This window comes from Spirosoma knui, from assembly GCF_054780635.1.
Genome location: NZ_BAAGVY010000001.1, coordinates 692059 through 922744 on the forward strand (window position 1 = coordinate 692059; position 230686 = coordinate 922744).

Here is a 230686-nt window from a genome sequence, read left to right on the forward strand (position 1 = left end):
GTCGATTAAAGACAGCTTCCAATGCATCTTCCACGAAATACCCCTTGGCTACCCCTGCCTGATTGGACACGACCAGCAGCTGATAGCCTGCCCGTTGTAGCCGTTGCAGTGCCGGTCCCGTCTCGGGGTAGAGCGTAATCAAATTGGGGTCAGCGTTGTAGGGAATATCTGGAATAAGCGTTCCGTCTTTATCCAGAAAAATGGCTGGCCGCATGTTATCCAAGGTATCTGTTCACGATAGGTGAAAAGGTTGTTTCTAAAACCACCCTAATTTTTTGAGGCAGCAATCACCGACGTCGGTATTGAACTCGGGGTTGGCAACACCGTTCGACGCTGCATCTTGCCGGGCGCTAGTTGCCCCGATAAAATCAACTCGTACAGGTTGGCCGTTTGATGAGCTACCGCCAGCCAGGTATAATGCTCCTGAACGTGCTGGATCGAAGCTTCACTCATTACGTTGCGTAGCTTTTTACTGTACAACAACGCGGCCAGCTTAGCGGCCAGCGCCGATGGATCATTGGGAGGCACCAGAAACCCGGTTTCGCCGTCCAGTACGGTCTGCTTTATGCCGCCTACCGCTGAGCCAACCACCGGTGTCCCACAAGCCATCGCTTCGAGGGGGGTGATACCAAACGGTTCGTACCAGGGCGTAGTGACAAATACATCCGCTGCGCTATAGTAGTACCGTAACGTTTCGCGCTGCCGCCGACCCGTAAACGTCACCCACTGAGCAACCCCTTCGTCCTCCGCCAGTTGTTGCAACCGGCCGATTTCGGGCGTCAGGTCCGGGTCGGGGAGGTCGGATTCGCCCCCGACAATCAACAGCCGGGCAACCATGCCGTACGTCCGACGCAGATACCCTAACGCCTTAACTACGTTATCGACGCCTTTGCGGGGCACAATCCGGCCGAGTTGAAGAATAACCGGCTCTGTTGGGTCAAGGCCAAGGACAATCCGGGCTAACTGTTTATCAATCGGGTAAAATTCTTCAGGATTAAAACCGTTTGGAATGGTGAAAATTTTGGCGGCATCCGCTTCGTAAAAATGACACAGATCATCACGATCCTGCGGACACAGGGCTATCAACGCATCAGCTTCCTGGATAACCCGCTGTTCGACATTTAGCCGTTCGGGCGGAAATTGATCACACTGCCCCTGAATCTGTTTGCGCACCTCGCCCAAGGCATGAAAGGTGACGGCAAAAGGAATCGACAACGCCCGTTTGATATTAGCTGCTACCAGACCCGACATAAAAAAATGCGCGTGAATCAACTTATACGGCTCAGTCTGACGCTCCATGAACTGAATCGTGTGTTCCGTAAATTCGTCCATGTAGTACAGAAGTTCTTCTTTCGGGACAAACGTTTTCGGACCGGCCTGTATATGAACGATGTGGACATTCTCTTTCCAGGAAACAATTTCGGGTTGATTGGAGTCGTCCCAGCGTGTAAACACGTCAACTGCGTATCCCAGCTTTGCCAGATGGCTGGCAAGTTCGGCTACGGCAATATTTTGTCCGCCTGCATCCACTCCACCTACCAGCGCTAACGGCGATGCGTGCTCACTAATTAAAGCTAATCTGCATTTCATTGAGTAGTTCCATCCGGGGCTTGATGCCCGCTCGGAGGATAGTCTTCTAACGTGATGTACTAAGAATAGTTAAGTCAGCGGAGCATCAGGAAGTGTTTATGTTCAGTTTTTGAGCCAACGGCCCAGCCTCTTTTTAGATTTAAAAATCTGAATGTATGTGCATAGGAAATTGGCTAAATCAGCCCGTAAACTATGAATCGCTACCGGCTGATTTTATAAAATTGCAGGGCTTGGAATGCGCTTTATCTTTGTGAAATCGTCTTTACTGCCTTCTGTTTATGTCTCGTATTGCACTTATCACCGGGGCTACATCCGGTATTGGCCGGGCTACCGCCGAAGCCTTCGCTACGCTCAACTATTCCTTGATTCTCTGCGGCCGTCGTCAGGAGCGGCTCGATGAATTATCCGCTCAGCTAGGGCAGAAAACGGACGTAACGACTCTTCAATTTGACGTTCGCAACCGGGAGGACGTAGAACAGGCAATCAGTACGCTGCCCGACGCGTGGAAGGCCATTGATATTCTGGTGAATAATGCCGGTAATGCCCACGGTATGTCGCCGATTCAGGATGGTGACCCGGCCGACTGGGACCTGATGATCGACGGGAACGTACAGGGATTGCTGTATGTCTCGAAAGCCGTTATTCCGGGCATGATCGAGCGGAAACAGGGGCACATCGTTAATTTAAGTTCTATTGCCGGTAAGCAGACGTACGCCAACGGAGCTGTTTACTGCGCCAGTAAAGCGGCCGTGGAAGCACTTAGTACGGGTATGCGGCTGGACCTCACACAGCATGGAATTAAAGTGACCAATATTGCGCCAGGGGCGGTTGAAACTGAGTTTTCGGTGGTTCGATTCAAAGGCGACACGGAGCGGGCGGCTAAAGTATATGAAGGGTTTTCGCCACTCACGGCGACGGATATTGCCGATACGATCGTATATGCGGTAACGGCTCCGGCTCACGTTACCATTGCCGATCTGACGATTCTGGCCAGCGCTCAGGCCGCAGCTACGGTAATTCACCGGCAGTAAGCGAAAGCCCCCCGGTTTAGTCGTTTAGCCACTTAAAAGTCCTTTCGAACGGAGCCGGCTGGTTGGGGCACGATGGTTTAGTGGGTGATAAAGAAATTAATATCGTGTTATGCAAACCCTTAAGATTGCTACCGCTCAGTTCGAGAACGCAAGCGGTGATAAAGACTATAACTTAAGCGTCATTAGCGAGTTAGCTGCCAAAGCGGCCCGACAAGGGGCGCAGGTGGTGGCGTTTCACGAGTGTTCGGTGACGGGCTATACGTTTGCGCGGAATTTGTCCAGAGAACAAATGCTGGAGCTGGCCGAGCCTATTCCCGACGGAAAAAGTATCCAGGCCCTTACGCAGATTGCCCGCGACAATGACATTGTGGTGCTGGCCGGACTATTCGAGAAAGATGCCGATGACCAGCTTTTTAAAGCGTACGTCTGTGTCGATAAAAACGGGCTGGTGGCTAAGTACCGCAAATTACACCCGTTCATCAATCCGCATCTGCTGCCCGGCGATCAATACGTCGTGTTTGACCTCTACGGCTGGAAATGCGGTATCCTGATCTGTTACGACAATAACGTAGTGGAGAACGTGCGGGCTACGGCGCTGCTAGGAGCCGACATTATTTTCATGCCGCACGTAACGATGCTGACCCCATCGACCCGGCCGGGTGCCGGGTTCGCTGATCCGAATCTGTGGTACAACCGCGAAACCGATCCGACTTCGCTACGTCTGGAATTCGATGGAATGAAAGGCCGGGCCTGGCTGATGAAATGGCTGCCCGCCCGCGCTTACGATAATGGCATATACGTTGTGTTCGCCAACCCAATCGGCATGGACGACGACCAACTCAAAAATGGCTGTTCGATGATTCTCGATCCGTTTGGCGATATTCTTGCCGAATGTCGTGAGCTGGGTGACGATGTGGTTGTGGCTACCTGTACACCCGATAAACTTCAGAAAGCGGGTGGCTACCGGTACCGGAAAGCCCGGCGTCCGGACTTATACAAGGACATCATTGGGCAGGAACACGAGCCGGAACAGAAAGTGGTCTGGCTGAACGCTGACGATAATCCCGCTACGTAATTGTCAAAATCCCGGATCGGCCTCAACCGGCTGACTTGGGATTTTACCCTTTATCTGTCTGCTTCCCGATCAGGTTAGTAAGTACCGTAGGTTCTACACGGTGCCCACCCTCGTAGGCGGTTAGTTTTAGCTGGGGCAAATCGATCTGAAGTCGTCGTAGATAGCCTTCGGTATCATCGAGCTGCACCATATATTCATCCTGATGGCCGTATACGTAATGCGTGTCAACCCCAGCCAGCCGGGCCGGATTTATGAGCTCTGCTGCTCCATTCGGGAAATAGCCAGCCCATAGGATCAGCCGATCAATCGGCATCAGACTCGCTGACAGCCAGCGGCAGGCGGTTGCGGCACCCTGCGAAAATCCCAGTAACGTAATGTGCAAGGGCGGACGCACCGGAACGGACGGGTCTGAATTGCCCAGAATAGATGTATATAAGGTATTCAGGTAGTGAACGAAGTCATTGATTTCGTGCTGCTTGTCTTCGCGGGTTAGCCACGACGCGCCAACTCGGTCGTACTGGCCATTCAGGTACGAGCGCGACAAGCCCTCCGGCACCACAATGAGTGTGTGACCGTCGTCCAGACTCGTAAACTTCCGGCTGAAATATTGCGCCAACTGGCCGAAACCATGTAAACAAAACCAGACATGCGTCGTCTGGTCGTTGAGTTCGCCGATGGTGAAATAGCGGGCGGTACGTTGCACCGTCAGGTGGTGGTCGAGGGCCATGCTTACTAGGGTTTATGAAACCGCGACCGTTGCCGATCTCCTTTGCGCTGCTCGTAGTGTTGTTTGTCGGCGACGTAACAAAGCCGCTCGATCTCGGCGTACACCGTGCCCGTGGCATCTTTCCACTGCAATGTAAAGGTTCGCTCCGTCTGACCGTTAGCCGCTACGTCCTGCCGGATGGCATCGATATCCGCGTCCGTAATCAGATAGCTGGCGTAGAGCGTAACGCGGGCTGGTTTCCGGAACCGAATATTGCCCGCTTTGTCCCAAACAACGTAGCGTGACCCCAAAATCCGCAGCAGCATGAGCATGTAGAACGGATCGGCGGCCGCAAACAGGCTTCCACCGAAGATCGTGCCGACGTAGTTATACGTCCAGATGTTTCGCCGTAACCGCAGATGAACTTCGCGTGAATCGCCTGACCAGAACAGAATTTTACCACCCGTTCCGAAGAACATCGGGTACCAGTTCATCAGCGTCCGGAAGCGCCAGGTTTTGAACGACTCGCTGCGGCTCGTTTGCAGAAAAGACGGTAGCATGGCGTTGCTCAGGCTGCGTATAACTCAAATACCTGCCCTTTTTTGATGGCCTGGGCGATCTGCCCCGCGTGATACGAATTATGGTGCATCAGAAAGGACAACACGCTCATCCGCGAGGTCTCGCCAAAAGGTGAAGGGATTAGTTCAGCCCATTGCGCATCGCTGGTTTGCCGAATGTGCTCCGCAATCATCGCGTAGCTTTCGCTAACCAGTTGCCGTACTGACTCCAGATCGAGGGGATTGCCGACGTCCGAAACACCACCTGTCGCCTGCGTATCGATGGTGACTGCCCGCCCAAACAGCATTTTGGCAAAGTGGTGCATGGTTTCAGCGGTGTGAAGGGCGATAAAGCCAGCCGAAGCAGTTGCGGGTGTCAGGCGATTGCGGTAGTTCTCCAGCGTCAGTTTCTGGATCGGTCCGGTGGCTGAAGCTTGGTTTAGCTGCCAGAGCTGGGTTAAGAGTTCAGATGTCATACGAATTGATGGCGGATTAAGAATTGGGTTTTTGTAAAAGCTTATTGGAGAAAACAGAAAGACCCTCGACGGCTTCGCGGCCCAGCTCCTCGTGAACCTGCGCGTTCAGCACCTTCCAGATCTTATGGCAGCGTTTGGCCAACTGCGTGCCTGTTTCGGTTAAAAACAGACCTTTCCGGCGGTTATCCGTTAGCCAGCCGTTCCGTTGGAGCAACTGTACGTCCCGGCTCATAGCTGATTTTTCGATCTGCAATGCCTTCGACAGTTCAGCTTGTTTAATACCCGGTTTGGCGAAGATGTGCATCAGTAGTCCAGCCTGAGCGAATGTAACGCCTTCTGCCGCGAAAGCGTCGTTGTAGCGGCCAGTTACAATCCGTGCTAACCTACGAAGCCGACCTGCGATACAATACGTTTCCGGATTCATAGCGTAAACTTGGGTAAATAAAGTTGTATATACAACTTTATTGGTAAAAAATAGTGCCCCATCCGGTGGAGGGGCACCTAATCTAATTCATTAAGCTGCTGTTTGCGGAGTCGATGCTGACGGTACAGAAACTTCTTTCGGTGGCCGTTGGCTCCAGAACGTAGCCAGCAACGAACCTGTGGTGTTCATGATCGGGCCGAAGAGGGCAGGGGCGAGACCGACAGTGGCTACTTTGCCCATTTGCACAGCAATGCCTGAGGCTAAGCCGCCATTTTGCAGACCTACTTCGATGGCAACAGTCCGGCTGCTTTGTTCGTCCATACCGAACAGGCGGGCGCTCCAGTAGCCTAGGAAAAAGCCGGTCAGGTTATGAATCAGCACGCACAGAGCCAGCGTCCAGCCTACGGTGAGCAGGCTGTCACGACCAGCAGCCGTAATGATGGCGACGATCAACACGATGCCCGCCATAGAAATTAAGGGCATAACCCGATTAATAACCACGGCTGACTTATGGAAAATGCGGTTTAAGATCAGGCCAACCACGACGGGAAGAATAACGATCTCGGTGATGTGGATCATCATGTCCCAGAACCGGATCTCGATGAACTGACCGGCCAGCAATTTCATCAGCGCAGGCATCAGGAACGGCGCAAGCAGGGTCGCTAAGGTCGTAATGGTGATCGAGAGGGGTACGTTGGCTTTGGCGATGTAACACATGACGTTCGATGCCAACCCACTCGGTGAGCAGCCGATCAGCACAACGCCAGCCGCAATTTCGGGCGGGAAATTAAATACGTTGGCCAGTGTGAAACCCAATAGGGGCATAATCATGAAGTGGCACGACACGCCAATAAGTACTGCCCGAGGCTGTTTGATTACCCCTTCAAAATCTTTGATTGACATGGTAGTACCCATGCCCAGCATAATGATTTGCAGTAAGGGAACAATTAATCGTTTCAACTGAAAATCACCGATCTGGGTGAAAGGCCCCGGAAATGCCAGAGCTGTAGCTACGGCCGCAATGATTAAAGCGGTGTAGATCAGGTTGCGGTACGACGAACGTTCGTTTGTTTCAGCTTTCATAGAGTCAGCCTGGGTGGCCACGTCCAGGCAGGGAAGAATTACGCGGCTGGATGTGGCTATCCAGGCTCCTATTAAAAGCGTTTACTCAGGCCAAGCTACTCAAAACCCCTTCTTTTAATGAATACGTTGAGGTTCTGATGTGAAGAATATCATACGTTTTCAGGACGTAGTCAATGAGGCATACGGCCACAACGATCATGTCGACCCGCAACTCGATCATGCCCGGAATTTGCATGCGCTCCTCGCTGTTTCGGCTGATAAGCTGTTCGTACGCGCGGTAGAACTCGGTAACCGGTAATGCAAAGGCGGTTTGGTCGGCGGGGGGCAGGTGCCCCTGCTCGTGCATGAACCACATATCAACGAGCGTATCGAATGTGCCCGATGACCCAACCAGCACGGCAGGCAGATACTGGTGAATGGCATTGGCCAAGGGCAACAGCTGCTCTTGAAAATAACTATGCAACCGGTTGATGCTACCTGGGGTAATCGGGTCGGAACGGTCGGAATGCCGAACCACCGGCGCTCCGGGCATAAAGCGCTCGAGAAGCCGCTGCCCGCCAATTTCAAAACTTTGTTTCCAGAACATGCGGTTCTGATCACCCAGAATAAATTCGACGCTCCCTCCACCAATGTCTATGACGAGGGCGATTTGGTCGTCGAGCGCGCCAGCGGCCCGAACGCCTTTGTAGATGTATTCAGCCTCCTGATCGCCCGAGATAACCTGGATTGAAATACCGGTTGCGTCACGAATCCGGTCGATAAACTCCTGTTGGTTGCGGGCTACCCGAATGGCACTGGTCCCGATGGCGGCAACGTGTTCGGGCGCTACGTTATGTTGATGCAGCACTTCCCGAAAATAGGTCAGTACGGTGATAGCCCGTTCAATACCATCCTGGGTGATAATGCCTTGATTGATACCCGCCTGGCCGATCTTTGCCGGGCGGCTTTCGCGGAATAACGTTTGGTAGGCTGTTTCCTGTTTTTCGACAATGAGCAGGTGAAATGTATTCGTGCCTAAGTCAATAATGGCTTGCTTCATAGCTGCAAATCTATTACCTTTGCTACCCGTTTTAGCTAAAACACAATATTTAACACATGCTTATCATTAACGTAAAAGACAACGAGTCGATTGACAAGGCCCTGAAGCGCTTCAAAAAGAAGTTCGAAAAAACGGGCGTGTTGCGGCAGTTGCGGGCGCGGACGGCTTTCCAAAAACCGTCGGTAAAGCGTCGCACCGAGATCATCAAAGCTGCCTACAAGGAGCGGATGTACGGTAACCACACGGAGCAATAGAGGCCACCCATCTGAGCGTCGGCCTGGCCGGAATTGATTTGTGGTGTGCAGTTAGCCGGACATTGTTGAATGCGCAGTCAGCAATATAACCGAGGCTAACCAAGAGATAAGAGCAGCAGGCAGTGATGTTTGCTGCTTTTTTATTGCCCCCTGTTTACTGCAAAAGCACAGTAAAATAAAGTAGCTTTGTTTACGTCTCAATCGGCGCTCAGCTTCAGTTATGAATCCAACCGAACAGTCCTTAACGGCCGATTTTCTTCAGCATATCCGCTACGAAAAGCGACTAAGTCACCATACATTAACAGCCTACACCAACGATCTGGAGCAGTTCAGTACGTTTCTGGCCGCCGAATGTAACCTTGGTCAACCGGAGAAGGCCGATTTTCGCCATATCCGTTCCTGGATTGTGAGTTTGGTTGAAGGCGGCATGGACAAATCGTCGGTGAATCGCAAGATCGCTACGTTACGTAGCTTTTATGGATATCTGCTCCGGCAGAAACGTATCGATGCCGATCCGACGACGAAGGTGCAGGCCCTGAAGGCCAGTAAAAAGCTGCCGATTTACGTCGAGGAAAAGCCGATGGAGACTTTACTGAACGAAGTCGATTTTCCGGATACGTTCGAAGGGGTGCGGGATAAGTTAGTGCTCGAACTACTGTACGGAACGGGGATTCGGTTAAGCGAGCTCATCAGCCTGAAAACGGCGGATGTGAATCTGTACGACCGGACTATTCTTGTTCTCGGAAAGCGTAATAAGCACCGCGTTGTACCCTTAACCCAGCCGCTTTTCGAGTTAATTCAGCAATACAATCAGTCAAAAGAAAAGGAGTTCTCAGGCCAGGCCGATGCCGTATACCTGATCGTGAGTGATAAAGGCGTGGCCGCATATCCGGTGCTGATCCAGCGTATCGTTAAACGGCACCTCGACCTGGTTACGACTCTAGAAAAAAAGAGCCCGCACGTCTTGCGCCACAGTTTCGCTACGCATCTGCTGAACCGGGGAGCAGACTTGAACGCCATCAAAGACCTGCTCGGCCACAGTAGTCTGGCCGCTACCCAAATCTATACGCATACGAGTTTAGAGCAGTTGAAAAAAACCTACGATCAGGCGCATCCGAAAGCGAAACTAAAGTAAGATGGGCGCTGGTTCGTGTTTATAACGCATAAAGGGCACAGGATCGAGATACTGTCCGTGCCACCGTTCGTACCTTTGCGCTATGAATATTTTGTCTATGAGCCAAACGCTGTTCTACCTGATCGAACAGCAACCTGATTCAGAAAAAGCGGTTTCTTACCTGCAGCAACAGGCCGATTCGTTTCAGGCAAATCCACAAACGTCGCTCTTTTACCGGGTCTTTACCGCCATGCCCCGTTTTGTGGGCAAGCGGCCCATTGACGTACCACAGGATATTAATTTTGCGCTGGAACGTATCCGGCCCGGCTTTACCGTAACCGGCTGGACGCTGGATCGCCTGGCCCGCGTGTGGTGGTTGCTGCAGCTGCCTGCCGACGATCAGGCCAGTTACGTCAAAACGATTACTGAGTTATTCAGAGCGGGTGAACTGAACGAACTCGTGGCGTTGTATTCGGCTTTGCCCGTGCTGGCGCACCCGGAGGCCTGGCGTTTTCAGGCAACGGAAGGGATTCGCAACAACATCGCCGATGTGCAGTCGGCCATCATGCTACACAATCCGTATCCTGCCGACTACTTCGACGAAGCCGCCTGGAATCAGCTCATTATGAAAGCGTTTTTTACGGATAAGGACGTAACGCAAATCATTGGCCTGGACGAGCGTAAAAACGCCCGACTAGCCAGAACGCTCGCCGATTATGCGGCTGAACGTCGGGCTGCCGGGCGTAGTTTACCACCGAACATTGAACGACTTATGTAACGCGGACGGTCCGTGTTACGTTATCCCTAATACCACCGATACACGATTCCAGCAGATAGCAGGAGGGAGGGGCTGTTGTTCTTCAGGAGATCATAATTGAAGAACACCTGCTGATACTGAGCCTGAATCTCGGCGCCGAAGCCCTGCTCACGCTTGCCGTAGTATTTAACCCCAATCGAAGGCGCAATGGCGGCTTTAAAGCCGTTCTGCTGGTCGGCCAACGTACCGAAGAAATTGGTGTAATCGACGAAAGCGCCACCGCCCGCCATTTGAACGTAGGGGCGAATGGCTGCGGCATTATCGGCAAAGTAATACGATAGCGATGCCATGGCCGGAATAACCGTTAGCGTACGGGTTTGTACGGCCGACACCTCCTGTCCGCTATTGCCCGATACAAAGCTGTATACCTGCCGACCCAGGCGTTGCTGATTGTACTGGTAACCCGTTTTGAGACCTATCGAAAACCGCTGCGGGAAGAGCCATTCACCTTCTAAGGCAAAATTGGCGGGTGATATCCGGTCAATATAGCCTTTTGTACCACCAAGTGGAACGGATACCCCGTAACGCGCGGCAAAATTGAACGTTACGTATTGTTGATAGGGCGAGGCCAGTATGCCTGCGTATTCGTCGCGGTCTGGCGTGTCCTGAGCCCCGGCCGCCGTAGCTAGTGTAACCAGAGCAATTAATGTGAGTATGCGTTTCATGATATTAACGAGCTGCCTGTAAGTAAGGAGATTGATTGAATATAGCGGTTAAAGCCTGGTCAACCGCTTCGGCGTTGGGAACATCAGTACCCCGAATGGTGGCGTCATAAATGACGTTTAACTGAGGCTGCTGGTTGGTACCCGTAGCGGGCCGATTTTTTAGGTCAACGATCTGGATCTCCCAGTACTGATCGCTGACCTGATACGTATAATACGATGGATAGTACGGATAATAGCTGCCAAATCCTCCGAATCCACCACCGTACCAGTAATTGGAATAATACGAACCATACGGGTCGACGCCTACGCCGGTGTACCGATTGTTTACCCGAATCACGGCAACACCCAGATCAGCCGTCTGTCCCTGATTCGCCCGCTGAAAGCCACGGCTGGTCAGCGCATTGGCGACACCCGAGATAAAGCGACCCTCAACCGTTCCCAGCGAGGTTTGATAACCCGTGTTAGATTCAATAACCACCGAATCGGGCAGGCTAAAGGTGCGGTATTGACTGAAATTCACCGACCGGTCGTAGTTTGTAATATAAACCGGATTATCGGCGGGGCTCAGTTCTTTTAGCGCATTCTCCCGGCAGCTGGTCATTCCACTCAGAATTGTTGCCAGCAGAACTGCGTAGAGGCTTATTCGTTTTTGCTTTAGCTGTTGAAGCGTTCTCATAAGTCAATTGTTGTTTAACTATCTATAAAACGAATAGAGTTATCGGAGGTTTACACGAATTGCATTAGAATTTGCTTAAAGGAGGGTAAGGGTCGTACTCGTATTTTTGTTGAACTTTGCTCGCCCTTAGTGGTGGGTTTATTGATTACTCTAGAGAAGAACCTATGGATTTTATGGACTCTATCCGTGGTATGTCGTTTTTTGACATGCACGTTCACATGACTTCCCGCACGACCGACGATTATCAGGCTATGGCTGATGCTGGTGTCGTGGCTATGATTGAACCGGCCTTCTGGCTGGGGCAACCGCGTACGGGCGTCGACTCGTTTCGGGATTATTTTGCCAGTCTGGTCGGTTGGGAGCGGTTCCGGGCCTCGCAGTTCGGAATTCGGCATTATTGCACCATTGGTCTCAATTCGAAAGAAGCGAATCAGGAAGAATTAGCCGAGCAGGTTATGGAAATTCTGCCGCTTTTCATCTATAAAGAAGGGGTGGTTGGTGTTGGTGAAATCGGGTTTGACGATCAAACAGCGGCTGAGGATAAGTACTACCGGGCACAACTGGAATTGGCTAAAGAAGCGAATCTGCCTGTCCAGATCCATACGCCCCATCGGGATAAAAAACAAGGTACCAGCCGTAGCATGGACATTGCCATTGAGCATGGTATTGATCCAGGTATGGTCATTGTTGATCATAATAATGAGGAAACGGTACGTGAAGTGCTGGATCGGGGGTTCTGGGCTGGCTTCACAATTTACCCATTTACGAAGATGGGCAATGAACGTATGGTCGAGATTGTCAAGCAGTACGGTCCCGAGCGAATTATGATTAACTCGGCTGCTGATTGGGGGATTAGCGATCCGTTGGCTGTTCCTAAAACGGCTGCTTTGATGAAACAGCACGGTATTTCGGAGGAAGCCATCCGGTTGGTGACGTTTACGAATGCCGTTACGGCCTTTGCACAAAGCGGTCAGCTAAGTCTGGAAGAGTTAACGCAACCGATGAGTATCGACCAGAGCCAGCGCTACAACGGTAGCTCCGTATTACGTGGTGGTCAGGCTCCTCGAGTTGATAAAGAGTCAACGATAATTAAATAATCATTGAGCGAATGAGCGAATGAGTGATTAGGCGGAAGCTATTCACTCATTCGCTTATTCACTCAATCACTCAATGAAACTAAAAGCCCTCATTTCTCTCACCCGCCCGGCTAACCTGGTAACGGCTATCGCCGATGTATTAGCGGGTATGGCTATCGCTGGTTATTTCTTAAACGAAGCACCTCCGGCACCGCCTGTGGGCTGGCTTTCTTTGGCAACCGTATGCCTGTATGGTGGAGGGGTTGTTTTTAACGATGTATTCGATGCTGAGTTAGATGCCATCGAACGGCCAGAACGGCCAATTCCGAGTGGCGTAGTCAGCAAACAGACCGCGACTATTCTCGGCACGGTTCTTCTCGTAATCGGTATTATGGCCTCCTTTCTGGTCAATCAGGTGGCTGGGTTATTAGCCGTGAGTATCGCTGTGGCCTCATTAGTTTATGATCGCTACGGTAAACATCATAATTTACTTGGACCTATAAATATGGGTCTCTGTCGTGGATTGAATCTATTGCTAGGTATAAGCATTCTGCCCGATCAGGTCTTTCCCTGGCTTTGGGTGGGCCTCGTACCCATTGTCTACATCGCAGCTATTACCATGATCAGCCGTGGCGAGGTACACGGTGGTAGTCCGATAACGTTGCGGGCGGCTGGCATTCTTTACGCCTTGGTTATCGGCTGTGTAGCTGCACTGGCCCAACGTCAACAGCAATTGGGTACTGCATTGCCGTTTCTCCTGTTGTTCGGTTACTACATATTTCCGCCCCTCTGGCGGGCTGTTCGCGAGCCGATTGGTCGAAATATTGGCATGGCTGTAAAAGCAGGGGTATTGTCGCTGATTGTGATGAATGCCGCCTGGGTAGCGGCCTTTGCCCCATTTCCGCTAGCGATGCTGGTCTTTTGCCTGTTACCGCTGTCGCGGTTATTAGCAAAAGTTTTCGCCGTCACTTAAGCAAAAGCCCCGCTAGTGATAGCGGGGCTTTTGCTTTTTTTATAGGATACCCGTTAGGCGTTGGCAGGAGTACAAAACTCTTCGAGCGCCATTTCAAGGTGCTGCGCAATCATCTGTGCTGACCGGCCTTCGATGTGGTGCCGCTCAATGAAGTGAACCAGTTCACCATCCTTGAAAATACCAATCGCTGGTGATGATGGCGGATAAGGAAGCAGGTACTCCCGCATTTTGGCCGTAGCCTCAACGTCGCCACCCGCAAAAACGGTGACCATTTTATCGGGCTTCACAGGACTAGCTGCTAAAGCCGCTTTCACGCCTGGGCGGGCGGCTCCGGCTGCGCAACCGCAAACCGAATTGACCACCACCAGCGTGGTGCCCTTTGCGTTCTCCATTGTGTTCACTACGTCGTCTGGAGTCGTTAATTCTTCGAACCCAACGCTGGTCAGGTCTTCCCGCATTGGGACAAGCAAATGAGGAGGATACATAGTTGATTTATGAATTTTGAATTACGATATACAATGTAAAGTATTTAAGGCTCAAGCATTACATAAAGCCCAGCTCTAACTTTGCTACTTCCGACATCAGTTCGGTTGAGTACGGGGGATCAAACGTGAGCTCAACACTAACGTCGTTAACGCCCTCGATGGCCCGAACTTTCTCTTCAATCTCGGCTGGTATTGAACCGGCCGAAGGGCAGGAGGGGGAGGTCAACGTCATCAGAATATAGACGTTGTTGACCGGAAATATTTTGATGTCATAAATCAGCCCTAATTCATATACGTCCACCGGAATTTCGGGATCATATACGCCTTTTAGCGCCATTACAACTTGTTCTTTCAGTTCAGCTTCATTCATTGTAGGAAGTCTTTAGGTTATGAATGACTTTTTTCGGTATAAATCCGGCCGTAGGCTTTCATGCGTTCAATCATCGACGCCAGACCGCCCGCCCGTAACGAGGTGATCAGGTTGCCCATGCCAACTCGTGGTATGAAATACAAATCAGCATTGGCAATATCCTCTGGTTTTTCGCCGGAAAGTACCCGAATCAGTAAGCTGATGAGGCCTTTGGATATCTGGGCAGTAGGTTCAGCATCACCGTAAAAATGCAGATTGTCGCCTTTGAGTTCGGCGTCTACCCAAACCTTCGACTGACAACCCATGATCCGGTTCTCGTCCGTCTTCGCTGACTCCGACATAGGCGGTAGCTTCTTGCCCAGATCAATAATGTATTGCGTCTTGTCGAGTTGATCCTCGAACAAGTCGAATTCTTCTATAATCTCGTCCTGTTTCTCGTTAATAGTCATGCCTAGAGTTTACCTAATTGGCTAGCTTGATGACGAACGGCCAGTATCTTCAATGTGTCTTCCTGAGTGCTGTAAACAATTCTGTACCGCCCTACAAATACTTCGCAGATAAACGAAATGTTGAAGTCCGGTACAATTCGACCCATCCCGGGGGAGCGTTCGATCAACTCTAATTTCTTTTCAAGTTCATTGAGCCATTCTTCCGCTAAAGCAACAGACTGGTCGAGTAAATACGTATAAATATCCCGGACTTCTTCTTTTGCGGATTCTTTCCAGGCAATCATTATCTACGCTGACGTTCAGCTATTTTCTGATCCTTTAGCTGACCAAGTTCCCGCATAACCTGCTCATGGGGCACTTCAGTTGATTCGCGTAATCGGCTTTCTATCAACTTGATGAACAGAATTCGCTCGATCAGGTCTTCCGAGGAAACTTTATCCGGTAATTCGCTTAAGCTGGCAATTACCTGATTTTTATCTAATAAAATCTCATCAGGAAACATGATGGTAAGGTTTAGCAATTACGACATCATTTTCTGCACTCGGCGCAGCCCTTGAACAAGCTTGTCGACCTCGTCTCTGGTGTTATAAACGGCAAACGACGCCCGGGTAGTTCCGGCAATGCCAAAGCGATGCATCAGTGGCTGGGTGCAATGGTGACCCGTGCGTACGGCAATGCCCTGCTGGTCGAGAATCACGCCGATGTCCTGGTGGTGGATACCGTCCATAACCCACGAAATCACGCCAATCTTGTTTTTCGCCTGACCAATAATGCGCAGACCGTCCAGCTCGCTGAGCTGTTCGGTCGCATACTGAAGCAAATCATGCTCATGGGCAGCAATGTTCTCTTTGCCCAGATTTGCCATATACTCTAACGCTGTTTTCACCGCTACTACGTCGGCGATGTTGGGCGTACCAGCTTCAAATTTATACGGAATGTCGTTATACGTCGTTTTCTCGAACGTAACTTCTTTGATCATTTCGCCCCCGCCCCGGTAAGGTGGCATCGCGTCCAGAATCGCTTTCTTGCCATACAAAACGCCCATACCCGTCGGACCGTAGAGCTTATGCGCAGAGAAGACGTAAAAATCGGTGTCAAGCGCCTGTACGTCGAGATCAAGGTGTGAGCTGGCCTGTGCCCCGTCAATCAGCACGACTGCGCCTACGGCATGTGCTTTGTCGATAATGGTTTTAACCGGATTAATCGTGCCCAGCGAGTTCGATACGTGAACGACCGAAACGAACTTAGTACGTTCGGAAAGCAGCTTTTCGTATTCTTCCAGGATAAGCTCACCCTGATCGTCAACCGGAATCACACGTAGTACACAGCCCCGCTCTTCGCACAGCATCTGCCAGGGAACAATGTTCGAATGGTGTTCCATACCGGAAATGATGATCTCATCGCCTTCGCCCAGGAACCGGCGACCGTAGGTCTGAGCGACCAGATTGATGCCATCCGTCGTACCGTACGTAAAGATGATTTCTTCCCAGTGCTTGGCGTTAAGGAACTGTTGGATGGCCCGGCGCGACGCTTCAAAGGCAGCAGTTGCCTGCTCCGCGAGGTGGTGAATGCCCCGGTGAATATTTGCGTTATACCCCTCGTAATAGCGGGTCAACGCATTAATGACTGGTATAGGCTTCTGATTGGTGGCTGCGTTGTCAAAATAGACCAGCGGCCGACCGTTAACCTCCTGGTCGAGGACTGGAAAATCACGGCGGATTTGCTGAATATCTAACGTACTATCTATTGCCGATTGCATACGAAGTCGTGAAGGTTGTACTATATAGACAACAAATCAGGTGGGGGAAAGGTGCGTTGTGGGCAACAATGAGTAATGGCCAATCAAGAATGTAATCGCCTAGCCTGGTTTACATTCTTAATTGACCATCTGTATTGAACCACTATTTCGTCAGTTTCTGCGTAACCACCCGTTCCAGGTATTCGCGGATCGACTGAATCTTGATCTGACTTAAAACGTCCTGCGAGAACGCGTAGAGCAGAAGCGTCTGCGCATCGGCTTTGGGAATCCCCCGCGACCGCATGTAGAACAAAGCCTCGTCGTTGAGCTGACCCGTGGTGGTGCCATGTGAGCACTTTACATCGTCAGCGAAGATTTCCAGCTGAGGCTTGGTATTCATCGACGCGCCCGGCGACAGTACTACGTTTTTACACGACTGATAGGCATTGGTTTTCTGCGCGTCAGGACGAACGTAGATTTTACCGTTGAAAACGCCTGTGCTGTTATCGTCCAGTATGCCTTTGTATAGCTCGTTGCTGTAGGAGTTAGGCATCGCGTGATCGACAAGTGTATGGTTATCGACGTGCTGACGGCCATTCGGCATGTATAACCCGTACATGAAAGCCTCGGCGTATTGACCGCCAAGCACAATGTTCAGGTTGTTGCGGACGAAGTTTCCGTTGAGCGTTACCGTTGCCGAATAGAAATGGCTGTTTTCGGTTTGGCTGACCTGCGTTGTCCCGATATGATACGCTTTTTCCGTCTCATCCTGAACTTTGTAGTACTGCATTCGGGCGTCGCGGTCGAGTACGATTTCGGTAACGACGTTGACAAAACTTGACCGTTGACCCAGCGTGCGGTAGGATTCAGCCACCATGACCTCCGCGTTCTTACCAACAATAACCAGGTTGCGGGGTTGAGACGCTACGTTGGCTTCGCGGGCATCGGTAATAAAGCGCAAAATGATCGGCTGCTCAACGGTGGCGTTCGCCGGTACCCGAATAACAACTCCGTCGCTGGCCAGCGCGGTGTTTAGGGCCGTGAAGGCATTATCCTGGTAGTCGGCGTAACGCGCAAAGTGCGATCCGATGAAATCAGGTTCTGTTTTCAGGGCTTCGGCCAGATTTGTTATCTGAACCTGTTCCGCCGGGCTGATAATTTTAGACAGCTCGGGTTTGTAAACGCCGTTGACAAAATACAGTACGTTGCCATCAAGGTTAGGAATTTCCAGCAGCGCAAGGTCTGAGGCCGAAAACGTCGATTGGCTGTCGAGCTCAAAAGCCTCTTTCAACAGACTGCTGACGTTCGAGTATTTCCATTCTTCGTGACGGATCGTCGGAAAGCCCAGCAGCTCAAACTGCTTCAGAGCTGCCCGACGAACCTGATGAAGCGGAGTTTTGCTTTCTCCGTTCATGCGTTCTTCGTTGGTTCGGAAGGCCGCCAGTAACTGGTCTTTAAACTCGTTATAAGAGGAGTAAGAAGGAGTCATAGTTGGTTGTCATTAAGTGGTCATTCAAAGGTCGTCAGCTAGTCATTTCTTGTTCGTGTACCTAAAATGACTACGTAATGACGATACATGACAGCAAATGACGATTAGATTTCAACTTCGGCTTTGATCCAGTCGTACCCTTTCTCTTCGAGTTCGAGGGCCAGTTCTTTCGGACCAGACTTTACAATGCGACCTTTGTACAGCACGTGTACGTAATCAGGCACGATGTAATCAAGTAAGCGCTGATAGTGCGTTACCACGATCGTTGCCCGTTCGGGGGAACGTAGTTTGTTTACACCATCGGCGACAATCCGCAGGGCGTCGATGTCGAGGCCGGAGTCAGTTTCATCCAAGATCGCCAGTTTCGGTTCGAGCATGGCCATCTGAAAAATCTCGTTCCGTTTCTTCTCGCCACCCGAAAATCCTTCATTCAGCGAACGGCTCAACAGCGACTGGTCGATGTTCACCAACTTCATTTTTTCTTTCATCAGTTTCAGAAACTGCACCGCATCGAGGGGCTCCTGCCCATGATACTTGCGAATTTCGTTCATGGCTGTTTTCAGAAAGTTGGTTGTGCTAACCCCCGGAATTTCAATCGGGTACTGAAAGGCGAGGAAAATTCCTTCGGCGGCCCGTTCTTCGGGCGACATATCGAGTAAGTCTTTCCCTTCGAACAAGACGCTGCCGCCCGTTACGTCATAATCTTCACGACCTGCCAACACGGAGGCTAACGTACTCTTACCGGCCCCATTAGGACCCATAATAGCGTGAACCTCACCGGCATTGACCTCCAGGTTGAGACCGTTAAGTATTTGTTTGTCCCCAATAGAGGCTTGTAAATTGCTGATGGATAACATAATAGGTTGTATCGTGACGGCACAAATAAAGCCGCAAAGTTAACAGAGGAAATGGTATCTGTCCTGATACGTTAACAAAATCAGGAAGTTAAAAGTTGACTCGGCTAAGCTTATTCTTGAAAAGCCGATTGGCCTTGTCCGTTCAGCACAGAAAATCCACCATAGGCCTATGGTGGATTTTCTGTGCTGATAATGCCTGTATTGCCTAACGGCCTCCTACTCCAATAACGCCGGGTGATGGGGTTGCTGGCTCATTTCTGTGCAGCCCACGCTTTACCTGTTTCACTACGTATGGAATGCAGACTGTGGTTGGGCAACCGCATACGGTTGGCGTTAGCCGGACTGTTACGTCTGTAAAGCAGGTTGCTGTGCTGTATACGCGCACCGTGTACTGTTTTGGTGAAGCGGGGTTTGCCAGGTTGCTGGCAATGACGCCATTGACCGGGATCACCGTGGCGGCTCCTGATAGCGATGCATCAGGATTAAAGACCGCTCCTTCTGAATACTGATAGGTATAAGCAGGGTTGAAGTCAGCCAGAATAATTAGCGCATTAGCCTGGGGAGCGTTATTGAGACAACCCGCCTGTACGGTCCTGGCCGTGAAAATGGGCTGAATGCAGGGGGCTATGTCAGCAGCTGGAGCAACATAGGTAGTACTCGCTGGACCGTACGCTCCGCCAGTGGCAGTAATGGTCCGATTTCCAGTTCCTTTGATGAGTCCCGTCAAGCTGAAGCTAGCACTGGTTTGCCCATCTGTTACGACAACGGTGGTTGAAAGTTGACCGTCGGTAACGACTAGTACGCCTGCTTTGGCATTAGTCAGCGCCATTGTTCCGGAGAGCGTACACTCGTTGGTAACCGTCGAGCACTCAACCTGGGTAACGGCAATAGTCATTGTCGGCGCAACTGAGCAGGAAGCGGGTGCAGTGTAAGTAAGGCTGGTAGGGCTGAAGCCTTGCCCACTGACAGAGAGGGTATGCGAACCTGTGCCCGAGCTAAGTCCCGTTACGCTAAAGATCACACTGCTCTGACCTGCACTGATCGAGATCACTTTACTGACACTTTCATCCGAGATCGTGAGTGAGCTAGCCACGGCGTTATCCATCGAGAGCGTACCATTGACGCTGTACTGGTTGGTGGCTGAGAAGCACTCGGTAGGAGTGATGGCTAAGGCTAATACGGGGGCCGGGGCGACCGAGCAGGAAGCCGGAGCCGTATACGTCAGACTCGTTGGGCTGTAGCCTTGCCCACTAACGGTGACCGTGTGAGTAGCTACGCCTGAAACCAGGCCCGGTAGGCTGAAGCTGACGCTACTTTGGCCCGTACTTATCGATAGAGTCGTGCTCACACTTCCATCCCTAATAGTGAGCGTGCTGGCTGTAGCATTGGTTAAGGACACTGTACCGCTGACACTGTACTGGTTAGTGGCGGATAAGCATTCGGTGGGAGTGATGCTCAAGGCCAGTGCAGGGATTGCTGGAGTAATCGAGCAGGAGGCCGGTGCGGTATAGGAAAGACTGGCTAGAGCATACCCCTCTCCATTCACAGTTACCGTGTGAGTAGCTACTCCCGAGGTGAGTCCGGTCAGACTGAAAGCTGCACTAATCTGACCAGCAACTACTGACAGGGTCGTGTTCACGCTGCCATCCGAGATGGTGAGTGTGCTGGCTACTGCGTTGGTTAGGGAGATTGTCCCGCTCACGCTGTACTGGTTAGTCGCAGATAAGCATTCAGTGGGAGTGATGCTCAAGGCCAGCACTGGTGCAGGTGCGACTGAACAGGAAGCGGGTGCGGTGTAGGTGAGACTGGTAGGAGCATAACCTTGTCCATTTACAGTGACCGTATGTGTAGCCACGCCCGAAGTCAAGCCCGTTACGCTAAAGATCACACTGCTTTGGCTAGCACTCACCGAGACCACCTGGCTCACACTGCCATCCGAGATCGTGAGTGAGCTAGCTACGGCGTTGGTCAACGAGAGCGTGCCATTAACGCTGTACTGGTTAGTAGCGGATAAGCACTCGGTGGGGGTGATAGCCAAGGCTAAAGCTGGAACTGCGGGAGTAACTGAACAGGAAGCTGGCGCGGTGTAAGTCAGACTGGCCGTTACGTACCCCTGCCCACTGACACTGATCGTATGTGAGCCGGTACCCGTGGTGAGTCCGCTCAGACTGAAGCTAGCACTGCTTTGCCCTGCACTCACCGAGACGACTGCACTCACATTCCCGTCCGATATAGTGAGCGTACTAGCTACGGCGTTGGTCAACGAGAGCGTACCATTGACGCTGTACTGGTTAGTAGCGGATAAGCACTCGGTGGGCGTAATGGCTAAGGCAAGTGCTGGAGCAACTGAGCAAGAGACCGGTGCGGTATAAGTCAAACTGGCTGTTACGTACCCCTGCCCACTGACCGAGACGGTATGGATAGCCACTCCCGAAACTAAACCGGTTAAGCTAAAGACCGCACTAGTTTGCCCCGCTGTGATTGAGACGGTGGTGCTCACACTTCCATCCGTAATGGTGAGCGTGCTGGCTGTAGCATTGGTTAAGGACACTGTACCGCTGACACTGTACTGGTTGGTGGCGGATAAGCACTCGGTAGGAGTGATGCTCAGGGTTAGCACTGGTGCAGGTGCTACTAAGCAGGAGGCCGGTGCGGTGTAGGTGAGACTGACTGGCGTATAGCCTTCACCACTGACCGAGAGGGTATGCGAACCTGTGCCCGAGCTAAGTCCCGTTACGCTAAAGATCACACTGCTTTGGCCAGCACTTACCGAGACCACCTGGCTCACACTACCATCCGAGATCGTGAGTGAGCTAGCCACGGCGTTATCCATCGAGAGCGTCCCACTCACGCTGTACTGGTTGGTGGTGGATAAGCACTCGGTGGGGGTGATAGCCAAGGCTAAAGCTGGAACCGCTGGCGTGACTGAGCAGGAAGCCGGAGCCGTATACGTCAGACTCGTTGGGCTGTAGCCTTGCCCGCTAACGGTGACTGTATGAATAGCTACGCCTGAAACCAGGCCCGGTAGGCTGAAGCTGGCGCTACTTTGGCCCGTACTTATCGATAGAGTCGTGCTCACACTTCCATCCCTAATAGTGAGCGTGCTGGCTGTAGCATTGGTTAAGGACACTGTACCGCTGACACTGTACTGGTTGGTGGCGGATAAGCACTCGGTAGGAGTGATGCTCAGGGTTAGCACTGGTGCAGGTGCTACTAAGCAGGAGGCCGGTGCGGTGTAGGTGAGACTGACTGGCGTATAGCCTTCACCACTGACCGAGAGGGTATGCGAACCTGTGCCCGAGCTAAGTCCCGTTAAGCTAAAAATCACACTAGTCTGACCTGCACTGATCGAGATCACTTTACTGACACTTCCATCCGAGACGGTGAGTGAGCTAGCCACGGCGTTATCCATCGAGAGCGTTCCATTGACGCTGTACTGGTTGGTGGCTGAGAAGCACTCGGTGGGCGTAATGGCTAAGGCAAGTGCTGGAGCAACTGAGCAAGAGACCGGTGCGGTATAAGTCAAACTGGCTGTTACGTACCCCTGCCCACTAACGGTGACCGTATGTGAACCCGTGCCGGAGCTGAATCCAGTCAGACTAAAAGCTGCACTGGTTTGGCCCGCACTGACCGATAGACTTGTACTTATGCTGCCATCGGTGATGGTGAGTGTGCTGGCTACAGCGTTAGTCAGGGAAAGGCTACCGCTTACGCTGTACTGGTTAGTTGTCGACAAGCACTCGGCAGGGGTGATAGCCAAGGCTAAAGCTGGAACTGCGGGAGCGACTGTGCAGGAGGCCGGAGCAGTGTAGGAGAGACTGGCTGGTGAGTAGCCTTGCCCACTAATATTGACCGTGTGAGTGGCTACTCCGGAAGTCAAGCCTGTTAAGCTGAACACTACACTACTCTGCCCTACGTTGACAGAGATTACTTGGTTTACACTGCCGTCTGAGATGGTGAGTGAGCTGGCTATAGCATTAGTTAAGGACACTGTGCCACTTACACTGTATTGATTGGTGGCGGATAAGCACTCGGTGGGTGTAATAGCTAGGACCAAAGCAGGAGCTGCGGGCGTGACCGAGCAGGAAGCCGGAGCCGTATACGTCAGACTCGTTGGGCTGTAGCCTTGCCCACTAACGGTGACCGTGTGAGTAGCTATGCCTGAAACCAGGCCCGGTAGGCTGAAGCTGGCGCTACTTTGGCCCGCACTTATCGATAGAGTCGTGCTTACGCTGCCGTCACTGATAGTAAGAGAACTCGCTACGGCGTTGCTCATTGAAAGCGTCCCACTCACACTGTACTGATTGGTGGCTGACAGGCATTCGGTGGGTGTAGCGGCCAGCGCTAGCGTTGGAGCAGGTGCGACTGAGCAAGAGGCTGGTGCGGTATAGGTGAGACTGGTAGGAGCATAACCTTGTCCATTTACAGTGACCGTATGTGTAGCCACGCCCGAAGTCAAGCCCGTTAAGCTAAAGACGGCACTGATTTGCCCCGCACTCACCGACAGAATCGTACTTGTATTACCATCCGTAATGGTGAGCGTGCTCGCCAAAGCATCAGTTAACGAGATCGTCCCGCTCACGCTGTACTGGTTGGTGGTGGACAAGCACTCGGTGGGGGTGATAGCCAAGGCTAAAGCTGGAACTGCGGGAGTAACTGAACAGGAAGCTGGCGCGGAGTAAGTCACACTAGTTGTTACGTACCCCTGCCCACTGACACTGATCGTATGTGAGCCGGTACCCGCGGTGAGTCCGCTCAGACTGAAGCTAGCACTGCTTTGCCCTGCACTCACCGAGACCACCTGGCTCACACTGCCGTCTGAGATGGTGAGTGAGCTGGCTATAGCATTAGTTAAGGACATTATACCGCTCACGCTATACTGGTTAGTGGTGGATAGACACTCCGAAGGTGAGATAGCCAGGGTCAGCACAGGTGCAGGTGCTACTGAGCAGGAGACCGGTGCGGTATAAGTAAGGTTGATAGAGCTGTAGCCTTCACCACTCGCCGAGAGGGTATGAGAACCCGTGCCCGAGGTGAGGCCCGTTAGACTGAAAACAGCACTGGTTTGACCAGCTGCAACTGAAACCGTGGTGCCCACGCCCCCGTCCGTGATGGTGAGTGTGCTGGCTACTGCGTTAGTTAGGGAGATCGTCCCGCTTACGCTGTACTGGTTAGTAGCGGATAGACACTCCAAAGGCGTAATGGCCAGGGCTAAAGCTGGAACTGCGGGCGTGACTGAGCAGGAAGCCGGAGCCGTATACGTCAGACTCGTTGGGCTGTAGCCTTGCCCACTAACGGTGACCGTGTGAGTAGCTACGCCTGAAACCAGGCCCGGTAGGCTGAAGCTGACGCTACTTTGGCCCGTACTTATCGATAGAGTCGTGCTCACACTTCCATCCCTAATAGTGAGCGTGCTGGCTGTAGCATTGGTTAAGGACACTGTACCGCTGACACTGTACTGGTTAGTGGCGGATAAGCATTCGGTGGGAGTGATGCTCAAGGCCAGTGCAGGGATTGCTGGAGTAATCGAGCAGGAGGCCGGTGCGGTATAGGAAAGACTGGCTAGAGCATACCCCTCTCCATTCACAGTTACCGTGTGAGTAGCTACTCCCGAGGTGAGTCCGGTCAGACTGAAAGCTGCACTAGTCTGACCAGCAACTACTGACAGGGTCGTGCTCACACCCCCGTCCGTGATGGTTAAGGAGCTAGCTACGGCATTGGTCAACGAAAGGTTACCGCTCACGCTGTACTGGTTAGTCGCAGATAAACACTCCGAAGGCGTAATCGCCAGGGCCAGCACTGGTGCAGGTGCGACTGAACAGGAAGCGGGTGCGCTGTAGGTGAGACTGACAGGAGTATAACCCGCACCCCCAACGGAGATCGTATGTAGGCCCGTGCCCGAGGTGAGCCCGGTTAAACTAAAGACTGCATTGCTTTGTCCCGTACTGACCGAGACGACTGCACTCACATTGCCATCCGAGATAGTGAGCGTACTAGCGACGGCGTTGGTCAACGAGAGCGTGCCACTCACACTATATTGGTTGGTGGTGGATAAGCACTCGGTGGGCGTAACGGCTAAGGCAAGTGCTGGAACTGCGGGAGCGACTATGCAGGAGGCCGGAGCGGTGTAGGTCACACTAGCGGGGCTGTAGCCTTCACCACTCGCTGAGAGGGTATGCGAACCTGTACCTGAGGTCAGGCCCGTCAGACTGAAGACGGCACTGGTTTGGCCGGCCGTAATGGAGAGACTGGTGCTCACACTCCCATCCGAGATGATCAGCGTACCACTTGTGGCATTAGTCAAGGCCAGGCTCCCGCTGAGATTGTACAGGTTGGTTGTCGAGAAGCAGTCTCCTCTGGCGAGGTCCAGGGTAAGGGTGGAGACGGGGGCTGCTGAGCAGGAAGCCGGAGCGGTATAGGTCAGACTGGCTGAGGTGTAGCCCTGCCCATTAACAGTTACCGTGTGAGTAGCTACCCCGGCTGCCAAACCCGTCAGGCTGAAAGTTGCACTGGTTTGGCCCGCACTCACCGAGACTACCGTACTGACGCTGCCGTCCGTGATGGTTAAAGAACTGGCTAGGGCGTTGCTGATCGAAAGCGTACCGCTGACCGTGTACTGGTTGGTGGCTGACAGGCATTCGGTGGGCGTAACGGCCAGCGCTAGCGTCGGAGCAGGTGCGACTGAGCAAGAGGCTGGTGCGGTGTAGGTCAGGCTAGTTGGTGTATAGACCTGCCCGCTAACGGTGACTGTATGGGTAGATATGCCTGAAATGAGCCCGGCTAAGCTGAAGCTGGCATTGCTTTGCCCTGCACTGACCGAGACGACTGCACTCACATTGCCATCCGAGATAGTGAGCGTACTAGCGACGGCGTTGGTCATCGAGAGTGTACCGCTGACCGTGTACTGATTGGTGGCGGATAAGCACTCGGTAGGGGTGATAGCTAACGCTACAGCAGGTGCTTGTTGGCATTCCGTTGGGCTTAACGTAACGGTTTTATCTAGGTAGCACCCTGATGGATTGTAAACCCGCACCGTATACTGTTTGGCCGTAGTTGGGTTTGGTAAGTTGCTGGCGATAATCCCAGTAGCCGGAACTGGCTTAGGCGCACCCGATAACGAAGCACTGGCATTAAAATCATTGCCTTCCGAATATTGATACGTAGACGAACCCGCGAAATTAGTTAGTACAATCTGACCACCAATCGGAGAGCTGCCGCTTACGCAACTGGTCGAGACGGTTGTGGCCGTGAAGCTAGGCAGAGAACTCTCCTCTACAATGAAAGGACAGCAGCTGAAGTCTGGACATTTTCCGGCTTCGTTATCGATCGAAAGCTTGTATTCGCCGGGCTGCGTGATGTCTAAGATATTGGTTGTGGCGGTAGTAATCTCAGTGGTAACCCCATTCACTGTGCGGAACCACTGATATTTACTGCGACCAGCCGGAGCGGTTAAACGAAACGTATACTGATCGCCTGTGCAAACCGTAACCGGAACGCTGGTGCAGGCTACTGCTACGTCGCCAGGTATCGTGGCTTTATTATAGAGAACCCCAACACTGTCTATTCTAACTTGATAAGTTAAAGACAGGCTCTGCCCTCCGCTTATTGACGTTACGTTCCAAAGATTGATCGGCGAGCCAACAATAAAGTTCGTGTTTTGGGGAGATACTGCCGATCCGGGGATGTACGAAACCCCCTGACCAAGTGAGTCACGAACCGTAGTTGCTGCCGAAGTACTTCCGTTATTTGTTAACACTACGGTGTACGTCAACACACCGCCTACGCTAGCCTTCGACTTATCAACCAGTTTGTTGAGCGTAAGGCCCGGATTCGAAACGACAGGCTGCGCCAAGCTCACTAACGAACTAAGTAGCAAGGCAACTGTAAGCCACTGAAATTTAATGAGCCTGTTTGTAGTAAATCTTAGCATAATCCGTCTGGTTGCATAGTTGAGCAGTCAGCATCCTTGGTGAAAATGACCTATCACTTGTCATTTTTCACTGTAGTGTATTAGCTGAAGTAGTCGCCACTACATCAAAAAATAAGGCACTAGTTAGTTGGCCCATTGCCTCGGCGTTACCGACAGCACTTGTCAAAATGTATGCCAACCGCACTTATTACGCAGATCGGTTATTATATTTTTACGAATTGATATTTTGTTAAACAAATAGGTTACACATGTAGGTGATCCTATGCTGATAGGCACTTTATTCCTTTTCATGCTAAAGCCGTACCTTGCGAGCAGGAACCAAGGTCTATATGCTGACTGGTTCAATTGAAATGAAGATTGGAAAACACGCTCTGGAAACCGAAGATCTGGTGGCTGCCAACTCCCTCATCGACACCGCCGTTACGGGTGCATCGACGAGCGCCGATCCGGCTCTTACACCGGCGGCCCGTATAAACGTATCGTCAGAAATAGGTACCTTAAAACGATTGCTTATTCACAGCCCCGATCGGGGATTGGGGAAAGTGATCCCGTCAAAAGCGCAGGATTGGCTGTTTGAGGACATTGTTCACCTCGATATGATGCGCCGGGATGAATATGATTACTACGTTAAAATTCTCTTATACTTTCTTGACCCGGATAAAGTACGTGGTAAGATAAAAAATCTGGGTCCTGATTCCAGTCGTTCGTTCTTTAAGCCCGATGATGACGATTACTTCCGGTCCGATAAGGTAGTTGATATTCAATGTCTGTTATCCGATATCCTCGCCGACCAGGCTGTCCGTACACGTATGGTCGCGGCTATCTGCGGCATTGAGCGCACCTCGTTCCGCACGCAACAGCTTCTCAATGAATATGACCCTGTGGAGTTGGCCAAAATCATGATATCGGGTTCGCTGCCCGACCGAACCATGCTGTTTGCGCCCCTGCCGAATTTTATTTTTACGCGCGACATCGGTATTGTCATCAACGATCATATCCTGCTCAATAAACCGGCTAAACTAGCCCGTACGCGCGAAGCCCTGTTAGCTCAATACATTTTCTTCCACCATCCGCTCTTCGCCGATTATCGGGAGAAAATCATTGAGATACCCGACAACGAGCATGCGTTTCTGCTGCCCGATGCCGATGTCGACCGCGATGTTACCCGTTCGACCCTGGAGGGCGGAGATGTGATGATGATTGCCCGGCGGCACCTGATTGTCGGCGTTAGCGAACGAACTACCTTGTACGCAGCCCAGCAGGTAATGCGTCTGGTATTTACTAAGGATCTGGTCGACAGAGTTACAATCGTTAAGATTCCCAAAAAACGCGATTATATGCACATCGACACCATTTTTACGCAGGTCAGGCGTAACGTGTGGGTGTTGCTGGGATCATTGGCACGTACCGGCGACGAAGCCAAGAAAAGCGATGTCATTCATTTTTTTGCGCCGAAAGACGTCTCCGAAGAGCTGAAAATTTTACAGTTCTCGAAAGGACAAGAACACAAACCCGTTGAGTTGGAGAACCTCGAAGATCTGCTGACTTCGATCAGTGTAAACGACCTGGGGGCTACGGAGCCGATGCGATTTATTTATTCAGGTAATAACGAGTTCCCGTTTGGAGCCCGCGAACAATGGACTGATTCCTGCAATCTGCTGGCCCTGAAAGATGGGGTTGTGGTTGGCTACGACCGCAACCAGAAAACCGCCGAAGCCTTTCGCAAAGCCGGGTTTGATGTAGTGGAAGCCGCTACGTTGCTCGACCGCTTCGAACGGGGCGACGCATCACCCGATACCATCGAGAACACCTTTATCATGTTGCCATCGGCTGAGTTGAGCCGGGCTCGCGGAGGGTCACATTGCATGAGCTTACCCTTGTTGCGGGAGGAGGTTTAAAGGCATCCTTTAGAGGGTCAGGTATGCAGAAAGGCCCACCAGGTTGAACTGGCGGGCCTTTCTGCGAGACGGCTAATTTAAATAAAGTTTGAACTTAAGCCGGTTGCGCTTCAACTGAAGCCGGATAGCCTCTCGTGGCCAGGGATTCTGCCATGTCCAGATAAGCCGCCGGGTCGGCCGGAGCCCAGGTTGCCAGGCCATCCACGTACCGATTAAACATGCAGAAAGCGGCCGCGATCAATACGGTATCGTGGATATCCCGGTCGGTGGCTCCCTGTGCGCGGGCGTCGGCAATTTGTTCGGGCGTAACGTGTTTACCGCCTTGCCGCACACTGTCCGCAATAACGAGTAAGGTTTTTAGTTTCTCGGATATTGGTGCTGTGGTCGGATCGGCCCAAACCTGAGCTACGGTCTGATTTTCTCGCCCGAGTACGTAGTCAGCAACCGCTCCGTGACAAGTTGAGCAGAAGAAGCAGTCGTTCTGTCGGGACGTATACGAGGCTATCAACTCGCGTTCGCCCTGCGTCAATGAGTCACTGGCATTGGTACGTAACAATACTTCGGCTAAGGCGTTCAGGGGTTTGGTCGTTTCGGGGCTAAAAGCCATAGGCCCTACAATACCGGGTAAGCCCTCGGGTAATGCAATGTGTGGCATTCGTGTAAAGAGTTAAGTAAGAAATAGGTTTATGAATCGGGCAGGCGGAGTAGAATCGCCGGAAGATGACAACGCCAAGTTAACGATCGTTTTCAGGATTGCCAAGTGTAAGGGTACTGTATGTCAGCTAGTTTATAGGTTAATTGGTTAATAATTGCCTGTATATTTGGAAAAACTTACGGCTTGCCGATGATGAGCCAGGTAGTCACTGGAGGTCGCAGAAGATCTCCACCCGCTGAACCCGGAGATAAACATGTAACCGATTGAGGGCAATGCCGCTGACTGGCTAACGTAGCCGGTTCAGGTGCCCGAAAAAATAGGTTGTAGCGCCAAAAGTTTTGCCGACTTGCTAATCAATTGCGCTATCAATACTAATTTGCTCACTCTTTCGGCAATACTGACTGATCAACTGGTTAACTTCTTATGCAATCGCAAGCTACTTCCCGTATACTCATGATTCGTCCTGTTCGCTTCGGTTTCAACGAGCAAACCGCCGAATCGAACGCGTTTCAGGACATAAAGATGGCCGCGCAAACGAAGGACGTAGCCCAGGAAGACGCCCAGCGCGAATTTGACGAGATGGTACGTCAGCTCCGGGCTGTCGGCGTAGACGTTGTGGTCTATGACGACACGGTAGAGCCGTACACGCCGGATTCCATTTTTCCGAACAACTGGGTATCGTTTCACGCCAGCGGTACGGTTGTGCTGTATCCAATGCAGGCCGAAAATCGTCGGTTGGAACGGAGAGCTGACATTATTGATGATCTGGCCAAACGTTACCACGTAGCGAGAGTTGTTGACCTGACCCATTTCGAACAGGAAGGCAAGTTTCTGGAAGGTACCGGCAGTATGGTCCTCGACCGGATGCACCGCGTCGCCTTTGCCAGCCTGTCGCCCCGAACGCATCCCGACGTGCTGGCGGAGTTCAGCCGTCAGACCGGCTATCGGACTTTATCGTTTCATGCCGCCGACCAAACCGGTAAGCCCATCTACCACACCAACGTACTGATGTGCATTGCCGATACGTTTGCGGTGGTGTGCCTGGCCGCGATCAGCAATCCCGATGAACGGCTCATGGTCCGGCAGGAACTGGAGCGACTCAACAAACGGATCATCGACATTTCGCTGGAGCAGATGGCCAATTTTGCGGGCAATATGCTCATGGTCACAACCCAGAAAGGTCAGAAACTGCTGGTTATGTCAACACGAGCGTTTGAGTCATTGACCGCCAAACAGATCGATTTACTGGACGATTACGCTACGTTGTTGCATTTTGATTTATCGATGATTGAAGGCAACGGCGGAGGGTCGGCACGCTGTATGATGACCGAAGTACATTTACCCCTGAAATAGAGAAAAAAGAGTTGATTAGGCGACTCTTCAGCCTCAATCAACTCTTTTTTTGTCTTGTTGCTTGCACATACAAATATTATCCGTTACTTTTGTCTCTCAATAGACAGAAGATATATGAACCGAGACGCTAACATAGCTACGGATCAGGAGCCGAAAACGGAAACGCGCTACAGTGCCTGTTTGCTGTTTTCCGCGAATGCCTTAGCAAGAGCCATTACGGCGATTGGCGACGAGGAGTTCGGACGCTTTGGTCTTTCGTACTCCCACGCGTATCTGCTGTGCGAAGTGGTCGATCAACCCGGTATAACCCCATCCGAGCTAAGCGAAACGCTATGCCTGACTCCATCGACTATCACCCGGTTAGTGGAGAAGCTGGAACAGAAACAACTGGTTCGGCGGGAATCGGAGGGGAAAAAGACCCTGATCTATTCCACCCCCGCTGGCGAAGAAATAAAACCAGCGGTCTCCGAAGCCTGGAATCGGGTAGGGGCCCGGTATTCACAGTTGATTGGTGAGCAGAACGTTTGTCAGTTAACCCAGCAGGTATTCAAAGCGGCCAAGGCGCTCGATGAGTCCTAACCGTTTTTTTAGTGAAAGTTATTGTATGTGCAAGCAAACTAAACAGCCAGATCATTATGAAAACTAACGACGAAACGGTATGCCTCGTGTCGGGCAAGGCAAAGGCTACCACCAAAGATGTGTGCCGACTACTGGCAAAAGAAGGGATTTCGGCCATTGTGGTCGAGAAAGACAAACATGAAATAAACGAACCTGAGGCCGAAACAACCGCACAGCACTGGTCTGGTCAGCCGGGTAAAGACCTGTTCTTCAATGGCTGGAAACTTTTATTCTAACTAATAAGTAATCAGGTATGCAGTACGTTATCACGGGTTCGATTGGCCATACCGGCAAGCCGATTACCGAGGGGTTGGTCAAGGCAGGCCATACCGTAACCGTTGTTACCAGTAAACAGGACAACGTTCCAGCCATTGAAGCGCTCGGTGCGAAAGCCGCTATAGGCAATATTGAAGACGTTACGTTTCTGACGCAAGCCTTTGCCGAAGCGGATGCGGTCTATCTGCTCATACCCGGAAAACGGAGCATCCCGGATTTGCGAACGTATCAGAACCAGGTTATCGACAATTACATTGCCGCCATTCGGGCGAACGACATTCGATTTGCGGTGCTGCTGAGCAGCGTTGGGGCCGACCTGGGCGAAGGCACCGGTCCCGTTGACGGATTGTATGATGCCGAGCAGAAACTGAAACAGGTTGCGGGGCTGAATGCGAAGCTGCTGCGTCCGTCTTATTTCATGTACAACTTGTTGGGCCTGATCGGCATGGTCAAGGCTATGGAGATGATAGGAAGTAACTTTGGTGATGAGCCCATTCTCCTAACCCATACTGATGATATTGCCGAAGTCGCGCTGCAAGAACTACTCAACCTTGATTTTACGGGCCAGCGGGTGCGCTACATTTCCAGCGACGAACGTACCGGTTCCGAGATTGCCAACGTACTGGGCAAAGCCATCGGCAAGCCCGATCTGCGCTGGGTTGTATTCTCGGATGAACAAAGTACACAGGGGTTCCTACAGGCGGGATTCAGCCCGGAAATGGCTCAGAATTACACCCGGCTTGGGCAGGCCATGCGGGATGGGACAATGCAGGCTGATTTCTTCAGGAACAAACCCGTTTATGGGAAAATAAAGCTTGACGAGTTTGCTACAAACGAATTTGCGCCAGCGTATAAAGCGTAACGCCCTCATCTACTACACCTACCAGAACCGGATGGCCGAACAGGTTATCCGGTTTTTTGTTGGCTGGCCGGTTCAGGTATGCCTCCTCACTGAATGTAAACCGGAACATAAATAGCCCCGAACGTATTGAGTCCGGTTGCTCTTTATTCCCCAGCGGATAAGCCGATAAAGGGAAAGTTCTAGTATCTTAGACTGATAGAGCAACGTTCTTGCTTTCAATCGCGTCATTCAACTAAACATAGAACTTTTCAGAACAGATGAAACTCATTAATACGGCTTTGGTTGTGGCGTTAACGGCCCTGGCGAGCCCCCTGGTGTACGGGCAGAATGCGAATGCCATCGTAGGTAATGGCGAGATCGTAAAGCAGCAGCGAACAGTCGGCAGCTTCGACAAACTAAATGTGCGGGTTGGCATGCGGGTACGTATCGCTACCGGCGACGCGGGTATGGCTGATCTGGAAGGAGAAAGCAATATTCTGGAGCATGTGGTAACCGAGGTTAAAAACGGCGAGCTGACCGTTATGCTGGCGCAGAATAAAAGCTACAACCAGACAAAAGGCGTTACGGTAACCATTCACGTACCGAAACTCGACCGTATTTTGGTAAGTACGGGCTGCACGGTTGAATCCGAACTGCCGATCAAGTCCAACAACCTGACCGCAACTGTAGAGACCGGCAGCCGATTAACCGCTCCCATTGCGGCAAAAACGCTGAAACTGGTGGTGAGAGATGGTTCCCGAGCCAGTCTCCAGGGGAAAACTACCGAAGCTGATATCCAAATGTCAGGTGCCGGAAATCTGGACGCTAGTAAGTTAACAGTAGCCCGCGCCGATATTCGACTCGACGGTGCCAGTCGCGCCGATATTCACGTAACGGAAACCTTAACGGCTGAGGCAGATGGCGTTAGCACGGTGAATTATACTGGTAACCCAACCGTGAAGTCGCAGATTGCCAACGGCCTGTCCAAGATTCGCAAGCAGGGATAAACCGATCGGTGATTTATGAGTTACGATTTATGAGCATCTGCTGGACCTTGGTTTTAAGGAAGCCGGAGGATGTTCATAAATCGTACTGCATAAATCGTTATGAAAACTGCTCTTATCACCGGTGCCAACTCTGGCATTGGTTTAGCCACGGCCAGGGCGCTCGCCCAACGGTCGTTCAATCTAATTTTACTCTGTCGGAACCGACAAAAAGGGCTTGCGGCCCAGGCCGACGTACAACGGGCTAATCCGGCTGTGAAGGTCGACTTATTCACGGTCGATCTGGCCAATCTCGACTCCGTTCGTCAAGTGGCCCAGGAGGTAAAATCAGCTTACCCCAAAATCGACGTACTCATCAATAACGCAGGCTACACACCCGCCCGCCTGGAGTTCGTTGATGGCATCGAAAAATCGTTCTATGCCAGTCATATCGGCCATTTTGTGCTTACACATCACCTGCTCGATGTCTTAAAAGCGGCAAAGGCTACCGGCGAACCTGCCCGAATCATTACGCTCTCATCGGCGGCTTATCTAGGTGGCCGGACATCCCGCTTTTTCCGGAAGATCGACGATTTGTCTCCTACCTTCGCGTATTGTGACGATAAATTAGCTAACCTGCTGTTTGCCAAAGAACTCGCCCATCGCCTGGCTAGCGAAGGCATTGTATCCTATTCGGTGCATCCGGGAGCCGTTCGGACCAATTTTGGAGCCGACACGCCGGGTTTGCTGGGGAAAGTGTTCTCGCTGGCTGGCCCATTAATGCGGTCACCGGAGAAGGGAGCCGAAACCTCAATTTTTCTGGCATCCGCCCCGCTCAAACTGATTGGGGAACGTAACAACGGCGCGCTCTTCGCCGATAGCCGACCGAAAACCACCCATAATCGGGACATAACGGACGAGAAAGCCAAGTGGCTCTGGGAAAAAACGATGCCGTTTGTGTGAATACACCAAACCAACGTAACGTTCGGGCTAAAGGGGATAATTGAAGCAGGGAAAACAAAAATGGCAACGCCCAGGCGGCCGTTGCCATTCTATAACCCACTCTATGAGAAATTTAAAGGCTACCGTCCACCCAGGGGGAATACGTAGCCAACGGCTGCCTGACAGAAGATTATGTTCGCATCGGTGGCAAAGCCGTTGTCGATGTCGCCTAGTGGATAATGTCCACGAACTTCAACGGTAAAATGCCCAGGGCCCGCCAATATAGCTGCTCCTACACCAGCAGCCGCTCCAAAGCCAAATCGGCCTGATGTGCCTTCCAGCGATTCTTTCTGACCATCGGCACGTGCACTCGCCAAATAAGAGCCATACGGCCCTACATTCAGGAAGAAACGATTACCCTCATAGGTACCGGACGAAATCTTGAGGAATAAAGGCACTTCGATTTGATCAGCCGCAATAGTTGATGAAAAGCCCAGAACAGTGATTTTCGAGCTATACCGGGCGTAATTGATCTCGGGCTGAAACGAGAGAGCTCCTTTCCCAAAATTGAAGGTAACACCGCCCACAAACCCAACCGCTGGTTTAGCGAATGAATTCTCTTCGGTATAAGCCAGATACGTAACGCCACCCCGAATACCGATCCGAACGCCCGATGAACTGCCGTCATCCTTGGGCGAGGCCGCTGCTGACGACTGCGTTCGGTTGGACGTTTGGGCCATCACGGGCTTTGGAGTTTCAGTTTCAGCGGTTGGCTGACTGGCTGGCGCTGGCGACGAAGTTGGTGTCTGGGCGGCTGGTCTCTTAGTTTGGCTGTGATACTGATCGTAGAGTTCCTGCCTCCGATTTGAAGACGTCGACTGAGCAGATGAACCCGACTGATCAGCGGAGGAAGCATCCGTTGCTGCGGGTCGGGTGGCCGGTGGTTTAACCGCCGACCGACTTGAGGTGCCCGGCTTTGTTGTGGTGCTCTGAGCGACCGCTAAGCTGATGGGTAATAAACTAAGAATCAGAAATGAATAATAGCGCTTCATTGGATACGTAGTCAGATACTGGTTTGTAAGATTAGTCGCTAAAGTATCAAAATCCGTAACAGCACTGAGGAAACGGTCGGGCAGTTGAGCATACGGTTGTTTTCTGGTAAACAATTTAGGCCTCGCGGGAGTAAGATTGAGTACTATGAAAACTGAACATCAACGTACGGCGCTGATTACGGGCGCTAATAAAGGCATCGGCAAAGAGATTGCCCGGCAGCTGGCCCAGCAGGGGTTTGCTGTATTTATTGGTGCCCGCGATATGGCGAAAGGCCGGGAAACCGCCGAAGAATTATGCAGTGAGGGTTACGAAGCCACGTTTATACAGCTCGACGTAACGGATCCGGTTAGTATCAAAAATGCCTGTGGTACGTTTTCTCAAAAAGCGGACCATCTCGATGTGCTCGTCAACAACGCAGGCGTTCTGGAAGATCATGGCGAGGACATTCTGAAACTGAATGCCGAGATGCTGGAACGAACGTTCAAGGCCAATGTTACCGGCCCGATATTAGTCATTCAGGATTTTTTGCCGCAGCTGCAGCGAAGTAAGGCCGGGGGACGTATCATCAACGTATCGAGCGGAGCCGGGGCGCTGACGAGTATGCATACGTATGCACCTGCATACAGCATTTCTAAAACGGCGCTGAATGCGGTTACCAAGCAGTTTGCGGGGGCGCTGAAACAGCATAACATAGCCGTGAACTGCGTCGATCCGGGCTGGGTACGTACCGATATGGGCGGACCGAACGCGAGTCGTCCGGTTGAGAAAGGGGCTGAAACAATCGTTTGGCTGGCTACCGAAGCGGCTCAATCCGAAACCGGCAAGTTCTGGCACGACAAACAGGAAGTGGATTGGTAGCCGGTGGATAAACAGATTGGCGAATGGAATTTAATTCGCCAGGAACATACGGAGACTGATTTCGGTTAATTGTCCTGAACGGGCACTTATTGATGCGAACATCAGTTACGTCCGTATGTGTACATGACTCCGTAGCTCAGTTGGTAGAGCAATTGACTCTTAATCAATGGGTCGACAGTTCGAGCCTGTCCGGGGTCACTTGGTAATAAGCCACTTAACAGAACTGTTTGGTGGCTTTTTTATTTGGTCACACCACGCATTAGCCACTTCGCCTTCGTGCTCGGTTGAATAGCCAAGCTTTCAACTGACAAAGTCTGCTACTTGGGTATATCCGCGATGCGATTCTAATGGTGATAAACCGGATCAAGAACAGACTGCCGACCTGTAAATGGCTATATACACGCTGTATCTACTCAGCGGCAAAGTGTGAAGGTGATTAAGCCGTAGGGTACAAAATCAACTCTTAACCAGCCGGATATTCGATGCACCGGGCTGGTTTGTTAATAAACCCATCCCCTGAGCACTCTACAATTCCCTACATTTCGTATAAGATTATCTTAATAAGCCCTCTCCAGGCGCTATACCGAAAGCTGTATAAGTGAAAGCTCCCAGTACAAGACAAGTTGAGAAAAGCATTGCCAGATAACTTACCTAAAGCAGTTCCCAGAATTCAATTAACCGACTGATATCGAATAGACCATCCAAACGTTGCTTGCCATTTCTCGTTGGCCTATGCCCGCAGCACTATACTGCGGGCCCCGGTCCGGTTAACCTGCTGGTCTGTATGACTTAGCTATTCGTGTTGATCGCTTCGTATCGGGCGCGTACAAACATGAAGATACCGTAGCAAAACAAACCCAGCGCTACGGCACCCAGCAGAAACGAACCGTAACTGGCTTTCTCCAAAAAGGCAAACGCGCGGCTACTGCCTCCGGCTTCGCTGGCATTAGCCGCCAAGGCCGCTTTTATAAATAAGTACCCGATCAGCCCCCAGACAACTCCCCGCGCGGTATATCCAATCTTCCCCGATCGGATGATCATCTCCTTCAATTCCGCTTTAATGGAAGAGGTCTGAACATGTTTTAGGTATTTACCCGACAAGGCCCGGTAGATCTGGTACAACCCAAAGCCAATAATACATAGGCCAAGCAGGCCGACGAGCCACTGGCCAAACGGCTTCTGTAATAGTTCTCCGACCAGGGTCTGACGCGAACGATCCCCGCCCTGATTACCCTGGCGACCCAGTACCATCCGGAAAGAACCATAAGCCAGAGACCCATAAACCAACCCGCTGAAAGCATAGCCTATCCGACGGGCGATGCCTTTGGCATCGGTCCCTTTGTGCTCGGTATCGAGAAAAGCCTGCGTTAGCCGCCAGAGAGCGTAGCAGACCAGACCTGCGGCCACCAGGGCCAGCAAAATCTGGCCTAAGGGTTGATCCAGTATAAATCGAAAGACCCCCTGTTTGTTGAGAGTGCGTTCCGAACGGCCGCCGATTTCAAACGCAGCCATAAACGCTAGGATACCAACCAAACAGTAAACCACTCCTTTAGCCACCAGGCCAAGCCTGGCAAAATGCTTCACCCATTGCGGCTGAGTTGAGGGAATGTGAGAAGAGATGCTGGATAAGTCTATCATCTAAATCGTTTTCTATAGGTTGCTGTCGGCCTAATCGATCATCTGTAAATAACAGAAATGATTTAGGATAGTAAATGTTTTGTATTTCGCTGCCGAACAAGCCGGTGCCGGTGGAGGCAGGGTGAAAAACCCTGAACGAGCTGTTTAGTCAACAAGTGGACCGACACTTCTGATGCGGTGATATTGCTCTTGTGTCTACTGAGGTTGTAGCACAAGTTTGATCTTTGGGACAGCGAAGAAACGAAAACCATCGCCCACCGAGTAGTCGGACCAGTAGCCATCGACGGCCGACTCGACGAAATCGTAGGCTATTCACTGGAGTTGACAGAGATTATCTTAAAACGCTCCGTTTGTTAACACTTAACTCAATTCATATCCGCTACAGGCAAAGCCTACTGCTTAAAGGTGTTGGTCACTAATTCTGTATCCATGTACTCATGGATCGCCCGGAGTATACCGTTCTCTATACGGCATACCCAGCAGTAGTGATTATTATAAAGCTTGCCATCAGGCGTCCTGTTATCACCCCTTGCCTCAACTACCACATACTCGCCATCCGCCATGATTCGCGTAGCGGTTGCCTTGTAGGGAGGCAGTAGGGTCGTCTTTACCGCCCCCCACAAATCGTTAACTACCGACTGCTTTCCTTGAAAGGTTTTAGCCCATTGACCACTGCCCATCCATCTCCACTGCATATCGTCGGCCATCGCTTCCAGAAAAGGCTCATCATTGCCTTTTGCCAATTGGGCGAAAATAGTTTCCATCAGGTGTTTATTCTCCTTGACGCTCATTGATTAGTAAGGGATTGATTAGGGATAAACTGTTCGCTAAAGGCGAACACAACTAACTTTCTCAGTTTGATTGTCTAACGCATGAAAGTTAATACTGCTTAAAGAAAGAGAGACATACCGAATGCGACAAATTGAGGGAGTATTGCGACATCCTCCTGGCAAGGCGAGCCAAACGAAAGTCAGTCGTATGACTCGCCCCTTTCATGAGGCAAAGCAAGTAGAAAGGATCTTATCTCAACGGCTTTCTCAAATACGCTTATTTTCAAGAGATACCTTATTCCTCTACCAGGTTATTTCGTTACAAAGCCCACTGCTCCGATACCCAGCGATTCGGTTCAGTAATAGTCCGGATTTAACACCCGACCGCCGACCTGTAGCGCTAACGTAAGCCTACTTGTTGGCCCATTCCTGCACCGATAACACTCGCTTACTCACTCCATCCTGAATATCCTTTACGTACCCACACAGCAGTAACCAGGCTAGTTAGTACGCCAATAGGCGTCTTAATAGCTTATCACTAGTGAAAAACTGGTATCATAAACTCAGGTATACTCTTGAAAAAAGGCTTTGATTCGTAAAATGGCTCTAAGAGAACAGCTTAGCTGTGCTTGATACGAATGGCTAAAATTTGGTAGTCTACACTTATAAAGAGTGATTTAAGAGATTGTTATGATAAGCATATCCGTTTTCATTAGCCTGCTTGTCCGAAAAACTACATCAGGGTAGCTAGGCCTATTGTCAATAATGACCAACTGAGGATCGGACAAATAGGACTGGCTTATGGGTAGCCTCAACGCTGGCTATAGCTTAGCCCGTGGCCGAACTTGTACATAGCATACCCCTGGGGCTCCCCAGAGCCGGGCACATCCGACTTATTGTCAAGAACCACCTGTTCGGAAACCGGAATCGTGAACGGTAGCTTACCCGTCGGGTTAAATGCCCCCCTGACAACATCTAACAGCGCATCCGCCGTCGTTCCGAAGGTGGCTAAGACCGTTTGGACACCACCGCTGTTGATTTCGTTGATGATCCAGGGGCTCGAAAAGTTGATGGCGACAACCGTGGGTTTACTTTTTATAAGCTCATTGACGTGCTCCACATTGATCCGGTTTTTTGATAAGCTTAGCGCAATGGGCTTGTCGGCGGAAGCAAATAAGCCACCCGCGCTTGGCATGAGCCAGACTAAGATCACGTCGGCCTCTTCTTTGCTGGAGACAAACGCTAGTTCACTCGTCGATTGGGCTGGTTTGTAAACTGTTATGGGATTTCCACCCCGACCGTTATCATAATAGGTTTCAAAGTACACTTTTGTTTTTGGGCGCAAGGGGAGCAGTTTCGCCGAGTTGTCTAACAACACAATGGATTTTCGTTGCGCTACATTGGCTTTCTGTTGGAAAGGCGCGCTGCCTACCAGCTGTTGCGCCTTATCGACGTCGACGTATGGATTCTCAAAAAGACCAAGAATAAATTTTTCCTTCAGCAAACGGCCAACTGATTCATTGATACGGGCTTGGGATATCTTTCCCTGTTGAATAGTTTCGAGTAAGATCGTTGGGTCGGCGGTTCCTGAGAACAGGTCAACACCCGCTTCCAGCGCCTTTTGATAGCGTTGGTGAAGCGTCAGATTTTCTACCCCCCAGGGCATCATTTCGATCGGGCCTGTATCGGAGTTGATAATGCCTTGAAATCCTAACTGCTTCCGCAGTAGATTCTGGATGATGGCTTTGTTATAGGAAAAGCCGACTTCTTCAAACTCTTTCCCTTTTGGGCTCGAGTAATAAGGCATGATGGCCGAAGTGCCAGCTGCAATGGCGGCTTTAAAAGGCTTAAGATGGTATTCGAACATACCGCCGGGATAATGGGCATATTTTCCCCAGTCAAAATGCGAGTCAAGACCGTTCGCCTGGGGGCCTCCTCCTGGAAAATGCTTAGTGGTCATGGCCACCGATGCCTTTCCTAATTGAGTACCCTGAAAACCCAGAACGATTTCCCGGATCATACTGGATGCCCAATCGGCATCTTCGCCAAATGTACCTTCGATACGTTGCCAGCGAGGCTCCGTCGCCAGGTCAGCCATATACATATATCCCTTGCGCAGGCCTACCGCCGTCCATTCCTGGCGGGCAATATCCGCAAATTCGCGGGTGAGTTGAAGGTCGTGCATGGCTGACAGACCTAATTCGCCCGGCCATTTTGAAAACGCCGTTGTGCCGACACTAAGGCCAGCAGCCGCATCGACGGTAATGTGGTTACGGGGGTTGGAGGCTACAATAGCGGGTATACCCAGGCGAGTTGTCTCGCAAAGTGTTTGCAGGTTATTAGCCCATTCGGCTATGGTGCGGGCCGGTGGATTCGCACGCAGGATGAAGTGACGCAGGTGAAACTGGGTAACACCTTTGGTGGTGCCAGCAGCCGACATGATCGGTTGAGTGAGCGGCTTGCGGGTGAACATATTGTTTGGCTGCACCAGATCTTCTTCATTGAAGGCGCTGGTTATTGAGGCAGGGCCACCTTGAGCTTGCCCCGTCGAACTGCGTTCGACTCTGGCCGCATTTTGTCCGAAACCAGTATCGCCACTCATGCGTGTGGTGCTAATCAGCATAAAGCCAACTTTTTCCTCCAGACTCATCTGAGAAAGTAGATCCTGCACGCGGGTTTCGACGGGCAGTCGCCAATCCTCATAGCGATCTAGTTTACCATTTTTATTAAGGTCTTTAAAGGTTAGTCCGTTCTGGGTCAGCGTCTTTACCGAGCGGTAGCCCAAGAGGGGTTGGGGTGGCTTTTGAGCTAGAGCAAAGCTGTTGATCCCTAGCCATGCCACCAGGGTAACAAAGGACTTTACTACAGATGTGGACAAGCAATTCATAAGGGAGATATCAAATTCGCTTGGTAATTAAGTGAGAGAGAATAGTAAGTTACTCCTGCAATCTCGGTGTATAGAAATTTTGGATATTAAAATCAACATTTATATGCTTCTACAAGGTGAGCTTCAGTTGATTATACTTATCAATTGATTAATTAATAAACTGCTTCGGAGGCTATTGATTGAGTAGCGGTGACGTTTCATTGGCAGATAGTAAACAGTCAGCTATTGTCATAAGGAATACTCTCAAATAAGGCTCTTTTCATGAGAGACCCCATTCCTCTACCGGGTTATTTCCCTAGAGAGCCCGCTGCTCCGATATCTCGCAATACGTTCTGGTAGTAGTAGCTTGACATTGAATCCAAGCTATTGCTGCTTATTGCCTTTAGCTTTACTTGCCCGCCCGCTCCTGCACCGATCCCGTTTACTCACCCCTTAATCGACGATGAAAGAGCGGAAATCTACATGTCAGATGAACATCGTATTTATCATTCAACTGGGCTATTCAGGTATGAACTTGTAAGTAAGTGCGCTGGGAAAGATATACAGACAGAGCCTGTCGAAATACCAATAATTGGCAGCACTGTGTAACAAGATCGCTTTTAGCTGCGTTAATATCTAGCCAGGTTTTAAACTTTTCGGTTTAAAAACCATAGCCTAGTCAAGATAATGAAGTCAGAAATCAGCCGTCTTTCCAGATGTATATTCGGGTTTCTGTCGAACTTAATCGGTAAACGCTATGAAAACGAAAGTGAAAGTATTGGCAGTAGCAAGCTTATTGCTCTCTGGGTTGTTTGCAGTCGATTCACCTGATGCCCAGGCCCAAGTCCCTAGGTCTAACCGAGTAGTCATACCAAGGACCACGGCCGTGCGTCAGGTGTGGATTCCAGGCCATTATGTTCGTCGTGGACGAGATTATCTGTGGGTAGAAGGTTACTACAAAACAACGCCTGTTGCGTATAGAACTTATTCAAAGCCAGCTCGGTATAAAACATGGAACTCCGGTTATTGGCGGCAAACCCGTCGGGGACCTGTTTGGGTTGAAGGCTATTGGAGTTATTAATTGGTTTCTTCAAAAAAACGTTCTGAGTTATGGCTTAGAACGTTTTTTTATGGTAGTCGCGACGCGATACATGAATGCTGCTAATTAACCTAATTTCAAAAACGCTCTTATTTGAGACGAAGGGGTGATTGTAGAACCTGTGCCTATTGCCATTTGACAGATAAACGTCGAATCATCTTCGGGTAGGCAGATAACCATGTTTAGTCAGTTCTTCTTTTGTCTCGATGGGCAACAGTACTCCATCGACCAGGATATAGTTCCGATTCGTTACCGCCCAAACGTTTTCGTAATAATGGTCGGTTACCAGAATACCTTTGCTAGCCTTTAGAGAGTCTATAACCTCCTTAATGATTTGGTGATAGAGGGGGTCAATCATGGAAAAGGGTTCATCCAGCAATAAGAAAGGGTGGTCCAGGTAGGCAACTAAAAGAAATTCCAGGTATTTTAGTTGACCCATGGAGAGAGAACCAATCCGCTGATTGTCAAAGGTGGCTATACCCGGCGAATAAAACACCCGATTTTGGGCTTCTCCATCCGCAATTACTAGAGGAATGAGATCTCTAACTTTGAGACCACCCGGTAAAAAGCTATGCTGAGGCAGATAAGCAATGAGTTTCCTAGCAATCGTGGTGGCTGGGTCGAAGGGCGCTTTATCCAGATAGAGCAAGCTGGCGGTTGCGCTCATGGTTCCAAACAGGATCTTCATCAAGGTTGATTTACCTGATCCATTTCGGCCAAAAACACCAACCACTTCCCCTGTAGTTAGATCGAGATTGTTTAGTTTGAGAATGTCTCGTTTGCCAAAACTTTTCTCAAGCTTGTCGATGGCTAAGTGCATATTAGAGAAAAAGAAGTGCTCCTACTATGGCTGAAATACCTAAATTCAAGAGCCATGCCTTACGTATTAGCCGCATTCTGGTTAAGCCCAAATTATGATAGAGGTAGTATTCATGGCTATGAAAATATTCATAGGCAATCAGGCTGAGAAGCATACCTCCCGTTACAAACAACAGAATGCCTTCGACCGGGCTTTTGACGAAAGTAACTAATAGGGATAAGCCCAGATTAAACTTGGTCAGGTCGGTGTAGAATTTCCAAAATGCTCTGGTCATAGTTAACTGCTTATGCTTTGTTGGGCATCTTAATCTACGACCAATTCGTTCAGAAAGGCTCTGGTTGCAAGCTGTTTAAGATTATTTATGATTTTAGCAGTGGGTTAGCTAACCTCAACCATTTTCTGATAGTCTACATCGCCTTGGCTTTACGATATAGATTGTTTTTGGCGGGACTTCTTATATGAAATTTACATACCCATCGCCAGTTTTACGGCTTCGTAAGCGTTGAGTAAGCCTCCCGAACGGCTCAGGTTTTTGAACGGTACAGTCTCAGAAGATCGGCCCGGTCTGCGGACGATGACATCGGGTTTGTAGCTGCTTCTCAGGAGGATGTCCTTCACCTGTACGGCTGAGAGCTTTGGGAAGTAGGCGCGAAGCAGAGCTGCTACCCCCGCTACGTTTGGAGCCGCCATGCTCGTACCCGAAAAACTGGCGTACTGATTGTTCGGCAGCGTAGAAAGAATCTCGGTGCCGGGCGCAAACAAATCGACCGTCTCGACGCCGTAGTTAGATGAGCGACTCGGCAATCCCGGCCCGATGCGCCACGTACTGTTGCCAACGACCAGGACGTTTTGCGCCACCTGCCCGTTCTCGTACCGCGCTGACGGATAGGAGGGAATCGAATCATAGTTCTCGCCGTTATTTCCGGCGGCATGAACGATAAGTACATCCTGTTCTTCGGCGAAACGAATGGCGGCATCAACCTGGGCTTTGAATGGCGATAATCGTTTACCAAAGCTCATGTTAATGACTTTAGCTCCGTTCTCCACGGCGTAACGAATGCCGTTCGCTACGTCTTTGTCGCGCTCATCGCCATTGGCGGGTACGACCGACACGGGCATGATGCGCACAGCATCAGCCACGCCATCAATGCCACGGCCGTTACCCCGTTTCGCGCCGATAATGCCCGCTACGTGGCTGCCGTGTACCGCCAGTTGCTGTGACAGACCAATGCGCATGGTTGGGCTTCCGTAATAGCGTTCCGTGGGGTTAGTGGGATCGTCGCCAACGGCTTTCCGAGCATTGTAGTCAGGGTTGAACGCAATCTCGGCTTCTCCCGCCGATAGTTGCCGAAACCGGGTCCAGTTGTCACGAACGATCCCGATGTACGAGTCGAACGAGCCATACTGTGGGTCGTACACGTCGGCCAGCACATTCCGGATGGCGATAGCGGCCGAATCGCGACCCAGGTCGATGGCTCTAATGCTTTGCCGGGTAATACCGGTGCCGGGCAGTCGGGCAGAAAGCTGATTGGCTACCCGCCAGAACCGGGCGGTATCGGCAAAGGCCAATCGTTTGGGCCGACTGGTCTGGTAGCGTTGTAAGTACTGCTTTTTGGCGGTCTGATACGTATCGTACTGCCGTTTTTCAGAGGGGCTGAGCTTAGTCGGATTCGCTTTGTCGTACTTGGCTTTTAACAACAGATACGTCTGGGTGATTTCCGGCTGGTCGTATTCATACGTAGTACCATCTTTGGCACCCATAAAATTCCAGCCGTTTACGTCATCGGGGTAGCCATTCTTATCGTCGTCAGTGCCATTGTCCGGAATCTCTTTTGGATTTGTCCAGATCACATCCTTTAAATCTTCGTGCCTAAGGTCAACGCCCGAGTCGAGTACGCCCACGATAATCGGAGTGGGAGTGAGGCCTTTTAAGAGCTCGTATGCTTTATACAAACTCATACCGGCGACCGAATCGGTAGTTGGGTCGAGGTAAGGCCAGTTGCGGGGAGGCTGGTTGGTGTTGCTACGTACCCGCGTGAACACCGTTTTTGCCTCAAAACTGTTCTGCCGTTCCAGACAGTCGTCGCGAATCGGCTGAATGGAGAACTGCTCACCGTTGTTCAGGTATACGATTCGGTAGAATCCCGTAACGCTCGTTCCGCAGGGGTTCCGGCCTGCAATCTTCTGAATTTTAATGGTGTCACCGACCTGCTCATACTGCATGGTTTCGAGTGGCATACGGTCGGCCTGCGTAGTGATAAATAACGTGTCGGTCCGAAACGTCAGCACCACGCCTACATCGGCCAGCATCGTGCCCTGCCAGCGCGAATTACGAATGGGCAGTTGAGCCTGGGCGACGTGCGTGAGGCCTAAAAGACTGGATACAATGAGCAGAGCAGCGATTCGCGTTATCATAGTAGGGTCAACGGTCTGATCAAACGAACATCTCTTTGTGGAACACAATGCCTGTACCGCGTAAGGTGGTTTTGCCCGTGGCCGGATCAACAACGGTGCAGCTGATTTCGGCGGTGTGTCGCTTGGTGTCAATGGACTTACATTCAAACCGCGCTTCGTAGTCGGTATCCGGGTACATAGGCCGGACGAACTCCAGCATCTGCGAAAGGTGCACGCCCCCCGTACCGCCAAAGTCCCGCCCGAAGACACGCGCGAACACGCTGGCGCTTAACATGCCGTGCATAATAGGCCGTTTAAAGGGTGTGGTAGCCGCGAAGCCCGGGTCGAGGTGGAGCGGGTTATCATCGCCGGTTACCTCCGCGAATTTGCGGACGTCATCCTGTGAAAATTTATAGCGGTAGCTGTATGTGTCGCCGACTTGCATGATTTAAAGAGCGAAAGAGTGAATGAGCGAAAGAGTGAATCAGGCCTGGCCGCCCGTGCGGTGAATGAGCGAAAAAATAAACTAATGCGTCAGCTAATCACTCTTTCGCTCAATCGCTCTTTCACTCTTTATGTTTACCAACGTATCAACGCGGAGGCCCAGGTAAAGCCGCTGCCAAATGCTGATAAACAGATGAGCTGGCCATCCTGAATTTTACCGGCTTCCCAAAGCTCGCTCAGCGCAATCGGAACCGAAGCCGACGTCGTATTGCCGTAGTGCTGGATGTTGTTCCACAGTTTGCTGGCCGGTAAATTCATCTTGCGCTGCACGTTTTCTAAAATACGCAGATTGGCCTGATGCATCACAAAAAAATCTACGTCATCGAGTGTATAGCCATTGGTGCAAACCGCTTCACAGATAACCTTAGGGAATTTTTCGAAGGCCTTTTTTACAACTTGTAATCCTTTGAACACACCCGTAAATAGATGAGGTAGCTCGAACGGACCGTCGTTCGGATGGATAAAGGCGTGCTCAGCGTCGAGGTATTGCGGTTTATATTTGTTGAAATGATAATTGCCGTGGCTGCCTGGGTTTATAATCGACAATTCCTCGGCATAGGTACCATCAGCGTGCAGATGCGTCGACAGAATGCCCCGGTCCGGCTCGTTGGTGGGTTGCAGTACTACGGCTCCGGCACCATCGGCAAATAAAACTGCTACGTCGCGGCCCCGCGCACTATAGTCGAGGTTAAACGACTGCCGCTCCGCCCCGACAACCAGGATGTTTCGATACGTTCCGGTTTTAATGAATTTATCGGCCACCGAGAGCGCGTATAGAAAGCCGGAACACTGATTCCGGATGTCGAGCGCTCCAACCTCGTTGCGGGTAATGCCTAACTCCCGCTGAAGTAGCACCCCACAGCCCGGCACTAAGTAATCAGCGCTCATGGTCGCAAATACAATGAAATCAATATCGTTCGGCGTAATACCCGCCCGGTCAATGGCCATGCGGGCGGCTTCGGTGCCGAGTGTCGTCGCCGTTTCTTCTCCCGATTTGGCAAATCGGCGTTCGCGAATGCCCGTTCGTTCTTCAATCCAGGCCGCATCGACCTCCATTCGAGGGGCTAACTCGGCATTCGGAACGACTCGTTCGGGTAGAAAATGACCAATACCGGCGATTCTTGAGTTGAGCATCAATGTATAATGAAATGTGCAGTAGTCTGTAGGATAACGCGGAGCAACGAGCTCGTGGGGTACACACTCTAAGGACATAACTGATTTATTGATCATTTGTCCGGAAAAAGCTAAAAACAAAAAGCCCTCCGTTAGCGCGGAGGGCTTTTTTGGGCGGTTACGCTTTTCTAGTTGTCCGTAGCCAGATTGTTCAGCGCCAGTTCAGTCGACGAGATTGGCCAGATGTATCCGGATTCCGTTGGGCCTTTGGCCGGGGCCGTTCCCTTAGCCGGAATGGGCTGCAGCAAGCGAACCAAATCGTTGTTCCGTAAGCCTTCGCCCAGAAACTCGATCCGCCGTTCCAGCAGAATCGCATTCGCTAAATCGGTAGCTGAGGCAAAGCTAGCCGCGGTGTAAGTTGTAGCAGCATCAGACCGGTTACGTACGGCGCTCAGCAATGCTACGGCCTGCGGGTCGACGGTGTTCGTGCTGCGCACTTTAGCTTCTGCCAGATTCAGTAACACCTCCGCGTAACGAATCACCGGTACGTAGTCGGTATAGGGGCTAGCCGCTTTGTATTTCGTCAGCCAGTTCTTCGCTGTTGCGCCTGTACCCGTTTGGCGGATCAGTGACCGGCGCTTGTCGGTGGCTGTCCAGCTTGGTTCGGCAATAATGCCTTTCGGGTTCAGCGAATACTCGGCATTACCCACGCCACCATTAGCTGTTGTCGGTGAATAGTAATAAGCCAGCTGATTCTGCGTACCCGGAAAGTCACCCGTTGTTGACGTCATCGGCATCGAGAAAATAGACTCCGGATTTACGTAGGCCGTATAGATAGTCGTAACGTCGGGCTGCAACTGATGAGCGACACCCGTCGTCGCTTTGAAAGGGGCGTCAGCACTAACGATTTTATTCGCTTCGGTAATGACGCTGGCATAGTTCTGCATCGTCAGATACACCCGGGTTTTCAGGGCAATGGCGGTGTTCTTGTGCGCACGGGTCGTGTTGTCAGACGCAGCGGTATACGTAGCAGGCAGGGCGGCTTCGGCTTCGTTCAAATCTTTCAGGATTTGAGTGTACACTTCGGCTACGGTGCTTCTGGCCAGGTTCGACTGACCGACGCTCGTAATGCCGTTTAACCGCATCGGAACGCCTGGCTTACTGCCGTTGCCATCCGCGTAGGGACGGGCGTAGTACTGAAGCAGGCTGTAGTAGCTCAGCGCCCGGATCAGCTTGGCTTCGGCTACGTACTTAGCCGCTGCTTCAGCACCGACTACCTTAGCACCACTAGCCGCCATGCCATCAATGAAGATGTTACACTTGTTGATGGTCAGGTACGCATAGTACCACAGGTTAACGACTGCCGTAGCGCCATTAGTGGCGTTCAGGTTCCACACATCCGCACCCGTAACCAGGTTCGATGTTTCATTAATGAATTCTTCGCCCCGGATATCGCCGTAGATTACGTAGCGTCCGCCGTAGAAATTACCGTCTTTTAGCGCGCCGTATAACGACAAAAGCTGGGTATTAACGCGAGTGGTGGTGCTGAACGCCGATGCGTCGGATACCGCTGTCTGTGGGATTGGGGTAAGCAAATCTCGATTGCATGAACCTAAGCCCAGCAGCATGGTGCAAGCGAGTACTGATGAATATAATTTCGTTTTCATGATGCTCTTCTTGTAATTAAATTAGAAACCAGCTCTCAGACCAACAGTGATGGTACGTGCGTTACCGATTGTGTTCCGATCGACGCCCTGGCTGGTGTTGCTACCAGTACCAATACCGTTAGACGATACTTCGGGGTCTGGACCGGGGTATTTGGTGAGTACCGCCAGGTTCTGGCCGCTCACGTATACGCGCAGGTTGTTGATACGGGCTTTGGTGGTTAAGCTGTTAGGTAGCGTGTAGCCGAGCGTAACGCTGCGAACTTTCAGAAAATCGCCCTTAAACACGTTGATGTCAAGCGGGAACGCTGAACCGTTCGATACGTTATCGTTGAAAACTGGGCGAGGGTATTTCTTGCCCGTATCGCCTTCTTTCTGCCAGGCATCGGTCAGCACATCCCGGTCGTTGTTCCAGAAGCGCTGATCGTGCAGACCGGCGTTGGTACCGTAATACACCGAAAATCCGAGCTGGTAGGTGAGCAGAACGCCCAGGTCGAAGTTCTTATACTTGAAGTTGTTGTCCCAGCCACCATATTGTTTCGGGTTTACGTTCGCATACATAACCGCGTCGGCGGCCTGCGTAATGGACGTACCGCCCGTCGGGCTCACGTAGCGGGTTTTTCCGTCGGGTGTAGTTGAATAGTTGAACTGACCCGATGGTGCGTAGAACTGGTAATACACGTTCTGGCCAGCCGAGTTAACGAAAATCCGTTTTCCCGTTGCTGGATCAACCCCGTTCGTCCGTACAACCCACAACTGACCCAGCGAATAACCCGGAGCGGTTTGGTTTACGGTTTCCAGACTAGACGTACCGGTTTGAATCACGTTCAGGCCAGGTGCCAGCGCTGTTACTTCGTTCTTATTGAACGTAATGTTGAAGTTAGAGCTCCACTGGAAGTTTGCCGTATTGATTACGCGGGCATTCAGCGACAATTCGAGCCCTTTGTTGTACATCTTACCAACGTTCTGCGGAGGATATACAACACCTGAAGAGGGGCCGGGAATACCCGTCGAAGGAGCCTGCGCTACGTTTAGAATCAAGTTGTCAATATCGTTTTTGTAGTACGCTACTTCGCCTGTGATCCGGTTGTTCAGCAAACCGAACGTAAAACCAAAGTCCGTTTTGGTACTGGTTTCCCATTTAAGGCTCGAATTGCCAACCGTCTGGAAAAACAACGTAGCCGCACCACCGTATAAACCCGAGCCATACAGCGAGTAAGGCGTGTAATCGTTGATACCGCCAATGTTACCTACTTTACCGTAGCTAGCCCGTAACCGGAAGCTGGTGAAAATATTATCCAGGCTGGCTGATTTCCAGAAACCTTCCTGCGCTATCTCCCAGCCCGCCGACACGCCATAGAACGTTCCTTTTTTCACACCCAGTGCCGAGTACTCATCCTGGCGTAAGTTGCCGCTCAGGAAATACTTTTCTTTGAAGTTATAGTTCAACCGGCCGAAGGCAGACAGCAGGTAGTTCTCGCCGTACGCCAGGTTCGACGCGTTGTTGGTTACCCAGCCCGCCTGAATCACGGTATAATCCGGGTCGGATAAGGTCTGGCGGGTTAGCCCGTAGCCACGCGTGGTAGTACGCTGCTGCTCCTGACCCAGCAACAGGCTCAGATTATGCGCTCCGGCAATGGTACGATCAAATTGAGCTGTATTCGTCCACAACCAGGTTTTCAGTTTCCGGAAGTTGCTAACCGCGTTACCGGTCGATGCATAGCCATCGCTGGAAATAGGTGCTTGAAACGCATCATTGTCAATCAACAGATAATCTATCCCGTACGAGCTACGTAGCGTGATCCAATCCAGTGGCTTAAACTGAATGTAGGCGTTCGACTGAATGTGATTATTCTCCGTATTCGACCGGTTCAGATCCAGCGTAGGAAGGGGGTTCGGATACGAAATCGACGTACCGGCAATGTTGTTGGCAAAGCCAATAGCCGAGCCGTTGACGTTATACGTACCGTCGTTGTTATAGGGCGAGAGCAGCGGAGGCAGCACCAGACCAACCCGGCCTAAACCACTCGTGTTGAACGCTTCCCCGTTGAGTGAGCCCGAAGAACCAGCCGCGAGGTTTTGCTCGTTCGAGAAAGCGATTTTACCGCCAATCGTCACCAGTTTACCCAGTTTGCTGTCTACGTTAAACAACGTATTAATGCGGTTGAAGTCGTTTTTCCGCAGAATCCCCTGCTGACCGGTGTATCCCACCGAAAAGTAGTAGTTCGTGTTTTCGCTGCCGCCCGATACGTTTACGTTATGGCTTTGCGAGACGCCTTGCCGATAGATGTAATCGTACCATCTGGTGTCGATTGGGTTGCCGTTGGCGTCGTTCGTTTGCGTAAACTTCACCGCCGTAGCCGTCGGGTTGTTAGCAGCAGCTGCCGTCTTATAGTTGATATATTCCTGCGCGTTCAGCAACTGGGGCAACCGATACGTATTGGAGAAACCTACCCAACCGTCGTAGTTAACCCGAACTTTGCCCGATTTACCGCGCTTAGTCGTGATGAACACAACGCCGTTGGCAGCCCGGCTTCCGTAAATTGCAGTGGCAGCCGCGTCTTTGGCTACGTCCATGCTTTCAATGTCGTTCGGGTTGATGCTGGCCAGTGGATTACTGGGCGCGTTGGTAGACCCCTGATCACCAGTGAACGTAGGGACACCATCGACAATGATCAGTGGGTACGAGCTTAGCGAGATCGAGTTTGTGCCCCGAATCCGGAATACCGGTGGATTGTTCAGGACGCCGTTCGGAACCGTGATCTGAACCCCCGGTGTACGGCCGGCCAAACCAGACTCAAAGCTTTGAATGGGCATCTGCGCGATAGCCGCTCCTTTCACCGTAGCGATGCTACCGGTGGCATCTTGCCGACTTTGCGTCCCGTAGCCGATAACGACGACTTCGCTGAGTTGTTGCGCATCGCCTTTCAGGGCAACGTTGATTGTGGAGCGGTTGTTAACGGCCACCTCCTGTGTTGTGTAACCAATGAAACTAAGCACTAACGTGCTGTTGGGAGAGGCCGAAATCCGGAAGTTACCGTTAGCATCGGTATTGGTTCCCCGATTCGCTCCTTTTACCTGTACAGTCACACCTGGCAAGGAGGACCCGTCGTCTGATGAAGTGACACGGCCGCTAACCACTACATCCTGTGCCATAGTCGGCAGGCAGATAATTAGGGAAAACAGCCAAATACCTAATAAAATTTTACGCATACTGTAAGCAAGTTTAAAATTAGGAAGTAATTGTATTAAACTGGGATACAAATATAGGGTAAGACTATCAATCGGAATGGTATACTATTTTAAAATTTCGTAATATTCTTCTAGTTTATTCGGTAAAATGCCGTGAACTCAATAAAAACAAAAAGCCCTCCATTTGCATGGAGGGCTTTACTTGGTGCTATAACTCGGATCTTATGGAGTAATCCGGGCGCGAACCTGCTGAGTAACGATCTGGGTGTTGTCATCCAGCGTCACCAGGAAGATAAACGCGATCTCGCGCGGAGTTGCAGCGGTACCGGGGGTTGTTACCACAGCCGGATACTTCGTCTTGAAGGCCGCCAAGGTAGTTTCAAAAACCGCCGTTGTTCCTGTAGCTGCAATCGGAGCTGCATTGAAAATAGCAGCCGCTGTGTTCAGCGAACCGGCGTTAATAGCCGTAGCGCCAGCCGCTACTTTCGTGATCTCTTTAATTGTCCGGCCGGTGCTGGCTGGGATTGAGAGCGTGAATTTGATCGCGCCATTACCCGCTGCCGATACCTCAATGAATGGGTTACCACCAAAAGTGGTAGCACCAGGGAACGTTACGGGTACCGCCGGGCGATTGTCGCGAACGAGCGGACCATATTCTAAATCGTCTTTGCAGGCAAAGTTAGTGAGCACTAATGTCGCTAACAGGAAGCCTTTTATGAATGTCAGTTTCATGCGTTTTGCTTGACTAAAAAACTAAGGTTTACTATTAATCGACGTCCCACCAAACTTTCACGTTTGACTGCGGTGCTGGATTCTGGAAGTTCGGGTTACGCTCGTTCTCGAACGATACGTACACGGCACGTACCGGACGGGTAGCGTCGATACCGGCTGCGTTCTGAGCGGGTTGTTGGGTTGGGTAACCCGTACGACGCCAGTCGTTCCACAGCTCAACCCCGTTTCCGGTGAAGGCAATGTATTTCTGCGTAATGATCTGCGCCAATTTTTCCTGCGTCGAACCGGCCAGCGTTGCCACTTTCGGGTTAGCAGTCAGATACGCATCGATCTGCGCTGCAGTTAAACCAGCCGCGGTCATCGACGCACGAATGCCTTCTGTGTAGTACGCCTGTGGATCACCGGCTGTGCCTAACACTAACGCCGACTCAGCCAGGATGAACGCCCGCTGGAAGTTGGTGATCAACCGAACGGGTCCTTCACCATTTGCTCCCGTTACGTACGCATTGTAACGCGACCACGACGAAACGGGTGTTGGTAGGGTACCGCGCTGGCCATTGTCCCAGGTTACGTAGTTAGCCGCTGGCTTCGTGAAGAAAAGAGGCAGACGGGGATCGTTCAGGCCCTGCAGTAATGTCAGGTAACGGGTGCTTAACAGCAGATCGTCTTTGAACGAGCTAACGTTTGTGTATTCATAGCGCGGATCGCGGCTACCTACCGCAGCACCAAACGATACGTTCAGATCATCGGCGTTCGACGTAATGAACGAGTTTGCGGCCAGAACCTGATCAATAACCTGCTTAGCCAGAGCTGGCTCTTTGCGGCTGATGGTGTTGGCGAACTTCAGCAACATCGTGTTGCCTGCCCGACGCCATTTGTTCAGATCACCTTTGTAGATAACGTCGTCGTTACCGGGTTTGGTCGCCGACTGCTTGTCTAGATCAGCTAAACCTTCACGTACCAGATCAAACAGGCTCTGGATATTCAAAGACTGATTGCCTTTGTAAATATCTTCCTGCTTGTCGACGCGTGGCTGAGGAATAGTTTCGCCCTGCAACGCCTGCGAATACGGAACGTCACCCCATACGTCGGTAGCCAGCGAAAACGTATACGCTTTCATAATCTTGGCGATACCCGTGTAGGCTGGCGAGTTCGATGCCGTAGCGATGTCGATGATCTTCTGGTAGTTTACCAGCGAACCACCGTACAATTCGAACCGCCACTGGTTACCGAAGTCGGCACCGTTGGTCTGGTAGATATCGTACGTAGCCGGGCTGTTAGCAGCTCCAGCCAGTTGCTGCATGATCGTCGACGCAAAACGGTTCAACTCATTCGCGTTCGCAAATGCAGTACCGATTTCCGACGAGGGCAACAACACCGACGGCGGCACTGCCGTCGGGTTATTGGGCGTTACGTTGACGTCCAGAAAATTTGTACAGCTCCCTAATCCGGCCAGTAATGGCAGTACTAGAGCAGCACTTCTGAATATGGTTTTCATTGATTTGTGTCAGATAATTTAAAAACTAGAACGTTAAGCGCACGTTAGCACCGTAGTTACGGGTGTTTGGCGGACCGCTCAAATCCAGACCCTGGATGTTACCGGCACCCTGCGTGTTTACTTCAGGATCGGCGAAGTAATCTGGCGCGTAGAAATACAGGTTACGACCGCTCACACCAACCGAAATCTGGCCGAATGGCGTTTTGCCCAGCAGACTTTTCGGTAACGTATAGTTCAGGGCCACTTCACGCAGGCGATAAACCGTAGCGCCAAACACGGAGCCTTCTGAGGCCAGACCACCTAAGCCAGTCTGCCAGTAGGTTTGAGCTGGTAACTGGATATTGTTCGGCCGGAAGGTACCATCGGCGTTCTGAATAACACCGGGAAGAATACGTGGTTGATCACGATCGACGCCCGTTGCATAAAGCTGACCACCAGCCCGGAAATCGCTCGCGGCAAATGAGAAGAGTTGACCACCCTGACGGGTATCGACCAGCGCAGACAGCGTGAATCCTTTATACGAGAACGTGTTGGTCAAACCAGCGGTCCAGTTCGGGTTTGGATTCGAGATGATTTGTCCAGCTACGCCCGGTGCAAACTGACCCGTTAGCGGGTTGATAATGATCTGACCTACGTATTGGCCGGTCGGATCGTACGTCGCCGTATTGGTCGGATCGGTGTTCTGTACGCGTGGGTTGGCTGTACTAACGATAACGCCGTAAGGCTGACCTTCTACGATAGACGATGTAATACCAATGAAGCCTGCACCCGTGATGCCTGACTGTTTCACACCCGGAGCAATCGAGATAACCTTGTTGCGAATGCGCGTAAAGTTCAGGTTAACATCCCATTTGAAACCGTTGGTACGAATTGGGGTTGCCGACAAGACAAATTCAAAGCCTTTGTTTTGCAGTTCACCCACGTTGGTCGTACGCGTGTCATAACCCGATGAAGGCGAAACCGCTACGTTAAAGATCTGGTTCGTAGACTTAGTCGAGAAGTAAGCAGCATCAAGGCTTAACCGATTATTGAAAAAGCCAAGGTTTACGCCTACTTCCGCCGACGTAACGAACTCAGGTGTCAGGCTGTTATTACCGATCCGGCTGCTGATACCAAAGCCTGGAACGCTGCTGCCGCCAATCGATACTGGGAAGGCGATGCTAGCCAGGTTGTTACCATAGGTTTGCGAAACATATACTGAATTCAACAGATATGGGTCCGCATCACGACCTACGCGGGCGACACTAGCGCGAACTTTCGCGTACGAAAGCACGTCAGATTGTACCTTGAACGCGTCAGTTGGTACAAAACTAACCGATGCCGATGGGTAGAAGTACGTGCTGCTCGACCGAGGCAGGGTAGACGATTGGTCAGCGCGGCCCGTTAACTCCAGGAACAGATAGTTGTTGTAGGCGAACGAAGCCTGAGCATAGTAACCAACCAGACGACGTAGCGTAGAGCTTTCACCCGAGCTGGTGAATACCGATGCGTTCGCTACGTTCAGGAAGCCAGGAATGGTTAACTGTTGTCCGTATACAGTAGCGTTTTGATTTTTGCGCTGGTTGATGTTGTTACCCAACAACAGGTTGGCGCTCAGGCCTTCCAGGAAGAACTTGTTCGTTTTCGCGTTGATCAACAGGTCACCGTTGATTTCAGACCGGAAGAAGTTGTCCTGAATCACTTCACCTTGTGGTGCACGAACAGCGCCGATGTTGTTGATGCCTTTCCGACGGTCGGTGTAGGTATCACCCGTTACGCGGTAGGTTACGTTCAACCATTTTGTTACGTCATAACCGAGGGTGAAGTTTCCGAAGAAACGGTCAACCTGGCTGTCGAGGGTTGCGTTGTAAAGCGACCAGTTTGGGTTGTTCGCGGTCGTCAGGAAGTAAATGCTCTGACCGTTGGCATCCTGATAGGGCTCGTTTGGCAGATCGTAGCTGCGTGGAATACGCGAGATCTGACCGTAGGCGCTACCACCGTTACCCAGAGCTGCACCACGCTGTACGGTTTGTACGTACGTACCGGTACCTGAAATGCGAAGGCCGTTGTTCAGCTTAGCCTCGCCACCCAACTGGATGTTTGTCCGGCCGAACTTAGAATTTTCTGTAATCCCTTTCTGGCTGGTGTTACCCAGCGAAATGTTGAAGTTCCGAGTAGCGTCGCCACCAGCAATGCTGGCCGTGTTCTGGAAGATGCTTCCCTGCTGGAAGAAATCCCGTACGTTGTTTGGATACGCCTGGTATGGGCGCGACTGCCCTTGCAGGTTGGTGATCGACGTTGGTCCACCCACGAACGGAGGGCCCCACGAGTTTGTAGAGTTATTTACAAAGAGGTTATTACTACCCTGACCGTAATCGTTCTGGAGCCTGGGCAGGCCATACACTTCCTGTACGTTGTACGACGAGTTGATGGTAACTTCCGTCTTATTGTTCTGGTTACGGCCGTTTTTGGTCGTGATGATGATCGCACCCGCCGAAGCACGCGAACCGTAGAGTACAGCCGCTGCAGGTCCTTTCAGGACGTTGACCGACTCAATGCTCTCGGGGTTAACGTCGGCCAGACGGTTTGCCGACTGCGACTGAAACAAGGTGCTACCCGTTGTGTTTACGTCGTTGCTGAAGATAATTCCGTCGACAACGATCAGCGGTTGGTTCGAGCCGTTAAACGAGGTAATACCCCGGATGTTGATGTTGGTAGAGGCACCTGGCGCACCACTTTGACCGGCAATGTTCACCCCGGCCAGTTTACCTTGCAGCGCGTTGAGCAGGTTAGGTTCCGAGCGTTGTGAGATCAGGCCACCCCCGATTTCCTGCGTCGAGTAACCCAGCGAACGTTTGTCCCGTTCGATACCCTGAGCCGTTACTACAATTTCGTCGAGGCTCTGCGCGCCACTCGACATCTTTACGTTCACAACCGATTGGTTGTTGACCGGAATTTCCTGCGTGCCGAAGCCGATGTAGCTAAACACGAGTCTGGCATTAGCAGGAACGCTCAACCGGTAGCGCCCGTCAGCATCTGTGGTCGCACCACGTGTAGTGCCCTTTACCTGAATGCTCACACCTGGCAAGGTTGAGCCGTCGTCTGATGAAGTGACCTGACCACTCACCGTTACGTCCTGCGCCAGCAATGGCAGACAAAACAGTAGCGAAAGCAGCCAGCTTCCTAATAAAATTTTGCGCATCTGTGAGTAAAGATTAAATAATCATTAAAAAACCCTATTAAACGGGGCAACAAAGATAATAGGTATACTAACTATTAGTTTACTACCTAACCAAGAAATTTTTCTATTATTCCTAGAAATGCCGCTATAATCCTTAAAAATAGAATAGGTCCCCTAAATTGTACAGTTTCCAGTTAATAAGTTTTTTAAAAATAGGGACAATAAACGCGCTTAAATCAGCAGTCGACGTATCCTCAGCAACTTTGTTTGGCAATGTTCGTACGAAACGAATGAATATAAGCCGGTGACAAGTTTTCACTTGATATACTTTCATATATGGGCGCCCAATGAATTGACCAGCTGCTTAAACTATGCATAGCATCTGGTTTAGACTGTATTGCGTGAATAAAGGCGGGGAAAAAGTATGGGCTGGAAACGCTAATTGATTCTCGAGGTGATTGAATCGCCTTCTTACTATTAAGGAACGGATAAGGAATAATTCGTTTCGGTTATAATTCATGCAGGGACATAACTGGTTGTTGTTTCCCAAACATGACCGGCTCCGTTGAACATTTACTAGACACTATATATATAACAAAAGCAAGAACGATAGGCTTAATATTGAGACTTGTTCAAGTATGACTATTATATGATTACATGGGTAAAACGTTTTGTAAGCAGAAAAAGTATGGAGCTATGTAAAAACAGTAGTGACATATTCTGCATTTGTCGTACATTGCGTATTACGTGTAGAATCAACTAAATTGTAATAATTTAATGAAGAGGTATAAGTACTGTGTATACGGACTTATTGTTGGATCGCTGGCTAGCCAGGGGGTTTATGGGCAAACCGCTACATTAGTCAGCCGCATGGATAAAACGGCCGAGAGTCTGGAGAAGAAAGTTGTTGCCTGGCGCCGTGATTTTCATCAACATCCGGAATTAGGCAACCGGGAATTCCAGACAGCGGCTAAGATAGCGGCCCACCTGCAATCACTTGGTTTAGAGGTTAAAACCGGTGTCGGTAAAACTGGTGTGGTCGGCCTGCTGAAGGGCGGTAAGCCCGGACCCGTTGTAGCGTTGCGGGCCGATATGGATGGACTGCCCGTTACAGAGCGGGTGGATCTGCCGTTTAAGTCCGAGGCCAAGACCGAATACAATGGTCAGCAAACCGGCATTATGCACGCCTGCGGACACGACACGCACGTAGCCATTCTTATGGGCGTTGCCGAAACGCTGACTTCGGTCAAAAGTGACCTAAAAGGAACGGTTAAATTCATCTTTCAACCCGCCGAAGAAGGTGCACCCGCCGGGGAAGAAGGAGGGGCGTACCTGATGGTGAAAGAAGGCGTTCTGGAGCGGCCTAAGGTCGACGCTATTTTTGGCCTGCACATCAATTCACTGACTGAAGTAGGAACGATCAAATACCGGCCTGGCGCAACCATGGCCGCTGTAGATCAGTACGCGATTAAAATTAAAGGCAAGCAAACGCACGGTGCTTCGCCCTGGTCGGGGGTCGACCCCATCGTTACGGCTTCGCAGGTTGTGATGGGGCTGCAGACCATCGTAAGCCGCAATCTGCCCATTACGGATCATGCTGCGGTGGTTACGGTAGGCGCAATTCATGGCGGCATTCGGCAGAACATCATCCCCGAAGAAGTCAACATGATCGGAACGATTCGTTCGTTCAACGGGGACATGCAGAAAACGATTCACCGCCGGATCAACGAAATTGCAACCAACATTGCCGAAAGTGCCGGGGCTAAAGCCGACGTGAAAATCGACGTCATGTACCCTGTTACGTATAATGACCCTAAGCTGACCGAGCAGATGGTGCCAACACTGGAAGCCGTGGCCGGTAAAAACAACGTAGTGATAACCCCCGCGCAGACCGGCGCTGAAGATTTCTCGTTCTATCAGCAAAAAGTGCCGGGGTTCTTTTATTTCCTGGGTGGTATGAGCAAAGGCAAAAAGGTAGAAGATGCCGCTCCGCACCACACGCCAGATTTTCAGATCGACGAAAGCTGTTTTGTGCTGGGCATGAAGTCGCTTTGTCACCTGACCGTTGATTACATGGAACAGGTAACCAAATCATCGGCCAAGGCAGGTAGTGCCAGTGGGCGGTAAAAGCATATACGTTTGGTATTGAATTCGCGTTCGGGTGTAATTCAATACCAAACCGGTTTTAAGCGCCTGCCCGATTTCTCAGGATGCGGGACAGCAGACCCGGTAGATATCGTTTGAGATAGATGCCATACGTCTCTGTACCGCCAATATAAACTTCTTCTTTCTGGGCCAGTACCGCCCGTAGCAACTGCTTCGCAAACTCGTCGGTGGGCATACCCTTTGCCTGATTCGTATCCATCTTGCCATGCACCTGCCCGTGAGCCGCGAGTGCATGAAGAGAGAGGGGAGTGCGGATGTAGCCTGGACAAACCAGAGTAACCCGCAAACCATTTGCATAGGTTTCGGCCCGGAGTGCATCAAAGAAACCATGCAAAGCGTGCTTGCTGGCGCAGTACCCCGACCGCTGCTTCGTTCCTAATTTGCCGGCAACGCTGCTGGTTACCACAAAATGGCCGCTGCCCTGGGCGATCATGACGGGTAAAACCGCTTTGGTTAGCGCCACGACTCCGAAAAAATTGACGTCCATCAATCGTTTATACGCCGACAGATCGGTGTCGATCACTTCGCTTCGCTGACTGATCCCCGCGTTCTGAAACACGTAGTCGATTCGACCAAACCGCTGCATAACGGTCGCTACGTGATCGTGTAAGCTATCAACCTCGGTCATGTCCATCGGTAAGACCAGCACATCCGATGCCGGTAAGTCAGTTTGGTCGGCCACTCGTTGCAATTCATCGGCTCGACGGGCGGATAAGATCAATTTGGCTCCATGACGGGCTAATTCAAGGGCAATGGCTTCGCCGATGCCCGACGACGCTCCGGTTATCCAGACAACTGATTCGGCAAATCGACGCATGAGCAGGCAGTTTATATGGTAAGGAAGTTAATCGAACTGTGTAAGCTATCAACTGACATGGTTACGTTAAGGCCAATCGGTAAGGCCAGATTATAATCGACGTGACCCGCTGGAAGATCGAACAGAACTGGATAGGAGTACCCGGCTACAGCCTCCGCAATGATGGCGTAGGCGTCCTGCTCGAAGGGAAGCGAGTGATTTAGGCGCATATCGGTGAACTGCCCAACGACTAAACCGGCTAACCCCGAAAGCCGCCCCGACCGCCGTAATTGCCTCATCATCCGGTCGAGAGAGAAAAACGTTTCGTCGATGTCCTCAATAAATAGAATAGTTCCGTCAAATTCCACATCGGTTGGCGTGCCAAGTGAGTTGACTAGCATCGTCAAATTTCCACCCACGAGCGGACCACTGGCCTGACCAGCCCGATTGAGCGGGTGCGCTGGCACTACGTACTGCGCTGGGGTTTCGCCAAACAACCATTGTCGCAAGGATTCCAGCGACTCCGCCTTAGCAGGATCACCAAATTGCCGAGCCATCAAGCCATGCAAACTGACCAGATTTTGTCGGTACAGCAAACTGAGTAGTACCGTTACGTCACTAAAGCCCACCAGCCATTTAGGGCTGGCTTTCAGATTTGTTAAGTCCAGTTCATCCGCAATTCGATAGCAACCGTATCCCCCCCGCGAGGTAAACACGGCCCGAATCGTAGGGTCGTCGAAAAAACGTTGTAAGTCGGCCCGGCGAAGATCGTCTGAACCAGCGAATGGCCCATAGATCGCTTTCAGACTGTCGCCTTCAACGACCGTAAGGTGCCAGTCCTCCCGCAGAATACGGAGTCCATCGGTTAATTCTTCGTAAGGAAACCGGCTGGCCGGTGAAACGACTGCAACTGTATCGCCAGGGCGCAGAAAAGGAGGAAGAAGCATTCGTAATGATTAATAGCCGGTAGTCAGTTCACTAAGGGGGTATGTGTTTCGAGTCTGTTACCTGCTTTTGGCTGGGTTTTCCTGTTTTGAAAACAGATTTATTCATTCCCCGCAGCAAAATTAAGAATTCGATACCGCATTCTTTCTGGTCTTTGCGTGTACATCCGCGAACAGGAATTTCAAGTGCGCTTGGGTACCACAGCGTTCGGCTTGTTGTCAGGAACGTAACGTAATTTATTCATATAGCCATTTGTAGCCCAAATCTAACCAGGTTGTTAGCATTCCTACGAAGGCTTTGAGACCTAATTCGTTTCATCAGTTTGTCTTTCCTGATTAGAAGTAGTTGGCAATCATATTAAGTAATTGATGAAGTTTTAAGATAAGTTTAATAAACGTGCTATAGGGATATATGAGTACTTATACTTATTTTAGCAAAAAATTATGAGCACCACCGTAACGCTCCTTAACAACCTAAACAGTATGAAACCGTATCACCGGATGATAAGCCTGGTTGTACCTGCATTTAACGAGGAGGAAAATTTACCTGTCTTAGTCCATCGGCTCATGGCGGTCATGGAACCGTACGGGGCTTATGAAATCCTGATCGTAGACGATGGCAGCTCTGATCAGAGTCGTTACGTACTACGTCAGCTCAGCAAAGCTTACCCAGTGGTGCGCTTCGTGTCGTTCTCCCGAAATTTTGGCCATCAGATGGCGCTGCGGGCCGGTTATCAGCACGCGCGGGGAGAGGCCGTTATTTGCCTGGATGCTGACTTACAACACCCACCGGAGTTGATTCCTACCTTAATTAACAAATGGCAAGAAGGCTATGAGGTGGTTTATACAGTTCGGCAGGCTGATCCCACGTTGTCGCTTTTCAAACGAACTACGTCTAAATATTTCTATAAACTCCTGCGTCGTGTCTCCAACCTGAATATCGAAGACGGCGCGGCTGACTTTCGGTTGCTTGATCGGAAGGTCGTCGATACCATTAATCAGTTTAAAGAAAACGACTTATTCCTGCGTGGGGCCATTTCCTGGGTTGGTTTTCGGCAATGCCGGGTGCTTTACCAACCAGCCGCCCGATACGCTGGCCGCTCAAAATACTCGTTTCAGAAAATGCTCAAGCTGGCTGCTATGGGAATCACCTCGTTTTCGACCCGGCCTTTATATTTGTCGGTGCTGCTAGGTTTTGGCATGTCATTATTTGCTACGTTATTTGGAGCTGAGGTGTTGTACGAGTACTTTTTTACTGATGCAACCGTTTCGGGCTGGACAACCCTTGTTGTCCTGATGGCGCTGATTGGTGGTGTACAATTCATCATGATCGGTATCATTGGCGTCTATTTAGGAAAAACCTTTGTTGAGGTAAAGCAGCGGCCCGCCTACATTATTGACGATACGAGTGATATAGAGGAGACAACTACTACATGGGAAGCCCAGATCGAGGAAAGCGTATACTATTCACCGTTGATGTAGAAGAGTTCGATACGGCCGTTGAATTTGGGCACGACATTCCGATGGAGGAGCAAATGGCCGTATCGACACGAGGATTGACATTGCTGGCCGAGCGATTTGACACTATAGGAGCCCGTACTACGCTGTTCACAACGGCCAATTATGCCTTACATGAGTCTGCGCTTATAAAGGACCTTTCACGCAAGCACGAGATAGCCTCACACGGGTATTATCATACTACGTTTGAGCCAGCCGATCTCTTAAAATCTCGGCTGGCTTTACAGGAATTACTTAATAAGCCAGTGACCGGATTTCGGCGGGCACGTATGGGTTTTGTAGATCCGAACGACGTTCAACAGGCTGGTTATCATTACAACTCGTCCTTGCATCCTACCTGGTTGCCGGGCCGGTACAACCATTGGGGAGAGCCCCGACTGCCGTTTCGAGAAGCGGGCGTCTGGCAGATTCCTGCATCGGTAACCCCCACATTACGTCTGCCCTTGTTTTGGTTAAGCCTGAAAAACTTTCCCATTACGTATTACAAACAACTTTGTCGGCGCACCTTGCAGGCCGATGGTTTTCTGAATCTCTACGTTCATCCCTGGGAGTTTACCGATTTAGGGGCTTATGACAAGATTCCGACCTACGTTCGTCGTTATTCCCGCGATGAACTGCTGGATCGGGTAGACAATTTACTCAGGTTCCTTCGGCATTACGGCGAGTTTAGTACGATGGGTGAGTTTGCGGAATCCTTATAGTCTTCACCGAGCAGCGATGTTTTATCGCTGCTCTTGATCTACTCTTCAATAGTTATTTCAGTAATTTGGGGTGTATCCACAAGCCGCTTCGGCGTAAATCGATACTATCGGTACGTTCCTAAGCTGAGTGCGGACTGATATACAACTACTTCTTATTCCTTACATGACTTCCACCTGGCTTGATTTCTGGCAGAAAGAGAATGAGTTTGATGACTCAATGACGACTAATTACGCCTACTTTCTGGCCAGAGTCGAAAAGTATATCCAGTTGTCAACTGCGAAAAAGGTGCTTGACATTGGCTCGGGGCCGGGCAATCTGGAAGATGCCTGGTACGAGCGCGTCAGCGAAATCCACGGCTTAGACATTTCCAGGCGATACAATGAAGTTGGTCGGGCTAAACACTCTCAGCATCCGAATGTCTATTTCCACGACCTGTCTGCCAACGATTACCTGAACTTTGACGTCATAGCCGGGCAGCAGTTTGATATTATCATCGTCATGAGCGTGGTTCAGTACTACCGCAACGCGGCCGAAGTCGAACAGCTACTCGCCAATATCAAACAAGTAGCAGCGCCGGGTGCTAAAGCGCTCATTTGTGACCTGATTGTGGAAGAAGGCGTTCTAAAGGATGTGATCAGTATTTTAGGCAGATCGCTCCGACAAGGGAAGTTGCTGTCCATGCTGAAACTGTTAGTGCGGCTGCGTTTCTCGACGTACTACACCATCCGAAAAGAAAACGGATTCCTGGTTATACCCCGTCAGGAGTGGCTGGCTATGTGCCAGCGATTGTCATTACAGGCTCAATTTCTGACGGAGCCCATCACCCTACAGCAGGAACGCCAGACTTTGCTGATTGAGTTTTAGTTTTTTCTGGCCCGTCAGTGATCTGGCTCAAGCAATTTCGCAGATGCGATTGATCTCCTGATACGTAATGCGGCATACTTTATAGATAGTGAGCTTCTGCAAACTGGATATCTATCAGTAAAGAATCAGCAACTCATGGCTTTTGGAAGAAATTGGTGAGGCTCTCAGGCTTGCCTTATCGAGCCGCTATCAACTTCTCTACCGGCCATAATGACTTCTTCTGAATGCTCTGCCTTGTTTGATCGTATTGTTGATGTTAAGGTAGGTGTGATTGGCGATTTTGCCCTGGATCTCTACTACTCCATTCAGACACAAACCGGGGAGTATTCCATTGAAACCGGGGAGGAGGTGCATTGGGGAAGCCAGCCAAAGGCCTCATTAGGAGCCGCTGGTAACGTAGTGCAGAATCTGGCCGCGCTCGGTATTCGGCAAATTCACGTATTTGGCTGCGTCGGTAACGATTTATATGGTCGGGAGATGCAGGCCCTGTTTCAGCAGGCCGGTGTTCAGACGCAGCACCTGCTTACTCCAGTAAGCGGTTGGGACACCTGTGTGTATACGAAACCCATGCAGGGCAACCGCGAGTTGAATCGGATTGACTTCGGCATTCATAATGAATTGACGGATGAGGTATTCAACGACCTGCTTGTGGGCCTGAAACAGGCTCTAGCTCATATCGATGTGCTCATTCTGAATCAGCAGTTCGCTAATCCGCTGCTCAGCGAAGAGCGAGTCGCCCAGTTAAACGGCCTGATCGCAGAATTTCCGAACGTCAGGTTTGTGGCCGATATGCGCCATGTTGGTAAGCAGATCCAGGGTGCAATTCTCAAAGTAAATACAGCCGAGTTAGCCAGGTTTCTGGCCCAGCATGCGCCGGATGAGCCTGATCTGAATTGGTGTTTGAAACAGGGTCAGCAGTTTAGGACGCTGCGTAATGGACCGCTGGTCATTACTCGTGGGGCTCAGGGCATTTTGTACCTGGATGAACACGTAACGGAAGTTGTTGATGGGCTACATCTCGAAGGCGAATTAGATACGGTAGGCGCGGGCGATACCGTTGTGGCAGCCTTGGCCGCTTGTTTGGGCGCAGGTGCTGAACCTGGACAAGCGTTGGAAATTGCCAATTTAGCTGCGGCCGTAACCGTTCAAAAACTTCGTCAAACAGGTACTGCTAGTCCCACCGAAATATTGGCTTTACAGCGAATGCACTACCCCCATGAATAAGGAAACGATACAGCACTGCCGAGAGGAACTCTACAACCATTTAACTACAGAACTTTTACCATTCTGGACCAAGCGCACGGCCGACCATGAACACGGCGGTTTTATTACGCATTTCGACCAGTATGGTAATGACTCGGGCGAGGAAGAAAAGTCGCTCATTGCGCAGACCCGGTCCATTTATACGTATGCATCCGCTCATCGGGCCGGGTACGGCGATGGGATTCTGGCTGAATTAGCCCGTCAAGGAGTTGATTACCTGATTAGCCGTATGTGGGATGAAGAACACGGTGGGTTCTATTGGATGACTAACCGAAAGGGTGAAGTGCTGATTGACCAAAAGATTGTATACGGACAAAGTTTCGCGATCTATTGCCTGAGCGAATACACCTTAGCAACCGGCGATCCGCGCGGAGCTGAATATGCCCAAAAGGTGTTCGATCTTCTTCAGAAGTATGCTGCTGACACTACCTATGGTGGTTATTTCGAAATGTTTCATCGCAACTGGACGCTGAAAGGACCCGGTTCGGCGGGAGGTGACCGCAAAACGCTCGACGCGCACATGCACCTGATGGAAGCTTTTACGACGCTTTACGAATGCACGCAGCAACCCATTCACCGTCGAAAACTGCTTGAGGTAATCGAGCTTTTGACCCAGCGGATGATGCATCCCGATTACGGCACAGGTATACCGCAGTTCTGGGCTGATTGGCAGGTAGCTCCTCAGATCAAATTTGACATCATCTGGGGTTGGGATCGCTTTACGGAAGACGGCACGAAACGCGCGGCCGATGATAATACCAGCTACGGCCACAATGTCGAGTTTAGCTGGCTGCTTCTTCACGCACTTGACATACTGCAAATGCCTCCGACGGCCTATCAGGCACAGTTAAACAAGGCGTTTTCGCATGCTATCGAGCATGGAGTTGACTGGGAGTTTGGCGGGGTTTTCGTGGAAGGGTCGCACAGTGGTGAGGTATACGACCGGGAAAAGGAATTCTGGCAACAGGCCGAAGTCCTGATTGGTTTTTTGGATGCCTATCGACTTTTCGGGGATGAACGCTACTGGAACGCCTACGAAAATGTGCATCGGTTTGTGATGGATAAGTTGGTAAACCGTTCGATAGGGGAGTGGTGGCCGCTCACCACCCGGCAGGGCGTACCGATCTGGACGCACATGAGCCACTCGTGGAAGATCAATTACCACACCGTACGGTCCATGGTCCAGACCATCGCCCGGCTCGATCAGCTATTAGCTGCCGAAGCCTGACTGCTCACTTAAAAACAAAAACAGCCCTGACCGTTACGTTGTCAGGGCTGTTCGTTTGAATGGGTTATCGCTTATAAGTTGCCTTTACGTAGCTCTTTAACCGCATAGTCAGCCGCACGGGCGGTAATAGCCATGAAGGTCAGCGATGGATTCTGCGTGGAGGTAGAAGTCATGCAGGCCCCGTCAGTTACGAATACGTTCTTACAGTTGTGAAACTGATTCCACTTATTCAATAGCGACGTTTTCGGGTCTTTACCCATCCGAACGCCACCCATTTCGTGAATATCAAGACCCGGCGCTTTGTTGGGGTTGTCGTGCGTTTTGATGTTTTTGAACCCAGCGACGGTCAGCATTTCAGTCATCTGCTCGTGGAAGTCGCGGATCATTTTTTCGTCGTTATCGTCGTAAGCAACCGAGATTTTTAGTTGCGGAATGCCCCATGCATCGGTCAGCGTGGAGTCCAGGGCTGCATAATTGCTTTCCTTCGGGATTGTCTCGCCCATCATGTGTGAACTTACCCGCCAGTTGCCATATTTAGGCTGCATCAAACTTGCTTTAAGATCATCGCCCATTCCCGACGTATCAGCGCTGGTGGCGCGGCTGGAGCCAAAACCAGCTGCATAGCCACGGAGGAAGTCGGTTTCCTGCTTGAATACGTTCCGGAAACGTGGAATGTAGCTACTGTTCGGACGAATACCTTCGGTGGTCGTGTCCTGGAAGCCGTCGTGCTCGGCTGAGATTCCCGTGCGGAAGTTGTGGAAGGCTACGTACTTGCCCAGCAGGCCGTTGTCGTTGCCCAGCCCGTTGGGGAAACGGTTTGATTTAGAGTTCAGAAGAATCAGGTTGCTGTTCAAACAGGCAGCGTTGACAAAGATGATGCGGGCGTAGTATTCCGTCATCTCTTTGGTATGCGCATCGATGACCCGCACGCCCGTCGCTTTGTTTTTCTTCTCGTCGAAGATGATGGAGTGAACCACGGAATCCGGACGAAGCGTCATTTTACCAGTTTTAGCCGCCCAGGGTAGAGTAGACGAGTTACTGCTGAAGTACCCGCCGTACGGGCAACCCCGCTGACAAAGCGAGCGGTTTTGGCACTGACCCCGCCCTTGCTGATAATGAATCGGTTGCGGTTTCGTCAGGTGGGCGCAACGCCCGATAATAACGGGCCGAGTGCCGTTATACTGCTTGGCCATCTGCTCGGTGAAATGCTTTTCCACGCAGGATTGCTCGTGCGGGGGCAAAAACTCACCGTCGGGCAACTGGGCCAAGCCGTCTTTATTCCCCGAAATACCAGCGAACTTTTCAACGTAGCTGTACCAAGGGGCAATATCATTATAACCGATTGGCCACTCAACAGCAAACCCGTCTCGGGCAGGTCCTTCAAAGTCGTACTGCGACCAGCGCTGGGTTCCCCGTGCCCACATCAGCGATTTTCCGCCCACGTGGTAGCCCCGAATCCAGTCGAAGGGTTTGTCTTGTACGTAAGGATGCTCGGCATCTTTCACAAAGAAATGACTCGCATCTTCCCGGTTGGCGTAACACCGGCTGGCAATTGGATTCGCGTCCCGATATTCTTTGGTGAGCTGACCTCCGTGGGTAAACTCCCAGGGCTGCATCATCGTGGTTGGGTAGTCGGTAATGTGCTTAACGTCCCGGCCGCGCTCCAGCACAAGGGTACGTAATCCTTTGCCGGTTAGCTCTTTGGCCGCCCAACCTCCACTGATGCCCGAACCAACCACAATGGCGTCGAACGTGCGTTCTTTAACGGAATCTATATTGAGAAAAGACATGAAATGCTGAATTAAGGAGAAACAAAATAGTCGGATTACTTCGTGCCGTTAACGGCTATCTTCTGAACGGGCACGCAGCCGTGGTAGAAACCAGGAGCCATATTGAACTTCTGAACATTCACCAGATAATACTCCGAATTGGTATACCCCTGTATGGTTAAATTCTTGATCAGCGTGACGAACGCTTTACCCGCCGGGTCAGCCGATGCGTTCAGGCGGGTCAGTACGTCCATGCGTTGCGCTTTATCACAGTCCGCGAATGCCTTGGTGTACGCTTCCTGCGCCGTTGCTTCCGTTAAGGCAAGTCCTTGCTTTAAGGTTGTTTGCGCCTGTTCGCCGTAGCAGTCGTTGATCATCCGAAGTGCGAACTGGTGCACTTTAAGCGACTTTGCGCCCGGAGTATCCGTTTCGGGAATAAACGTCTCTACAATTTCGCCCAAAAGAGACTCTTCATCGAGAGTGACTAAGGATGTTTGACCAATCGAATCGGGTGTCCAGCTTGAGGCCCATGCCGGAAGGCTTACTAGGCCGCCAACGGTGAGTGCTAAGCTTCTTAATGCGGAACGTCGTTGCATAGTAAACGCGCTGAGAGTTAAGCTTGATCAGGGGTAGTTATTTTTTTGCCCAAATTTACCCTTGAAAATTGACAAGGCCGTCTGTTTTAAAGACAATTTTGTCAGTTACGCTATTGATTGCCTTTTAATGGAGTAAAGCTATGTTGATCAGATGATCTATATATCATAAACGGTTAATCGGGCAGAAAAGTCTCTTACCAATCAACCATTGGATGAGATAGCTATGAATTAGTTCTTGTCCAGGCTCTTAAAAGCGCCTGCGTAGTCATAGGCGAAGTCGGCAAAGGTACGCGGGGGCTGGCCCGTAACATCGTGCACTGCCGACGTAACAACAGACGCTTCGTTCCGGCTGTAATGCGCGTAATCTTCAATCAATCCGTCGGCTTGCCAGACTGGGAAACCGGCGGCTACTAAGGCCTGCCGCATAGCCGCTGGTGGTACGTCTACGAAAGTCACTTGGCGACCGAGAGCTGCGGCTAATGTTTCGGCCATTTGAGCATGAGTTAATGCTTCCGGGCCTGTAATGTCATAAATTTTTCCTTCGTGACCGGACTCGGTCAAAGTAGCTGCGGCTACGGCTGCGATGTCTCGCACGTCAACTGCGCTGATCTGGGCCTCGCCAACGGAAGCAAAGAATGTTCCCTGCTCGACGATCGAATTTCGGAACCCTAGCAAACCTTGCATGAAGAGGTTTGGACGCAGGAAGGTGAACGCCAGACCCGACTCGCGAATGGCCTGTTCAACAGCGGCATGATACCGTAAGAACCGTACCGGAGAGTTCATATCCGCTGCGAACTGCGATAGTTTGACCAGGTACCGAACCCCCGCCTGTTGGGCTTCGTCAACAAAACTTCGTTGCTGGACTTCGGTCTGCTCGGAGGAATTGGTTAAGAGAAACGCACGTTCAATACCACGTAGTGCCTGGGCAATGGTTGCGGAGTTGGTAAAGTCGCCCTGCACAATCTGCGCGTTCGTCAGTGCCGACAGTTTTTCGACATCCTTTTCCGAGCGGACCATCGCCCGAAATGGAACACCGCGCTCCGATAAGATTTTTATCAACTCAGCACCTACGCTGCCAGTTGCCCCGGTGACGAGAATCGTGGGTTCCTGAGCGGAGGAACTAGAAATTGTTGGCGTGTTCATGGTTTTGTTTGGTTAATGCCCCAGTTGGTCTAAGCAGACATACGCTGGCCTGATGGAGCCGATTGGTGATAAAATTTGTTAAGACGCTACAAAGGTCAATACGCCCGCTGGAGAAAAATTGTAAGAAAACGAAACGTATCTTATTCATGAACAGCCAACTGATTGACACCGACGAACGACTAGCTACCGTAATTAGTCACTTTTACTGTGTTCAACTGGAGGCTCAGGATCCACCGCTCCCGCAGCAGTTGCTGCCCAACTATGAGATGCTGATGGCGTTTAACTTTGGTTCGGAGGTGCCGATACGTATCGGCGATGAGCAGTATGTGATCCGACAGACCGCCGTGCTAGGCCCTTTGCAGAAGTTACTGGTGTATGAATTACAGCCAGCAACTGACCTGATTGTGGTTAATTTCACACTCAACGGGTTTTATCGGCTGTTACGGGTACCTATGTATCAATTGAAAGGGGAGGACCTGCATAACCCGGACGTACTGTTGAACAAAAGCTGTTTCAGTGATGTATGGTCCCAGCTAGCCCCCATGAATAATTTGGCCGACAGGTTACAGTTAATCCGCGAACACACGCTGCATTATGCTGCACCGGTTGACGAGTCGACCCGCTCTTTGCTGGACAGCATTCCGTACTTTACAAATGCCGCTCTTGAACCTGTAAACGTATTGGCCTGGAAGCACCAAGTATCGACCCGGAACATTCAGTTACGCTTCCGGACGCAGTTGGGGTATTCAGCTAAGGAGTTAGTGCGTTTTCTGCGTTTTAAAAAGGTACTCGCTGTTTTGTGTCAGCAGCCTTTTGACCCTGTTGATTGGCTAAGCCTTGTTACGAAATTTGGCTACTATGACCATAGCCATCTGATCAAAGACTTTCAGCATTACATGGACATCAGCCTACGTCAGTTTATGAGTCAGTTAGGGCAGGGTGGTATGTGCATGAGTAAGCCGGGCCAATATTATTAATTCAGAAAAAGAAACATGCCTGAAGCTGAACAGAAAAGGGATTAGCTCACATCCTAACTAAAGTTGGTATAGAACCTGCACAGTCACCTGGAGAGATAAGCTTGTTCGATAATCAATATTTTGAAAAGCCTCTCAAACACCTTAGAGTTAATTATTAAGATTTATTCTAAATAAAAATTGCTTCTCATTGATTGCTTCATATATTTGTGCTGTTATTTAAAATTAGTCTACATAAAAACAAAATCAACGCTCAAGTACATTGATGCTGTAACCCTAACGTACTAGCTAGCAAGTCACGGATTTCTTCTCCGCTTCATGCTAACGACCGGCATAGAGCGTATGATAACAAGCCAAGCCCGAACCAAGGACATTTATGAATACGCTATACGTGCATCGGCTGTCTGCCTTATTGATCATACTAGTGTTCGTGTACTCACCGATACTCCGGGCGCAGGTTACTACCGATGCACGTATAGAGGGTATCGTTACTTTAGCTAATGGTAGTCCGGGAACGGCGGCAACGGTGCTGATCAAATCACTGAAGCGAGCGACAACCGCCGATAACAACGGGCGCTTTATCCTGGAAGGGTTATCTTCTGGTACGTATGAGGTACAGGTTTCGATGGTAGGCTATGAGCCGGTTCGACAGATTGTTGACGTAATAACTAGTAAGACGAGCGTTGTTTCAGCCCGTCTGAAAGCAGCGCAGAACCAACTTGACGAAGTAGTAGTAACCGGTCAATACGAACCTCAGTCCATGAAAAAGTCGGTTTATCAAATACGTGTCATTGATAGTGAGCGGATTCGGTTGCGGGGTGCGGTTAACGTCATGGGTGTACTAAACAACGAATTAGGCTTTCGCTTTTCCAGCGACCTGACGCTCGGCACCACCGACGTTCAACTTATGGGTATGTCGGGACGTAACGTGAAAATTTTGCTGGACGGTTTACCGATGGTTGACCGGGGCGACACGCGCGAGAGTCTGAACCAGATTGACATTAATTCCATCGAACGCATTGAGATTGTAGAAGGCCCGATGTCCGTTTCGTACGGTTCGGATGCCCTGGCGGGCGTTATCAATATTATTACGAAAAAGCCTAGTAACGAGCGGCTTGGCGTTAACGCTCGGATTCAGGAAGAAACCGCTAGCAACGACTATAATCTCTTGACCAATCAAGGATTGCACCTGCAAACTGCGAACGTAACGTGGCAAAAGAAAGGCTGGAACGTATCGGCTGGTGCCACAAACAATACGTTCGGGGGCTGGCAGGGACAGGCTATCGGGCGCGCTAAAGACTGGCTTCCTAAAGATCAGCTGTTTGGGCACGGTAAACTTGGCTATCGCAACGAGAACCTGAACGTATACTATCGGCTGGATGCGCTAAAAGAAGATTTGCTGAGCCAGGGACCAGAAAATGTGAATACGCGCCAGGCCCGCGATCAGAAATACATTACCCATCGCTACGTCCATCAACTACAGGGGGACTGGAAACTAAGCGAACGGCTGCAACTCAATGGGCAGGCCGCTTATACGGACTACCAACGGCGGACCCAAACCACAATTCTGGATGTAAGCACGGGCCGACGAACCCTGTCGCTGGGCGAAGGTGAGCAGGATGTATCCATTTTCACCAGCCAGACCTACCGCGCGACGGCATCGTATAAAGTTTCGTCGGCGGTTTCGGTACAGCCCGGTGTCGATATCAACCTGGATGCCAGCTCCGGAGCGCGCATTTTGGGTTCGCCTACCATCAATGATTACGCGTTTTTTATCTCGTCGACCATCAACCCAACCGCTAAGATCAGCATTCGTCCTGGTTTGCGCTTCATCAAAAACTCGGTCTACGATGCTCCACCGGTTATTCCTTCCCTGAACACCAAATTTGTGCTTACTCCCGCGCTTGACCTACGTTTGTCTTACGCACGCGGTTTTCGCTCGCCTGCCCTGCGCGAACTGTATTTTAACTTCTTCGACGCCAGTCACTCCATCAAGGGTAACCCGAACCTGAAAGCTGAAACCTCGAATAGCGTTAACGGGTCGCTGGTATGGCAGGCAGGTCGGCGGTTTAAATCTACCCTCGGCGCTTTCTACAACGTATTTAATAACCTGATTAGCTACGGGATAGATCCAAACGATCCGAGAATTTCGATGAACATCAACATCGATAAATTTAAAACGACGGGTATGACGTTAGAGAACGTCTTTTCCTGGAAAGCGCTACAGGCAACGGTGGGATTCTCGTACATCGGTCGCTTCAATAACCTGCTGACGACAACCGATACCACAAGCTACGTAGGTGGACTACCTCAATTTATGTGGTCGCCCGAAGTGAATACGAATCTGACGTATACGCTGACGAAAATTGACACCAAGTTGAGTCTCTTCTATAAATACACAGGCAGGCGACCAAGCTATCTGGCAACCGTAACGGCAAATAACCAGGTATCGGCTACGTTAACCGAGATAGCGCCATTCCATTGGGCAGATGTCACCATCACTAAGCCAATTGCGAAATATCTGACTTTGACAGCGGGTGCTAAAAACCTGTTCAACATCACACGACTAGCCAATACGTCAACGGATACTGGCAGCGCTCACAGTTTGGGCGGAGCAGCTCCAGTGAGTTACGGACGCTCTTATTTTCTGGGGCTAAGTTTTCAGTGGCACAAAGACTAAACGAGCTTCTATCCACACCTAAATCTCCCTTTTGGAGGAAACAAATCCATTACTTATTCAGGATATCAAACCACCAAGTTTTATGAAAAAATCCATTGCACTCCTGTGCATTTTAGGCGCAGCCACACTGAATGCCTGTAAGGAAAGCGACCCACCGCTGCCCGACAATTTAATCCAGTTCGAAAGTGCGGAACAAGGTATGGATGCGACTACTAAAGAAGCTACGATTAAACTAAAGTTGTCACGCGCTGTCGATGCGGCTACTCCCGTAACTATTCAGGTAACACCCTCCGGCATTACGTACGGAACACAGTTTACAACAAATCCAGCAACGACCAGCAATACGTTGTCGCTAACGGTTCCGGCAGGAAGCAGCGAAACATCGTTCAAGCTGGCGAAAGCCGACAACCTCTTTCTGAACGGCACCGAAACCATCGGCTTGACTATTGCATCAGCAGGGAGCCCGGTGTTGGTTGGAACCACGAAGCAGCAAACGGTTAAGTTCACCTCAATTGTTTCGAGCGGCACCAACCTGACGCTCGACGGCGGAACGGGTGGCGCCAGCGCTATCAACGCGGTATTCGTCGATCTGAGCAACAATGCCCAGAATCCGGTAAAGCGAGCCAGCTGGGATTTAGGTTTTCACGCGGGAACCGATTTTCGGGTTATCCTTAACAACATGACCGGAGCAACCGCTATTGCGCTGGCTAAAAACGATTTAACGCAGGTCACGGCGGCTGATACGGTTGGGGTAGCGCTTACGTTAGGCTTCGATCCATCCGGTTTGAAATTAGTCGATGACGTATCGGGCGACATTACGAAAACAGTGATTCCTGCGATTTCAGCGACCGACGCCGACAACAAGGTGTACATCATCAACCGGGGGACAAGCGGTGGCACACCCGCTAAAGGTTGGGTTAAATTTAGGGTGTTGCGCAGCGGCTCAACCGGCTATACGCTTCAATACGCTGGTATTAAAGAAACCACGTTTAAAACCGTTACCATTCCGAAAGACAACGCCTATAATTTCAAATACGTATCGTTCGATTCGGGCGCACTGGTCGATGTAGAACCTGCCAAAACACGTTGGGATATTGTTTGGTCGGGCGCCTTAAGCAAAACCAGCGATGGCACGAATGACATTGCCTATTATTTCGCTGATCAGGTATTGATCAACGCGCTGGGCGGGGTAACAGCTGCGGAAGTATTGACCAGCGCTGTTACGTACGACGCCTACGCCGAAAGCAATATTGCGACCACTACGTTTAAGAACGATCGTTCAATCATCGGTTCAAACTGGCGGGCAACGACGGGTACCGTTGGGGTAAAAACTGACCGGTTCTACGTCGTGAAGGATGCCACGGGGAACGTGTACAAAGTCAAGTTTCTTAGCTTCACTTCGCAGGATGGCGGTGAACGTGGTAAGCCCAAACTGGAATACAAGCTGGTTAAGCAAGTCAATTAATCAATCTCTCGCTGAGGTGTCGGTTCGTTGAGTCTGACACCTCAGCCTTATCAACTTACCATCCCCATGAAAAAAACATCTGCTTTTACCCGGTGGCTTACCTACCTTTTACTGGGAATCCTGGCCAATAATTATGTTGCTCAGGCAACCATTCCCTCCAAAAACGAGCCGGTTCGGATTGTCTCGCTGGATGGTACCGTTAGTGAAATTCTTTGCGACTTAGGATTGCAATCGCACCTGGTTGGTGTCGACGTGACCAGTACGTATCCTGAATCGCTGCAAAAGCTGCCGAAGGTGGGCCACAATCGAAACATCTCTGCCGAAGGTGTTATTGCGCTGAAACCGACGCTGGTTCTGACAACGCAGAACGCCGGAACCAAATCCGAAGTCATTGAGCAAATTAAATCGGCGGGCATTAAGGTCATTTCTTTTCAGCAGGAATACAGCGTTGCGGGTGCTAAAAAATTGATTCAGGACGTAGCCACAACCTGTCAGGTCGGTTCTAAAGCCAAGCCGTTGATCAAGAAACTGGACACGGACCTGGCTCAGGTAAGAAAAGCGACCAATAGCCCCAAAGTGCTGTTTATCTACGCGCGGGGTACAGGTACGATGATGGTATCAGGCCGGGGAACGCAGGTTGATAAAATGATTGAACTGGCGGGCGGTGTGAATGCTACGCCTGATTTTGAGAGCTTCAAACCGCTCACGGCCGAGGCATTGGTAACGGCCAACCCCGACGTAATTCTGTTGTTCGATAGTGGACTCGAAAGCCTGGGCGGTAGCGCAGGACTGCTGAAAGTTCAGGGCGTGGCGCAAACCAACGCAGGCAAGAATAGCCGGATTATCGAGATGGATGGGCATCTGCTGACGGGTTTCTCCCCGCGTTTAGGCAAAGCCTTGCAGGAGCTAAGCCAGAAAATTGCTCAAAAACCTAAAGCGTAAGCCTATGACGACGGCAACACTTGACCCGCCCTCGACTACCCGCTCAGCCCCAAAATCGGTCTTCCAAACAACCACCAACCCGTGGTTGATGCCAACGTTAGGCATTGGGCTAGCAGCAACGATTGTGCTGTCGGTCGGAGTTGGGGCCGTGCGGGTATCGCCTTACGAAATCGGGCTCATTATCAGCAAAGCTTTTGGGTATGCAACCGAAGTTGATAGTACTAAAGAAGCGATCCTGTTAGCCATCCGCTTACCACGCGTATGTCTGGCGGTGCTGATCGGGGCCGGATTAGCGATTTCGGGAGCCGCAATTCAGGGTTTGTTCCGTAACCCACTTGCCGATCCCGGACTGATCGGAATTTCGTCGGGTGCATCGCTGGCAGCGGTAATGATGATTGTACTGGAAGTCAAGTTTTTCCAGACGCTCACGGGTATACTGGGGATGTATGCCTTGTCTGTTGTGTCATTTTGTGGTGCCTGCGCTACTGCTTTTCTGGTGTACCGCATGGCCCGACTGGCGGGAAGGGACGTAATCACGACGATGCTGCTCACCGGAATTGCCATCAACGCCTTATCTGGTGCCCTAACGGGCGTTATGACTTATCTGTCCACCGATGAACAACTCCGTAATATTACGTTCTGGAGTCTGGGCAGTTTGGGCGGGGCTAGCTGGACCGCGGTACTAGCTATCCTGCCGTTTACCGTAATCGCGCTGGTAGGCATTCCTCGCTTAGCTAAATCGCTGAATTTACTGGCGCTTGGCGAAAGCCAGGCAAGTATGCTGGGCGTTAATCTCAAAACGATCAAGCGGCAGGTAATCATTTTCTCGACCATGGCCGTTGGTACGTCCGTGGCTGTGGCGGGCGTGATTGGGTTTGTCGGACTGGTTATTCCGCACCTGATTCGGATGGGAGCTGGTTCGGACCACCGCCGTGTGTTGATCGGATCGGCGCTGGGCGGAGCACTTGTTCTTACCCTGGCCGACACCCTGGCCCGAACGCTGGTAGCCCCGGCGGAGCTTCCGATTGGTATTCTTACCGCCTTAATCGGAACGCCTGTTTTCTTGTGGATCTTATTTCGGGAAAAACGCCGGACAGTCGCCTAACTCGAACCACTATGTTAGAAGTCAACAACCTATCCTATCGCATCCGAAATCGGCAATTGCTAAATGGCATATCGTTTCGGGCCAACCCGGGAGAACTGCTGGCGATCATTGGGGCAAACGGAGCGGGTAAGTCAACCCTGCTCAAGGTATGCACCCGCGAACTAACCGCAACGGAAGGTGAAATTCGGCTACGTGATAAACCCATCAATACGTATTCGGATAAGGAATTAGCCTTGCTCCGAGCCGTATTGCCGCAGCAGAACGCGGTCAGTTTCCCGTTTCTGGTTAGCGAGCTAGTTTTGATGGGCCGGTACCCGCATTTCGATTTTCACCCTTCCAATCAGGACTACGACATCGCCGAACTGTCGCTCAGGAAAGTGGGCATGTGGGATTTCGCCAATCGTGTTTTTACAACCTTATCGGGTGGTGAACAGCAGCGCGTTCAACTCGCTCGTGTATTGGCTCAGATCTGGGACATACCGCAGGGAATTTTATTCTTAGACGAGCCAACGACGGGACTCGATCTACTGCATCAGCAGCAATTACTGGAAGTTGCGCGTGAGTTCACCCAGAAAGGGTTTTGCGTCGTCGTGATTCTGCATGACCTGAATTTGGCCGCTCAATACGCCGATCAGATCATTATGCTACGGAAAGGCCAGATTGAAGCCGCCGGGACGCCCCGAGCGGTGATTACGCCCGAAAATGTTCAACGCGCCTTCAACTTAAATGTATGGCTCATGAATCATCCCGAAATGGACTGCCCGATGATCATTCCTCATTATAATCAATTGTCTATTAATCAACGACCAACTCAAACTGTCTATACCCCATGATCACATCACAAAGTCTCAAAGAACGCTGGGCGACTTTCAAAGAACAAAACCCTAAAACACGAATCCGTGACGCAGCCAAAGAACTGGGCGTCAGCGAAGCGGAACTACTGGCTACGCAAATCGGCGAAACGGTACAACGGCTGGAAGGCGACTTCCGTGATCTCCTAAAGGAGGTTCCATTATTAGGTTACGTAATGGCTTTAACGCGCAACGACAACATTGTGCACGAACGTAAGGGCGTCTATGAGAAGGTATCGTTCAGCGAGCATACCGGTTTGGTACTCGGGCCCGACATCGACCTGCGATTGTTCATGTCGCGTTGGTATTTGGGCTTTGCCGTCGACGAAAACGGTCGCAAAAGCCTTCAGTTCTTCGATCAGGATGGGACAGCCGTTCATAAAATCTACCTGACGGACAAATCGGATGAAGCCGCTTATGAAGCTTTAGTACAAAAATACCGGGCTGCCGACCAGACCGCGCCCGTCGTGGCCGTGCCTTATCCGAAAAAAGCAATCGAGACCGCCAACGATGACATTGACGTTCAAGGCTTTCAGGATAGCTGGCTGGCTATGCAGGATACGCACGAGTTCTTCGGTCTGTTACGTAAATACAAAGTTGGTCGCGAGCAGGGGATTAGCCTGGCCCCATCCGGTCACTCTCAGCAGATTACTCTTGATCAGCTTCTAAAAATCTTTGAAACGGTGGCGCAGCGCGAACTACCGATTATGATTTTTGCGTCGAATGCGGGTTGTATTCAGATTCATACCGGACCGGTTAAAAAACTGGTCACTATGGGGCCCTGGTTTAATGTACTTGACCCTGAATTTAACATGCATTTGCGCGCCGATCAGATTCACAGCATCTGGATAACTCGCAAACCCACCAAAGACGGTATTGTTACCGGGCTAGACCTGTTCGATAAAGAAGGCAACAGCATTGCGCTGATTTTCGGAAAACGCAAGCCCGGTGTACCCGAAATGAAAGCGTGGCAGGACGTAGTGAACGACGTAATAGCCGCTTGATAAGCATGTTCTCTCAGACGGTGGTCGCTTATCAGCCACCGTCTGTTAATAGAATCTGCCAGTATAGATTTTCCTAGTTCTGTTTCTCAACACAACCGTTTCATGTAATGGAGCACAATCATCAATTTCGCCTATTTGCCCAAAATAGCCTTGGCTACGTCGGTATATGCGATGGATGCAAGGTAGTTAACGTAGCGTTTCAAAATTCGCTGTTCTGCCTGGCCCTCGGCCAGTTTGATGACTTTCGCGAGTTGATTCATGACCGGCTGGCGATGAAACCGTTTTGCACGAGCCATGGAAAAGAACTGCTGATGGTGACCCCCATGCCCAATTACTTCATTTTATTTTCGGAAGCAGACCTAACTTCGTTAGGCGAATTGTTACAAGAAGCCGCTCCGGTACTAGAAGCCGAGCGTATCCTGAATCTGAAATCTGTGTAGAGCATTATAGCTACATCGTTGGTTTAGTGCTGAAAGCCATAAATCGCCTGGTAACCATGGTTACGAGAAGGAATCTTAGCATAGCCTTGATTTGAAATCGTAGATAGACGCCAAAAAGGAATCGGTTAATTTTATACCAGCACTTATTCCCCTAAGTTTGCTCCGTCTGCTGGCTGTAGGAACAGGTTATCTGGCCTTCTCTGCCAGAATTAAACCGCTGTTTGTTCCACGATGGACAAAATCCATACGCTCTACATCGTACTTGATCTGGTTGGCACATTTGTCTTTGCCATTAGTGGCGCTACGGCCGCCAAACAGCGGGGACTTGACCTGTTTGGCATCGCTACTATCGCCTTTACAGTGGCCTGCGGTGGAGGTATTATCCGGGATCTTTGCATCGGCGCTATTCCCCCTACGGGCCTATCTACCTGGTATTATCTGGCCACTGCACTGCTAGCCGCAGCCATCACGACCGGTTTGTATTCGTTTGTGCTACGTATTAACCGCCCTGTGGTTCTGTTCGATGCCATGGGATTGGCCTTGTTCGGAGTTACGGGTGCTGAGAAAGCCCTTTCCTATGGCCATAATGCGGAGGTGGCTATTCTTTTGGGCACTACTACTGCCGTCGGTGGAGGAGTACTACGTGATATTTTACTGAACCGGGTGCCTATTATTTTACAGAAAGAGATTTATGCATCGGCGGCCCTGCTGGGGGCTTCGGTAGTGGTGGTAGGTAATCACCTGGCGTGGATACCGAGGGATTGGGTATCCATATTGGGGTTGAGCCTGTCTTTTACGGTACGTATGTTAGCCCTTCGTTATCACTGGAACCTGCCGGGTTCTTCGCCCGACAAGACCGGCTCTGACTAAGTTGCCGGATTTAGATTCTGTCGATGATAACTCGTGACTCTAAAAGTCGACTATGACTGCAGAAAGACGTTTTGTACACAAAATCCTGTACTAAGCCGGGCGATGTTGATTGGTATTTTGCGAACGTTTGCGGAATATTGATACGTACTGTTAATCGATCCTGTTTCGAGGACAACTCTCTGTATGTGCAATTCCCGCTACCTGGTTACCTACCTCTTTCTGCTGCTTTTTTGTTTGGTTTTATCGGTCTCGTCCGCTCAGACAACACCCTCCTATACCTGGTGGAGACCCGCCAATAGTTCATTCCCGGTTGTCGACGGGCAAGCGTGGCCGAAAGAGATGCAGGACACAATCCAGCGACTTCCGCCCAGAGCAAAACCGGTGGTCAGGAAAGCTGTCTGGGATTTGTCGCGGCAAACGGCAGGTTTGTCAATCCGGTTTGTCAGCAACGCCCCCGGGATCATCGTCCGCTACAACGTAACGGGTGCGGTTGCCCTGCCGCACATGCCCGCTACAGGTGTTAGTGGCGTGGACCTGTACGGGATCGACAGCGACGGTACGTGGCACCTGGCGTCTGGGAAGTACAGTTTCAAAGACACGGTTCAGTATACGTTTGCTCAGCTAAAGCCGAACGATACGTATCACGCGCTGGGTCGTGAGTACCGCTTGTACCTTCCTTTGTACAATGGCGTGCGGAATCTGGAAATCGGCGTACCTGCGGGTAGCCAGTTTACGGTGTTGCCGCAACGTGCTGAGAAACCGATTGTTGTGTACGGTACGTCCATTGCCCAGGGAGCTTGTGCGTCGCGTCCCGGCATGGCCTGGACGAATATTCTGGCTCGCAAGCTGGATCAGACGGTTATCAACCTCGGCTTTTCGGGCAACGGGCGGCTGGAGAAAGAAGTAATCGAACTGGTCAATGAGATCGACGCGAAGGTATTTGTGCTCGACTGCCTGCCGAACCTGATCGAGACCGTTGTAAGCCGCGCTGAGTTACAAAAGCGCATTGTGGAATCCGTTAAGGCAATACGAGCCAGACATCCGTCAACGCCTATTCTGCTGACCGATCACGACAGCTACACGGAAGGGTATCTGATGCCAAACCGTCAAACGCTTTTTGAAAATGCAAACCAGGACCTGAACGAAGCATACAAACTGCTGATAACCGACAACGTAACGGGTATTTACCGACTCTCGATGGCCGAAATCGGTATGGATCTCGACTGTATGGTGGATGGCACCCATCCCAACGATATCGGCATGATGCGGTACGCCGACGCCTACGAGAAAAAACTCCGGGAAATTCTGCAACAACCCATTGGCACGATCAAGACACAGATACCGACCCGCCAGAACCGGGAACCCGGCAGCTACAACTGGGAAGATCGGCATAACGACATGCTGAAATTAAACCAGACCGAGCCAACCCGAATTGTGTTTATCGGCAATTCAATCACACACAATTGGGGCGGCAAGCCTTTGAACAACCGCATCGCAGGCGCTGACTCCTGGCAGAAATACCTGGAGCCATTGCAAGTACGTAATTTTGGCTTCGGCTGGGACCGGGTCGAAAATGTACTGTGGCGGGTGTACCACGATGAACTGGACGGAATTTCGCCCGAGCAGATTGTCATCAACATCGGCACCAATAACCTACACCTGAATACGGACGAGGAGATTATCCAAGGGCTTATGTTTCTGGTGCAGGCCATCCGGCTCCATCAGCCAAACGCAAAAATTACGCTGCTGGGTATTTATCCACGCCGTGAGCAGGAGGGACGGGTTGCGGGTCTTAATAAAGGCATTCAGGCAATGACCCGGTCAGAAAACATCGGCTATCAGGACATTGGCAAACGCTTACTGCTGACCGGCGGCAAGATCGACGAACGGCTTTTCTCCGATGGTTTGCATCCCAACGCGGCCGGGTATGAACTGTTGGGCAAGGAGCTGGAAAAGGTGTTACGTAGCCGGTAATAGAACGGCCTTGCCTGGACTAGACCTTAATTTTGGGCAAGAGGATAAAGAACGTAGAGCCTTCTCCGGGTTCGCTGTCGGCCCATATATAACCTGTGTGGTTGCGAACAACTTTCTTAACTGTAGACAACCCTACTCCTGACCCTTTGTATTTAGAAGCTCCATGCAGGCGGGTAAATACGTCGAAAATGCGCGCTGCGTCTGATCTATTGAAGCCAATTCCATTGTCCTGGATGCGAACCAGATGAAAGTCTGTTGACCGATCGGTTTGGGCAATGGGTATTGTTACGTCATGGCCGCTGACCGTAGAACAGTCGATGTGAATACAGGGGGGAATTGTCGGTTTTGAATATTTGAGGGCATTGCTCAACAAGTTCTGGAAGGCCTGCTCCCACTGGCGACGGTAGCCGGTAATAACGCATAATTCATCGACCTGGACAGTGGCTCCTTTTTGCTCTATTTCATACTCCAGATCGATCAGGACCTGCGCCACTACTTCATTCAGAGGAACTTCTTCCAGGGTTACCGATTGCTGATCTAGTGCCGAATAAGCCAACAAGGCTTCGATGAGTGTGTTCATACGCATCGCAGCGGTTTGAATCCGATCGAGATAAGCCGTTGCGGTGTCAGACAGTTGGCCTTCAAGCGATGTTTTTAAGAGTTCGGAAAAAGCCTGAATCTTTCGGACGGGTTCTTTTAGATCGTGCGAAGCGGCATGCGCAAAATCTTCCAACTGCTGATTAGAGCGTTTCAACTCGTCGATTTTGCTTTCAAGCTGGAGTTGCAGATGCCTCAACCGCGTAAAATCGGTAAAGTGAATAACAACCTCGTTATCCAGCTTTGACGTACTCATTAAGTTGTACAGGTCGAGTCCGTCTTTGTCGTAATGGATTTCAAACGTAAGGGGCTGGCTTGTTGTGTAGGTTTCGACCGGGTTAGTAAAGCTTATCGTCTCGAAGTAACCGGGAAAAACTTCTCCGACTCGCTTATCCAGTAACTGTTCGGGAGTGGCGTTGGCATAAGCGGCATAGGCCTGATTGGTAAGTTTAAACCGGAAATCAACGATTTCGCCATTCTCAACAATCGGTTGCAGAACCTGCAAAGGTTCTTTGAACCCATTGATGATGGCTTGTAAATACCGGTTAGCCTCGGCGACTTCCATCAGCTTCACCGAATGTGTGATGTCTTCAATCGTGTGAATGATATAAATGACTTCAGTATCGCTACCGATAACGGGTTTATTAACCGCCCGCCAAATACGCTTTTCCATAACACTCGTTTGGGCATTGGGCCACACGTGGTGCTGGTCAGTCATATAATGAGGCTGTTTAGTTTGAATCACCTGTGTCAGCGATTGCTGAAGTTGTCGGAAAATAACGTCGTTCCTTCCGTCGCTGAAGAGGACATCAAACACAGCCGTACCGACCAAGGAATCCCGTTGAATACCGACGGCTATCAGGTAGTCGTCAGATACGGCCGCAATCGTAAAAGTGGGCGCATCGGGTAGCAGCACTAGATGATTGCCTGGCATCGCGTTAAACAATAGCGAACTAAAGCTCAGGCTATCAGGGCCAGCTGATGGGCTGCTCATCGGTAAGGACCTCCCTATCATCAGGTGTTAGTAGTCATTATCTGTTGGCTGGTCGGCACGTAGCCAAGGCGCAGTCTACATACCGTTGGGTCTAAATTAAAGAAAAGATAGCTATTTACATGAACAGACTTATGTTGAGCATGCGAACATCCTCATAAAATGCGCATGCCAATAGTCACGTGGTTACATTTTGCCTTGAAAAATGGAAGATCCTGAGCTGTGTCAGGGGTTCGCAAAAAATGCTGACGCGTGGCTCTTCGACTCCGCTCAGATTGACATTCATTCTACCTTCCGGTGCTTAATAAAACAGCCAGAGATAGTGTGTCACTGTGAGCGAAGTCGAAGAGCCACGCGTCAGCAAAAAATCAATGGTTAGCGAGCGTACCTCGCCTGCATCGCTTTAATGAACTTCAACCCGTTCTCGGCAATATCCCAGGGATCGTTGTATTCACGCCAGACGTTGATTGAGTTGGCGAAGTCAACGTCGTTACGCGTGAACGCTTCAATGGTCATCCAGCCGGTGTAATTCAATTCTGCTAACGTGCGGAACGTATCATCCCAGGGGACATGACCATCACCGGGTGTGCCACGGTCGTTTTCGCTGATGTGTACGTGAGCCAACACCGGCGCAATGGTACGTATCGCGTCCGGAAAGCGCTTCTCTTCCATGTTCGCATGGTGGGTGTCGAACATGGCCCGTACGTTCGGGTGGTCAACTTGTTTTATCAGGTGTACCAACTGTTCCATCGTGTTACACAGGTAACACTCAAAGCGGTTAAGCGCTTCGGGCGTCAGCACGATATTCGCCTGCCTGGCGTATTCACCAGCTGCATGGAGCACTTCGGCGCTGTGAGCGTATTCATCAGTCTGTGGCTCACGTCGGCTGAACGTGGCGAAAGCCGAATGCATTGGCCCACAGATTACCGTAGCGCCCATCGCGTGTGCCCGATCAATGGCTCCCTTTAGATAGGCAACCGCTTTTTCGCGAACCTGTGGCGAGTCGCTGGCCGGGTTCTCGTCGGGGCCAACTACCATCACGGCCGTGCTCAGCAAACCGAGTTGTTTCAAATGGTCGCCAAACTGGCGGTAAGCGCTGACATCCTGATTGTCGATGAAACACTCGATTCCGTCGTAGCCAATCGTCTTGAGACGCTCGGCAATCGGGTGCATCTTTTCGGATATGGGCGCCGACCAGGCTAATAAATTAAATCCAATAGGTGAACGTTGCGGTGAAGTTGACGAATCCGTTGACAAAGACATACAAAACGTAAGAGTAAAGATGGGGTATAAGTGAACCAGGTTTTTAGCGCGAAGACACACCCTTTTCCATAGGATGCTCCTTAAGCAACTGATCCGGCGAGTAGAAATCCTTTTTGCTTTCGATCGAGGCTCTAACTTTCTTAACCTTATCGGGGTAAATGGGCGACGACTGATTGCCAAACGCATTACGTACATACGTCAGCACGGCAGCTACCTCCCGGTCGTTCAAGAGACCGCCGAAGGGCGTCATCGGCACTTGCCCGGGATACGTTTTCCCGTTTACTTCAATCGGCCCCATCATTCCTTTCAAGACGATTTTAATCAAACGTTCCTCATCGCCCTGCACCCATTTCGTACCCGTAAGCGGAGGAAATCCCGATGCGGTCAGGCCTTTCCCATCGGCCTGGTGGCAGGTGATGCAGTACCCTTCTTTCGCAAAAATTTGCTTACCCAGCGTATGCAGCGCCAGGTCTTCCCCGCGTAGGTTTGAGGTAGTGGCGACCTCTTTCGGTTTATTGACCAGCTCGCCTTTCAGGTGCGCAACGGCGGCTTCGTGGGCGTGGACCATCCAGTCGTCCATTGGTTTTTTCTGCGCTTCGGCCAGGATCGGTAGCCCCTTCTCTTTACCAATCCATGAAGCGGCTACTATAGCCATTAACCGAACGCGGCTGTTGTCGTCCCGAACGGTTTGCATCAGCAAATCGGCCTGGTCGGTATCGCCCAGTTGATGCCCCGTATATCGTACTACTTGAACAGCAGCCGCTCTGGCGTGGTAATCTTTCGCCTTGAGCAATTGTCGTAAGAGCTTCTGGTCTACTTTATTCATACCCCAGCTCACCCACAAGCCTTCGAGCAGGTGGTGCTCGTAACGGGGATCGTTCTTGTCGAGTTTGGCTACCCAGGTGTTTAGTTTAGCTAACACCGCATCGGCATTACGTCCCCGCAGTTCACTACGGGTGCGGTAGCGAGTCCGGTATTCGGGCAGTTTTAAATTGTCGAGTAATTCCTCGATGCTGGCGTCGGCTATTTTGGCTGGTTGCACCAACGGACGTGACGGATACGTAATGCGATACACACGTCCGTGCATGTGATCACGCAGCGGGTCGCGGGCGTTGTGCTGCATGTGCCCGATCAGGATGTTGTGCCAGTCGATGACGTACAGCGAACCGTCGGGCGCAAGCTCCATATCGACCGGCCGGAAGTTACGGTCGTCGCTCACGATCAGATCCATCTGATGGGTACTCTTGTAGCCGGTACCATCGTCCTTGAGCGTATGCATTTTGGTGCCGAGGAATCCGATAGTATTGTTGATCAGGAAGTCGCCCTGAATCTCGTCGGGGAAATGGCGGCTCGATACAAACTCGACACCCGACGTAGGCCGAACCCGGTGGGCCTCTTCAATGAGCTGTTTAGATTTGTGGGTCGATTCGCCATAGCGAGGCAGAACAGAGCCGGGCAACATCCAGCGGAAATCCGGGCTGGACGTTTCGGCGAAGAAGGGCTGGCCCCACTCGTCAAAGGCAATACCCCAAGGATTGGGGATGGCTAACTGCGCGGTACGTTCCAATTTTTTAAGTTGCGGAGCGTAGCGGTAGAAGCCGCCGTTTGTCGCCCGAACGGGTCCGTACGGGGTCTCTACGTTCGTGTGCAGAAACACCCCTTCGCCCGAATAGATGGCACCCGATGGATCGGTTGTAAAGGCATGGCTGTTGTGGTGCGTATCGTGATCGTCGAAGCCACTCAGCAGGATTTCGCTCTTGTCGGCTTTATCGTCGCCGTTGGTGTCGGTGAACAGCTTCAGGTTGGTTCCCTGCGATACGTAAACGCCTTCCTTCGCGATCTCAAAGCCAAGCGGTAGGTGCAGGTTGTCGGCAAATACTGTTTCCTTGTCGGCTTTCCCGTCGTTGTTGGTGTCCTCGAGAATAATGATTTTGTCGTTCGGCTTCGGATCACCGGGTTTGTAATGTGGGTAACTCGGCATACAGGCGACCCACAAACGTCCTTTGTTGTCGAACGACATCTGCATCGGTTTCGCCAGGTTCGGAAACTCTTTTTCCGAAGCAAACAGCTCGATTTTATAGCCAGGGGGTACTTTTAGTTTGCTGAGCGCGTCTTGTCCGTAGAGGTACGTCAAACTCCCGTTTTTATCCGGATTGTAATTCGTTTTTACCTCGGGTAATTTCCGGGTTCGCTCATCAGCGGCTGCTACGTCCATCTTCTGGCCTTTTGAAGCCGCCAGCCAGATCGCCGTATCCCGAATGGCGGTCATCTGACGAATCTTTTCAATTTCGGCCGGATAGTTATCGGGACCAAACGGATTGTAGCGACGACCGTACGCGTGCACGCCATTCGGAATCTTAATGTCGTTATGCCACATCCAGTCTTTCTCGATAACCGCATTGTAGACAAGTTTCCGATTGGCTTCCGCCCTGGCCGGAACCTTGCCGAAGACCTGATCGGCTAAGAGAATACCCAACTTTTTGTAGCCGTCCGCATTTAACTGACAACCATCGATGGTGAGCGGCTCTTTGCTTTCGTCGTACCATTTCTGCGAAGGCGTGAACGCATCAACGAAGAGCACGACGCCGGTACCCCGGCTGTTCTGGTCCGCCACCTCCTTCATGGCTTTGGCGTACATCGCCAGATTCGCGTTCTCCTTCTTGCCATTGGGCAAATCATACATGGAAGACAAATCCTCGAAGGCGATGGGCGACACAAGCGCCAGTTGCGGAGCTGCCGTTCCGTTGTACTTCTGGCGGAGCGTATGCTTAACAAAGGCATCGAGTTCAGCTTTGTAGTTCGCTAAGCCAGCCTGGCCCTGAAACGATTCGTTGTAGCCAAAGAACGCAACAATAACGTCTGGCTTCAGTCGGGCAAGCCACTGATCCGGTGAGTCGAAATGACCTTCGCTTTCGGATGGAGTAGCCAGTTCAGTCTGAAATTTTTCGGCGCCCGGAAACGCCCAGGGCGAAAAGCGGCTGGCGTGGGGGCGAAAACCCGGCGTGTCTCCCCCGTCGCACATGTTGCGAATAAAGAGCTGACTGTCGGGGTAGCGCAGGTGCATCTCGGTCTCAAAGTGATCGTAATTCATCATCCTTGAACCCAGGTTGTTACCCAGCAAGACAACATGTGCTCCTTGTTTCAATTGAAGCGACTTGGAGTCATTGAATTGGAAGGCGCTAAACCCAATGAGTAAGGCAAACACGATGAGCAGTCCGTAGATGCTCCTTTTAGGGGAGACCAACCGTTTCATAACGTCAGGATTTTTTAGGGTGACCGTAAGGTACGTTGATGTCAATCTTACCCTTCCACTTCTTCGGAACCGGTTGACCAAGCTCCCAATGAATGGCATTGATGACTAAGCGCTGCACCGGTTCAAGGCTGAAATCTTCGGGGTGACCGAGGGTTGTCATAAACGCTTTGCCGCCCCATTCGTTTTTCCAGGTCCAGGCAACAGGATTGTCGATAGCTTCCTTATCCGGATTAACCGACTTACCCATCAGCAGGGGGACTGATCCTTTCGCCGGATAATCGGGCTTAATCCGGTATAGCCAGGACGCTACGTGAAAACTCGGCTCAACTCCCGTTAGAATAGGATGCTTGGCTGCTTCGGGAATGATCGTTACGTCGGTTGTGCTGTTGTGGCCGTAGTGCGTATGTTTGGCGGCTCCGCCCCAGCCCGGAGGACTGCCGAAAGCAAATTCGCCAAAGGCATTCCAACGCTTACGCTCGTCACCATCGGGGTAGTTGAATGCATGGGTCGTTGTTCGGAAACCCATCACCGGTTTTCCAGATTTCAAATAGTCCTCAATGTACTTCAACTGCTCTTTGGGAAGCAATCGCCAGCGCAGAAAGAAAACCGCCAGATCGGCCTCCTTCAGCACTTCCAGACCGGGTATGTCTTTTTCACCGTTATAGTCCGGAACGGATTTCAGCACCTTCGTCTGCATTCCGTAATTTTTCTCCAGCTCAGCGGCAAATAGCGGCATGGTCTCTTCACCACTGTATTCATGATCGCCCGTGACGAACACAACGTAGGGTTTATTAGCGTTGGCAGAATCTCCGGCAAGGGTTTCAGTCCAGTTCGATAAGCCGCTTGCCGCCAGCAAACCGGCTGCTTGTTGAAGAAAAACTCGGCGTTGGGTTTTCATGAAGCGCATTTTAAGAGTAACGTAACAACTGAGGAAAGATGAGATTTAGCCGGATTTACCCGAGGCTGCGGCCAGGGCTACTTGATGAACTTGGCTACGTTCTCCTTCGTGACGAGCTGAAATGGAATCAGCGTTTCTTTCGCGTACGATTGGCCTTTGGCCAGTTTTACGGCGGCTTCGATGGCTTTGGCACCCTGTTGCTCCGCATTCTGGAAAACCGTAGCGTCCAGCGTTCCTTTCTGTACGGCTTGTAACGCATCCGGAATTGCGTCGATGCTGACGACGATAACTTTGTTCTTTAGGCCGGCATCAGACAAGGCCTTTACCGCGCCCATGCCCATTTCGTCGTTATGCGCGAAAACCGCGTTAATCGCTGAGCCATACGATTGAATCCAGTTTTCCATTAGGTCCATGGCTTTCGCCCGGTCCCATTCGGCGGTTTGACTGGCTATCAGCTTCAGGCCGGGGTATTGTTTCAACACGTCACGGGCCCCCTGCTCGCGCTTGATCTGAGCGGCCTGGCCCATATAGCCGTGCATCATCACTATGTTGCCTTTGCCACCGAGTTTATCAGCTATGTATTTCATCGCGATTCGGGCGGATTCCACATCGTCGGAGCCGACAAATGCGGATGGCTTCGTGCTGGTCTCTGAATTTACATTGATGATGGGAATTTTAGCCGCTAAGGCTTTAGCTACCGCTGGTGAACTGGCTTCTACTTCGCAGGGGTTCATGATAATAGCATCGACTTTCTGAGCAATAAAGCTTTCTACCTGCTCCACCTGTTTCAACGCCGACCGTTCTGCATCGACGCTGATCAACTCAACGCCCGCTTCTTCGGCTTTCTTGGTCATCTCATCGTTGACGTTGACAATAAACTCATTCTGCATACTCAGCATGGTAGCGCCGACAACGAGCTTTTTGCCACCATCGCCCTGGCCACTTTCATTGGAGGTAGATTGATTGCAGCCAGTGAGTAGTATAGCCGAGGTTAGTACGGTTAGAAGGGGATATTTCATGCTGATTGGTTCATGTTTGCTTCTTTCGCCCGCGAATGAATCCAAGGGCTTAAGAAAATTACTTTTGATTGACACTATCCAATACGACAGCACCGATAATGATGACGCCCATCACCACCTGCTGGTAATACGACGATACGTTGAGCAAATCCAGTCCATTGCTGATGACGCCAATTAGTAAGGCTCCGATCAGCGTGCCGGTCATGGTTCCGGTGCCCCCTGATGTGCTGGTACCACCAATGATAGCCGCGGCAATGGCGTCGAGTTCAAACCCGGCTCCGGCATTCGGCTGGCCCGTGGTAATGCGGGACGTCAGGACAATGCCGGCCAGCGCAGCCAGCAGGCCACTCATCGTGTAGACCGCCAATTTGACTTTGCCCAACTGAATTCCTGATGCTTTGGCGGCTTGCTCGTTACCACCAACGGCATACATGTATCGTCCGAGAACCGTCTTGTTTAAGATGACGTAGCAGACCAGGAACATACCGATCAGGATGATAATGGGCATTGGAACGCCCAGCACCTGACCACCACCAATGAAGTTAAACGAGTCGGATAAATTCGAGATTGGTCGCCCTTTGCTCAGGATTAACGCCAGCCCGCGGCCGATAGTCATTGTGCCGAGCGTAACGATAAATGGTGGGACCTTACTACGTGTAATAACGAAGCCGTTAAAGGCGCCGAAGAGTACACCACTGAGCAGCCCTATAAGAATTGGTACAATCACTGGATACGCATCCGATTTGGCGAAAAGTGCCGCAACAACGCCCGTCACGGCGACCATTGAGCCCAACGATAAATCGATACCGCCGGTGATAATGACAAACGTAACGCCGAACGCCAGCAGCGCGTTGATCGATACCTGCGTGACGATAATCATCAGGTTCGAAACGGTCAGGAATCTTGGCGTTATCAGCGAAAGGGCAACACAAACCACGAGAAAGGCCACAAAAATTCCGGCTTTACCAATGCCTCTGACCCGGGTCCTGTACGACTCCCGAACCGGTTTAAAGTAGGTATCTATCGTGTTTTTCATAAATATGATCGGCGGGCAGGACGAATTTAATGCTGCATGGCGTATGCCAGTATGGTTTCCTGCGTGGCTTCTTCTTTAGAAAGCACCGCAGCCTGTTTTCCTTTAGTCAATACCAGAATTCGGTCGCTTAAACCCAAAATTTCCGGCAGTTCAGACGAAATCATGATGACAGCAATGCCGTTTGCTTTCAATTGGTTGATGAGCTTGTAAATCTCGGCTTTGGCACCGATGTCGATGCCGCGGGTTGGTTCGTCGAGGATAATAACGTCGGGCGAGGCTAGCAGCACCTTCCCGATTACCACTTTCTGCTGATTCCCTCCGCTCAGGTACATGACCTGCTGATCAGGACCCGCCGTTTTTATCCGGAGGTCGGCGATCATTTTGGTAGTTACCTCCGACTCACTTTTATCCTGAAGCAGCAATCCTTTCGTGTGGTTCGATAAGCTGGCCAACGTAATGTTTTGCTTCACCGATAAGCGAGGAATGAACCCCCAACCTTTTCGGTCTTCGCTGACGTAGCCGATGCCGTGTCGGATAGCATCCTGTGGGGACTGAATGGTGATAGACTGGCCTTTGATAGAAATCTCTCCGTTGCTAATGCGGTCGAGACCGAAGATAGCTCGGGCAATCTCGGTACGTCCAGCGCCCATCAAGCCCGCGATGCCCAGCACCTCGCCTTCGTGAACGGCAAAGTTGATGTCACTGAATACACCCGCCCGGCTGAGCGACCGAACGGAAAGCACTTCTTTCCCTTTACGAATCGTTGACTCCGGAAACAGACTATCAATCTCCCGGCCAACCATCATGGCAATCAACGTATCGATGTCTAGTTCAGTCGCCGGTTTGGTACCGATGTATTTGCCATCACGCAGGACCGTGATGGTGTCGGCGATTGTGAATATCTCGTCCATCTTGTGCGAGATGTAGATGATCGCCACTCCGTTCTGCTTCAGGTCGCGGATAATGCCAAACAACGTAGCGACTTCCTTGTCTGATAAGGCCGAGGTTGGTTCGTCCATGATGATCACCTTGGCGTCGTTCGAGATGGCTTTGGCGATTTCCACCATTTGCATTTCCGCTACGCTCAGGTATTTCATTCGGGTATCGGGTCGTATACTGACGCCGATCTGGTCGAGGAGTTGTTTAGCCTGCTGATTCAGGCTTTTATCATTGAGCCAACCCAATAAGCCTCCTGTCGTTTCTCTACCCAGGAAGATATTCTGCGCAACCGTCAGCTCAGGTACCGCCATGATTTCCTGATGAATCATGGAGATGCCCCGCTTCATGGCTTCGTTGACGCTGCCGTTTTTCAACTCCTGACCCTCTAAGACGATCTCGCCCGAATCGGGTGCCAGCAGGCCCATCAAAATCTTCATCAGTGTTGATTTACCCGCTCCGTTTTCTCCCATCAAGGCATGCACCTCGCCCTTATGCACGTTCAAAGCGACATTGTCGAGTGCCTTCACCCCCGAAAACGATTTTGTAAGCCCGTGTACGGTAAGGATATAGTCTTGAGTCGGGAGCATGGGTAAAGGGGTTTAGTATGGTCGGTTTCCCTCATGGTGTCGGATTTGAGAATCAGACTCCACAGACAGGTAGCGCAGCAAAGCGCCGTAGGTGCGGTCTGTCAATAGCCCGTTTAGCTCCTTCTTATTTCTAAGCGCCGTAGGTGCGACATACGGTATGTCGCACCTACGGCGCTTATGGTTAACTACGTAAGTTTCTATGAACAGACCACCCCTACGGGGTTAGCAATGAGATCAATGCTGTTTCAGATTTATGATTGACCAATTATGAGCGACTTTAATAATCAATCATAAATAGCGTTAGGCCTCCTGACTAACACCTGCGCCAACGCCGGTTTCTTTCCAGCTTCTGGACGCGGCCGATTCCAGGACGGCTTCGCATACTTTCTGCGTTTCGAGCGCGTCCTGGAAAGTTGGTGAGCACGGTTCACCCGTCTCCAGACTCTTCAGGAAGTCGGCTACCTGGTGAATAAAGCTATGCTCGTAACCAATTCCCAAACCCGGCACCCACCACTTATCCATATAAGGCTGATCGCCGTCGGTTACGTGGATGGAGCGCCAGCCGCGCACGATACCTTCGTCGCGATGGTCGAAGTATTCCAGCCGGTTCAGGTCGTGCAAATCCCAGCGAATCGACGCGTTTTCACCGTTGATTTCGAGGGTGTATAAGGCTTTGTGGCCACGGGCGTACCGCGTTGACTCAAACAGACCCAGCGAACCGTTGTCAAAGTGGCAGTGAAAAATACAGGCATCATCGATACCAACCGGCTGCACTTTACCCGTTACGGCGTGCATCCGTTCTTTCACGAACGTTTCCGTAACGGCCGATACGTCAACGATATTACCGTTTAGCCACATGGCTGTGTCGATGCAGTGTGCCAGCAGATCGCCGGTTACGCCTGAACCAGCGGCTTCAACGTCCATACGCCAGGTGCCCGTGCCGCCTTGTGGTACGTCGGCGCTTATGGTCCAGTCCTGCAGGAAGTTGGCCCGGTAGTGGAAAATCTTGCCAAGCTTTCCGGAGTCGATGATCTGTTTAGCCAACGTAACGGCCGGTATGCGTCGGTAGTTGTACCAGACTGTATTGGCAACACCTGCCTTTTCAATGGCATCGACCATTTGCTGACCTTCGGCTACCGTACGGGCCAGTGGTTTTTCGCACAGGACCATCTTACCCGCTGCTGCTGCGGCAATCGCGATTTCAGCGTGCGAGTCGTTGGGTGTGCAGATGTCTACAGCGTCAATATCGTCGCGGGCGATGAGCGCTCGCCAATCGGTTTCAATGGATTCGTAACCCCATTGGTCGGCAAATGCCTGTACCTTCTCGGCGTTGCGGGAGCAGACGGCTTTTAAAACGGGCTTGTATTGGAGTTCGGGAAAGAAGTGACTGGCCTGGCTGTACCCATTCGAGTGGGTCCGGCCCATGAAGCCCGTGCCAATCAATCCTATGCGTAAGTCTTTCTTGGTTGCCATGTTTTGGGGAAGAGTAAAGGGTTAATAGTCATCGGTCACTCACTGTCGTTACGTAGTCATTGTCAGTTGGTTTTCAGTACTACTACCGGATGACGATGAATGACTACGTAATGACAATGAATGACCCTATAATGACCGATTATTCAGCTTCGTACCAGCCGTGTGCCTGACGAACTTTGATCATGGTTGCCAGGATGTCGTTCCAGGTTTGCTGCTTCGTCATCACCTCGTTGGGGAACATACAGCCGTCCCAACAAATGTGCTTGAAGGCTTTCGTCAGCTCCCCGTTTTCGTTACGTAGCCAGTAACCCGCATCGTGCACAATATCGAGCTTTCCGTTCGGGTCCAGCGCCTGGCAATGGCGGCCTGTCTTGTCGTGCGAACCCGATCCGAAAACGGTTCCGTCGTTCTGCGCTACGTGGAAATCGATGGTAAAGGGACGAAGGGCGTCCGTAATTTTTTTGAGGGCCTCGGATAACGTCGCCCGATCGCTCCAGTCGAAGTCGGGCGGTAGAATCCGGTCTTCGGGACGATTGTAGCCCAATAGATAAAGCAACGTGTGCGCCATGTCAGCCTGGAAGCCCATATTCGGGCGATCCACAGCTACCAACGTATCGACCATCGTTTTCCAACTGTGCATACCACCCCAGCAGATTTCACCTTCGGCGGCTAGTTTCTCGCCATAATCGGCCGCTACGTCGCAGGCTTCCTGGAACGTCTGTACAATCAGTTTGCTGTTGCCAACCGGATCGACAGCCCAGTCGTGCGGTGAGCTTGCCGAGTCGATACGTATTACACCACTAGGCCGAATACCTAGTTCTTTTAGCTTCTGACCAATGTGGCAGGATTTACGGACCATCTCGACAAAGTTGGCCCGGTCTTCTTTGCTGCCCATCGCTGGCCCACCCCAAATAGGAGCTACCATTGAACCAATGTTCAGGTTGTAACCAGCTACTTTATCGGCTAGCCGCTTGATGTCGTCGTCCGACAGATTGACATCGATATGCTCAAACAGGGCCAGGTCAACACCGTCAAATTTGACGCCGTCTACTTCGGCAGCGGCCGTCATTTCCAGCATGGTATCGAATCCAATAACGGGTTCAGAGTCGGGACCTTTTCCGACCACACCCGGCCACATCGCGTTGTGAAGCTTGGGATAATTATTCTCGTTCATGAAGAGGTTTTGATTTAAGGGGTTTGAGCTATTTCCCTAAGCCGGTGACCGCCACGGCGAACCACATGGGCGGCCCCGCGTTTGAGGCACCGGCTTATCTTTTGAATTACAATACCAAATCAGGATTTCCGGGGCCGAAGTGCTTTAACATCACGATCGGGTCGGTTGTGGAGGGGTTAGTAATGGTAACGCCTTCCATAGCGGCCTTCTCGCTGACAAAGAACTCGTCGTTGGTGAGCTGGCCGTACCGGATGAGGGCGGGGGTTTCAATATCCCATACACCCATCTTGCCGTGGCCCTGCATCATGATTAAGCCATAAGCTGCACTGTCTTTAATTGTTACTGTTTGACCAGGAAGAACCGTTAGTTCCTTGGCGCTGAAGGCGTCAGATTTATAGCAAACCCACTTTTCGATATAGCCTTCGGCCTCCATCTCAGCAAGATCGTTCACCGGCTTCGGCACCATGTACCGGTTTGCCATCATGTTCGGGTCGGTGTTCAGGTCCCAGTCAATAGCCTCCATCAGCAGGTCATAGTCGCCGACGCGGTCTTTTGGTGTACCGTTCCAGAGCAATTCTTCGGGAACAATGGCTTCATTCACCAGCGACTGGTACATGGCAAAAATATCCGATGCTTTCTGGGGCTCGTACGTACACATACTACCCGGTGCATGAAGTAGTCCCGGCGGAACGTCCCAGCCCGTACCCGGCTCCAGCCGATAGGCCGATGAGTAGTTGGTAATCTTGTTGTCGCCTTTCGTAAAGTTCGTCAGGCACTCGCGGATTTGCTCTTTCGTCGTGCCGGGCGCAATGCCGAAGAACGTATATGGATAATCTCCGCCGTGGTTGTTGAGTTGGGGAGGGAAGTAATACGCTTCAGGTTTACCCAACTGACCAGTCAGGGCAGCTTGTTCGTCGTTATGGTGTACGTGGTGCGGCAGCGGTCCCATATTGTCGAAGAACTTCGAGTACATGGGCCAGCTTTGGTATTCATTCCATAGCCGTTCGCCAATCACTTCGCCCTGGAGTTCATCAATGGCGTCTTTCAGCAGAAACTGAACCTCTTTACCACCGTCGTTGAAGACGACCATACTCAGGCCTTCGTTTTCGCCAGTTAGCGGTCCGTTTTTGGCGGGGGTAGTCGACGAGAGCCACCGCTCATCGATGCCACCGCGCACCCCACCGAGCACGTAATAATCATCGGGATGAAGTTTGATACGTCGTCCGGGTACGCAGAATGAGCGGGGGACCCAGGTAGGGGCTAAGCGCAGAATTCCTTTGCCTTGTTCGAGGGCTTTTTCCGCTAAACTTACTGTTGGTGTTGTTTCCATCAAGGGTTGTATTTAGTCAGGTAAAACGTGTTGAAAAAACGAAAGGGTTATAAATTAACCGCTTTGTGTTTTATGAATTGATTGATCTGCGTTTGATTGTGAAGTACTTCAATCTCTACGTCATACGTCCGGGTTTCGCCCGGCTCTAGAAAAATAAGTGATCCATCTTCGCGAGCTTTGGCCTGACCGATGGGCGGGTGCGTGCCCGGCTCAATGCCTGTTACGTATTCGCCTTTTCCCCAGTGTTGCCAATTGGTAAGCCAGGGAAGCTGCTCTTTCTGAAACCGCAGGGCAACCGCAAAACCAAGTTTCTCATTGTACAATCCGGCCGTACACTGACCCATGTCGTCTGGTGTGGCATCGATAATCGCAACGGCTTCACCCGTACCATTATGCGCATCCAACGGAGCGGGGCATGTGCGAAAATCGTTGCCCTCGCGGAAAATGTCAGCGTTCATGCCGCCCTCCCTCGCCTGCCAGTCACCCTGCCAGATGATTCTGGTACCTTCATCGACCAGTGGCCAGCCGAAGTTGACATGGTACAGCAGCATGTGGGGCGCTGGTGTGTTCGCCCGGTTAATTACTTCATCGTGAATACGAATGACGGGCTGCCCGAGCGTACCCGAAATGGTACGTCTCAACTCCAGATTTGGACCAAACACTTTTGTTTCCCGCATCCGGCCGGTGATGCTCATGTCCAGCTTGCCCAGGGCAGGGTCTGGCTGGATGATCGATTCGATCTCGGCGGGGATGTTGCTGATTTGACCGTGAAGACCACGCTCGCCGTAAGCGTCCTGTTCGGGACCACCTACGTGGGTCAGACCGCAGGTCATCAGCAACCCGCCCCCAAACGTGCGGAGCCAGTCAAGCCCCCGGTCCGTAAGGGGTTGTGGTGAGGTTATGCCAACGTGGCTGAGCCAGGCCAGACTATGCTGGTTGTGGAATGCGTCGGCAATGTCCATGGCCCGATCCAGCACCACTTTGTACCTAAGGCCGGTACCGGTGTTTATCCAGGCAATACGAACCCCTCGCCCGGCACCATTGTCTACTACGGCGGTTTCAATGCCACCCAGCTGGGCTGGGTTTGATACTTTATCGCTCCAGGGATACTGTGCCAAATCTCGTTCGGGTTAAGTTCCAGGTTTATGATCAGGCGCACAGGTTTCGGTACATGTTATCGAAGATTCCACCTCTCATTTACCGAATGAAACCCGTGCTGCCTAACCTACAATTGCTTTAGCATTAGATTGCGATACTGGACTTTCATGGGCGGTCCTACGTGTACCTGGACACCCAGCAGCCCTTTTGCCTTACCATTGACCGTATCTTCATCAATGACTTCGCTCATGAGCACACCGTTGATGTAATGCTGTAAACGGTTGCCTTTAACAATCAGATGAAACGTATTCCAGTCGTCGGTTTTTACGAGCGTTTTGAGGGAGTCCGACGTACCGAGTGAGCCGGTTACAGTGCGGTTTGTCCACGCGTTGCGAGCGACTTTGCTCCGAATGGCTTCTGGCGTGTTCTCGCCGGAATAAGCGTTAATAGTCGCTTTTTCGCCCCGGTAAGCTAGCGTTGTTCGTTTACGCTCCTCGTAGTTCTGACCCGTCCACATCCGTTTTCCGTCGATGTCGGCCTGGTAGCCCCGGAGTGCAAAGGGAACATCAGTCAGCCGGTCGCTACGGTAGTTAATGCCTGAATTGCCCGCTTCCGTAATGTTAAACTCTCCTTTGAACTCAAAATCGGCAGGTTCGCCACCTTGCCAGATGATGAAGGAGTTCGTTTTGAGCAGGGTCGACGGGGTGATTTCGCCGACCAGATTGCCATTTTCGACGCGCCAGTAGGTGGGATCACCGTCCCACCCCTTTAGCGTTTTACCATCGAATATCTGCACGAAACCGTCTTTCTTCTCTTTCTTGCGCTGAGCTGAGCCAGTTGTGGGTAAGCCACAGCTTACAGCCACTGCCAGCAGGAGGCCCACCCGAAGAAGTGTCAAATTTGTTCTAACCAACATGTTCACAAACCGTGTTTAAAGCCTCAATTTATTTACCCTTAGCCGCGCTGGCAGCTGTTTTGTATACCTCATGATTTTGATTACCACCCGATTTCAGGAAAGCGATCAAATCTTTTAACTCCTTCGGGTTTAGGCTATTAATGAGGCCGGGCAACATAATCGATTCAGCCGAATATCGCTTTGAGGTCACATCCTTCTTTGGGATTTTCCGAAGCTGATCGGCCGCGAATGGATTCTGAGAAATAGAATAGCTCTGTTTATCCTCGTTCACCAATCGACCGACTACAGACTCGCCGTTTTTCAGAATGAAAATAGTTGACGCGTACTGGTCAGAGACGGCTTTGCTTGGGTTGATGATGGCATCCAGAATGTCCTTGTTAGAGAACCGCGTTCCCAGCTGCGTGAGATCAGGGCCAATATCTCCGCCTGATCCCTGGATCGCATGGCAGTGCGCGCACAAAATAGCCGAATAGATTTTTTTACCCGTATCAAAGTCTGGATGTGAGGTGGCTGTATCGACTACGGCTACGGCGTTATCCAGCGTCCAGCGTCTGCCCGGACCTTTAGGCGTATAGCCGTTCATGACTATGTCATTGCCGGAACTGGTTAGAATGTCCGCGCCCGATAGCTTGTTGAACTTCTCAAACTGGTCTTTAGGCACGTGGTTCAACGCCAGTTTGCGCGCTCTATCGATGAAGCCGACGTAGCTCCGTCCACCCTCGTATTTGAAGGCATTGCCAAACCACGTAAAGTATTTGGTCCGGAGTTCGGGAGTCCAGCCATTGTCGGCGCGGCTGAGCATGACGGCGTAATACGTTTGTTGGAGTGGTGGAACCTTCGCCAGCATTTTGGCGATGTCCATTCCGTACTGTGGATTACGTAGAATCAGATCACTCGACGCGGTGGCTGGGTCCAGCCCCAGGTTTTTCATGCCTGGCTCTTCCTTCATATCCATCAGTGCCAGCGTCTTGTTAACCACGTTTGGTGCTTCCAGATAAATCAACACTTTGCTGAGTCCGCGGTTTAACAAGGCCGTTTTGGCGGGGTAATGCGTGTTCAGATACCCGACAATTTTCTCTTTATCAGCGGCCTCTGGTGCACCCATCCGGAGGAAAATCAGTTCAAAGGCACGTAGCAGATCAAACTGTTGTGATGCAGGTAGTTGGGCATAATTGACGTTTAACAGCGTACCGATAGCCTTACTTTTTAGATCCGCACTACCCTGGCGAGCTAACGCCACAATAGCCTGAATAGCGCGCTGGGGATCGGTTTCCGCAATGGCTTTCTCCTGCCATTGAGCCACCGGCTGATGCTCGACCGCAATGCGGGCCGCGTAGCGTACAAAACGATCGGGGTGGTTCAGATTTGGCCAGGCAGCAGCAATGGCAGCCGGATTTGCACCTTCGTGGAATTTTTCCAGGCTGGTTCTAAGCTTATGTTCCGCCGTCAGCGCAGGCGTCGGCGACGTAGTGGCTTCTGAGCCATTGTAATAAACCCGATACAGGTCTGACTCTAAACGACGCCCACCGGTTAAGAAATACATGGCTCCATCCGGGCCAATTACGCCATCGGTCAATGGTAAGGGTGAGCCCGAGATAAACTCTTCCCGTTCGCCTTCGTAGGAAGCCCCTTTCGGTTTGAGATGGATCGCATAAATAATTCCGAAACTCCAGTCGAAAGCAAATATCGACTGACGATATTTTTTTGGGAACTTAGCATTCAAGCCTGACATAACGCTGGTTGGCGAGCCCTGACCGATGTTCACGACCGCTGGCAGATTGTCAGGATTGCCGGGCAACCATTTGCTGTTGCCCGTACGCCAGCCAAATTCCGCTCCACTGGGGACATGGCAAATGCGAGTCGGACGGTACCAGGGCAGACCGAAGTCCCATTCCATATCCGAATCATAGGTGAACATATCACCTGCCTCGTTGAAGGCAATATCAAACTCATTCCGAAAACCGGCTCCTACCAGTTCCCAACGCTTCCCTTCTGGATCAATTTTGGCAACCCAGCCGCCGGGTGCCATGCGATCGTTGGCGTGTCCGCGCGGGTCTTTAATAAGAGGGAACAGGTTATCTTCTTTCCAGTTGGAGGGCAACCGGTACGCATCCATCTGCGGTACGTCGGTGTGGTTACCCGCGCAGACGTAAATCGATTGTTTGTCGGGAGACAGTACAATGCTATGCGGACCATGCTCACCTTCTCCTTTCAGTTCTTTCAGCATGGTTACCTTATCGAACTGATCGTCGCCATCGGTATCCTGTAACCGGTATAATCCACTTGGCTTGGGAAACTGCTTGCTGGGCCGGTTATTCACCATCACATACAGGCTGTTGAAGGCGTACATTAACCCTTGGGCGTATCCCATCCCGACGCTGGTGTCTTTGCTGATCACCAGTTTTTCGACGGTGGGCTTAGCCGAACCAGAACCAATAGCTGGAAGCTTGATTCGAAATAAACCACCATACTGATCGGAGGCAATCATTCGACCTTTGTCGTCGAAAGTCATCGAGACCCATGACCCCTGCCCGTTTTCGGAGGGACTGTATAAGTGTTCAGCTTTAAAACCGGGCTGTAGCTTGAGTTTATCAGCCTTTGAATCGTCGGCACCAATCGTTTCCGGGCCCTGCATGCCAACCCATGACGTTCCGATCAGAACGAGGGCAGACAGGGCTAGTCCGAGTTTGGCAACGTTGAAAGATGATTGCATATCGTTGTTGGGATATCTAGTTTAAAGGGGTATCTATAGAGTGCGTATCGATCAGGCCTCCGTTCGTATGAATAAGTCTAAGAGACGGTAATAAGGCATATTCTACTGATCGATTTGGCGAATAGTCGCCGGGGGAGTTGAGTAAGCCACTGCTTTTGTCGGGCAAGCTACTGATAGGTTAGAGGCTACCGGACAAGGGTCTTTTGCTGAATAAAGCGTTGTCGGTTAAGCGTATGATTATACCCGCCGATCCCGTTAACTGTACCGGCGGGTATGTTGAATTAGAAGTTTGGCGTCAGGGCCGCTTCAACGGCTGGCAGACCGTAGTAATCATCAAGTACGGTGAAGGCGTTTGGTGGTGGAACCGCTCCTGCCGGGAAATAATACGCGGCCGGATTGGCTTTTACTTTGGCTCCGTAAGCACCAATGATCTCCTTTACCCGGCCCGTTCGGGTCAGATCGAACCAGCGCTTGTTTTCAAACGCCAGTTCAACGCGCCGTTCCTTAAAGATAGCCTCGCGCATGTCGGCCTGCGACGCTGCGGTCGTAGCGGCTAATCCTGCTCGTGTGCGCACCTGATTCAGGAACGTAGCAGCTTCACCGGTTTTGCCCTGTTCATTAAGCGCTTCAGCCATGAACAGCAAGACTTCGGCGTACCGGTAGACGGGCCAGTTCTGTCCCGTGTTGTTATGGAGCGAATGCGTCCGGGCGTATTTTTTGATGTACGGATACTTTTTATCGGCCCGCAGACTACCGCTTAACGTAACGTATCCAATGGAAGCATCCAGGCGTTTATCACCGGGTTCGTAGGCCGCAATCAGATCCGGTGTCGGAATGTTATTGCTCTCCTGTGATGTAGGCTGCGGGTTCGAGGTGCCGGTAATTGGTTTGATCTCATCAGCGCTGATTGGCGAGGGTAAAAAGCGGTAAATCTGGTTGCCGTTGTACCCAGCCGAGCCTTCCATGTACTGGATCTCAAATACCGACTCTGCATTGTTCTTGTTGCCGGTAGTCGTCGAGAAGGCGTTGTTGTAATCCGGCATCAGCGAGTAACCATCGTTGGTGATAACGTCTCTCATCAGCGTTTCAACCTGCGCCCATTTTTTCTGGGTCAGATACAGATTCGCCAACAGCGTTTTGGCGGCTCCCGACGTAGCGCGACCTGCTTCCTGCTTCGCTTTGTTGAGCAGCATCTTACTCGCGTCCGTTGCATCTTTTTCAATCTGCGCGTAGACCTGCTCGGTTGTCGACAGGGGCAAGGCGGCATCGTTCCGGCCCGTTACGGGTACTAAATGCAGTGGCACTTTACCAAACAAACGAACCAGATCGAAGTAGGCAAACGCTCTGAGGAACAGCGCCTGGCCTTTCAGGTTGTCTTTATTGGCAGGGGTGCTGAACGTTATCGATGGGCTGTCGATGAGCGACAGGATCTGATTGGCGCGGGCAATGATCACGTAGTTTAAGCGGTACTGCACCAGCACGTTATCGTTGGCCGTAACGCCATTCGCCGTCGGAATGGCGAAATCCGCTACGTTCTCAGTTGCGTCAACCGCGCCGTAGAGCGTATTCCGAGCGTAGTAGGTATTGTCGGAGTGCATTTCTTCCAATACCCAGGCCCGCTCGTTATACATCTGCCGAAAGGGTACATACGCTCCGTTGACAGCCTGCTGAAAGTCGGCTTCGGTCTTAAAAAACGTTGCCGAGCTTAGGGCCGTTTCAGGCACTGCTTCCAGGAAATCTTTTGTGCAGCCGGTCAGGACAATGGCCAGGAGGCCAGCTACTATGAATTTACGTTTCATATACTTCAGAATGAGTTTATTGTCAGTCAATGGTCATTGCGTAGCGATTCGATTGGTGTTCCCAGGAATGACTGCCCAATGACCATTGAACGACGATGGATTAAAAGTTCAGGTTAACGCCGAGAGTATAGGTACGTGGAACCGGGTAGTTCGAGAAATCAACGCCCTGACTCAGGTTATCACCGGGGCCATCACCACCCTGGTTTCCGCTGGTTTCCGGGTTCGGACCACCCCAGTAGTTGGTGAAGACATACACCTGTTGAATTGACGCGTATACCCGGGCCGATTTGAAGAATCTGTTCATGGCTCCCAGATTGTAGCCCAGCGTTATGTTTTTGATGGTGAAAAACGATGCGTCAGCCAGAAACTGCGAACTATGCCAGTCGCGCTCAATACCTGTGAAGTTGCCGCCATTGTTGGTTGCCCCGAACTGACCGGCACCCTGACGGATTACATTGGTGGCCACCCCGGTCGTCGTGCCGTTGTTGACAACGTTGGTATTCTGAACCCGGAACCGGTCTTTTACCCCTTCAACCATGTTGAATACACCGTCCAGGTTAGCCGTGCTGTACAAATGGCGCACCCAGAGCTGGTTGCCGTAGGAGCCAGAACCCGTAATCGACAGATCGAAGTTGCCGTATTTCAGGTCGTTGGTAATGCCATACGTAAATTTCGGGAATGGGCTGCCCAGAATGGCCCGGTCATCGGCATCGCCACCGTTCGTAATCACACCATCGCCGTTGATGTCCTTGAATTTGATAGTACCGATGGCCGAACGACCCGGAATAATGGCGGACGTGCGAAGTTCCTCCGCTGTCTGATAATACCCTTCTTTAACCAGGCCATAGAACTGACCGAAGGGCTTACCAACCTGCGTAATGTGGAAACCAATACCACTATAAACGCGGTCGATACCCGGTGCCAGCGACATTACCTGATTTCGGTTGAACGAGATGTTGGCGTTGGTTGTCCATCTTAGCTTACCCGTGGTGTTTTTAGAGGTCAGCGAGAATTCATGACCCCAGAACTTGATCTCGCCGATGTTGTCGGAGAAGAACCCGAATCCGGCCTCCTGCGGGATCTGCACGTTGTAGAGCAGGTTCGTGGTACGTTTCGTGTAGAAATCGTAGATGAACTGCACCCGGTCGTTAAACAAGCCCAGGTCAAGACCGAGGTCGAACTGTTTGGTTGTTTCCCAGCCTAAGTTGGGGTTGGCCAGCGAGGTAACAACGGCACCCGTCGCTACGTTACCGCCAAATACCGCATTGGTCGTGTTGTTTACCAGTGCGTACGATGTGTAGTTACCGATGTTGTTATTACCGATTACGCCGTAACTCGCCCGAATTTTAGCGAACGAAACCTGTTGAATCGGTTTGAGGAACTCTTCGTCCGAAATTACCCAGCCCACCGAAGCCGATGGGAACGTACCCCAGCGATTGTTGGCACCGAAGCGGGACGATCCATCCGCCCGAACAGCGGCCGTAAATAGGTATTTTCCTTTGTAGTTGTAGGTAAGCCGGGAGAGGTAAGACGACAACGTCCATTGGTTGATCCCGTTGTTCGTGCCGCCCCGGTTTATGTTGAGCGCACCCTGAATTGTGGGCAACCGGTCATCGGCATACGTATCGGCCTGAACCCGGGTGACTTCCTGTCTGAAGAATTGATTTGTGAAACCGGCCAGTAACTCGAAGTTGTGATCTCCGAAGCTTCTGCCGTACGTAGCCAGGTTTTCGTTCAGCCAGGATGTATTCTCCAATCCTTGCCGAATTGAAACGGCGGTAGTGGGGATGGGTACGTTAATGGCGCTGGTGGCCGTGGACGGGTTGAAGAAGAAGAACTTCGAGTTCTGGTACTCGATGTTCATGGTCGACCGCAGGGTTAACCCATTAAGGGGCCGGTATTGCACATACGCATTTGCCAGCAGGTTCGTGTTCCTGGTTTCGTTGACCAGCTCATTCGCAGCACGCACCCAGTTGGGGTAATTAAAGATGTTACCCGTACTGGCTGGGAACGTATTGAATTTGGTCAGCTGGCCATTGGCATCGTAAATCGGCATCACCGGCCAGGTATGCAGCGCGTTGAACAGAATCCCGGTACCCCGGTCGCCGTCGGTTCGGGGTGTATTGTCAAACACGTAGGAAGGTGCCACATTGAAACCAACCGTTATCCGGTCCGACAGATTGTAGTTTGAATTCAGACGTAATGAGTACCGTTTGTATTTGTTGTTGAGCACCACCCCATCCTGATTGAAGATCCCGGCTACCAGCGCTGTGTTGGACTTGTTGGTATTGTTGGAAATGCTCAGGTTGTAGCTTTGGATGGGCGCTACGCGCAGCAATGCATCGTACCAGTCGTTGTTCTTGCCTTCGTACTGAGCCGGATTCTGGAACTCGGCCGGAACGGGCTGCAGCATGTCTTCGTAGAATTCTTTCTTGAACTGAGCGAACTCAACCGCGTTCAGCATTTTCACCCGGCCTTTCTGGGGTACTTGCTGTACACCGGCAAAGGCGCTGAAACTGATGTTTGTCTGACCCGGTTTCCCTTTTTTCGTGGTGATCAGTACCACCCCATTGGCCGCCCGTGAACCATAGAGTGAGGTCGACGCGGCATCTTTCAGCACGGAGATGTCTTCAATTTCATCGGGGTTAAGTTGGGCAATGTTACCAGTAATGGGAAAGCCGTCAATGACGTAGAGCGGGTCACTACCGGCCGAAACGGATACCTGACCCCGAATCCGGATGCTGATCCCCTGGCCGGGTTTACCGGTCGCCTGGGTGATCTGCACACCCGCCAGCCGGCCCTGCAACTTCTGGCCAATCTGCGAAACCGGTAAGTCTTTGATTTCCTGCGCACTTACGGTCTGCACCGCGCCGGTTACTTCTTTTTTCAACTGGCTACCGTAACCTACAACGACCACTTCGTTCAGCGTCTGGTCGTCGGGAGCGAGCTTAACGGATATGGTTTGCTGACTGCCAACCGTGATTTCCTGCTTGAGGTAGCCTACGAAGCTGAACACCAGAACAGCGCGGGTATCGGGAGCTGAGATCCGGAATCTACCTTCAACGTCGGTGGTTGTTCCCTGCGTTGTTCCTTTCACCACAACACTAACTCCTGGCAGGCCGTTACCTTGTTCATCTGTTACCCGACCTGCTACCGAAATATCCGAAACCATCGGAGCGATCGCTGCCAGGCTTCGTTGGGGAATGTGCTTAGCCAGCAATGGCCCTTTGTTCAACACCAGGCTAGCCTTAAGGGGTGTTGTTTCCTGTCCTTGGGCGAGCCCTGCCGAACAGCTAGCCACTATGCCTAGTGCTAGTAGTTGACCAAGTTTCTTCATGATGATAATATGTAGGAGAGAGGTTAAAGATTAGAATAGCCCGGAAGCAGACAACTCAATACCCAAATATTACCACCCCTCTTGCAGTAACTTTCCTATACTTACCTAATTTTGTAATTATTCAAATAATAAAGAGTCAATTTCTGATACATAGGTTAGTTGGCCCGAAAGCCAACTGTGAACCCAACTTGTTTGATCTGATGATTTATGGTACCAGGTAAGGTAAAGGCGGTCTCAGAGAAGCTTTAGAGAGTGAAGAGCTTAACTCGCGTACGAACTCTTTTCCAACTTACCCATGATCGATTATTCTGAATACAACTCGGCCCAGAAGCATTACACTCTGCTCGACCATATTCGAATCAATGACTATTCGAATACTCCCAAGTATCAGCAGATCTATAACTCAATCGTAGAAGGAATCGAAAACCGGGACATTCTGCCGGGTGATAAGCTGCCTTCGATTCATGAAGTGTGCGCCGAATTCGACGTAGCGAAGGGTACCGTCGAGCGGGCGTATGAACTCCTGAAGGATAAAGAGATTATCGGGGCCGTTAAAGGAAAAGGCTTTTATATCAACTACACCAAAACCGGCCGGAACCTCAAGATATTCCTGCTCTTCAATAAGCTGAGTGCCCACAAAAAAATCATTTACGATTCTTTCGTTGAAGTACTCGGGCCGGGCGTAGCCATCGACTTCTTTATCTACAATAATGACTTTCGGCTGTTTCGCGATTTAATCCAGCGCCAGGCCCAGAATCACACGCATTACGTTATTATCGGCCACTTTTTTGAAGGGGGCGAAAAGGCGAATGAACTCATCAACAGCCTGCCCAAGCACAAACTCGTTATTCTGGATAAGTTGCTGGAAGGCGTATCGGGTGAGTATGCGGCCGTGTTTCAGAATTTTGAGAAAGACCTGTATCAGGCCCTGACGGATGCGTTGCCATTGCTGAAAAAATACACGACGCTGGGTATGTTGTTTCCATCCTATACGTACCACCCCAAGGCGATTCTGAACGGGTTTTACAAATTTTGTTACGAACATGATTTCGGAGCCAGGGTCATTCACGACATCAAGCAGGAGGTTGTCCAGCCCAAACACGCGTATATCAATCTGATGGAAGAGGACCTGGTGGAACTGATCAAGAAAATCAAAGGAACGCCCTACGTAGTGGGAGAGGAGATCGGCATCCTGTCGTACAACGAAACGCCCCTGAAAGAATTTCTGCTCGATGGTATTACGGTGATGTCTACCGATTTTGCTCAGATGGGCCGTACGGCAGCCGAGCTTATTCTGAACGATACGCTCCAGCACGTAGAGAATCCGTTTCAACTCATTGTCCGGAAGTCGCTTTAGGACTAAGGTGTTTCTGATAAAAGTCAATAATCTGCTCAATCACCAACGCGGGTTGATCGTAGGGGATGTTGTGCGAACTGCCTTTCGCAAAAAGCAGCCGTCGATTTCTATGTCCTTTAACCAGATTTCGCTGGTCAGCCTGAAATCGCTTGTTCTCTTTCGCTTCCGCAAATGGACCATGCTCCGCCATGATATCGAGGATGGGAATAGCAGACGGCAAAGGAATCTGTCTTACGTAGTTACTGGTACGTTCCATCCGGGCCAGCAGATAATACAGGCTCATGTACTCAGCTTCATAGTCCTTGCGATTAAGCCCTTGAAAATAAGTTCTGGCCAGTCGCATATCGGCGTAGGAAGGTATTCGCGGATCGATAAGAATAAGGCCTTTCACCTGGTTGGGATGCCGGGCGGCATACACTCGGTTATAAAAACCGCCTAATGAATGCCCAACCAGAAGTAGATCGGAATGGCTGTAACCGACTTGTTGCAAGGCAGCCTCCAGGCAGTTGACCTCTTGCCGAATCGTGTAGTTAAGCGTATCGAAACTGCTTTTGCCAAACCCCGCCCGATCATACGTAATCACCGTTGCCTGAATACGGTCATGCACTATAGTGGCAATCGAGTCCCACTGGGTGGCGTCCTGCCCTCCGCCTGATTCAAACAGAATAGGTGGGTTTTTTCCTTTCAGGATTCTAAAATGAAGTTGATAAGGCGTAACATGAAGTAACGTATCGAGTAGTTGCGCGTTGGCGTTTACGGTCACGAGTGACAGCAAAACGAGAACCATTTGCTTGATATAGTTCATCGGGTCGTGTACAGCTGGTAGGCGATGCCAAGTTACGCATCACCAACGTATCGAGCAGCGGCATGTTGGTATAGCCTAAGCCAGCACCTCCCTGATTACTTTGCCGTGAACATCGGTCAGCCGGAAATTACGGCCCTGAAAGGGGTAGGTTAACTGCTCGTGATTGAAGCCTAACAGGTGTAAAATAGTGGCCTGTAAGTCGTGGATATGCGTTTTGCCGCGTACACCGTAATACCCGATTTCGTCGGTTTCGCCGTGTGAGTAACCCGCTTTAAGTCCGCCCCCGGCCATCCACATCGTGAAGGCATCAATATGGTGGTCACGTCCTTTAAACGGCGAGTTGTTGTCACCAGCCCGGTTTTCCATCATCGGTGTCCGGCCAAACTCACCGCCCCAGACCACCAATGTATCGTCGAGCAGACCACGCTGCTTAAGGTCCTGGAGTAAAGCCGTGATGGGTTTGTCGATCGAGCTGACATTCCGGCGTAAGCCCTCGTCTACGCCACTGCCGGCGTCGGTACCGTGCGAATCCCAACGCCGGTCGAACAACTGCACGAACCGAACCCCTTTTTCCAGCAGCTTCCGGGCGAGCAGGCAGTTGTTCGCGAATGAGGCTTCGCCTGGTTTGGTGCCGTACCATTCGTGTACCCACGCTGGCTCATCGGCAATGTCCATCGTTTCGGGCACTTCTGACTGCATGCGGTAGGCTAGCTCATACTGAGAAATGCGGCTTAAAATCTCCGGATCACCAATCTCTTTGTGCTCTAACTCATTGATCTGATTAATAATATCGATCGACTGTTTTCGCAACGTATCATTGACCCCGGCCGGGTTTTTAATGTACAGAACGGGTTCGCCCATCGACCGACATTGTACGCCCTGGTATACCGTTGGCAGGAAACCACTGCCCCAGACTGACTTGCCCGCGCTAGGCTCAGGTCCGGACACCAGCACTACGTATCCCGGCAGATTCTGATTCTCCGAGCCGAGCCCGTATGTTACCCACGCACCCATGCTGGGCCGTCCCAAACGTGGGCTGCCGGTATGCATAAATAGCTGTGCGGGTGCGTGGTTGAACTCGTCGGTGTGCATGGCCTTCAGAAACGTAAGCTCATCAACGACTTTGGGCAGATGCTCGAAATAATCCGATAGCCAGGCACCCGACTGACCGTGCTGCGCAAACTGCGCTTGTGGCCCCAGCATTTTAGGCACCCCTTTGATAAAGGCAAACCGCTTTCCTTCCAGCAGCGACTGCGGACATAGCTGTCCATCGAGTTTGGCGAGTTCGGGTTTATAATCGAACAGCTCCAGTTGCGAAGGAGCCCCTTCCATGTGCATAAACAGCACCCGTTTTGCCTTCCCCGACTGAAGAGGGCTGAGAGGCTTGAGCGGATTTTCGTTCCTGGCAACTGGCGTCGAAGGGCCTACACCGCAACCATCCAGCAGCGACAACATTGCCAGCGACCCTAAGCCCGAGGTGCATTGCTTCAGAAAATGCCGCCGGGTGTTAAACGTAGCCTGATTGAATACCGCTTCGTCGGCGAGCGTGAGCTTTTTCATTTGGTCAGCGTTTCGTCTAGATTTAACAAGGCATTTGCCACCAGCGTGAGCGCAGCCCGATCCGACTCGGGTCGATAGCCCGCCAATTGCAAGTTGGATCGACGCCGACGCTGTTTTGCCTGAACGTATAACTGCTGCAGAAGGTCAAGCTTGGCGGGTAACGGCTTTTTGAACATGACCTTCTCATAGCCCGCCGTAATCTTCTGACGTAGTGTTTGCCCGTTCGCATCCATGTAAGTGGCCAGACTCTGGGCCGCTTCTGTATACACCGTATCGTTCAGCGTTGTAAGCGCCTGTAAAGGGGTGTTGGTACGTACCCGGCGGGACACGCAGAGGTTGCGCTGAGGACTATCGAACGTGACCATCGACGGATACGGGTTGGTACGTTGCCAGAACGTGTAGATGGCCCGACGGTGGCGGTTTTCGGGTTTCTCCTGCTGCCAGGCCCCATTCGTCGGATTGAAGGGGCGCACACTGGGCCCGTATAAGGTTTTGTTTAACAAACCGCTAACCGACAGCGCCTGGTCACGAATCTGTTCAGCACTGAGCCGAACGCGCGGTCCCCGCGCCAGCAGCAGGTTGCGCGGATCTTTCTTAGTAAGCTCAGGCGAGACAACGGCCGATTGCTGATACGTAGCCGACAGGACCATATCCCGCACGATTTTCTTAACACTCCAGCGGTGCTCATCCTGGAACCGAACAGCCAGCCAGTCGAGAAGCTCGGGATGCGTCGGTTTCGCGCCCATCGTGCCAAAATCTTCTAAGGTTTCGACCAGTCCGTATCCAAAAAGTTGCTCCCAAAACCGATTGACCATCACGCGGGCCGTCAGCGGATTCTTGCGACTGACCAGCCAGCGCGCCATATCCAACCGATTTGTTACGTTACCCGAACCCGAATGCAACGAATTGGGGAGCGCCGGTTGAACTGCTTGCCCCTTGGTTAACCAGTTTCCCCGAATGAAAAGGTGCGTCGGTCGCGCTTTGTGAGCGGGGCGTTCCAGCATAACCGGTGTCGAAACAGCGGGTACAGCCGCCAGCTTAAAAACCGAATCCCGTAGAACCCTATTGCGGTCTATGGGGGCCTTATCAATGTGTAAGTCAATCCAGTCCAGATGAAGCAGATCACTGCGAAACTCCTTGTCCTTATGGAACGTAACGAACACGGTATGCTGCCCAGTTACCGGTTGAATCGGCGCGCGATGGGTACCAAAGGTTTTCCAGTTGGACCAGGCACCGGGATCGCCCGTTTGCGTCGCCGGTAATTTCGTTCGACTGATCAGCGGTCCATCGGGTCGGTCGAGGTGAAGTTCAAGGAACGATGAAAATGAAGTTGTGTACCGATACGTAACGCTCGAAACACCTGTCAGGTCCACATCGTCATAGGCGCAAAACGCGCCTTCGGTGGTTTGCATGATGGACGTCTGATTGTCCCAAAGCTCAATGTGGCGGCTGGTCGAGTCAAAATCTTCAGCTTCAATACGTCGGTAGCCGACGGCAGTAAGCAACGCCCGACGCTGCTCGCTTAGGCTGGCTGTTGACGTAATCGAGGGCGAGCGCATCGGGAGCGACTGGTTGATCCAGGTGATCAGGCGAGTAGTCTGCTGTTCGTTTTCGGGCGTGAACGTGTAGAGTTTGGGCTTTTCGTTGTACAGGTCTTTATCCTGCGTATTGTTGAAAAACGCCAGGAACTTGTAAAATTCTTCGTGTCGAATTGGGTCGTAGGGGTGACTGTGGCATTGCACGCAGGCCATGGTTGTGCCCTGCCATACCTCCCAGGTCGTACTGACCCGGTCGATCAGCGCCATGTTTCGAAACTCTTCATCGTTCGTGCCGCCTTCATCGTTCGACATGGTGTTGCGGTGAAAAGCCGTAGCAACTAACTGATTTTGTGCGCTTGTTACGTTCTGTTTAGGCAACAAATCCCCCGCCAGTTGCTGAATGGTAAACTGATCGAAGGGCATATCCTGATTAAACGCCTTGATCACCCAATCGCGGTACAGCCAGATGCTACGTTCCAGGTCTTTTTCGTATCCTTTCGAGTCGGCGTAGCGGGCCAGATCAAGCCACATCGACGCCCAACGTTCCCCGAAGTGCGGAGATTGCAAGAGTTGATCGACCAATCTGGTATACGCTTCGGGTGACTTGTTGTTCAGAAAGTCCTGAGCCTGTTTTGCGGTAGGCGGCAGGCCCGTCAGGTCCAGGCTGACCCGTCGCAGCAAGGTCGCTTTATCGGCCTGGGGGGATGGCTTCAGGCTCTCCTGTTCCAATCGCTGGTAAATAAAGCGGTCAATGCCATTTCGGGCAAACTGATCACCGACCTGGGGTGGACTGATCGACCGGTCGGGAGCAATGTAGGACCAGTGGTCTTCCCATTCCGCTCCCTGTTCGATCCATGTTTCGATCAGGTCGATCTCGGTTGTGCTTAAGGGTTCGTGCTCAAGCGGCATTCGAAGCTCCGCGTCGTCGCTGACCAGCCGTTTTAGCAGTTCTGATTCGCTGGGTTTACCCGGAACGATGGCGTATTTCCCTGACTTCGCTTTTGCCAGGGCTTCCTCCCGAAACAGTAGACTGAAGTTTCCGCTCTGTTTAATGCCACCGTGGCACGTAATGCATTTGGTGTTGAAGATGGGGCGGATGTGCTGATTGTAACTGATCCGTTCGTCCGTGTTCAGGCCGTTTATGGCGTAAACCACAAAAAGTATGGATGCTGGTATGCCAATGAGCCACCACTTCTTCATAAAGCGAACGGGTAGTTAGTGCTTTATTCTCAACCATGTAGTTACTGAGTAAAAGGTGGAATTGGCGTAATCTACCGTTCGGATAAGATTTTGGAATAGCGATTCAGGTCCCGTCGGGATGGTATGTTTATTGAGGAAATAAGATGAGTTGGTTTGATAGCTCCGTAGGAGCTATATGTCTATCCATCAACATACTGCTCTTACGGAGCTTTAGTTAGTCGAAGTCCACCTATAAACAGGCCGCCCTTACAGGGCTAAACCTTGGCTAACTCAAACGTCTTTTTGACGTACTTGGTTACGCCCGGTGGTTAACCCAACTCGCTTTTAGATAATAAGAAAGTTAGCGACAGCGCATAAAGGCTCTCGCTGCAATAGCAGAAAAGCCAGCCCTTCAATAAAGGTGCTGGCTTAGTAAATGGATGTAAAAATATTGATTTACCTGAAGACAGGAAGGCTAGATAAAAATAACATCGTCGATTACGTCGGAGCCCATGTCCTTGTTCACCAACTGGATAAGTTTCTGCTTGGCGTTGACCAGTTCGTTACGTAGTGGAGCGGATGCAATTTCGATATGCAGCTTCCGATCGCGTACGTAAAGCCGGTTTGTCCGGGAGGCAATGGCTGGTCCCATCATTCGGCCCCAGAATGCTTCGAGGTAGGTTTCGTTAAAGCGCGTTTGCAGTTGGTACGTTTTTAAGAGTTGCCCGATCGCGTCCTTTAAGGTGGTGGTTCCCGCCATTCGGGTGGCATTGTCGCGATTGTATCGGTATGTGTGGCTCATCGGTACGGCAGTCTTAGCACAAAAATAAGCAACGATCGAACTAAACAAAGGCCTACTGTGGCATTAAGCGAAAAAATAAGGTGGCCGATAGAAAAACCCCGCTGCGTTTGGAATCGCCCCGTTTGACTAGTATACTTGCGGCATCAAGTCAATTGCTACGCACCGCTTTTCTTATCTTCGGTGCGCGTTGATTTATAAAGAAGCGGGGAGAGATCAGGCTCTGTGAACCGCTGGCAACCTACCACATGGCAAGGTGCTAACTCCTGCCTAAAGCAACCGTTTCGGCGGATCGTTAGGGACTATAAATCGAAAACTCACATGCTCTACAATCGACGCTGTATGCCCTCAGGGGCCTACTAAGCACTTCCAGACTTCGCTACGTATACCGGGAGAGGTGTCGTGTGCGCCTATGTTGCGGTTTGTCGCTGCATCGTTCCGCTGACCTTCATCTGTGATCAGCCTTACCCAGCCTACCATTTTTTTGTGAATTATAACCAACAAAACCATGTCTCAACTGCATTTCGATACCTTACAGCTACACGCTGGTCAGGAAGCCGACCCAACGACCAACTCACGGGCCGTACCTATTTACCAGACTACCTCGTACGTATTTAACGATTCGGCGCACGGAGCCGACCTATTTGCGCTTAAAGCGTTCGGGAATATCTATACCCGCATCATGAACCCCACATCCGATGTGTTTGAGAAGCGGATTGCTGCGCTCGAAGGTGGGGTAGCGGCTTTAGCCGTAGCGTCGGGGCAGGCGGCTCAGTTCATTGCCCTGAACAACATTTTAGCGGCCGGCGACAACTTTATTTCGACGTCGTTCCTGTACGGCGGTACGTATAATCAGTTCAAAGTGTCGTTCAAGCGGTTAGGCGTCGATGTCCGTTTTGCCGATGGCGACAAGCCGGAATCATTCGCCCGCTTGATCGACGAGAAGACCAAGGCAATCTACCTTGAAACGATCGGTAACCCTGGTTTCAACATCCCCGATTTTGATGCCATAGCGGCCATTGCCAAAGAACATGATCTGCCCCTCATTGTCGACAATACGTTCGGCGCGGGTGGGTATCTGTTCCGGCCGATCGAGCACGGAGCGGCTGTGGTTGTTGAGTCGGCAACGAAGTGGATCGGTGGCCACGGCACCAGCATCGGCGGGGTTATCGTCGACAGTGGCAACTACAACTGGGGGAACGGTAAATTCCCGCAGTTCAGCGAACCATCGGAAGGCTATCACGGCATGGTGTTCAGCGATGTGTTCGGTGTCGGCGGTCCGTTCGGCAATATCCAGTTCATTATCCGCGCCCGGGTCGAAGGCCTGCGTGACTGGGGGCCAGCAATCAGCCCATTCAACTCGTTCCTGCTGCTACAAGGTCTGGAAACACTTTCGCTACGTGTCGACCGGACGGTGCAAAATGCGCAGGCGCTGGCTGAGTGGCTCGAATCGCACGAGCAGGTTGAGGTGGTGAATTATCCGGGTCTGGCAAGAAGCCCGTACCACGAACTGGCCAAGAAATACCTCAAACGCGGCTTTGGGGGTGTTTTTACCTTTAAAGTGAAAGGCGGCAAAGAAGCGGCCGATCAGTTCGTGAACAGCCTGAAGCTGATTAGTCACCTGGCGAACGTTGGCGACTCGAAAACGCTGATTATCCACCCAGCTTCGACCACGCACCAGCAACTGAGTGAGCAGGAGCAGTCGACGGCTGGCGTAGAACCCGGTTTGTTACGTATCTCGGCGGGTATCGAACACATCGACGACATTAAAGCTGATCTGGAACAGGCGTTTGCCAAGATTGCCGAGCCGGTATTAACGTAGTGCTGAGGGGTGGTTTACGGATTAAGGCTGGGAACTCCGCTACAACTCGTAAACCACCTTTCGTAAACCTTTTTGCATTGGACCTCCAATATTTCGATTATAAATACTCGTTTCCGCTGGAATCCGGTGAAACGCTGTCTGGGTTTCGGCTGGCTTACACCACGCGGGGTACGTTGAACGACGATGGGTCGAACGTCGTGTGGGTTTGTCATGCCTTAACCGGTACTGCCGACGCGGGCGACTGGTGGGGCGGTATGGTTGGACCGGGTAAGTATCTCGATCCGGCTGAACACTTCATCGTTTGTGCAAACGTACTCGGTTCCTGCTATGGTTCTACCGGACCTTTGTCGGTAAATCCAGCCACGGGGCAGCCGTATTACCATAGTTTCCCTGTCTTAACCATCCGGGATATGGTGGGGGCGCTGGATCTGTTACGTCAGGAACTCGGCATTGAAACCATTCAAACCTGCATCGGTGGGTCGGTGGGGGGGGAGCAGGCGCTCGAATGGGCGATTATGCAGCCCAATCTGATCAAAAATCTGGTCTTAATTGCCATGAGTGCCGTAGCCTCACCCTGGTGCATTGCATTTAACGAAGCACAACGCATGGCCATCGAAGCCGATCCGACCTGGAAAGAACAGCGCGACGATGCCGGGGTATCAGGCATGAAAGCGGCCCGGGCTATGGCCATGATCTCGTACCGGAATTACGATACGTATGGATTTACACAGGCCCTTGATAACAATGAGCAACTGGATGGCTACAAAGCCGCGGGCTATCAGCGCTATCAGGGTGATAAATTAGCCGACCGCTTCAACGCCTTTACGTACTGGACGCTCTCGAAGGTAATGGATTCACATAACGTGGGGCGTAACCGCGGAAGCATTCTCAATGCACTGGGACAAATACGAGCCCGCACACTCGTTGTTGGCATTCGATCTGATCTTTTATTCCCTCCCTCTGAACAGCAATTTCTGGCCCGACACATTCCCGATGCGGCCTACGAAGAAATTGATTCGCTATATGGCCACGACGGATTTTTGATTGAATTCCGGCCATTAGCTAGTATTCTGCGAAAGTGGATGGCGGCTGCCGTACAGGAACCGAAAAAAACGGTTGAAACCGCTAGAGACACGCAGTAGATTAATGTTTGAATTCAACCTATGATTTGGTACGAAGAAGAAGTCCGAAAGCTAGAGGCAAACGTTCAGTCATTAGTACGTAATCAACAGCTCCCGGCAGAAGGTCCCGTTGTATTTTATGGCAGCTCATCCATGCGACTCTGGACTACGTTAGCAACCGATTTTCCGCAGATAACCCCCTTAAATCTCGGCTTTGGCGGCTCAACGCTGGCCGCCTGCGCCTGGTTTTGTGAGCGTCTGCTCATCCCGGCCGCCCCGAAGTCCATCGCGTTCTACGCCGGTGACAATGACCTGGGTGACGGACGGCATCCGGAGGAAGTGTATTTATTTTTCTGCGCCTTCGCCGAAAAGGTACGTCGTCTGTTACCGGGTGTGCCTCTGGCCTATATGACGATCAAGGTTAGCCCGTCTCGCTGGAACCTGGCCAAAGACATAATCCAGGCGAACAATATGATCACTCAGGAGATTAATCGGTATGCCGACTGGCAGGTAATTGACACGACTTCGCCGTTGCTGGGCCCCGATGGCCGACCACGCCGGGAATTGTTTGAAGCTGATGGTTTACACCTGAATTCGTCAGGTTATGAGGTCTGGCAACGGGTGCTGTTAGAAAACTACGCTGGTTTTTAACAGTTTCTTCATGGAACGAAGACGCTTTGTTTAACCCAAATACCGGAACTTCGCCTTAATCTACGGCCGACACTATGCATCGTGAGTATCATAAATGGTTCAGTCCCAATTTAGACCGAGACATGGAGTTACTCATTTTTGGTCATGCCGGAGCGCGCGTACTCGTTTTCCCAACCCGCAAAGGGCGATTTTACGATTACGAAGATTTTGGGTTAGTGAAGGCGCTCTCGCAGCAGTTAGAGAATGGATGGCTACAGCTCTACTGCGTTGATAGTGTCGATCAGGAAAGCGTGTACAACAAATACGCTCCTCCGCAGGACCGCATCCGGCGGCATGGTCAATACGAGCAGTACATCTTACACGAAGTCCTACCCCTGTCGCGGCTGAAAAACCCCCAGCCTTTCATGATTGCGCACGGGTGCAGTTTGGGAGCGTATCATGCCGTAAATATTGCGTTTCGGCACCCGCAGTGGTTTGGGAAAGTAGTTGCCTTAAGCGGTCGGTATGATCTGTCGGAACCCGTAGCGGAATTTCGCGGCCTGTTCGACGACTATTACGACGACGAAATCTATTACAACAGCCCCAATCATTTTCTGCCCAATCTCAACGATGAGGATGTACTGGTTCAGTTGCGTCGGATGCAGATCATTATGACCATCGGTACTGAAGATCCTTTTTTAAACAGTAATCTTTCGCTTAGTGAGGCTCTTTGGGCAAAGCAAATTCCGCATGAGCTACACATCTGGAACGGACGCGCTCACCGCGCCGACGACTGGCAGAAGATGGTGCCGCTGTATCTGTAGCTTACTATCCGGCATTGGATTGGCTTAAAACCGAATCGATTCAAACATTTTAAGTACAGTTTCTTCGTCCTTAATATTCCTGCCGCTCAGGACCAACTTGTTTTGGGTATTTGTCTGGATGTAGACGCCGATTATCCCTTTGCCTGGCTGTTTCGGTCGAACGACCAACGCAGCCTGTCCATCGATGGTGGTGTTCGTCCGAATATAGTCAGGGGGCATCTCATTCCTGAAATTATACGAGTACCAGCCGTAATCGTACGTTAGTTCGTCGCGACCGTTCGTCAGTCGACCCACCTGCGAGTCAATTCCTGCTCCAGGGATTTCTTCCCAATCCGCGGGCGTTTGAAGCCGGAATGATCTCAGATCAATAGTTTTCACTAAATCAGGACTATTATCCCGACAACCAGATAAGCCTAACCCGATCAGCAGCAGGCAAGTAAGCACGTAATTCATGATTATATCTAGTACGTTTTTCCAGTGACCCGCTGATTTATAGAAAGGTTGGAGCTACCCTGCATAACTAAGGCAGCTTATTCGCCAGATACAGGTAGGGGGGATGAAAATGGTGGGTAAAGATTTTTTCTTTACTGTCGGGGTATTGTTTAAAGTAATCGGTATCAGCCAGAAGAACGATCGTGTTACCAGTTCGGACGTAATCATTGCTGTTGTAGTATTCAGGTGGCAGGTAACCCGTCAGATTTTTCTTTACCGTATTGGAAGCCACTCTACCCAGGTATTTCTGATAGTTTTTCTGCGCTTTCAGGGCCGGTTTGCTCAAACTGTTGTAAACGTGCCTGAGAACGATACGTTGCGGCAGGTTCTGTTTCTTAATTAAAGCAGGAGCGCCTTTGAACGGATTGGTGGTATTGAAATCGTTGATCGTCTGAATCGAGATCGGTACCTCAGGAACCCAGTCGGCGGAGTTGACGACGTTGTACGCCCAGCCGTTTTGAGTAGCGGCCTCGTACTCGTAAGCGAAATACAGGTTTCCCGGCTTTGGTCCCGCGCTGCAGTACGTTTTGAACTGAATGTCGGCCGGAACCCGAGCCTGTTGCTGCAGATTTCTGAGGTAGGCCGTTAAGAGGAAGGCAATAGCTCCACCCTGGCTATGTCCCATGATGATCATGTCTTTTATGCCGCGCCGATAGCAGGAATCAAGCCTGGGTAATATATCGCGCGCTAAAAAAGCGGTACTAATCAGCCAGCCGACGTGTACAGCCGCCCTGGGGTTCGAAGCCAGTTCGTAGGTGAATTTTTGCGTACTATCGAGCTGAAGTTCACCTTTTGCGGGAACCATTGCCGCGTAAAAATTGGCGAGCCAGCTCACGCTATTGGCCGTTGTGCCCCGCAGGCTGAATACGGCTTTCCCCTGGTTATCGGTCCATAAATCCCAACGGTTGTCTAAGCCAATAATGGGTGATCGGTAGGCAAGTTTAAACTGCTGAGGAGCCGGAAATGCTTTAACATACGTAGAGTCGCCAAACTGCGCCGAGACCTTTAAAAGCTCAATGTATTCGGTCTTATCAAAGCCGGGTTTCAGCCTTTGGCTGAAGCCGCTCGTTCCGTAAAGAAGACTCACAACAACGTAGTAACTTAGTAGTCGCAGTTTCATCAACAGCCCGTTTAAACGTGAAGTAACCTGGTACACGACGCTGCACCAAGTTACCACTTTTCCGTTACGATCAATTAATTAACTGTTTGCCGAGCCATTAAAGCACAATCAGCTTTTCTGCTGGTTGCTCAACCCTGGTCAGGGCGTTACGTACCGTTTCATGCGCCTTTAGCAAAGCATCCGCGTAGGGCTGATGCAACACGCGGGTAGGCTGTTCAACGGTCAGGTCGGCATCCCATAAGCCCGCCCGGTGCCAGTGATCAAGGTGATCCCAGTCCGGACGGTCGATGATGGGGTATAAACACACGCCCCAAAGCGGAATCCCCGCTTCGATAACGGCCGCACATTCGCGGCCGATCATGTCGATCCAGACTGGCCGATCAATACCGGGGTGACTGGTTTCGGTTAAGGCAATCGGGCGATCATAGCGCTTGTAGGCTTTGATGAGCAGGTTTCTGGGCAAGATCCAGCGCGGGTCGGGGGGCGTATCGTTCCAAGGCAGAAAGCTGCCCAGACCCAGCAGCCACTGGTTATTGTAGTAATAATTAAAACCGAGAATATCCAGATAATCCGGCGAGCCACCCAACTCCAGGCACATACGGCCCGCCAGCATGTCAACGGCCTGAAACTGGTATTCATCTTCTTCAGCCGCTTTCTGAATCTCCTCTTCGGTCGCATTTAAAGGCGGCACGATCTGCACAAGCGGCTCAGTAGTGAGGATACGTATGCTGGGGTCCAGTTCGCGCATGGCTGCAACGCCTTCGATATAGGCACGCATCAGCCCATATTTCACTTCCCATCCCTGGCCAACGCAGTAAGGCGAGGTGCCCCGCGCTTCGCCCCCTAACCACGACATGAAACTCACCTCGTTAATGGGGGTGACGATCAGTTCATCGTCGGGGTAGCGGCTGCGGTAAAACTGCACGAACGCCTGCGCAAAAGCAGCAAATCGCCGGGCAAACATCGGGTGGAGCGGAGTGAGGTCGTCGGGGTAGCCGAAGTGACACAGATCCCAAACCTGCTGAATACCCTGCCGATGACCTTCCTGGAGCATTTGTTCGACAACGCTCCAATCGTATCGGTAGGGCGTTTTTTCGACCTGACTCCAGCGAACACCTTCGCGCACAGTACGTATGGTAAACGGGCTCAAATCCTGGTAATCGCTTTCCAAACGTTGCAGATGACCCGTTAAGGGTAAAAAATCGACGCGGTTTCCAAAACAGTTGAGTTGGTCTGTGCATTCATAGCCTGCCCACCAAAACGATTGAAAAGGATTAGTAAATGAAGAGGATGTATCGAGAGGCATCAGTTAGTCTATTGGGCTTGTGTGATCTCAAAGTTCATAAAAAAGCCGCCGGTCGTCAAAGACCAACGGCTTTTGTTAGGCAAGGGGACAAGTGTTGACGAATTAAACTCGAAAACGAGCTGCCAAAGCTGAAAATGACGTTTCGTAAATTGCGTTACGTTGCCCGATTATTTAACTAACCCGATGAACAGAGCGAGCTGTGAAGTACAGATTAGCGGTTTATTACAACAGTAGATAATGTATTTGGCAACAATTTTGCGCGTGGGTCAATAGAGGCTCCTCTTCCGGTTAATTGAGCCAGATTGAGCTGCTAACTCGATAAATAGAATCCCATAGTTTACGCGAGCCTTTACTCTTGTCGGCTGGCTCAAAAATTGTTGTGATCCATCCCAGAAGTTCATTTGGATGAAGTTACTGGGTTGATGAAAAAAGTTGTTTCTATCGGTCTGTTTGCCTTACTGCTTTACCACACACTGGCGTATGTGCTCGTGTTTGTCGGTTCATGGTGGCAGGCGGAGCATGATCTTTCGGAGCGGCTGTTGGTGTATCGGTCGGTTGATAGTTTAGTGGAGTTCGAAATTCCATTGGCCGGTACCGCCGATGCCATTGAACTAACTCGGACAACCAATGATGGGTTTGTGTATAAAGGCCGTCACTACAATGTCGTTAGCCTGGAAATTCAGGGCAATGGGCTTCACATTGCCGCTCTGGAGTTGGGGAATCGTTCGTTTTGGGACGAAGATCTACTATCGTTCATAAACCATCATGTTGCCGGAGCTACCGATCCAGACAAAAAGGCCAATCAATTCTTGAAGTTTCTGCTTAAAGAGTATTCATCTACCGCACGAACTGCATTCCAGTTCATGCCTGCTGTGCGGCTCGATGCAGTTCGTATACCTGATACGTCAGTTAGGCTGCTGCAGCGCGCTCTGCCCGTTTATTCTCCTCCACCTCAATGCTGAGGTCTCTTTTGTGCGTCTACGTAACGTTAGACTAAATACCTGGCCACGCGGTATCACTTGTACCGTCGGGTAGTCATACCCGTTTAGGGATACGTATTCATCGGTAGGCACACCAATTCATCCACTCGTTTCATGTTCCCATAAGCCCTTAGTCGATTGGCTATTCACCAGCTGGAACATGGAACGGGCTGCTCCGTTCGTCGGCGGGCAGTCATGCGTTGTAACTACATCTCCCGCTATTCAGGGGAGGTACTCACACATACCTGTGTTGGTTACTATCATCAACTTTTAACATGTTAGTTTATGCTCACTACTACTTCCTTGAACAAGGTTGTCAACGGGTATTGGTCAATTGGTGGCCTGTTCCGCAAGATCTTTTTTGTTACGTTCGTTGGGCTCGTTGCAGCTTGTCAGTCTGATAAAGACCGCGACGTAACGCCTTCTAATACAGGCGATAGTGTCGATGCAGCGGTGGCCGTTCAGTGGATGGACCTATTCTTAGAGGTGGAGCGTTATGCGCCCGGATACCGTCCGCCCGTGGCCGCCCGGGCGCTGGGTTATATTGGCCTGGCCGCCTACGAAACCGTTATCCCGGCTTCAACGGAATACCAATCGGTGGCATCGCGCTTTAAAGGGTTAACTGTGCCTAAGCCGGAGGCTGGCAAAGCCTATCGTTGGGACGTAGCGGTTAACGAAACCTATTACGTAATGATGAAAAACTTCTTTCCGCACGTAGTCGACGCGGATAAAGCACGGATTGATGCTTTGTACAAGAAGTTAGACGTTACGACTGGTGATGCCGACGTACTCAAGCGCTCGAAGGCATTTGGCAAAGCGATGGCCCAGGCTGTATTTGCGTATTCGAAGACAGATGCCGCGGGGCACGAAGCCTTCCTGCGCAATAACCCGACCGATTACGTACCGCCAACAGGTACCGGGAAATGGCAACCCACGGCTCCCGATTTTATGCGTGCGTTGCTGCCTTACTGGGGCAAAGTCCGCACCTTCGTCGCTACCGAATCAGATAAAGTGGCCAAAGCGCCTTTACCCTACGGCACAGCGGTAATCACACCATTTTTCGCGCAGGGGTTAGAGATTTACAATATCACATCGCCCCTGAGCTACGAGCAGCAATGGATTGCTGAGTTCTGGAGCGACGATATTTATAAACTGACGTTCGAGCCAGCCGGGCGTTGGCTGGCCATTGCGCAGCAGGTTATTAAACAAGAAAAGGTCTCTCTACAGAAAGCAGCCTATACGTATGCTAAAGTTGGGATTGGGTTAAGCGATATTGGGGTAGCCTGCTGGAACTCTAAATACATTTACAACGTCGAGCGGCCAATTGCGTTCATTCAAAAGGCGATCAATCAACGTTGGCATCCCCGACTAAACAACCCGATCGCAGAACTGAACGGACTGACGCCACCTTTTCCGTCGTATCCATCGGGACACTCCTGTTTTGGGGCTGTGGCTGCGGAGGTGCTTACCGACATCTACGGCGCTAATTATCCCATGACCGACCGGTGCCACGAAGGTCGAACGGAATTCAATGGAAAACCCCGATCATTTAATAACTTCTATGAAATGGCCACCGAAAACGCGTATTCACGCATTTCGCTGGGTGTTCATTACCGCATGGATTGTGACGAAGGACTACGTATGGGGTATGCAATCGGGCGCCGGGTCAACCAATTGAACTGGAAGAAATGAGGACTACATTATAGGGTAATGAGCTTTTGTACCGACGGGTAACTACCCGCCGGTACAAAAAGAAAATGGTTCACCTTAGTACGTATGCTACCAGAGACAAGGCCAGTGACTCGTGCTATAAACTATTCACAATGGCCAGCACCAGCTTAGCCGAGTTACGGGCGGCAATCTTATAAAATGTGAGCATGTCCTGCCGGGCGTTGCCGTTCGCTTTGTCGCTTAAACTGCGAATCACGACGCAGGGCACACGCAGCTGGTAACAAACTTGAGCTACAGCGGCTCCCTCCATCTCGGTAGCATCGGCTTTGTGGTCGGTACGTAGCTGAGCGACACGGGCTTCGGAATTAACGAATTCATCGCCTGTAACAACTGTACCCGTGATGATCGATGGGGGACGGGACGTAACCGGAATCCGCTCAAAATCGGTTTTCTTTACGGCTACCAACGCTTTTTGAAGCAACACTGAATCGGCCGGGAAGTAAGCTGGATTCATCTGTTTGCTGATCGCGTCCCGCGTTTGAATGGTTGGCTTCTGATCGAACGTAACGCTGTGGTAATCATGGTAGCCAGTCTGCTTCGCCACGACAATATCGCCCGGCTGGAGATCGGGGTTTACGCCCCCGGCAATACCCGTGAAGATCACCCGTTCAGGCTGAAAATAAGCGAGCATGAACGCCGTGGTCATGGCTGCATTGGTTTTGCCAATACCTGTCTCGGCGACAACTACCCGGTGGTTGCCAATCTGCCCGCTGGTAAAGGTCAGGCCGTTTATCGTCTTCGTAACGGGATCTTTGAGCGACTGCTGAACCAGCTTAACTTCTTCGTCAAAGGCGCCAAGCAGCGCTGTAATGGGCTGCGGCTTGTAATCCTGGGCTAAACCGACCTGAACGGTGAGTAACAGCGAAAGCAGAGCATATTTCATCTCACAAATATCTCACATGATTTTGGTATTCCTGTGGTGAACGGCTGGCCTACTGATCTGAACTGGCCGGTTTAATGGCCAGCGGTGAGGGCCAGCAAACAGAACGCGTCAACGACCCACAAGCCCGGCGATACGTCCCGGCCTTTGCCAACGGCAACTTTTATCACCGTCCAGGACAGAAAACCCCAGATCAGCCCTTGTGTGATGGAGTAGCTGAATGGAATCAGTACTAAGGCCAGAAATGCTGGTAAAGCATCGTCTAACTTGTTCCAATTGATGCGGGTAATGGGTTTCATCATGAATGCACCAACCAGCACCAGCGCGGGAGCCGTCGCAATGGAGGGAATCACCGAGAGCAAAGGAGATAGAAACAAAAACGGCAAAAAACAACAGCCCGCGACTACCGCCGTAAGGCCAGTACGTCCACCCTGCGCAATACCCACCGCTGATTCGATGTAGGCTGTTCCCGGACTCGTGCCCAGAATACCCGCGAGGGTGGTGGCCAAGGCATCTGTTAGCATCGCGCGGTTCAGGTTGCGGGGTTGCCCATCGGGATCGTGAAGATTACCCGCTTCGGCCACGCCGACAAACGTAGATACGCTGTCGAAAAGGTCGGTAAAGGCAAACGCAAAAATGACTGGCCAGAGTGCCCACGTCAATGATCCTGCTAGATCGAGACGTCCGAGCAGGCTGAAATCGGGAGTGGCCCAGATGCCCTGAAAATTAACTAAGGTCTTCTGCCCAAAATTTATGGCGGACGCGTCGCCCCAGAAACGACCGATCGGCCAGGCGGCTAAGGTTGTTACGACGATGCCAATGATAATGGCGCCTGGTACATCGCGCACGACCAGAATGCTGGTCAACAACAATCCGAACACAAACGTCAGCACAACCGGATCGTTGAAGCGGGCGATGCCAACCAGCGTTGCCGGATTGGCGACAATGAATTTGGCGTTCTCGAAGCCAATCAGCGTAATGAACAGACCAATCCCGGCCGAAACAGCGAAACGTAAAGGAGATGGAATGGCGCGTACGATGGACGAACGAATATTGCCGATCGATAAAAGCAGGAATAACACGCCCGCCCAGAACACCGCTCCCAAGGCAACTTCGGGCCGCAAACCCATGCCCTTTACCGCGGTGAACGTGAAAAAGGCATTCATACCCATACCGGGTGCCACGACAATCGGGTTGCGGGCATACAACCCCATCATGAGGCTGCAAAAAAATGATAAAAGAATCGTTGCGGTCAGAACGCCACTGAACGGCAAACCAGCCTGACTCAGAATGGATGGATTAACAACGATGATATACATCGTTGCCAGAAAGGTCGATACCCCGGCCAGAACTTCAGTACGTGTCGATGTTTTCCTGGCGGTCATTGATTGGTCGTTCATCGTCACAGGGTGTATTTGCGGAACATACGAGAAATGACGTTGAATGCCAACTACTGACTAAGTTGACTTCCCGCAGCTTCATCGATCCAAACCTGTGCGTTTGTATGCGTTTGCATGATGCTGGCCGGTACCTGCTCGGTCACAGATCCAGTTAAGGCTTCGGCCAGCATGGGCGCTTTCTTCGAGCCGCTCACCAGCAGAACCACTTCCCGGGCTTGAGTCAAATGGCGAAGGCCAACGGTGATTCCCTGAGTTAAAGTCGTATCGGTCGTAAAGTATTTCTGTCCGACGGTCTTTGTGCTTTCGGCCAATTCAACTACATGACAACCGAGTGTCCAGGACGTACCCGGCTCATTAAGGGCAATGTGGCCATTCATACCCATACCAACCAGCAGGAGATCAAGTCCACCATGCGCATCGATAACCGCGTCAATGCGAGCGCATTCCGCAGCAAGATCGGTTGCCTTAGCGTTGAACGTATGAATCTGATCCGGGCGTAGTTCGAGCGGTGTGAACAAGTCACGAAAGACATAATACGAACAACTGCCATAATCGTCTGGTCCAAAACCTACCCACTCATCCAGCCCAACGAAGGTGCATTGACTTACGTCGACGCGTCCGTCTTTAGCTAAAGCTACAAAGCGGTGGTACGTCTCGATAGGGGTGTCGCCGGAGGCCAGACAAAGCAGGGCATTCGGTTTTTGATTAATAAGAGCCGCGATATGTTCTGCGGTATGTTGAGAAAGGGCGTCGTGGTCAGGAAAGGTTTGCAGGGTCATAATCGGTCATTTATTGTCATCATGCAGTCATTGGTTGTTAGTCCATGTCATTAATCGTTTATTATTGAAATGACTACCTAATGACCACCGACGACTAGTTTAACTCATTCGCTCGGATATCTCGACTCCAGCGTTCTTTGCCTTTTTGGTCGTAGACTTTAATGTTGAGGATACGATCTTTCAAAGGACCGCTGACGCTCATGATGCTAAAGTTACGATCGCCGACTAACGTACCGTCGACATAGGTAGGCTGTTTCAGTTCATCGGCCCGGGGTTGAGCGGGCCCGGACGTCAGCGGTGAAATCGTTACGTCGTAGAGGGGATACGTACCGTTACGTTCCAGTTTATGAAGAATGCTGTGATGACGGTCCCCGGTGATGAACAACACGCCCGGTATTTTAGCGTCGGCAATGGCCTTCAGCAACCGATTCCGCTCGGTGCCGTAGATGGCGTAATTTTCGAATGCCTTGGTCGGGTTTACAATCTGACCACCCGTAACGATAAATTTAAACGTCGCCTTACTGGAAATCAGCGCATCCAGAAGCCATTGCATTTGTTTCTCCCCAAAGTATACTTTTTCGGGGCCATCAGCCATATGGTCCGGCGCCCGGAACGTCCGGTCGTCGAGCATAAAAAACTGGCAGTCGTTCCAGAAGAACGTACCGGCGCAGCTTTCCGGAAAGATAAAATTAGGATTGGCCCAGAACAGTTTAAACGCATCGAGCGTAGTCTCCTTCAACCAGTACGAACGGTCAGAGTCATCGGGACCGTAATCGTGATCGTCCCAGATGGCGTAATTATGGGTGGCAGCCAGTAGCGGCTGCATTTCGGGTAAAGAGCGCGTATGCGTATATCGGCGTAATACACCGGAGCGGCTGTTCCAGTCCACTTCGCGGGTATACGTATTGTCGCCGGTCCAGAGCATGAAGTCAGGTTTCTGGGATGCTAGGGCCGTGAAAATTTCATAGCCACCACCATAGGGCGTGCCGGGGCGGTCGACTTCAGGTTCGTTGACGTAGGTGCAGCTTCCGACGCCGAAGCGAAACGTCGGAGGGTCGGTCCGCCACTGCCACAGGCTTTGGGTTTGGAACGTTGTCGGGTAGGGCAGGCTCACCGTTCGGCCCTCGATCAACACGTTGTACGCGTACTTTCTTCCGGGTTCCACCTTGTCGGCGAGCAGGTGGGCTGTAAAAGCCGCTTGTTCATTGGTCCGGATTTCGTTGGTTACGTAACTGGGTGTTGGTTTTCCCACTTCGTGGTAGCGAATTTGTACGCGGGCGGGCTGTTTGGTTTGTACCCAGAGCATCACTTCGCGCATGTCCGAATAACCAACCATTGGCCCGGATTGAATCAGTCCTGTTGTGGGAAGGGCTGTTTTGGGTGCTTTTTGTTTCTGAACAGGTGTCTGAGCCAGACCAATACCCGAAGCGAAAGCACACCACAGAAAAAGAACGTATTTCATAAAGCAGTCATTAGCAGTCTTTATCAGCAAGACAAAGACGAAAGAATTATATTTGCACCCTAATTCAGGACAAATGCAACTGGAGAATCAACAATATACTATTCAGGGTGTTGACGTACTGGCCATTGCTGATGAGTTCGGCTTGCCAGTCTATGTGTATGATGCCAACAAAATTATCGAAAAAATTGGCTTGCTGCGGTCTTCATTCGCTGGTGTCAACCTAAAGATAAAGTACGCAGCCAAGGCGCTGACGAATCTGTCCATTCTGAAGCTGATGCGTCAGCAGGGCGTTGACATGGATTCGGTTTCGGTGAACGAGGCCCGTCTGGGACTGCTCGCTGGGTTTGAGCCAAGTCAGATCATGTTTACGCCTAGTGGAGTTTCGTTCGATGAAATTCGGGAGGCTGTTGACCTCGGTCTGCAACTGAATGTCGATAGTCTGCCGTTGCTGGAATGGGTCGGACAAACGTACGGGAGCGCTGTTCCGGTGAGCATCCGGATAAACCCCCACATCGCCGAAGGCGGAAATATAAAGATTTCAACGGGGCACAAAGACTCAAAGTTCGGAATTTCGATTTTGCAACGGTCTGAAATTCGGCAGCTTGTTGAACAGTACCAGATTCATATTGTCGGCCTGCACGTGCATACCGGTTCCGATTTCAAGGATGCAAACGCGTTCTTGCGGGGAGCGGAAGTGCTATTCAACCTGTCCGGCGATTATCCAGACCTTACGTTCATCGATTTCGGCAGTGGGTTCAAAGTCTCGTATAAAGACGGGGATTACGTTACGGATGTGGCTGAATTAGGTGCCAAGGTGTCAGAGACGTTCCAGTCGTTCTGCCAGCAATACGGCCGTGAACTTGAGCTTTGGTTTGAGCCGGGTAAGTTCCTGGTCAGCGAATCCGGACACTTGCTCGTCAGCACCAACCTTGTCAAAGAGAATCCATCGCGGACGTTCGTCGCTGTCAATTCGGGGCTCAATCACTTGATTCGGCCGATGATGTATGATGCGTATCATGACATCAAGAACGTATCGAACCCGATGGGTACCGAGCAAACGTACACCGTTGTCGGGTACATTTGCGAAACCGATACGTTTGCTACCGACCGTTCGCTTCCGGAGGTTCGTCCGGGCGATGTGCTGTCATTTGAGAATGCTGGCGCGTATGGTTTCAGTATGGCTTCGAACTACAACGCCCGGTTTCGTCCGGCCGAGGTGCTGGTTTACGAAGGAACACCGTATCTGATCCGTAAGCGCGAAACGTTTGACGATTTGCTACGTGGTCAGGTAGACATTCCTGTTTTAAACTCAGAAATAATTGAACAACCCTTATAGTTTGCTGGGTGAGCGTGTCTCTTACGTACCTAAGGCGGTAAGATGAACGTGCACCCCATAAACTCAGAACCATAACTGTAACAACAATGGGAAGAGCGTTTGAATACCGGAAAGCGCGTAAAATGAAGCGGTGGGGACAGATGGCCAAGACCTTCACCCGGATTGGCAAAGATATCGTCATCGCTGTGAAAAATGGTGGCCCCGACCCCGATACCAACGGGCGGCTCCGGGCTATAATTCAGAATGCCAAAGCGGCTAACATGCCGAAGGAAAACGTAGACCGGGCTATTAAAAAAGCGTCGTCGAAAGAGCAGGAGGATTATAAAGAGATTGTGTACGAAGCCTACGCTCCGCATGGAATTGCCTTAGTAATCGAAACCGCTACGGATAACCACAACCGTACCGTCGCGAACGTCCGCAGTTATTTGAACAAACTGGGCGGGAGCCTCGGCACACAGGGTATGCTGGATTTCATGTTTGATCGCAAGTCGGTTTTCCGGATTCCGGCCGAAGGCGTTGATCAGGAAGAGCTTGAACTAGAACTAATCGACATCGGTGGCGATGAGATTGAATTCGACGAAGAAACCAACCAGTACGTTATCTACGGCGAGTTCACCGCGTTTGGAGCTATCCAGAAGTTTCTCGAAGAAAAGGGGTACGACATAAAACAAGCGGAGTTCGAGCGTATCCCCAACGATTACAAAGAGCTATCGGACGAAGAAGCCGCTGACGTTGAGAAGCTGATCGAACGCATCGAAGAAGATGACGATGTACAGACGGTCTATCACAACATGCGATAAGCTTATAGTATTTTTAAAACAGAAAAGCCAGCCTCTAAGAAGGGCTGGCTTTTCTGTTAAAGTATGATTTGTCTGTTTTACTTGAGGGATACGCTTTCCCGCAGCAGCTGCACCCAGCCCTTCAGCACCTGCGGGGGGGGCGTGCGGTCCAGCACCCCGTAGCGCACACTCACCTGGTAGTAGTACAACCCGCTGGGCAGCTCCGCTCCATCACTGCTGCGGCCATCCCAGCTCAGGCTCCCACTCGTGCCCTCGTAGACCTTGGCACCCCACCGGTTGTAGACCACCAGCGCCACCTGCTCGACAAACCGGGCACACCGCAAGGGCGCAAACACATCGTTCTTGCCATCCCCGTTGGGGGTGAACACGTTGGGCAGCACCAACTCGGGGCAGGCCTCGTTGCAGACCCGGTTGGAAGGCACACTCTCCAGGCCCCGGCTGTTGACGGCCGTCACGTAGTAGCAGCCCGCCACCGTCGTCAGACTGGTATGAGCAAAGCTGGTGGTGGGGGCAGGAACCTGAGTCAGCACCCCCAGGCTGTCCTGCTGGTAGCGGCCATAGTAGAGCTTGTAGCCCACCACAGTGGCATCGCAGCCCGCCCCGCTGCCGGGCAGCCAGCGCAGCTGGTTGGTGAAGCTGGTCTGCTCGCAGAAGCTCTCGCTGCTCAGCGAAGCGCAGTTCAAGGAGTCCAGCCCCAGGGTGGGGGGGCAGGGGCGGGTGGTGTCGGTGGGGGTGGCACAGAGGATCTGGCTGTAGTTGCGCAGCAGCCCCAGGCCCGCCAGCTTGGCATCGGCATAGCGGCCCCGGGTCAGCACCCGGTAGCAGTAGCTGGAGTCGGCTGACAGAGCCCCCGCCGTGTTGCCATCCTGGGCGTAGGTGTCCTCGCCTGCATCGACATAGGTGTACGAGTTCGGTCCCTGCACTTGCACCTGAGCCACCAGGTTGAAGGGGCCAGCAGGACCACTTCGACTGCGGTAGACATCATGCACCTGGTTGTCGTTGGACCAGGGCGTGCTGGCCTGCCAGCTGAGGCTGATCCGGCGGTTGGCCGGGGCGGCTGCCAGGCGCACCGAGGAGGCCGACTCGGTCACGTCGAGCCGGGTGAGCTGGCCGGTGCTGGCCTCGGTGTAGAAGAACTCCAGCCGGTAGTTGTAGGCGGTGGCTGCCGTGTTCAACCCCTTGTCAACAAAGACTGTATCGGCCACGCCCACCTGCAGGCTGGTGTTGAGGGTGGCGATGGTGGAGAAGTTGGTGCCAGTGAGCCCTTCGGCCCGCTGCAGGCGGTACTGGTAGGGGCCACCCAGGTCCCCGGGGTTGAGCCCGATGGGTCGGCTCCAGCGGACGGTGATCTGGCCGCGGGTGTCGGCCGTGGAGTCGACCGTGACCTGGGTGATGACGGGGGCCAGCAGGGGCAGCTCGAGGCAGGCCTGGGCCGAGACGATGCTGACGCCCCCGTTGAAGCCGCCGTTGCGGTCGGGGTACTGGGCGATGATGCGGTAGGAGTAGGCCCCGCCCCGTCGCAGGGCGGAGGTGTCGGTGAAGGTGGTGATGCCCTGCTCGACCTCGCCCACCTTGACGTAGCCCGAGCCGGCGGGCAGGCCGGTCTGGCAGGGTCCGATCTCGATGTTCTCGCAGCCCTCCCGTCGGTAGATGCTGAGTCGGGTGCCGGCGGCTCCGCAGGAGTAGGGGGTCCAGCTGAGCTGGATGGCCCGTCCGTTGGCGGTGGCGGTGGGCCGGGCCGTCAGGTTCTGGATGGGGGGACCCACCAGCCGGATGCGGAAGGTCTGGAAGGAGACCAGCGAGGCCACCCCTCGGGGGGGCACATCGTTGACCTTGAAGACCACATCGTAGGGGGCTTCCCGGAGCTGGTTGCAGTTGGTCTGCCAGCTGAAGTTGACCGTAGCGGGCTGGGCCAGGGCCACCCCGTTGTTGGTCAGCGTGGCGTAAGCGGGCTGAATCAGTTCGCCCGGGGGCAGGGGCTGGCGGTCCTGGCCCACGTTGAAGACGCCCCCAAAGCCGGTGATGATCACCCGCTGGCCGTCGGGGTCAGAAGCGGTGACGGGCTGGTTGATGAGCGTACCGGCCGTGACACAGAGGTCAGGTATGGGCTGGATGAGGGGTCTGCGGTTGGGCTGGTCAACGACGATGATCTGCATGTCGCGGGTGATCTCGCCGATCAAGACGCCGTTACGCCACTCCTCGATGATGAAGGCGAAGTTGAACTGGCCCTCCTCGCCGGGGGCGTCCCAGCAGAGGGTACCGGTGATGGGGTCGATGGCGAAGGAGGGCGAGCCCCCGCTCTCGCCCGAGCGGCTGAACCGGGTCGGGTCCTGATAGGCGGGTATCGGCCGGTTCTGGGGACAAACCTCGCCAGTTCCCTGCTTCGGTACGCTAAGCCGGTAGGCTAAGCTGTCGCCATCGGCATCGAAGGCGGCTGGGTTGTGGCAGAAGCGCTGACCCACCCGGGCCGAGTCCAGGGGCGGGTTGAGCATGACCGGCGTAGAGTTGGTCAGCAGGGCGGAGTTGATCAGAATCGTCGTTGATACGAAAAACGTAATCTGGTCCGAGCTAGCGGCTGGTGGTAGGTTCTTTGTATCGCGGTTCCGATTCGGAATAGTTACCGAAATGGTATAAGTACCTGTACCTGGATAGGTGTGAACGACCTTGTATATGTTTATAGAGGAGCTTCGGCCATTGATAAACCGGCGCTCAGCACGTCTCACGGATTGCGACGTACCATCCCCAAAGCAGATAGTATAGGGGTCTGCCAGGTCAGCCGCGCTCCGGCCCGTTAATTCGTCATAATACGTAGTTAGGGTTATTTCGTAAGTCAGTGAGGTTTGGGAGATCCGTCGGGTGGTGATCTCCCCGGCCCGCACATGGGTCGCCTGGCTGAGTTGAGGCCATAGCAGCGCCCCAGCCAGCAGGCTCACCGTTCCTAGCAGATAAAACAAGCGCATAGATGTATCACATTTATAGTAGAACGATCGCAGACTTAAAAAGTGTGTCTATACGTAGTTCCTATGAAGTCTTTTTTGTTGGTTAATGGTACTGGTTCTTGTTACGGCCCAATCTAGACATATGTTTTAGAAAATGGCAATTCGACTGCCTTTTTGCCGAAAATTAATGCGGGTTAGTCAATAAATTGATTGTATACGCAATCTCCCTCCCTCATCAGCGCTTAGTTTGCCTACGCTGATGAGGGAGGGAGACGCAATATTGGCTGTTAAGCTGACTGTTTTTACTTAAGAGAAACGCTTTCCCGCAGCAGCTGCACCCAGCCCTTCAGCACCTGCGGGGGGGGCGTGCGGTCCAGCACCCCGTAGCGCACACTCACCTGGTAGTAGTACAACCCGCTGGGCAGCTCCGCTCCATCACTGCCGCGGCCATCCCAGCTCAGGCTCCCACTCGTGCCCTCGTAGACCTTGGCACCCCACCGGTTGTAGACCACCAGCACTACCTGCTCGACAAACCGGGCACACCGCAAGGGCGCAAACACATCGTTCTTGCCATCCCCGTTGGGGGTGAACACGTTGGGCAGCACCAACTCGGGGCAGGCCTCGTTGCAGACCCGGTTGGAAGGCACACTCTCCAGGCCCCGGCTGTTGACGGCCGTCACGTAGTAGCAGCCCGCCACCGTCGTCAGACTGGTATGAGCAAAGCTGGTGGTGGGGGCAGGAACCTGAGTCAGCACCCCCAGGCTGTCCTGCTGGTAGCGGCCATAGTAGAGCTTGTAGCCCACCACAGTGGCATCGCAGCCCGCCCCGCTGCCGGGCAGCCAGCGCAGCTGGTTGGTGAAGCTGGTCTGCTCGCAGAAGCTCTCGCTGCTCAGCGAAGCGCAGTTCAAGGAGTCCAGCCCCAGGGTGGGGGGGCAGGGGCGGGTGGTGTCGGTGGGGGTGGCACAGAGGATCTGGCTGTAGTTGCGCAGCAGCCCCAGGCCCGCCAGCTTGGCATCGGCATAGCGGCCCCGGGTCAGCACCCGGTAGCAGTAGCTGGAGTCGGCTGACAGAGCCCCCGCCGTGTTGCCATCCTGGGCGTAGGTGTCCTCGCCTGCATCGACATAGGTGTACGAGTTCGGTCCCTGCACTTGCACCTGAGCCACCAGGTTGAAGGGGCCAGCAGGACCACTTCGACTGCGGTAGACATCATGCACCTGGTTGTCGTTGGACCAGGGCGTGCTGGCCTGCCAGCTGAGGCTGATCCGGCGGTTGGCCGGGGCGGCTGCCAGGCGCACCGAGGAGGCCGACTCGGTCACGTCGAGCCGGGTGAGCTGGCCGGTGCTGGCCTCGGTGTAGAAGAACTCCAGCCGGTAGTTGTAGGCGGTGGCTGCCGTGTTCAACCCCTTGTCAACAAAGACTGTATCGGCCACGCCCACCTGCAGGCTGGTGTTGAGGGTGGCGATGGTGGAGAAGTTGGTGCCAGTGAGCCCTTCGGCCCGCTGCAGGCGGTACTGGTAGGGGCCACCCAGGTCCCCGGGGTTGAGCCCGATGGGTCGGCTCCAGCGGACGGTGATCTGGCCGCGGGTGTCGGCCGTGGAGTCGACCGTGACCTGGGTGATGACGGGGGCCAGCAGGGGCAGCTCGAGGCAGGCCTGGGCCGAGACGATGCTGACGCCCCCGTTGAAGCCGCCGTTGCGGTCGGGGTACTGGGCGATGATGCGGTAGGAGTAGGCCCCGCCCCGTCGCAGGGCGGAGGTGTCGGTGAAGGTGGTGATGCCCTGCTCGACCTCGCCCACCTTGACGTAGCCCGAGCCGGCGGGCAGGCCGGTCTGGCAGGGTCCGATCTCGATGTTCTCGCAGCCCTCCCGTCGGTAGATGCTGAGTCGGGTGCCGGCGGCTCCGCAGGAGTAGGGGGTCCAGCTGAGCTGGATGGCCCGTCCGTTGGCGGTGGCGGTGGGCCGGGCCGTCAGGTTCTGGATGGGGGGACCCACCAGCCGGATGCGGAAGGTCTGGAAGGAGACCAGCGAGGCCACCCCTCGGGGGGGCACATCGTTGACCTTGAAGACCACATCGTAGGGGGCTTCCCGGAGCTGGTTGCAGTTGGTCTGCCAGCTGAAGTTGACCGTAGCGGGCTGGGCCAGGGCCACCCCGTTGTTGGTCAGCGTGGCGTAAGCGGGCTGAATCAGTTCGCCCGGGGGCAGGGGCTGGCGGTCCTGGCCCACGTTGAAGACGCCCCCAAAGCCGGTGATGATCACCCGCTGGCCGTCGGGGTCAGAAGCGGTGACGGGCTGGTTGATGAGCGTACCGGCTGTGACGCAGAGGTCGGGTATGGGCTGGATGAGGGGTCTGCGGTTGGGCTGGTCAACGACGATGATCTGCATGTCGCGGGTGATCTCGCCGATCAAGACGCCGTTACGCCACTCCTCGATGATGAAGGCGAAGTTGAACTGGCCCTCCTCGCCGGGGGCGTCCCAGCAGAGGGTACCGGTGATGGGGTCGATGGCGAAGGAGGGCGAGCCCCCGCTCTCGCCCGTGCGGCTGAACCGGGTCGGGTCCTGGTAGGCCGAAATAAACCGACCCCTGCAGCCGGTGTCAGCGAAGCCTTCCTGTGGTACGCTCAGTCGGTAGGCTAAGCTGTCGCCGTCGGCATCGAAGGCGGCTGGGTTATGGCAGAAGCGCTGACCTACCCGGGCCGAGTCCAGAGGTGGGTTGAGCATGACCGGTGTAGAGTTGGTCAGCAGGGCGGGGTTGATCAGGATCGTCGTTGTAACAAAGAAGCGAATCGATTCGCTGGGTTGCGGTAGGTTTTTGGTATCGTCGTTGCGATTCGGTACCGTCACCGCAATCGTATACGGACCAGGTCCCGGATAGGTATGAACAACCCGGTAGATATTGATTGACGATGAGCCTCGGTTAATATATATTCTGGGTAGCCGTCTCACAGATTGCGACGTACCATCTCCAAAGCAGATGGTGTATTCTTCACCCGCATCAGCAGCCGGTTTGCCACCCGGAGTTTCGTCGAAGTAAGCGGTAAAGGTTATTTCGTAAGTCAGTGAGGTTTGGGAGATCCGTCGGGTGGTGATCTCCCCGGCCCGCACGTGGGTCGCCTGGCTGAGTTGAGGCCATAGCAGCGCCCCAGCCAGCAGGCTCACCATTCCTAGCAGATAAAACAAGCGCATAGATGTATCACATTTTACCCAAAACGAACAATGTGAGAAAAGTGTATTTGTAGGTCACAAAGTATACTTAGCGCCCAGCCTTAAAATCTAGCTGGTACGTAATAAAGTCGTCGCTTTGGCCAAATGGGATTAACCAAACGAAAGCACAAGCCGGTTTGAATAGCCGCTATACCTTATAGAAGCCTTGCCGGTTCAGCAGTGTTTTCCAGAAAAAACGAAAGAAGATACCGACCTGAGAGGCAAAAGCACGCTGGTTGTCGAGTTCCCTCCAGGGTGACTGGCCGTTACGTAGGTTCACGGCTATTTTCCAGAAAAACACTATGGGCACCATCATCAGGTAGTGAAGCATCAGAATCAGGTAGGCCATTGGGCCGTACTGCTTACGCACCCACAACAACTGAGAAACCTGTATCTGGGGTTTGAAGCGGTTGATGTACGTAACGGCGTGCTGTTGGTGATCGCTGCTGCTGCCGTACTCGAAGTGAACGAAATGGTCGTCGGATACCAATAGCAGCCGGCCGTGCTGACCCAGGCGGTGTCCCCACTCCACATCTTCGCCGTACATGAAAAAACTTTCGTCCAACGCACCGGCGCGGGCGATGACTTCAGGCCGGGTCATTAAGAAAGCACCCGACAGCCAGTCAACCTGTTGCGGGTCGGGGTACTGCGTGTCCGGAAATAAGCGATACAGTAACTGCTGAAAGAACGGTTTGATCGGTAGAATGTAAAACGAACGACGTATCTGGCCGAACGTAGTGAATAGATTTGGGCGCAACTTACCATCCCGACCGAGCTGGAGCGCACTGAGCGCGGCAACGTCGGGCTGTTGATCCATCAGCCTGACGCAGTTGGCGACTAAATTACTAACCAGCAGCGTATCCGAGTTCAGTAAGAGGATATACCGTCCCTGCGCCTGGCGAATGCCGTGGTTGTTGGCGCGGGCGAATCCGGAGTTGTACCCCATCTGGAACCAACGAACGCCCGGATGTTTGGCCTGAATGAGGGACTGACTATCATCTTCAGATTGATTATCGACAATGAGTACCTCATACGAAATGCCACGGGTATGAGCTTCAAGCGAATCCAGACAGCTATTGATTAGCTCTGGTGTTTTGTAATTGACGATAATAATACTTAAGTCGAGCAAGACTTACTGGTTTAGTCAAGCTACAAAAATAAGCATAATCTAAGTGGCTTATTGACAACTTATTGAATGGGACCGCATCTCAGTACAACACCCAGGTATCTTTACCACCACCGCCCTGCGAGGAGTTCACAACTAATGAGCCTTTACGGAGCGCTACGCGGGTTAATCCGCCCGGAATAACGTTGACGCCGTCCCCATACAGGATATACGGGCGCAGGTCGACGTGGCGCCCCTCGGCCTGGCCACCTACAATGCATGGCACCCGGGAGAGCGAAATAGTCGGCTGGGCGATGTAGTTACGCGGATTTTCCTGGATTTTCTTCCGGAACAACTCGTGCTCCTCGGGCGACGCTTTGGGGCCAATCAGCATACCATACCCACCCGCTTCGTTTGCTTCTTTAACGACCAGTTTTTCAATGTTTTCCAATACGTACCGGCAGTCTTCTTCTTCGCGGCAGATGTAGGTCTGAACGTTGGGAATGATTGGCTCCTCGTTCAGGTAGTATTTGATGATACGTGGTACGTACGCATAAATCACCTTATCGTCAGCAACACCTGTGCCGGGGGCATTGGCCAGCGCAACGCGTCCTTTTTTATAGACATCAAAGATGCCCGGAACCCCAATCATAGAGTCAGGATTGAAGGCTTTCGGGTCGAGGAACGTATCGTCAATACGTCGGTAGATCACATCGACAATCTGGAATCCTTTGGTCGTCCGCATCTTAACGTACCCCCCCGACACTACCAAGTCGCGGGCTTCAACCAGTTCAACACCCATCTGCTGCGCCAGGTACGAATGCTCGAAATACGCTGAATTATAAATACCTGGCGTCAGCACAACCACCGTTGGATTCGGTCGGTCGGCAATGAACTGAAGCATCTGAAGCAGTCGGGTCGGGTAATCGGATACGGGCCGAACACCGGTCTGGGCCAGTACTTCCGGGAACGTTTGTTTGGTCAACTCCCGGTTTTCGAGCATGTACGACACTCCCGACGGGCAGCGCAGGTTATCTTCAAGCACCATAAATTGCCCATCGTCGCCCCGAATCAGGTCGGTACCCGTAATGTGGCACCAGATGCCCTTGGGCGGCTTAACGCCTAAACAAGGCGTCAGAAACGACTTGCTGGACTCAATCAAATCGCGCGGTACTATGCCATCATTCAGGATGTGCTGTTCGTTATAGACATCATCCAGGAACATATTCAACGCTTTGATGCGCTGGATGAGCCCGGCTTCCATCTGGTTCCATTCTGCCGATTCAATAACACGCGGAATGATGTCGATGGGCATGATTCGTTCCGTGCCTTCTCCTTCCGAATAAACGTTGAACGTAATGCCCATGCTCATCAGCGCTCGTTCGGCTGCGTGCTGCCGTCCCACTAAATCCTCCCGCGTGAGCTGCTCAACGCGCTGCCGGAACGGCGCATAACCCGAACGAACCTGCGTTTCGCTGGCAAACATTTCATCAAAAAAATTCTCGATCTGATAGTCAACAAATGAAAAGTTGGCTGAGCTCTGACTCTGTGACTGGCTCATGCCGTTCAATGTCTGCGATTGAGATTGCATGCGAGAATTATTTTTCATGCAACAATATATTGTAAAAGACACATGTGGCAAAATAATATGGCGTTAATAGAAGCTATGTGCAAATTTTGCCTTGAAAAAGCCAACCAGTTGTAGGGGTTGACTTTTGTATTCCCTAAAGAACGTGTGCCGTTTGGTAGTAGTCCTGTGCCCGTGATCCTTAAACGTACTAGGCTGTCAGCAAGACAGTCTAGTACGTTTCTAAATGCTTTACCACAGGTAATGAACCGGATTTTTGATGTGCTCGTCGTAAATCGTTTTCACCGCGGCCATCTGCTCCGCTGTAGGGGCTGGTCGGTCGGCGGCTTGCAGGTTTGACTTGAGGTGATCGGGTTTCGACGCGCCGGGGATAATGCAGCTTACGGCATCAAACGTCAAAATCCAGCGCAGAGCGTCGGGGGCCAGGTTAGTATCATTCGGGAAAACAGGTCTTAGGTTATCTACAGCGGCCAGCCCTGTTTCGTAATCGACGCCGGAAAACGTTTCGCCTTTATCGAAGGCTTCGCCCTGCCGATTGAAGTTGCGGTGGTCGTCTTTCGAGAAGGTAGTATCCCGACTAAACGTCCCCGTTAGCAGACCACTCGCCAGCGGCACCCGGACAATAATCCCCACATCCCGATGCTGGGCTTCTTGGAAGAACAATTCAGCGGGCCGCTGCCGGAACATGTTGAAGATGATCTGAACTGAGCAAACGTTTGGGTATTCGATGGCTTTCAGCCCTTCTTCTACCTTTTCGACACTGACGCCCAAATGCTGAATTTTGCCTTCGTCTTTTAGCCGGTCGAATTCTTCGAAGATCTCGGGCCGGAAGTACACCTCCGTAGGGGGGCAATGGAGCTGAATAAGGTCCAGCGTCTCCAGACCCATATTTTGCAGGCTGTCGTCAACGAACTGGCGCAGAACCGCCGGTTGATAGGCTTCGTTTACGTGCGGTTGTAACCGTCGACCGCATTTAGTGGCTACGTAGATCCGTTCGGAACGCGAACGTACGAGTCGTCCAACGGCTTTCTCGCTTTCGCCGTCGCCATATACATCGGCTGTATCGATGAAGTTGATACCCGCGTCAACGGCGGCATTCAGGATTTGGTCGGCGTTGTCGTGGCTGAACGGGTCACCCCATTTGCCACCGACCTGCCAGGTACCTAAGCTTATTTCGGATACGTTGAAGCCAGTTTTGCCGAGTTTACGGTACTGCATATATAGTGGATTAATGAGTTACAAAGAGCCCTTTGCTGACGCTTAGGCCATAACTCACGTTAACCTATGGTTACTAAGAAAGGTTATAATTTCACGCCAAAGCGTTCGCCTAGTTCTTCGAGGCTTTTTAGAACGGGTTCCAGCAACGGAATGCCATTGGCGAGTCGTTCGGCTTCCATTGCCCGTTCGGGGTCGCCGGGAATTAGAACCTGCTGCCCTTCAACGGCTTTAGCCTGTCTGAACCGCTGAATCCAGGTATCCATGTGCGACTTAAATTCGTCGGCAGGCCGGAACGCATCAATACGCATGGCTCCGAAGAAATGACCCGTTCCCTGACCAACGCCTTCGTCGGCCTGCATGAATCCGGCCGTCGCAAACGGCGGAACCCACGGCCCGTAGTTCGCACCTGATAAGACGCCTGAGAAAATATCGACGACGGCCCCCAGTCCATATCCCTTGTGGCTACCATGCTCCCGATCGGTTCCCAGCGGAAGCAGCGCTCCGCCATTACGTATTGCGTTGGCGTCAGTAGTCGGTTGCCCGTCGGCATCCTGAGCCCAGCCCAGCGGAATGTCCTGCCCTTTACGTTGCAGGATTTCCAGTTTGCCGTAGGCCACGGCCGTCGAGGCAAAGTCGGCCAAGAATGTGGGTTCTGTAGCCGCCGGTATGGCTACCGCGATGGGGTTGGTGCCCAGTAATTTATCGAGTGAAAAGGTCGGCGCTACCAGAGGAGCCGCGTGGGTCATGGCCTGACCAATCATGTCGTGATCAGCCGCCAGCAGGGCGTGATAGCCGGCAATGCCAAAGTGATTGGAGTTTCGCACAGCTACCCAGCCAGTACCCGCCAGCCGGGCCTTTTCGATGGCTACCTGCATGGCCCAGGGCCCAACCACCAGACCAAGCCCTTTGTCGCCATCCACCACGGCCGTCGACGGCGTTTCGTGCACAATCCGAATGGACGGTTGCGGGTTAATTCGGCCGTGATCGTACAATCGGACGTAACCCGGCAAACGGGCTACGCCGTGGGAGTCTACCCCACGCAGATCAGCACTAACGAGAACATCGGCGGCTAGGCGGGCGTCGGCTTCGGGGCAACCCATCGCCGTAAATATAGCTTCTGTAAAGGAACGGAGTTGGTTCGCATCAATCATGGCCGCAAATTAGCCAACCTGCGCCGAAAGGGTTAAACTTTACTAAAAAATCAGCCAACTCGTCTATTTTTACGTTTATTGGGAAGCCATCAAAGGGTTTTGCTTATGATTGCCGCCATCGTTCGTTATGTAGTTAAGGTTGTTTGCTGTTTGTTTTTGAGTGTAAATGCGCTCGCCCAACCTCGGGACACACTGAGTACGGAAGAGTTACTCCAGCGCCGGGGCACATCGTATGCCGCTTTATTACGTCCCTCACGGTATCTGGCGTTAGATGTCAATTACGCGGTGGGCGGCTTTCGCCGGTACCGTTTTTTTCAGGGCGATGAGATTCATTTCAAAGCGCGGAACGAGAAATTCCGGGAGCAGCTCTACGATGTTTCCGACAGTACGTTCACGATACTGATGGCGAATGAAGTGATGAACCGCGATGAGCCCGTTACGTTCCGGCTCGACGAAGTGCAGAAGATTATGCTCCACCGCCGGATTCCGTTTGTAACGGCCGCGGGTACGCTTTTCCCGATAGCCGGGGGCGTTTATCTGGTCGCTGATCTGGTAAATAACCGGGGCTTTTATGCGAACACGTTACCGGTGGTGGGCTCGCTGGTGGTAAGCGGAGCGTTGTTCCACCTGATCAGTAATCCGCACGTTCGAATCAACAAGAATCACCGCCTGAAGGTGTTGCGGACGTATTAAAGAGCGCGCTGTTTATACCTCCACGATTTCTCCGTGCGTTTGCCGCATGACGCTACGTAAGGCGGGCCGGAATGTGCCAAACAGCCAGACACCCGCTTCGGTCAGCCACGGATGCCCAAACAGTTTCTGCACGTTTCGCCCCACCCATAACCGTTGCGCAAACAAGGCTGACCAGCGTTGTTGGTATTGATGCTCAAGTTCAGAGCGGGTAATCTGTTTACGTATGAACCGGCTGGCTAGCCCGCTGGCCAGTTTAGCGGCATGAATGGCCATAGCCATGCCGTTGCCGCAGAGTGGTGTGATGAGCCCCGCCGAGTCGCCCGCCATCAGGAGGTGGTTTTCAACGGCTTGCTTCGGAGCAAACGAAATTTCGTTAATCACCTCTGGTTTATCGAACAGAAAATCAGCCTGCTGAAAAACGGCGTTCAGATGCGGATTTCGCTGCAAAACGGCCCGTTCCATGTCAGGAATATTGCCGTACCGACGCAGGTTTTCGCGGGTTGTCAGGTAGCATACGCAGTATTTTCCCTCTTCAATGGCCGACATGCCGCAGTAACCGTCGGAGAAGTTATGCAGGGCGATCACATCATCGGGAAAATCCATCCGGACGTGATATTTCACGCCGACATAGGGCGAACGAGAGGCCGGATTGCCGTGACGCGTAAACGGACGGTCAAGGGTTTTGTCCAGCTTTGCCCGTTTCCCGAAAGCACCAATCACCAACCGAGCGCTCAGCACCTGTCCGTCTGTAAGACTAACCGTAAAGTGGTCGTCGGTGAAACGAACGTCGTCGACCTGTTTGCCGAGCTGAAACTGAACGCCCGCCCGTTGGGCCAGTTGGCATAGCGCGTGATCGAGTACGTACCGGCTAATGCCGAACCCTCCCAGATCGAGACTGCTTTCGAGCATTCGACCCGATGGGGCCGACACCTGGAAACGCCGGATGTCAGCCGCGCCCAAACCCGCCAGGTCGATCCCGAGCGACTCGATGTAAGCCCGAACTTCATTCGATACGTACTCACCGCATACTTTGTGAAAAGGATACGTTTTTCGCTCGACGAGCGTAACACTATGTCCGTTCCTGGCCAGTTCCAGTGCGCTGACTAGCCCCGCCAATCCCCCGCCTATAACAATAACATCCTGCATATTGTACGCTGTACTCTCAGCAAAGAGTTAACGTAGCCAGCCGTAAACAGTTTTGCGCTTTATCGAATCAGGAGTCGCTGAACGAGTGTCTGGTCGCCGATCCGCACGCGAACCAAATAGATTCCGGCCGGAATATGTTCCAGAGATAGGGTTGCTTCCAGGGCGTTTGCCGAGCGGACCAGCGCCACCGGAGCCAGCACTACCTGCCCCGTCAGGGTTAGCAAGTCCGCAGTCGCCAGGGATCCCGGACGCCCGTGCGCCACCCGGACCTGCACCTGATCGGTGGCTGGATTCGGCCAGATGCTGAGCTGATTAACAACGGGTTCATCGACAGCCAGAATAACGATCTGCCGACTGTCAGACTGTTGCGTATTCGCGCATTGTGGGTCGGGGTTAGTGACCCGGACGGTATATTCACCGGCCAGCGTAACGGCTAGGGTCGGTGTGGTAGCCCCCCGTAACGTATCGCCGTTGCGGAACCACTGGTTGCGGAATGGACTGCTCGATACGAGCAGGAATGGAGACGCCGGATCGCTGGTAATCTGCGGTTTCATCGGATTCACGCAAATTTCATAGGTCTGCGGCTGAACTTCGTGGTAGCGATCATCGCCCGGCTGATTGATTCGCAGGCTGATTCGACCGAAATCGCGAAATGTTAACGTATTATTCTGCAAGGTCGCCGGGCCGTTCAGCAACTCATACGTAACGGGTAGTCCGCTCGACGCTGTTAAGGTGAGTGGATACGTAGCCGTCGCGAGTTGAATAGCGTCGGGCATGGTGTCCAGCTGCTGGGCGGTTTTCTGAATCACAAACGACCGTGTGACGGTTTCGGCCGCCAGGTTGTTGGTGTCGCCGGGCTGCGTAGCGGTGATGGTAACGGTTCCGGCCCGGAGCATACGGATTTGATTATCTGGCGTCACTTCAACAGGGCCCGTTGCATTGAGCTTGATGGGTAGCGTGGAGTTGCTGACCAGCTTCAAGTCCAGCAGAGCGGGCGAATACGGGCGGTCGGTGAGGGTATCGAACCGGATTACCTGCTGTCGTTTCTGGATAACAAGCGTCTGACTAGCGTCGGTCGCCGGAAGATAATTAGCGTCGCCGGGCTGCGTGGCCTTAATCACAACCTGACCCGCGCCCCCGATGAGCAGCCGGTCGGCATCCAGCGTAGCCGGTCCCGATAGAATCTGATACGTAATCGGCAAGCCCGACGAGGTCCGCGCCCCGAGCGATACGCTGGCATCGCCATAGGTAACCGGATTAAGGGAATTGAACGTAATGGTCTGGCTGCCCTTGGCTACGGTGAACGTCTGCGTGGTGTCTTTCGCTGATACGTAATTGTCATTACCGGGCTGGCCAATACGTACCGTTACCGTACCCGCCCCGGTTAGATGAACCAAACCGTCGCTGAATCGGGCCGGACCGGTCATAACCTGCACCGAAGGCGACAGGCCCGATGTACTGGTAGTTGGAAGCTGAAACGCAGCATCGCCGTACGTCTTGTCGGGAACCGGAACGACCTGGAGTTGCTGGGCGGCTTTGGCGATCCTGAACGTTTGAATGACATCCTCGGCGGGGTTATAATTTTCGTTGCCCGGCTGCTGGGCCGTAAGGGTCACGGTGCCCGCACCCGTAATCTCGACCCGGTTACCAGCCACCGATGCCGGTCCTTTGGCCTGATACGTAATACCAAGCCGGGATGTCGCCACCGCCGATACATAGAAAGCTGTATCGCCGTAGGTCTTGTCGCCGATGGCATAGAACTGGAGCGATTGATTGGCTTTGGCTACCTTGATGAAAAATGGTGCCGATGCCGAACTGTAGTTCTGATTGCCGGGCTGATACGCCTGCAAGGTGATGACGCCCGCCCCCCGAATGGAAAGCTGATCTCCGGCAACGGAACCGGGCCCTTCGGTGACCTGAAATTGTACGGGCAAACCAGTGGTGGCCGTCGCCGACAGCAGAATGGGGTCATCTCCGTACGTTTTATCCGGCACAGGAACAACGGTAACTGTCTGGTGGGCCTTTGCTACGTTAAGGACCTGGTAGGCTACAGTGGCGGCATATTCCGTGTTGCCTTTCTGAACGGCCTGCACATGAATGGCGCCTGCTCCGGTAATGAAAAGCTGATTGTTGTTTTGAATCTGTCCGGGGCCACTGCTAACCTGGAACGTAATCGGCAGATCGGCGGAACTGGTTGCGCTCAATGTGACGGGTTCATCGCCGAATGTTTTCGAAGGAATTGAGCTGAACGCAATCGTCTGCGCTTTTAACGGGCTCAGGGTTGCTACGTTGCTGTACTGGGTGGAGTTGCTGTTCCGAACGCGGTAATGCCAGGTTCGGCTCAGGTCGGGGGTGTCGTAGTAAGTTTGGGCGTAGATACCTGCCAGCACGTTCCAGGGACCGTCGGGCGATTCGCTTCGTTCAATGATTAGGCCCGTCGTTCCGGTAACCAGCCGGGCCGAGAGCATCGCAGCGGTACCCGAACGGCTTAAGCTGAGTTGCGGAATTTCGATGGTCGCTTCGGGCGCGCTCAGGCTGTACTGCTGTTCACCCGTGCCCAGATTCTCCAATCGAAAGCGATAACCGTCGTAGAGTCGGTTGAATTGACCGGTTGTCAGGTGATCGGTGCTGCAGCCCCAGCCCGATGCGTGCCAGTAGCTCATCATGTTAGTCATATCGGGTCGGTACAACTCTCCATTGGCGTCCCTGACGGTACCAATATACTGGCAGCCGTTATTCAGTGTTCCAGGATTATTCACATCGTACGGATCGGCGGGCGTATCGCAGACCAAATCCCCGGCCGTTGAGCAGTTCGAGCCATTGACCAGCTCCTTACCCGTGCCGCCATAGTCAAACGTGTGCATCAGATTGAAGTAATGGCCTACCTCATGGGGCAGCAGGTTCATTTGTCGGCCCAGCCAATAGGCGCTGACGTAGACTACGTTCGTGGATTGACCGGCATACCGGTTAGGGTAGTAGGCGTAACCGGCTGCGTTGGTCATAGTGGGCGTTACCACAATGTTAAGCGCATCCTTCGGTAAACGTAACGGAAATGTATAGTTAAACCCATCCGACGGATCCCATAGCCGGTTATTAAGCGCGTCTTCGTCAATAATGTTGACGGATGCAATGTAATAGTTTAGATTACTCTCACGGTGGTATCGGTTCAGCCAATAGAAGCTCTGGTTCATGTCGTCGTACTGATTCTTGCTCAGGGGCTGACCCTGGCTGGAAGTCGGCCGGATGAATGTATACACGACGGGTATGTTAACGGAAGAACCGATGCCCATCCGGGCGCTGGGCGAGGTTCTGAGCCGTACGACCATTTGCTGATACGTAGTCGGATCGGGGGGTAAGGTGCCGCACTGAGCCGGGCCAGGTTGGGCTATAAGCGCGGAAGTACGTAGGGCCAGCAGGCCTACAAATAAGGTACGTAAAAACAAGGGCATGAATAGAAGTAAAGTGTAGTCGATACGCTGATCAGGTTTATACAACCTCAAATGTAACCATTGCTTGCTTACGAAAAGCGACTAAACAATAAAAAGGAGACGGAGGGCGGGGAGTTGAAACGGCCCACCTGAACAGTTCGGCGGTTCTGATGTTTTTTATCTTTGTTCTATGTCTACGACTCTCAATGACCTGCAAGCCGACTGGGGTAAAAATTACACCCATTCTGTAGACGCTTATCAATCCGGCTACGTGTCGTTTATTGCGCATTTGCTCCCGCAAACGGCCCTACAGTTTTCTGTTTATCAGACGCTTGAACTGCTGCACAAACGACTGGGCAACGAAACATTACGTCGCGCATTAGACCCAGCCGAAACGGTAGACAGCCCGGCGAAACGGTTTACCGATGGTACGTGGCTGAAGCAGAGCAACATGGTGGGTATCAACGTTCGAACCGTTGGCTCATTCTGGCGGATCATCAACTACGTACTGACCATACCGGCTACGCACGATAGTATTCACCTGCTGCCAATCTGGGAACCCGGTGTTGTGGGCAGTTTATACGGCATGGTCAGCTGGCAGATCAATCCGGAATTTTTCGACGTAGAGCTGGCTCAGTTTATTCCCGCGCTGAACACCGTCGAGAAGCAACTCAAAGTCGTTACCAACCTGCTGCATGCACTGGGACGTACTGTGGGTATGGACGTTATTCCGCATACGGATCGATTTTCGGAGATGGTGCTGGCTTGTCCGTCGTTGTTCGAGTGGGTACAGCGCAGCGGCCCAACCCTGGTTGATCATACCAGTTCGGTGTATCGCTACGTAGAAGAATCGATCTGGCAGTTTTTGAAATGCCGCGGGGCTGCTGACGGCACACCACTCACCTTTGCCAAAGACGATTTTTTCTCAACGGAAATCAGCGTTCTGACCGATGAACAACGGCTACGCATTTTGTTTGGCAATCCGCACGACTATGGCGTTCGGCTGAGCCGACGGATTACGTTGATTCGTCACCTGACGGCCCAGGGACTCGAAACCCTTCCGATGACGATGGGGCCACCGTATCGTGGGCTGCATATAAACCCGGCTGATTTTGTCGTAGACGATTACGGTCAGGTCTGGTATCAGTACGCCTTTGATGAGCCGCAGACAATGTCGCGGGTGTTTGGGCCGCTGGCTCGCTATCGGTTCTACGAGTCGAAAGACAACAACCAGAACTGGGCGCTTGATTTCGATCAGCCGAATCGTCCGGCCTGGGCCTACGTATGCCGCAAGTTCAGCGACTGCCAGCGGACTTATAATTTCGATTTTATGCGGGGCGACATGGCGCACGTTCAGATGCGGCCGGAGGGCGTACCTGCCCTATCAGCCAACGACCCGTCGACTGACTTTTACGATCCGTTACGGGCCATTAAGAGGTATGTTCAGCAGAACGGCGCACCGTATTATGGGTTCTTTGCCGAAACGTTTCTGGCTCCGCCGAATACCATGGGCTATGGCGACGAATTGGATCATCTGGAAGCGATCGAGGCCGATTCGACACTGGGCGATTTACAGTCGATGGCCGTTGGCTCTGATGCGTTTAAGAAACAGTTTCGTCAATATTATACATATCTGAAAACGCGTCGGTTTGCGCCCAATTTTACGGTGATGACGGCCGATAAAGACGACCCACGATTTGACGCCTTCTACCGCACTGGCAACGTATTTCGGTATTTCACGGCCTTGTTCGTAACGGACATGCCCAGCTACGTAGCATTAGGATTTGAACTTCGAAACCTGCACGAGGAGCGCGGAGCGAATGAAGAATACAGCAAACTGTACGTCTTTCAGATCGAAGATGATAACCAGCCGGATAAGGTAACGCACGGTCCGTATCAGTGGGGACAAAATGCGAACCAGTTTGCGGCCATCATGCGTATTCGTGAGTTTGCCGAACGGATCTGGCCCGAGATTAGGGGAAAAGAAACCCGTTGGCTTGTGGCACCCGGCGATGAATTTGATTATATTGTCTGGACCCACGTTGAGCCCACCGGCTACAGTTTCGCAGCCAGCGTGAACGGACCGTTACCGAAATTAATACCGGGCCTGGAAGGTAGTGAACTGATATTTGAAGCCAATCATTGCCAGGTCTGGAAACGGGTTGGCCAATCTTGAAGAAACCAGCTTAATCGCGTATCTTGCGTATAAACCGTGTGCTGCATATTACGATGACACCGACTCAATCCGCGACAAACGCCCTGCCTACTACGTTTGAGGAGTTCCTGACATTTGAGCCGAATGACGGCTACAAATACGAATGGAACGATGGCGAATTGATTCGCTTTGCTAATATGAAACGAAAACATCTGAAGCTGATTAAACACTTGAACCGGGTTTTCCTATTAACAGAAGCTCATCGCGAAGGTGGTGAACTCATCTGCGAACAGGATGCCATGTTAACGGGAATTCAGATGCGTCGACCCGATATGGCGTACTTCTCTGACGCGCAAATTCAGAACGAAGACGAGGAACCCATTCCGGCATTTTGTATCGAAATCATTTCGCCCACCGACGAGAGCGAAAAAGTCGAAGCCAAACGGATTGAATACTTCAAAGCGGGTGTGCAGGTTGTGTGGCATATTTTCCCGGAGAATAGGGAAGTGCACGTTTATACCGGGCGCAAAATCGTTCAGATCTGCTCCGACGACGATATATGCTCAGCCAGCCCGGTACTGAACGATTTTCAAATTACGGTCAATGAACTGCTGCCCTCAACCAGTTCAATCTAGAAGCTCTCGTAAGAAAACCGTTGCTCCCTTATTACCAAACCGTATCAATTGATCGGAAAAGAGGTTTCGGCATTGCCTGGTGTCTATCTTTGTCTGCCGTAAATCACTCACTGTAGTTTACGGGCTATCAACAGCGGAAAACTTTACGGATAAAGAGCTGCGCTGTTCTTTGTCAGAATCCATGAATCGTAACCTCCAGGACGGTCTGAACTTTGCGTCGAAACTGACACCAAAACGGGTGGCTAACGCGCTTAAGGTGCTGTCAAGTTATTACGTAGCGAAGCAAACCGGTAAGCCGACGCACCGGGGCCTACCGATGTCGGTATCGTTCGAGCCGACAACATCCTGCAACCTGCGCTGTCCCGAATGTCCCAGTGGCTTACGGTCGTTTACCCGACCCACGGGCATGTTGGGTGAGGACCTGTACAAACGTACCATCGACGAGCTGCACGAGACCTTGCTCTACCTCATTTTTTACTTCCAGGGCGAGCCGTATCTCCATCCCCAATTTCTGGATTTAGTACGATACGCGACCGACCGTAATATCTACACCGCCACGAGTACCAACGCCCATTACCTGACCGATGCCAATGCCCGCAAAACGGTGGAGTCGGGGCTCGATCGGCTGATTATTTCCATTGATGGCACCACGCAGGAAGTGTACCAGCAGTATCGGGTGGGAGGGAAGCTGGAAAAAGTACTCGAAGGCACCAAAAACATCCTGCGCTGGAAGAAAGAACTGAAGTCACGTACGCCCCACGTTGTGTTTCAGTTTCTGGTGGTCAAACCGAACGAGCACCAGATTGCCGAAGTGAAACAATTGGCCCGCGAACTAGGTGTCGATGAAGTCGGGTTGAAGACGGCTCAGATCTACGACTACGAACAGGGTTCTGACCTTATTCCAACGATCGATCAGTACAGCCGGTACGCACAGCAGGCCGACGGAACGTACCAGATCAAAAACGGCTTTGGCGACCATTGCTGGAAGATGTGGCACTCCTGCGTCATTACCTGGGATGGGCTGGTGGTGCCGTGCTGTTTCGACAAAGACGCACACCACCGGCTCGGCGATCTTCAAACCGAATCGTTCGCTGACCTGTGGCATGGAGCCTCGTACACGGATTTCCGTCAGACCCTGCTTCGCTCACGTTCCGAAATCGAGATGTGCCGCAACTGCACCGAAGGCACCAAGGTCTGGGCGTAGTCAGCTTACAACGTAACCTCAACGTTTAGTTTGTAGGAGCCCGTTGCGCCTGGGTACGACGGATCGAAACTGGCCGTAACGGATGACAGATAATCCTGATTCTGATTGCGGATACGAATCTTCAGGGGCTTGTTTTCGGGAACGTAACGGGCGGTGAGTTTATACTTGCCCAGCGGTACATCATCAATAAACATCCGCGCTGGCGTTCGGCTGATGGTTTGCCCCGTGCTGCCATCGATGAGCGTGCCAACCGGTTCAAGCGTGAGGGCTACGTCTTCGGTGTTGATTGACCAGTCGCCACTAAATACTTCAACCTGCCCACCATAATAGCCATCGTTGCCAAACTCACCGGTACGTCGACCCGCCAGTTTTAGCCGCAGGTTTCGCTGTGTCCCTTCCGTTCCGGCAAACGCGACATCGGTGTCAGGATCCAGATCAAGCACGTACTCCTTCCCGTCAAACTTAACCTTAGTCGTGCCCCGCACGTACCACGAACCGGGTGTTACGTTGAGCTGATACCGTCCCTGCGTATCGGTCTGCCCCAGAATGTTGCTGTTGTAAAACTGGGTGTTGTTCACCACAATCTTGGCCCCGGCCAAAGGTTTCCCCTGTGAGTCGGTAGCCTGGCCCGACACAACGCCTTGTCGAGGCTGTGGATTAGGGCCATCGGTCCCTGCGGGTTGCTCGCAGGCCATGCCGCTAACTAAAAGGAACGTAATAAGTATTGGGTAAGCTTGTAGTTTCATGGCGAAAAGCGATTGTCTGATGCGCCAAAATTGGGCTGTCGCTCTCTGATAACCTGTCTACTTTGGGCTGAAACGACATTTTAGGGAAGCGAACCGTAAAAGACTGACGATAAGCCCAATGCTCGTTTTGTTTTATGCCGTATCTTAGGCTTGTTTCCTCCTGGCCTTCCTGAATCGATGACGTACGAAGCGTGGTCTCCTCTTTTTCTGGGTATGGTGCTGGCCATGCTCCTGGCCAACTCCGTGCAGTGGTTTATGTACCGCGAACGGATCTACGGTATCTACTCCATCTATACCTCGATCTGGGCGATTTACTTTGTAATCAATCACTTCCAGCTTCCGACCAATATTGGCAACTTCTGGAAGCTATTGCTGTCCTACACTGGCTATATTCTGTACCTCGAACTGGCCAAACTTTTCCTGACCTTGCGGGAGCGCCCTACGTTTCTGAAATGGGTAACCCGGGTGCAGGGGCTGCTCGTGCTGTACTGCGTCGTGAAAACGTATATCTACCTGTTCACGGACTTCTGGCAAACGGGGTTGCACCAGCTTTTGCTTCAACCCGTGCGGCTGGCTTTATTGAGCGTTGGCACGTACATCGTTTTCTCATTCTATCGGTCTCGGGACGTAGTAGCGCGCTTTTTTGTGGCCGGTACGGCTTTGTTACTGGTCAATCATGCCGTGACGACCGTACTGCTTTTGCATTCGCCGAATCTTAGCCTGAGTCTGCCCTTATGGCGTCATCCCGATTCGTTTGTGCAGCTTGGGGTGGTATTGGATCTGATCTGTTTTTCGCTGGGTATTTCGTACCGCCACCGACGGGAAGCGGTTCGGAAAGCGGTGATCGAAAAGAATCTGGAGCAGGAACGGGAGCAACGCCAGCGCGAACATTTGCAGGCTGACCTGGCGCTACAGCAACTGAAACAGGAAAAAACCGAAGCGCAAATGCAGGCGCTGCAAAGCCAGATCAATCCCCACTTTTTGTTCAACAGTCTGAATACGCTTTCCTCGCTAATTGACGAAAGCCCCAACCAGGCGAGCAGTTTTGTGGATGAGCTATCGAGTGTGTACCGCTACCTGCTCCGCAGCAACGAGAACGACTTGACAACGCTCAGCGTCGAGCTGAATTTTATTCGTTCGTATTTTCATTTGCTGCGTACGCGCTTTGGCAACAGCATTGCGTTGGAAATTGATGTCGCCGATCAATACGTTGAATCACTGTTACCGCCACTAACGCTGCAATTACTGGTCGAAAACGCCGTCAAACACAATGTAGTCATGGCCCGGCAGCCGCTCCAGATTCGCATCCGCACCAATCAGGAAAAGCAGCTAATTATAGAAAATACGCTTCAGCGCAAACGCCTTAAAGTCGAATCGAATGGGGTGGGGCTGTCAAACATCGCTACGAAGTATCGCCTGCTGAACCAGCCGGAGCCATTGATCGAAGAGCGGGAAAACTGGTTCAGCGTAACCCTGCCCATTCTGCTGCCCAAACCAGTCGTGGTTTCAAACCAATAGAGGGCCCCGGCTCCCAACGCTACCTTTGTGGTCTCTCTCCCGACATACCCTAACAGGAGGGGTACCAACATCAATACTTTTTCAGGATCCTGACCAGACTTCGACTGATGATGGCGTAGCCTTCGTCGGAGGGATGCAGACCATCATAGGTTTTGGCAACCGATTCAACCGGATACGGGTATTCGTCGGTATCAGGATTAAACGGAACATCAACGAACTTGGGATACGGATACTTGGTGTAAACACCCGTTTGAGGGTCTTTAAGCCGCTTGTATTTAACCAGCTTCTTGTGGCTCAATCCGCTAGTATGGTATAGATCGACCACCGGAAACTGCTCGTGCCGCCCGATCGAATCGATTGCCCTGGCAAAGGTTTCGAGCGACTGCCCGTTCTTGGGTTTATACGAGCCGTAGGCGTTGTTTTTGAAATTAAACAGATACACAAAATCAACGCGCTGCATAGGTGTGATCAACAGGATACGAGCCTCGGGATTAAGGCTCCGCAGCTTGTTGATAATGACCCGAAAGGAGCCGTATACCGTGGCCGTGCCGGTGTTGTTCTGGTAATCGAGGAAGCGGCCCAGCGGCTTGCCGCCCCACCAATCGTTGGTGCCGAGGAATATGGAATAAATATCAGATTTGGTAATGCCGAGCGTATCAATCGACTGCGCAATACGTACTGCTGTCCACCCATTATAGCCCTGATTTTTATAGCTGATGTTGGGTAACTTCTCAACGACCCGCGTCATGTAGCCTTTGGTGACCCGGTTGCCCGTTTCGTTGAGGTGGTCGTTCAGGTACGTAATGGAGTCACCGATGGCCGTCCAGGTAAGCGGTCTCTGATCGAAGGAACTGAACAGGCAAACCAGGGCTAAGAGCAGTACAAATTTTTTCATGCGATCGTCGTTGGGCGAGTTGGCGTATCATCGACCCGCATTGGCGGAAAGACAGATCAAGGAATCGTTTACTGCTTTTCCTGGATTCAGAACGCTTACGGTACGTATCAACAAGCTGACCTAACAAAAAAGGCCAGTGCCGATGAACGGCCTGGCCTTTCCGATTTTTAAACAATCATTACCCGACCGTAATCGATTGCGCCGGTTGGTTCGTCGCCGGATTTTTGGGCAGAACTACTTTTAAGATACCATCGGCGTAGCTCGCCGAAATGCTGTCGACCAGCACTTTATTGTTCAGCTGAAACGACCGCTCAAAGGCCCTTTGCGTGTATTCCTGATACGTATAGGCACTGCTTGACGCTGAATCCGCTTCCTGGTTTACGCTGGGGTATGCGATGGCCAGTACGTCGTTTTTTACGGTCAGCGTTACGTTTTCTTTAACGAGGCCGGCTGCAAATAAAGAGATTACGTACTCGCCATCGGTCTCTTCAATGTTGACGGGTGGTTGCCCAAAACCGCCTGCATAGCGACCGAAGCCGGGGCCGCCCCAGAAGTTGCCGAACTTGCCTCGTCCCCAGGGACCACCGAATTTGCCACGGCCACGTGAGCCGCAATTACCTGTATGTTCTGATTGAAATGCTTGTTTCTGATACATGGTTGTAGGTGTTAATCTTGTGTTTACTGATTAGACATGGCTATGAACTAGCCGATTGGAATTACCCGGTCGACGCTGACCCGACTCATTGGGGAACGATAGGTTGGAGCGTCAATAGATATGATTTGGGGTGACCGCCAGCCGCCCCGGCCCAGCGACCCACCCGTCCGGCTCCAGATATACCCGCCGACCACCCGTACCACCAGCACGGCTGCAAATGTTACCAGGAGTAACTTGATCAGTACGGATAAGAGAAATAAAGCCAGTCCAGCCGCCAGGGCAAGACCTGCTACTCGATACATATTCATGGTGTTGTCTTGTTTAAAGGTTTGTGAAGCTGCAAACACCTGGGCCCAGCGCAGAACCGTACGATTCATCAACTACTTGCGTTCGAGGCTTCAATAGGGTAGTCGGAATCCGGGCGAACGATATTGTAAGCCGCCTTAAAATTTTTGAAAAAACGATTGGTTACCGCAAACTGCTTACCTGTAGATGGGTGGCGTGCGTTGACTTAACAATGCCGCAAGGGGTGTGCACCAACTGTTTAGGAATACTAGTCATAAAGTATGATTAGACTTTTCGGCTGTTTTTCCGTCTTTTTGCCTGAAATGTTCCTTACTTAATCTGTCCAAAAGAAAGTCTTTACGCTATGAATCCGATTGACAGACGTGAATTTTTAAGTCAATTAGCCCTAACCTCGGCACTCGCTACAATTCCCAAATTTGGATTCTCTTCCGTTGGCAAAGCCGATGAGTTTGTGGTGACCGATACCACGCACGGCCGCCTGCGAGGGCTGCGTAAAGACGGCGTCAATCTTTTCCGGGGTATTCCCTACGGCGGTCGAGTTTCGGGCGATCGGCGGTTTCGCCGACCAACTCCGCTCGAACCCTGGACGGGCGTACGCGATGCGCTTGAGTTTGGCGCACCAGCCATTCAACCACCCCGACGTAATGAACCGGCTCCTTCCGAAGATTGCCTTTTTCTGAACGTATGGACGCCCGCCAATGACAACCGGAAACGGCCGGTCATGTTCTATAGCCACGGCGGGGGCTTTGTCATCGGATCGGGAGCCTCGGCCAGTCAAGATGGATCAAATCTGGCCCGGAACTTCGATGTCGTAGTGGTCGAGACAAACCACCGGCTGGGTCTGCTGGGCTTTTTGTACCTGGATGAGATTGCCGGCCCGGACTACGCAGGTTCGGGTAATATGGGCATGCTCGACATCGTCGACGGGCTCAAATGGGTGCACGACAACATTGCCCGGTTTGGGGGCGATCCGGCCAACGTCATGATCTGGGGCGAATCGGGTGGAGGGGCGAAAACGTCCTGCCTGTACGCTATGCCCTCAGCCACTCCTTATTTCAACAAAGCCTCCATTGAGAGCGGACCGGGCGTTCGGATGACCCCCAAAGAGACCGCTGCCGAAACGACCGCGCTACTCCTGAAAGAGCTAAATATTGCGCCGAAAGACTGGCGAAAACTGCTGGACATTCCCGCATCTGAACTGCTGGTGATGCAGGGCAAGCTTCCCTCTGTAGCCCCCTTCCAGGAGAAAAACCAGAAGCAGACAGGTATGCAACGCAGAGCCGGTGGATTTGCGCCTGTAGTCGATGGCAACGTATTACCCCACCATCCCTTCGATCCAACGGCCCCGGCTCTGTCCCGCAACAAACCCCTGCTGGTAGGCTGGAATGAAGATGAACACACCTTCTTTGCCTGGGAGCGGAAAGACACTGACTTTGCTAAACTTGATTTTGACGGGGTGCAAAAACGACTGGAACCGCAGTTCGGCGAGGATACCGCCAAGATTATCGAAACGTACCGAAAAGCTACCCCCAACGCCACGGCCCCGGATATTTTTGTGGCTATTTCTTCCATCGCAATGATGGGACTGGGTTCGGTAGACATTGCCGAAAAGAAGACAAAGCAGGGCGGAGCACCGGTTTATCTCTATAATTTCGGCTATAAGTCCGAGAAGAAGATTCCCGGCACCGACTATGCGATGGGGACGCCCCACGCGATGGATATTTCGTTCAAGTTCAACAATGAAATTCCGCCCCGCGACGGGTCGGCGCCAAAAGAAAGTTTCTTTGGGGGTAATCGCCCCGAACGGTTCACAGCCTCTCACCACTTTGCCGAACTGTGGACGACCTTCGCCCGAACGGGAAAACCGGCGGCTAAAGACGTACCGGCGTGGCCTGCTTACAACCTCAAGGATCGCCCAACAATGCGGATCGACACCCAATGTACCGTACTGAACAACCGATTCAGTCAGGAACTGGCTATGTGGCGATCCATCGGAAGGGTCTAACCAAAATCTGGTCCGGCTAATGTCAGAACGTAACGTATTGGTTGTTTACTGACTGGACGCAAGGCAAAGGCCGGGATTCTGGTCAGGCTCCGGTTGGCAAAAGTGACAAATCGGCCGTGCTGGATCTGCAACTGATGCTGACCGACCGGTTGGCCGCCGATCTGGGAAATAGCAGGCTTAAACGATTTTGCCAGGCAGTACCTAAGCTAGGCCGGCCAACTCAGTAGGACCATATAGAACTAACAAAACAGGATAAGCCAATCGGTTTAAGGAATCTGGGTAAGATACGAGGTAGATTCAGAAGGCATCCTGGCTTTTTGGATCAGCAATGCTCGTGTCTTATCCGTTACAAATCCATGATTCGATTATCCCTGTTTTTGTTCGCTGCTGTTCTGCTGGTTGGATTGTCAGCAGGCCGAAAACCAATCAACAAGCGGCTGGCGCGGCAAAAAGCCCCCAATATCATTTTTATTCTGACCGACGATTTGGGGTACGGCGATGTAGGCGTTTTGTTTCAGAACGGGCGACCCAGCCGGGGACAACCGGCTCATCAGACCCCGCAACTGGATAAGATGGCTCGGGAGGGATTGACGCTAACCCGCCACTACGTACCAGCTCCCGTGTGTGCCCCCTCGCGGGCGTCGCTGATGCTGGGCAGACACCAGGGTCACGCGAACGTCAGAAATAACCAGTTTGACAAAGCCTTGGCCAACGATCATACACTGGCCTCTGTGCTGAAACAGGCCGGATACGCTACAGGTCTGGTCGGCAAGTGGGGATTACAGGGTACGACTGGAAACAGCCCTCAGACCTGGGAAGCTTACCCAACCAAACGCGGATTCGACTACTTCCTGGGCTACGTTCGGCATGGCGATGGGCACAATCATTATCCGGCTCACAAAGCCCGGCAGCGAACCCCCGTCCAGCTTTATCAGGGCAACGACGAAATTTCGCAGCAACTCAAAGGCGTTTATACCACCGATCTGTTCACGGCGGCCGCTAAAAAGTGGATAACTGATCAGCGGCAGAATCAACCCGAAACGCCTTTCTTTCTGTATCTGGCCTATGATACGCCACACGCGGGCTTACAGGTCGCTTCATCGGCCTATCCGGCAGGTGGTGGACTAAAGGGTGGAGTACAATGGAAAGGGAAAGCCGGTCAGTATGTGAACACGGTTTCCGATACTATCGATACGTATATACACCCCGACTATGCCGATCAAGACTGGCCAGATTATCAGAAGCGATTCGCCAGTATGGTTCGGCGGATCGACGACGGGGTAGGCGATATTATGCAGTTGCTGAAGGATTTGCGCATTGACGAGGAAACGCTCGTTGTGTTCACTTCCGATAATGGCCCGCACAAAGAATCGTACGGCTATGGCGACTATGCGCCTGATTTTTTCGATAGCTACGGAGCGATGGATGGCATCAAGCGCGATGTATGGGAGGGTGGTATCCGGGTGCCGACGCTGGTACGGTGGCCGGGACATATCCGGGCCAGTCAGCGCTCCGATTCACCCAGCGGATTCCATGACTGGCTGCCCACGTTTGCTCAACTGGCGTCCGTACCCGCTCCCGCCAGTACAGATGGGGTGTCGCTGCTGCCAACGCTGACCGGAAACGAAATGCAACGGCCAGGTACGGTATATATTGAGTATCAGGTTGACGGCAAGACGCCCGATTATGCGGACTTCGAACCAGCACATAAAGGGCAGGCACACGGCGAGATGCAGGTCATTTACCTGGATGGCTACAAAGGTGTTCGAACCAATATTCAATCGGCCGACGATGAGTTTCAAATCTACGACATCCGAACCGACGCGAAAGAACGGAATAACCTGGCGGGCAGCAGTCCCTACTTTTCGACGCTTCAAAAGCGGATGAAACAGCGGGTATTACAGGTACGTCGGCCAGATTCGAGCGCCCGGCGACCGTATGATGAGACGCCTGTTCCAGCGTTGGCTCTTGTACGATCCTCAACGGCCGGACTTCGTTACCGCGCCTATGAACTCGCTACACCCTGGACGCCAAACGTAGCGAGCTTACCCACGAAGCCCGTTAAAACCGGAATTAGTAAGGGCGTAGATGTGGGAGTCCGGACGCGCGATACCGACGTCGTTCTTGAATACAGTGGTTTGCTCGACGTACCGCAGACGGGAGCGTATACCTTCTCGTTGCAGACCGACCGGGGCGCTATGGTTCGCTTGCACGAGGCTACTGTTTTGCACACGGGTAAAGACTACAAGCCCGGTGAAACTTTATCCGCTACCATTCAACTCGAAAAAGGCCACCACCCAATCCTGATCATCTACGCCCGGAATACCCAGGGAACGCCTGACCTGAAAATACAATGGAGCGGTCCAGGATTCAATGCGCAACCTCTGGCACCGGTACGATTACAGCATGTGAATGACAAGGCCAGGTCAGGCCGATAGTAATTCGGCGCTTATCTGTAATCACGGTTCAATAGCTGGACGGGTCTACAAAAATTTATCGGCACAGTGCTGATTACTCTTCCTGTATACCAATAAACAGGCTGTCAAGTAGTATATATAAATTTTATGTTTATATATTTGATTCTTATATATTATTTCCATTAGTTTTAGACCACAAATAAGGGATGGACAAACAGGCTCTGTCTAAAGCTAAGCACTATGTGGCGTAATTACCTGACCATTAGTAAGCGTAATTTATGGCGTAACCGTAAGGTGAGCATAATTAGTATTGGCGGACTAGCCATCGGTCTGGCGGGGGGACTTGTCCTTTTTCTGCTTGTTAGCTATTTGTTCAGCTTTGATCGATACCACGCTAAAGCGGACCGAACGTATTGGATCGTCACAGATATACGCCACGAAAACGTTATGCCTACCGACGCTACGCCCCGGCCGCTCGGCGAGGTATTGAGACAGGATTATCCATTTGTAGAAAGTGCGGTTCGGCTCGACAACCTGTTCGGTCGAATTCTGAGTGTTCCGGATGGGAAAGGAGGCTTTTCGAAGAAGTTTGAGGAGTCACGTATCCTTTGCTTTACTGAGCCCCAATTCTTTGACATTTTTGACGTCAAGTGGCTGGAGGGCAACCGAACAACGGCACTCGCGTCGCCTAATACGGTGGTTTTGTCGAAACGGTACGCTCAAAAATACTTCGGGGATGTGAATCCTTTAGGTCGCGTTTTACGGTATGATAACCAGACTAATCTGACCGTAACCGGACTTATCGATACGCCACCCTCCAACACGAAGCTAAGGTATGAGGTGCTGATTTCGTACAGCACTATTCCGGTGGTTCTCGGCGCGGGTGGTAAAGCGGACATGCAGCACTGGGGTGATGTTAGAACCATGTGTTTTGTTACGTTGCGCGAAGGGACATCGCCGGAGCAACTGACCAATACGTTCCCGGCTATCCAGCGAAAGTACATGAGTTCCGAAGAGGCTAAGAAACTGGAATTTCATGCCTTGCCCCTAGGAGAGCTGGATCACAATCCTCAATATGGCGGTCGTACACCCCGTCCTATATTGTATGCCTTGATTGTTGTTGGCTTATTTCTCGTTGCGGCTTCGTGTATCAATTTCATTAACCTCGCCACGGCACAGGCTCTGAACCGGTCTAAAGAAGTCGGGGTGCGTAAAACGGTAGGCAGCACGCGCTGGCAGCTCATTGCGCAGTTTATGATTGAAACATCGATCGTGGCATTGGCCGCTGTTGTCGTGGCGCTGGTACTGGCTCAACTAAGCTTACCTCTGTTAAACAAGTCGCTGGCCGTACTGAACGCTGACCTGTCGATACTTGATGTGTTTTGGCCACGGTCTTTAGTTTGGTTTAGCGGATTGGTTGTTGGAGTAATTCTGCTGGCCGGCCTGTATCCGTCGCTGGTGCTGGCTCGTTTCAACCCCGTGGCTGCTCTGCGGGGGCGTCTAACAACACAGCAGGTAGGCAGCGTGCGGGTTCGACGGGGGCTGGTAATTATTCAATTTTTCATTACGCAACTCTTTATCATTGGCGTCATTGTCATGATAGCCCAGGTACGTCATATGCGACAGGCGGATCTGGGTTTTTCGAAAGACGCAGTTTTAATAGTACCCGTGCCGACGACCAATCCGATCAAGCAGCAAACAATACGTGAGCAGCTGGGTCAGGTGCCAGGTGTTGAGCAAGTTGCCCTGGGCGCCGAACCACCAGCTGCTCAGGCGAGAATGCCAGTGCCCTTTACGTTCGATACGCATACCATAGCCGAAAAATTTCCAGCCGTAGTGAAGATTGGCGATACACGGTACGTATCGCTGTTCGGATTGCGTTTGTTGGCGGGGCATAACTTTCGCAACGATGACACGACAAACCGGGAAGCGATTGTTAACGAAACCATGGTGAAGCAATTGGGCTTGCGCTCGTCCGGTGATATTCTGGGTAAACGATTGCGGATCTGGGGCCGGGATGAAACGATAATCGGCGTTGTGCGAGACTTTCACACGACGGGCTTGCGCATGGGTATTCAGCCAATGGTTTTGCTTAACTATCCAAGTGAGAATCACATGGCTGCGTTAAAAGTTAGCCCTGCCAATCTGCCAGCAATGACTAAAGCTGTTGAAGCGAGCTGGAATAAACTGTTTCCTGAGCACGTATTCAAGTCGAGTTTTGTCGACGACCTGGTTGCTGAATTTTACCTTACCGAACGTATTCTGTTGGGCTTAGCCGAGGTGTTTGCCCTCCTGGCCATACTGATCGGATGTCTGGGTCTCTACGGGCTGATTACGTTCATGGCAGAAGCGAAAACAAAGGAAATCGGCGTTCGGAAAATACTGGGCGCTACGGTACGTCAACTCCTGTGGCTGTTCGGTCGTGAATTTGGTAAACTGATTGCAATCGGGTTCGTTCTGGCAGCTCCAATCGGCTGGTTTCTGATGAATGGCTGGCTACAAGGCTATGCTTACCGAATCAACGTAGGGTGGTGGGTGTTTGGATTAACGATCCTCCTGGCCGTATTCATTACGTTGCTTACGGTCGGCTATGAATCCATGAAGGCAGCTCTGCGTAATCCAGCCCAAAGCCTGCGGACAGAGTGATAAACGTAATACGTGAGCAATACCAGTTGAAGGCCGATCCAATAGCTAAACGAAAAGCGATAGTCTATCGAAAAACTTGGTAATTGGTTGGTACTTACATAAATCCCTTGTTCACTTCCAAGATGGTTCAGCTCATATTCGTTGCTATTCGTGAACCCTGGATTTTTATTTGTGGAACATTCCGTGGAACAGTCTTGGATTCGTGAAAACTATCCGGCATATTTGGGACTGCAACGCACAGACCCATGGGTAAAGTCATTGCTATCGCCAACCAAAAAGGGGGCGTCGGTAAAACTACGACAACAATTAATTTGGCCGCCAGCTTGGCCGCCCTCGAATTTCAGACGCTCATTGTTGACGCGGACCCTCAGGCGAACTCTACGTCGGGGCTGGGTTACAATCCAAAAGAAATCGAGAACAGCATTTACGAGTGTATGGTTGAGGGCGTACGTCCCCACGATGCAATTATCCAGACGGACTTTCCGAATCTGGATCTGTTGCCATCGCATATCGACCTGGTCGGGGCTGAAATCGAAATGATCAACCTCCAGAATCGGGAGGATAAAATGAAGAACGCGCTGGATAGCATACGTGACGCCTACGACTTCATTATCATTGACTGCTCTCCTTCGCTGGGGCTGATTACGATCAACAGCTTAACGGCTGCCGACTCGGTCATTATTCCGGTGCAATGCGAATATTTTGCGCTGGAGGGACTGGGTAAACTGCTCAACACCATCAAGATCATTCAGTCGCGCCTGAACACACATCTGGCCATTGAAGGTATTTTGTTGACGATGTACGACCTGCGCGTGCGTTTGTCGAATCAGGTAGTGGGCGAAGTAACGACCCATTTTCAGCAGATGGTCTTTAGCACCATTATTCCGCGTAATATCCGATTGAGCGAGTCTCCCAGTTTTGGTGTGCCAGCACTGGCGCAGGACGCCGACAGTAAGGGAGCGGTTAGTTACCTGAATCTGGCCCGCGAAATTCTGATTAAAAACGGCTTGATGCCACAGGAGGCTTAAACGTCATTCGTTGTCATTAGTGGTCATGACGGTCGCGAGATAGCAAATGATTACACTTGACGATTAATGACAAAAATGACCTTTTCGTATGGAAAACGCGAACACCAAAGCACCAAATAAGAAGATGATTGGATTGGGCCGTGGCTTAGGTGCCTTGCTGCATGACAGCGAAGCGGTGAACCGGCAAACAAAAACATCTCCGTTCGAATCAATCAGTACGATGACCGAAATCGGTTTGTCGCTGATCGAAACGAACCCGTTTCAGCCGCGAACCCGCTTCGACGAAGAGGCTCTTCAGGAGCTTGCCGAATCCATTCGCGTACAGGGAATCATTCAACCGATTACAGTTCGGCAACTCGGTAAAGACCGCTATCAGCTTATTTCGGGTGAACGGCGTCTGCAAGCGTCGAAACTGATTGGCTTAACGACCATTCCGGCTTACGTTCGTACGGCGAACGACCAGCAAATGCTGGAAATGGCCCTGATCGAGAACATTCAGCGTGAAAACCTGAACTCGATCGAAATTGCGCTTAGCTATCAGCGGCTCATCACGGAGTGCAGCCTAAAGCAGGAAGAATTAGGCGAACGCGTTGGTAAAAACCGCACGACTGTCAATAATTACATTCGACTGCTCAAGTTACCGCCCGTAATTCAGGCGGCTTTGCGCGACAATAAAATTTCGATGGGGCACGCCCGGGCCATCATCAACATCGAAAACCCTGATTCCCAGATTCGGCTCTTCAACCGGGCGGTTGACGAAGAATGGTCGGTACGGAAAGTAGAGGAAGCGGTACGTAACCTGTCCGATGAGCTGGACGAACCCGCCACGAGCCGTCGTGTTACGCTTCCCAAGCAGGAAATGCGCAGCCTTCAGTTTAAGCTGTCGTCGTTGTTTGGTACTAAAGTTTCCATTAAAGCCGACGAGAAGCACAAAGGCGAAATCAAAATACCGTTCACCTCGCAAGAAGAACTGGCTAAGATCTTAGAGGTGCTGAACTCACAGGCCTGATCGTGTTAAAGTATCTTAAAGAGAGAGCCCAGTGGGCGAGTCAAAGATACGTTGACCGTTATAGAGGTATGAGATCACTCATGAACCTCTTTGCTGTCGTTTTTCTGGTGATGCTGCCGACCTGCCTGCTCTTCGCTCAGCAACCGGCCATTGCACCGGCCCCAACGCCACAAGCTACTGATTCGACCAAACAAGCACGTACTGCCCTCGATTCAATACCCGCTTCCGCGCAACCCGGCAATCAGACTGCCGCGCCGATTCGGGTTGGCTCGTCTGAGCTGACGCTAGACGACAGTAGCTCGGTCAGGACCGATACGGTTCGCCTAACGAGTAGACAACAGGACCGAATCCATAAAATTATTCCTAAAAAAGCGACGCTGCACTCGCTGGTATTGCCAGGGTGGGGGCAAGCCTACAATCGACAGTATTACAAAATACCCTTCATTTATGCCGGTTTCGGCGTAATGGGCTATCTGTTCGTCAAATACCGGGGGCTGGCTAATGAAGCCGCCAATGGCTATAGATTATTGTTGTACGGTCTCCCAAAGCAGACTGTTATTGAACCGCCGGCTACTGTTCCAAAAGCAATATTTAAAGAGGTAACAATTCCTGGTGAAAAGGTAACTGAAGTGCAGATTGGTGATTTCATTTATCGTTCAACGGCGGGCGCCAAAAACGCGTACGATACGTACCGTCGTTACCGCGATTTGAATATTCTTCTATCGGCTGCCTTATGGGGCCTTAATATTGTAGAAGCAAACGTAGCCGCGCATTTAAAAACATTCGATCTGACCGACGACATCTCGATGCGGGTTGAGCCGAACGTATTGCCCATGCCGGGTACAGGATTTGTGCCTGGTATTCGCGTTGCTTTCACGTTTAAATGATTTATTGATCAATGAAGTAGAGAAGCGGGGCGAAACCGTTTGCCCAATGTAACTGGGATTGTTTTGCCTCCCTTCTTCCTCGATTTTAACTATGAACATTCTTCTATTAGGGTATGGCAAAATGGGTAAGACAATCGAAAAGATTGCTCTTGACCGCGGTCACCAGATTGTTGGTCGGATCGATGCCGATAATCGTGACGAGTTGCTTGCTTTAAAAACAGACGGCGTCGATGCAGTCATCGAGTTCAGTTCGCCCGAGTCCGCCGTTGAAAATATCATGTACTGCTTTGAACGAGGCTGGCCAGTTGTTTGTGGAACGACCGGTTGGCTAAGTCACCGGCCGGAAGTTGAGAAGGCCTGCCTGGAGAAGAAGGGCGCTTTTTTCTACGCGTCGAACTACAGCATTGGCGTAAATCTGTTTTTCCGGCTAAATAAAACGCTGGCTCAGTTTATGCGGAATTACCCGTCGTACCACGTATCGATGACGGAGATTCATCATACCGAAAAGAAGGATGCGCCCAGTGGTACGGCCATTACGTTGGCCGAAGGTATCGTAGAACACTTGCCAACCAAGCAACGTTGGGAGAGCAAAGAGGCTGACAGTGCCCGTATTAACTCAATCGACGCCGTTGAAATCGAGTCGCTTCGGGAAGGAGCTGTGCCGGGGACCCACGTAGTACGGTACGAGTCGGATGTCGACCGAATCGAGATTGCCCACGTGGCTCACAGCCGTCAGGGGTTCGCACTGGGCGCTGTAATTGCCGCCGAATGGATTGCCGGTCGTGAGGGTGTATTTGGTATGGATGACCTGCTGGGGAATGATGAACGATAAGCGATAGTGATGAATGGTTGTTAATCAGCCACTCATCTTTCGTAACTTCGCATTTCGTTACGTCTTCGTCAGCGCTCGTTTATCATTTGTCATTTACTGTTTAAGATACCGTGTCAGAAGTAAAAATCAGAGCCGCTCAGAACCCGGCTAAGCCGCAAAAGTCAGCCTTCCGCGAGTGGTTTGACTCTATTTTGTTCGCCGTTGTGGCCGCGACCTTGATTCGCTGGCTGTTTATGGAAGCGTTTACAATTCCGACGCCCTCGATGGAGAATAGCCTGATGGTTGGCGATTTTCTGTTCGTGAGCAAGCTACATTACGGTACCCGGACACCCCGGACACCTTTGCAGGTGCCGCTGACCCACCAAAAGATCTGGGGTACGAATATTCCGTCGTATAGTACGGCGATTCAACTGCCCTCGTACCGGCTGCCGGGTTTTACTCACGTGAAGAACGGAGACGTAGTGGTGTTCAACGTACCGCCTAAGTACCTGAACGACAACATTGACTATCCCGTCGATTTGAAAACGAATTACATCAAGCGGTGCATCGGTATTCCGGGCGATGTGCTGGAAGTACGGCAGCGTGAAGTCTTTGTAAATGGCAAGCCCTTTGCCAAGCCGCCCCGTTCAGAACAGAAGTATTTCATAAAAACAACGGAGGTGCTCGACGCAAACTTCTTCCGTAAGTATGATATCGTTAACGATTACCGGGACCCCAGCCAGCCAACGGAGAACTGGAAGCCGCTGGAGCAGTACAACGATTCGACTAAAACGTCGGCGATGGTTGGCTACAGCGTCAACACGACCGAAGACGTAATTGCTAAGTTCAAGCAGTTTGATTGGGTAAAAGGCATTGAACCCATGGCCGACACACCCGGTGAGATGTCGCCCGGTATCTACGGAACGCCAACATTCAAATGGAATCACGATAATTTCGGGCCGATTACAATCCCCAAAAAAGGCGCTACCATTCAAATCAATCAACAAACGATTGCCTTATATGGTCCGGTGATCGAACTGTACGAAGGAAATGAAAATGTTGAGCTAACGCCGACCAGTGTTAAAATTGGCGGACAGCCTGTTACGTCGTATACCTTCAAACAGGATTATTACTTCATGATGGGCGACAACCGCGATAACTCGTTGGACTCACGTTTCTGGGGGTTTGTACCCGAAGATCACATCGTTGGTAAGGCGGTGTTCGTGTGGATGTCGCTCGATCCGAACCCGGCCAACATCTGGAATAAAATTCGCTGGAACCGCCTGTTCCGGACGATTGATTAAGGAGTAGGAGTAAAGGGAAGAGGGGGACGAAAGGGAATAAAGGGAGCTTCATACTCAGCACCTTCTCCCTTTGGTCCCCCTCTTCCCGTTCCTCCTTTGCAACTTTACCACTCAATCGGAGCCAGTCCTTTGCTGATCAGGTACTCGTTGGCCTGGCTAAAGTGCTTGTTGCCGAACCACCCACCCCATTGTGCGGCCATGGGTGACGGGTGTTTCGATTTCAGGATCAGGTGTTTCTTACCGTCGATAACGGCCCCCTTCTTTTGGGCATAAGCGCCCCAGAGCATAAAAACGACATGCTCTTTCTCATCCGAGATCAGTTTAATAACCTCGTCGGTAAAGGTCTCCCAGCCTTTGCCCTGGTGCGAACCAGCCTGCCCGGCCCGCACGGTGAGCGTGGCGTTGAGCAACATAACACCCTGACTAGCCCAGCGTTCCAGGTTTCCGGATTTAGGAACCGGTTTACCTAAGTCATCCTGAATTTCTTTAAAAATGTTGACCAGTGAGGGCGGTTTGGTAATCCCATCGGCAACGGAAAACGCGAGCCCATTCGCCTGCCCTTCGCCGTGGTACGGGTCCTGCCCCAGAATGACGACGCGGGTATCGTCGAATTTGCATGCATTGAAGGCATTAAACATCAGACGACCCGGGGGGTAAACCCGTTGTGTACTGTATTCTTGCCGTAAAAATTCGGCTAACTGGCGAAAATAAGGCTTGTCGAACTCCGGCTGTAGTCGCGACTGCCACGATTCTTCGATAGATACTTTCATGCGGGGAACTGATCGTAATGATTCGGCATTATAGGCCCATAAACGCCGGAATCCACTCCCCGAAAATTTTTTGAAAGTGGTTCTTGCGTAACAAAACTAATCAACTTAATTTTCGTTCTAAGGTTGCAAACGACACTGAATTTATGGTTTCGTCAGTCACAGAAGGTGTAAAGGTAAGCGTGAAAACAGAATACCAGTCGGACTACTCCAGTCCGCTCCAGGCGCACTACGTGTTCACGTACCGAATCACGATCGAAAATGCCAGCGATTACACTATCCAGTTGCTCCGGCGCCATTGGATGATCTTTGATTCAAACGGTACCGTCCGGGAGGTCGAAGGCGAAGGGGTAGTTGGTCTGCAGCCGGTGCTGGAGCCCGGTGAAGTTCACGAATACGTATCGGGCTGTAACTTGCGCTCAAGCATGGGCAAAATGGCCGGTACCTACCTCGTCGAACGCATTATCGACGGAAAACAGGTTCGCGTAACCATCCCCGAGTTTACGATGGTTGTGCCGTACCGGTTGAATTAATTTAGTAAGCGCTGATCAATCGGCCTTCACCTTATTTTGAATGATGCCCGACAGCGTAGCGCCTTTGGCTCTGCGCCGGTTACGAGTCATCGTTCATTGCCAATGCTTCTTGCTTATCTTCGCTACTTAAGTCGTGCCCGCGACGAACATTCGCTTCACTCTCCGTTCTTATTTGCCTTATACTGTCAGGTTATTCGGAAGGACAATCGGCGCGAGCCTGCCTTTGCGCCACTGCGTGCATTACGTAAACAATTACGTAAGAATCCACAGACAATAGCCATCACTGATTACGGGGCGGGTTCGAAGGTAAACCCGTCGCGACAGCGAACGATTCGTGACATTGCTCGTCATTCTCAGAAACCGACTCGCTTTGGTCGGTTGTTGTTCCGACTTGTCGACCGATTCCAGGCGAAAACCGTTCTTGATTTGGGTACGTCGCTGGGGTTAACCACGGCCTATCTGGGCGAAGCTACCAAACGTACGGCGGGTCAGGTGCTGACGTTTGAGGGATGCCCGGCAACAGCTGCTATTGCGCAGCAGAATTTTGCTCAGTTAGCGCTGCACCACGTAACGACCGTAGTCGGGAACATTGACGATACGTTGCCCGCGCAGGTTAAGGCACTTTCGAAACCAATCGATCTGGCCTTCTTCGATGCCAACCATCGGTACGAGCCGACCATTCGCTATTTCGAAACCTGTCTGTTGAACATCCATAACGATACAGTTTTCATCTTTGACGATATTCACTGGTCGGCCGAGATGGAACAGGCTTGGGCGTATATTCAGCGGCATCCGGCCGTTAGCGTAACGGTTGATTTGTTTTGGGTGGGGTTGGTGTTCTTCCGCAAAGAGCAACCCAGGCAGGATTTTGTGTTGCAGTTCTAAAAAGATTGTAGGGCTAATTCGTTATCTTTCAGGAACTTTTAAGCAGATTCCTGCATGAACCCTTACAACGTAACACGCTTCGGTTTAAGCGCGCTTGCTCTTGCCTTTTCGTTAAGTGCCTGCCAAAAATCGGGTACGGCTGTCGATGATCCCGATGCGATGGCCTCGTTCGATCTGATTCAGCAGCGGATTTTAACGCCTTCCTGCGCTACGTCGGGTTGCCATGCTTCTGAAAAAGATGCTGATTTTCTTCAGCACGGTCTTGTATTAGCCGCTGGGGTAGCGTACCAAAACCTGGTTGAAGCTGAGCCTAAAAATAGTGCTGCCAAAGCGGATGGCCTGAAGCGGGTTAAGCCCTTTGCTTCTCTGGAGAGTTTGCTTTACCACAAATTGAGCGTTGCCCAAAACCACCATAGCGGAAAGCAGTACGGCAATCCGATGCCACTGGGTGGGAATCCGTTATCGGATGGGCAAGTCGAGTTTGTTCGGCGGTGGATTGAAGCGGGGGCACCTAAAACAGGTCGTGTCGCGGATGCGAAATTGCTGGATGACAAAACGACTACATCGACTCCGTTTGAGCCGCTACCCGCCCCGGCCGCGGGGGCTGGGTTTCAGATGAACATTGCCGCGTTTGACATTCCGCCCAAGTTCGAGCGCGAGCTGTTTACGCGTAAACTGGTAGGCAATACGCAGGACCTGTACGTTAACCGGTATGAGATAAACATGCGGAGTGGAAGCCATCACTTTGTGGCCTACGATTTTCGAAATAAAAATCTTTTGCCTGGATTGAATGATGTCCGTGATCTGCGTAATGCAGATAATTCGTTGAATTTGCTGACAGCGCTAAGCATGTCGAACCACGTGTATCTGGCGGGCTCGCAGGCACAATACCAGGACTATACGTTTCCGGAAGGGGCGGCTTTGCTGATACCAGCGGGTGCTTCGCTGGATCTCAATTCACACTACGTTAATAAGACTGATGCGGTGATGAAAGGCGAGGCTCAAATCAACCTGTATTCGGTCGATAAGTCCAAAGTGACTATACTGGTGCAAACGCTCGATCTAAGCAATACGGATCTTGATATTCCGGCCAATAAGCGGGTAACGCTCACGAAAACGTTCACGGTCAGTAAACCACGTAAGATTCTGACCCTGACGTCGCACATGCATAGGCTGGGTGAGAAATTTGTTATTAAGATCAAAGGGGGAGCCCGGGATGGCGAAACAATCTACACGTCCACGGACTGGGCTCATCCCGATATTGTTACGTTTAAAACGCCGATCGAATTAAAAAAAGGCGAAGGACTTACTTCAGAAATTACATATAATAACACCACAAATAAGCCAGTAAACTTTGGTTTGACCAGCGAAGATGAGATGGGAATCATCTTTGGCTATTACTACGAGGACTAAAAAATATCCTGATTCCAGCCATAAACGCCAAGAGCCGACCTAAGTGGTCGGCTCTTGGCATATCAATCTATTGAATCGGATAATTCGAAATCTGAATTACCGAGCTACTTCTACGTTTACCCTGCGGCCTTTAATGGTGTTGCCTTCCATTGCATCGAGAACCACGTTAGCCATATCTTTTGGCACGTCTACGTACGTAAACTTGTCGAAGATATCAATGCTACCGATGCTGCTGCCCGGAATATTCGCTTCACCGGCAATGGCACCAACGATGTCGCCAGGGCGGACAAAGTCCTTACGGCCAATCGTTACCATCAAACGGGTCATGTTGGCATCGCGTTCGCGCGGAGCACGCTCAAACTTACCCCGGTCGCTACGTTCACGATCCGGTCCGTCGCCACGTCCGAAGCGCGGACCCCGGTCGTTGCGGTCGCGATCCCCGAAACGTGAACCACGGTCGCTGTCGCCAAAGCGAGAACTGCCCCGGTCGTTGCGATCACGGTCGCCAAAGCGAGAGCCCCGACGGTCTTCGAAGCGGTCACCACCACGGCCCCGATCATTGCGGTCGCCGAAGCGGTCACCCCGCTCACGCCGACGGTCGTCTTCGAGACCCAGGTTCTGCTCAGCGAACTCGTTTTTCTCAAGACCCATGCTGCGTTTCACCAATGCGGCTACAATCTGTTCGGTCGAGAAGCCAGCGTGGTGTAACTGGTTCAGCATGTCTTCGTACAGGTTAAGGTCCTGACTGTCCTGAATCGTCTGCTGAATCTGCTCGATGAAGCGGGCTTTCCGAACGCCTACGATGTCTTCGAACGACGGAATTACCCCTTTTTCAACCCGTACTTTCGTATACGACTGAATTTCGCGGAAGCGGTATTTCTCATCCCGGCCCACCATGGAGAAGGCCCGGCCTGATTTACCCGCGCGGCCTGTCCGGCCGATGCGGTGTACGTAATATTCTTCGTCGAGCGGAATGTCGAAGTTGATCACCGCGTCGACATCGTCAACGTCGATACCACGGGCGGCTACGTCGGTTGCAACCAGAATGCTGGTTGTACCCGCGCGGAACTTGCTCATTACGTTGTTCCGCTGTGCCTGACGCAGATCGCCGTGCAAACCTTCGGCCTGGTAGCCCCGGATTTGGAGGTCTTCGACAATCTCATCGACCTTCCGTTTCGTGTTACAGAAAACGAGCAGCAGTTTAAGGTCATACATGTCGATCAGACGGCACATTACCTCAACTTTCGCCTTCGGCTTCACTTCAAAATATACCTGCTCAATGTTGGTGTTAGTCAGTTCTTTCTTTACCACCTTCACCAACACAGGGTCTTTCTGGAACTTCTGCGTGATCTGCATGATCGGCTTCGACATCGTAGCCGAGAACAGTATCGTTTGCCGCTCTTCGGGCATCTCATCCAGAATGCTTTCGATATCTTCGCGGAAGCCCATATCCAGCATTTCGTCGGCTTCGTCAAGAATCATCATCTTCACGTTGGCCAGCTTCAGCGTGTTACGTTCCATGTGGTCCATAACCCGGCCTGGCGTACCAATAACGATATGCACACCGCTTTTCAACGAGCGAATCTGCCGGTCAATCGAATCGCCACCGTAGATGGCTTCAATACGGATACCGCGCTTATACTTCGCTAATTTCTTGATCTCATCCGCTACCTGAAGCGCTAATTCACGCGTCGGGCAAAGGACAAGCGTTTGCACCGAGCGGTCCTGCACGTCGATTAGCTCGAGTGCCGGAATACCGAATGCGGCTGTCTTACCGGTACCGGTCTGAGCCTGACCAATTACGTCACGGCCAGCCAGAATCGGGGGGATCGCTTCAGCCTGGATGGGTGAAGGGCTAACAAACCCCATATCAGTAACCGCCTGCAACAGCTCGTCGGAGATGTCGAGGTTGGAGAACAAAAGTTGGTTTGGATCAGCGGCCTTTGGTGCGTCAGCGGGAGTTGCTGCTTCAAGGCTGGTATTCTCTACATCAACGGGGTTATTGCCATCATTGGCGTTATCCGTTGCAACTTGATTTACGTCCAGAACATTGTCCTGTTCGTCAGTGTTTGTGTTGTTCGTTTTCATTACTTGGAAAAATGATAAATAAACCATCCAAGCGAAGACGAGAATGTGCCTGTGAACGGCGCGATACTGCAGGAATTGCCCAACCAACGATTGCCCAAACGACCCAACAAGGACCACCAAACCACTTTGGTGACCCGGCCCAACCTACTAAAGGTGACAAGACAATATACCGAAATGTCGGTATGACCGATTGATGATTAGCCCACGCGCTATTGCTCTATACAAGAGCGTCCACACAGAAAACCCATCTGTACATCCGTACTGGCTCTGTTAGACCTAACTCAGCGTGTAAAAGGAGAGAAACAGAGATACGACGGATGTCGCTTGTAAAATTCTGGTACAAAAGTACGCATAAGCTTGTAAATATGCAAGTAGGGCTTAATTAAAATTGCATTTATTTTAGAAAACGCATCTGACCTGCCAAACCCTGGGCTATTCAGCCTATCCGTGATTAAAGGCCCTTTTTAGGCAAACCTATGGGAGTGGCTTCGTGTTATTTGGGAGTGCTACGTTAACTTGAGTTATGAATTCTTCCGTTGGAAAATACATTATTCTGGCCGGTCTGGTTTTAGTGCTTGTTGGCGCAGTCGTATATTTTTTAGGAGACAAACTGAACTGGCTGGGGAGGCTGCCGGGCGATATACGTATTGAAGGCAAAGACGGGGGCGGGTTTTACTTCCCAATCGTTACGTGCATTGTTGTCAGTATTCTGCTGAACGTTATTATCGTTCTGATCCGTCGTTTTTTCGGGTCGTAGCGTTACGACTGGGCTTCGTCGATTCGGCGCTATAAGTCAGCTTATTCAGGTAGAATACCTCGCGCTGATTCGTATAATTTTTAGACGGAGCAATTTTCTGAAAGCCACAGGCCAGAAAATGCCGATCGTACCACGCCAGTAAGTTATCCTGCGCCGAGAAGGTCACTTTTTCATCCTCCGCGCTGGTCTGTAATTTGAACTTTTCCGTCTCTTTGAGGACTTTGCTGCCTTGGATGACTTCGGTGGTGATTTCGCCATCGTTGGGGTAAGCTAACACCATGTGATCACCCTGCTGGGAGATTTGTACCATCTCGGCTAATTCAGGGCTGAGCAGTTCTTTAATGGGTAGGCAGTTGTCCCACAGCAGCGTACCGGTTTTATCGAAGCCGCAAACAAAGGCGTGGGTGTAATGAAATCCTTCGTAGCGGTCGGCCCCGCGTAAATAGCCTCCGTAAGCAAGGGTGCTGCCCCGATACTGCGGGTAATATACTTCGGCCACCAATACCAGACCTTCGGGGGTGGGCTGAAGATCGTGCACCAGAAGTCGGTAATGAAACTTATAATCCTTGCCTTCTTCTTTTTTCTTCTGCGCTTTAGCCAGCAGCTTCTGCTGCCGATGGGGCTTCATGTAATTAAAGAAGTTTTTGAGCTGCGAGAACTCGATATACTGAATGTTGTTGACTGCTTCGGCCGAAGCATCCGCCGATTCGCCGTGCCGGATGCGCGTTACGTAGATACCCTGCGAATAGGGCGTGCAGTCGGTGGAGTAATTCCCAACCAGCAACGATTCATGCTCGTTGACCGGCAGAAGCTTCCCCGAAATCAGGCTGTTCCTGGCCCCGTCGAAATCAATGGTACGGATGAGCTTGTTGTCGTAGTTATACGTTCTGACCAGGAACTTGCAGTGACGTTTCAGGGAATGAACCAGGACGTTTATTTCCTGACGACTTTCGTCAATTTCCAGGCTGCTTAATTCCATGCGGTTGACGTACATACCAGGCAGAACTTTCGCGGAACCATCAAAGAACGAGTATGCCATGACTACGGGCCGCGAGTGATGGTAGCCACCCACAAACGCCCGGTTGCCCATCACCTTAAATTGCTGAATCGAAAACTGGTCGAGCAGACGCCCCTCAAACGTTTCAATGACCCCATCGTCCAGGTGCAGCCGTAGGAATTGATATTTATCCGTATCGTATTCACGGAACAGGTGGTATACGTACTGATCGTTTTCGTACGACAACAAAGGCCGGTAGCGAATATCCTGCTTGTACTCAACGCGCCAGAGCGATTTCAGATTTGTATCAAATTTCTGGAATGTATACTCAGCGGGCGAATTGTCATAAAATCCACCGGTTCGAATCGTGACAAGAACTCCGTGTTCGTTGAGGGGCGTTACGTCAAAGGCTTCGGCTTCGTTGGGGTCTGATGGAATTTCGATACGTAACGAGTGTTCCAGTTGGGCCAGAGCGGGGCCTAACGTAACGAATAAAAGCACCAGACCAAGTATGTGACGAATTCGAAGCATATAGCCAAATTTACGAATTACGCGTCAGGATTTATCAATACGTTACCGTACCGAATCGATTTCACTACGTATTCAGCAAAAATCATACGATTAGACGGTACTACGTTACTTGTCTTGCCACCGTTTTTTCAGGAAGTCTTTCATAAACACGTTGATGTCCCACTGACTGGCAACGGGCTGATTCGTGTACGGGATGGTCGGCAGATAACCGGGAGCCGGGCCAAACTCACAGGTAACGGTTAGGGTAGGGGCGTTCGCTTTTTGCAGACGCTCCCGAATGGCATCCCACCACTTGGCATGCGTTTCCAACGCGTCTTTCCATTCCGGAGCACGTGGATCACTGACCTGTGGCGCTTCAGGCTGACCGACGCGACAGTGAATGTGGTCACTGACGGCAATGGCCCGGTTGACGTTGTCGGATTGATCGGCGAGATACGATTCGGCTACGTTGACCCAGTGCGAATAATCGGCCGTGAGTCGCAACTCAGGTAGTTTGAGCAGGTAATACTGAATGGCGGGGGCACTATATGAAAAGCGGCCCCGGTGCGTTTCGTGGAGAATCCGAATGCCGGTTTGCTTCTGAACATCCAGCGCGGTTTGAATCAGTTCGGCGTTCTGCTCGAACGTAAAGTAGTCGTGGCCGGTATGCGCGTTGATGAACGAGGGTTTGTGGGAAGCAATGTCCAGCAGGTCGTCGCGGTATTTCTGTTTGTGCTCGGCGAAGTTACTGCCCTCGCCGAATGCCATCAGGACTACGTCTAAACCGTTGTCGCGCATAACCTGAACGGCTTCCTTGCGTTTGCCTGGTCCGGCGGAGATTTCCATGCCGTCGTAACCCGCGGCTTTGACCCGTTTGGCAGCTTCGGGATACGACAAGCTTTCCATTCCCCACATTGGGCAGAAGAATAATGTTTTCAAGGAATTTAAGGGTTGGTTTGGTTAATCAAAGATGCTGCAAAAAGTGATAGGTAAAAAGGGTAGAGCACTTCAGGAAATCCATAGCATAAAATAGCTAACGACGTTCCAGACGTTTTGCCCTTTTTCGAGTAGAACCACGTAACCTGCCCCCGCAAGACCATCACTTACTTCAGAAAAGTAGCATAAGGCTTTGCCCCCATCTATTGAGTAGACGACCTTAGAAAAGCTGATGATACTGTCGAAATTTTGGTAGTCTTTTCGCAATCCATAATAGCCTTGTTTTGGGGCGTTTTTGCCGAAATAAACCTTATTCATCTCGGTCGTCCAGATGGCTACTTCCCGGCACCGTGGTTTAAGGCGATTACTAATGCTGTATTGCGTAAATTGACTGGGGCTAACGGACTGAATAAAAGATCTCCAGGCAGTCTGGTCTAGCAAGCTATCGGTTTGTGATTTAGGCCGTATTTGCCTTTCTGGTTTCTTGAAGTCGAAGTTAAAACCATATTGACTAATCGTGTCTGTTGTATTCTTTAGGAGCAGTAATCCGCCACGCCGATGTTTGGCTTGTTCACTTATGCAATCGCTGAACGAATTAATGATGGTTCTATAAACAGCATAATCTGTCTCTGGTAGCTCCGGAAAGTTAACCTGGGAAAACGCGGGAGAGAATGAGAATACACCAATAGTGATCAAGAGTAGAACCGTGCGCATGTCATAAACTGTTTTCTATGTGGGGGGATAGTAGCAATATTTCCATAATATCCCCAACTTTGCTAACCGAAAATAAATAATTCGGTTGGTCGGGTTTCCATCGAATTATTTCTTGAACGAATCCAAAATTAGCCCTAATTATGAGCGAAGTAGCCACTCGTTTTGCCCCCGGCGTTGTAACCGGCGAAGGCGTCACCGAAATTTTCCGCCACGCCAACGAAAATGATTATGCCCTGCCTGCCGTCAATGTTGTCGGTACGGACTCTGTGAATGCCGTGTTGGAAACGGCTAAAGCCGTTAACTCGCCCGTAATCATTCAGTTCTCAAATGGTGGTGGTATTTTCTACGCTGGAAAATCGCTGCCGAACGACAAGCAGCAGGCGGCCATTGCCGGGTCGATTTCGGGTGCACTGCACGTTCATCATGTAGCCGAATTGTATGGCGTACCGGTTATTTTGCATACCGACCACTGCGCTAAGAAACTGCTGCCCTGGATAGATGGTTTGCTGGCCGCTGGCGAAAAGCATTTCGATCAAACCGGTAAGCCCCTGTACTCATCGCACATGCTCGACCTATCGGAAGAGCCGCTCGAAGAAAATATCGAAATCTGTGCGAAATACTTCGAGCGCATGGCCAAAATCGGCATGACGCTGGAAATTGAATTGGGCGTTACTGGTGGCGAAGAAGATGGTGTAGATAACACTGACGTTGACGATTCTAAGTTATACACCCAGCCTTCGGAAGTTGCTTATGCGTATGAAGAGCTGAGCAAGATCTCGCCGAACTTCACCATTGCGGCTGCGTTCGGTAACGTACACGGCGTTTACAAGCCTGGAAACGTGAAGCTGTCGCCGATCATTCTGAATAACTCGCAGAACTACATTCAGGAGAAATTTGGCACCGGACCACTGCCCGTGAATTTTGTGTTCCACGGCGGGTCGGGCTCAAGCCGCGACGAAATCCGGGAAGCGATCCGCTACGGTGCGGTGAAGATGAACCTCGACACCGATATGCAGTGGGCTATGTGGGAAGGTGTTCTGAACTATTACAAAGCGAAAGAAGGTTACCTGCAATCGCAGCTGGGCAACCCCGAAGGTGCCGATTCGCCGAACAAAAAATATTACGATCCACGCGTGTGGCTGCGTAAAGGTGAAGAGAGCATGGTGCAACGGTTGAAAGTAGCGTTCGAAGATTTGAACTGCATCAACCGGTTGGCTTAATCAATTCAATCACGGAGCAAGCTTGATTTATAGGAGTGCCGGGTACTAACCCGGCACTTTTTTATTGGCGATTCGGAAGCAAGATCAACAGATTTCAGACTATTAATGCGTAACTTTTAGAAGCGTTTCCCTTTGAATGTAAAGGATTCCGGAAAAAATTGACTTTTCTCTTAGCTCAGTAAGCAAATCAGGTAAATGCACTGAGGTATAACTACTTAACTGACTCAGCCGAGTTATGAATTTAATACGATCTGCGTTACGTAAGCCAATTACTATTCTTGTTTTAGTAGCCAGCTTGTTCTTTTTTGGTATTGGTGCCGTCCGAACTATCAAGATTGACATTTTCCCGAATCTTAACTTACCGGTTATCTATATTTCTCAGCCATTTGGTGGGTATACCCCAAACCAGATGGAGTCGTTTTTCGGGAAGCAGTACGTGAACCTATTGCTTTACGTATCGGGCGTAAAGAGTATTGAAACCAAAAATATTCAGGGCATCACCCTACTGAAACTGTCGTTCTACGAAGGTACGAACATGGCCCAGGCGGCCGCCGAGGTATCGGCCTATGCGAACCGGGCTCAGTCTTCGTTTCCGCCTGGTTCGCAGCCGCCGTTCATTCTACGCTTCGATGCGTCGACCTTACCGGTTGGGCAGTTGGTGTTGAGCAGCCCGATACGTACCAACAACGAGCTGCAGGACCTAGCGAACGTGTATATACGCTCCGGCTTTACGTCGATTCCTGGTCTGGTGTCACCGGCTCCGTTTGGCGGCAACTCCCGGTCTATTGTCATCAAGGTCGACCCGGATCTGATGCGGTCGCACAACCTGACACCTGACCAATTGGTGGCTGCATTACGTATCAACAACCAGGCGACGCCCGCCGGAAACGTGCGGATTGGTGACCTGAACTACTTTACACCGGCCAACACAACCGTCGAGAACATCAAAGATTTCGGCAACATTCCGCTCTATACGGGCAGTGTTCAGAATCTGTACCTGAAAGACGTAGCGTCGATTGAAGATGGGGCCGACATTACGCAGGGTTACGTTCTGGTGAACGGAAAACGGTCGGTATACCTGCCGATTACCAAGTCCGCCGACGCGTCAACCTGGGAGGTCGTACAAAATTTGAAAGCCGCTTTGCCGCGCTTCCAGGCGCTTTTGCCAGAGGACGTAAAGCTGACGTACACCTTCGACCAATCGGTATACGTAATCAACGCCGTAAAAAGTCTGATGACTGAGGGTGCCATTGGCGCTATCCTGACCGGATTAATGGTTCTTTTGTTTCTGGGCGACTGGCGGGGTGCATTAATCGTTATTATCACCATTCCGACCTGTATCATCTCGGGCGTTTTGTTCCTGTCCTTGTTTGGCCAGACGATCAATATTATGACCCTAAGCGGTCTGTCACTCGCGATTGGTATTCTGGTCGATGAGTCGACCGTAACGATTGAGAATATTCACCAGCATCTGGATATGGGCAAACCCAAAGCCTTAGCCATTTGGGACGCCTGTAAGGAAATTGCCTTTTCGAAACTGCTGATTCTGTTCTGTATTCTGGCCGTGTTTGCACCGGCTTTTACCATGAATGGGATTCCAGGGGCCTTGTTCCTACCGTTGGCATTAGCGATCGGCTTTTCGATGATTACGTCGTACCTGATGGCGCAGACGCTCGTTCCCGTGCTGGCGAACTGGATGATGAAAGGGCATCACGCCGTCAGCAATGGAAAAGCGGCTACGCATGAGCCTCTGAACGGAAATCTGATCAAAGCCAATGGCAACGGAGCTACTGCCAAAAACGGAAAGGGCGTGACCAACGACGTGCTGCATCAGAAGCAAGTGCTGGCGCATGAGCTTGATCTAAACCACGATGGTAAAATCAGTTATTTCGAGCGGGTTCGGGCGCGTTTTGTCCGGTTTATCAACCGGACAATTCCGTATCGGCGACCCATTGTCCTGGTGTACGTCATTGGTTCGTTAGCTGTGGCTTTCCTGCTGATTACGTCGATCGGTCGGGACGTATTGCCAAAAGTGAACGGCGAGCAGTTTCAGGTACGTTTACGGAACCCCGATGGGACCCGGCTCGAAAAAACCGAAGCGACCATGCTCAAGACCATTGATGTACTCAACAAACTCGTTGGCAAAGAAAATATTGAGATTACGTCGGCCATGGTTGGGATGCACGGCGCTCAGTTCTCGACGAGTCCAATTTACCTGTTTATGGCCGGACCGCAGGAAGGCGTTTTGCAGGTGAGTATGAAAGAAGGCTACGACGTTGATCTGGACGAGCTGAAAGATCGGTTTAGAGCCAGCATGAAACAGGCGTTGCCCAATGTTAAGCTCTCCTTCGAACCGATTGAATTAACCGATAAAATCCTCAGCCAGGGTTCACCGACGCCGATTGAAGTGAAGCTGTCAGGAAAAAACAAGAAGCAGAATGAAGAATATGCCAATAAGGTAATTGCCAAACTGCAGCAGATTCCGTATCTGCGGGATGTACAAATCGGTCAGTCGACAAAGTACCCTACCATTAACGTAGCGATTGACCGGACGCGGGCGGCTCAGCTAGGAACGGATATATCAGCCATTTCGCGTTCGCTGATTGCGGCTACGTCGTCGTCACGTTATACGGAGAAGAGTGTTTGGATTGATCCGAAATCGAGCCAGAGCTATAGCGTACAGGTGCAAATTCCCGAGAATCACATGACCAGCATCAACGACCTGGGCGAGATTCCGGTGCTGTCGAACGCAAACCGGCCGGTCTTGAGTGACGTAGCCACCCTGCAAAAAGGAACGACCTACGGCGAAAATGATAACGTGGGCGCTATTCCGGTGCTATCGGTAACGGCGAATCTGAACGATATGGATTTAGGAACGGCGGCCCGTGACGTGCAGAAAGCCATTGATTCGCTGGGTGAACTACCGCGTGGATTAACCGTAAAAATGCAGGGTTTAACCCAGGTCTTGATCGATACGCTGGACAGTCTGCAAACGGGTTTGTTGACGGCTATTGTGGTGATCTTCCTGATGCTGGCGGCAAACTTCCAGTCATTTAAAGTATCGTTGGTGGTTCTATGTACCGTACCGGCCGTGTTGGTTGGCTCGCTGGTTTTACTGATGCTGACCGGCTCTACGCTAAACCTGCAATCGTACATGGGCATGATCATGTCGGTCGGTGTATCAATTTCCAATGCGGTTTTGATGGTTACAAATGCCGAAGAGTTACGAATGCGGCATGGCAACGCCTTACTGGCGGCTAAAGAAGCGGCTTCGGTACGTATGCGGCCAATTATCATGACGAGCGTAGCCATGGTCGTAGGAATGATTCCGATGGCTTCGGGGCTGGGCGAAGGCGGTTCGCAGGCGGCTCCGCTGGGCCGGGCCGTAATTGGTGGTCTGGTGGCTTCAACCTTTGCCGCCCTGTTTATTCTGCCATTGGTATTTGCCTGGGTACAGGGTAAAGCCACCACCGAATCTGTATCGCTTGACCCTGAAGACAAAGAAAGTAAATACTATATTCCAGTACCGTATGAATCGGTTAATCCATAAATCAGTGTACAGTCTGCTTACCGCCGTTGGGGGCTTCCTGCTTATCAGTTCGCTAACCAGTTGCCACTCTTCCGAAGGGAAAGAAGAGGCCGCTAAAGCATCTGAGGCCGAAGCGCCTGCTGCTACAGAAGTCATACAATTACAGCGTGGTAAACTGGCGTCTTCACTGAAAGTACCCGGCGAGTTAGTTGCTTTCCGCGATGTCGATATTTACGCGAAGGTCAGCGGCTTCATTAAAACGATGTACGTAGACGTAGGCTCCGAAGTAAAACAGGGGCAACTGCTAGCGGTGGCCGAAGCTCCTGAACTGAGTGCGCAGTTGTCCTCGGCCCAATCGAAGCTGAAAGCGCAGGAGGCACTTTCGATTGCGAGTAAAGCGAACTATGATCGGGTGCTGGAAGCGAGTAAATTTTCGGGGGCCGTTTCTAAAAATGATGTCGACCAGGCGCTTGCTAAACGCAACGCTGATTTAGCGCAGCTAGAGGCTGCAAAGTCGGCTTATCGGGAAGTGTCCGATCTGAAGAAATACCTCGAGATCCGGGCACCTTTCAGCGGTATCATTAGCGCACGTAATGCAAGTACGGGTGCTTATATCGGGCCATCCGGCAAAGGGTCCGAGTTTCCGCTATTTGTGTTGACGGAGCAAAAAAAGCTGCGCTTGGTGATCTCTGTACCGGAAGCCTACACAGGTTATGTCGACATGAATAATCAGATTAGCTTTACCGTTAAGGCATTTCCTGAGAAAAAATTTACGGGGCAAGTGAAACGTCAGGCGGGTGCCCTGGACAAACGATTACGTTCGGAACGGGTAGAGGTAGACGTACTCAACAACGATCGGAAGCTGCTGCCCGGCATGGTGGCTGAGGTAAATGTTCCGCTGCCAACCAAAAGCAATACGTTGATAGTGCCCAAATCAGCTGTCGTGAATTCGACAACCGGGGTCTTTGTAATTAAGGTTACGAACGGTAAGGCGGAGTGGGTGCCGATCAAAAAAGGGCTGGAAGCTGACGAAAAAGTAGAAATATTTGGCGAGCTAAACGAAGGCGACCCCATCATCGCATCGGCCAACGAAGAAATCCGGGATGGCTCACCCGTTACGACAAAGAAATAGCGGACCGTTTCGAGTCCGCTTACGTAGGGTTTAAAATAGGCGAGCCGACTTTTATAAGGGTTGGCTCGCCTATTTTGTATCAATCATTTATGGCCTGATAGACCAAAGGTTTGAACGCTTTGTCTGTGTTGGAAACATAGGGTCCCCACATTTGCCGATATATTAAGACTAGCATATCTTCTTTGGGGTCGACCCAATAAGAGGTCGAAAACACACCTCCCCAGGAATACGTACCTACCTGACTAGGGGTAAACTTGCTGCCATTTTCGGAAATGACCAAAAAGCCAAATCCGAATGCATTATCACGGGCATGGTCGCCGACATTAGGGTTGAGGTCGCCAATTTGGTTCATGGTCATCAACCGTACTGTATTCCGGGCGAGCAGGCGTACACCCTTATATTCGCCACCATTTAGCAACATCTGCAGGAAAATCGCGTAATCATAAACGGTGGATGACATGCCGCCACCCCCCGAAAAATAATCGGTCTTCTGGAGTGGATAATTCATGTCGAGTGCTCCGCCAAAAACGGATGTTTGCTTTTGTATCGTTCCGGTAGAATCGCCCTGAAAAAAGTTGACCAACCGGGAGCCTTTTTCGGGAGGAACATTGAAATAGGTGTCTTTCATGCCTAGTGGCTGACAGATCCGCTTCTGAAAAAAGTCTTCCAGAGACGTACCCGACCACAGCTCAATCAGGTAGCCCAACACATCCATACTCAGCCCATATCTCCATTGTTCACCGGGCTGAAAGAAGAGCGGTAAGCTACCCAGACGGTTCATCGCATCGGCAAGTTTCTGACCGTTCACGCCCACCCCTCCGGTCATGTTGTTTTTGGCATAAATGGCATTTTCGGCTGGGCTACCAATCGACGGATACCCCAAACCAGACGTGTGCGTAAGCAAATCGCGGATGGTGACAGGTCGTTTAGCCGGAATGGTCGTGTATGTGGTATCCTTTGGGTTGAAGCTAGCCAATACCTTTTGATTGACGAAGGACGGAATGAATTTAGATATCGGATCGTCCAGCGAAAACTTTCCTTCTTCCCAGAGCATCATTATAGCCACACAGGTAAGCGCTTTGGTTTGCGAAGCGACCCGAAAGATGCCGGTTTTGTCGAGTGGCGTTTTCCTGGTCAGATCATTATATCCATGTGCTTTGTAAAACACGATTTTACCGTGACGGGCTATCAGGACTACCGAACCATTCACCCATTTCTGGTCAACCCAGTGCTGCATACCGGCATCCAGACGGGCGAGTCGAGCTGCGGAAAACCCACCGGCTGCGGGTGGTGCTTCCATCAAAACGGTTGGTTGAGCCTGAGTTGTGTTCTGGTACGTAATCGTTGTAAGTAAGATGGATAGGACAAGTACGTAACGGTTCATGATAGGCAGGGTAAGGATTTTAAGAAAGGGTACAGAAACTGGATTGAACACTCAGCTTGTCGACGACAGATCAGCCGCTAATTTTTTGGCCGAGATTAGAAACAAGGCCACTGATCCCAGACTAACAAGAATGATGATCGACATGGCCCAGCGTAGCGATTCAACTCCTAGCGACGGAGCCAACCCATCGCTGATCATTCCGACAACCAACGGGCCAAAGCCTAAGCCAATGAGATTCAGGACAAAAAACAATATAGCGGAGGTGAGCGAACGCATTGACGCCGGAACGAGGCTATGCGATACGGCTACCGAAGGGCCCAAATACGTACTTTGAAGCGACGCAGTTAACCCCAGGCAGATTATAGCAACCGTTGTATTTTGTAGAAAAAGAGCACCTGCGGCACAAGGAATAGAGGCTATAATCGCATAAGCCGGAATGTTCAGGTACTGCTGTTTATTGGTTTTGCCAAAATGATCGGTCAGAAGCCCACCTGCGAATGAACCTGCTGCCCCGCCAAGGCCGAAAATTGGCCCAAGTAAAGCTCCTATTTCTGAATTTTTCAAGCCGTGAAGCCGCATCAGAAAGGAGGGAGCCCAGTTGTTAAGACCGTAAATACAAAAGACGTGCAGCCCTGTGGCCAACGCCAGGTAAACAAAGGTTTTGGTTGCATATAACCGGTTCAGCACCTCACGTATCGAAGGCAACTCGATAGCCAACGTTCTATCTGTGTCAGTGGCTCCGCGCTGAGGCTCCTTCACGGTCAGGTACACCAGCACCGAAAAAACAACACCCGGTATGCCCACAGTATAAAAGGCAGTTCGCCAGCCAAGATGCTGGTTCAAATAACCGCCCATCAGAAACCCCACTAATATCCCGAAGTAGATACCTGTTGAATAAATAGAGAGTGCAGTCGAACGCTTTTCGGGAGGGAAGTAGTCGGATAGCATGGCATGGGCGGGAGGGCTTCCGCCTGCCTCACCAATACCCACGCCAATGCGGGCCAGTAATAACTGGCTAAAGTTTCTGACCAGACCCGAACAGGCCGTCATTATACTCCATAAGGCAAGTGATACGGCTACGGTGTTTCTACGGTTCGTTTTATCGGCAAAACGGGCAATCGGAATACCCAGAGTAACGTAAAATACAGCAAACGTAAATCCAGAGAGTAAGCCCAATTGGGTATCGGACAACTGCAGATCCTGCTTTATAGATTCCTGGAGAATAACAAGGAGTTGCCGATCAACAAAGTTAAATACGTAGACCAGCGTCAGCATGACCAGCACATAATTCCGATATAGGCTGCTAACTGACTCGTTCCGGATAGCTTCCCTGGTTTGCATGAAAGAAGAGGTGAAATGTAGTGGGCAACCAGAAAAGTCACTGAAAACCAATACTTACTGTTGCCTGATTTTGCCCAATGGGAATGGCAACTATTGACTATTCAAATACCATTTATTTGAACGTGAGTTACGAATAAAAATGCTGACGGTTCTTTTACATTACTTCACATACCCCAGCTTCCGTGGAATTGTATAAATTTCGGTTTGGCGTCCGTCGATGTAGCGGAAGGTCTGCCCGTCGAAAAAACCGTCTTCTTCCAGCATGATACGAATGGTTTTCTTCCAGGTGGGCAGCTCAACAGCGGCATTCAGCTCGATGGAGTAAGCCGTGTTGGCGAGCAGCGGATAGTCGCCGGAACCGGGAACGCCTTTCTGCTGATCCCAGAGGCCGATGGTTGGGCCAGCTGCGTGGCCATGCACACCGATTGGGTGCGAATAAATGGTGCCGCTAATGCCTTCTTTCTTAGCCTGGTCCAAAGCGGCCAGCAGCATCTGATTACCAGTCTTCCCAGCTTTAAATTGCTCCGTTAAAATATCCTGCAAGCGATTTCCTTGCTTGAACGCGGCTTTAATAGCGTCGGGAACATCCGTTTCGCCGGGCTTCAGCACATAAGCATGCTGTTGCTGGTCGGTATTCAGGCGCAGATACGTAATGCCAAAATCCACATGCAGCAGATCGCCCGGCATGATCACCTGCTTGTCGGGGCGTTTCGAGAACGTACGCAAGTGGTTGAAATCGGTATCATCTGCCCGCTGAACATCGACCGTCGGGTGAAACCAGGTGTCTAAGCCGAGGCTGGTAATTCGCTGGCGAAACCACCACACTACGTCGTCCGTAGTTGTAACGCCGGGCTGGATGACATTCTCCGAAAAACCCTCCTGAATGATCTGATGCGACAGCCGACAAATCATCGGATAAATGGCCATCTCTTTCGCGGTACGTGTTTCCAGCCAGCCTACCGCCACTTTCTCGGCGGAGACGATACGTTTCTGATATTCGGCGGGTAGTTTCGTCAGAAATTCTTCATGTTCCGTAAACGACAAGCCGTCGGCATGGCCGTAATTAGCCGAACTGTTTAGGCCAATCTTTTTGGGTTTACGGTCTTCAATGATCTTAGCCAGTGCTTCCCACTGATTCGGCCGGACGTCGATATCCCAGGCACCTTTCAGGAGGTTACCAACGTCGTAACGGGCAATGGCCAGTTTTTCAATGGCATCCGCTCCCTGCTTCCCTGTATCATAAAACACCATGATGGTTCGTCGGCGGGCCGACAGCCAGGTTGAGGGCAGCATCGTGCGCAGAACGGGGTCTTCGTTGTATTCGCGGGAAATGATGATCCACATATCCAACCCTTCCCGGCGCATAAGCTGAGGGAGAAGGTTCGTGAATCGGTCTTCCAGAATCTCATCAATGACTCTTGCCCGTTCGCGTTCGGGGAGGATGGTAGTAGGCTGGGCGAACGAGACAGTAAAGGCAAACAGGCTAAGTAGCAGAGAGTAAAATAGTTTGGTCATCGGCAGTTTTAGTGGTTACGGAGCAAGATACGTAAAGCCGTTAAACATTTTTAACGTAAGTGGCAGGCAACGCTTTCCTAAATGCGTGCATCTTGCAGGGGAATGGCTATCTGAGTCGTTACTGCATAAAATCAAAAACCTAATAATGATATACCGATGTCTATTCGTTAGTATACTACATTCGGGTGATAAAGACATTCTGATCGGTTCATGAAGACTCTTCTACTAGCGCTGTTGACTATTGGTTACGTTTCATTGGCTCATGCGCAGTCGACAACTACGGGCCTGCGCGGCAGCGTCAAGAATGCGCAGGGGGAAGCGTTACCATACGCAGCGATCATTGTAAAGGGCACTTCAACTGGGACCATTACCAATGCCGAAGGGCGATATGAAGTCGCTTTAGCGCCAGGTAAGTATACGATCGTGTTCCAGTATCTGGGGTTCCAAACGATTCAGAAACCGGTTGAGATTGCCAGTGGCTATGCGACGCTCGACGCGACTTTAGAGGAACAAGCGTACCGATTAGCCGAAGTTCAGGCGAAAGCGGGGAACGAAGATCCAGCCTATACGATCATGCGCCGGGCCATTGCCAAAAGTCGCTTTCACCAGCTACAGGTGCAGCGCTTTAAAGCCAGAGTATACACCAAGTCGTCGTTTACCGTGCTCGACTTGCCGAACCTGGCGGAGATGGCGTTCCGGAAGCAATTGAAGGAAGCCGAAAAAGAAGCGAACTTCAAAGTGGGGGTGCCAATCCTGAACGAAACCGTGTCGGAAGTTACGTTCACGCAGCCGAATACGTATCGGCAGCGCGTGATCGCGAACCGGAATTCTCAGGGTGACTTTTTAAGCCCAAGTCAGTTCTACAACGCGAGTTTCTATAACCCCACCATCGCCGGAGCTGTATCTCCGCTTTCGCCCAAAGCGTTTGCCTATTACAAGTTTGAATACAAAGGCACGTACCGCGAGCCGGGACCCGACGGCAATCCGGTCGAGGTCAGTAAGATTCAGGTGATTCCCCGGCAGTATGGCGAAGGGGTGTTTCGCGGGACTATTTTCATTATTGAAAATACCTGGGCGATTCATAGTTTGCAGTTAGAGACCATTACCAGCATTGGTGTGTCGTTTACGGTCCGGCACGTGTGCAGCCCTGTAAAAGGGGTGTGGATGCCGACGAATCAGCGCTACAACGGTACCGGATCGTATCTGGGCGTAAAGGCAACCGGACAGTACGTTCGCAGCTTGACGTTTAGTGAATTTGTCGTTAATCCCGCTTTCGTTGAAGAGATCGAAGTGGTGGATGAGAAGAAGGCACCACCTACCCAAACGTTAAGCAAAGGCGATATCAAGGGCAAGCAGTTCGACGAGTTGGTAAAGAAACAGAAAGAGTTTTCGACCAAAAACCTGCGTCAACTGGTCAAGGAATACGAAAAACAGGAGAAGCAAGCCCGTAAGAACCGTAAAGAAGACGTAACGGTTGTACGCGACGACTCCCTGGTCGTCGATTCGCTGGCTCGAAAACGATCGAATGTTTTCTGGGATTCGCTACGTTCGGTACCGTTGACAACGGCCGAAATCAAGAGCTATCGAAAGGCCGATAGTCTGGGTCTGGTTCGAGAAATCAAAGCTCCAGGCCGTGCTGATAGTACCAAGCGCGACAGTACACAACGTAAGAAATCGCCCAAATTTTCGGTGGGTCAGTTGCTAAGTGGCAATACGTGGCGGTTGAGCAAACGCAGTTCATTGATTTATACCAGTCCGTTGATGCGCCTGGAGTATAATACCATAGAGGGCTATTCGGCCGAAGGTGGCCTGAATCTCCGGTATCGTGCGCGTGTCGACTCTGTCAATCGATTTACGCGGATTTTGCTGGGCGAATGGAACGTTGGCGGGAATGCCCGTTATCAGTTCGGGCGAAAGCAGTTTGTGGGCTATGGACTGGCGAGTTATCAATACAAAAACACCAAGATTAGCCTGTCGGGTGGACGTTATCTATACCAATACAATCCCGACAACCCGATCAGCCCGTTTCTGAACACTTTCACAACGCTGCTGTTTGAGCAGAATTTTGCGAAGCTCTACCAGAAGGACTTTGTCAACCTGACCATTAATGCGACACCATTTAAGCAACGGCTGACTTTAACAGGTAGCCTGGATTACGCGCAACGTACTGAACTGGCCAATTTCAGGGAAGACATCAAACCCTGGATCAATTGGCGAAATCGTACTTTCACGCCTAATCGACCCGATAATGAAGAAATCGCGACAACTGCTTTTCCAACGCATCAGGCAGTTGTCTTAAACCTGACTGCATCGGCTAAGCTAGGAGCAACGCAATACGTGATACGCAACGGTCGACGGATCGCCCGACGCGATAACGATAGCCCCTTGCTCAGCCTGAACTACCGGAAAGGAATGGGCGATGTGGATTATGATTTCGTGCAGGCTACAATCAGTCATTCCTTCGAAACAGGGATTCGCAGCCGGTTAAACTATCAGCTCAGCGCCGGTGCGTTTGTGAATGACCGGAAACTGTACTTCCCCGACTTCAAACATTTTGCGGGGAATCAGTTCTTTTTCCAGCAAGGCGACGTAGTATCGACGTATCGCTTGTTGCCGTATTATCAATACAGCACGGGAAAGCGGTTTGCCGAAGCTCACGTGCTAGCTGAGTTTCGTAAGTTTTTCATCACGCAGCTAACACTGGTCCGGCTCGTTGGCTTGAAAGAGAACCTATTCGTGCATTACCTCTATACACCCGCTTCCAAAAACTATACTGAAATAGGGTATGGTCTGGATGGGCTCGTTCCGCAGGTATTGCCGTTCTTCCGGGTCGAGGTGATTTCGCAGTGGCAGGATGCGCAGTACAAAGGGCTGGGCTTCCGAATTGGTACCACACTTAAGTTCGGACGGTAAGGTATCTCAGTAAAAACAAGAGGTTTCATTGATTGTACTCACAAAACCTCTTATTTTCTTACAGTGATAATTACACGCTGATACCGGGTGAGCGATGGAGTCCCGTTGTCGGTCGCTTCCAGAATGAGATGAATTGTTTGGCCACCTTTGGCATCTTTGGGAATCAACACTTCCGTCCGCAGCGAGTCGGGATTGGCGATCACCACTTGATTCGAATAGCTGCCCGCCTGAAGTTGCCACCACCTGGTCGAAACGGCATGATTGTCCGGGTCGGAAACGGCCCCATTCAGACGTATCGTTTGGCCAGGAGTTACCAGGACCGTTAGCGGCCCTTCAATGCTGACGACAGGTTCGTGGTTGGCATCGGCATATTTGGCGGTTACCGACCATTTCATGCGGGCCGCAAAATCGCGCTGGGCCTGTGGAAAGAAATTCGGAAAGGCCAGCTCACCGGTATTTTTGCTTCGCTGGGTATTTAACGTGCTCAACGTAGTGGCCATGGCGTTGGCACTGGTATCCGAGGAAGTTGCAGCACCGAACGGAGAACTTGTCGTTGCTTCCTGCCTCTCCATAGCGCGGCCCCCCCAGCCCCCATACGTACCGACTTCATAAGCGCGCAGTCCATTGGCCAGCATGTTCATAAACGTATGGTTGTCGCCTTCACCCAGCCAGGAGCCTTTCGGCTGCACGGGCATCCACACCACGTAGCCCTTCTTCTTCAACTCCTCATTCGAAGTGCCCGAGAAACCAAAATAATCCAGCTTGTCGTCTTTGACCATCTGCTTGCCATCGCCCCATACCCGGTACAAGGCACCTAACGGCCCCCGATCCGATACGTTCTCTTTCATCCAGGAGGCCGTCAGATAAGGGGCATTCTCCGGTTTAGCGCTCAACTGCGCCCCGTAGCCATAGTTAGGGCCAGCTTTAAACTGTCGGTACTCAATATTAGGCCAGTTCGGCTGGATGTATGCAGCATAGGCGTCATCCTGATCGCCGGAAGGCAGCAGGACGACTTTGCGGGATATTTTTTGTTTAATCGTTTCCCATTGGGTAGTGTATTCATACTGCTCCTGAATCGATTTAAGGGCCCGGGCAATTGTGCTATGTCCGCCCCAGGCGGTAATGAAAAGCGGTCCGGGCTTATCATCCAGGATCAGCGCTTTTATCAGGTCTGAGCCCGGCGAGTCTTTACTAATGTCGCCATCAAACTCAATGTTGCCATAGCGAATTCTTGCTTTGAGTTGGGCGGGAGCGGGATACCGGGGGTTATGTATTTTCAAGTTCGGATACACGGTTGCATACGCGTCGACGATATCGTGAATGAAGCGTTCGTCTTTAGCCCACCGCCACGACTCGCAGGGGCACAGATTCAATCCAAAACGGGTGTATTCTCTGCCGGGCACAAACCACTTGGTACCCTTGCCATCGCCTTTCCAGTGAAACTGGCTGCTGGCATAGATGAAGCCTTCAATGTCTAAGTCGCTGCTGTAGAGTAGAAAGCGGATCAGCGAGTTATTGTCGTCAAGCTCCGGGTCAGCCGTAACTATAATGCGGGGACGTACCGGTTGAGCAGCAGGCTGCGCATCTGTTTGCGTAGCGAAAAGGCTTGAACAAATGAAGCCAATAGCAACAGCTTTCAGTAAGCCGCGTGAGTAAAATTTCATAGATGGGAAGTACAGGGGTTAGGACTCTTATCGGCTACCAATGTACTAAATCGCTGTAACGTTTCGACCAGTTAGATAATCCACTAAGCAGAAAACGGCTAACGTATTACGTCAAAAAATAGTCTGACATATCACCTGTCTACTCAGGAACGATGTCATACGTGATGGCTGCACTAACCTCAGGAGCTGAAGAAGCGCCAAACAAATCCGCTTACGTACCGTTCAGAAAGAATCCATTACGTCTGAAACCGACTGTTTCAGTTACAAATCATGCAACGTCGTCTGTTTTTGCAAACATCACTTACTGCGGTTGGCATGAGTCAGCTTACTCCTCTACTAGGTGCGGAAAATAATAGTCTGCCGGACCCGAAACCTGAAAAGCTGCCCCGGTGGCGGGGCTTTAATCTGCTCGAAAAATTCGTAGCCGGGAAGACTGGTCCGGAGCCGGAAGGACCGTATCAGGAACGCGACTTTGAATGGATAGCCGACTGGGGGTTCAACTTTGTGCGGTTGCCGATGTCGTACCACTGCTGGGCGACACCCGACCCAGCTCATTGGACTCAATTAAACGAACGGGTGTTAAAAGAGGTAGATGCAGCCGTTGAGTATGGGCGTCAGTATAAAATTCACGTAAACCTGAACCTACACCGTATTCCGGGCTATTGTGTTAATCCACCGGCCGAACCGCTGAACCTCTGGACCGACGAACGAGCCTTGGAAGCGGCTGTCTTTCACTGGAAACACTTGGCCGAACGCTACAAGGGACGCCCGAATAGTGAAGTATCGTTCGATTTAATCAATGAACCGAATACAGACGAATCGAGTTACGTTCGGGTCGTGAAAGCGTTGGTAGAAGGCATTCGATCAGTTGATCCCGACCGGTTGATCATTGCGGATGGATTGCAGTTCGGTAATCAGCCAGTTGGTAAGTTAGCCGATCTGAAGATAGCCCAGAGTACGCGCGGGTATCTACCCATGAATGTAAGTCATTACAAAGCTTCATGGGTGCCGATGTTGCAGGAGACACCGCCACCGAGCTGGCCGACTACCTGGATGAATGTAAACTGGAATGCAAACTTTCTGCGTAAAGCAGCCATAGAGCCCTGGCAGAAGCTGCAGAAGCAGGGCGTGGGCGTACACGTAGGGGAATGGGGCTGCTTCAACAAAACACCGCACGACATTACCCTGCGCTGGATGGAAGATCAACTTAAACTCTGGAAAGAGGCTGGCTGGGGATGGGCACTGTGGAATTTCCGCGGAGCGTTTGGCATCCTCGACAGCGACCGCGACGACGTTACGTATGAAACTCATCAGGGTATGAAACTAGATGCTGAAATGCTGGCGCTGTTACGTAAGTATTAACCTAACTGTGTACGCTCAGAGACAGGCGAGAGCCGATAAACAGCTTATTCAGACTACAGACAATCATCATCACGCGATGGTCTGATCAGACAGTATGCAAAATATTAAAGATTTATTCGACGTATTTCCGCAGGCCGGTAGGGTGGAGTGGATTGGTATTCGTCCCGAACGAGCAACAGCGGTTCAGGTGTTGCCATCCGCAGAAGTTTCGACTAAAAAGGGAGTTCTCGGTGACCATTACAGCGGGCAAAGCGGTAATCGGCACGTAACGCTGATCCAGGCCGAACATTTGCCGGTTGTTGCCGCGTTGATGAGACGAAATGCCCTCGATCCGGGTCTGCTCCGTCGTAATCTGGTCGTGTCGGGTATTAACCTGCTAGCCTTAAAAGATCAGCAAATTCAGATCGGTGATTCGGAACACGACCCGGTGGTTTTGCAGGTTACTGGACAATGCCACCCCTGCTCGAAGATGGAAACTACGCTTGGGCCGGGTGGCTATAATGCCATGCGGGGCCACGGTGGCATGACCGCTAAAGTGTTGAAGGGCGGAACCATACGGGTAGGGGATACGGTCACCGTTGTGCCGACGACTACTTCTGTTTAGTTTGCTCGGGGTCGGGTGAAATGCCACTGGGCCGGTTGAAACCGTAACGGAAGCGATTACGAAGCTGCTGAATGGTATTGATGAGGTCGTAATCCGATGAACGTAGCAAAAACTCATCGTTCAACTCACAGAAGTCAAAGAAGCGGTCGACATCAGCGCCTTTCAAGTCCGTTGCCTGATCGACCAGCAGTCGAAAACGTTCGAGGGCCAAGGCGTGTCGCCGGTCCTGCTGCATAATGTAGTACGCCTTCCGATCCGATTTGGGGCGTTTTCCGAACAGCTCGTATAGGAGCGTCACCCCGGCTCCATCTGCCACCCGGTCAAAGGCCTGCTCACCAGTTACTTTTTTAGATGCCGTTGGCTCATCAAGTATTTGCTGAATCTCTTTTTTGACTTCTTCATAACGTTTCGCTGTAACGGTCACTTCGGCCAGATCAACCACGCGATAGGGCATAGGTGGCAAGGCTTTGGCCACGATCGTTGGATTTTCCGAGCCGTCGTATTTTATACCTGTGCGGTTGTATAGCTGACTCGTTAAAATCAGCGAATCGCCCGGCTGGACGGTCATGAAGAAACGTCCGGAAGTATTCGTACGGGCCCGCTGGCGCGTCCGTTGGTTAATCACCGTAGCGCGGTCAACCCCTTGCTTGGTCGTCTGGTCGACAACTGTCCCGATCACATACTTGCCCTGCGCCCATGCGTCGCCCGACCAGCTTAGTAAGCCGAAAAGGCAAAGCAACAAACGGCAGCGGCTCAGGGGCATGATGGCAAGGGTTGAAGTTTACAAAATTAGGAATTAGGACAGAGCAGGTAGACGTTGATGCTGTTAAAAAACGTTAACCAGTCGTTGAACGCGTTCGAGGGTCATCTCCGAAAAATTCCGGATGGCATCGTCCACAAACGGAAGCAGTTCATCCGTAGTTTGCGTAGTTGCTACGCCCACCACGTAAGCTCCCGACGCTTTAGCCGCTTGAATGCCCGTCATGGAATCTTCGAAAATCACGCTTTCGCCTGGCTCCACGCCCAGTATAGCCATCGCTTTCTGGTAAATTTCCGGATCAGGCTTGGGGTGACTGACCATACTTTCGTTCAACAACGCATCGAAGTAAGGACGCAGATCCAGCGCATCAATCACAAACTCAAGGTTTTCAACCGGAGCCGAAGTAGCAACGGCCGTACGTATTCCAGCGGCTTTTAACGATTTCAGGAAGTCTACCAAACCTGGAACCGGCGTAATATCCGGTTGGTACAACTTTCGGAATAAGGCTTCCTTTTCGTGCGCTAAACGTAGTACGTCCTCTGGTGCCAGCGTCTCGTTGGCGAATAGGTGCGCCACGATGTCGTTGTTGTGCTTTCCAGAGACGTAATTCACAAAATCCTCGTCGCTGAGGGTTTTGCCGTTCCGTTGATAATACTCTCTCCAGGCGATACGGTGGTGCGGGTTCGTATCAACGATAACCCCGTCCATATCAAAAATTACTGCTTTCATTAGTTATAGTCATTCATTGTCATTGGTCATTTAGTCATTGATTGTACACAGATACTCTGCTGACAACCAATGACTAAATGACCCAATGGCTAATTGCTTATTTCATCTTCACAATCGTGACCCCGGCCCCACCGCGGTCGGCATGTTCGTCTTCCATACGGGCTACCTGTTTATAGCCGCGCAGGTGGTTACGTACGAGTGTTCGCAGGATGCCATCACCTTTGCCGTGTACGATACGTAACTCCGGATAACCAAGCATCAGGGCATCGTCAACGAACCGGTCGACTTCGCCCAGCGCTTCTTCACCACGTTTGCCACGGATGTCGAGGTTGAAGCTAAAATTCTGCATCTTCTCGTTCATGTCGAGGCCCTGGGTAAGTGGTCGATCGTCTCGGGTTTCGGTGGCTTCTTTGAATGTCTTCTTGCTGACTTTCTCAAGTCGGTTCATCTTTACCGTCGACTTCAAATCACCGATCCGAATTTCGGCGTCCTTACCCCGTATCGACAACACTTCGCCTATCGCATTCTGACCGGAAATGCGCACGTAGCTACCGACCGCAATTGCACCATTATCGGCCGAATCCACGGCGGCCACAAATTCTTCCTCGGCTTGCTGGGGTTTCTCGACAACCAGTGTTTCCGGCTTCAGTTCTTTCTGGTCAAAGCGTTCCAGCTCGTGCCGAACTTGTTTCGTTACGTCGCGTTCAGCTTTGTTCTCTTTAATCTCGCGAATTGTGTTCTCAATGCGTTGATTGGCTTCCTGTACAAGCGCTTTTGCCTTTTGCTTCGCATCGTTAACGATCTTTTTCTGCTCATTATCCAAGCGCGTCTTTAAGGCGGTGTATTCGGCAAGCTGCTGAGCCAGTTTCCGTTGATTGATGCTGACTTCGAGGTTTTTCTCGGAGAAGACACGTTTCTCAATATCGAGCTCTTTTAGCAGTTTCTCAAAGTTCACCTGCTGGCTACCGAGCTTCTCTTTTGCCCGGTCGATAACGCCTTTAGGCAACCCGATCTTCTGCGCGATTTCGAACGCAAACGAGCTGCCCGGACGGCCAATCTCCAGTTGATACAACGGTTCAAGGTGCTCGCCATCAAAGCGCATGGCACCATTCATCAGGCCCGGCGTCTTGTCTGCAAAGACTTTCAGGTTCGTATAGTGCGTGTTGATAACGCCATATGCGCCCGACTTATTAAGGTCTTCGAGGATCGACTCCGCAATTGCGCCACCCAGCCCCGGCTCCGTACCCGTGCCAAACTCGTCGATCAGGAACAGCGTCCGTTTGTTGGCACCAACCAGGAATTGCTTCATGGCGGTTAGGTGTGAGCTATACGTACTGAGGTCGTTTTCCAGCGACTGTTCATCACCAATGTCGATGTATAAGTTCTGGAAAATACCCATCTCCGAATAGTCAGCCATCGGCACCAGCAGACCACATTGCAACATATACTGCACAAGGCCGATTGTCTTCAGCGCTACCGATTTACCACCTGCGTTTGGACCCGAGATGATCAGAATACGGGCTTTCTCATCGAGCCGGACGCCTAGCGGAACCACTGTTTTGCCCTGCTTCGTAAACGACAGGTGCAGCAGCGGGTGACGCGCATTCGTCCAGTTAACAAACGGCCGCTCATGCAATTTGGGCATAACAGCGTCTAACTGTACCGCCAGTTTGGCTTTGGCCCGGATAAAGTCAATCTGCGCCAGAAAGTTAACGGCCTTTTTCAGATCGTCGAGGTGCGGCCGAACCTGGTCGGTTAAAGCCAATAAGATGCGGTAGATCTCGCGCCGTTCTTCGTACTCTAATTCGCGAATCTCGTTGTTCGCATCGAATACTTCGGCGGGTTCCAAAAAGACGGTTTGACCGGTCTGCGACTCGTCGTGCACAAAGCCTTTGATCTTACGTTTGTGTTCGGCCGCAATCGGGATGACCAGTCGTCCACCACGTACCGTCAACGACAAATCATCCGGAATCCAGCCATTCTGCCGGGCCTGGCGTAATATTGAATCGAGTCGTTTGCGCAGGTTCGCTTGTTCGCTGATGATCCGACGGCGGATGTTAGCCAGTTCGGGAGAGGCTGAATCACGGACTAGCCCGCGATCATCGATCACGCGTTCGAGCGCATCGGTCAGTTTTTTATCGACACCAATCGGACCGGCTAATTCTTTTAGAAATGGGAATGCCGTTACGTCGTCGCGTTTGTTCAAAAAACGCAGACAGTCCTGAATGGTACGTAGCGCAAGTTTAAGATCAAAGAATTCGGCCTCGGTCAGGGCCAGGCCTTCGACGCGGGCCCGGTTTAACTGAGACCGAACGTCGATATAATTGCTGCTTGGGAAGTCAGGTTCGTATTGAACAATCTGCTTAAACTCGTCGGTCTGACGAAGCAGTTTATCAATCAACTGAGGATTATCCGTAAACCTAATCTTCTCGACATAGTCTTGTCCCAGCGGACTGACACAAGCTTCTTTCAGGCGTTCGCGGATGGTATCAAAACCTAGTTTAGTTTCTAATGTAGTCGGGTAAAGCATTAATCAGCTGAAAACGGGCAGTGGATAATAAGGCCCTATCTAAGAGAATAACGTTTGACAAGGCTAGTGGGTTCGTATGCATTGAAATGGTAAAATTAGGGTATCTTGATCAAAATGAGCACTTATTACCGCAGGTGCTCCAGGCGCTCGAGCATTTCGAGACAGGCCCGGCTATTGTGATAAGAGCATTTCCACATGCTTATTTTGTCATTACCTACCACTTTATGGTTTGCATCAACGCCCATGAACCATTCGCCGTTCTTGGTGTCAAGCAAGTACTTTTTGATGAACGCCCAGCTTTGCTCTGATTTATCGAGGAATTGTTTTTCGTGGGTAAGCTGATACGCGCTCATAAACCCGACCATGGCTTCGGCGATAACCCACCACGAGCGTTCGCGGTTAAGGTGCCCCGTTTTCGGATCGAATTCGTAGTTCATGCCGCCGTCTGGCTCTAAACCCGTAGACGCGGCCCTGGCCATCTTTACCGCTACGTCATGCACTCGTTTTTGCAGGGCTTGGTCTTCTTTATTGGTACTAGCCAGTACATCGGCGGCCTCGGGCAGGAGCCAGGAGGCTTCAATGTCGTGCCCGTATGAGATGGCCGTTTTCCGTATCTGCCAATCGTCGTTCAAAAACATATTCATCCGATACGTTTTAGGGTCGACAATATATTTTAGAAATACGTCCAGCATGCTGCGAATCTGGGCGGCAACCGATTTGTCAGGCCAGACCCGGTATAGGCACGTAAACGACTCCAGCAGGTGGAGGTGGGTGTTCATGGTCTTGGTTTCCTGATTCTCGTAACTGCTCATGACGAAATCGTTGGTGTCTGACCAGTCGCGGGCGTACGCATCGCGGAAACCACCTCGCTTTGCATCGTAGGCATGCTTCACCATCGTTTCGAATTGCTCCTTGGCTAGAGCAAGCGCCGGAGCCGATTGGGTTGCGTGGGCGTACTCACTCAGGCCGTACAAGGCAAAGGCTTGACCGTATAAATGTTTGATCGGTTGCTTAGGTTGGCCATCAGCTGTGACAGACCAATACACCCCGCCGTATTGCGGGTCGATAAAGTACTTTCGGATGTAGTCAAACGATCTATCGGCGATGGCGCGATACTCGTCGTGCTGCGTGTGGCGAAGAGCCGCCGAAAATGTCCACAAGATGCGGGCATTTAAAACGATGCCTTTGTTGGCATTGGGGTCAGGGCGATTCTGATAATCGACGCGGCCATAAAAACCGCCTTTAGCCTCGTCAGGAGCGTAACGCTCCCAGTAAGCAAGAATGTCTTTATGTTCCTGACGGAGTTCGGCCCGCCACTGATTCAAATCGCCCATAATACAACGAAAAATGGATAATGAATATGTAAGCAGATTTGAGTACGTGAATACTCATAAGCCACTTCATTATTCATTATCCATTACATTGCTGTGCTGGTTGATTATTTACGGCTACCGTTCCGGCTGCTGCTGTGCCCCGAGTGGCCGTGGCCACCCCGCTCCTCCGCAAGTTCGCCGGGTGTTTTATCGGTTGCTACGTGCTCTTCTTCCTGACCTTGCTTACTCTTGTTTGACGGTTGCATGGTCCGTTCGCCGTTGGGGCGGGTGAAGCTCGTGTCGTGCGCTTCATGGTTGCGGGTCCGTTCAGAGTGCGGTTGCTTGTCGTTCGAGCCCGGTTGGTCGGTGCTTTTGTGATTAGCCATAACGTTGTGGTCTAGTTGTTGTGTAGATTATTAAACCGGCTCCATGCGGTATTGTTCAATAAAAAAGCCAGTCTTGCCTTTGGGCAAGACTGGCTTTTTTATTGAATTAACTAAGCGAATTAATAGCCAGGATTTTGGGTCAGAACACCTTTCTGAAGGTCAAGCTGAACCAGCGGAATTGGCATATACTCATCGCGACCAGCGGTGAACTTAGCACCTGCATAACCTAACGGAAGCTTCGTGCTTTCGTAAGCCAGGAACGAGTTCAGAACAGGAGCCGCAATACCCCAGCGAACTAGGTCATAGAAACGGTGGCCTTCGCCCGAAAGCTCGAGCTTGCGCTCAAACTGAACCGCCGAACGAGCCGCTTCTTTACTAGCGAAAGCCGTCGTATAGTTGCTGATTACGTAGTTCGCAGCGTTTTTGCCATCGGCCGTTTTAACCCACGCACTTTGGTTAGCGGCACGGGTCCGAACCTGGTTGATGTACGTACGGGCCGTTTCCAGGCTACCTGCTTCGATCTCGGCTTCAGCAGCCATCAACAACACATCAGCAAAGCGGATGATGTTGTAGTTGATCGCTGAGTAACCATTCGTCCAGGAGCTACCATCCGTCAGACTACCATTCTGCGAACGATAGTAGATGAACTTCTTCGGCGAGTAAGGGCCAGCAAAGCTCTGGTCACGAATCCAGTCGAGACCTGGGTGAGCCTGCCAATCCAGGTAAGGAATACCCCGACGGCCAATCGACCAGTCGAGACGTGGGTCAACGGGACCTGCATCCGGCGTAAATGCCGCTTTAGATTCGATACCCTGGTCGTTTTTCAATTCATTGCCAGGCTGGCTGTAGAGACCGTTCGCCTGATCTTTTTCAGAAACACCCGTTAATAAGGGTAATCCAGTCGCATCAACCCGGAACGAGTTGGCCATGTCGAAGCTAGGCGCGAAGAATCCGCAGCAACCAGCCGGACCATTAGAACCCGTGTTATACGGGAAGTTCAGGTCCAACTCCTGCGCTGAGTTTGCTACGTCACCTGTATTAACCGCAGCCTGAATAGCAAAGACAGTCTCTTCGGTGTTGTCTCTCGCTGCGTTAAATACGTCTGTATAGTTCGCAACCAGACCATATTTCTTACCGCTCGAGGTAACACCGCTAGCAATCACCTGATCAAACAGGGCTTTGGCTTCAGCATATTTCTTCTGATACAAATAGGTTTTAGCCAGGTAAGCGGCTGCCGCCCATTTGTTCGCCCGACCAACGGCCGTCTGTGTTTCTGGCAGGTTATCCTGGGCGTATTTGAAGTCAGCTTCAATTTTTGGCCAGATGTCTGCATCGTTCTTTACCTGGTCGATACCGGTGCCGTAGTCGAGAGTTTCATCAATGTAAGGCACCCTGTTGTACGAACGCTTCAGCTCAAAGTAGTAGTGAGCACGCAGGAACCGGGCTTCAGCACCGATACGCTGCTTGTCAGCGGCCGATACGTCAGCGGAAGCCGAAGGAAGCGTACGAAGCACTGCATTGGCCCGGCTGATACCTTCGTACATACCCCGCCACTTATCGTTTACGTCCCCGTTACTAGGCAGTAATTCGTACCGCTGGAAGGTGGTCCAGTTAGTGAGACCACCACCATCACCAGGGTTTGAACCTTTGTTGGCTTCGCCACCCGATATGCTGCCCCGAACGAAGTTGTAGGAGCTGGCGATCCGGGCAAAACCCCGGCCATTTAACTGGGAATATGAAGAAAGCAGTACGCCCTCCAGCCCGGCCTTCGAAGTCAGCTGCGAACTGGCGAGCTGGCCTGTAACCGGTACATCCAGAAATTTGTCTTTACAGGCGAACGTAACGAGCGTAAGCATTGCTGTTATCGCTGCACCTTTAAAAATGGTTTTTTTCATGGTATAATTCAACTGAATTATGAGATTGATTAACGTGTCTGGAGAATCTGTCCGGCGACTTGTTTTACCGGACAGATTGCTCATTTGTCTGGTTTAGAAACCAAAGCTTAAACCAAAGTTGTAACCACGCGTAACAGGGTAGTTACCAACGTCGATACCGAAGTTCTGATCGGCTGCACCACCTACTGCTGGGTCTAGACCTGAGTATTTAGTGATCGTGAACAGGTTCGTTGCCGACAGCGATAGGCGTAACCGGCTCAGGTTAAGACGGCTGATCGTCGCAGCTGGGAAGGTGTACCCTAAGGTCAGGTACTGCATCCGGCCATACGAACCGTTTTCTACATAATACGAGTTTGCCTGCGTATTCGTACTGAAGTTCGATGTGTTTTCGAAAATCGGTACGTTCGTGTTCATGTTCGTAGGCAACCACGAATCTTTCACCCGAGCACTAACAGCCGCTCCTGGGAACGATGGATAGAAATCGGTATACCACTTCTGATTGTTAAAGATTTTGTTGCCCAGGGAGGTGTACACGTTGGTGTTCAGGTCGAAACCTTTGTACCGCAGCGTCAGCGTCAGACTACCCGTGAACTTCGGAATTGGGCTACCTATGTACGTCCGGTCATCATCGTTGATCTGACCATCGCCATTGATATCCGCGAACCGGAAACGGCCCGGAGCTGCTCCGGTTTGCGTAGGCGCAGCAGCCACTTCTTCTTTGGTGTTGAACAGACCCAGTACCTGATAGCCGTAGAACGAAGACAGATCATGACCAGGTTCGTTCCGAACAACAGGGGTACTCAACCGCTGGCTACCACCGCCAAAGAAGTACGGTACAGATGGCGCAATGGCTGTGATTTTGTTGTCCAGGATGCTACCAATCGCCGTTACTTCATAGCTCAGGTCACCCGTTACGTTACCACGGTTGGTTACTAACAGGTCGATACCCTTGTTCCGCATACTAGCCACGTTAACGTAAGGAGCATTCGCCCGAACCCCTACAACGCCAGGAAGTGCCAGCGGGTACAGCAGGTCTTTGGTATCCTTCTGCCATATGTCAAGCACAACTTCTAACTTGTTGTTGAAGAACGCTCCGTCAATACCGACGTTTGAGGTAATCGAAGTTTCCCACTTCGCATCGGGATTACCGATCTGGCTCCGGTAATAACCGGGTTGAACCGAGGTATTGGCACCCGTGATGTCGTAGCTGTTACCCGCGTTTGAAGCAAACAGGTTGAACTGGTTGGTCGAGCTCAGGTAGTTCGAGTTCCCCATTAAACCGTAACCACCGCGAATTTTCAGATCTGAGATCCAGGGAAGGCTCTTCATGAAGTCTTCCGACGAAAGACGCCAGGCGGCCGAGAACGCTGGGAATACCCCGTAGCGGTTGTTTGAACCAAACTGCGATGAACCGTCACGACGTACAACTACCGTTCCGATGTATTTATCGTTGAACGTGTACCGAGCCTGACCGAAGACGGAGAAGAACTTATTGCCAAGTCCGTAGCCGCTGTTTACCTGACGGGTTGCGCCGGGTGTAGTTGTTGCGATCGTTACGTAGTTCGGATCAGTCGTAAATGGGTTCAAACCTGATCCATTGAGGTTACGTCCTGAGCCGGTATTTAGTGCTTCGATACCCGCTAATACGCTGATGTCGTGAATACCAAACCGCTGTTTGTATTGAGCTGTGTTCGTAAACGTCCAGGACAAGCCATAGGATGCGTTTTCGCGGTACGTAAAGTTGGTGTTGTTTTCCGAGTTTTCGTACTGCGAGCGTTCATAGCTATTGCCATAGTTGGTGAAGTACGTACCACCCAGGCTGCTCCGTAACGTTAACGCTGGAATCACATCATACTCCAGGTAAGCATTACCGAACGTAATGAAATTGTAGTTCAGGTTGTTAGCTGCACCAATCCGGTTGGCTACCGGGTTCCGGGCGTTGTTAAAGCCAGGAGCTGCTGTACCGGCATATCCACCAAATGAGTTGTAGACGGGTATGATCGGTGCCTGCCGGAACGCTAACAGGATGTCGTTTTCGTCGTTGGCTGTACTGGAGTTGTTGTTGGTGCCATTACCAAGCGTACTACCTGTGCTACCCTGCAAGCCGGTCGCCGATACGTAAGCAAGCTGAATGTTTTCGCCAAACCGCAATTTTTTGGTAATGTCAAATTCAGTATTTGCCCGTAAGGTGTACCGGTTAAAATTGTTGTATTGAATAATACCGGCCTGTTGCTGCATACCCAAGCTGAGGTAATACCGGCTATATTCCGTACCACCCGAAAAGCCCAGCGAATGGCGCATCAGAGGAGCAACCCGCGTGATTTCTTTGTACCAGTCGGTTCCCTGCTTATTCGCTGGGATCACCAGATAAATAGCTCCGTTAGCTGGGTTTACATTGTACTTCGCCTGCTCAGCCGCTAAATCGATAGCGCCGGTTACACCTGAACGGCTGCCAACCAGCAGATAATCCGGTAAAACCGGGGTTTGACCCGATCCGTACTGGTTGTTAGCAATACCGGTAAAGCTATCCGGACCAACTGGCGTTCCTGTCTGGAACAGATCGTTTTTACGGGCCTGCCAGGTCCAGTCAGCCTGTTCTTGTGGAGTTAAAATTTTCGGACCATTTCCTGGATCTGTAACGCCGTACAAACCATCGTAGCTTACGCTCAATTTCTGAGCCCGACGCTGGCCTTTTTTGGTTGTTAACACGATAACGCCGGAAGCTGCCCGCGCTCCATATACCGATGCAGAAGCTGCGTCTTTCAGTACCGTTGTGGTCTCAATATCATCAGGTGCTAAGAAATTGATGTTTTGAGTTGGTACCCCATCAACCACATACAGTGGCTGATTACCGCCGAACGATGTAAAACCACGAACCCGAACTTGGCTACTCGTACCGGGCTGCCCGTTCGTGATAACCGTTACACCGGCTACCCGGCCCTGTAACTGCTGCTCAACGTTCGTTGATGGCACAACTTTAAGTTGCGCTGGCTTCACCGTCGATACGGCTCCGGTCACGTCCCGGCGATTTTCCGTCGAGTAACCCGTTACCACAACTTCCTGCAGAGCCGTTGCATCTTCGGCCAGCGAAATGTTGAGGGTTGACTGGTTGCCGACCGGAACTTCTTGTGTTTTGTAACCGATCGCCGAAATAACTAACACAGGATTTGTGCCCCGGATATTGAGACCAAAATTACCTTCAGCATCCGACGAGGTACCAGTTTGGGTACCTTTCAAGACAATGTTCGCTCCAGGTACGGCACCGTCAGTACTAGAAATCTTCCCCGTTATACGTCGATCCTGAGCGAAACCGCTCAAGCTGCATAACAGGATGAACAAGCCGAGCAATCCTGGCTTCAAACACCTGTAAAGTGTCGCTTTCATAGGTTGTAGAATTGGGTTTATTATTTGTATTTAACTTATGGATTTGTAAAAACATGCAAAGATTATATCAGATAAATCATATTCCAATAGCGTAAATGATTAAAATTTGGATGCTCAGTATTAATACAGTACAATTACTTGTAATAATTACTCAAAGAACTGTAAGTAATTTTGAGTATCAAACTATTTAAATAATTGATATAGATATTGAGTATTTATACTTGATTTATTGCTTGTGCTGTTTGCCTGTTATATGGCAGATTATACGTGCCTTTTGTCTGGTGTTAATCAATAAAAAAGCCCAGGCTGGTTGTCCAGCCTGGGCTTTTTTATCGGTAGAAGGAGTTAATATCCTGTGTTCTGCTTTAGGACGTCTTTGCCCTGAAGATCAATTTGAGTTTGTGGGATCGGAAGATATTCATCCTGATTTGCGGTGAACCGTGCACCACCTAACGTTGTCGGTAGCTTGGTACCTTCGTAAGCCAAGTAGGCGTTGATCGTCGGCTCGGCAATTCCCCAACGTACCAGATCGAAGAACCGGTGTCCCTCGTCGCCAAGTTCCAGTCGACGCTCGAAGCGAACAGCCGTACGAGCTGACTCTTTGCTGGCGAAAGTAGACGACGGATATTCCGCGATGACGTATTTGGCTGCTGGTGCACCCCCCTTCGTGACGAAGCTAGCTGGGTTAGCGGCACGCTTCCGTACCATATTTGTATATTCCATTGCTTTGGTCAGCGATCCTACCTCAATTTCTACTTCGGCAGCCATCAACAGTACATCCGCGAAACGCATGAGTGGTACGTTCAGAGCACTGTAGCCTGGTGTCCAGGAGCTATTATCCTGAAACTTACCCACATCCGATTTGTAATAGGTGAACTTCTTGGGTGAATAAGGACCACCGTTTGGCTGGTTCCGAATCCAGTCGGCACCTGGGTGATCTTGCCAATCCAGGTAAGGAATACCCCGACGGCCAACGGTGTGGTCAAGGCGAGGATCTAAATTGCCTGCGTCTGGCGTAAAGGCGTCTTTCGATAGAATCCCCATGTCGTTCTTAACCTCGTTCGCGGCTGCGTTGTAGGAGTTGTCCAGCAAGGGCAAACCAGCAGCTGTTGTCCGGAATGAGTTTACGTATTCGAAACTTGGCTGGTTAAATCCGCAGCAGTTACCTGGTCCGTTCGGACCTGTATTATACGGATAGTTCAGGTCAAACTCCGGATTCGCATTATTCACGTTACCTGTGTTCGCGGCTGCCTGAATTGCAAAGATCGATTCTTCGTTGTTATCATTTGCTGCTTTGAACAGATCCGGATAGGAAGGAACAAGGCCATATTTCTTACCACCTGACGTTTTGCCGTTCGCGATCACGAGGTCGAACAGCGCTTTTGCTTCGGCGTACTTCTTCTGATAGAGATACACTTTAGCCAGGTAAGCAGCTGCCGCCCATTTATTTACCCGGCCAGCCGCAGCCTGTGTTTCAGGAAGGTTATCATAGGCGTATTTGAGATCAGCCTCGATTTTTGGATACAGGTCTGTATTGTTGGCTACTTTTTCGATACCCGCGCCGTAGTCGACCGTTTCGTCGATGTAAGGCGTGTTGTTGAACAGCCGTTTCAGTTCAAAATAGTTGAATCCACGCAGGAAACGCGTTTCTGCCGAAATACGCTTCTTGTCGTCGGCCGTTACGTCAGCTCCAGCGCTGGCCAACAGACGTAACGTTGCATTGGCACGGCTGATGGCTTCGTACTTACGCTGCCAGGAGCCACCGATTTCACCTGAGGTAGAGATGGTTTCGAAACGCTGCAGAGGGTTGATTGTCGAGAAATCTCCTGGGTCAGTGCCTTTGTTCGCATCCCCACCCCGAATTCCACCCCATACCCAGTTCGAAGCGGAAGCCAACCGGTCTCCACGACCACTGAGCATTGAATAGACCGAAACCAGTGAACCTTCGATACCAGCTTTAGAGTTTAACTGCGCGTTACTTAACTGACCAGTTACAGGTACCTCCAGAAACTTATCTTTACAGGCAACCGCCATAATTGATAAGGCTGCAGTTACCCCGATAATGGAAAACTTGTTTTTGTATTTCATGGTATGATTTTACGGATTTGCCGACACCAGATGCATTTACGTACCCGGTGTCGGGTTATCACTTGATTTAATTAGAAGCCAATGCTCAAACCGCCGGTGAAGCTCCGTGTGATGGGGTAGTTACCCACATCGATACCAAAGTTGGTATCGGCGTTTCCACCTACGCTTGGGTCTAAGCCCTGGTACTTGGTAACGGTGAACAGGTTGTTCGTCGAGGCAAATACCCGTACACGCTGTAGTTTCAGCTTGCTGAGCAGACCAGCTGGCAGGTTATAGCCGACTGATAGGTTTTGCAGACGGAAGTACGAGCCATCCTCAACATAGAAAGAGTTCGACTGCGTATTCGTGCTGAAGTTCGATGCCGACTCGAAAATTGGGATGTCTGTGCCGGTGTTCTGTGGGGTCCACGAGTTTTTCACCCGAGCACTTATGGCCGCTCCGGCAAACGACGGATAGAAGTCAGTAAACCACTTCGATACGTTAAAGATTTTGTTGCCAATCGACGTATAGGCATAGGTCTCAATGTCAAACCCTTTATACGTGAACTTAAGGCTGAAACCGCCGGTGAATTTCGGAACCGGGCTGCCCAGATACGTGCGGTCATCAGCTGTAATTTGGTTGTCACCGTTTATATCTGCATACCGGAAACGACCCGGAGCAGCTCCATCCTGCTTGGGTGCAGCATCCACTTCGGCTTTGCTGTTGAACAGCCCCAGTACTTGGTAACCGTAGAATGACGAGATGGAGTAGTTCAACTGATTCCGGATTGGGTTAATCCCCCGGAAGCCAGGGTTTACCGTTGTCAGGTAAGTCAGGCCAGGGGCCAGATACGTAATCTCGTTCTTTAGGAAGCTACCCGTTACGTTTGCTTCGTAACCCACATCAGAACCGATTTTGCCACGGGTAATGATCTGTAGGTCAAGACCCTGGTTCAACATTTTACCAATGTTAACCGACGGAGCTGAAGCATACGTACCAATAACGTCGGGGATGGGTACAGCAAACAGCAGGTCTTTGGTGTCTTTCCGCCATAGGTCCAGGATAACGTCCAGCTTACCATTGAAGAATGTTCCGTCAATACCAATGTTGGTCGTTACAGAGGTTTCCCATTTCGCATCGGGGTTACCAATCCGTGAACGGTAGAAACCAGCGACTGTGCTCGAGTTGGTGCCATTGATATCGTAAGCCGAGTTGCCTAAGTCACTGGCATATAAGCTAAACTGGTTGTTCGGATCTACGTTGTTCGAGTTACCCATGATCCCGTAACCACCGCGAATCTTCAGATCGGTAACCCAGGGCAGGTTCTTCATGAAGCTCTCCGACGAAATACGCCAGGCGGCCGAAGCTGCTGGGAATACCCCATACCGATTGTTGGCACCAAAACGACTCGAACCGTCGCGACGAATCAGCCCCGTCACAATATATTTATCGTTAAACGAGTAGTTCACCCGACCGAACACGGAGTTAAAGTTTACACCCTGTCCATAGTCACTGCCAACGGTACGGCCAGTAGCCGATACGGTGTTCAGTGTGATGTAGTTCGGGTCAAACGAGAAAGGGTTTTGACCATTACCGTTGATATTCCGGAAAACGCCCGTGTTCAGGGCTTCCTGGCCAAGTAACACGTCTAGATTATGGATACCGAACCGACGTTTGTAATTGGCAGTATTCGTTAATACCCACTGGAATGAATAGCCTCCCCCCTCGTTAAACCCTGTTGCTGAGTTATTTTCGGAGTTTTCGTATTGCAGACGGCTGTAGCCAACATTGTAGAAGCTGTTGAACTGACCGCCGATGCTACTACGTAATGTCAGGTTATCGATAGGATCATATTCGACGTAGAGGTTGCCAAAGCCGTTCGCGTTGAACGATCTGTTATTTTCCTGGCTCTGACGGCTGGCAACTGGGTTACGTGGGTTGTTGAAACCCTTGGCCGCAGTACCCGCGTAGCCACCAAATTCATCATATACCGGAATGATCGATGGCATCCGGAACGCCTGAAGGATGTCGTTTTCGTCGGCGGCTACACCCTGACCACCGCTGCCACCACCCTGACCACGTACTGAACGATACGTGAATTGCAGGTTTTCGCCGATGCGGATGCGTTTCGACAGATCAAATTCCGTGTTAGCCCGGAAAGTATACCGTTTAAAGTCGTTAGCCAGCAGAATACCTTGCTGAGTTTGAGCGCTTAAACCGATATAATACCGGCTGTTCGTAGTACCACCCGAGAAGCCCAACGCATGACGCTGTAACGTTCCGGTGCGGGTGATGGCCTTATACCAATCTGTACCTTCTTTGTTCGCCCGTACGGTCTGGAAAATTGGACCGGCACCAGAGTTGTTGTTGTAGAACTTTCTTGCGTAATCCAGGTCGATATTGCCCACTACACCATAGCTGGTGCTAGGATTGCCGCTTGCATCGGGGCGGGTAGCAATGAGCCAGTCAGGAATGACCGGACTTGTGCCATTACCAAACTGAGGGTGGCTGTAAACAGGAGCTGTTCCCGCCTGAGTACCCGTATTCCGGGCGGCATTCCAGGTCCACTCGGCAAACTCGTTTGGTTTAAGCATTTCCTGGCCTTTGCCTGGGTCCGTTACACCCATCTGACCGTCATAGCTAATAGATAGTCTACGCGCTGTTTTAGAGCCTTTTTTTGTGGTGTATACGATAACGCCGTTAGCAGCCCGCGCACCGTAGATAGAAGCGGAAGCTGCGTCTTTTAATACCGTAGTCGTTTCAATATCGTCAGGTGCTAAAAAGTCCGTCGATGCTACGGGAACACCATCGACAACGTTCAGAGGAGCGTTGCCACCAAAGGCACCAAAACCACGTACACGAACCTGGCTGGTTGTACCTGGCTGCCCGTTTGAGATTACCGTCAGGCCGGCTACGCGACCCTGCAACTGTTGTTCAACGTTTCCGGACGGAACAACTTGTAGGGCTCTTGCTTTTACCGTTGATACGGCACCCGTAGTTTCGCGTTTGTTATCGGTGGTGTAACCCGTTACGACAACCTCCTGCAGAGCTGTAGCATCATCTTCAAGCGAAACGTTAATCACTGACTTGTTGCCAAGGTTAATTTCCTGGGTTTTGAAGCCAATTGCAGACACGACAAGAACAGGGTTAGTGCCCCGTACGTTAATAGCAAAGTTACCGTCGGCATCAGAGGAGGTCCCCGTTTGGGTGCCTTTCAAGACGATGTTAGCCCCCGGAACTGGACCATCAACACCCGAAATTTTACCCGTAATTCTACGGTCTTGAGCGGAAGCGTTTATGCTCCATAACAGCAAGACTGCACACAGTGAAGCACCATGCAGAAGCTTGTAGAGAATTGCTCTCATTATCATTAAGGTTGGTTATAAATTAGGTAATCGCAACAATGTTAAGCAGTTTATGTAAAAATACAAAGAGTATTTATTGCATAAATCGAAATGTATTAAGGAAAAAATTAAGATTATTATGGGGATATTTATATCTATAAACAAGCTAAATAGCTGTAAACTAAGAGTTTGCATAAATTATTATGTAGAAAAAGTAAAATTACTTACACGTAAATTAGGGTAGTATATAATAGTTAATAATACTTAGTTTATAAAGTTTATTGGACAGATATAGTTGAATTCGACCATGCATACAAATTTCTATTTCTTACGTCAGCTTGCTCCGAAATTAGCCGATCAGATCAACGGTTTGCGGTTCATGGAATGCTATAGTCAAGACCGCGACGAAGTTATTCTGGTGTTTGCGCAGGCAAAAGGGAAGGTTAATTACTATAAACCATTCTATGTAAAAGCTAGTCTTAGACCTGACTTTTCGGGATTGGTTTTCCCTGAATCGACACGCAGGGCGCGAACCAACAGCGTCGATTTGTTTGGTGATGTTATTGGCGAGAGCGAGAAAGAACCCCTGGTAATTGGAACGCGATCCTTTGTGAATGAGCGTTGTCTGGCAATCCTGCTGGAAAATGAGTTTACGCTCGTGTTCAAGTTTTTTGGAAACCGACCTAACCTACTGGCTTTTCAGGGAGAACACGTGGTTGACATGTTCAACCATAAGCTGGCGACCGACGAGGAGTTAACACTCAGTAGTTTCGACCGCCCGATCGACCAGTCTTATCAGGCGTTTGAGCAGGCTAATTTCGACCATCGGCTACTCTTTCCAACGTTCGGTAAGGTTGTAAATCAGTGGCTGAATGAAAAGGGGCTGGATAAGCCATTGTCGGGACCAGACAAATGGGCGATTATTCAAAAAACGCTTGCTCAATTAGAACAACCGAATTTTTACCTGACTCGAGTCGACCATAAACCCGCCCTGAGTTTGCTGCCAGTGGGCGAAGTGCAGCGGGAATTCCAGGATCCTCTTGAAGCGGCCAACCGATTTTATACCGCCTTTTCAGGACTCAGTACGTTTGAACAGGAGAAAGCAAACTTATTGCGGCTCATTGAAAAACGACGAAAAAAGGCGCTGGCTCAGATTGAGGCTACCATGCAGCGACTCATTAGCCGTGAGGAGGGAGCAAGTCACGAAGAAATGGGGCATATCCTGATGGCTAACCTTCATGATATTGCCGAAAGCCCCGGCGCAAAATCGCCCGAACGGCTAACTCTGTATGACTTCTACCGCGATGAGCCGATCACCCTCAAGCTAAAACCAGATTTAAGCCCTCAGAAGAACGCCGAAAACTTTTATCGTAAAGCCAAAAATGAAAAGCTGGAAGAGGAACATCTTACCAATCAGGTAGCCCTTCGCGAGGCCGATCTTACCCGATTGGCGCAGCACAAGACAGAAATTGAGGCCATTCAAACGCTCAAGGAATTACGACGTTACGTAAAACAACAGGCTTTAGTTGGCGAGCGGGATAGTCTGTTGACAGGAGAAAGTACAAATGAACTGTTCAAGGAGGTAGCTGTAGACCAGTTCCGGATTCTGATTGGACGTAATGCGAAGAACAATGACTTACTAACCCAGAAATACGCTTACAAGGATGACTTATGGCTTCACGCTCGTGACGTGGCTGGATCGCACGTCATCATTAAATACCAGGCTGGTAAACCGTTCCCGAAGAACGTAATCGGACGGGCCGCCGAGTTGGCTGCCTGGTATTCGAAGCGACGTACCGACAGCTTATGTCCGGTTACCGTAACACCAAAGAAGTTTGTCCGAAAACCAAAAGGGCTCGCCGAAGGGCAGGTAATCGTTGAAAAGGAAGATGTGGTGATGGTGGTGCCCCGAGGTGAATAAAAAAGGCCCGCCTAGTTGCTAGGCGGGCCTTTTTTTAGGAGGTAAACGTTTACTGGTCGACTACCATAGAAAGCTGAGCCATCATCAACCGGTTCATATCACGCCAAGTATGATCCCAAGAGTTCTCGATTAAAAATGAATCAATGGATGACCAGTTGGTTGGGTGCTTTTTACGGAGTGCCAGCTCGATAGCCGTTTCAAAAGCCTGGGCAGTATCGGCAATCTGCACGAAATCTTCGGTTCCGTAGGTACGTACTACATCGCGGATTGGCGTTGAGACAACGGGCAGGCCAGCGGCCAGGTATTCCGGTGTCTTCGTGGGGCTAATGAAACGAGTAGAGTCATTCAGGGCGAAGGGCAACATCGCTACGTCCCAATTACTGAAATACGTAGGTAGGTCTTTGTAGGACTTCATACCCAGGTAGTGAATGTTTGCCCCCTTGGGTAACAGCGCCTGATTTATTTTTACAATCGGGCCGAGCAACACAAACTGCCATTCGGGACGACGCTGCGCCAATTGACCCAGCAGTTCATAATCGAATCGTTCATCGATAACACCACTGAAACCGATTCGTGGATTGGGTAGCTGGCGTTGATCAACCGGATCAGGTTGCGGGCGCCGTGCCGCCGAAAAATGGGTAAAATCAATACTGCTTGGAAACGCGAAAACTTTCGGATGCCGCGTTTGCTTCGCTTCGTACAAACTATATCCACCCGTAAAGACCAGTTCAGCCTGCTTCATCAGCGTTTTTTCCTGCTCTAGCAATTGAGGTGGGGCGCCCCAGAAAGCCGACAGCTCATCCATGCAGTCATAAATGGTAAGCTTAGGACGAAGGTGGTTGCTAAAGAGCAGAGCCATAGGAGTATAATACCAGGCAATAAACTCCGTGATTTGCTCACCCTGTATGAACTCATCCAGTAGTTGACGCTGTAGAACCAAGGCATCTTCCGGACTGGTGCCTTGCGGCAGATGAGGTACCAAAACCGTTAATCGATCGGTCTGGCGGCAAACGTTCATCCGCTTATTACCATCGTAGATTGGCTCTTCAATAAACCAAACCCGGTAATTTTTAGTAGCCCGTTCGAGCAGGTGCTGCGGACGCTGATAAACAAAATTCCAACGTAAATGAGAGAAACAAATTAAGTCACGGACCTCACCAAATGGTAGTGGCACGGCAGCTGTTACCGTATTAGCTGGCCGATTTGCGTTTTGTGTAACAGCGATTGAATCTGGTGTTGAGTCCGTTATTTTCATATATTTTAGGAGAGGCTTAAACGAAGCAAGTTCGGATAGATCCTGTACTTCTACTTCGGCATGTTCTTCAACAAGAACATAGCCCCCTCTAAAATGTTAAAGCGCAAAATGATAAGTTAGCAAATGGCCCTGCCCTTTATTGCATCGGTAAATGTAAAACAAAGGTAGCCCCTTCGCCTTCGCGGCTCACCGCCGTAATGTGGCCGCCGTGAATATCAATGACTTTCTTGCAGATTGCCAGTCCCATGCCCGTACCGGTATAATGCATCCGGCCATGAAGGCGCTGGAAAATGGTAAAAATGCGGTCGAGGTATCGCTCGTCAAATCCTATGCCATTGTCCTGAATTTCAATACGTGCGTAACGCCGACCGGCTTGTGACGAATCAGTGTTTAAGAGACAGAGCGGCAATTCCTGAGAAGCTGCAACCCGGCCGCGGGCGGTTATCTGAGGCAGTGCCGATTGGTCGATTCGGTTGGGGCGCTGAAACTTTAAGGCGTTGCTAATCAGGTTCTGGAACAACTGACGTAGCAGCGACGCATCGCCCCAGATGGCAGGTAAACTTTCGAGCCGAATAGTTGCCCGCTGATCCTGAATGGTTATCTCCAAGTCATCGACGATCGAGGCAATGAGGTGGTTTAAATCAACCAGACCGAACGATTCTGTATTACCCGACAAACGCGAGAAGGCGAGTAAGTCCTGCACTAAAGAGCGCATTCGATTGGCCGAACGCTGCATCCGGCGAATCAGGTCAGCGGCTGATTCGCTCATACCGTCGGCAAACTGATCGTTCAGAACGTCGCCAAACGAAACGATCTTGCGGAGCGGCTCCTGCAAATCGTGACTGGCTACGTAAGCGAACTGCTCCAGATTCTGATTTGAGCGGTGCAACTCCTGCACGGTTGTCTCTAGCTGTTGCTGCACCTGCCGCTGGGCAGTAATGTCTTGAATTGTAGCCACAAAGCCGTCATTCAGGCGCGTGAGCGTAATGTCGAGCCAACGGCCCAGAGCCGCCACAAACTCATCGAAATGAATGGGTTCGCCGGTGTCGAGCAGATGTTGGAGACGCTGAATCCGCAACGGGCCGATCGGGTAAATGGCCATGAGCGTAGTAGCGGAGAAGAAAGCCGCATCTCGCCCGGTCATGGTTTCAAACACGCGGTTAACCAGCGAAATATGGAAGTCAACCAATGCGCTTTGGCCATCCCGAATGGCTTCGAAAACCACAATGGCGTTAGGCGACGAGTTAAGTACGCCGTTCAGAAGCGCAGTTTGCCGGGAGACCCGACGGGCGGCTAAATGTAGATCGCTGGTTTCGGTATAGGATAACAACAGCCCATCTTTTCCAAACGACGATGCGGACTGGACGATCCAGATGTCGCGTTTATCAAGGGTGTACTGATGCTCGAACCGGTGGGTTTCTCCAGTCTCTACAACGTTGATATAAGTTTCCCATAACGAACTATGCTGTATGACTGGGAAAAAATCGGTTAAAAGCCCACCGATTAAATTCGTATGATTTGCCTTAGCCTGGATTGTGTCGCGGAGAGCAACCTGATTGACAAATCGATAGCGGAAATTGATGATTTGTTGGGCATCATCTCGAACAGCTTCTAATCCTACCAGGCCGTTCACGGAATAGTTCAGCGTTTGCTGCCACAACTGGGCCTGTTCCTCAAGGGTAAGATTGTCGGTATAAGACGTATCGAGACTTACTGGCCCAGGCGGGGAGCCAAGTAATACATTATTCATAAAAGTTACGGTCGAAGTATGGTGTTTACGTATAAGAACAACTAGGAGATTGCTCTATTTCGTATATATTTTTAACGAAAGATAGTTAAAAAAACTACCGAGTAATAAAGAAATTAGACACAGTTTAGTAAACGGCTTTAGGGGAAATAGCAATGATTTATTTATGCAATCGGTTGCTAGTTAGTTTGTTGAGAAATTGGTAACAGGCTATATTACCATTGGTCCAACAGTGACTGTGCCGTTGTTTAGAAGGAAAAGTCGTCTTGTGAAAATGGTAAACCTGTAAAAGCCGACAGGAGTAAGTTTAGAAGTAGCCACGAAAGCAGAAAATGCGTTTTAGAACAAGCCGAAATCAACGAATTTAGCCTGTATAGTTACTACGTTAACCGCCTTCTGCGTGTGTCTGAATCGCGAACCCGATAGCCGTTAACGGATCAATACTGGCTTACTAACTAACCCATCCGGTGTTTCAACAGTCAGGGTGTATCGACCGGCGGCTAGTCCTCTTAAACTGAGGGTCTGCGTATGATCGCCCGCCGAAAGGTTCGTTCCTTGCTGCGTGCGTACGCGTTGGCCCAATAAGTTGCTGAGCGATAAGGTAACAGGTCCGGCAAGAGACGTAGTGAAATCGACCTGTAACAATTCCGCAGCCGGATTAGGATAAATGCGTAGGCGTGCGGCATCTGGCTCGTCAGTCGACGTAACAACACTGCTCGTTTCGGTCGCTTTCAAAATCCAGTTATTCGGGTCAATGGTGATACCGGTTACCGGGCCTCGTGTAGGTATGGCAAACGTCTGATCAATGCTGTTACTGGACACCGTCACGGTAGTATCGCCCGCGGCCGATTGCACCCGAAGCTGCACGGGCATGGTAAACGAAGTAGGATTGCTGGCTACCGTATTGCGTTGCTGCAATCGTACTGTCACGGAGCTGCCCGTGCTGGGTGAATACGAAACCCGGTACGTAGGATACCCTTCTCCATACGTCCATTGCTTAAAGAAGTAATCCAGATTTTGCCCCGACACTTGCTGAACAACGGCCTGGAAGTCTTCAGTTACCGCCGTTTGATACGCAACGGTTGGCGTAGCTGCATAGGTACGTAGTATGCGAAAGAACGTACTGTCACCGACTATCCCACGTAGCATGTGTAGTACAGTAGCGCCTTTGGCATACGTGCGGTTACCATTGAACACATTGCTTTCGTTGGAAATATCCTGCACGACCAGCGTACCCTGAGCGTTCCGGGCCTGGCTAAGGAAGCTCTGCATGGTGGCGAGGTAATTCGCTCGCCCTCCCGTCGACTCGGCATACAGTGCTTCAGCGTAGGATGCGAAGCCCTCATTGAGCCAGATGTGCTGCCAGTCGCGGCAGGTTATTTTATCACCAAACCACTGATGAGCCAGTTCATGGGCGATGATGCTTGGGCTGAACGCACCCATCGACGATATCGTCTGATGTTCCATACCGCCACCCCAGCCGAACTGAGCATGACCATACTTCTCCCGAAGAAAGGGGTAAGGGCCAAACAAAGTCGAGAAAAGCTGCAACATATCTGTAGTCCGGTTCAGGTTCGGCTGAACACTGAGCAGCGTTTCCGGATAGATGTAATGCGTCACTGGCATTATCTGCCCCTGATACGTAAATGGTGTATCGTACCGCTCATAATTGGCCATCGCCAGCGAAATCAGGTACTGCGCAATAGGATAACTGTTTCGCCAGCGATACGTACGGGTGCCGTCGGGGTTGTCAACTGTTGCGGCTAACACGCCGTTGGATACTGAAACAAACTGGCGGTCGGCAGTGATGCTTACTGAGGAAGAGTCTGCCTTGTCGGCGGGCGTGTCCTTACAGGGAAACCAGTCCGGCGCACCATACGGCTCACTCAGGCTCCAGATTGCGGGTGCATTAGCCGGACCGTGGGCCGAAAAGGCAAAGCTGCCAAACCCGCGTTGACTGGCCGGGTTTCCCTGGTAATAGACAACCAGCGTGAGCGCCTGACCTGCGTTTAGCGGTTGTGACGGCGTAATGACAATGCGGTCGGTAGCCCGGCTGAACGTTAGCTTGCGCCCTTCGCTTTTGACAGAGTCGACCGTTAACTGCGGCCGAAGATCCAGAAAGAACTGGCTTACATTAGCCGCCGTACTCTTTAGGTTGATCGTGGCCGCACCCTGTAAATAGTTGGGGGCGTACGTAATACGTAGGTCAAGGCCGTAATACGTAACATCAATGGTAGGGTCGCCGGGGTACGCAACCCTGGCTTTGGAGTTAGTAGCCAATCGACCGAAGTAACGCACTTTTCCCGCCTGACAAGCCTCGCTGCCGGTCGTGAATTCCTGAGCGCTGGAAAGAATAGGAAGAAAGAAGAACAGAAGGTAAACAAGGCGCATATCGTTGACTACTGGGTGCTGACAGTACCACAGAACAACGTCCGAAATCCGGAAAAGTTATTTGCCTTCGGGGAGTTGTTTTGGCTGGCTGGCAGCGGCTTCTGCTTGCGCTTTGGCGGTTTCCAACCGGCGCTGATCGGCTTCGGGTAACTGGAGCTGCCAGCCCATCGAACTCGCCAGTTGGTACATCATGTATTGAATCTGATTGTTGGCAATTTTGGGCAGATCACTTTGCATGGCCCGTTCGTTCATCGCCTGCTTAGCCTCATCCAGAATCTGCGTATAATCGGCCCCGCTGAAATGATTCAGGATACCCGCCTGGATGTCGTAAAATTTGTAATCCGTATCGATCGATAAAACCTCAGGTTCGGGAAAGGATTCAATGATCAGTTTCTTCTCGCCTTTAGCGGGCGTATGGAAACGTACTTTAGCAAAATCAAAACCGACCAGAACCTTTGACTTTGCGATCACCATCGCCTTCTTGGGGTCGCTGAACACGTACAGAATCTTTCGCTGATCCTGATAATTATAAATCTCGGAAAAGTAGCCTTCCGCCATTACCACTTTGAACACCTTTTCAATACGTTCGAGCAGCAGGACGGATTCCCGGCGTACGTCCTGAACCCCCGAGCGGCTACGGAGTACGTTTGACAAGGCGACCCCCGAGCCTGCGCCCACAATAAGGAGTAAAAGAGTAGTAAAAAAGTCCATCGAGCGCAAAGCTATACTAAAAATGTACAGTGTATAACGAGCACAAGCCCATCATATACTGTACATTTTCCAAAGGAGAGTGGTGCTTAAAACTTACTTTGCGTAAGCCACCGCTCGCATTTCCCGAATCACTGTAACTTTGATCTGACCCGGATACTGCATTTCTTTCTCGATTTTCTGCGAGATTTCGTACGATAAAACTCCGGCCCGTTCGTCGGATACGTGATCCGCATCGACCATGATGCGCAGCTCACGACCGGCCTGAATTGCGTAGCATTTGGTGACGCCGGGGAAGTTGCTGGCCAGCTCTTCCAGTTCCTTGAGTCGCTTAATGTACGACTCCATCATTTCCCGACGGGCACCCGGCCGCGACCCTGATACGGCGTCACAAACCTGAATGATGGGCGAGATCATGCTCGTCATCTCGATTTCGTCGTGGTGAGCGCCAATTGCGTTGATGACTTCTGGATTTTCCTTGTATTTCTTGGCCAGCTCCATGCCCAAAATGGCGTGGGGCAACTCGGCTTCTTCGGGCCAGACCTTACCAATGTCGTGGAGCAGACCCGCCCGTTTCGCCAGTTTCGCATTGAGCCCCAGCTCAGCCGCCATAGTAGCGCAAAGCTTAGCTACTTCACGAGAGTGTTGCAATAGGTTCTGGCCATAACTCGACCGGAAACGCATCCGGCCTACCATTTTGATTAGCTCAGGGTGCAGGCCATGAATTCCCAGATCAATCACCGTACGTTCGCCGATTTCGACAATCTCGTCTTCGATGTTCTTGCGGGTTTTCGCCACAATCTCTTCAATCCGAGCTGGGTGGATACGACCATCCTGCACGAGCCGGTGCAACGAAAGTCGGGCGATTTCGCGCCGAACGGGATCAAATCCTGAAATGATGATGGCTTCGGGCGTATCATCGACTATGATTTCAACGCCAGTAGCCGCTTCCAGGGCCCGAATGTTACGTCCCTCACGACCGATGACTTTGCCTTTAACGTCGTCGGATTCGATGTTGAATATAGATACGCAGTTTTCGATGGCGTGTTCAGTCGCCGTCCGCTGAATGGTTTCGATGACTACCTTTTTGGCTTCTTTGGTGGCCGTCAGTTTCGCTTCTTCAACGATGTTTTTGATGTAGGACGACGCCCTTGATTCGGCCTCGGCTTTGAGCGTATCGATGAGCTGCTCACGCGCCTGATCCGCCGACAGACCCGCAATTTTCTCGAGTTGAGCCACCTGATCTGCCAGCATCCGGTCGGCTTCTTGCTGCCGACGATCGACCTCTTCCCGCCGTTTGTTCAGCGCATCTGTCTGCTGGGATAAGCTGTTTTTTTGCTGAGCCAGTTCGTTGCGTTGCTGGTTCAGTTCCTGTTCCCGCGTACGTTGCTGATCGGCCTGCTGGCTCAGTTGCTGCTCACGCTGCTTAAGTTTATTCTCGTTCTGTTGAAGCAGATTTCGCTTCTGATTGGACGTTTCTTCAAAATCCGCTTTCAGCTTGAGGTACTTTTCTTTGGCCTCAAGTATCCGATCTTTTTTTATGGTCTCGGCCTGAAGCTCGGCGTTCTTCAAGATAAGAGCAGCTTGCTCCTGTGCTTCGTTCAGGCGTTTGCTATTGACGCGCGCCAGCAGTTTCCTGCCGACAAATATGCCGATGCCGATCATGACAATATTATCAAGAAAGAGCATCAGCCAGCTAGATGTGTTCATTGGACTGATATCGTTAGGGTTGAACAAATAAGTCAATAACCTGTCACGATACGAGTGCCCGAACAGCAACTCGGGTATTTCGGGGTAGCCCGCCGTTTTCGATTTATGTTGTAATGGTCGGCGTAACGACCTGATCTAATTGAGTTATTTTGTCAAACACCAGTTGTTGTAATCGTTGCACTTGTCGTTCTCCTCTGAGCTTAGTGACCAGACAATCGAAGGCTATCCTTGCCAGGGCATCCTGCGTATCGTGGATTTCCATATCCCGGTATCGTTTCAGTTCCTCCTGAACCAGCTTGGCGGCTTCGCGCACCACAGCTTCCGACTCTGGCTCTACATATAATTTGTAAGTCCGGTCGGCGATTTTTACGCGAATTGGCAGTTCTTCCATCGCTACTGTCGGCTCAGCTGGGACTAAAGCCCCGGAGCCAATTTGGGTTTATGACAAACTACTCAAATGAGCAATACACCGTTCTATTTCCCGGATATACTCGTCGAGTTGTTGTTTTAATTCGGCATTCGTATCTGTTCCAGACAGATTGTTATTGACAATAATACCAAAATCTATTGACTTCGGCATCTTTTTTTCAGAATTGCTTTGTTTTTTCTGTAACTGTTTAGCCTGCGTTTGTTGTTCCTTTATCTGCTCTTGCAAGACGGTATTTTGGCGCTCAAGCTGTTCGATTCGTTTTTTGGCGTCGTCGCAAACGCCCTTCAGCAACCCGATTTTACGCTCAAGTTGCTCGATTACCGCAATGATTTGATGCTCGCTTGCCACGCTTAGTCTGACTAAAAGAGCAGCCGAACGAATACGTGACCAGCGCAGGTCCTGTTTTGTTCGCTCGTCTACCCTTTATTTTCGGATTACGGCCCCTAACTCACGCTCGAATGCAGCCATGAGCCGTTGCATAGTTTTGTCAATGGTCGCGTCATTCAGCGTCTGAGTGGAGTCCTGCAGGGTGAAACTTACCGAGTAGGCCTTTTTACCAGCGCCCAAATTCTCGCCCTCATATACATCGAACGCATTTACGGAGCGCAGCAATTTCCGTTCCGTTTGTTGCGCCAGCTTGCTGATTTGCTCAAATGTAACAGTTTTATCGATGACCAGTGACAGGTCGCGCCGTACATCCGGGAAGCGGGAAACTTCTTCGTATCGGGCTTTGCTTGTTGTCAGTTTTAGCAGAGCCGCCCAATCGAAATCAGCGTAGAACACAGGCTGTTTCAGATCGACCAGCTTGGTCAATTTTGGCTGAACCAGGCCTAAGCTGACCAGGGGCTTCTTGTTGACCAAATACGTCAAGCCGTACTGGAAGATAGCCGGGTCAGCGGGCTGGGTATCAACTTGTTTGATGCGGAACAAATTGAGCACGCGCTGTACCGCAGTGGCCAGATCATGATATGCAAGCGGCTGACCTTTCTGCAGCCAGCTTTCGGCCTGCTGATTACCGACCATCGCGAGTCCTAACCGCATCCGCTCAACATATTTTGAGGAGCCATCTTCCTGACTAAGCTTGTGATAAACCTTACCAAACTCGAATGTTTTCAGATCTTTCTGGCGTCGGTTCAGGTTGTATACCAGCGTTTCGAGCGCCGAGAAGAGCAACGTCTGCCGCATAACGGACAAATCGTCGCTGAGCGGATTCAACAACGTTACGTCCGATCCCGGTAGGGTAGACCGAATGGCATCGTTATAAGCCGGACGAGTAAGCGATAAAGTCAGAATTTCATAAAAGCCGGTGGCCGCTAATAGTTGACCAACGCGACTTTGCCACTGGTTGGGGTCAGTCTTAGGAAATTCAGAAAGGGAATCGGCCGACAGTACCGGCGATAAGGGAACATTGTCGAGGCCATAAATGCGCAGGATTTCTTCAACAACATCTGCTTCACGGGTTACGTCAACCCGGTAGGGCGGTACAACGGCTACAAACTGTTCGTCGGTGCGCTCTTCTGCGGTGATGTCCAGGGCTTCCAGAATCCGGTGAATCTCGGTCTGGTCAATCTGAATACCAATGAGTCGGTCGATGTTGCGGTAACGTACCGGCACCCGGAACGGCTCAACCGGTGTCGGGTATAAATCGGTAATGTCGGAGGTGATTACACCTCCGGCTATTTCTTGAATTAGCAAAGCCGCTCGTTTGAGAGCAAACACCGGCATGTTGGGATCGGTGCCACGCTCGAACCGGAACGAAGCATCAGTCTTCAGGCCGTGGTGCTGTGCGGTTTTGCGAACCGATGTAGCCGAAAAATAGGCCGATTCCAGGAAGATGCGGATTGTTTGGGACGTAACGCCTGAGTTCTGACCCCCGAAAACGCCCGCAATGCACATGGGTTTCTCCGCATCGCAGATCATAAGATCGGTAGCGGTTAATTTTCGTTCAACGCCATCGAGCGTAACGAAGGGAGTGCCTTCGGGCAGCGTTTTCACGATCACCTGACCACCGGCAATCTTATCGCCGTCGAACGCGTGGAGCGGCTGGCCCAGATCGTGGCAAACGAAATTCGTTACGTCAACAACATTGTTGATCGGATTCAGGCCGATGCTTAACAACCGTTGTTTCAGCCAGTCGGGCGATTCGCCAACGGTCAGGCCACTAATGGTCAAACCTGTATAACGCGGGCAAGCTGCCAGATCTTCGACCCGCACGTCGAGCGTGAAACTGGTATCGTTTACCGTAAACGCGTCGACGGAAGGTAGCCGCAATGGACGGTTAAGCGCGGCTTTCAGGTCGCGGGCCGTGCCCAGGTGCGAAGCCGCATCGATACGGTTCGGCGTCAGGCCGATAGCAATCTGGTAGTCAGCTTCCAGGTTGAAATACCGGGCGGCTGGTGTGCCGTTCGGTAAGTCGGTATCTAAAACCAGGATACCCGCGTGAGACGATCCCAAACCGATCTCATCTTCGGCGCAGATCATCCCCTCAGAAGCGTATCCCCGAATCTTGGCTTTCTTTATTTGAAAGGGTTGGGCGGCACCCCCCTCGCCCGAGGAGGGATGCAACGTAGCACCCACCAACGCAACCACAACCTTCTGACCAGCAGCCACGTTGGGCGCTCCACAGACAATAGGCAGGGGGTGGTCGGTGCCAACGTCAACGGTGGTTAAACTCAATTTATCGGCGTCCGGGTGTTTGGTGCATGTCAGCACTTCGCCAATGACGACGCCTTCTAGCCCCCCTGGAATCGCTTCAACTTTTTCGATGCCTTCGACTTCTAAGCCCGTTCCGGTCAGGCGTTTGCCCACCTCCTCCGGCGATTCGGGTAACTCAATGAACTCTTGTAACCATTTATAGGAAATTTCCATACAGCGTCAATGCGATAAATGCCGCAAAGATAGCAGGCCGTGAGCAGTTGGCAGTTGACGCCGGACAGAAAAGTAGCGGATCGTGGCTTTAATCGTGGGCTACGTAACGTTCCCCCGCCTTAATCGCGATTGGAAGTGTGTTTTCGGCAGGAGGAATAGGACAGGCATAAGAGGGGTTGTAAGCGCAATACGGATTATAGGCTGCATTGAAATCCAGCACAACATGATTGTCCGTTAACTGGTCTGGAGCCAGTTCTAGGTAGCGCCCTCCACCATAAGTTTCCTTGGTCGACGTCGCATCCCGGAAGAGAACGGAATATGTATTGCCTAGTTTTACGATTAATAAGCGACACGCTTTGTCCTGCAGACTGAACACCGCATGGGCATATTTCGTGTATACTTCCTCGCTACCATCGCTCATGCGCACCACCAACTTCTGCGTTTTATCGGCGAACGGTTCCAACCGGGCGACGACACGATAAGAAGGGTCGGGGGTGAAGTAACTGAGTCCTTTGAACGCGGTCTTGTCGGTGATCGGTGATTCGCCACTGGTCCGCAGAAATTTATCTTTTTCGGCTCGGTCAGCCACAACCTGCTGTCGATACGTCTCCGGCTCAACCGGGTCGGCTAAGCCATTCGCCGATGTCATATTGCCGCCGTCGTAAAACACGTAATACAGGACGGTCAGTGTCAGCAGGAACAGACCGGTCAGAAAAAATCTATTTCGTAACATATACGTAATAAGGAATCTAGTAAACCGTAAATCAACGAAAAGCTACTTCAGAACACAACAGCCCGCGTATTCTTAGCATTATCTGAAACAACTCATTTATTTACCATAGAGCGGTTCCTGCATTGATTTCTTTTTTAATAATTTTAGAGCAGAATTACTTAGTTACATCTACTAAGAAAAATCTCCTCTGCTTATGGCCCACCTCTACGAGCTTAAAACATTTTCATCCGATACTGGCAATTTAACGGTTTTTGAAAACATTATACCGGGCGTTATTCAACGCGTTTTTTACATCTATAAAGCCGGGCAGGCCGCCCGCGCGGGTCATCGACATCATAAAGCTTGGAACGCTTTAATCTGTTTGAATGGCACCTGTAGGGTTTACGTAGACAACGGAACCGAAGAAACTACGTATCACTTGAGCAGCCCTGATCAATGCCTGGTGTTAAAACCTGAGGATTGGCACACGATGGACCGCTTTTCGGAAGATGCGATTCTGCTCGTTGTTTCAAATGAACTGTACGATAAAAACGATTACATCTACGAACCATATCCCAACAGCCTCCCAACCAGTAAGACGGACCTCCGTACGCTGACTAGTTTGCTGCCGCTCGTAGCAGCCGCAATATGATTCCTTTTCTTGACCTCAAACGAGTCAATGAACCCTACGAATCGGCAATTCGGGAAGCTATCGAAGGTGTTGTGCAGTCGGGCTGGTACGTGCTGGGCCGTGAAGTAGAACGGTTTGAAGCGCAATTCGCGCACTACTGCGGAGTCGATCATTGTATTGGGGTAGCGAACGGGTTAGACGCGCTGACGCTGGTACTGAGGGCCTGGGACTTTCCAGCAGGGAGCGAAATTCTTGTTCCTTCCAACACCTACATTGCTTCCGTGCTGAGCATCACGCAGGCGGGTTTAACGCCCGTCTTTGTGGAGCCGGATCCAGCGACGTATGTACTTGATCATGAGTGTATAGAACAAGCCATTACGTCGCGTACGAAAGCGATTCTGCCGGTGCATTTGTATGGCCGCTGCTGCGACATGGAGCCAATTAACGCAATTGCCCAAGCTTACGATCTGAAGGTGCTGGAAGACGCGGCTCAGGCGCATGGCGCTACGTATAGGGGAAAGCGGTCGGGGAGTCTTGGGGATGCTGCGGGCTGGAGTTTTTACCCGAGTAAGAACCTGGGGGCGCTCGGTGATGCAGGCGCTATCACAACCAATGATCAGGCCCTAGCCGAGCGGCTCCGGGCGTTGCGAAACTATGGGTCAGCGCAAAAATACCGGAATCGGTACGCTGGGGTGAATAGCCGTTTAGATGAGGTTCAGGCCGCAATTCTTTCGGCTAAACTACAGGGTCTGGATGGAGCAAACGAACGTCGTCGGCAGATAGTCGGCCGATACATAGCCGGGATTAAAAACCCCGCTATTACGTTACCGCCGACGGATCAACTGGAACAGGACGGCTGGCATCTGTTTGTAATTCGTCACCCGGAGCGCGATGCATTTCGGACATATATGGGCGATCAGGGTATTAGTACCGACGTTCATTATCCCATTCCGCTCCATCACCAGCAGGCGTATGCTCACTATCGGCATCTATCGCTGCCCATTGCGGAGCAGTTGCATCGCGAGGTCGTCAGTTTGCCCCTGAATACGGTGCTGACTGACGCCGACGTCGATTACATCATCCAAATGATCAATCAGATGCCTAAGGGCTGACTGGTTGATGCTTAACACTGTTAGTTTGTTCGTTATGTACGTATCGGTCGTTATTCCCGTCTTCAACAGTGAGCAGACTGTTGGCCCTCTGGTCGAGCGGTTGCAGCAGTGTTTAACGGGGCTTGCCTTCGAGGTTATTCTGGTGAACGACGGAAGCAGCGACCAGTCCGAACGGATCTGCGAGCAACTGGCGCAGACGTACCAGACTGTGCAGGCCGTTTTGTTACGTCGAAATTTTGGTGAATTCAACGCGGTTTTATGCGGTCTTAACTACGTGCAAGGTGACTATGCTGTTATTATCGACGATGACTTTCAGAACCCACCCGAAGCCATTTTGACGCTTGTGGAAGCGGCCGAAGCCGGGCAATACGATGTCGTGTATAGCCGGTACGCCGAAAAACGACACCACTGGTTCCGGAATCTGGGCAGTTGGCTGGTCAACGTCTTGACAACGTATTCGCTCGGAAAACCCCGGAATCTTTACCTGTCAAGTTTTAAGCTCATCCGGCGGGAAGTGGTTGCCGAGGTTATAAAATATACGGGGCCTTACCCGTACATTGATGGACTTCTGTTCCGGGTGACCCGTAACGTAGGCAGCGTGGATGTTCCGCATAACGTCCGTTCTGCCGGGCGCTCCACTTATACGGTGCGTAAACTGATTGCTTTGTTTTTAAACGTATTTATCGGCTATTCGCTCTGGCCAATCCGGGTATTCACTGTGTTAGGGGCTGTCCTGTTCGGGTTTGGCCTGGTCGGCGGAATCGGGCTGCTGATCGGCGCGTTATCTCTGGTTTTTTTGGTGCCCGGCTGGATGATTATCGTGTGGAGCATTGTAACCGGGTTGGGCCTCCAGATGCTGTTTCTAGGTATACTGGGTGAGTACCTGGGTAAATTATTCATGGCCCACAGCGGACTTCCACCTTACGTGATCAAGAAACAGGTGAAGCAGCGTACCGTTACGTTACCAGTCTGCCTGTTCCTACCCATCCTGGCCGTTTTGCTGCCTTCTTCGTTATGATTGGCCGTTTTGACGAATACCAAAAAATGTTTCGGCTAGAGGGCCAGTTGTGGTGGTATCGCAATTTGCACGAACGAGTCGAAGCGGCACTTTGTAACTATTTTCCTGATTGCCACGACATAGCCTTGTTGGACGCTGGCTGCGGAACCGGGGGCTTACTGCAGTTTCTAACGCAGAAGGGGTACACCAATTTGCGCGGGATTGATGGTTCAGCGGATGCCGTTACGTTCTGTCAGGAACGCGGTTTTGAGGCTGACCTGGTCGACCTGAACCATCTGAGTGAGTTCGAGCCGAGAACCCAATACGACGCCATTGTTTGTAATGATGTGTTCTGTTATTTTCTGGGTTCGGAGTTGGAGCGGTTACTGAACGAACTGGCCCGGCGCTTAAAACCCGGTGGGGTACTCATCAGTAATAACAACGCATTTCGGATTTTTAAGGGGCAGCACGATCTGGCCGTTGGTATTAAACGTCGGTTTACTCGTCCTGATTTTGAGTCATTATTGCCAAAGGCAGGGCTCTATATTCGATACGCTACGTATTGGAGCTTTATTTTATCACCGGTTATTCTCGTCATGCGGCAATGGCAAAACCTTCAGCTTCGACTGGGATGGCGCGCCCCTGAAGCGGCTCAGTCGGATGTGTATTTACCGGCGGCCTGGTTGAATGAAATGTTGTATTGGATCGTTAAGGCCGAACAAAAGCTGCTGACCCGAACCCCCTTTGGAAGTTCACTGTTTATAGTAGTCGTTGGGCATAGCTAGGTGGATAACGGATTCGTGTCAACTCCGGGCTGATTACGTCGATCAACGGCTAACCATTACTGATTCATAACATGTTTACTGGAATTGTAGAGACCACCGGTCGGGTGGCCGCGATTACTCCCGAAGGAACCAACCTTACGTTCAGCGTCGAATCGTCGCTGGCACCCGAATTAACGATCGATCAAAGTGTTAGCCATAACGGGGTGTGCTTAACCGTGACCAGCGTGTCGGACGGAAGCTATACCGTAACGGCCGTTGACGAAACCCTCCGGAAAACAAATCTGGGCAAAATAAAGGTAGGCGACCGCGTTAACCTGGAACGGTGCATGCCCGCCAATGGTCGCTTTGATGGCCATATTGTGCAGGGGCACGTCGACCAGACGGGTGTATGTACCAGCGTACAGGACATGGACGGCAGCTGGCTGTTCGATTTTTCGTACGATCCGAATGAAGCTGATAATGTTACCGTCGAAAAAGGCTCAATTTGTATTAATGGAGTGAGTTTAACCGTTTTTAATTCGCAGCCCGACAGCTTCCGGGTAACCATTATCCCGTATACCTACGAGCACACGAGCTTCCGTGAGCTACAAGTCGGCGATGTCGTTAACCTCGAATTTGATATTGTCGGGAAGTATATTAAAAAAATGCTGACCGGGTATCGGTCAACGATGGATAGTTCTGTTACTTTGTAGGTGGTGTAGAAAGGGCAGCGAGTAACTACGATGAACTTGCCGCGCGTTTGCACCGACTCCACCAATTTCACCAGCTCGAATGACTAAAATCAGCACCCGCTCGTTTCCTGACCTGCTGATTCATCTTGGCATTATCATAGCCCTGTTGGCAGCCTTATTTCTGGCTTTCTTCTTTATTTACCTGCCTTTCACCACGAATCACGGGCAAACCATTACGGTGCCGGACGTAACGAAGCTGAGCTTTGATGAGATGCAGAATATCCTGGATGACCGCGACCTTCGGTACGAGGTTAGCGATTGCACATTTGTTGCCGGATCGCAGCCGTTAACGGTCATTCAGCAGTACCCACGGGCCAACTCCAAAGTGAAAGAAGGGCGTAAAATATACCTGACCATCACCAAACGGGTTGCGCCGATGGTGTCCATGCCGAAGCTAGTCGATATGATTGACCGCAGCGCCGAGCTGATGCTGAAATCAATGGGTCTGGAAGTGGGCGAGCTTACTTACGTACCGGATGTAGGCAAAAACAAGGTCTTACGCCAACTGTACAACGGCAAAGAGATAACTCCCGGTACGCCCATCCAGAAAGGCGCAAAAGTCGATCTTGAAATTGGCGATGGGCTGGGTAATACCATGTTTGAGATTCCGAACGTTGTAGGATTGCCCCTCGATGAAGCCGAAGCCGCAATTCGGGGGTCTAATTTGAAAGTTGGCACGAAAATTCCTGTTGATGACCCCGAAAAGGAAGTTGGCACGGTAGTTCGTCAACGACCTGAGGCTCGATCTGGTGAGCGCATCCGCGTCGGTGAAACGATGGATTTATGGATTGTAGGGCCAGTTGAGCCGGATCAATAAGAATTGCTTCTGGTACTATTCAATGGGAATTGCTTTCGTTACTCAACTAAACACTGCGCCTGCCAGAAGCCGCCTGGTCGGTCTGGCGCTGGTTCTATTGACCCTGGTCCGTTCGTCCGTTTTTGCGCAAACACCCCTGAGCCTTCCGTTTTTCGACGATTTCTCGACGGCGGGTGACCCGGCCGGTGGGGCTCGGCCTGATCCGGCCCGGTGGCAGCCCGGCAGCGGTGTGTACATCAACAATACGATGGCCATCAACCAGCCTACGGTTAATGTCGCTTCGTTTGATGGGCTGCGGGCCAATGGACGCCCCTACGTACTAAGTAGTCAGTTTTCACAGGGGTATACGGATACGTTAGCATCTTTACCCATCAATCTGGCAGGGCTTACAGCTGCAGATTCAGTTTATTTAAGTTTTTACTGGCAGATAAAAGGGTACGGCGAACTGCCCGATGCTGGTGATTCGCTGACGGTTCAGTTTCTGGACCGGAACGGTACGTGGCGAACCGTTTGGCAGCAGGAAGGGGGAACTCCCGACAATAACTTTGTGCTGCAATTTATCCCCGTTCGCGACGCCGATTTTTTTCACGCCGGGTTTGCGTTCCGGTTCCGTTCGTATGGGCGGGAGTCGGGGCCGTTCGATACCTGGCACGTTGATTACATTTACCTGAACCGGGGTCGGTCCATCACGGACCGTTACGTCAAAGACGTTGCGATTCGTCAGCCGCTTAGTCCGCTGCTGAAACGTTATACGGCCATGCCCCTGACGCAGTATCTGGTGAATCCAGCCGCCGAAACTGCCGACTCGGTCACGACGGAGATCAACAACATATTCAACAATTTTAACTTCACGACCTTTCGGTTTACGGTGCGCGATGAGGTATCGGGGCGAATCATTCAGGATACCCCACAAACTAATTCGGTGCTGATCGGATCGTTGAGTTCACAGGCGAAAAGTGCTAAGCCAGTTCCCGCCACTGATTTGGGTACGGCTACATCGGCCACGTTACGTTATAAATTCGATCTGCTGACGACCGACGATCAGAATCCGTCGATCGAAGGCGTTAACCT

Annotated in this window: 180 protein-coding genes, 1 tRNA gene and 1 riboswitch (2 of these 182 running past the window's edge); of the genes, 77 read left to right on the forward strand and 104 right to left on the reverse strand. The window is 51.4% G+C overall.

Translation table 11 applies throughout. From position 1 onward, the window contains the following. Positions 1–214 carry the 5' portion of a D-glycero-alpha-D-manno-heptose-1,7-bisphosphate 7-phosphatase gene (locus ACYVIY_RS02830; RefSeq protein ID WP_460974743.1) on the reverse strand. 389 nt of this gene lie to the left of the window's left edge, so only the first 214 of its 603 coding nucleotides appear in the window; it begins with the start codon at positions 212–214; the stop codon falls past the left edge of the window. 53 nt (positions 215–267) lie between these two features. Beyond that, the gene (locus ACYVIY_RS02835; RefSeq protein ID WP_460974744.1) at positions 268–1590 is read right to left on the reverse strand and encodes a glycosyltransferase family 4 protein; all 1323 of its coding nucleotides are present in this window, start codon (positions 1588–1590) and stop codon (positions 268–270) included. 278 nt (positions 1591–1868) lie between these two features. Here ACYVIY_RS02835 and ACYVIY_RS02840 point away from each other — a divergent pair, with 278 nt between their 5' ends. Both ACYVIY_RS02840 and ACYVIY_RS02845 read left to right on the forward strand, forming a co-directional pair. After that, positions 1869–2621, forward strand: a complete 753-nt coding sequence (locus tag ACYVIY_RS02840; protein WP_460974745.1) for an SDR family NAD(P)-dependent oxidoreductase — start codon at positions 1869–1871, stop codon at positions 2619–2621. Positions 2622–2730: 109 nt separating this feature from the next. After that, a complete protein-coding gene (locus ACYVIY_RS02845; protein WP_460974746.1) occupies positions 2731–3696 on the forward strand; it encodes a nitrilase family protein in 966 nt (321 codons plus the stop codon). 43 nt (positions 3697–3739) lie between these two features. On the opposite strand, the gene ACYVIY_RS02850 is transcribed toward ACYVIY_RS02845, so the two are convergent. The 6 genes from ACYVIY_RS02850 to ACYVIY_RS02875 form a co-directional block, all read right to left on the reverse strand. Beyond that, positions 3740–4423, reverse strand: coding sequence for an alpha/beta hydrolase (locus ACYVIY_RS02850; RefSeq protein WP_460974747.1), 684 nt, complete (start codon positions 4421–4423; stop codon positions 3740–3742). 5 nt (positions 4424–4428) lie between these two features. Then, a complete protein-coding gene (locus tag ACYVIY_RS02855; protein ID WP_460974748.1) occupies positions 4429–4962 on the reverse strand; it encodes a DUF4442 domain-containing protein in 534 nt (177 codons plus the stop codon). Positions 4963–4970: 8 nt separating this feature from the next. Further along, on the reverse strand, positions 4971–5435 hold the full coding sequence (locus ACYVIY_RS02860; protein ID WP_460974749.1) for a DinB family protein: 465 nt from the start codon (positions 5433–5435) through the stop codon (positions 4971–4973). 16 nt (positions 5436–5451) lie between these two features. Beyond that, complete coding sequence (locus tag ACYVIY_RS02865; protein WP_460974750.1) at positions 5452–5859, reverse strand: MarR family winged helix-turn-helix transcriptional regulator; 408 nt, start codon at positions 5857–5859, stop codon at positions 5452–5454. Positions 5860–5949: 90 nt separating this feature from the next. After that, a complete protein-coding gene (locus tag ACYVIY_RS02870) occupies positions 5950–6942 on the reverse strand; it encodes a bile acid:sodium symporter family protein (protein WP_460974751.1) in 993 nt (330 codons plus the stop codon). 85 nt (positions 6943–7027) lie between these two features. After that, a complete protein-coding gene (locus tag ACYVIY_RS02875; protein ID WP_460974752.1) occupies positions 7028–7981 on the reverse strand; it encodes a Ppx/GppA phosphatase family protein in 954 nt (317 codons plus the stop codon). A gap of 56 nt (positions 7982–8037) precedes the next feature. Between ACYVIY_RS02875 and rpsU the strand changes: the two genes are divergently transcribed. From rpsU to ACYVIY_RS02890, 3 genes are all read left to right on the forward strand, one after another. Continuing rightward, positions 8038–8235, forward strand: coding sequence for a 30S ribosomal protein S21 (gene rpsU, locus ACYVIY_RS02880; RefSeq protein ID WP_460974753.1), 198 nt, complete (start codon positions 8038–8040; stop codon positions 8233–8235). 220 nt (positions 8236–8455) lie between these two features. After that, a complete protein-coding gene (locus ACYVIY_RS02885) occupies positions 8456–9370 on the forward strand; it encodes a tyrosine-type recombinase/integrase (protein WP_460974754.1) in 915 nt (304 codons plus the stop codon). Between the two features lie 82 nt (positions 9371–9452). Continuing rightward, on the forward strand, positions 9453–10127 hold the full coding sequence (locus ACYVIY_RS02890) for an EboA domain-containing protein (RefSeq protein ID WP_460974755.1): 675 nt from the start codon (positions 9453–9455) through the stop codon (positions 10125–10127). 26 nt (positions 10128–10153) lie between these two features. Here the strand turns inward: ACYVIY_RS02890 and ACYVIY_RS02895 are convergent, their stop codons facing one another. Beyond that, positions 10154–10831, reverse strand: a complete 678-nt coding sequence (locus ACYVIY_RS02895) for a hypothetical protein (RefSeq protein ID WP_460974756.1) — start codon at positions 10829–10831, stop codon at positions 10154–10156. A gap of 4 nt (positions 10832–10835) precedes the next feature. Next, a complete protein-coding gene (locus ACYVIY_RS02900) occupies positions 10836–11507 on the reverse strand; it encodes a DUF4136 domain-containing protein (RefSeq protein WP_460974757.1) in 672 nt (223 codons plus the stop codon). Positions 11508–11671: 164 nt separating this feature from the next. Here ACYVIY_RS02900 and ACYVIY_RS02905 point away from each other — a divergent pair, with 164 nt between their 5' ends. Continuing rightward, positions 11672–12604: a TatD family hydrolase gene (locus ACYVIY_RS02905; RefSeq protein WP_460974758.1), complete on the forward strand. Its 933-nt coding sequence runs from the start codon at positions 11672–11674 to the stop codon at positions 12602–12604. 73 nt (positions 12605–12677) lie between these two features. After that, positions 12678–13556, forward strand: coding sequence for a UbiA-like protein EboC (gene eboC / locus ACYVIY_RS02910; RefSeq protein WP_460974759.1), 879 nt, complete (start codon positions 12678–12680; stop codon positions 13554–13556). Between the two features lie 53 nt (positions 13557–13609). On the opposite strand, the gene ACYVIY_RS02915 is transcribed toward eboC, so the two are convergent. The 9 genes from ACYVIY_RS02915 to ACYVIY_RS02955 all read right to left on the reverse strand — a co-directional run bounded on the left by ACYVIY_RS02915 (position 13610) and on the right by ACYVIY_RS02955 (position 26874). Beyond that, positions 13610–14041, reverse strand: coding sequence for a BrxA/BrxB family bacilliredoxin (locus ACYVIY_RS02915; protein ID WP_460974760.1), 432 nt, complete (start codon positions 14039–14041; stop codon positions 13610–13612). 58 nt (positions 14042–14099) lie between these two features. Next, positions 14100–14411, reverse strand: coding sequence for a DUF59 domain-containing protein (locus ACYVIY_RS02920; RefSeq protein WP_460974761.1), 312 nt, complete (start codon positions 14409–14411; stop codon positions 14100–14102). Positions 14412–14428: 17 nt separating this feature from the next. Beyond that, positions 14429–14860 (reverse strand): SufE family protein, encoded by a 432-nt coding sequence (locus ACYVIY_RS02925; RefSeq protein WP_460974762.1) that lies wholly within the window; start codon positions 14858–14860, stop codon positions 14429–14431. Positions 14861–14862: 2 nt separating this feature from the next. Next, positions 14863–15144: a type II toxin-antitoxin system RelE/ParE family toxin gene (locus ACYVIY_RS02930; protein ID WP_460974763.1), complete on the reverse strand. Its 282-nt coding sequence runs from the start codon at positions 15142–15144 to the stop codon at positions 14863–14865. Next, positions 15144–15362, reverse strand: a complete 219-nt coding sequence (locus ACYVIY_RS02935; RefSeq protein ID WP_460974764.1) for a hypothetical protein — start codon at positions 15360–15362, stop codon at positions 15144–15146. Before ACYVIY_RS02935 ends, ACYVIY_RS02930 begins: the two co-directional genes overlap by 1 nt. Positions 15363–15380: 18 nt before the next feature. Further along, on the reverse strand, positions 15381–16619 hold the full coding sequence (locus ACYVIY_RS02940) for a SufS family cysteine desulfurase (protein ID WP_460974765.1): 1239 nt from the start codon (positions 16617–16619) through the stop codon (positions 15381–15383). A gap of 142 nt (positions 16620–16761) precedes the next feature. Further along, positions 16762–18087: a Fe-S cluster assembly protein SufD gene (sufD, locus tag ACYVIY_RS02945; RefSeq protein ID WP_460974766.1), complete on the reverse strand. Its 1326-nt coding sequence runs from the start codon at positions 18085–18087 to the stop codon at positions 16762–16764. A 104-nt stretch (positions 18088–18191) separates the two neighbouring features. Then, positions 18192–18944, reverse strand: a complete 753-nt coding sequence (sufC, locus tag ACYVIY_RS02950) for a Fe-S cluster assembly ATPase SufC (RefSeq protein ID WP_460974767.1) — start codon at positions 18942–18944, stop codon at positions 18192–18194. A 205-nt stretch (positions 18945–19149) separates the two neighbouring features. Further along, positions 19150–26874 carry a hypothetical protein gene (locus tag ACYVIY_RS02955; RefSeq protein ID WP_460974768.1) on the reverse strand — a complete coding sequence of 2575 codons (7725 nt, stop codon included), beginning with the start codon at positions 26872–26874 and terminating at the stop codon, positions 19150–19152. A 329-nt stretch (positions 26875–27203) separates the two neighbouring features. Between ACYVIY_RS02955 and ACYVIY_RS02960 the strand changes: the two genes are divergently transcribed. After that, entirely contained in the window at positions 27204–28772 is a 1569-nt protein-coding gene (locus tag ACYVIY_RS02960; protein WP_460974769.1) for an arginine deiminase family protein, read from the forward strand. Positions 28773–28866: 94 nt separating this feature from the next. Here ACYVIY_RS02960 and ACYVIY_RS02965 read toward each other — a convergent pair whose 3' ends face one another. Then, positions 28867–29427 carry a carboxymuconolactone decarboxylase family protein gene (locus ACYVIY_RS02965; protein WP_460974771.1) on the reverse strand — a complete coding sequence of 187 codons (561 nt, stop codon included), beginning with the start codon at positions 29425–29427 and terminating at the stop codon, positions 28867–28869. 423 nt (positions 29428–29850) lie between these two features. On the opposite strand from ACYVIY_RS02965, the gene ctlX reads away from it, so the two are divergent. The 4 genes from ctlX to ACYVIY_RS02985 all read left to right on the forward strand — a co-directional run bounded on the left by ctlX (position 29851) and on the right by ACYVIY_RS02985 (position 32536). Further along, positions 29851–30780, forward strand: a complete 930-nt coding sequence (ctlX, locus tag ACYVIY_RS02970) for a citrulline utilization hydrolase CtlX (RefSeq protein WP_460974772.1) — start codon at positions 29851–29853, stop codon at positions 30778–30780. Positions 30781–30894: 114 nt separating this feature from the next. Continuing rightward, positions 30895–31359 carry a MarR family winged helix-turn-helix transcriptional regulator gene (locus ACYVIY_RS02975; protein ID WP_460974773.1) on the forward strand — a complete coding sequence of 155 codons (465 nt, stop codon included), beginning with the start codon at positions 30895–30897 and terminating at the stop codon, positions 31357–31359. 56 nt (positions 31360–31415) lie between these two features. Further along, positions 31416–31634 carry a hypothetical protein gene (locus ACYVIY_RS02980; RefSeq protein ID WP_460974775.1) on the forward strand — a complete coding sequence of 73 codons (219 nt, stop codon included), beginning with the start codon at positions 31416–31418 and terminating at the stop codon, positions 31632–31634. Between the two features lie 17 nt (positions 31635–31651). Beyond that, positions 31652–32536, forward strand: coding sequence for an NAD(P)H-binding protein (locus ACYVIY_RS02985; RefSeq protein ID WP_460974776.1), 885 nt, complete (start codon positions 31652–31654; stop codon positions 32534–32536). On the opposite strand, the gene ACYVIY_RS02990 is transcribed toward ACYVIY_RS02985, so the two are convergent. Next, positions 32502–32645, reverse strand: a complete 144-nt coding sequence (locus tag ACYVIY_RS02990) for a hypothetical protein (protein WP_460974777.1) — start codon at positions 32643–32645, stop codon at positions 32502–32504. The genes ACYVIY_RS02985 and ACYVIY_RS02990 overlap by 35 nt on opposite strands. Positions 32646–32793: 148 nt before the next feature. Between ACYVIY_RS02990 and ACYVIY_RS02995 the strand changes: the two genes are divergently transcribed. Further along, positions 32794–33522, forward strand: a complete 729-nt coding sequence (locus ACYVIY_RS02995) for a head GIN domain-containing protein (RefSeq protein WP_460974778.1) — start codon at positions 32794–32796, stop codon at positions 33520–33522. Between the two features lie 99 nt (positions 33523–33621). Continuing rightward, a complete protein-coding gene (locus ACYVIY_RS03000; protein WP_460974779.1) occupies positions 33622–34461 on the forward strand; it encodes an SDR family NAD(P)-dependent oxidoreductase in 840 nt (279 codons plus the stop codon). 119 nt (positions 34462–34580) lie between these two features. Here ACYVIY_RS03000 and ACYVIY_RS03005 read toward each other — a convergent pair whose 3' ends face one another. Then, complete coding sequence (locus ACYVIY_RS03005) at positions 34581–35492, reverse strand: porin family protein (protein WP_460974781.1); 912 nt, start codon at positions 35490–35492, stop codon at positions 34581–34583. Between the two features lie 145 nt (positions 35493–35637). Between ACYVIY_RS03005 and ACYVIY_RS03010 the strand changes: the two genes are divergently transcribed. Together ACYVIY_RS03010 and ACYVIY_RS03015 are read left to right on the forward strand one after the other, a co-directional pair. Beyond that, positions 35638–36351, forward strand: a complete 714-nt coding sequence (locus tag ACYVIY_RS03010; RefSeq protein ID WP_460974782.1) for an SDR family oxidoreductase — start codon at positions 35638–35640, stop codon at positions 36349–36351. Between the two features lie 125 nt (positions 36352–36476). Further along, a tRNA-Lys gene (locus tag ACYVIY_RS03015) sits at positions 36477–36549 on the forward strand. A gap of 591 nt (positions 36550–37140) precedes the next feature. On the opposite strand, the gene ACYVIY_RS03020 is transcribed toward ACYVIY_RS03015, so the two are convergent. The 3 genes from ACYVIY_RS03020 to ACYVIY_RS03030 all read right to left on the reverse strand — a co-directional run bounded on the left by ACYVIY_RS03020 (position 37141) and on the right by ACYVIY_RS03030 (position 41646). After that, positions 37141–37989 (reverse strand): DUF1206 domain-containing protein, encoded by an 849-nt coding sequence (locus tag ACYVIY_RS03020; RefSeq protein WP_460974783.1) that lies wholly within the window; start codon positions 37987–37989, stop codon positions 37141–37143. 392 nt (positions 37990–38381) lie between these two features. After that, a complete protein-coding gene (locus ACYVIY_RS03025; RefSeq protein ID WP_460974784.1) occupies positions 38382–38753 on the reverse strand; it encodes a nuclear transport factor 2 family protein in 372 nt (123 codons plus the stop codon). An 817-nt stretch (positions 38754–39570) separates the two neighbouring features. Next, positions 39571–41646 (reverse strand): glycoside hydrolase family 3 protein, encoded by a 2076-nt coding sequence (locus tag ACYVIY_RS03030; RefSeq protein WP_460974785.1) that lies wholly within the window; start codon positions 41644–41646, stop codon positions 39571–39573. A 736-nt stretch (positions 41647–42382) separates the two neighbouring features. On the opposite strand from ACYVIY_RS03030, the gene ACYVIY_RS03035 reads away from it, so the two are divergent. Next, positions 42383–42706: a hypothetical protein gene (locus ACYVIY_RS03035; protein ID WP_460974786.1), complete on the forward strand. Its 324-nt coding sequence runs from the start codon at positions 42383–42385 to the stop codon at positions 42704–42706. Positions 42707–42878: 172 nt separating this feature from the next. Here the strand turns inward: ACYVIY_RS03035 and ACYVIY_RS03040 are convergent, their stop codons facing one another. From ACYVIY_RS03040 to ACYVIY_RS03080, 9 genes are all read right to left on the reverse strand, one after another. Continuing rightward, positions 42879–43544: an ATP-binding cassette domain-containing protein gene (locus tag ACYVIY_RS03040; RefSeq protein WP_460974787.1), complete on the reverse strand. Its 666-nt coding sequence runs from the start codon at positions 43542–43544 to the stop codon at positions 42879–42881. 465 nt (positions 43545–44009) lie between these two features. After that, positions 44010–45959 carry a S8 family peptidase gene (locus tag ACYVIY_RS03045; protein ID WP_460974788.1) on the reverse strand — a complete coding sequence of 650 codons (1950 nt, stop codon included), beginning with the start codon at positions 45957–45959 and terminating at the stop codon, positions 44010–44012. A gap of 19 nt (positions 45960–45978) precedes the next feature. Continuing rightward, the gene (locus ACYVIY_RS03050; protein ID WP_460974789.1) at positions 45979–46383 is read right to left on the reverse strand and encodes a MaoC family dehydratase; all 405 of its coding nucleotides are present in this window, start codon (positions 46381–46383) and stop codon (positions 45979–45981) included. 134 nt (positions 46384–46517) lie between these two features. Then, on the reverse strand, positions 46518–47576 hold the full coding sequence (locus ACYVIY_RS03055; protein ID WP_460974790.1) for a 3-oxoacyl-ACP synthase III family protein: 1059 nt from the start codon (positions 47574–47576) through the stop codon (positions 46518–46520). Positions 47577–47743: 167 nt separating this feature from the next. Further along, on the reverse strand, positions 47744–49222 hold the full coding sequence (locus ACYVIY_RS03060; RefSeq protein ID WP_460974791.1) for a RagB/SusD family nutrient uptake outer membrane protein: 1479 nt from the start codon (positions 49220–49222) through the stop codon (positions 47744–47746). Between the two features lie 21 nt (positions 49223–49243). Continuing rightward, positions 49244–52432: a SusC/RagA family TonB-linked outer membrane protein gene (locus ACYVIY_RS03065; RefSeq protein ID WP_460974792.1), complete on the reverse strand. Its 3189-nt coding sequence runs from the start codon at positions 52430–52432 to the stop codon at positions 49244–49246. 201 nt (positions 52433–52633) lie between these two features. After that, complete coding sequence (locus ACYVIY_RS03070) at positions 52634–53143, reverse strand: hypothetical protein (RefSeq protein ID WP_460974793.1); 510 nt, start codon at positions 53141–53143, stop codon at positions 52634–52636. Positions 53144–53177: 34 nt separating this feature from the next. Next, positions 53178–54641, reverse strand: coding sequence for a SusD/RagB family nutrient-binding outer membrane lipoprotein (locus ACYVIY_RS03075; protein ID WP_460974794.1), 1464 nt, complete (start codon positions 54639–54641; stop codon positions 53178–53180). A 25-nt stretch (positions 54642–54666) separates the two neighbouring features. Further along, the gene (locus ACYVIY_RS03080; protein WP_460974795.1) at positions 54667–57822 is read right to left on the reverse strand and encodes a SusC/RagA family TonB-linked outer membrane protein; all 3156 of its coding nucleotides are present in this window, start codon (positions 57820–57822) and stop codon (positions 54667–54669) included. A 756-nt stretch (positions 57823–58578) separates the two neighbouring features. On the opposite strand from ACYVIY_RS03080, the gene ACYVIY_RS03085 reads away from it, so the two are divergent. Continuing rightward, positions 58579–59928, forward strand: a complete 1350-nt coding sequence (locus ACYVIY_RS03085) for an amidohydrolase (protein ID WP_460974796.1) — start codon at positions 58579–58581, stop codon at positions 59926–59928. 58 nt (positions 59929–59986) lie between these two features. On the opposite strand, the gene ACYVIY_RS03090 is transcribed toward ACYVIY_RS03085, so the two are convergent. Both ACYVIY_RS03090 and ACYVIY_RS03095 read right to left on the reverse strand, forming a co-directional pair. Beyond that, on the reverse strand, positions 59987–60784 hold the full coding sequence (locus tag ACYVIY_RS03090) for an SDR family oxidoreductase (RefSeq protein ID WP_460974797.1): 798 nt from the start codon (positions 60782–60784) through the stop codon (positions 59987–59989). 11 nt (positions 60785–60795) lie between these two features. Beyond that, the gene (locus ACYVIY_RS03095) at positions 60796–61710 is read right to left on the reverse strand and encodes a S66 peptidase family protein (protein WP_460974798.1); all 915 of its coding nucleotides are present in this window, start codon (positions 61708–61710) and stop codon (positions 60796–60798) included. Positions 61711–62190: 480 nt separating this feature from the next. Between ACYVIY_RS03095 and ACYVIY_RS03100 the strand changes: the two genes are divergently transcribed. From ACYVIY_RS03100 to ACYVIY_RS03120, 5 genes are all read left to right on the forward strand, one after another. Then, positions 62191–63189 carry a glycosyltransferase family 2 protein gene (locus ACYVIY_RS03100; RefSeq protein ID WP_460974799.1) on the forward strand — a complete coding sequence of 333 codons (999 nt, stop codon included), beginning with the start codon at positions 62191–62193 and terminating at the stop codon, positions 63187–63189. Continuing rightward, complete coding sequence (locus ACYVIY_RS03105) at positions 63141–63926, forward strand: polysaccharide deacetylase family protein (RefSeq protein ID WP_460974800.1); 786 nt, start codon at positions 63141–63143, stop codon at positions 63924–63926. Before ACYVIY_RS03100 ends, ACYVIY_RS03105 begins: the two co-directional genes overlap by 49 nt. A gap of 163 nt (positions 63927–64089) precedes the next feature. After that, the gene (locus tag ACYVIY_RS03110; RefSeq protein ID WP_460974801.1) at positions 64090–64791 is read left to right on the forward strand and encodes a class I SAM-dependent methyltransferase; all 702 of its coding nucleotides are present in this window, start codon (positions 64090–64092) and stop codon (positions 64789–64791) included. A 210-nt stretch (positions 64792–65001) separates the two neighbouring features. Beyond that, the gene (locus ACYVIY_RS03115) at positions 65002–66015 is read left to right on the forward strand and encodes a bifunctional heptose 7-phosphate kinase/heptose 1-phosphate adenyltransferase (protein WP_460974802.1); all 1014 of its coding nucleotides are present in this window, start codon (positions 65002–65004) and stop codon (positions 66013–66015) included. Further along, positions 66008–67282, forward strand: coding sequence for an AGE family epimerase/isomerase (locus ACYVIY_RS03120; RefSeq protein WP_460974804.1), 1275 nt, complete (start codon positions 66008–66010; stop codon positions 67280–67282). The genes ACYVIY_RS03115 and ACYVIY_RS03120 overlap by 8 nt, the downstream gene beginning before the upstream one ends. Positions 67283–67353: 71 nt before the next feature. On the opposite strand, the gene ACYVIY_RS03125 is transcribed toward ACYVIY_RS03120, so the two are convergent. The 3 genes from ACYVIY_RS03125 to ACYVIY_RS03135 all read right to left on the reverse strand — a co-directional run bounded on the left by ACYVIY_RS03125 (position 67354) and on the right by ACYVIY_RS03135 (position 70790). Beyond that, positions 67354–69072, reverse strand: a complete 1719-nt coding sequence (locus tag ACYVIY_RS03125) for a GMC oxidoreductase (protein ID WP_460974805.1) — start codon at positions 69070–69072, stop codon at positions 67354–67356. 35 nt (positions 69073–69107) lie between these two features. Then, complete coding sequence (locus ACYVIY_RS03130) at positions 69108–69647, reverse strand: gluconate 2-dehydrogenase subunit 3 family protein (RefSeq protein WP_460974806.1); 540 nt, start codon at positions 69645–69647, stop codon at positions 69108–69110. Positions 69648–69875: 228 nt separating this feature from the next. Then, complete coding sequence (locus tag ACYVIY_RS03135; RefSeq protein ID WP_460974807.1) at positions 69876–70790, reverse strand: SDR family oxidoreductase; 915 nt, start codon at positions 70788–70790, stop codon at positions 69876–69878. A gap of 146 nt (positions 70791–70936) precedes the next feature. On the opposite strand from ACYVIY_RS03135, the gene ACYVIY_RS03140 reads away from it, so the two are divergent. The 10 genes from ACYVIY_RS03140 to ACYVIY_RS03185 all read left to right on the forward strand — a co-directional run bounded on the left by ACYVIY_RS03140 (position 70937) and on the right by ACYVIY_RS03185 (position 83095). Continuing rightward, the gene (locus ACYVIY_RS03140) at positions 70937–71767 is read left to right on the forward strand and encodes a DUF6597 domain-containing transcriptional factor (protein WP_460974808.1); all 831 of its coding nucleotides are present in this window, start codon (positions 70937–70939) and stop codon (positions 71765–71767) included. A gap of 373 nt (positions 71768–72140) precedes the next feature. After that, entirely contained in the window at positions 72141–74444 is a 2304-nt protein-coding gene (locus ACYVIY_RS03145) for a TonB-dependent receptor (protein WP_460974809.1), read from the forward strand. Between the two features lie 82 nt (positions 74445–74526). After that, on the forward strand, positions 74527–75909 hold the full coding sequence (locus ACYVIY_RS03150) for an HmuY family protein (RefSeq protein WP_460974810.1): 1383 nt from the start codon (positions 74527–74529) through the stop codon (positions 75907–75909). Positions 75910–75975: 66 nt separating this feature from the next. Next, positions 75976–76851, forward strand: coding sequence for a heme/hemin ABC transporter substrate-binding protein (locus ACYVIY_RS03155; protein WP_460974811.1), 876 nt, complete (start codon positions 75976–75978; stop codon positions 76849–76851). Positions 76852–76855: 4 nt separating this feature from the next. Next, a complete protein-coding gene (locus tag ACYVIY_RS03160; RefSeq protein ID WP_460974812.1) occupies positions 76856–77956 on the forward strand; it encodes a FecCD family ABC transporter permease in 1101 nt (366 codons plus the stop codon). Positions 77957–77967: 11 nt separating this feature from the next. Further along, positions 77968–78789: a heme ABC transporter ATP-binding protein gene (locus tag ACYVIY_RS03165; protein WP_460974813.1), complete on the forward strand. Its 822-nt coding sequence runs from the start codon at positions 77968–77970 to the stop codon at positions 78787–78789. Further along, positions 78786–79811: a hemin-degrading factor gene (locus ACYVIY_RS03170; protein WP_460974814.1), complete on the forward strand. Its 1026-nt coding sequence runs from the start codon at positions 78786–78788 to the stop codon at positions 79809–79811. The genes ACYVIY_RS03165 and ACYVIY_RS03170 overlap by 4 nt, the downstream gene beginning before the upstream one ends. Before the next feature lie 107 nt (positions 79812–79918). Then, positions 79919–80251 (forward strand): DUF6686 family protein, encoded by a 333-nt coding sequence (locus ACYVIY_RS03175; protein ID WP_460974815.1) that lies wholly within the window; start codon positions 79919–79921, stop codon positions 80249–80251. 231 nt (positions 80252–80482) lie between these two features. After that, the gene (locus ACYVIY_RS03180; RefSeq protein ID WP_460974816.1) at positions 80483–81121 is read left to right on the forward strand and encodes a trimeric intracellular cation channel family protein; all 639 of its coding nucleotides are present in this window, start codon (positions 80483–80485) and stop codon (positions 81119–81121) included. Positions 81122–81304: 183 nt separating this feature from the next. Beyond that, positions 81305–83095, forward strand: coding sequence for an SGNH/GDSL hydrolase family protein (locus ACYVIY_RS03185; RefSeq protein WP_460974817.1), 1791 nt, complete (start codon positions 81305–81307; stop codon positions 83093–83095). Between the two features lie 19 nt (positions 83096–83114). Here ACYVIY_RS03185 and ACYVIY_RS03190 read toward each other — a convergent pair whose 3' ends face one another. The 15 genes from ACYVIY_RS03190 to ACYVIY_RS03260 all read right to left on the reverse strand — a co-directional run bounded on the left by ACYVIY_RS03190 (position 83115) and on the right by ACYVIY_RS03260 (position 107353). Next, the gene (locus ACYVIY_RS03190) at positions 83115–84626 is read right to left on the reverse strand and encodes a sensor histidine kinase (RefSeq protein WP_460974818.1); all 1512 of its coding nucleotides are present in this window, start codon (positions 84624–84626) and stop codon (positions 83115–83117) included. 432 nt (positions 84627–85058) lie between these two features. After that, entirely contained in the window at positions 85059–85946 is an 888-nt protein-coding gene (locus ACYVIY_RS03195) for a sugar phosphate isomerase/epimerase family protein (protein WP_460974819.1), read from the reverse strand. Between the two features lie 43 nt (positions 85947–85989). Beyond that, a complete protein-coding gene (locus tag ACYVIY_RS03200) occupies positions 85990–89199 on the reverse strand; it encodes a PVC-type heme-binding CxxCH protein (RefSeq protein WP_460974820.1) in 3210 nt (1069 codons plus the stop codon). 4 nt (positions 89200–89203) lie between these two features. Next, positions 89204–90097, reverse strand: coding sequence for a ThuA domain-containing protein (locus ACYVIY_RS03205; protein ID WP_460974821.1), 894 nt, complete (start codon positions 90095–90097; stop codon positions 89204–89206). Between the two features lie 77 nt (positions 90098–90174). Further along, positions 90175–91116, reverse strand: coding sequence for a sugar ABC transporter substrate-binding protein (locus ACYVIY_RS03210; RefSeq protein WP_460974822.1), 942 nt, complete (start codon positions 91114–91116; stop codon positions 90175–90177). Between the two features lie 58 nt (positions 91117–91174). Beyond that, a complete protein-coding gene (locus ACYVIY_RS03215; RefSeq protein ID WP_460974823.1) occupies positions 91175–92152 on the reverse strand; it encodes an ABC transporter permease in 978 nt (325 codons plus the stop codon). A gap of 26 nt (positions 92153–92178) precedes the next feature. Continuing rightward, complete coding sequence (locus ACYVIY_RS03220) at positions 92179–93678, reverse strand: sugar ABC transporter ATP-binding protein (RefSeq protein WP_460974824.1); 1500 nt, start codon at positions 93676–93678, stop codon at positions 92179–92181. Positions 93679–93978: 300 nt separating this feature from the next. Further along, positions 93979–95151 carry a Gfo/Idh/MocA family protein gene (locus ACYVIY_RS03225; protein WP_460974825.1) on the reverse strand — a complete coding sequence of 391 codons (1173 nt, stop codon included), beginning with the start codon at positions 95149–95151 and terminating at the stop codon, positions 93979–93981. A 139-nt stretch (positions 95152–95290) separates the two neighbouring features. Next, positions 95291–96325 (reverse strand): sugar phosphate isomerase/epimerase family protein, encoded by a 1035-nt coding sequence (locus tag ACYVIY_RS03230; RefSeq protein ID WP_460974826.1) that lies wholly within the window; start codon positions 96323–96325, stop codon positions 95291–95293. A 106-nt stretch (positions 96326–96431) separates the two neighbouring features. Then, the gene (locus tag ACYVIY_RS03235; RefSeq protein WP_460974827.1) at positions 96432–97655 is read right to left on the reverse strand and encodes a class I mannose-6-phosphate isomerase; all 1224 of its coding nucleotides are present in this window, start codon (positions 97653–97655) and stop codon (positions 96432–96434) included. Positions 97656–97702: 47 nt separating this feature from the next. Continuing rightward, positions 97703–98773 (reverse strand): aldose 1-epimerase family protein, encoded by a 1071-nt coding sequence (locus ACYVIY_RS03240; RefSeq protein WP_460974828.1) that lies wholly within the window; start codon positions 98771–98773, stop codon positions 97703–97705. Between the two features lie 107 nt (positions 98774–98880). Beyond that, positions 98881–99669: a 3-keto-disaccharide hydrolase gene (locus ACYVIY_RS03245; RefSeq protein WP_460974829.1), complete on the reverse strand. Its 789-nt coding sequence runs from the start codon at positions 99667–99669 to the stop codon at positions 98881–98883. 28 nt (positions 99670–99697) lie between these two features. After that, the gene (locus ACYVIY_RS03250) at positions 99698–102382 is read right to left on the reverse strand and encodes a c-type cytochrome (RefSeq protein WP_460974830.1); all 2685 of its coding nucleotides are present in this window, start codon (positions 102380–102382) and stop codon (positions 99698–99700) included. Positions 102383–102663: 281 nt separating this feature from the next. Then, on the reverse strand, positions 102664–104181 hold the full coding sequence (locus tag ACYVIY_RS03255; protein ID WP_460974831.1) for a RagB/SusD family nutrient uptake outer membrane protein: 1518 nt from the start codon (positions 104179–104181) through the stop codon (positions 102664–102666). Positions 104182–104281: 100 nt separating this feature from the next. Next, positions 104282–107353, reverse strand: coding sequence for a SusC/RagA family TonB-linked outer membrane protein (locus ACYVIY_RS03260; protein ID WP_460975144.1), 3072 nt, complete (start codon positions 107351–107353; stop codon positions 104282–104284). A 460-nt stretch (positions 107354–107813) separates the two neighbouring features. Between ACYVIY_RS03260 and ACYVIY_RS03265 the strand changes: the two genes are divergently transcribed. Next, on the forward strand, positions 107814–108875 hold the full coding sequence (locus ACYVIY_RS03265) for a GntR family transcriptional regulator (protein WP_460974832.1): 1062 nt from the start codon (positions 107814–107816) through the stop codon (positions 108873–108875). On the opposite strand, the gene ACYVIY_RS03270 is transcribed toward ACYVIY_RS03265, so the two are convergent. The 4 genes from ACYVIY_RS03270 to ACYVIY_RS03285 form a co-directional block, all read right to left on the reverse strand. Next, the gene (locus ACYVIY_RS03270) at positions 108853–109662 is read right to left on the reverse strand and encodes an alpha/beta fold hydrolase (RefSeq protein ID WP_460974833.1); all 810 of its coding nucleotides are present in this window, start codon (positions 109660–109662) and stop codon (positions 108853–108855) included. The two genes, ACYVIY_RS03265 and ACYVIY_RS03270, sit on opposite strands and share 23 nt — an antisense overlap. Positions 109663–109755: 93 nt before the next feature. Then, positions 109756–111240 carry a DUF1501 domain-containing protein gene (locus tag ACYVIY_RS03275; RefSeq protein ID WP_460974834.1) on the reverse strand — a complete coding sequence of 495 codons (1485 nt, stop codon included), beginning with the start codon at positions 111238–111240 and terminating at the stop codon, positions 109756–109758. After that, positions 111237–113978: a DUF1553 domain-containing protein gene (locus tag ACYVIY_RS03280; RefSeq protein WP_460974835.1), complete on the reverse strand. Its 2742-nt coding sequence runs from the start codon at positions 113976–113978 to the stop codon at positions 111237–111239. The genes ACYVIY_RS03275 and ACYVIY_RS03280 overlap by 4 nt, the downstream gene beginning before the upstream one ends. Positions 113979–114432: 454 nt before the next feature. Beyond that, a complete protein-coding gene (locus ACYVIY_RS03285; RefSeq protein WP_460974836.1) occupies positions 114433–114759 on the reverse strand; it encodes a DciA family protein in 327 nt (108 codons plus the stop codon). A gap of 189 nt (positions 114760–114948) precedes the next feature. Then, positions 114949–115067: riboswitch (SAM riboswitch) on the forward strand. A gap of 197 nt (positions 115068–115264) precedes the next feature. On the opposite strand from ACYVIY_RS03285, the gene ACYVIY_RS03290 reads away from it, so the two are divergent. The 4 genes from ACYVIY_RS03290 (at position 115265) to ACYVIY_RS03305 (ending at position 119153) form a co-directional block, all read left to right on the forward strand. Continuing rightward, on the forward strand, positions 115265–116578 hold the full coding sequence (locus ACYVIY_RS03290) for an O-acetylhomoserine aminocarboxypropyltransferase/cysteine synthase family protein (protein ID WP_460974837.1): 1314 nt from the start codon (positions 115265–115267) through the stop codon (positions 116576–116578). Between the two features lie 77 nt (positions 116579–116655). Continuing rightward, the gene (locus ACYVIY_RS03295) at positions 116656–117720 is read left to right on the forward strand and encodes a homoserine O-acetyltransferase family protein (protein WP_460974838.1); all 1065 of its coding nucleotides are present in this window, start codon (positions 116656–116658) and stop codon (positions 117718–117720) included. A 21-nt stretch (positions 117721–117741) separates the two neighbouring features. After that, positions 117742–118350 (forward strand): GDSL-type esterase/lipase family protein, encoded by a 609-nt coding sequence (locus ACYVIY_RS03300; RefSeq protein WP_460974839.1) that lies wholly within the window; start codon positions 117742–117744, stop codon positions 118348–118350. A 74-nt stretch (positions 118351–118424) separates the two neighbouring features. Then, on the forward strand, positions 118425–119153 hold the full coding sequence (locus ACYVIY_RS03305; RefSeq protein WP_460974840.1) for an esterase family protein: 729 nt from the start codon (positions 118425–118427) through the stop codon (positions 119151–119153). 24 nt (positions 119154–119177) lie between these two features. Here the strand turns inward: ACYVIY_RS03305 and ACYVIY_RS03310 are convergent, their stop codons facing one another. The 3 genes from ACYVIY_RS03310 to ACYVIY_RS03320 all read right to left on the reverse strand — a co-directional run bounded on the left by ACYVIY_RS03310 (position 119178) and on the right by ACYVIY_RS03320 (position 122071). Continuing rightward, positions 119178–119606, reverse strand: coding sequence for a hypothetical protein (locus ACYVIY_RS03310; RefSeq protein WP_460974841.1), 429 nt, complete (start codon positions 119604–119606; stop codon positions 119178–119180). A gap of 67 nt (positions 119607–119673) precedes the next feature. Beyond that, the gene (locus ACYVIY_RS03315; RefSeq protein ID WP_460974842.1) at positions 119674–120765 is read right to left on the reverse strand and encodes a lipase family protein; all 1092 of its coding nucleotides are present in this window, start codon (positions 120763–120765) and stop codon (positions 119674–119676) included. A gap of 97 nt (positions 120766–120862) precedes the next feature. After that, positions 120863–122071: an amine oxidase gene (locus tag ACYVIY_RS03320; protein WP_460974843.1), complete on the reverse strand. Its 1209-nt coding sequence runs from the start codon at positions 122069–122071 to the stop codon at positions 120863–120865. 422 nt (positions 122072–122493) lie between these two features. On the opposite strand from ACYVIY_RS03320, the gene ACYVIY_RS03325 reads away from it, so the two are divergent. After that, the gene (locus tag ACYVIY_RS03325) at positions 122494–123033 is read left to right on the forward strand and encodes a hypothetical protein (RefSeq protein ID WP_460974844.1); all 540 of its coding nucleotides are present in this window, start codon (positions 122494–122496) and stop codon (positions 123031–123033) included. A 303-nt stretch (positions 123034–123336) separates the two neighbouring features. Continuing rightward, positions 123337–124743 carry a vanadium-dependent haloperoxidase gene (locus ACYVIY_RS03330; RefSeq protein ID WP_460974845.1) on the forward strand — a complete coding sequence of 469 codons (1407 nt, stop codon included), beginning with the start codon at positions 123337–123339 and terminating at the stop codon, positions 124741–124743. Positions 124744–124858: 115 nt separating this feature from the next. On the opposite strand, the gene ACYVIY_RS03335 is transcribed toward ACYVIY_RS03330, so the two are convergent. The 4 genes from ACYVIY_RS03335 to ACYVIY_RS03350 all read right to left on the reverse strand — a co-directional run bounded on the left by ACYVIY_RS03335 (position 124859) and on the right by ACYVIY_RS03350 (position 129303). Further along, complete coding sequence (locus ACYVIY_RS03335) at positions 124859–125665, reverse strand: 5'-methylthioadenosine/adenosylhomocysteine nucleosidase (RefSeq protein WP_460974846.1); 807 nt, start codon at positions 125663–125665, stop codon at positions 124859–124861. 71 nt (positions 125666–125736) lie between these two features. Continuing rightward, complete coding sequence (locus ACYVIY_RS03340) at positions 125737–127062, reverse strand: NCS2 family permease (RefSeq protein WP_460974847.1); 1326 nt, start codon at positions 127060–127062, stop codon at positions 125737–125739. A 50-nt stretch (positions 127063–127112) separates the two neighbouring features. After that, complete coding sequence (locus ACYVIY_RS03345; RefSeq protein WP_460974848.1) at positions 127113–127841, reverse strand: glucosamine-6-phosphate deaminase; 729 nt, start codon at positions 127839–127841, stop codon at positions 127113–127115. A 94-nt stretch (positions 127842–127935) separates the two neighbouring features. Continuing rightward, complete coding sequence (locus ACYVIY_RS03350; protein ID WP_460974849.1) at positions 127936–129303, reverse strand: alkaline phosphatase D family protein; 1368 nt, start codon at positions 129301–129303, stop codon at positions 127936–127938. A gap of 73 nt (positions 129304–129376) precedes the next feature. On the opposite strand from ACYVIY_RS03350, the gene lysA reads away from it, so the two are divergent. Next, positions 129377–130639 carry a diaminopimelate decarboxylase gene (gene lysA, locus ACYVIY_RS03355; RefSeq protein ID WP_460974850.1) on the forward strand — a complete coding sequence of 421 codons (1263 nt, stop codon included), beginning with the start codon at positions 129377–129379 and terminating at the stop codon, positions 130637–130639. Between the two features lie 86 nt (positions 130640–130725). Further along, a complete protein-coding gene (locus ACYVIY_RS03360) occupies positions 130726–131439 on the forward strand; it encodes a YebC/PmpR family DNA-binding transcriptional regulator (RefSeq protein ID WP_460974851.1) in 714 nt (237 codons plus the stop codon). A gap of 77 nt (positions 131440–131516) precedes the next feature. Here the strand turns inward: ACYVIY_RS03360 and ACYVIY_RS03365 are convergent, their stop codons facing one another. After that, positions 131517–132377, reverse strand: coding sequence for a T9SS type B sorting domain-containing protein (locus ACYVIY_RS03365; RefSeq protein ID WP_460974852.1), 861 nt, complete (start codon positions 132375–132377; stop codon positions 131517–131519). Between the two features lie 45 nt (positions 132378–132422). Between ACYVIY_RS03365 and ACYVIY_RS03370 the strand changes: the two genes are divergently transcribed. Continuing rightward, a complete protein-coding gene (locus tag ACYVIY_RS03370) occupies positions 132423–133847 on the forward strand; it encodes a hypothetical protein (protein WP_460974853.1) in 1425 nt (474 codons plus the stop codon). A gap of 833 nt (positions 133848–134680) precedes the next feature. On the opposite strand, the gene ACYVIY_RS03375 is transcribed toward ACYVIY_RS03370, so the two are convergent. After that, a complete protein-coding gene (locus ACYVIY_RS03375) occupies positions 134681–135541 on the reverse strand; it encodes a T9SS type B sorting domain-containing protein (protein WP_460974854.1) in 861 nt (286 codons plus the stop codon). A gap of 45 nt (positions 135542–135586) precedes the next feature. On the opposite strand from ACYVIY_RS03375, the gene ACYVIY_RS03380 reads away from it, so the two are divergent. Beyond that, on the forward strand, positions 135587–137011 hold the full coding sequence (locus ACYVIY_RS03380) for a hypothetical protein (protein ID WP_460974855.1): 1425 nt from the start codon (positions 135587–135589) through the stop codon (positions 137009–137011). Positions 137012–137726: 715 nt separating this feature from the next. On the opposite strand, the gene ACYVIY_RS03385 is transcribed toward ACYVIY_RS03380, so the two are convergent. The 4 genes from ACYVIY_RS03385 to ACYVIY_RS03400 all read right to left on the reverse strand — a co-directional run bounded on the left by ACYVIY_RS03385 (position 137727) and on the right by ACYVIY_RS03400 (position 142640). Then, complete coding sequence (locus ACYVIY_RS03385; protein ID WP_460974856.1) at positions 137727–138707, reverse strand: glycosyltransferase family 2 protein; 981 nt, start codon at positions 138705–138707, stop codon at positions 137727–137729. A 79-nt stretch (positions 138708–138786) separates the two neighbouring features. Continuing rightward, the gene (locus tag ACYVIY_RS03390; RefSeq protein WP_460974857.1) at positions 138787–140274 is read right to left on the reverse strand and encodes a circularly permuted type 2 ATP-grasp protein; all 1488 of its coding nucleotides are present in this window, start codon (positions 140272–140274) and stop codon (positions 138787–138789) included. A 228-nt stretch (positions 140275–140502) separates the two neighbouring features. Continuing rightward, positions 140503–141489, reverse strand: coding sequence for an aldo/keto reductase (locus tag ACYVIY_RS03395; protein WP_460974858.1), 987 nt, complete (start codon positions 141487–141489; stop codon positions 140503–140505). An 83-nt stretch (positions 141490–141572) separates the two neighbouring features. After that, positions 141573–142640 (reverse strand): Ldh family oxidoreductase, encoded by a 1068-nt coding sequence (locus ACYVIY_RS03400; protein ID WP_460974860.1) that lies wholly within the window; start codon positions 142638–142640, stop codon positions 141573–141575. Between the two features lie 105 nt (positions 142641–142745). Between ACYVIY_RS03400 and ACYVIY_RS03405 the strand changes: the two genes are divergently transcribed. Further along, positions 142746–143333, forward strand: coding sequence for a hypothetical protein (locus tag ACYVIY_RS03405; RefSeq protein WP_460974862.1), 588 nt, complete (start codon positions 142746–142748; stop codon positions 143331–143333). 12 nt (positions 143334–143345) lie between these two features. On the opposite strand, the gene ACYVIY_RS03410 is transcribed toward ACYVIY_RS03405, so the two are convergent. Beyond that, positions 143346–144479, reverse strand: coding sequence for an NAD(P)/FAD-dependent oxidoreductase (locus ACYVIY_RS03410; protein ID WP_460974863.1), 1134 nt, complete (start codon positions 144477–144479; stop codon positions 143346–143348). A gap of 59 nt (positions 144480–144538) precedes the next feature. Then, entirely contained in the window at positions 144539–147928 is a 3390-nt protein-coding gene (locus tag ACYVIY_RS03415) for a zinc-dependent metalloprotease (protein WP_460974864.1), read from the reverse strand. Positions 147929–148097: 169 nt separating this feature from the next. Here ACYVIY_RS03415 and ACYVIY_RS03420 point away from each other — a divergent pair, with 169 nt between their 5' ends. The 3 genes from ACYVIY_RS03420 (at position 148098) to ACYVIY_RS03430 (ending at position 151901) form a co-directional block, all read left to right on the forward strand. Continuing rightward, positions 148098–150083, forward strand: a complete 1986-nt coding sequence (locus tag ACYVIY_RS03420) for a hypothetical protein (protein ID WP_460974866.1) — start codon at positions 148098–148100, stop codon at positions 150081–150083. A 23-nt stretch (positions 150084–150106) separates the two neighbouring features. Further along, positions 150107–150697 (forward strand): Uma2 family endonuclease, encoded by a 591-nt coding sequence (locus ACYVIY_RS03425; protein ID WP_460974867.1) that lies wholly within the window; start codon positions 150107–150109, stop codon positions 150695–150697. 181 nt (positions 150698–150878) lie between these two features. Next, positions 150879–151901 (forward strand): SPASM domain-containing protein, encoded by a 1023-nt coding sequence (locus ACYVIY_RS03430; protein ID WP_460974868.1) that lies wholly within the window; start codon positions 150879–150881, stop codon positions 151899–151901. Positions 151902–151906: 5 nt separating this feature from the next. Here the strand turns inward: ACYVIY_RS03430 and ACYVIY_RS03435 are convergent, their stop codons facing one another. Beyond that, positions 151907–152647 (reverse strand): carboxypeptidase-like regulatory domain-containing protein, encoded by a 741-nt coding sequence (locus ACYVIY_RS03435; RefSeq protein ID WP_460974869.1) that lies wholly within the window; start codon positions 152645–152647, stop codon positions 151907–151909. 177 nt (positions 152648–152824) lie between these two features. Here ACYVIY_RS03435 and ACYVIY_RS03440 point away from each other — a divergent pair, with 177 nt between their 5' ends. After that, on the forward strand, positions 152825–154165 hold the full coding sequence (locus ACYVIY_RS03440) for a sensor histidine kinase (protein WP_460974870.1): 1341 nt from the start codon (positions 152825–152827) through the stop codon (positions 154163–154165). Positions 154166–154235: 70 nt separating this feature from the next. On the opposite strand, the gene ACYVIY_RS03445 is transcribed toward ACYVIY_RS03440, so the two are convergent. After that, a complete protein-coding gene (locus ACYVIY_RS03445) occupies positions 154236–155060 on the reverse strand; it encodes an SGNH/GDSL hydrolase family protein (protein ID WP_460974871.1) in 825 nt (274 codons plus the stop codon). Between ACYVIY_RS03445 and ACYVIY_RS03450 the strand changes: the two genes are divergently transcribed. Continuing rightward, positions 155059–155184, forward strand: a complete 126-nt coding sequence (locus ACYVIY_RS03450; protein ID WP_460974872.1) for a hypothetical protein — start codon at positions 155059–155061, stop codon at positions 155182–155184. The two genes, ACYVIY_RS03445 and ACYVIY_RS03450, sit on opposite strands and share 2 nt — an antisense overlap. A gap of 54 nt (positions 155185–155238) precedes the next feature. On the opposite strand, the gene ACYVIY_RS03455 is transcribed toward ACYVIY_RS03450, so the two are convergent. Further along, positions 155239–155715: an Hsp20 family protein gene (locus ACYVIY_RS03455; RefSeq protein ID WP_460974873.1), complete on the reverse strand. Its 477-nt coding sequence runs from the start codon at positions 155713–155715 to the stop codon at positions 155239–155241. A gap of 47 nt (positions 155716–155762) precedes the next feature. After that, positions 155763–156092: a hypothetical protein gene (locus ACYVIY_RS03460; RefSeq protein ID WP_460974874.1), complete on the reverse strand. Its 330-nt coding sequence runs from the start codon at positions 156090–156092 to the stop codon at positions 155763–155765. Positions 156093–156364: 272 nt separating this feature from the next. On the opposite strand from ACYVIY_RS03460, the gene ACYVIY_RS03465 reads away from it, so the two are divergent. From ACYVIY_RS03465 to lepB, 9 genes are all read left to right on the forward strand, one after another. Next, positions 156365–158026, forward strand: a complete 1662-nt coding sequence (locus ACYVIY_RS03465) for a carboxylesterase/lipase family protein (RefSeq protein ID WP_460974875.1) — start codon at positions 156365–156367, stop codon at positions 158024–158026. 41 nt (positions 158027–158067) lie between these two features. Further along, the gene (locus tag ACYVIY_RS03470; protein WP_460974876.1) at positions 158068–158253 is read left to right on the forward strand and encodes a hypothetical protein; all 186 of its coding nucleotides are present in this window, start codon (positions 158068–158070) and stop codon (positions 158251–158253) included. Positions 158254–158382: 129 nt separating this feature from the next. Then, entirely contained in the window at positions 158383–160464 is a 2082-nt protein-coding gene (locus ACYVIY_RS03475) for a sulfatase-like hydrolase/transferase (RefSeq protein WP_460974877.1), read from the forward strand. Between the two features lie 219 nt (positions 160465–160683). Further along, complete coding sequence (locus tag ACYVIY_RS03480; RefSeq protein ID WP_460974878.1) at positions 160684–163089, forward strand: ABC transporter permease; 2406 nt, start codon at positions 160684–160686, stop codon at positions 163087–163089. 245 nt (positions 163090–163334) lie between these two features. Continuing rightward, the gene (locus ACYVIY_RS03485; protein ID WP_460974879.1) at positions 163335–164117 is read left to right on the forward strand and encodes a ParA family protein; all 783 of its coding nucleotides are present in this window, start codon (positions 163335–163337) and stop codon (positions 164115–164117) included. Between the two features lie 88 nt (positions 164118–164205). After that, positions 164206–165126, forward strand: a complete 921-nt coding sequence (locus ACYVIY_RS03490) for a ParB/RepB/Spo0J family partition protein (protein WP_460974880.1) — start codon at positions 164206–164208, stop codon at positions 165124–165126. 68 nt (positions 165127–165194) lie between these two features. Next, entirely contained in the window at positions 165195–166013 is an 819-nt protein-coding gene (locus ACYVIY_RS03495) for a DUF5683 domain-containing protein (protein ID WP_460974881.1), read from the forward strand. A 91-nt stretch (positions 166014–166104) separates the two neighbouring features. After that, positions 166105–166845 carry a 4-hydroxy-tetrahydrodipicolinate reductase gene (gene dapB, locus ACYVIY_RS03500; protein WP_460974882.1) on the forward strand — a complete coding sequence of 247 codons (741 nt, stop codon included), beginning with the start codon at positions 166105–166107 and terminating at the stop codon, positions 166843–166845. Positions 166846–166955: 110 nt separating this feature from the next. After that, positions 166956–168128, forward strand: coding sequence for a signal peptidase I (lepB, locus tag ACYVIY_RS03505; protein ID WP_460974883.1), 1173 nt, complete (start codon positions 166956–166958; stop codon positions 168126–168128). Between the two features lie 104 nt (positions 168129–168232). On the opposite strand, the gene ung is transcribed toward lepB, so the two are convergent. Further along, on the reverse strand, positions 168233–168898 hold the full coding sequence (gene ung, locus ACYVIY_RS03510; protein WP_460974884.1) for a uracil-DNA glycosylase: 666 nt from the start codon (positions 168896–168898) through the stop codon (positions 168233–168235). A gap of 143 nt (positions 168899–169041) precedes the next feature. Between ung and apaG the strand changes: the two genes are divergently transcribed. The 3 genes from apaG to ACYVIY_RS03525 all read left to right on the forward strand — a co-directional run bounded on the left by apaG (position 169042) and on the right by ACYVIY_RS03525 (position 171726). Beyond that, the gene (gene apaG / locus ACYVIY_RS03515; RefSeq protein ID WP_460974885.1) at positions 169042–169428 is read left to right on the forward strand and encodes a Co2+/Mg2+ efflux protein ApaG; all 387 of its coding nucleotides are present in this window, start codon (positions 169042–169044) and stop codon (positions 169426–169428) included. Positions 169429–169530: 102 nt separating this feature from the next. Then, on the forward strand, positions 169531–170313 hold the full coding sequence (locus ACYVIY_RS03520; RefSeq protein ID WP_460974886.1) for an O-methyltransferase: 783 nt from the start codon (positions 169531–169533) through the stop codon (positions 170311–170313). Between the two features lie 54 nt (positions 170314–170367). Beyond that, positions 170368–171726 (forward strand): monooxygenase, encoded by a 1359-nt coding sequence (locus tag ACYVIY_RS03525; protein WP_460974887.1) that lies wholly within the window; start codon positions 170368–170370, stop codon positions 171724–171726. 96 nt (positions 171727–171822) lie between these two features. Here the strand turns inward: ACYVIY_RS03525 and ACYVIY_RS03530 are convergent, their stop codons facing one another. Continuing rightward, the gene (locus ACYVIY_RS03530; protein WP_460974888.1) at positions 171823–173814 is read right to left on the reverse strand and encodes a DEAD/DEAH box helicase; all 1992 of its coding nucleotides are present in this window, start codon (positions 173812–173814) and stop codon (positions 171823–171825) included. Between the two features lie 523 nt (positions 173815–174337). On the opposite strand from ACYVIY_RS03530, the gene ACYVIY_RS03535 reads away from it, so the two are divergent. Beyond that, positions 174338–174571, forward strand: coding sequence for a DUF2905 domain-containing protein (locus ACYVIY_RS03535; RefSeq protein ID WP_460974889.1), 234 nt, complete (start codon positions 174338–174340; stop codon positions 174569–174571). Here ACYVIY_RS03535 and ACYVIY_RS03540 read toward each other — a convergent pair. From ACYVIY_RS03540 to ACYVIY_RS03550, 3 genes are all read right to left on the reverse strand, one after another. Then, positions 174537–176099, reverse strand: a complete 1563-nt coding sequence (locus ACYVIY_RS03540; protein WP_460974891.1) for a hypothetical protein — start codon at positions 176097–176099, stop codon at positions 174537–174539. The genes ACYVIY_RS03535 and ACYVIY_RS03540 overlap by 35 nt on opposite strands. 105 nt (positions 176100–176204) lie before the next feature. Further along, complete coding sequence (locus ACYVIY_RS03545; RefSeq protein ID WP_460974892.1) at positions 176205–177017, reverse strand: sugar phosphate isomerase/epimerase family protein; 813 nt, start codon at positions 177015–177017, stop codon at positions 176205–176207. A gap of 69 nt (positions 177018–177086) precedes the next feature. Continuing rightward, the gene (locus ACYVIY_RS03550; RefSeq protein ID WP_460974893.1) at positions 177087–177728 is read right to left on the reverse strand and encodes a hypothetical protein; all 642 of its coding nucleotides are present in this window, start codon (positions 177726–177728) and stop codon (positions 177087–177089) included. A 140-nt stretch (positions 177729–177868) separates the two neighbouring features. Here ACYVIY_RS03550 and fbaA point away from each other — a divergent pair, with 140 nt between their 5' ends. The 3 genes from fbaA (at position 177869) to ACYVIY_RS03565 (ending at position 183609) form a co-directional block, all read left to right on the forward strand. Beyond that, positions 177869–178948 (forward strand): class II fructose-bisphosphate aldolase, encoded by a 1080-nt coding sequence (gene fbaA, locus ACYVIY_RS03555; RefSeq protein ID WP_460974894.1) that lies wholly within the window; start codon positions 177869–177871, stop codon positions 178946–178948. Positions 178949–179183: 235 nt separating this feature from the next. Continuing rightward, the gene (locus ACYVIY_RS03560) at positions 179184–182498 is read left to right on the forward strand and encodes an efflux RND transporter permease subunit (RefSeq protein WP_460974895.1); all 3315 of its coding nucleotides are present in this window, start codon (positions 179184–179186) and stop codon (positions 182496–182498) included. Further along, positions 182479–183609, forward strand: coding sequence for an efflux RND transporter periplasmic adaptor subunit (locus ACYVIY_RS03565; protein ID WP_460974896.1), 1131 nt, complete (start codon positions 182479–182481; stop codon positions 183607–183609). The genes ACYVIY_RS03560 and ACYVIY_RS03565 overlap by 20 nt, the downstream gene beginning before the upstream one ends. Before the next feature lie 79 nt (positions 183610–183688). On the opposite strand, the gene ACYVIY_RS03570 is transcribed toward ACYVIY_RS03565, so the two are convergent. From ACYVIY_RS03570 to ACYVIY_RS03580, 3 genes are all read right to left on the reverse strand, one after another. Continuing rightward, positions 183689–184993, reverse strand: a complete 1305-nt coding sequence (locus ACYVIY_RS03570; protein WP_460974897.1) for a serine hydrolase domain-containing protein — start codon at positions 184991–184993, stop codon at positions 183689–183691. Between the two features lie 51 nt (positions 184994–185044). Beyond that, entirely contained in the window at positions 185045–186334 is a 1290-nt protein-coding gene (locus ACYVIY_RS03575; protein ID WP_460974898.1) for a spinster family MFS transporter, read from the reverse strand. Positions 186335–186493: 159 nt separating this feature from the next. Then, positions 186494–187849 (reverse strand): M24 family metallopeptidase, encoded by a 1356-nt coding sequence (locus ACYVIY_RS03580; RefSeq protein ID WP_460974899.1) that lies wholly within the window; start codon positions 187847–187849, stop codon positions 186494–186496. A gap of 210 nt (positions 187850–188059) precedes the next feature. Here ACYVIY_RS03580 and ACYVIY_RS03585 point away from each other — a divergent pair, with 210 nt between their 5' ends. Beyond that, positions 188060–190762 (forward strand): DUF5686 and carboxypeptidase regulatory-like domain-containing protein, encoded by a 2703-nt coding sequence (locus tag ACYVIY_RS03585; protein ID WP_460974900.1) that lies wholly within the window; start codon positions 188060–188062, stop codon positions 190760–190762. Positions 190763–190812: 50 nt separating this feature from the next. Here ACYVIY_RS03585 and ACYVIY_RS03590 read toward each other — a convergent pair whose 3' ends face one another. Next, positions 190813–192426, reverse strand: a complete 1614-nt coding sequence (locus tag ACYVIY_RS03590; protein WP_460974901.1) for a nucleoside hydrolase-like domain-containing protein — start codon at positions 192424–192426, stop codon at positions 190813–190815. A gap of 270 nt (positions 192427–192696) precedes the next feature. On the opposite strand from ACYVIY_RS03590, the gene ACYVIY_RS03595 reads away from it, so the two are divergent. Together ACYVIY_RS03595 and ACYVIY_RS03600 are read left to right on the forward strand one after the other, a co-directional pair. Further along, positions 192697–193788 (forward strand): glycoside hydrolase family 5 protein, encoded by a 1092-nt coding sequence (locus ACYVIY_RS03595; RefSeq protein WP_460974902.1) that lies wholly within the window; start codon positions 192697–192699, stop codon positions 193786–193788. Between the two features lie 94 nt (positions 193789–193882). Then, complete coding sequence (locus ACYVIY_RS03600; RefSeq protein WP_460974903.1) at positions 193883–194392, forward strand: MOSC domain-containing protein; 510 nt, start codon at positions 193883–193885, stop codon at positions 194390–194392. On the opposite strand, the gene ACYVIY_RS03605 is transcribed toward ACYVIY_RS03600, so the two are convergent. The 9 genes from ACYVIY_RS03605 to ACYVIY_RS03645 form a co-directional block, all read right to left on the reverse strand. Then, positions 194379–195155, reverse strand: coding sequence for a hypothetical protein (locus ACYVIY_RS03605; protein WP_460974904.1), 777 nt, complete (start codon positions 195153–195155; stop codon positions 194379–194381). The two genes, ACYVIY_RS03600 and ACYVIY_RS03605, sit on opposite strands and share 14 nt — an antisense overlap. 63 nt (positions 195156–195218) lie before the next feature. Continuing rightward, positions 195219–195881, reverse strand: a complete 663-nt coding sequence (locus ACYVIY_RS03610) for an HAD family hydrolase (protein ID WP_460974905.1) — start codon at positions 195879–195881, stop codon at positions 195219–195221. A 97-nt stretch (positions 195882–195978) separates the two neighbouring features. After that, entirely contained in the window at positions 195979–198411 is a 2433-nt protein-coding gene (locus ACYVIY_RS03615) for an endonuclease MutS2 (protein WP_460974906.1), read from the reverse strand. 125 nt (positions 198412–198536) lie between these two features. Beyond that, positions 198537–199745 carry an AGE family epimerase/isomerase gene (locus ACYVIY_RS03620; protein ID WP_460974907.1) on the reverse strand — a complete coding sequence of 403 codons (1209 nt, stop codon included), beginning with the start codon at positions 199743–199745 and terminating at the stop codon, positions 198537–198539. 104 nt (positions 199746–199849) lie between these two features. Then, positions 199850–200110, reverse strand: coding sequence for a hypothetical protein (locus tag ACYVIY_RS03625; protein WP_460974908.1), 261 nt, complete (start codon positions 200108–200110; stop codon positions 199850–199852). A 119-nt stretch (positions 200111–200229) separates the two neighbouring features. After that, complete coding sequence (locus ACYVIY_RS03630; RefSeq protein ID WP_460974909.1) at positions 200230–202005, reverse strand: RagB/SusD family nutrient uptake outer membrane protein; 1776 nt, start codon at positions 202003–202005, stop codon at positions 200230–200232. A gap of 93 nt (positions 202006–202098) precedes the next feature. After that, positions 202099–205389, reverse strand: a complete 3291-nt coding sequence (locus ACYVIY_RS03635; protein WP_460974910.1) for a SusC/RagA family TonB-linked outer membrane protein — start codon at positions 205387–205389, stop codon at positions 202099–202101. Positions 205390–205734: 345 nt separating this feature from the next. After that, positions 205735–207477, reverse strand: coding sequence for a RagB/SusD family nutrient uptake outer membrane protein (locus ACYVIY_RS03640; RefSeq protein ID WP_460974911.1), 1743 nt, complete (start codon positions 207475–207477; stop codon positions 205735–205737). A gap of 71 nt (positions 207478–207548) precedes the next feature. Continuing rightward, on the reverse strand, positions 207549–210821 hold the full coding sequence (locus ACYVIY_RS03645; protein ID WP_460974912.1) for a SusC/RagA family TonB-linked outer membrane protein: 3273 nt from the start codon (positions 210819–210821) through the stop codon (positions 207549–207551). Positions 210822–211107: 286 nt separating this feature from the next. On the opposite strand from ACYVIY_RS03645, the gene ACYVIY_RS03650 reads away from it, so the two are divergent. Beyond that, positions 211108–212721 carry an NFACT RNA binding domain-containing protein gene (locus ACYVIY_RS03650; RefSeq protein ID WP_460974913.1) on the forward strand — a complete coding sequence of 538 codons (1614 nt, stop codon included), beginning with the start codon at positions 211108–211110 and terminating at the stop codon, positions 212719–212721. Between the two features lie 49 nt (positions 212722–212770). Here the strand turns inward: ACYVIY_RS03650 and ACYVIY_RS03655 are convergent, their stop codons facing one another. From ACYVIY_RS03655 to ACYVIY_RS03695, 9 genes are all read right to left on the reverse strand, one after another. Then, complete coding sequence (locus tag ACYVIY_RS03655) at positions 212771–213976, reverse strand: glycosyltransferase family 1 protein (protein ID WP_460974915.1); 1206 nt, start codon at positions 213974–213976, stop codon at positions 212771–212773. A gap of 136 nt (positions 213977–214112) precedes the next feature. Then, a complete protein-coding gene (locus ACYVIY_RS03660; protein WP_460974916.1) occupies positions 214113–215726 on the reverse strand; it encodes a sensor histidine kinase in 1614 nt (537 codons plus the stop codon). Positions 215727–216152: 426 nt separating this feature from the next. Next, a complete protein-coding gene (locus ACYVIY_RS03665) occupies positions 216153–218114 on the reverse strand; it encodes a M1 family aminopeptidase (RefSeq protein WP_460974917.1) in 1962 nt (653 codons plus the stop codon). Positions 218115–218171: 57 nt separating this feature from the next. Further along, positions 218172–218825 (reverse strand): DUF4230 domain-containing protein, encoded by a 654-nt coding sequence (locus ACYVIY_RS03670; protein ID WP_460974918.1) that lies wholly within the window; start codon positions 218823–218825, stop codon positions 218172–218174. Positions 218826–218918: 93 nt separating this feature from the next. Continuing rightward, a complete protein-coding gene (gene rny, locus ACYVIY_RS03675; protein ID WP_460974919.1) occupies positions 218919–220532 on the reverse strand; it encodes a ribonuclease Y in 1614 nt (537 codons plus the stop codon). 103 nt (positions 220533–220635) lie between these two features. Beyond that, positions 220636–220923 carry a cell division protein ZapA gene (locus ACYVIY_RS03680; protein WP_460974920.1) on the reverse strand — a complete coding sequence of 96 codons (288 nt, stop codon included), beginning with the start codon at positions 220921–220923 and terminating at the stop codon, positions 220636–220638. A gap of 48 nt (positions 220924–220971) precedes the next feature. After that, positions 220972–221310 (reverse strand): hypothetical protein, encoded by a 339-nt coding sequence (locus tag ACYVIY_RS03685; RefSeq protein WP_460974921.1) that lies wholly within the window; start codon positions 221308–221310, stop codon positions 220972–220974. A 75-nt stretch (positions 221311–221385) separates the two neighbouring features. Continuing rightward, positions 221386–223830, reverse strand: a complete 2445-nt coding sequence (gene pheT / locus ACYVIY_RS03690) for a phenylalanine--tRNA ligase subunit beta (RefSeq protein ID WP_460974922.1) — start codon at positions 223828–223830, stop codon at positions 221386–221388. An 88-nt stretch (positions 223831–223918) separates the two neighbouring features. Continuing rightward, positions 223919–224563: a DUF1684 domain-containing protein gene (locus tag ACYVIY_RS03695; RefSeq protein ID WP_460974923.1), complete on the reverse strand. Its 645-nt coding sequence runs from the start codon at positions 224561–224563 to the stop codon at positions 223919–223921. A gap of 193 nt (positions 224564–224756) precedes the next feature. On the opposite strand from ACYVIY_RS03695, the gene ACYVIY_RS03700 reads away from it, so the two are divergent. The 7 genes from ACYVIY_RS03700 to ACYVIY_RS03730 form a co-directional block, all read left to right on the forward strand. Beyond that, complete coding sequence (locus ACYVIY_RS03700) at positions 224757–225194, forward strand: sugar 3,4-ketoisomerase (RefSeq protein WP_460974924.1); 438 nt, start codon at positions 224757–224759, stop codon at positions 225192–225194. Beyond that, complete coding sequence (locus ACYVIY_RS03705) at positions 225191–226285, forward strand: DegT/DnrJ/EryC1/StrS family aminotransferase (RefSeq protein WP_460974925.1); 1095 nt, start codon at positions 225191–225193, stop codon at positions 226283–226285. The genes ACYVIY_RS03700 and ACYVIY_RS03705 overlap by 4 nt, the downstream gene beginning before the upstream one ends. A 34-nt stretch (positions 226286–226319) precedes the next feature. Further along, positions 226320–227303, forward strand: coding sequence for a glycosyltransferase family 2 protein (locus ACYVIY_RS03710; RefSeq protein WP_460975145.1), 984 nt, complete (start codon positions 226320–226322; stop codon positions 227301–227303). Further along, positions 227300–228067 carry a class I SAM-dependent DNA methyltransferase gene (locus ACYVIY_RS03715; RefSeq protein ID WP_460974926.1) on the forward strand — a complete coding sequence of 256 codons (768 nt, stop codon included), beginning with the start codon at positions 227300–227302 and terminating at the stop codon, positions 228065–228067. Before ACYVIY_RS03710 ends, ACYVIY_RS03715 begins: the two co-directional genes overlap by 4 nt. Before the next feature lie 71 nt (positions 228068–228138). After that, positions 228139–228759, forward strand: a complete 621-nt coding sequence (locus tag ACYVIY_RS03720; protein WP_460974927.1) for a riboflavin synthase — start codon at positions 228139–228141, stop codon at positions 228757–228759. 79 nt (positions 228760–228838) lie between these two features. After that, positions 228839–229615 (forward strand): PASTA domain-containing protein, encoded by a 777-nt coding sequence (locus ACYVIY_RS03725; protein ID WP_460974928.1) that lies wholly within the window; start codon positions 228839–228841, stop codon positions 229613–229615. 22 nt (positions 229616–229637) lie between these two features. Then, on the forward strand, positions 229638–230686 hold the 5' portion of the coding sequence (locus tag ACYVIY_RS03730) for a T9SS type A sorting domain-containing protein (RefSeq protein ID WP_460974929.1). 805 nt of this gene lie beyond the right edge of the window; the window shows 1049 of its 1854 coding nt (coding positions 1–1049); it begins with the start codon at positions 229638–229640; the stop codon falls past the right edge of the window.

Excerpts from the sequence above, each read along its gene's own strand:
- ACYVIY_RS03395 (WP_460974858.1), bottom strand. The coding sequence starts at position 141,489 with ATGCAGTACCGTAAACTCGGCAAAACTGGCTTCAACGTATCCGAAATA.
- ACYVIY_RS03010 (WP_460974782.1), top strand. The coding sequence starts at position 35,638 with ATGAAAACTGAACATCAACGTACGGCGCTGATTACGGGCGCTAATAAA.
- ACYVIY_RS03205 (WP_460974821.1), bottom strand. The coding sequence starts at position 90,097 with ATGAAAACCCAACGCCGAGTTTTTCTTCAACAAGCAGCCGGTTTGCTG.
- ACYVIY_RS02870 (WP_460974751.1), bottom strand. The coding sequence starts at position 6,942 with ATGAAAGCTGAAACAAACGAACGTTCGTCGTACCGCAACCTGATCTAC.
- rpsU (WP_460974753.1), top strand. The coding sequence starts at position 8,038 with ATGCTTATCATTAACGTAAAAGACAACGAGTCGATTGACAAGGCCCTG.
- ACYVIY_RS03310 (WP_460974841.1), bottom strand. The coding sequence starts at position 119,606 with ATGAATTACGTGCTTACTTGCCTGCTGCTGATCGGGTTAGGCTTATCT.
- ACYVIY_RS03185 (WP_460974817.1), top strand. The coding sequence starts at position 81,305 with ATGTGCAATTCCCGCTACCTGGTTACCTACCTCTTTCTGCTGCTTTTT.
- ACYVIY_RS03330 (WP_460974845.1), top strand. The coding sequence starts at position 123,337 with ATGCTCACTACTACTTCCTTGAACAAGGTTGTCAACGGGTATTGGTCA.
- pheT (WP_460974922.1), bottom strand. The coding sequence starts at position 223,830 with ATGGAAATTTCCTATAAATGGTTACAAGAGTTCATTGAGTTACCCGAA.
- ACYVIY_RS03245 (WP_460974829.1), bottom strand. The coding sequence starts at position 99,669 with ATGTTGGTTAGAACAAATTTGACACTTCTTCGGGTGGGCCTCCTGCTG.
- ACYVIY_RS02885 (WP_460974754.1), top strand. The coding sequence starts at position 8,456 with ATGAATCCAACCGAACAGTCCTTAACGGCCGATTTTCTTCAGCATATC.
- ung (WP_460974884.1), bottom strand. The coding sequence starts at position 168,898 with ATGAAAGTATCTATCGAAGAATCGTGGCAGTCGCGACTACAGCCGGAG.
- ACYVIY_RS03465 (WP_460974875.1), top strand. The coding sequence starts at position 156,365 with ATGAATCCGATTGACAGACGTGAATTTTTAAGTCAATTAGCCCTAACC.
- ACYVIY_RS02975 (WP_460974773.1), top strand. The coding sequence starts at position 30,895 with ATGAACCGAGACGCTAACATAGCTACGGATCAGGAGCCGAAAACGGAA.
- ACYVIY_RS03480 (WP_460974878.1), top strand. The coding sequence starts at position 160,684 with ATGTGGCGTAATTACCTGACCATTAGTAAGCGTAATTTATGGCGTAAC.
- ACYVIY_RS03065 (WP_460974792.1), bottom strand. The coding sequence starts at position 52,432 with ATGCGTAAAATTTTATTAGGTATTTGGCTGTTTTCCCTAATTATCTGC.
- ACYVIY_RS03020 (WP_460974783.1), bottom strand. The coding sequence starts at position 37,989 with ATGATAGACTTATCCAGCATCTCTTCTCACATTCCCTCAACTCAGCCG.
- ACYVIY_RS03450 (WP_460974872.1), top strand. The coding sequence starts at position 155,059 with ATGCGATCGTCGTTGGGCGAGTTGGCGTATCATCGACCCGCATTGGCG.
- ACYVIY_RS03130 (WP_460974806.1), bottom strand. The coding sequence starts at position 69,647 with ATGCAACGACGTTCCGCATTAAGAAGCTTAGCACTCACCGTTGGCGGC.
- ACYVIY_RS02835 (WP_460974744.1), bottom strand. The coding sequence starts at position 1,590 with ATGAAATGCAGATTAGCTTTAATTAGTGAGCACGCATCGCCGTTAGCG.
- ctlX (WP_460974772.1), top strand. The coding sequence starts at position 29,851 with ATGCAATCGCAAGCTACTTCCCGTATACTCATGATTCGTCCTGTTCGC.
- ACYVIY_RS03285 (WP_460974836.1), bottom strand. The coding sequence starts at position 114,759 with ATGAGCCACACATACCGATACAATCGCGACAATGCCACCCGAATGGCG.
- ACYVIY_RS02900 (WP_460974757.1), bottom strand. The coding sequence starts at position 11,507 with ATGAGAACGCTTCAACAGCTAAAGCAAAAACGAATAAGCCTCTACGCA.
- ACYVIY_RS03380 (WP_460974855.1), top strand. The coding sequence starts at position 135,587 with ATGCACCTGGTTGTCGTTGGACCAGGGCGTGCTGGCCTGCCAGCTGAG.
- ACYVIY_RS03025 (WP_460974784.1), bottom strand. The coding sequence starts at position 38,753 with ATGGAAACTATTTTCGCCCAATTGGCAAAAGGCAATGATGAGCCTTTT.
- ACYVIY_RS03290 (WP_460974837.1), top strand. The coding sequence starts at position 115,265 with ATGTCTCAACTGCATTTCGATACCTTACAGCTACACGCTGGTCAGGAA.
- eboC (WP_460974759.1), top strand. The coding sequence starts at position 12,678 with ATGAAACTAAAAGCCCTCATTTCTCTCACCCGCCCGGCTAACCTGGTA.
- sufD (WP_460974766.1), bottom strand. The coding sequence starts at position 18,087 with ATGACTCCTTCTTACTCCTCTTATAACGAGTTTAAAGACCAGTTACTG.
- ACYVIY_RS03090 (WP_460974797.1), bottom strand. The coding sequence starts at position 60,784 with ATGCGTCGATTTGCCGAATCAGTTGTCTGGATAACCGGAGCGTCGTCG.
- ACYVIY_RS03345 (WP_460974848.1), bottom strand. The coding sequence starts at position 127,841 with ATGACCCTGCAAACCTTTCCTGACCACGACGCCCTTTCTCAACATACC.
- ACYVIY_RS03620 (WP_460974907.1), bottom strand. The coding sequence starts at position 199,745 with ATGGGCGATTTGAATCAGTGGCGGGCCGAACTCCGTCAGGAACATAAA.
- ACYVIY_RS02925 (WP_460974762.1), bottom strand. The coding sequence starts at position 14,860 with ATGACTATTAACGAGAAACAGGACGAGATTATAGAAGAATTCGACTTG.
- ACYVIY_RS02960 (WP_460974769.1), top strand. The coding sequence starts at position 27,204 with ATGCTGACTGGTTCAATTGAAATGAAGATTGGAAAACACGCTCTGGAA.
- ACYVIY_RS03625 (WP_460974908.1), bottom strand. The coding sequence starts at position 200,110 with ATGGCTAATCACAAAAGCACCGACCAACCGGGCTCGAACGACAAGCAA.
- ACYVIY_RS03350 (WP_460974849.1), bottom strand. The coding sequence starts at position 129,303 with ATGAAATACGTTCTTTTTCTGTGGTGTGCTTTCGCTTCGGGTATTGGT.
- ACYVIY_RS03210 (WP_460974822.1), bottom strand. The coding sequence starts at position 91,116 with ATGAAATATCCCCTTCTAACCGTACTAACCTCGGCTATACTACTCACT.
- ACYVIY_RS03250 (WP_460974830.1), bottom strand. The coding sequence starts at position 102,382 with ATGCAATCATCTTTCAACGTTGCCAAACTCGGACTAGCCCTGTCTGCC.
- ACYVIY_RS02860 (WP_460974749.1), bottom strand. The coding sequence starts at position 5,435 with ATGACATCTGAACTCTTAACCCAGCTCTGGCAGCTAAACCAAGCTTCA.
- ACYVIY_RS03665 (WP_460974917.1), bottom strand. The coding sequence starts at position 218,114 with ATGCGCCTTGTTTACCTTCTGTTCTTCTTTCTTCCTATTCTTTCCAGC.
- ACYVIY_RS03405 (WP_460974862.1), top strand. The coding sequence starts at position 142,746 with ATGATTGCCGCCATCGTTCGTTATGTAGTTAAGGTTGTTTGCTGTTTG.
- ACYVIY_RS02965 (WP_460974771.1), bottom strand. The coding sequence starts at position 29,427 with ATGCCACACATTGCATTACCCGAGGGCTTACCCGGTATTGTAGGGCCT.
- ACYVIY_RS03145 (WP_460974809.1), top strand. The coding sequence starts at position 72,141 with ATGAATACGCTATACGTGCATCGGCTGTCTGCCTTATTGATCATACTA.
- ACYVIY_RS03445 (WP_460974871.1), bottom strand. The coding sequence starts at position 155,060 with ATGAAAAAATTTGTACTGCTCTTAGCCCTGGTTTGCCTGTTCAGTTCC.
- ACYVIY_RS03610 (WP_460974905.1), bottom strand. The coding sequence starts at position 195,881 with ATGAAAGCAGTAATTTTTGATATGGACGGGGTTATCGTTGATACGAAC.
- ACYVIY_RS03110 (WP_460974801.1), top strand. The coding sequence starts at position 64,090 with ATGACTTCCACCTGGCTTGATTTCTGGCAGAAAGAGAATGAGTTTGAT.
- ACYVIY_RS03335 (WP_460974846.1), bottom strand. The coding sequence starts at position 125,665 with ATGAAATATGCTCTGCTTTCGCTGTTACTCACCGTTCAGGTCGGTTTA.
- ACYVIY_RS03085 (WP_460974796.1), top strand. The coding sequence starts at position 58,579 with ATGAAGAGGTATAAGTACTGTGTATACGGACTTATTGTTGGATCGCTG.
- ACYVIY_RS03275 (WP_460974834.1), bottom strand. The coding sequence starts at position 111,240 with ATGAAAAAGCTCACGCTCGCCGACGAAGCGGTATTCAATCAGGCTACG.
- ACYVIY_RS03135 (WP_460974807.1), bottom strand. The coding sequence starts at position 70,790 with ATGAACACGCCAACAATTTCTAGTTCCTCCGCTCAGGAACCCACGATT.
- ACYVIY_RS02980 (WP_460974775.1), top strand. The coding sequence starts at position 31,416 with ATGAAAACTAACGACGAAACGGTATGCCTCGTGTCGGGCAAGGCAAAG.
- ACYVIY_RS02920 (WP_460974761.1), bottom strand. The coding sequence starts at position 14,411 with ATGAATGAAGCTGAACTGAAAGAACAAGTTGTAATGGCGCTAAAAGGC.
- ACYVIY_RS02840 (WP_460974745.1), top strand. The coding sequence starts at position 1,869 with ATGTCTCGTATTGCACTTATCACCGGGGCTACATCCGGTATTGGCCGG.
- ACYVIY_RS03630 (WP_460974909.1), bottom strand. The coding sequence starts at position 202,005 with ATGAAAAAAACCATTTTTAAAGGTGCAGCGATAACAGCAATGCTTACG.
- ACYVIY_RS03050 (WP_460974789.1), bottom strand. The coding sequence starts at position 46,383 with ATGCAAGTCGGCGACACATACAGCTACCGCTATAAATTTTCACAGGAT.
- ACYVIY_RS03670 (WP_460974918.1), bottom strand. The coding sequence starts at position 218,825 with ATGGACTTTTTTACTACTCTTTTACTCCTTATTGTGGGCGCAGGCTCG.
- ACYVIY_RS03655 (WP_460974915.1), bottom strand. The coding sequence starts at position 213,976 with ATGAAAATAACGGACTCAACACCAGATTCAATCGCTGTTACACAAAAC.
- ACYVIY_RS02915 (WP_460974760.1), bottom strand. The coding sequence starts at position 14,041 with ATGTATCCTCCTCATTTGCTTGTCCCAATGCGGGAAGACCTGACCAGC.
- ACYVIY_RS03175 (WP_460974815.1), top strand. The coding sequence starts at position 79,919 with ATGGAGCACAATCATCAATTTCGCCTATTTGCCCAAAATAGCCTTGGC.
- ACYVIY_RS03230 (WP_460974826.1), bottom strand. The coding sequence starts at position 96,325 with ATGAACGAGAATAATTATCCCAAGCTTCACAACGCGATGTGGCCGGGT.
- ACYVIY_RS03540 (WP_460974891.1), bottom strand. The coding sequence starts at position 176,099 with ATGCTTCGAATTCGTCACATACTTGGTCTGGTGCTTTTATTCGTTACG.
- ACYVIY_RS03270 (WP_460974833.1), bottom strand. The coding sequence starts at position 109,662 with ATGGTTCTCGTTTTGCTGTCACTCGTGACCGTAAACGCCAACGCGCAA.
- ACYVIY_RS03160 (WP_460974812.1), top strand. The coding sequence starts at position 76,856 with ATGACGACGGCAACACTTGACCCGCCCTCGACTACCCGCTCAGCCCCA.
- ACYVIY_RS03410 (WP_460974863.1), bottom strand. The coding sequence starts at position 144,479 with ATGCAGGATGTTATTGTTATAGGCGGGGGATTGGCGGGGCTAGTCAGC.
- ACYVIY_RS03645 (WP_460974912.1), bottom strand. The coding sequence starts at position 210,821 with ATGAGAGCAATTCTCTACAAGCTTCTGCATGGTGCTTCACTGTGTGCA.
- ACYVIY_RS03220 (WP_460974824.1), bottom strand. The coding sequence starts at position 93,678 with ATGCTCCCGACTCAAGACTATATCCTTACCGTACACGGGCTTACAAAA.
- ACYVIY_RS03115 (WP_460974802.1), top strand. The coding sequence starts at position 65,002 with ATGACTTCTTCTGAATGCTCTGCCTTGTTTGATCGTATTGTTGATGTT.
- ACYVIY_RS03235 (WP_460974827.1), bottom strand. The coding sequence starts at position 97,655 with ATGGAAACAACACCAACAGTAAGTTTAGCGGAAAAAGCCCTCGAACAA.
- ACYVIY_RS02845 (WP_460974746.1), top strand. The coding sequence starts at position 2,731 with ATGCAAACCCTTAAGATTGCTACCGCTCAGTTCGAGAACGCAAGCGGT.
- ACYVIY_RS03635 (WP_460974910.1), bottom strand. The coding sequence starts at position 205,389 with ATGAAAGCGACACTTTACAGGTGTTTGAAGCCAGGATTGCTCGGCTTG.
- ACYVIY_RS03120 (WP_460974804.1), top strand. The coding sequence starts at position 66,008 with ATGAATAAGGAAACGATACAGCACTGCCGAGAGGAACTCTACAACCAT.
- ACYVIY_RS03680 (WP_460974920.1), bottom strand. The coding sequence starts at position 220,923 with ATGGAAGAACTGCCAATTCGCGTAAAAATCGCCGACCGGACTTACAAA.
- ACYVIY_RS03260 (WP_460975144.1), bottom strand. The coding sequence starts at position 107,353 with ATGGTTTCGGATATTTCGGTAGCAGGTCGGGTAACAGATGAACAAGGT.
- ACYVIY_RS03660 (WP_460974916.1), bottom strand. The coding sequence starts at position 215,726 with ATGAATAATGTATTACTTGGCTCCCCGCCTGGGCCAGTAAGTCTCGAT.
- ACYVIY_RS03570 (WP_460974897.1), bottom strand. The coding sequence starts at position 184,993 with ATGAACCGTTACGTACTTGTCCTATCCATCTTACTTACAACGATTACG.
- ACYVIY_RS03315 (WP_460974842.1), bottom strand. The coding sequence starts at position 120,765 with ATGAAACTGCGACTACTAAGTTACTACGTTGTTGTGAGTCTTCTTTAC.
- ACYVIY_RS03265 (WP_460974832.1), top strand. The coding sequence starts at position 107,814 with ATGATCGATTATTCTGAATACAACTCGGCCCAGAAGCATTACACTCTG.
- ACYVIY_RS03300 (WP_460974839.1), top strand. The coding sequence starts at position 117,742 with ATGATTTGGTACGAAGAAGAAGTCCGAAAGCTAGAGGCAAACGTTCAG.
- ACYVIY_RS03045 (WP_460974788.1), bottom strand. The coding sequence starts at position 45,959 with ATGATAACGCGAATCGCTGCTCTGCTCATTGTATCCAGTCTTTTAGGC.
- ACYVIY_RS03520 (WP_460974886.1), top strand. The coding sequence starts at position 169,531 with ATGCTTCTTGCTTATCTTCGCTACTTAAGTCGTGCCCGCGACGAACAT.
- ACYVIY_RS03170 (WP_460974814.1), top strand. The coding sequence starts at position 78,786 with ATGATCACATCACAAAGTCTCAAAGAACGCTGGGCGACTTTCAAAGAA.
- ACYVIY_RS03200 (WP_460974820.1), bottom strand. The coding sequence starts at position 89,199 with ATGAAACGGTTGGTCTCCCCTAAAAGGAGCATCTACGGACTGCTCATC.
- ACYVIY_RS03525 (WP_460974887.1), top strand. The coding sequence starts at position 170,368 with ATGAACCCTTACAACGTAACACGCTTCGGTTTAAGCGCGCTTGCTCTT.
- ACYVIY_RS03125 (WP_460974805.1), bottom strand. The coding sequence starts at position 69,072 with ATGTCTTTTCTCAATATAGATTCCGTTAAAGAACGCACGTTCGACGCC.
- ACYVIY_RS03390 (WP_460974857.1), bottom strand. The coding sequence starts at position 140,274 with ATGCAATCTCAATCGCAGACATTGAACGGCATGAGCCAGTCACAGAGT.
- ACYVIY_RS03225 (WP_460974825.1), bottom strand. The coding sequence starts at position 95,151 with ATGGCAACCAAGAAAGACTTACGCATAGGATTGATTGGCACGGGCTTC.
- ACYVIY_RS03340 (WP_460974847.1), bottom strand. The coding sequence starts at position 127,062 with ATGAACGACCAATCAATGACCGCCAGGAAAACATCGACACGTACTGAA.
- ACYVIY_RS03725 (WP_460974928.1), top strand. The coding sequence starts at position 228,839 with ATGACTAAAATCAGCACCCGCTCGTTTCCTGACCTGCTGATTCATCTT.
- ACYVIY_RS03605 (WP_460974904.1), bottom strand. The coding sequence starts at position 195,155 with ATGCCCCTGAGCCGCTGCCGTTTGTTGCTTTGCCTTTTCGGCTTACTA.
- ACYVIY_RS02955 (WP_460974768.1), bottom strand. The coding sequence starts at position 26,874 with ATGCTAAGATTTACTACAAACAGGCTCATTAAATTTCAGTGGCTTACA.
- lysA (WP_460974850.1), top strand. The coding sequence starts at position 129,377 with ATGCAACTGGAGAATCAACAATATACTATTCAGGGTGTTGACGTACTG.
- ACYVIY_RS02935 (WP_460974764.1), bottom strand. The coding sequence starts at position 15,362 with ATGTTTCCTGATGAGATTTTATTAGATAAAAATCAGGTAATTGCCAGC.
- ACYVIY_RS03460 (WP_460974874.1), bottom strand. The coding sequence starts at position 156,092 with ATGAATCGTACGGTTCTGCGCTGGGCCCAGGTGTTTGCAGCTTCACAA.
- ACYVIY_RS03430 (WP_460974868.1), top strand. The coding sequence starts at position 150,879 with ATGAATCGTAACCTCCAGGACGGTCTGAACTTTGCGTCGAAACTGACA.
- ACYVIY_RS03215 (WP_460974823.1), bottom strand. The coding sequence starts at position 92,152 with ATGAAAAACACGATAGATACCTACTTTAAACCGGTTCGGGAGTCGTAC.
- ACYVIY_RS03070 (WP_460974793.1), bottom strand. The coding sequence starts at position 53,143 with ATGAAACTGACATTCATAAAAGGCTTCCTGTTAGCGACATTAGTGCTC.
- ACYVIY_RS03155 (WP_460974811.1), top strand. The coding sequence starts at position 75,976 with ATGAAAAAAACATCTGCTTTTACCCGGTGGCTTACCTACCTTTTACTG.
- ACYVIY_RS03550 (WP_460974893.1), bottom strand. The coding sequence starts at position 177,728 with ATGCGCACGGTTCTACTCTTGATCACTATTGGTGTATTCTCATTCTCT.
- ACYVIY_RS03560 (WP_460974895.1), top strand. The coding sequence starts at position 179,184 with ATGAATTTAATACGATCTGCGTTACGTAAGCCAATTACTATTCTTGTT.
- ACYVIY_RS02875 (WP_460974752.1), bottom strand. The coding sequence starts at position 7,981 with ATGAAGCAAGCCATTATTGACTTAGGCACGAATACATTTCACCTGCTC.
- ACYVIY_RS03640 (WP_460974911.1), bottom strand. The coding sequence starts at position 207,477 with ATGAAATACAAAAACAAGTTTTCCATTATCGGGGTAACTGCAGCCTTA.
- ACYVIY_RS03420 (WP_460974866.1), top strand. The coding sequence starts at position 148,098 with ATGTCTACGACTCTCAATGACCTGCAAGCCGACTGGGGTAAAAATTAC.
- ACYVIY_RS02890 (WP_460974755.1), top strand. The coding sequence starts at position 9,453 with ATGAATATTTTGTCTATGAGCCAAACGCTGTTCTACCTGATCGAACAG.
- ACYVIY_RS03370 (WP_460974853.1), top strand. The coding sequence starts at position 132,423 with ATGCACCTGGTTGTCGTTGGACCAGGGCGTGCTGGCCTGCCAGCTGAG.
- ACYVIY_RS02855 (WP_460974748.1), bottom strand. The coding sequence starts at position 4,962 with ATGCTACCGTCTTTTCTGCAAACGAGCCGCAGCGAGTCGTTCAAAACC.
- ACYVIY_RS03040 (WP_460974787.1), bottom strand. The coding sequence starts at position 43,544 with ATGCACTTAGCCATCGACAAGCTTGAGAAAAGTTTTGGCAAACGAGAC.
- ACYVIY_RS03100 (WP_460974799.1), top strand. The coding sequence starts at position 62,191 with ATGAAACCGTATCACCGGATGATAAGCCTGGTTGTACCTGCATTTAAC.
- ACYVIY_RS03005 (WP_460974781.1), bottom strand. The coding sequence starts at position 35,492 with ATGAAGCGCTATTATTCATTTCTGATTCTTAGTTTATTACCCATCAGC.
- ACYVIY_RS03720 (WP_460974927.1), top strand. The coding sequence starts at position 228,139 with ATGTTTACTGGAATTGTAGAGACCACCGGTCGGGTGGCCGCGATTACT.
- ACYVIY_RS03150 (WP_460974810.1), top strand. The coding sequence starts at position 74,527 with ATGAAAAAATCCATTGCACTCCTGTGCATTTTAGGCGCAGCCACACTG.
- ACYVIY_RS03495 (WP_460974881.1), top strand. The coding sequence starts at position 165,195 with ATGAGATCACTCATGAACCTCTTTGCTGTCGTTTTTCTGGTGATGCTG.
- ACYVIY_RS03080 (WP_460974795.1), bottom strand. The coding sequence starts at position 57,822 with ATGCGCAAAATTTTATTAGGAAGCTGGCTGCTTTCGCTACTGTTTTGT.
- ACYVIY_RS03650 (WP_460974913.1), top strand. The coding sequence starts at position 211,108 with ATGCATACAAATTTCTATTTCTTACGTCAGCTTGCTCCGAAATTAGCC.
- ACYVIY_RS03165 (WP_460974813.1), top strand. The coding sequence starts at position 77,968 with ATGTTAGAAGTCAACAACCTATCCTATCGCATCCGAAATCGGCAATTG.
- ACYVIY_RS03590 (WP_460974901.1), bottom strand. The coding sequence starts at position 192,426 with ATGAAATTTTACTCACGCGGCTTACTGAAAGCTGTTGCTATTGGCTTC.
- ACYVIY_RS02865 (WP_460974750.1), bottom strand. The coding sequence starts at position 5,859 with ATGAATCCGGAAACGTATTGTATCGCAGGTCGGCTTCGTAGGTTAGCA.
- ACYVIY_RS03565 (WP_460974896.1), top strand. The coding sequence starts at position 182,479 with ATGAATCGGTTAATCCATAAATCAGTGTACAGTCTGCTTACCGCCGTT.
- ACYVIY_RS03055 (WP_460974790.1), bottom strand. The coding sequence starts at position 47,576 with ATGCTCAACTCAAGAATCGCCGGTATTGGTCATTTTCTACCCGAACGA.
- fbaA (WP_460974894.1), top strand. The coding sequence starts at position 177,869 with ATGAGCGAAGTAGCCACTCGTTTTGCCCCCGGCGTTGTAACCGGCGAA.
- ACYVIY_RS03600 (WP_460974903.1), top strand. The coding sequence starts at position 193,883 with ATGCAAAATATTAAAGATTTATTCGACGTATTTCCGCAGGCCGGTAGG.
- ACYVIY_RS03580 (WP_460974899.1), bottom strand. The coding sequence starts at position 187,849 with ATGACCAAACTATTTTACTCTCTGCTACTTAGCCTGTTTGCCTTTACT.
- ACYVIY_RS02850 (WP_460974747.1), bottom strand. The coding sequence starts at position 4,423 with ATGGCCCTCGACCACCACCTGACGGTGCAACGTACCGCCCGCTATTTC.
- ACYVIY_RS02895 (WP_460974756.1), bottom strand. The coding sequence starts at position 10,831 with ATGAAACGCATACTCACATTAATTGCTCTGGTTACACTAGCTACGGCG.
- ACYVIY_RS02985 (WP_460974776.1), top strand. The coding sequence starts at position 31,652 with ATGCAGTACGTTATCACGGGTTCGATTGGCCATACCGGCAAGCCGATT.
- apaG (WP_460974885.1), top strand. The coding sequence starts at position 169,042 with ATGGTTTCGTCAGTCACAGAAGGTGTAAAGGTAAGCGTGAAAACAGAA.
- ACYVIY_RS02990 (WP_460974777.1), bottom strand. The coding sequence starts at position 32,645 with ATGTTCCGGTTTACATTCAGTGAGGAGGCATACCTGAACCGGCCAGCC.
- ACYVIY_RS03060 (WP_460974791.1), bottom strand. The coding sequence starts at position 49,222 with ATGAAAACGAAATTATATTCATCAGTACTCGCTTGCACCATGCTGCTG.
- sufC (WP_460974767.1), bottom strand. The coding sequence starts at position 18,944 with ATGTTATCCATCAGCAATTTACAAGCCTCTATTGGGGACAAACAAATA.
- ACYVIY_RS03095 (WP_460974798.1), bottom strand. The coding sequence starts at position 61,710 with ATGCTTCTTCCTCCTTTTCTGCGCCCTGGCGATACAGTTGCAGTCGTT.
- ACYVIY_RS03075 (WP_460974794.1), bottom strand. The coding sequence starts at position 54,641 with ATGAAAACCATATTCAGAAGTGCTGCTCTAGTACTGCCATTACTGGCC.
- ACYVIY_RS03530 (WP_460974888.1), bottom strand. The coding sequence starts at position 173,814 with ATGAAAACGAACAACACAAACACTGACGAACAGGACAATGTTCTGGAC.
- ACYVIY_RS03140 (WP_460974808.1), top strand. The coding sequence starts at position 70,937 with ATGAACAGCCAACTGATTGACACCGACGAACGACTAGCTACCGTAATT.
- ACYVIY_RS03475 (WP_460974877.1), top strand. The coding sequence starts at position 158,383 with ATGATTCGATTATCCCTGTTTTTGTTCGCTGCTGTTCTGCTGGTTGGA.
- ACYVIY_RS03615 (WP_460974906.1), bottom strand. The coding sequence starts at position 198,411 with ATGCTTTACCCGACTACATTAGAAACTAAACTAGGTTTTGATACCATC.
- ACYVIY_RS03695 (WP_460974923.1), bottom strand. The coding sequence starts at position 224,563 with ATGTTACGAAATAGATTTTTTCTGACCGGTCTGTTCCTGCTGACACTG.
- ACYVIY_RS03415 (WP_460974864.1), bottom strand. The coding sequence starts at position 147,928 with ATGCCCTTGTTTTTACGTACCTTATTTGTAGGCCTGCTGGCCCTACGT.
- ACYVIY_RS03035 (WP_460974786.1), top strand. The coding sequence starts at position 42,383 with ATGAAAACGAAAGTGAAAGTATTGGCAGTAGCAAGCTTATTGCTCTCT.
- ACYVIY_RS03105 (WP_460974800.1), top strand. The coding sequence starts at position 63,141 with ATGGGAAGCCCAGATCGAGGAAAGCGTATACTATTCACCGTTGATGTA.
- ACYVIY_RS03030 (WP_460974785.1), bottom strand. The coding sequence starts at position 41,646 with ATGAATTGCTTGTCCACATCTGTAGTAAAGTCCTTTGTTACCCTGGTG.
- ACYVIY_RS03585 (WP_460974900.1), top strand. The coding sequence starts at position 188,060 with ATGAAGACTCTTCTACTAGCGCTGTTGACTATTGGTTACGTTTCATTG.
- ACYVIY_RS03440 (WP_460974870.1), top strand. The coding sequence starts at position 152,825 with ATGACGTACGAAGCGTGGTCTCCTCTTTTTCTGGGTATGGTGCTGGCC.
- ACYVIY_RS03400 (WP_460974860.1), bottom strand. The coding sequence starts at position 142,640 with ATGATTGATGCGAACCAACTCCGTTCCTTTACAGAAGCTATATTTACG.
- ACYVIY_RS03180 (WP_460974816.1), top strand. The coding sequence starts at position 80,483 with ATGGACAAAATCCATACGCTCTACATCGTACTTGATCTGGTTGGCACA.
- ACYVIY_RS03280 (WP_460974835.1), bottom strand. The coding sequence starts at position 113,978 with ATGAAGAAGTGGTGGCTCATTGGCATACCAGCATCCATACTTTTTGTG.
- ACYVIY_RS03360 (WP_460974851.1), top strand. The coding sequence starts at position 130,726 with ATGGGAAGAGCGTTTGAATACCGGAAAGCGCGTAAAATGAAGCGGTGG.
- ACYVIY_RS02930 (WP_460974763.1), bottom strand. The coding sequence starts at position 15,144 with ATGATTGCCTGGAAAGAATCCGCAAAAGAAGAAGTCCGGGATATTTAT.
- ACYVIY_RS02905 (WP_460974758.1), top strand. The coding sequence starts at position 11,672 with ATGGATTTTATGGACTCTATCCGTGGTATGTCGTTTTTTGACATGCAC.
- ACYVIY_RS03000 (WP_460974779.1), top strand. The coding sequence starts at position 33,622 with ATGAAAACTGCTCTTATCACCGGTGCCAACTCTGGCATTGGTTTAGCC.
- ACYVIY_RS03255 (WP_460974831.1), bottom strand. The coding sequence starts at position 104,181 with ATGAAACGTAAATTCATAGTAGCTGGCCTCCTGGCCATTGTCCTGACC.
- ACYVIY_RS03700 (WP_460974924.1), top strand. The coding sequence starts at position 224,757 with ATGGCCCACCTCTACGAGCTTAAAACATTTTCATCCGATACTGGCAAT.
- ACYVIY_RS03715 (WP_460974926.1), top strand. The coding sequence starts at position 227,300 with ATGATTGGCCGTTTTGACGAATACCAAAAAATGTTTCGGCTAGAGGGC.
- dapB (WP_460974882.1), top strand. The coding sequence starts at position 166,105 with ATGAACATTCTTCTATTAGGGTATGGCAAAATGGGTAAGACAATCGAA.
- ACYVIY_RS03595 (WP_460974902.1), top strand. The coding sequence starts at position 192,697 with ATGCAACGTCGTCTGTTTTTGCAAACATCACTTACTGCGGTTGGCATG.
- ACYVIY_RS03490 (WP_460974880.1), top strand. The coding sequence starts at position 164,206 with ATGGAAAACGCGAACACCAAAGCACCAAATAAGAAGATGATTGGATTG.
- ACYVIY_RS03705 (WP_460974925.1), top strand. The coding sequence starts at position 225,191 with ATGATTCCTTTTCTTGACCTCAAACGAGTCAATGAACCCTACGAATCG.
- ACYVIY_RS03190 (WP_460974818.1), bottom strand. The coding sequence starts at position 84,626 with ATGCCAGGCAATCATCTAGTGCTGCTACCCGATGCGCCCACTTTTACG.
- rny (WP_460974919.1), bottom strand. The coding sequence starts at position 220,532 with ATGAACACATCTAGCTGGCTGATGCTCTTTCTTGATAATATTGTCATG.
- ACYVIY_RS03195 (WP_460974819.1), bottom strand. The coding sequence starts at position 85,946 with ATGTCTTTGTCAACGGATTCGTCAACTTCACCGCAACGTTCACCTATT.
- ACYVIY_RS03710 (WP_460975145.1), top strand. The coding sequence starts at position 226,320 with ATGTACGTATCGGTCGTTATTCCCGTCTTCAACAGTGAGCAGACTGTT.
- ACYVIY_RS02940 (WP_460974765.1), bottom strand. The coding sequence starts at position 16,619 with ATGCAATCGGCAATAGATAGTACGTTAGATATTCAGCAAATCCGCCGT.
- ACYVIY_RS03305 (WP_460974840.1), top strand. The coding sequence starts at position 118,425 with ATGCATCGTGAGTATCATAAATGGTTCAGTCCCAATTTAGACCGAGAC.
- ACYVIY_RS03485 (WP_460974879.1), top strand. The coding sequence starts at position 163,335 with ATGGGTAAAGTCATTGCTATCGCCAACCAAAAAGGGGGCGTCGGTAAA.
- ACYVIY_RS03455 (WP_460974873.1), bottom strand. The coding sequence starts at position 155,715 with ATGTATCAGAAACAAGCATTTCAATCAGAACATACAGGTAATTGCGGC.
- ACYVIY_RS03320 (WP_460974843.1), bottom strand. The coding sequence starts at position 122,071 with ATGCCTCTCGATACATCCTCTTCATTTACTAATCCTTTTCAATCGTTT.
- ACYVIY_RS02995 (WP_460974778.1), top strand. The coding sequence starts at position 32,794 with ATGAAACTCATTAATACGGCTTTGGTTGTGGCGTTAACGGCCCTGGCG.
- ACYVIY_RS03535 (WP_460974889.1), top strand. The coding sequence starts at position 174,338 with ATGAATTCTTCCGTTGGAAAATACATTATTCTGGCCGGTCTGGTTTTA.
- ACYVIY_RS03575 (WP_460974898.1), bottom strand. The coding sequence starts at position 186,334 with ATGCAAACCAGGGAAGCTATCCGGAACGAGTCAGTTAGCAGCCTATAT.
- ACYVIY_RS03325 (WP_460974844.1), top strand. The coding sequence starts at position 122,494 with ATGAAAAAAGTTGTTTCTATCGGTCTGTTTGCCTTACTGCTTTACCAC.
- ACYVIY_RS03435 (WP_460974869.1), bottom strand. The coding sequence starts at position 152,647 with ATGAAACTACAAGCTTACCCAATACTTATTACGTTCCTTTTAGTTAGC.